Genomic DNA, 205,854 nt, shown 5'->3' with positions numbered 1-205,854 from the left:
CAATGCGCGATCGCGACCTTGAGATCCGCATGACCAGTGCGTTCGATACGCAGGTCGCACTCAAGCATTTCCTTGGTGTGCTCGCCGATGTGCAGCTTGCCCAGGTCCTGGACGTTCGGCAGGCCTTCAAGGAACAGAATTCGCTTGATCAGCTTGTCGGCGTGCTTCATCTCGTCGATGGATTCTTTGTACTCATGCTTGCCGAGCTTGTTCAGACCCCAATCTTCGTACATGCGTGCATGCAAAAAGTATTGATTGATCGCGACCAGCTCATTGGCAAGGATCTTGTTGAGATGCTGGATGACTGTAATGTCGCCTTTCATAATGGGGTCCTGCCCTTTATTAACTGTCTATAAAGGCGGAGTTTGAGCCGCGTAATTAAGAGTGTCAAACCTAAGTTATTGAAACTTATATGAAAATTAATCGGAATAAGAATGTTTGTGTTCCGCGTCTAGTACCTAACCGGTTGATTTTCAGGCATAAAAAAACCGGACATCAGTCCGGTTCTTTGAAATACGGTAATTATGCGGCAGTAAATTCAACAGGAAATGGGATCGCGGCCTGGGCCGTTTGCAGCTGGGTCAGGGTTTCACGCACCACTTCCTTGGCGAGGCAGGCGCATTTACCGCATTGACTGGCTACGCCGGTGGCCTGACGGACTTCTTTATAGCTGCAGCAACCTTCATAGATTGCATCGCGGATTTGACCGTCGGTGACGCCAGTGCAGAGGCAGACATACATAAAGTGAGAACCGTCGCTGGTTGTGACTCAATTGCGATGGATCTTAATGTTAACGAGAATGATTGTCAAAGTGGTTTCTGAAAGCGTTGCATTATATGCGTGCGTGACTGACGAACGGTGTGCCGGCTGGGCAATCCGCCAGTAAGCGTGGCGAGGGCGAATCAACCCGCCAGTCAAAAACCGTTAAGGACAGCTCAAATACGCCGTGTATGATGTTCGGTCCTTGCGAAGCAGGTTCGTGTCACAGGGATGTCGCTTGAGGGTGGCAAGCTGACGCGGACCCAGTGCTTCACGTTATTTTGACCAGGAGATATCCAATGAGCGTACTCGTAGGCAAACAAGCCCCTGACTTCACCGTACCGGCCGTACTCGGCAATGGCGAAATCGTAGACAGCTTCACCCTGTCGTCGGCCATCAAAGGCAAATACGGCCTGGTGTTCTTCTACCCACTGGACTTCACCTTCGTTTGCCCATCCGAGCTGATCGCGCTGGACAACCGCATGGCTGACTTCGCAGAGCTCAACGTGGAAGTGGTCGCGGTGTCGATCGACTCGCACTTCACTCACAACGCATGGCGCAACACCCCGGTGAACAATGGCGGTATCGGCCAGGTTCGCTACACCATGGCTGCCGACATCAAGCAGGAAATCATGAAGGCCTACGACGTTCAGTCCGCTGACGGCGTGGCATTCCGTGGTGCGTTCCTGATCGACGACAAAGGCGTTGTCCGTTCGCAGATCATCAACGACCTGCCGCTGGGCCGTAACATCGAAGAGTTGATCCGTGTGGTCGAGGCTCTGCAATTCCACGAAGCGCACGGCGAAGTTTGCCCTGCCAACTGGAAAAAAGGCGACAAAGGCATGACCGCTTCCACCGAAGGTGTTGCGGCTTACCTGACCGAGCACGCTGCGGCGCTGTAAGCCCAGGCGTCAGGCATAAAAAAACCGGCCGCCAAGGCCGGTTTTTTTGTGGGCGGGATAAACCCCTTCGACCGTATCAGTCGTTGAAGTCTTCCCAGCCGCCCATTTGTTTCCAGCGATTGACGATGCCGCAGAACAGCTCGGCCGTCTTCTCGGTGTCGTAGCGAGCCGAGTGGGCCTCGCGACCGTCAAAGTCGATATCGGCAGCCTGACAGGCCTTGGCCAGTACAGTCTGGCCATACGCCAGGCCGGCGAGGGTTGCGGTGTCGAAGCTGGAGAATGGATGAAACGGGTTACGTTTCATGTCCAGGCGCGCGACAGCGGCGTTGAGGAAGCCCAGATCGAAGCTGCTGTTGTGCCCGACCAGAATCGCCCGTTTGCAAGCGTTGGCTTTCAGGGCCTTGCGGATGCCCCGGAAGATATCGGTCAGCGCGGTTTCTTCGCTCACCGCCATGCGCAGCGGGTGATCGAGCTTGATCCCGGTGAATTCCAGGGCGGCCGCTTCGATGTTCGCGCCTTCAAACGGCTCTACACGAAAGAAGTAGGTGTGATCGGGATACACAAAGCCCTTTTCGTCCATGGCGATGGTGGTCGCCGCGATTTCCAGCAGGGCATCGGTGGCCGAGTTGAAACCACCGGTTTCTACGTCGACGACAACCGGCAGGTAACCACGGAATCGGGCCGCCATTGGATGACGAGGACCGCCTCCGCCGCCTTGACCGTCCTGTTCGTCGTCGAAATGGTCTTCACTCACGCGTGTTCCTCCAGCAGGCGCCAGCGCAGTTTTTCACCGGCGCGCAGCGGGATTACGGTCAGCTCGCCAAATGGCAGGCTGGTTGGGGCGGTCCACTCATCGCGGACCAGGGTGATGCGATCTGTATTCACCGGCAGGCCATAGAACCGCGGGCCGTTGAGGCTGGCGAAGGCTTCGAGCTTGTCCAGCGCATTGCGCTGTTCGAAGGCTTCGGCATACATCTCGATTGCAGCATAAGCGGTGTAGCAACCGGCACAGCCGCAAGCGGCTTCTTTGGCATGCTGGGCATGTGGTGCCGAGTCGGTGCCGAGGAAGAACTTCTCGCTGCCGCTGGTAGCGGCGTCGAGCAGGGCTTCCTGGTGAGTGTTGCGCTTGAGAATCGGCAGGCAGTAGAAATGCGGCCGAATCCCGCCCACCAACATGTGGTTGCGGTTGTACAACAGGTGATGAGCGGTGATGGTCGCGCCAACGTTGGCCGAGGCTGCGTTGACGAACTGCACTGCGTCAGCGGTGGTGATGTGTTCGAACACCACTTTGAGCGTCGGGAAACGCTCGACCACACGACGCATGTGCTCATCGATAAAGATCTTTTCGCGATCGAACACGTCGACATCGCCACGGGTGACTTCACCGTGAATCAACAATGGCATCCCGACTTCGGCCATGGCCTCGATCGCCGGGAAAATCTTGTCGATGCTGGTGACACCAGAATCCGAGTTGGTGGTGGCGCCGGCCGGGTACAGCTTGGCGGCGTGAACGAAACCGCTGGCCTTGGCCTCACGAATTTCTTCGGGCTGGGTACGGTCGGTCAGGTAGAGCACCATCAGCGGTTCGAAACGACTGCCGGCCGGCCGTGCAGCGAGAATCCGCTGGCGATAGCTGTCGGCTTCAGCGGCGTTGCGCACCGGAGGTACCAGGTTGGGCATGATGATGGCGCGACCAAAGGTGCGCGCGACATCCGCAACGGTATTGGACAAAACAGCACCATCGCGAAGATGAATATGCCAGTCGTCAGGACGCAGCAGGGTCAGGCGGTCGGACATGAGGGGATTCCAGGCGGGTCAAACTGAGGGGAATGCTACCGGAAAAGACTCATGCAGGCACTCGCTATCAAGTTTTGCAGCAAGCTTCCGATATTCAATAGGTATGCCGTAAACGTATGTGTCGGTCTTTTTGTTGTAGAAGCCAGTGGAGCCTCCCGTGCGCCAGCGTTATTTAGCCTTGCTCAGTGTGTTTGCCAGCCTTCCCGCGATGGCGCTCACTTTCCAGACCCGTCTGGAGAACATTGAGTGGACGGTCGAAGGTGACAAGTTCGAATGCCGCCTGAGCCAGCCGATCACCGACTTCGGTTCCGGTGAGTTCGTGCGTCGTGCCGGCGAGCAGGCGGTCTTTCGTCTCAAAGCCTACAACTCGATGATTGGTGGCGGTTCCGCGACGTTGCTGGCGGCCGCCGCGCCGTGGCAACCGGGGCGTGGGGACATCAACCTGGGCTCGGTGAACATCGGCAGCGGCAACGTGCTGTTCAACAGTTCGCAGGTTCAGGCCGGGCGCCTGATCAGCGGTTTGATGGACGGTCGCAGCCCGGTCATTCGCCATTCCTCGGGTGATGGCCGAGTGTCTGAAGTGCGTCTGCTGCCGGTCAGGTTCAGCAAGGCCTTCAATGATTACCAGGGGTGTGTGGCCAAGCTGTTGCCGCAGAATTTCGAACAGGTGAAGCAGTCCGAAGTCGGTTTCCCCGGTGAAGGCGTCGATCTGGATCCCCAGGCCAAGGCCAAGTTGCAGGTCATGCTGGAATTCATGAAAGCCGACCCAACGGTTAATCACATCGAGCTTGACGGTCATTCCGACAACAGCGGTAATCGTCTGACCAACCGTGAGCTATCACGCCGCCGGGCACTGGCGGTGATGGACTTCTTCAAGGCCAATGGCATTCAGGAGTCGCAGATCACCCTGCGTTTCCACGGAGAGCGCTATCCTTTGGCGCCGAACACCAATGCGGCCAATCGGGCCAGGAATCGTCGGGTGGCCGTGCGCCTGGAGCGCGTTGCGCCCATCGAGAAACCGGCACCTGCGGCCACCGCTTCCGCAGGCGCTGCGGCAATCTCCTGAACCTGCTGTAATCGTCGCTCGCTCGACATAATCTGTCGCTTCGTCGTCATAAGCTGTCGCGCCACTGTAAATTATTCCGTATGAGCGGTAGACTTCTCGGCTTTCCGTAGAACCCCGTGGAGTGATGGCATGGCGGACGTAAACAAGGTCGTTCTGGCGTATTCCGGCGGCCTGGACACTTCGGTGATCCTCAAGTGGCTGCAGGATACTTATAACTGTGAAGTAGTGACCTTCACCGCTGACCTGGGTCAGGGCGAAGAGGTCGAACCGGCCCGCGCCAAGGCTCAGGCCATGGGCGTAAAAGAAATCTACATCGACGATCTGCGCGAAGAATTCGTGCGTGATTTTGTGTTCCCGATGTTCCGTGCCAACACCGTTTACGAGGGCGAGTACCTGCTGGGTACCTCCATCGCTCGTCCGTTGATCGCCAAACGCCTGATCGAAATCGCCAACGAAACCGGTGCAGATGCCATTTCCCATGGCGCGACCGGCAAGGGCAACGACCAGGTTCGTTTTGAACTCGGTGCCTACGCCCTCAAGCCAGGTGTGAAAGTGATCGCTCCTTGGCGCGAGTGGGACCTGCTCTCCCGTGAAAAGCTGATGGATTATGCTGAAAAGCACAACATCCCGATCGAGCGCCACGGCAAGAAAAAATCCCCGTACTCGATGGATGCCAACCTGCTGCACATCTCCTATGAAGGCGGCGTGCTGGAAGACACCTGGACCGAGCACGAAGAAGACATGTGGAAATGGACCGTCTCCCCGGAGAACGCTCCAGATAAAGCGCAGTACCTGGAACTGACCTACCGCAACGGCGACATCGTCGCACTGGACGGCGTCGAAATGACCCCGGCCACCGTGCTGGCGACCCTGAACCGTATCGGTGGCGAACACGGCATCGGCCGTCTGGACATCGTCGAAAACCGCTACGTGGGCATGAAGTCCCGTGGCTGCTACGAAACCCCGGGCGGTACCATCATGCTGCGCGCTCACCGGGCGATCGAATCGATCACCCTGGACCGCGAAGTGGCTCACCTCAAAGACGAGCTGATGCCTAAATACGCCAGTCTGATCTACACCGGTTACTGGTGGAGCCCTGAGCGTCTGATGCTGCAACAGATGATCGATGCATCCCAGGCCCACGTGAACGGCGTCGTGCGCCTGAAGCTGTACAAGGGCAACGTGATCGTCACTGGCCGCAATTCCGACGAATCCTTGTTCGACGCCAACATCGCGACCTTCGAAGAAGACGGCGGTGCCTACAATCAGGCCGACGCGGCGGGCTTCATCAAGCTCAACGCCTTGCGCATGCGAATTGCCGCCAACAAGGGTCGCAAGCTGTTCTGAGACCTGTGTAGCGGTTATTGAGGTTGTGGCCCTGTCGTCGACAGGGCCACGGCTCAAAAAAGGGTTGTTCTTCCAGCATTATCTTGTCAGCGCTTGTCTCGTTTCTATCCCGTCCCTTATCTTCCTGATCATTAAATCCAGAGTGCATTCTGCCGCTCTTCAAGTTTCATCCCGCGTTGTCACGTCCTGTGAATTCAAGTTGTAAACAATCTAAAAGACTTTCCCGGGGATTTTATTCTTGTGCCTTGAAAACTTGAGCGCACCTTCCTTTCGTCGTTTCTCTGTCTGACCAGGGAAGGGCTGTGAAACGGCTGTCGATGTTTCAGAAAATGCTGAGAATATAGCGAGAATTGTCATGGGGTTCGAAATTATTTTTTTGATTTGTTCATGTTTTTTCTCATGGGTGACATCTTTTTTCTTGTGGGCAAAGGTGGCTGAAGGTGGGTTGTCTGAGTGTTTGCTAATGCTTTTTTTGAAGTGTTACTTCTGGAGTTGTATAGGGTTACTGCAGTGTTCGTGGTTGTAGAGTATCGGTTCTTCTTGTGTCAAAAATTTTTATTGTCCCTGTTTTGTTTTAATGTTGGAAATATCACGTGGGTTTAAGCGCGGGGCATTGAGTACTGGGTGCTTGGTTAGTTGTGAGTCCGGGGTTTTCGCGAAGCGTTGGTTGTAACCGGATACAAAAAAAGGCGGCAGAAAGCTGTGCGCTCTTCAAGCTGGAGGTTTTAAAACGCCTTATGTCCACGGCTTTTTTGTAGGACTTATCCGTATTGCTTGTAGGGAATGTCTCTCTGTAGGGAAGCTCGGGAGAGGCGGCATCCCACGGGTGAAACGACTAGGATATTGTGCGGGCTCTGAAAATTCGAACAGCGAAAATTGGACTTGCCCATGAATAAAGTGCTGATCGTGGATGATCACCCCGTCATTCGTCTTGCGGTGCGTTTGCTATTGGAACGCCATGGCTACGAAGTCATCGCAGAAACAGACAATGGTGTGGATGCATTGCAACTTGCTCGCGAACTTATGCCGGACATTGTCATTCTGGATATTGGCATACCGAAACTGGATGGGCTGGAAGTCATCGCGCGTCTGACCTCCGTGACGTCGCCGTTGAAAGTATTGGTGCTGACTTCCCAGGCGCCGGGGCATTTTTCAATGCGCTGCATGCAATCGGGGGCTGCCGGTTATGTTTGCAAACAACAGGATCTCACTGAATTGCTCAGTGCTATCAAAGCTGTATTGTCGGGTTACAGCTACTTCCCTAATCAAGCCTTGCATACGGTTCGGTCCAGCCTGGGCAATGCCAGTGAGGCCGATATGGTGGATCGTTTGTCGGGGCGGGAAATGATGGTGTTGCAGCAACTGGCTCGGGGGAAAACAAACAAGGAGATCGCCGATGGAATGTTCCTCAGCAACAAAACGGTCAGTACTTACAAGACCCGGTTATTGCTAAAGCTCAATGCCCGTTCGCTGGTGGATCTGATCGAACTGGCCCAGCGCAATGGCCTGGTATGACGGTACATAGTAAAAAGCCTCCGTTTCGGGAGGCTTTCAGGTGTCATAGATCAAAATCGTAATCGGCCAATTGCTTTTGCAGTCGGCGCTCCTCCAGCAGATTGTCGATGGTGCGGCGCTTGCTCAGGTTGGTCTTCGCCACTTCAACCACCGGTTCAGCGTCATCGGCCTCAACGGGGGTGAAGTCGTCTTCTACGTCCAATTGCTCTTTGCCAGTGCTCATTTTGTTACTCCAGGCTAAGACTGCCTTTGGCGCTCCTTATATCGACATTCTCCCGGCGGGTAAAAAAGATTTTTTCAATCGATAAATCAATAAATCTAATAGCGCCTCAATCGTCCGAGGTCTTTTGCTTGTATTCGCACAAATCCTCGATCCGGCAGCTGCCGCAACGGGGCTTGCGGGCCAGGCAAACGTAGCGTCCATGGAGGATCAGCCAGTGGTGGGAATCGAGCAGAAATTCCTTGGGTACGAACTTCATCAGCTTCTTCTCCACCTCGACCACATTCTTGCCTGGCGCAATCCCGGTACGGTTGCTGACCCGGAAAATATGAGTGTCCACGGCCATGGTCAACTGACGAAATGCCGTGTTCAGCACCACGTTGGCAGTCTTGCGGCCAACGCCTGGCAACGCTTCCAGCTCCTCACGGGTTTGCGGGACTTCGCCGCCATGGCGCTCTACCAGCAAGCGGCACGTTTCAATCACGTTCTTGGCCTTGCTGTTGAACAGGCCTATGGTCTTGATGTATTGCGACAGCCCTTCGACCCCCAAGGCATGGATGGCTGCCGGGGTATTGGCCACTGGATACAGTTTTGCCGTGGCCTTGTTGACGCCGACATCGGTGGACTGCGCCGACAGAATCACCGCGATCAGCAGTTCGAACGCTGAGGAGTACGCCAGTTCGGTCTTCGGTTCCGGGTTGTCTTCGTGAAGCCTGCGGAAGATTTCATAACGTTTTGTGGCATTCATGGGTGATGCGTTTCCTCGAAAGCGGTCAATTTGAGGGCGTCGGACGATGCCAAGCCTGCTTTGCGGCGATCAATAACCCCAGCAGAATGAACCCGCCAGGGGCGAGGGTGGCCAGGCGCAAGCCTCCATCAGCGGTCAGAACCAGGCCGGGCCAGTCTGTTGCGCCGGCCAGCCAGGATAGATGAGCACCGAGGGTGCCGCTTGCGATGAACTCGCGCAACAGGCCCAGGCTCACCATCAAGGCACTGAACAGAGCGCACAGGTGCACACGATCACGCCACGGGTTCTGAAAGAAACCATTGTTTTCCAGTACCATGCATTGCAGCGCGATCAACCCGGCATATATCCCCAGATGCTGCTGCCATTGTAGCGACCAGGATTGTCCGGCGAGTTCAGCACAACTGGTCAGCGTCGCCGCGAGCAGGACGCCGGCGCCCAAGCGTGCCGACGGGACGAGTCGGGCGCGCAACGGCCCCATCCCCACGTCATAGGCAGCAATCACCACCACGAACGTCACGCACAGGCCTAAGGCGGACATCAAGGAACCGGTGGCACCGATCAGTGGCGCCAGCATCAGCGAGTTCTGCACCGATACCTTATTCATGGGCGTCGCCCCCCACCAATTGTTGCCGATGCTCATCAAAGTAGCGCAACGCATCATGGACCGTGTTGATCACCGCCCTTGAGGTCGTGGTCGCCCCGGCCATTTGATCGAATTGCCCCTGATCCTTTTTCAGCGCCCAGCCATTGTCGGCGGGGTCGGTGCGCGACTTGCCGGTAAAGATCTGCAGCCAGGCATTTGGCCAGTCGGCGAGTCGGCCGCCCAGGCCCGGTGTTTCGGCTTGCTTGAGGGTCTTGACCCCCAGTAGCTTGCCGTTGGCGTCGATGGCGATCAGCAACTCGATGGTGCTGGTGTACCCCGAAGTCTGGCTACGCAGCAACACGGCGCCGGGTTGGCCGGCGTGGGTCGCCAGGTAACCCCCAGCAGCGTGCTATTGGTCAACGGGACGTTTTCCAGGGCCAGTGGTTGGTCCAGCGGCTGATTGTCGTAGCTGCCCGGGGTAGCATGTCCAGCAGCGTGCGGCTGTCGATCAGGCGCTGTTCAGTGGCAATCCGCGCCGCACTGGTGTGCTGCACAAGATAAGTCGCCGCCATCCCCAGTCCGGCCAACAACACCAGCGTCACAATGCTGATCGCTCGGTTCATGATGCCGCTCGCTCTTGCCGGGCGGCGACAAATCGCTCCAGCGCCGGCACACAGAGGTTCATCAGCAGCACGGCAAATGCCACGCCGTCCGGGTAGCCGCCCCAGGTTCGGATCAAGTAGGTCAGCAGTCCCGCGCCCACGCCGAACAGCAGTCGGGCACCGGGGCTTTTGGCGCCTGACACCGGTTCCGTCACGATAAAGAATGCGCCCAGCATGCTCGCGCCGGTCAATAGATGAAACAGCGGCGAGCCATGGGAGTCGGAGCCCGAACCGTTCCAGCACAGCAGGCTGATAACGAACAGGCTGGCGAGCATGCCCACAGGCGCATGCCAACTGAACACTCGCCGTTGCAGCAGAAAGGCGCCGCCGGCCAGAAATGCCAGATTCACCCATTCCACGCCGTAGCCGCCGAAGTGACCGAATGCGGCGTTGCCGGCGAACAGCTCATCCATGGTCAGGCTTTTATTGATGCGCAAGCTGTCCAGCGCCGTGGCCTGGGCCCAGGCATCCGGCGTCTGGCTGAAGCTGAAACCGAAGGCCTGGGAAAGACCACCGAGCAGGTCCATGCCATGGGACGACGGCCAGTGCGTCATCGGTTGGGGAAAGGTCACCAGCACCAGCGCAAAACCGAGCATGGCCGGGTTGAATGGGTTCCTGCCGACGCCGCCATACAGGTGTTTACCGAACAGCAACGCGGCGGCGGCCGCACTGACGGTCAGCCACCACGGGCAATAAGGCGGCAAGGCCAGCGCCAGCAGCGTCGCCGTGACCAGGGCGCTGCCGTCGCTCAACGTTGGCGTGAGGGCGCGCTGGCGCAACTTCAGCACGCCAGCCTCTACTGCCAGCGCAGTCACCACCGTCAGAATCAGATTGATCAACACGCCCCAGCCGTACAGCCAAAACAACATCAGCAGCCCTGGCAGGGTGGCCAGCAGCACCAGCTTCATGGCCTGCTGAAGGCGTTCGTCCACCGATTCAAGGGGCGACATAAGCCTCCACCAGACGTTCGGCTTCCTGAAGTCGGGCACGAGCCTTGTCCATCTGCCCGGCGGGAGTGTCGGCGCGTCGTTCCAGTTTGCTGACGTCGGCACGGGCGTAGGCCAATTCGGTTTTCAGCTGTCGAAGCTGGCTGTCGATGGGGCGTTTTTCGACGCGCGTCAGGTCAGGCAAAGGTTGCTCACTTGTTGCTTCGGCCGTGTGCAGGTTGTGTTCGGCGTCCTTGAGGGCTTGCTCAAGTCGCTCGACTTGTTCAGCCGACGCATCGCTGGTTTGTGCTTTTTCAGTTCTGCGCGGCGCATGGCCAGCTGGATTTTTGCCCGTTTCAGCTCCGCGTCTTTCGCCGGCGCAACAGGTGCCGGGGCCACTGGCGCGGCGCTTTCCAGTTGCGTCAGAGCCTGTTCGGCGGCTTCGAATTGTTGTTGCAGGACGATCAGTTGCGACTGCTGCTCGAAGGTCGGCGGATGCCCGAAAGCCTTGAGCGATTTGTTCAACTGCGCCCGACTCATCGCCACGTCGATCCTGGCCTTTTTCAACGCCGCGTCAGCCGTCGCCGCGTTCTGCGCGCGAACTCGTTCAAGGGCCGACTGCACTGGATTGAGGGTCACTTCGCCGGGTTGCGTGGTGCGTTGGGCCCGGGCCTGACGCTCGGCGATTTTCTGTTGCTCTTCGCGTTGCAATCGGGCGTTGCGCTGTTCGAAGCGACGCCGCGCACGATTGCGCTTGGTGGCTCGAGCCTGTTGCTCTTCAAGACTGAACGCCAGGCCACCGACAATCGGCAGCACTGTGGCCAGCGGCAGTGGGCGCATTTCGATGCAGTCCACCGGGCACGGCGCCACGCACAGGTCACAACCGGTGCATTCATCGACGATGACGGTATGCATCAACTTCGCCGCGCCGACAATCGCATCCACCGGGCAGGCTTGTATGCACTTGGTGCAGCCGATGCATTCGGCCTCGCGGATGTAGGCAATCTGCGCCGGTGCCGAGCCGCGACTGATGTCCAGTTCCAACACCGGCACTTTCAGCAGTTCGGCCAGCGCGGCGATGGTTTCGCTGCCGCCCGGCGGGCACTTGTTGATCGACTCGCCGCTGGCAATGCCTTCGGCGTAGGGCTTGCATCCGGGATGGCCGCACTTGCCGCACTGGGTCTGGGGCAGGAGGGCGTCGATGCGTTGAATCAGACTCATGTTTTGATCAGTCCACTGAATCCGAGAAAGGCCACTGCGATCAGTCCGGCACCGATCAACTGGATCGGCAAGCCACGAAAGGGCAGGGGCACATCGTTATCACGTGTGCGCTGGCACAAGTCGCTGAACAGGCTCAGCACCAGCCAGAAACCCAGTCCGGCGCCGAGACTCAGGACGCTGGCGTGAAGCAATCCCTTGTCGTCTTGGGCGTTGAGCAAGGTCAGCCCGAGCACGCCAGCGTTGCCCAGCAGCAGGGGCCAGAGGCCATCGAACGTAAGCTTTGGGAATATTCTGGAGAGCAACTTCAGTAACGGCGCGATCAGCAAAACGCTCAGCGGCAGGAACACGAAAAGGCGCAGAGGCGTCAGTTGCAGCGGCACCAGCAGCCAATGGTAAGCCGAGTAACTCAATACGCCGACGATCAGCATCAGGCAGGTCGTCGAAATACCCAGCGCGTGGACCTTGTCGCGCTCGCCACTCAGCAGCGGATCGACGCCCAGCGACCAGTGCAACACGAGGTTGTTGATCAGGGCAGCGCTGATAAGCGTAAGGAGCAGTTCGGTCATGATCGTCCGTATTCACACGTTGTTGCAGGCTGCTGATTAACCGGGTAGGAGCTGCCGCAGGCTGCGATCTTTTGATCCTGCCTTTTCAAGATCAAAGGCAAGATCAAAAGATCGCAGCCTGCGGCAGCTCCTACAAATTGAGGCAAGACATGAGAGTAATTATGGGCCAGACATGAAAATCCCACAGTCATGCCAGGCACGACTGTGGGATCGGCTTGGCGCATGTAACCTTACTTGATGCGCTGACCCGGCTTGGCGCCGCTGTCCGGGCTCAACAGGTAGATTTCTTCACCGCCAGGGCCGGCTGCCATCACCATGCCTTCGGAGATCCCGAACTTCATTTTGCGCGGCTTGAGGTTGGCGATCATCATGGTCAGGCGACCTTCAAGCTTGGCTGGGTCCGGGTAAGCGCTCTTGATCCCGGAGAGTACGTTGCGTTGCTCATCACCGATGTCCAGGGTCAGGCGCAACAGTTTGTCGGCGCCTTCCACGGCTTCGGCCTTGAGGATCAGTGCAACGCGCAGGTCCACCGCGGCAAACGCATCGAACTCGATTTCCGGCGACAGAGGTTCCTTGACCAGTTCGCCGTTGCCGGCCGGTGCAGTTTCGCCGGTATCGGTTGCGCTGGCGGTCAGGTCTTCTTTCGAGGCGTCGGTCATGGCTTGCACTTTTACCGGGTCGATGCGAGTCATCAACGGTTTGAACTCGTTCAGCTGATGATTGCTGAGCAGGGTGGCGTGATCGTTCCAGGTCAACGGCGCGACGTTCAGGAACGCCTCGGCGTCGGCAGCCAGCAGTGGCAGCACCGGTTTGAGGAAGATCACCAGTTGGCGGAACAAGTTGATGCCCAGGGCGCAGATGGCCTGGACTTCGTCGTGCTTGCCTTCCTGTTTGTTCAGCGACCACGGCGCCTTGTCGGCGATCCAGGCGTTGGCGCGGTCGGCCAGGCCCATGATCTCGCGCATGGCGCGGGCGAAGTCACGGGCCTCGTAGGCGTCGGCGATGCTTGGCGCAGCAGCCAGGAACGCGTCGGTCAGTTCCGGCGCGGCGTTACCCGCCACCAGCACACCGGCGTTGCCTTTCTGGATGAACCCGGCGCAACGGCTGGCGATGTTGACGACTTTGCCCACCAGGTCGGAGTTGACCTTCTGCACGAAGTCTTCGAGGTTCAGGTCCAGGTCGTCGACGCCACGGCCCAGCTTGGCCGCGTAGTAGTAGCGCAGGTACTCCGGCGACAGATGGTCCAGGTAAGTCCTGGCCTTGACGAAGGTGCCGCGGGACTTGGACATTTTCTGCCCGTTGACGGTCAGGTAGCCGTGCACATTGATGCCGGTCGGCTTGCGGTAGCCGGCGCCTGCGAGCATGGCTGGCCAGAACAGTGCGTGGAAGTTGACGATGTCCTTGCCGATGAAGTGGTACAGCTCTGCGGTGGAATCCTTGGCCCAGAACGCATCGAAGTCCAGGTCCGGACGGCGGGCGCAAAGGTTCTTGAAGCTGGCCATGTAGCCGATTGGCGCGTCCAGCCAGACGTAGAAGTACTTGCCCGGCTCGCCGGGAATCTCGAAACCGAAGTACGGCGCGTCGCGGGAGATGTCCCACTGTTGCAGGCCGGCATCCAGCCATTCGGCGATCTTGTTCGCCACGGCGTCTTGCAGGGTGCCGCTGCGGGTCCAGGCCTGGAGCATTTCCTGGAAGTCCGGCAGTTTGAAGAAGAAGTGCTGGGAATCCTTGAGCACCGGGGTGGCGCCGGAGATCGCCGACTTCGGATCCTTCAGGTCGGTCGGTGCGTAGGTCGCACCGCATTTTTCGCAGTTGTCGCCGTACTGGTCTTCAGTGCCGCATTTCGGGCAGGTGCCCTTGATAAAGCGGTCGGCCAGGAACATTTTCTTTTCCGGGTCGAAATACTGAGTGATCGAGCGCTGGGCAATGTACCCGGCATCGCGCAGCTTCAGGTAGATCTGGCTCGACAGCTCACGGTTTTCTTCGGCGTGAGTGGAGTGGAAGTTGTCGAAGTCCACCAAGAACTCGGCAAAGTCGGCGCTGTGTTCAGCCTGGACATTGGCGATCAGTTGTTCCGGGGTGATGCCTTCCTTTTCCGCGCGCAGCATGATGGCGGAGCCGTGAGCGTCGTCGGCGCAGACATAAATGCATTGATTGCCGCGGTGCTTCTGGAAGCGCACCCACATGTCGGTCTGGATATATTCCAGCATGTGGCCAAGATGGATCGAACCATTGGCATAGGGCAGGGCGCTGGTGACGAGGATCTTGCGTGGCTCGGACATGGGGCTCGGCTACTTGATGAAACGGAGGTCGGCCACTATAAAGCGCTGGCGCATATTTTTCACCTTGTGAGGCTGTTTCCTCCGATGATTGAATGGGTGGTGCCGTTAAAAGATCGCAGCCTTCGGCAGCTCCTACGCGCCTGTGGGCGCTGCCGAAGGCTGCGATCTTTTCAGCACCCCGCCAAACGATCAGAACAGGTACGATACCCGCCTGATTTTCCAGTCTTGCTATCGGAGTTGCCCATGAGCGCCGTCAATCGCGCAGCGGTGGAAGCCGTCCTTCGCCAATACACCGACCCCTACCTGAACCAGGACCCGGTCAGCGCCGGGTGTGTGCGCAATATCGACATTCAGGGCGATCGCGTCAGCGTCCAGCTCGAACTCGGTTACGCCGCCGGTCTGTTCAAAAGTGGCTGGGCGCAATTGCTGCAAATGGCCATTGAAGGGCTGGACGGCGTGACGACCGCTCGCGTCGAGATCACCAGCGTGATCGCCGCGCACAAGGCCCAGGCACAGATCCCTGGCCTGGCCAGCGTCAAGAACGTGGTCGCCGTGGCGTCCGGCAAGGGTGGCGTGGGCAAGTCCACCACCGCCGCCAACCTGGCTTTGGCGCTGGCCCGTGAAGGCGCCAAAGTCGGGATTCTCGACGCCGACATCTACGGCCCGAGCCAGGGCATCATGTTCGGTATCCCCGAAGGCACCCGACCAAAGGTCAAGGACCAGAAGTGGTTCATTCCGATCGAGTCCCATGGCGTTGAAGTGATGTCCATGGCGTTCCTGACCGACGACAACACGCCGATGGTCTGGCGTGGTCCGATGGTTTCTGGCGCCTTGCTGCAACTGGTGACACAAACCGCGTGGGGCGATCTGGATTACCTGGTCATCGACATGCCGCCAGGCACCGGCGACATCCAACTGACCCTGGCGCAAAAAGTCCCGGTGGCCGGTGCTGTCATTGTCACTACGCCGCAGGACCTGGCGCTGCTGGACGCGCGCAAGGGCGTGGAAATGTTCCGCAAGGTCAACATTCCGGTGCTGGGCGTCGTGGAAAACATGGCCGTGCACATCTGCTCCAATTGCGGGCATGCCGAGCATCTGTTCGGTGAGGGCGGTGGTGTGAAACTGGCCACCCAGTACGGCGTCGAACTACTGGCCTCGTTGCCGCTGGCGATGGCCATCCGCGAACAGGCCGATGGCGGCAAGCCAACGGTGATCGCCGAGCCCGACAGTCCGATTGCGATGGTGTACCAGGAACTGGCCCGCCATGTCGGCGCGCGGATTGTGTTGCAGGAAGCGGCAACACCGGCGATGCCGACGATCACCATCAGCGACGATTGATCAGCGTCGTTTGTTAAAGATCGCAGCCTCGTTTCACTCGACAGCTCCTACAGGGGGTTCGTATTCCCTGTAGGAGCTGTCGAGTGAAACGAGGCTGCGATCTCTTGATCTTGCTTTAGATGCGCAACCCGCCATCCATTTCCAGAATCCGACCGGTGTAGTAGTCGTTCTCGAAAATGTACGCCGCCGAATGGGCGATCTCTTCCGGCTTGCCCATGCGCTTGAGCGGAATCCCGGCGGTCATTTTCTCCAGCGCCTCAGGCTTCATGCCCAGGGTCATCTCGGTTTCAATGAAGCCCGGCGCAATGCCCGCCACACGAATGCCGTAGCGCGCCAGTTCCTTGGCCCAGGTCACGGTGGCCGCGGCCACGCCAGCCTTGGCGGCGGAGTAGTTGGTCTGGCCCACGTTGCCGGCACGGGAAATCGACGAGATATTGATGATCGCGCCGCTGTTTTTCAGCTCGACCATTTTTGCCGCGACTTCACGAGTGCACAGGAACACGCCGGTCAGGTTGACGTCGATCACGGCCTGCCACTGGGCCAGGCTCATCCTGGTCATTTCGCCGTCCTTGACCTTGAGCAACAGGCCATCGCGCAAGATCCCTGCGTTGTTGATCAGGCCATGGATCGCGCCGAAATCTTCGGCCACCTGGGCGACCATGTGCGTCACTTGCTCTTCATTGGCGACGTTGCACAGATAGGCGCGAGCTTCGACGCCTTTGGCCTTGCAGGCTGCGACGCTGTCGTCGAGCTTTTCCTGGTTCAGATCGACCAGCGCCAGCTTCGCGCCCTTGCCGGCTAAATACTCGGCCATCGAACGGCCTAAACCCTGGCAACCGCCAGTGATAATGATTACTTTGTCAGTGAGTTGCATTCGCATGCCCCAAGAGCAGGTCAGAGAGTGGTTTCCTTCTAGAGGGCCTCTCGATCTGCACCTGATGTGGCCTGGTTGCACATGAGAACTGCCCCGATGGCGTCCTGGAACTTATCCCCAGGCACCTGTCCGTTTTTTCGACGGATTCTATATAAGGAGTCATAAATTGAGCGTTGAAGCGGCGAAGAATGCCCGAGAATTGCTTCTCAAGGAATACCGCGGAGTGCTTTCCACACACTCCAAGGCCATGCCCGGTTTTCCGTTTGGCTCGGTGGTCCCGTACTGCCTGGACGAGCAGGGCCGGCCGCTGATCCTGATCAGCCGCATCGCCCAGCACACCCACAACCTGCAAAAAGATCCGAAATGCTCACTCTTTGTCGGCGAGCGAGGGGCTGAAGATGCGCAAGCAGTTGGTCGCCTGACGTACCTCGCCGAAGCTGAAAAGCTTGAGGATGAAACTGCCATCGAAGCCGCAGCCGAGCGTTACTACCGCTATTTCCCGGAGTCGCAGAGTTACCACAAGGCCCACGATTTTGATTTCTGGGTGCTCAAGCCGGTCCGTCACCGCTACATCGGCGGTTTCGGCGCGATTCATTGGGTCGATCAATTGACCCTGGCCAACCCGTTCGCCGGCAAGGCCGAAGTGAGCATGGTCGAGCACATGAATGCCGACCACACCAAAGCTATCGCCCACTATGTCGAACTCGCCGGTTTGCCGACGACAGCCCCGGCGCAACTGGCTGGCATCGACACCGAAGGTATGCACTTGCGCATCGGTCAGGGGCTGTACTGGCTACCGTTTCAAGCGCCTTGTAATACGCCGACACAAGTGCGCGAAGCCTTGGTTTTCCTGGCTCACGCCGAGCATTGGCCAAAAAATGAAGTGGCCGACGCTTGAATTCACGAATCGGCGACGTCATCTAGGGAACACTGGCAAGGCATTCTTGCGTTGAGGAACCATTTGATGCGCCCTTTTTTATTGCTCTTTGTACTGTTTCCGGTGTTGGAGCTGTTCGTATTCGTCAAGGTCAGCGGGGCGATCGGGTTTTTCCCGGCCCTGCTGCTGATCATTCTCGGCTCGATGCTCGGCGTGTTCGTGCTGCGTATCGCCGGTCTGGCTACTGCACTGCGGGCTCGTGAAAGCCTGAACCGCGGCGAACTGCCGGCCCAGACCATGCTTGAAGGCTTGATGCTGGCCCTGGCTGGCGGCTTGTTGATCCTGCCGGGCTTCGTCACTGACGTGCTGGGCTTGATCATGTTGCTGCCGTTGTCTCGCCGTCTGGTGGCGAACAAGATGCGTCAGCGCGCCGAAGAACAGGCGATCCGTCAGCGTGCATTCGCCGACGACCTTCAACCACGGGGCGGTCCTGCTCCGCGTCAACCGCTGGGCCGCGAGCCCAACGTGATCGAAGGCGAGTTCGAACACCGCGATCCCAAGTAAAGCGTTTCAGCCACACGGCACCTTCGGGTGCCGTGTTCGTTTGCGGGCAACAACATGAAAAAATTTGCTGGCTCGCCCTTGTAATAAGCTTATGCGCCCTTATGTAACGGTCACCGCAAGGTTTCTGGCGATCAAGCCAGACAGACTTCCGCGGTTCGCTCGACGAACCGCACCCGGCACTGCCGGATTTGTTAAACCCGCCGGGAATACACCGGCCGATGAAAACCACAATTAGGAGAGATCGACAATGAAGCTTCGTCCTCTGCATGACCGCGTCGTCATCCGTCGCAGCGAAGAAGAAAAGAAAACCGCTGGCGGTATCGTCCTGCCAGGTTCGGCTGCTGAAAAAGCCAACAGCGGCGAGATCCTCGCTGTCGGTACCGGCCGCGTGCTGGAAAACGGTGAAGTGCGTGCACTGGCCGTAAAAGTGGGTGACAAGGTTGTGTTCGGCCCGTACTCCGGCAGCAACACGGTGAAAGTTGACGGTGAAGACCTGCTGGTAATGGCTGAGAACGAGATTCTCGCTGTTATCGAAGGCTGATTCCCCGCTCATTTTCCCGCTACTACAAAGTATTTAAGGAATATCGATCATGGCTGCTAAAGAAGTTAAATTCGGCGATTCCGCCCGCAAGAAAATGCTCGCCGGTGTAAACGTCCTGGCTGACGCAGTAAAAGCGACCCTGGGGCCTAAAGGCCGTAACGTGATCATCGAGAAGAGCTTCGGCGCTCCGACCATCACCAAGGACGGCGTTTCCGTAGCCAAAGAAATCGAACTGAAAGACCGTTTCGAAAACATGGGCGCGCAGCTGGTTAAAGACGTTGCTTCCCGTGCCAACGATGACGCAGGCGATGGCACCACCACCGCTACCGTTCTGGCTCAGTCGATCGTCAACGAAGGCTTGAAAGCCGTCGCTGCCGGCATGAACCCGATGGACCTGAAACGCGGCATCGACAAAGCGACCATCGCTATTGTCAAAGAGCTCAAAGCCCTGTCCAAGCCTTGTGCTGACACCAAGGCAATCGCTCAGGTCGGCACCATCTCGGCCAACTCCGACAACTCCATCGGCGACATAATTGCCGAAGCCATGGAAAAAGTCGGTAAAGAAGGCGTGATCACCGTTGAAGAAGGCTCGGGCCTGGAAAACGAACTGTCGGTTGTTGAAGGCATGCAGTTCGACCGTGGCTACCTGTCCCCGTACTTCGTCAACAAGCCAGAGACCATGACTGCCGAGCTCGACGGTCCGCTGATCCTGCTGGTCGACAAAAAGATCTCCAACATCCGCGAAATGTTGCCAGTACTGGAAGCCGTTGCCAAAGCCGGCCGTCCACTGCTGATCGTGGCCGAAGACGTTGAAGGCGAAGCCCTGGCGACTCTGGTTGTGAACAACATGCGTGGCATCGTTAAAGTTGCAGCCGTCAAGGCTCCAGGCTTCGGCGACCGTCGCAAGGCCATGCTGCAGGACATCGCTGTCCTGACTGGCGGTACCGTTATCTCCGAAGAGATCGGTCTGAGCCTGGAAAGCACTACCCTGGAACACCTGGGTAATGCCAAGCGAGTGATCCTGTCCAAAGAAAACACCACCGTGATCGACGGCGCCGGCGTTGAAGCTGATATCCAGGCTCGCGTTCTGCAAATCCGTCAGCAAGTGGCTGATACTTCTTCCGACTACGACCGTGAAAAACTGCAAGAGCGTCTGGCCAAGCTGTCCGGCGGCGTTGCAGTGATCAAGGTTGGCGCTGGTTCCGAAGTTGAAATGAAAGAGAAAAAAGCCCGCGTTGAAGACGCCCTGCACGCTACCCGTGCAGCCGTTGAAGAAGGCGTGGTACCTGGCGGCGGCGTGGCACTGGTTCGCGCTCTGCAGGCTATCTCCGAACTGAAAGGCGACAACGCCGATCAAGACGTGGGTATCCAGTTGCTGCGTCGCGCTGTTGAAGCGCCACTGCGTCAGATCGTTGCCAACTCCGGCGACGAGCCAAGCGTGGTAGTCGACAAGGTCAAGCAGGGTTCGGGTAACTACGGTTACAACGCTGCTACCGGCGAATACGGCGACATGATCGAAATGGGCATCCTTGACCCGGCTAAAGTGACTCGTTCGGCTCTTCAGGCAGCAGCTTCCATCGCCAGCCTGATGATCACCACCGAAGCCATGATCGCTGAGATCAAAGACGAAGGCTCGGCTGGCGGCGGTATGCCAGACATGGGCGGTATGGGTGGCATGGGCGGCATGATGTAAGCCAGCCTTACCCCTGTAAAAAACCCCGCCTGCGAAAGCAGGCGGGGTTTTTATTGCCCGGCATTTGCCCCGGTAGAAGCAAGGCTTACCCGCGATTCAGGCGCCGCGGTGGATCAGTGGCACCGCGTTATCGTTCATCGCGGGCAAGCCTTGCTCCTACAGGGTGGGCGCCTACCAATGTAGGAGCTGGCGAAGCCTGCGATCTTTTGATCTTCAGGCGCTGGCAGATTCTCACCCGTACAAAAAAAGCCTGCGAAAGCAGGCGGGGTTTTTTATTGCCCGGCATTTGCCCCAGTAGAAGCAAGGCTTACCCGCGATTCAGGCGCCGCGGTGGATCAGTTGCACCGCGTTATCGTTCATCGCGGGCAAGCCTTGCTCCTACAGGGTGGGCGTCTACCAATGTAGGAGCTGGCGAAGCCTGCGATCTTTTGATCTTCAGGCGCTGGCAGATTCTTACCCCGTACAATAAAAGCCTGCGAAAGCAGGCGGGGTTTTTTATTGCCCGGCATTTGCCCCAGTAGAAGCAAGGCTTACCCGCGATTCAGGCGCCGCGGTGGATCAGTGGCACCGCGTTATCGTTCATCGCGGGCAAGCCTTGCTCCTACAGGGTGGGCGTCTACCAATGTAGGAGCTGGCGAAGCCTGCGATCTTTTGATCTTAGGCGCTGGCAGGTTTTGCTTTGGTCGCCCGATCTATCTTGCCCGCCGGTCGATACAACACGTAGTAATACGACCCCAGGCAAATCAGCCAGCAGAACACCGCCGTCCACACGTTGTGGGAGAAGAAGTGCGCGCCCTGCATCATCCGGCCGATGGAAAACACCGTGCCGAGGGTAAAGGCGAAGACAAACGCCATGCGGGCCAGGCGCGGACGCCGGTCGCGCAACACGAAGAACAGTGCAAACAGCGTGAAACCGGTGGCCGCGTGACCGCCAGGCCAACAGCGGCCGGGTTTATCCGTGTGCGGGCGCGGGCTGAGCAGCTCGCTGTAGGTTTCGTGACCGCCGAACTGTTCGAGGCTCCAGGGGCATTGCACCGACGTCACCACTTTGACCGGTGTGACAAAGGAAGTGGCCAGCCCAAGAGACAACACCAGGCAGCCCAATTCCCGTTTGTACGGTTTGAGCCTTTCGGCAAAAAACGAGCAGATAAACACGATCACGGCAAACACCGAGAACGCGATGACCACGTCCTTGGCCTTGTTGTGCAGGATGTTTTCCAGGAAGTAACTGTGCCGGCCAATGAAGTCACCGGCCACCGGGTCATAAAAGAGGTTGGCCAGGTTCATGTCCAGCGATGTCAGCTCGAGTAGCACCAGAATGATGGCGGCAATGGCGGGAACCCCGAGGCACACCCAGAAGTTGAGTGGCCGGGAGACGGGGCGAGTAGCAGTTGATGACATGGTGGATCCTGAACATGAGAAAAAGCCCTGGGGCATCAGCCCGGGGCCATTCGATTAACGTTCGCTGACTTGGTGGTCGCCCTCCTTGGGCGCTTTCCAGCCAAGTAGCTGTTGCTTGAAGCCATAACTGGCGGTTTGGTAATAGGTGATGGCGCGAGTGATCAGTGGGTCGCTGGCTTGGGCTTTCGATTCGCGGCTCTCGGTCAGTGCGTCGTCGTGACGGCGCAGCCCTTGGCGCGGACTCAGGATCGCCAGATCCTTGCCGTCGAACAACCCCAGGTGCTGATAGTTACCGACCACTACCCGTGGTGGCAGCGGGTTGTCCTGCAACAGATTGCGGCCGAAGAACGTCGATTGGTAGTCCATGTTCAGCAAGCCCAGCAGGGTCGGCGCCAAATCGATCTGGCTGGCCAGCTGCGCGGTTTCGCGGGCGTCGATCAGCTTCGGTGCGTAGATGAACAACGGAATCTGATAGTTGCTGATCGGCAAGTCTTCCTTGCCGGCGCTGCCTGCGGTGTGGTCGGCAACGAACACGAAAATCGTATTGTCGAACCACGGCTTTTGGCGTGCCTGCTCAAGGAACTGGCCGATGGCGTAGTCGGTGTACTTCACCGCACCGTCGCGACCGTTGCCTGACTTGATGTCGATCCGGTCTTGCGGGTAGGTGTAAGGACGATGGTTGGAGGTCGTCATCAGTTGCAGCAAAAACGGTTGCTGCCTGGCGTAGTCGGCGTCGGCCAGTTTCAGGGTCTGGTTGTACAGGTCTTCGTCAGCCATGCCCCAGGCGTTCTTGAAGTGAATCTCTGATTCATCGACGCTGCTCTGATCGACAACTCGATAACCGTTGCCGCTGAAGAACGCATTCATATTGTCGAAGTAGCCGCGCCCGCCATAGACGAACACGCTGTCGTAACCCACTGCGTTGAGCTGTTGGCCAAGGCTGGCGAAACCGCTTTCACGGCCCACGCGTTTGACGATCGAGCGGCCCGGCGTCGGCGGGATGGCCAGGGTGATGGCTTCCAGGCCGCGGTCGGTGCGGGTGCCGGTGGCGTAGAAGTTGTTGAAATACAGGCTCTTTTTACGCAAGGCATCCAGGTTTGGCGTCAGGTTGCGCTCGTCGCCATTGCTGCCCATGTACTTGGCGCTGAAGCTTTCGATGGTCACCAGCACGATATTGGGCTTGCGCGGGGTGCCCGGGTTGTCGATGTTGCGGCGGATGTCTTGCGGGTCCTGGCCGACGAAGTGAGCGTTAGGCTCGCTCAGTTCAGCGCGAATCTGCTTGGCGACGACGTCGGGCGGCAGGCTTTTATAGAACTGTGGGTAATCCAGTTCGTTGTTCCGGAACGCGGCGAAGAACTGATACGGGCCATTGCTCGCCAGCTCGTTCTGATAGGCATTGCCGCCCTGGGCACGCGGAGCGTCCTGGCTGAGCAGTTGCATGCCCAGGCCTGCCACGATCAACAGGGCCAAGGCATTGAACAGGCGCCGGCGCAGCGGCGGCAGCGGCGCGTCCAGTGCGGCATTGAAGGCCTTACGCAACACGAAACTCAGGATCACGGCCAGCACGGCGAGCATGCTCAGCAGTGTGCCGATCGGGTACGACTCCAGCAGGTTGTTCAAGACTTCGTCGGAATACACCAGGTAGTCGACGGCGATGAAGTTGAAGCGCACACCAAACTCGTCCCAGAACAGCCATTCGGCGACGGAGGTGAACAGCATGGCGAACAGGCTGACAGTCAGCAGCCCTTGCAGAAACCAGCGATGGCCCCGGCGACGCCACAAGGCCGGCGGGCAGAGCAACAGATAGAGGCCCATCGGCAAGGCCGCATAAGCAATAAAGCCAAGGTCGTAAAGAAACCCGATGCCGAAAACCGACAGGAAACCACTACCGGACTCATCCAGGTGAGTCACCAGCAAAACCATGCGGGTTAAAAAGAAAATGACCAGCCAGGCGCCGGTGACGAGCAACAGAAAGCGCATTGGCGCTGTCTTGAAAAAATCCATTGTTTTATTCCTTTAATATCAGCCGCGGGAGTCTAACCGACGTACTGTATAGAGGGTGTGAACCGATAGTGAAAAACTTGTAAAGCCCGCCTGTCAGTTGAGCCAATCGATTCCTGCAATACCCGGCCCTAGCCCTGAGCCACTCCAGGCCTTAAGCTGCGCGGGCCATGACGGCTGTTACTGTGTACGGAGGAATGCCCCATGCGAATTCTATTGGTTGAAGACAACCGCGATATCCTGGCCAATCTGGCCGATTACCTGGGGCTCAAGGGCTACACCGTGGATTGCGCGCAGGACGGCTTGTCGGGGCTGCACCTGGCGGCCACCGAGCATTACGACTTGATCGTGCTCGACATCATGCTGCCCGGCATCGACGGCTATACCCTGTGCAAGCGCCTGCGTGAAGACGCCCGCCGCGACACGCCCGTGATCATGCTCACCGCCCGGGATCAACTGGATGACCGCCTGCAAGGCTTCAAGTCCGGCGCCGATGATTACCTGATCAAACCGTTCGCCTTGTCCGAACTGGCCGCGCGCATCGAAGCGGTCATGCGTCGTACCCAGGGCGGCGGTCGCCGTTCGTTGCAGGTCGGCGACCTGAGCTACGACCTCGATACGCTGGAAGTCACCCGCGAAGGCCGCCTGCTGAAGCTCAACCCGGTCGGCCTCAAATTGCTCGCGGTGCTGATGCAGAAAAGCCCTCACGTATTGCGTCGCGAAATCCTCGAAGAAGCCCTGTGGGGCGATGATTGCCCGGACAGCGACAGCCTGCGCAGCCATGTTCACCAACTGCGCCAAGTGATCGACAAGCCTTTTGCCAAGCCACTGCTGCAAACCGTGCACGGTGTGGGGTATCGCTTGGCCGAGGGCCGAGATGGAGTTTAAGCAGAGCCTCGCTCAGCGGATCATCATTGCCTTTGCGCTGATGAGCGCATTGGTCGCCGGGGCCTTCGCAATGGGCATCGTGGCGACCGTGCACCTGGTGGAAGAGAAGCTGATTTCGGCAGGGCTGGGTGGCGATTTGCAGCGCCTGTTGCTGATGGACAGTGTCTCGGACTGGAGCCACCGCCCGGAGCCTGACCAACTGTTCTATTTCAGCGGTGGCAAAGGCGACTTCGAGTTACCCAAGGATCTGCGCCACCTGGACTCCGGTTTTCACGAAGTCTTTCGCGAACACCTGTCGTATCACGCGATGGTCGAGATCGTCGACGGTCGCCGTTACGTGCTGCTGCAAGACCAGAGTGATTTCGAAGAGCGTGAGCGAGTGCTATTTGCCGTGGTGCTGGTGGGCTTCGTGCTGAGCCTGGCGCTGGCGGTATTTCTCGGCTGGATCCTGGCGCGCAAAGTCATGGCGCCTGTGGTGCGGCTGGCCCGTCAGGTTCGCCACCGCGATCAGTTGCTGGGTTTGGCGCCACCGCTGGCGCCGGACTACGCGGCCGATGAAGTGGGTGAGCTGGCGGTAGCCTTCGACGCCACGCTGGGTCGCCTGCGCCAGGCCTTGACCCGTGAGCGCTTGTTTACCAGTGACGTGAGTCATGAATTGCGCACCCCGCTGATGGTTCTGGCCAGTTCCTGTGAACTGCTGCTGGAGAACCCCGGCATCGACCAGCGCGGGCGCGCCCAGGTCGAGCGAATCGGCCGGGCCTGTGAGGAAATGCGCGAACTGGTGCAGACCTTTCTGATGCTCGCCCGCGCCCAGCGCGAAGACGCCAGCATGTCGCCCCAGCAGACGGTCAGCCAGGTCGCCGAAGGACTGCTGGGTCTTTGGCGCGAGCCGATCGAGTCCAAGGGACTGATACTGAGCTTCGAGCCGGGCAATCCGCCAGGCAACGGCTACAACGCAACGCTGCTGCATGCCGTGATGGGCAACCTGTTGCGCAATGCGCTGCACTACACCGAACACGGCTTCATTCGTCTAACCGTCACGGCCAGCGGGTTCAGGGTCGAGGACAGCGGCGTCGGGATTCCCGAAGAGAAGCGCGAGGCAATGTTCGAGCCCTTCGTGCGGGGCAGCGAGAAGCGTGGCGAAGGCCTGGGCCTGGGCCTTTCGCTGGTGCAGCGGATCTGTGAGAACCAGGGTTGGACCGTTAGCCTGACCACCATGGAGCCTAATGGTTGTCGCTTTGAGGTCGAGTTGAGTCAGCCCCGAGCGTAGCAGGCCCAAAAAGATCGCAGCCTTCGGCAGCTCCTACATTGGGACGGCGTACATATTGTAGGAGCTGCCGAAGGCTGCGATCTTTTCAGGGTGGCCCTCCGCCATCTTCTTTACCCTGTAAAACCCTGAAATACTTCATGCTTTTACACAATGAAAATTTCACAAAGTCATGACCTGAAGCCGACACGGCGCTACCTAAGGTGGTTGTCATCAGCAGCTCAGGAGATTTTGATAATGGCCGGCCCGACCAAACTGGATTTTTCCGAGAAGTACGACGATCAGCACGCGCAAAAATACTTGCGCAAGCATAAGGAAGGTCTCGGTCGCCGATTGTCCCACTGGCGTGACGAGCAACTGGCCCGCAAGGCGTTGGCGCTGGCCGGTGAGCCTGGGCTGGTTCTCGATTTACCCTCCGGTGCCGGGCGTTTCTGGCCGTTGCTGGCAGAAAAACACAACCGCGTGATTATCGGAGCCGACAACTCCGAATCAATGTTGAAAATTGCGACCCAGTCGCAACCAGCCGAAGTGGTAAAGCGGGTACAACCCTTGCACACTTCAGCCTTCGACATTGCTTTGCCTGATAACGCCGTGGACAGTATTTTTTGCATGCGTTTGCTCCATCACATCGGGGAAGCCGAACACCGACTGGCCATTTTGCGCGAGTTCCAGCGTGTCACCCGTGACAGCGTGATCATTTCGCTGTGGGTGGACGGCAACTTCAAGGCCTGGAAACGCAAGCGCGCCGAGAAAGCGCGCGGGCAGGAAGGTTACCAAAACCGGTTTGTGCTACCGGCTGCCACGGTAGAAAAGGAATTCGAACAAGCGGGGTTCCGCATTCAGGAACAACTGGATTTTTTACCGCTCTATGCCATGTGGCGGGTTTACGTATTACGCAAGAGGTAACAGGATGGCAGTGCAATGTGCAGCAGAAACGGAAGTCGCTCCCCAGGACCGCTTCGACTATTTCTGGAATCAGCGCGGTGAGTGGGTAGAAGAACCCAACGTCCGACGCGGTGGGGAAAGTGGCGTGCAGCGCGTCATGGGCAGCGGCGGACAACTGCTGTATGTAAAGCGTCAGACCGGGCATATCTATCGCAGTGGGTTGCACCCCTTCGGCCGGCCGACGGTGTTACGCGAGCGTGATGCGTTGATCGGTCTGACGTCGTTGGGCGTGCGGGTACCGGAAATGGTGTTCTGCGGCGCTCAGCGTGACCCGGTGCACAAATGGCGTGCCTTGCTGGTCACCAAGTCCTTGGACGGCTTCGAGGAAATCGAACACTGGTACGCCGGTGGCGGTCGCGAGCGGCATGGCGAGACGGTGCACGAGCGCGTCCTCAAGGAGCTGGCCGAGAACCTGGCCCGCATGCACAAAGGGCGCTGGCAGCACAGCTGCATCTACATCAAGCACGTATTTGTGCGGGTGACAGGCGAAGGTGAAGCGGCGACCGTTGAAGTGGCCTTGATCGATCTGGAGAAGTGCCGGCAGCGTTTGACCGCTCAGCGCGCCGCCGCCCATGACCTGAAGCAACTGCGTCGCCACTCGTCGTTCAGCGATACAGACTGGAAGAATCTGGTCTACTTTTACGAGAAGGCGTTTGGCAGCTCTATCAAAGGTTTATAGCGATGAAACTCGAAATTGCACGAGGTTTGTTCCTGGTAGGAGCCTTGGCAGTTGCTTCGTTGGCGGTGGCGGCCTGGGAGCAGCCACGCACACAAGTCCTCAGCGCAGCGAACGGTGACGCTCACTGCGCATTGCCACGGGTTGCGAAAGCCGCCGTGGCGTCCCAGCCTGACCATGATTTGCTGTTGTTCATGTTCGGGATGTCTCAGGGATTGAGGCCGCAGAGTTGAATACACTAAAGCCCAAATAAAAGGCTTCGCAAATGCGAGGCCTTTTTTGAGATCAAAAGATCGCAGCCTTCGGCAGCTCCTACAGGACCGGGTTCACACGTAACAACGGATAAAGCGATTTCCGTAGGAGCTGCCGAAGGCTGCGATCTTTTGACGGTTTACGTCATCAGGTGAAGGTGGTTATCCCAGAGCCCCGCCGGCAGTTCCAGCGGTTTTGCAACCAGATCGCTCTGGCGACAATCGTAGTACCGGCAACGGCCCTGACCCGACGTCACGACAAACCCGTCGGCCACTGCACCCACCCCGGCGCAATCCGGCAGTGGCGCGTCCAGGCGCACTTCGCCGCTGTCCAGGTCCCAGATAAAAAACCGGTTACCCGAGGGTGCCGTCAGCGCGACCAGGCGCAGTTCGCTGTGCACCGAGACGCTGGCGGTGTAGTGTCCCATGGCCTGCAACTGATGCTCCGGCACCGGGAACGCCACGAACGGCTGGCCCGGACGCTTGATCGCCAACAGCTCCGATGACTCGTGGGACGGCCCCATGAATTGCTGGCCGGCGACGATGGTGCCGTCGCTGGCAATCCCCAGGTGGCGCACGCTGTTCATCGGTTGGGCGAGGGTTTCCTTGCTCAACAACGTACCGTCGCGCTGCATCAGCACCAGGCTTGGTTCCATGGCGTTGAGGTTCATCTCGACCCGGCTTTCAGCCTCGGTGCGAATCCCGCCGTTGGCCACCACCAGGGTTTCGCCGTCGGGCATCCACGACACTTGATGCGGACCGACGCCGTGGGTGGAGATCTCGCCGCTGTGGATAAGTCGCTCACCTTCGAACTTATACACACCCAGCACACCGCGACCCGGATCGAGGGTGTCGTTTTCGGTGGCGTACAACCACTCGCCGTCCTTGTGAATCACCGCGTGCCCGTAGAAATGCCGGTTCGGCTGCGAGGTCACGGTTTGCAGCAGCGTGCCGTCGCGCAGGTCGACCAGGTAACTCTCGGTACCTGGACGACGGGCGACAAACAGCGCCACCAGCAGCGTCGGGTGATTGATGATGTCGTGGCAACGCTGGCCGACCTGAGTGGCGAACACCCGGGTGCCGTCCAGCCGATAGCCGACGGCGTAATGCTTGCCATCGGTATCGTCCCGCGCCGACAGCAGCAGCGGGCTCTTGTCCTTTTGCTTGAACAGCGTCCAGCCGCCCAGTGTCACTGCTCCCAGCAGCAAACTACCTAAAGTCAGAGCCTGACGTCGCAGCATGGCACTCGCCCTCATCAGTCACCGTCGTTGGCGTTGAAGCCCAGTTGAATGCCCAGCGCCTTGGCCAGTTCGCCTTCGTGCAGGCGATGGACGACGTTGAGGCTGTCGTAGAGATCGTTGAGTTGCTGGCGACCGGCATCGTCGCCGAGCATTTCGGTCAGCGAGCGCTGGTTGCTGGCGAACAGTTTGAGCGAGGCGGCGTAGGCGGCGTCGATCTTGTCGGCCAACGGTTTCTGCTCGCTCGGCAACAGGCCGCGCAGGCCTTTGTTATCGACCCCGACCCAGACGGTTCGCGCCGCAGCGAGGCTGGCTTCCAGCCCTTGCAACGACGACTGGCTACGCCAGGCATCAGCCTGGAATGGCTGCGGGATACCTTTGGTTTGGCGACCCATCGGCGTGCCGAGTTTTTTCTTCAGGGTGTCGAGTGCCGTGACCTGCACGCGCAGCAGATCGGCGATCGCTTCGTGGGAGTCGGCGTAGCGCTGATTCGGGAACTTGCTCATTTGCGCGAGCATGCCGTCGGTGGTGTTCCAGCGCGACAGGATCTCTTCGGCCAGTTGCTTCTGACGCTCGCCGATGGCGCTCAGCAGCGGGCAGTATTTGGCTTTCTGGGTGGCGTCGGCCATGTCGATTTTGCTGTCGAACAGGATGTATTCGTAAGCCGACAGTCCCTGAACCACCACGCTCGATTTGGCCAACGCAGCGGCATCGATCTGCGGCTGGGCGGTGACCAATTGCTCGACCTGACGACCGACCAGGTTTTTCTTGTCCGGCCAGAACTGCACTTGCCACGAACGGTTGCCCTCGGCCAGCGGCCCGATCAACAACGGTTGCAGCTCGGCCCAGGCTTTCTGCGCATGGAGGAAATCGGCACGGGCGGTGTCGAGGTTTTCCTTGCCTTCGCAGAACGCCAAGGCGCTGACGGCCAGTTGGCGGTCGGCTTCAACCCAGCGGCTGTAGGTCGGCAGGATCACTTGCTTGGCGATGGCCGCCGAGGTAACGGCTTGCGGGTCCTGCGGCGAGCAGGCGCCCAGGGCGAGCGCTGCAAGGCTGGTGAACAACAATTTGGGACGGAACATGTCGGGCTCCCGATTCTTTTATAAGGTGTTTAAAGAGAATTCAAAAACGCCAGCAACGCAGCGCGCTGCTCGGCATTGAAAGACAAAACCTGTTGCTGCGCGGCGCTCGCTTCGCCGCCATGCCAGAGCACGGCCTCGAGCAGGTTGCGGGCGCGGCCGTCGTGCAAAAACTGGGTGTGGCCACTGACCGCTTGCGTCAGGCCAATGCCCCACAACGGCGGGGTGCGCCAGTCGCGGCCACTGGCCTTGAATTCAGTGCGGTGGTCCGCCAGGCCGTCGCCCATGTCATGCAGCAGCAGGTCGCTGTAGGGACGAATCACTTGATTGGCCAGTTCAGGTTCTGCGGCATTGGCGGCAGTGGTGTATCTGGGCGTGTGACAGGACTGGCATCCGGCCTGGAAAAACAGATTCTTGCCGGCCAGTACTTGCGGCGAACTGACATCGCGGCGGGCCGGGACGGCGAGGTTTCGGCTGTAGAACAGCACCAGTCGCAGAATATTGTCGCTGACTTCCGGCTCGCCATCCGGGCCACCGCCGTTGGGTGCCTGCTTGCAGGCGGTTTGTGCGCCGGTGCAGTCATCGAACGGGCGCAGGCTGGTGGTCAGGCCCATATCACCCGAGAACGCGTGAACATTTTGCTGATTGAGGTTCGGTTGCCCGGCTTTCCAGCCAAATCGGCCGAGGACGGTTTTGTGTTGGGCGTCGTCCCACACCTGGTTCGGGCGGCCGGCGACGCCGTTGTTGTCTTTTGCCTGAGCCGTGGCATTGGCCAGAATGGCTTCTTCGGGAATCGCTTCGAGCAGGCCGAGGCCGATCATCGGTGGGGCGACACGTGCAGAGAATCGGGTGTCGGGGTGCATCGGGCCATAGCCCAGTTGCGTGATGTTCAGGCTCGGTTTGCGCAGCTCGATTTCAGTGCCGTCCTTGAAGTGCACGGATACGGGCGTGTAATCGACACGCACCTTGCCTTCCGGTGCGACGCCGGGCACTGACATGTCCTGGAGCTGGCCGCCGTAGACGGGCTCCGGGACCACGCCCAATTGCTCGATGACCTTGGCGTAGGCCGGTGCATCGGGAATCGACAGGCGCACCAGCATCGACACTGCATTCGGCGAATCAGGCGTCGGCGGATGGCCGCGACCGTCCTTGATGTGGCAGCCCTGACAGGCGTTGGTGTTGAACAACGGCCCGAGGCCGTCCCGGGCGGTGGTGGTCGACGGAGCGATCACCCAGGGGCTGCGGAAAAAACTGTTGCCGACGCTGAAATCCACGCGCCGTGACGGCGGCAGATTGGCGGAGGGCAGGGAAAATGAATTCTGATCGGTCTTGCGCACTGTTGCACTGCCTCCGGACCGGGCTTCACCGGGCTCGGCCTTGGTAAAACGCGGGGCGTCATCGCAGGCACTCAGGCCCAGGGCCATGAACAAGGTGCACCAGCGAAGAGACAACGACGGCATCAGACTTCCTGAAAGACGAGCAAAACGAGGGCGCAAAGTCTAACAGGGCGGGGGGGATTGAATAAGAGGAATTATCGTTTGGTTGATGTGGGGCAGGTTTTCACGCAAGAACGCAGTCACCTGCAGAAGCGAAGCTTGCTCGCGAAAGCGCTAGTCGTTTCAACACAAATGTCGCTGACCTTTCCCATGCCGGCCTATTCTCAATAAAGGGGGAGTGTGCTGACGGGAGATCAATCGTGAATGGTTTTCTGGTGATTTTCTTTACCCAACAGAATCGTCGTCATCACGGCAAGATGCTGGGCGAGTGGGTGGTCGATCTGGCCAAGGAGCTGGGGTTGCGCGGTGCGACGCTGACCACCGGCATCGAAGGCTTTGGGCATACCGGTCGGTTGCACTCCTCGCATCTGTTCGAATTGGCTGATCAGCCCATGGAAATTCGCCTGGCGATTACCGAGGAGGAGTCGGTTCGCCTGTTCCAGCGCCTGGAAGCTGAAGACATTTCCCTGTTCTACATAAAGGCGCCGATCGAGTTTGGCACAGTGGGCCAGAAAGCCAGTCAGCCCTGAAATGAAAAAGGCGACCCGAAGGTCGCCTCTTTAGTCACTCAGCCAGCGTTGATCAGAACTCGTGATCAGCATTGTCCGGGTTCAGGTCGCTGATGCCCAGTTTGCCTGCGGCTTGTTCGATCGAACCGGTCTGCTTGACCAGCGACGCTATGGCGTCACGCACGATCTGGTTGCCGGCGGTGTTGCCCGCAGCAATCAACTGGTCGTAGTGCTCACCCTTGTTGGCGTGATCGACCATGACCTGGATCTTGGCTTCGGTGGCAGCCAGGTCGGCTTTCAGTGCGTTGTCGGCAGCCGGGTCGGCCTTGGCCACCAGGGATGACAGGCTGGCGCCGGTCATTTTGGTGCCGTCGACACGTGTGTATTCGCCCAGGTACACGTTACGAATGCCTTTGGCATCGTAGAAGTGCGAGTTGTGGGTGTTGTCGCTGAAGCAATCCTGTTCGTCTTCCGGGGAGTTGGCTTCCAGGGAAACCTTCATGCGCTCACCCGCCAGTTCGCCCAGGGACAGGCTGCCCATGCCGAACAGCATTTTGCGCAGGCCGGTTTCGGCAGGCTCGGCTTCCAGGGTGGCGCGGTAGTTGTCGGCCACGTCGGGCTTCCAGTTACCGACCATTTCTTCCAGGTCGCTGACCAGCAGTTGGGTCACGGCTTTCAGGTAAGCGCGGCGACGATCGTTGTGACCGCCGGTTGCGCCGGCGCCTTCCAGGTAATCGGAAGCAGGACGGTTGCCCGCGCCAGGGCCGGTGCCGTTCAGGTCCTGGCCCCACAGCAGGAATTCGATGGCGTGGTAGCCGCTGGCAACGTTGGCTTCGGAACCGCCCAGCTCGTTCAGGCTGGCGAGTTTTTCCGGGGTGATGTCTTTGACGTCGACCTTGTCTTCGCCGACCTGAATTTCGGTGTTGGCGATGATGTTGGCGGTGGCGCCCGGGTTACCCAGTGCGTGTTCATAGGACTTGTCGACGTAGTCGATCAGGCCTTCGTCCAGTGGCCAGGAGTTCACCTGACCTTCCCAGTCGTCGATGATGGTGTTGCCGAAGCGGAACACTTCGCTCTGCAGGTAAGGCACGCGAGCGGCGATCCAGGCAGTTCGAGCAGCTTTCAGGGTGTCGGCGTTCGGTTTGGCGAGGAAAGCGTCAACGGCGGTCTGCAGGGTTTTCGCGGTAGATTCGGCATCGCTGTAAACAGCGAAAACCATGTCGGCATAATGCGCGACCACGGCTTTGGCGGCGGCTTCGTCGACTTTACCGGCAGCGGCTGGCGCAGCGGCGGCGCTGGCGGCCGGGGTCGGCGCTTGCGGCGCGACGGTCTTGTCTTTGCCTTCGCCGCAACCGGCGAGGGAAATAGCGATGGCCAACAGACTGGCGGTAGCCAGAGGCATACGAATCATGGCGAACATCCTGCTTCGATAGAGGGTGGAATGGCGCTGTGGGCGCGCAAAACTGCGACATAATGCAAATCTTTCGCATTATGTGTAAAGGGTTGCGCTTGGAAATATTTCTTATTCAGGGGGTTGTGGTGTTGTAGATCAAAAGATCGCAGCCTTCGGCAGCTCCTACGCAGCTCCGGTGGGAAACGCGGTCCGTGTAGGAGCTGCCGAAGGCTGCGATCTTTTGATTTTTACAAAATGGCCGCGTTACTGCGCTGGGCCTGTTTCAAGTAAGCGCTCAACTCCCTTGCCGGCAGCGGTTTGCTGTAGTGGTAACCCTGACCTTCGTGGCAGCCTTCGGAAATGATGTAGGCCTCTTGCTCGGCGGTTTCCACGCCTTCGGCGATCACCTGCATGCCCAGGCTCTTGCCCAGTTGGATGATCGCCCGAACGATGGTTGCATCGTCATCGTCATCAAGCAGGTCCTGGACGAAGCTCTTGTCGATCTTGATCTTGTCCAGGGGCAGGCTTTTCAGATAGCTCAGTGATGAATAGCCGGTGCCGAAGTCGTCGATGGCGATCAAGGCGCCGGAGCGACGCAGGCTCAGCAAATGCTGGGCGGCGGTGCTGATGTCTTCCATCAGGCCGGTTTCGGTGACTTCCAGTTCCAGGCTGCGTGGTGGCAGGCGGTACATCTGCAGCAGGTTATTGACCACCCGTGGCAACTCGGCGTGGTGCAGTTGCACGGTGGACAGGTTCACCGCCATGCGCAGGTCGACAAACCCCTGGTCGTGCCAGTCGCGTAATTGCTTGCAGGCCTGATCCAGCACCCATTCGCCGATGGCGATAATGGTGCCGTTCTGTTCGGCCAGCGGGATGAACAGGTCCGGCGGTACCAGCCCGTGCTCAGGGTGCTGCCAGCGTATCAACGCTTCGACGCCGACTACGCGGTGGTCGCGATAGCTGATCTGCGGCTGGTAGACGAGGTAGAACTGATCACGGGCGAGGGCGTCGCGCAGGTCTTTTTCCAGTTCGCGGCGGCGGCGCATTTCGCTGTCGACGCTGGCGATATAGAACTGATAGCGGTTGCGCGAGCGAGTCTTGGCCAGGGTCATGGTCTGCTCGGCTTTTTGCAGCAGCTTCTCGGTGCTGTCACCGTCCTCGGGGAACAGGGTGATGCCGATGGTGGCGCGCAGGCGGATTTCCTGATGATCGAGGGCAAACGCCGCTTCCAGATCATCGAGGATGCTTTGCGCCAGTTCGGCCGCTTCGTACGGTTGTTCGATGTCGGCCTGGACCAGCGCAAACTGGTCACCGCCCAGACGGGCTAGGGAGCCGAGGCGACCGCTGTGGGCGCGCAGGCGATCGGCCAGGGCCAGCAGCAGTTGGTCGCCGGTCTGGTAGCTGAATTGTTCGTTGATGCCTTTGAAGTCGTCCAGGCCTACCACCAGCACCGCAACCCGACGCTGCAATTTGCCGGCGTCCACGAGGATTTTGTCCAGTTGCTGCTGCAATTGCTGGCGGTTGGGCAGGCCGGTGAGGAAGTCGTACTGGGCCATGCGCAGCAGGCTGTTTTCCGCTTCGTGGCGCAGATGGGTGTTGCGTTCGATGGACTCGAGCAATTGGTTGGCGGTGTTGATCCAGATGCCCAGCTCGTTTTTCTCGTGACCCTTGAGCTGCGGGATCTTGTGCGCGCTGGGGCGGTCGGGGTTGATCTCGGTGAGGTGCTCGATGATTCGCGACAGCGGCTTGGTCAGCAGCCAGTGGTAAACCAGGTACAGCACCAGACCCATGGCGAGCGCGCGCAGTACCCCGGAAATGAAGATGATCACCGAGCTGACGATGAACCCCTGGCCGTAGGTGGCGGTGTCAAGGGTGATGCTCAGGTCGCCGTAATATTCGCTGTAGGGGCCACGACCCACCAGTTGGGTGGTGAAGGTGCGTTCCTGGCCGAGGATCAGGTCGGTCAGCCAGCGGCTGTTGGAATGCTGCAGTTCGCGGGATTTTTGCGCGAGCATGGCTTCGTTGGGATGGCCGATGGAGGCCTGGCGCACGGCGTCATCCTGGAACAGGCCTTCGATCACCTGCATGCCCATCTCCCGGTCCAGGCTGTAGACGGCCTGGGTCGATGGGTCGCGGAACATGTCGAGGATGCGCTGGGCGTCGCCGGCCACGGCCTGGCGTGTTTTATAGGCATCGAAAACAATCTGCGCGCAGCTCAAGACCACGCCGACGATCAATGCCGACAGGAGCACGACCCGGAGCAACTTCACCGACAAGCTGTTCTTGAGTTCCAGCTTCAAAGGGCTATTCCTTGTTCCGTGCGGGTAGCATCAAGTTGCCATGAGTATTGGCAATCCCGGGGTGGCAGTCAAAGGGACAATTCAGCTCAGGGGATTTTGCCTGTCGCTTGGCCACTATGTTGTTGTTTTGGGTAGTTGTCCTATTTGTACTGTGTCGGTAGTTTTGGCCTGCAACTTGAGGGGAATCGGGCGTATTTTTCCTTTGGGTTGATATTAGTCCGCTGTGGCTTGGGGCCAAGGGGCTCTTGGCTTGTTTCATCGTATGAAATTGCGATTGGGCTGGTGGGTTTCCTTGGCGGCCTTCGGGCCGACCAGGCTCTTGGTGATGGTGTACATATCCGTTTCTACGGTAACGGCGGCTTATGGTTTCGCTCTTACAGCGAGTCCCTTTTGGCAAACGCCGGAGTGCCGGCCCAGCCCAAAGGAACCAAAAGGTCTCGCCCCGGCGTCCGGCCCCTCGCCCAAGCGCGGCGTTCCTTAGTCTGGGGCATCGCCTCCGGCCGGCTTCGCTGCGACCTCCTCTTGACGCGTGCGGCTTCGTCGCACCTGCCCCCGGCTGTACGCCATTCCCCTGTAGGAGCTGCCGAAGGCTGCGATCTTTAGGGACCGCGCCAAAGAAAGATCAAAAGATCGCAGCCTTCGGCAGCTCCTACGCCGCCGTTTGATTGTTGATGGAAGTTTAAGAACTTTCCTACGAGGTTTTCAGGTTGCCCGTCGGACGTGGGGTCAATATCCTTTGGCTGTCGCTGCAAATTCAGCGACCGGGAGTGAGATACCCGGCTATTAGTATGCATCTAGCGCCAATACCACCATAATGGCGCCAGCTTATCTGCTGCCTGAATATGCGTTATGGCGGCTGTGTGCGGGCGGACTTCGGTCCGGCCGGGTGCCTATTACCGGTGATCTCACTCTGCACATAGCTGCCACCTTTTCGTCGCTTGAGATCCGGCGAGAGGCATGGCTCCCATTACTAATAGGAGTTTTCATGGATAAGTTAATCCCAGACCCACCCCTCAACACCACCAAACCCTATAACCCCAGCCACATGTTCATGATCACCCCGGACATGAACACCGAAACCCTCCTGGCCCACGCCTGTGAGTCATTAGCCTCGGCGAGTGTCCTGGCCAGTGATTTCGCCACCTACCTGACAGGCCCCCAGCGCAGCACGGCGCTGGCCATCGCGCAGATCGTCATGCTGGCGGAACTGGCCGTGAACCGGGCGTTGGATATCGTCGACCCGCAGGAATAGGCATTCAGTCTGTTCTACTGCGTCATCGTTCTTCGCGAGCAGGCTTGAAATACATTCCCTTGTGGGAGCGAGCCTGCTCGCGATGGCGACGGCACATTCAACATCTCTGCGACTGACAAGCCGCTATCGCGAGCAGGCGCGCTTCCACCGGTACAGCGGTGTCCTTACTCGCGAAGGTGGTCTGACAGACAATTCTTTTCCATCGCCCATAAAAAAACCCGACCTAAGCCGGGTTTTTTCTTGGGCATCGATCTTAAGCGGTGAAGGTTTTGCCTTCGAACTGCTCAGCCACGAATTTCCAGTTGACCAGGTTCCAGAACGCTTCGACATACTTCGGACGAACGTTGCGGTAGTCGATGTAGTAGGCGTGTTCCCAGACGTCGCAGGTCAGCAGCGGGGTGTCGCCGCTGGTCAGCGGGTTGCCGGCGCCGATGGTGCTGGCCAGGGCCAGGGAACCGTCAGCCTTTTTCACCAGCCAGCCCCAGCCGGAACCGAAGGTGCCGATGGAGGTTTTGCTGAATTCTTCTTTGAACTTGTCGAACGAACCGAAGGCTGCGTTGATGGCATCAGCCAGCGCGCCGGTAGGTTGACCGCCGGCGTTTGGCGCCAGGCAGTTCCAGTAGAAGGTGTGGTTCCAGACCTGAGCGGCGTTGTTGAAGATACCGCCCGAAGAAGATTTAACGATTTCTTCCAGGGTCTTGCCTTCGAACTCGGTGCCTGGCACCAGGTTGTTCAGGTTCACGACGTAGGTGTTGTGGTGCTTGTCGTGGTGGTATTCCAGAGTTTCCTTGGAAATGTGCGGCTGCAGGGCATCGTGTGCGTAAGGCAGCGGCGGCAATTCGAAAGCCATGATGATTCTCCTAATCAGGTCAGTTGCGGTGAGCGCAAGGCCGATCACGGGCGGCCAGACAAGCGCCGGGGAGTTTGTACTCTTTGCGGCGCATCGAACCGGATCATAGCACCGGGGGTGCGGCATAACCACGCAACAACTGTGTGGGATAGAGGTTCCAAAGCCTTTTGAAACATTCAGGCTGAAGTGATTAGTTGAATCGCGACGGTAAACATCATGACGGCCACCAACAGGTCGAGAATCCGCCAGGTGCCCGGCCGCGCCAACCACGGTGCCAACCATGCCGCGCCCAGCGCCAAGGTGAAAAACCACAGCAACGAGGCACTCGCCGCGCCGACGACGTAGGCGCCCGGCTCGGTCTGTTGGGCGCCGAGGGAGCCGATCAGCAACACGGTATCCAGATAAACATGCGGGTTGAGCAAGGTCACCGCCAACGCGCTGAGCATCACCGCCCGCAGCGAGCGCACGGTCTGGTTTTCGCCCTGTTGCAGGCTTTGTTTCGAACAGGCCCGGCGCAACGCCTGGCTGCCATACCAAATCAAAAATACCGCGCCGCCCCAACGGGCCACCGCCAGCAGTGTCGGGTTATGCGCCAGTACGGTTGCCAGGCCAAACACGCCAGCGGCCACCAACAGCGCATCGCAAACGACGCACAGAGCCGCTACCGGCAGGTGATGCTCGCGCCGAAGACTTTGAGCCAGCACAAACGCATTCTGGGTACCAATCGCCATGATCAGCCCCGCCGCGACCAACAGGCCGTTTACATAGCTTTGCCACATAACGTTCTACTCCGCGTTGGCTGCCAGATCCCGCAGCACCTGCATGGCACGATCGGCGTCAGCCTGGCCGACGAACAAATGGTCGTGGTAGTAGCCGGCAATTACGTTGCAGCTGATCCCGGCCTGGCCCAGCGCCGTGGCGAATGCGGCGGTCAGGCCGACGGCTTCCAGGGCCGAGTGCACATTCAAGGTGATCCACGCAGCGACGTAGTCGAAGCTCAAGCCGGCCTTTTCGGCGTGGGAGCGTTCCAGAATCACTGTCAGGCCTTCCTGCTCGCGAAAGCTGCCGACGATTTCCAGGCCTGCCGGCAGCGTGCCGTCGCGCAGGGTGCAAAACACGTAGTCGCCGCCGTTAAGTTGCGGGCTCATGCTGCGCAGCAGGGTTGCCAATGATGTTTCGCCAGCCATGTCGGTATTCCTTGTTCAAAAGTTCTTGCTGGCCATTCTCCGGCGCTACGCTGTATAAGAAAAACAAATAGTGCTGATCGCTCATTAGGAAAACTGATGTTCGACTATAAATTGCTTTCCGCCTTGGCCGCTGTGGTCGAGCAGGCCGGATTTGAACGGGCCGCGCAGGTGCTGGGTTTGTCGCAATCGGCGATCTCCCAGCGCATCAAGTTGCTGGAGGCGCGGGTCGGCCAACCGGTACTGGTACGGGTCACACCGCCAGCGCCCACCGAAATCGGTCGGCGCTTGCTCAACCATGTGCAGCAGGTGCGCTTGCTTGAGCGGGATTTGCAGACCCTGGTGCCGGCGCTGGACGAAGAAGGTTTGCCGGAACGCCTGCGCATTGCCCTCAATGCTGACAGCCTCGCCACCTGGTGGGCCGAAGCGGTGGGGGATTTTTGCGCCGAACAGCATTTGTTGCTGGACTTGGTAGTGGAAGACCAGACCGTAGGCCTCAAGCGTATGCGCGCCGGCGAAGTGGCGGCGTGTGTCTGTGCCAGCGAGCGCCCGGTGGCCGGGGCGCGGAGCGTGCTGTTGGGCGCCATGCGTTATCGGGCGTTGGCCAGCCCGGCGTTTGTGGCCCGGCATTTTCCCGACGGTGTGCGTGCCGAATTGTTGCCGCGCACGCCGGCGCTGGTGTTTGGCCCGGACGATTTCCTACAGCATCGTTACCTCGCGTCCCTGGGTGTGGACGGCGGTTTCGAGCACCATTTATGCCCATCGTCCGAAGGCTTTATCCGCCTCACGGAAGCCGGGCTCGGCTGGGGCCTGGTACCGGAATTACAGGTGTGCGAGCAACTGGAACGCGGTGTTTTGGTCGAGCTTTTGCCAGATATGCCGATTGATGTGCCGCTGTACTGGCATCATTGGCGCAATGGCGGTCAGTTGCTGGGTTTGCTCACTGACCAATTGGTACGTTCGTCGAAGCAATGGCTGGTGCCGTTGGACTGACGGGCAGCGTCAAGACTCACGCATTACGCAAAACGAAAGACATCGGAGCTCTACATGAAAATTCTGGTCACCGGCGCAAGCGGCTTCATTGGCGGACGCTTTGCGCGTTTCGCCCTGGAGCAGGGCCTGGACGTACGGGTCAACGGTCGCCGGGCCGAGGGCGTCGAGCACCTGGTGCGCCGTGGCGCCGAATTCATCCAGGGAGACTTGAGCGACCCGGAGCTGGTACGCGACCTGTGCTCGGACGTTGAAGCCGTGGTTCATTGCGCTGGCGCCGTCGGTTTGTGGGGCCGTTATCAGGACTTTCACCAGGGCAATGTCCAGGTCACTGAAAACGTGGTCGAGGCTTGCCTGAAGCAACGGGTCCGGCGGCTGGTGCATTTGTCGTCGCCGTCGATCTACTTCGATGGCCGCGATCATCTGGGCCTGACCGAAGAGCAGGTGCCTAAACGCTTCAAGCATCACTATGCCGCGACCAAGTTCCTCGCCGAGCAAAAGGTCTTCGGCGCCCAGGAGTTCGGTCTCGAAACCATCGCCCTGCGCCCGCGTTTCGTCACGGGGGCGGGTGACATGAGCATCTTCCCGCGCCTGTTGAAAATGCAGCGCAAGGGGCGTTTGGCAATTGTCGGCAACGGCTTGAACAAGGTCGATTTCACCAGCATGCAAAACCTCAATGAAGCGTTGCTCAGCAGTTTGCTGGCCAGTGGTTCAGCGTTGGGCAAGGCCTACAACATCAGCAACGGTACGCCGGTGCCGTTGTGGGATGTGGTGAATTACGTGATGCGAAAAATGGACGTCCCACAGGTGACTCGCTACCGCTCCTACGGCTTGGCCTACAGCGTAGCGGCGCTCAATGAGGGGGTGTGCAAGCTCTGGCCTGGGCGCCCCGAGCCGACGCTGTCGCGTCTGGGCATGCAGGTCATGAACAAAAATTTCACCTTGGACATCAGCCGCGCCCGGCATTATCTGGACTACGATCCGAAGGTCAGTCTCTGGGCGGCCCTCGATGAATTCTGCGGCTGGTGGAAGGCCCAGGATATTCGCTAAGGCGGGTAGTACCTGTCCCGATACTGAACCGAGTTCGGGGTTGAGGGTCAATCGCTGCGGCAGTGGGGGTTATACTTCGCCGCATCAAGCCATCACCGCGTTTCATAAAGGTTGACTCAATGTCCATGCGTAACGATGCCAACGATGACTTCGACGACGTACCAAGCCTGCGCGCCGACGTTCATGACCACGATGAATTCCCGACCATCCCGGTCGTTCGTGAACGCACTGCCGCGCCTGCACGCAGCGCTGCGGCGGTTAAAGTCAAAGGCCCAGGCACAGGCCCGTTGTGGGCATTGGTCGGCGCCTTGTTCTTTGCCTTCGCGGGCCTGGCCTGGTGGAGTTTTCAGCAGATTTCGCTGATGGAGCAGCAACTGGTGGCGACCCAGGAAAGTTTCGCGCGGATCAGTGAGGAAGCGGCGGGGCGCTTGCAGGACATTTCCGGCAAGGTCGTGGCCAGTCAGACCAACGTCAACAGCGACAGCGAAGCGCTGAAGCTGCAGATCAAACAGTTGGAAAGCAAACTCCAGGATCAGAGTCAGCAACAGCAAGGTGTGGTCGGTCAGACCAGCGAACTGGACAAGCGCCTGGCGCAGATGACTGCGCAAACCGCCGAGCAACAGGCGGCCAACACGCAGTTGCAGGCTCAGGTCAAAGCCTTGGGCGGTGAATTGGTCGCCCTGAAGAGCGCGCCTGCCGACACCAGCAAAGTCGACGCCGGGCTCAAAAGCCTTAACGCCGACATCGCTGCGCTGAAGAAACAGGGCAACCCGAGCACCGCGATCGATCGACTGGAACAGGAAATCGTCATCCTCAAAGCCCAGCAGGACAACCGCCCGGCCGCCCCACAAGGCGCGGCTAATACCGCCGAGTTCGACGCGTTCCGCGGCCAGACCACCCGCAACCTCAATACCCTTCAATCGCAGATCCAGAATCTGCAACAGCAGATCAACGCCCGGTAGCAGCTGGCGAAGCCTGCGTTCGGCGGCGAAGCCGTCGTAAATCCATACAACGTGGTGTGCATGACACACCGAGTTGTCTGATCTCACGACGGCTTCGCCGCCGAACGCAGGCTTCGCCAGCTGCTACACAGCGGTTGCTGAATATTCATACCTATCCCCAACCCGTCTACGCTCTTGAAACATCAATAAGAACGAGGGGTGCGTTATGGGGTTTGTGCACAAGTTGGCCTTGCTGGGCGGGGTGCTTTTGCTGAGCCTGGGCCAGGTTCAGGCGGCCACGGCGCCAAAGGATGACGGCCCGGCTGCCAGGGCTTTGCTCGAAAAAGCCTTGGCGTATTACCACGACAATGGCGACAAGGCCTTCGCTGCATTCAGCCGTCAGGGCGAGTTTGTCGACAAGGACCGTTACGTGTTCGTGGTCGACACCCATGGCGTAATGCTTGCCAGCGGTGGGCCGTCTTCGGCATTGATCGGCCGGGATGTGTCGCAGACGCTGCCACCGGATTTGCAGAAAGCCTTCAAAGACGCCTTGAACGTGCCGGAAGGCAACGGCATTCAACAGGCCGAATACCACTGGCAGAACTGGGCCGACGGCAAGGTCGAACGCAAGCACGTGTTCTATCAGCGCGTGGGTCAGCGGATCCTGGCGGTCGGCTACTACCTGCCACGGGCGTCGGCGCAACAAGCCCAGGCGTTGCTGGATAAAGCGGCGGCTGACCTGGTCAAGGACGAGAAGGGCACGCTGACGGCGATCAACTCGCTCAAGGGCGGGTACTTGCAGGACGATCTATATGTCTTCGTGGTTGACCTGAATAACCAGCGCTACGTGGCTCATGGCACTAATCTGCGGCTGATTAACACCGACTTCGGCAAGGTCAACGACCCGGAAGGCAAACCGGTGGGCGAGCCGATGCTGGCGATGATGGGCAAGCAGGATCAGGGCGAGTATGAGTATCGCTGGAAGAACCCGGTGACCGGCAAGGTCGAGGACAAGCATGCGTACCTGAAGAAGGTCGGGCATTTTCTGGTGGCTGTCGGGTATTACAGTCCTTGATGTTGTGAAGGGTTGAAGATCAAAAGATCGCAGCCTTCGGCAGCTCCTACAGGGTGTACGCATTCCCCTGTAGGAGCTGCCGAAGGCTGCGATCTTTTGCTTTTAACGGACCTTATCCTCGCGCCCACGCAATACGTTGTTCGGCATCGCAATCGCCGCCGCCAACCCCAGCAACGACACCGCCGCACTGACCATCAGCAAATGCCGGAACGTCAGCAGCAACTCCGCACGCAAGGCGTTCTGCGCATCCCCCGGCGCGGCGTTCAAGCCGTCGAGCAAAACATTCCCCGAACTGCCCTCGCCAATCGCCGAGCCGGCCAGGTGGGCGAAACTCGAATCCTGCAACAACGCCAGCAACAGCGCCGACATCAACGCCACACCGACCGCACCGCCCAACGAACGAAACAGGTTGGTGGTGCTGGTGGCCACGCCAATGTCCCGTTGCGCGACCGAATTCTGTGTGCCGACCAACGAGGTCGGGAATTGCATGCCGCTGGCAATCCCGCTGAACAACATGAACAGGCTGCTCATCAGCAAGTCTTGAGGCGCACTGAACGCCATGCCGAGAATCGAGATCGGCATCAGCAGCGCACCGCTCAGGATCATCGGCTTGTAGCGCCCGGTGACCGAGGTGCGGCGCCCGGCGAAATAGGCGCCAATCGGCAAGCCAATCGCCAATGGCAAAAGGTGCAGCGCAGCGCTGTCGGCCCCGGCGCCGGTGACACTCTGGAAGCGTAGCGGCATCAGCACGATCAAGGAAATGGCCTGGAAACTGGTGAAGAAAATCGTGCACCAGCAAAAGATCGCGTTGCGGTTGGCGAACAGATGCATCGGCAGCAACGGCTCCCGTGCGCGATGTTCATGCCAGACGAACAGCGCCAGCACCACCACCGCGCAACCCAGCAGGCCCAGCACTTCGGCGCTGCGCCACGAATGACCCTGGCCAACCTGGGTGATGCCGAGCAACAGCGCGGTCAAGCCGATAATCATCAGCAACGTGCCAAGGTAATCAATGATCGGCTTGCGCTGCGGCACTGGCAGCCCGACCAGCGTGCGATTGGCCACCAGCCACGCGCCGAGCCCGAGCGGCAGGTTGATCAGGAACACCCAGCGCCACGAGAGGTATTCGGTCATGTAACCGCCGAGTACCGGCCCGGCGACGCTGGCCACCGCGTACATGCTGCTGAAGTAACCCTGATAGCGACCGCGCTCCCGGGGCGGGACGATGTCGCCGATGATCGCCTGGCTGACCGAAATCATCCCGCCGGCGCCGATGCCCTGAAGGATTCGCGCCAGCACCAATTGCTCCATGCTTTGGGCCATGCCGCAAAAAAACGATGCAACGGTGAACAACCCCATCCCGAACAACATCAACTTGCGTCGACCATACAGATCGCCGAGCTTGCCGTAGATCGGCACCGCCACGGTCATCGCCACCATGTAACCGGCAATCACCCAGGCCAGCAGGCTGACATCCTTGAACTGCGCGGAAATGGCCGGCATCGACACGGCCACGATGGTCTGGTCCAGCGCGCCGAGGAAGATCGCCAGCATCAGGGCGATCAGCACACTGCGAATGGCCGGTTTGGGCGTTTCAGGCTGGTTCAGATTGGTCACGATAAAACCTGCGGGCAATAATTTTCCCGCAAGAGGCAAGGCGAGCGGGTCAGTGCTCGCCAGTGTAAGTCGGTAGCAGGCTATTCGATAGCCTCGTATGGAAGCCCGACGTAATTTTCTGCAATGGTTTTTCGCCCGGCTTCGGAGTTGACGAAGTAGTCCAGTTCCGAGGCGCTGATGCGCTGGCTGAACGCATCGTGCTCGTCGAAGCGGTGCAGCATCGAGGTCATCCACCAGGAGAATCGTTCGGCTTTCCAGACCCGGCGCAGGCAGATTTCGGAGTACTTCTCCAGCAAGTCCACGCGCCCCTCGCGGTAAACTTTCAGCAGGATATTGAACAACGTGCTGACGTCGCTGGCTGCCAGGTTCAAACCCTTGGCGCCGGTAGGCGGGACAATGTGTGCCGCGTCGCCGACCAGGAACATCCGCCCGTACTGCATCGGTTCCACCACAAAACTGCGCAGCGGCGCGATGCTCTTTTCGATGGATGGCCCGGTGACCAGTTTTTCCGCCAACGCCTGCGGCAGACGGGATTTGAGCTCATCCCAGAAGCGCTGATCAGACCAGTCCTCGACCTGCTCCTCGGCCGGCACCTGAAGGTAATAGCGGGTACGGGTCGCCGAACGCATGCTGCACAGGGCGAAGCCGCGTTCGTGGCGGGCGTAGACCAGCTCTTCGTGGACCGGCGGGGTGTCGGCCAGAATCCCCAGCCAGCCGAACGGGTAGACCCGCTCGAAGACCTTCAGGCTCTCGGCGGGAATCGATTGCCGGGCCACGCCATGGAAGCCATCGCACCCGGCGATGTAGTCGCAGTCGAGGCGATAGGTCTCACCGTCCTTTTCGAAGGTGACAAAGGTTTCCTCGGTTTTCATACCGTGGGGGACGACGTTGCTTGCCGAATAAATCGTCTGTGCCCCGGCGTCCCGACGAGCGGCCATCAGGTCGCGGGTGACTTCGGTCTGGCCGTAGATCATCACGGTTTTTCCGCCGGTCAGGGCGTGCAGGTCGATGTGCACCTGGCGGCCGTCGAGGGCCAGGTCAAAGCCGCCATGGACCAGCCCTTCGGCGTCCATGCGCTGACCGACACCGGCTTGGCGCAACAGCTCTACCATGCCTTGTTCAAGGACGCCGGCGCGGATTCGGCCGAGCACATAATCCGGCGTTTGACGTTCGAGAATCAGGGTGTCGATGCCGGCGTTGTGCAATAACTGTCCAAGCAATAAACCGGACGGACCGGCGCCGATGATGGCGATTTGGGTTTTTAGCGTTTTCATTGTTTTTATGACTCGCAAGCTTCACGCGACCACGGCCGGTGAATAATTTTTATGGATCGAGTACTTGCATTTTTCCCTTGCGAGTCGGTCAATTGAAGGTGAAAACTGAGCCGATACCTGTACATTCTGCCAATCGGTGCGATTATCGCCCCGTCTACTCCGAGGCCTGGATTGAAGTGATGAACAAGCCTGACCTGCCTTCGATTCCGGTGTTCAAGCTCTACGGTGAAAGCCTGGACTGGCCGACCCCCGACTTGCTGCACTGTGAAACCATTTCCAAACGCAGCCGCGAACATCAATGGGAAATCAAACCCCACCGCCACGCTGATTTGTGCCAGTTACTCTTCGTCTTCAAAGGTCAGGCAGAGCTTGAAATCGAAGGTAAACGCACTGATTTGACCGAGCCGGCAATGCTGATCCTGCCGCCGTTATCGGTGCACGGTTATCGTTTTTCCGAGGATGTCGAAGGCTTTGTCGTGACCCTGGCCGCGCCGTTGGTTGCCCATCTGCAGGTGCAACTGGGCAATTCGGTGAACGCCCTGGCGCAAGCCGAAAGTTACCCGGCGGGCAAGGACAGCGAGTACCTCAACAGTCTGTTTGCGGCGCTGCAAAGCGAGTACACCGGTCATCAACCAGCCCGGGAAATGCTCATGCATTCGCTGGTCAGCGTGATCATGGTCTGGGTCAGCCGCCAGGTGATCCAGCGCCGCAGCGCCAGTCAACGTCCGCAGCGTGCCGGGAATACCTCAACGGGTTTATTCAACTGGTGGAAGAGACCTATCGCCAACACGTCAAGGTCGAGGACCTGGCCCATCGGTTGGGGATTTCCGTGTCCCACCTCAACGGAACCTGCCGAGAGCTGGCGGGGCAACCGGCGCTGCAGATCATGCACGAGCGGCAGTTGCTGGAAGCGAAGCGCTTGCTGACTTACACCAGCATGACCATTTATGAAATGTCCGACGTGTTGGGGTTCTCCGATCCAACCAACTTCACGCGGCTGTTCCGGCGTCGGGTGGGGATCTCGCCCAAGGCCTTCCGCGACCGCTTGAAGGCCGATCAGGACAACGAGGCCTGACGCGTTTCGCTAGCGAAGGGCGTTGAGGGTCGCGTTGTGGGGAATGCAGCGCTCGAAGTTGCAGCTCGCGAATTCACGAGGCAGGTTACGCAACTGCTCGACCCGCCAGGCAGCCGTGCCATACAGCGCCAGCGTTGCCGCGCAGGTGATGAAAATGGCGAGGTATCTTCTTGTCTTGATGTTCATGGCGTTGGACCTCTGAACGAATACCCTTCGGTATTACCTTCAGCATAGGACAGCGCCGGTGAGTTGCCACTCACTTGACGATCGCATGTAACCCGTCATTCAGAACACTGATGTCCCTGTGTGGGAGTGAGCCTGCTCGCGATAGCGTCGGCACATCCGACATAGAGGTGACTGATCCTTGAAGATCAAGATCAAAAGATCGCAGCCTTCGGCAGCTCCTACATTGGATCGGCGGACACCCTGTGGGGGTGGGCCTGCTCGCGATAGCGTCGGTACATCCAACATAGAGGTGGCTGATCCTTGAAGATCAAGATCAAAAGATCGCAGCCTTCGGCAGCTCCTACATTGGATCGGCGGACATCCTGTGGGGGTGGGCCTGCTCGCGATAGCGTCGGTACATCCAACATAGAGGTGACTGATCCTTGAAGATCAAGATCAAAAGATCGCAGCCTTCGGCAGCTCCTACATTGGATCGGCGGACATCCTGTGGGGGTGGGCTTGCTCGCGAAAGCGTCGGCACATCCAACATAGAGGTGACTGATCCTTGAAGATCAAGATCAAAAGATCGCAGCCTTCGGCAGCTCCTACATTGGATCGGCGTACACCCTGTGGGGGTGGGCCTGCTCGCGATAGCGTCGGCACATCCAACATAGAGGTGACTGATCCTTGAAGATCAAGATCAAAAGATCGCAGCCTTCGGCAGCTCCTACATTGGATCGGCGTACACCCTGTGGGGTGGGCCTGCTCGCGATAGCGTCGGCACATCCAACATAGAGGTGGCTGATCCTTGAAGATCAAGATCAAAAGATCGCAGCCTTCGGCAGCTCCTACATTGGATCGGCGTACACCCTGTAGGAGCTGGCGAAGCCTGCGATCTTTTGATCTTAAAGCCCCACATCCCACGCCGGTTCTTCGGGGAATCTGAGCACCAGGAAGTCCAGCATGCTGCGCATCGTCGCCGGCATGTGCTTGCGTGAGGCGTAGACCGCGTACATGTTCATCTGCCGTGGCTCGGCGTCGGGCAGCAGGCGAATCAACTCGCCGCTGTGGATGTGCACGCCAGCCTGGTAGCTGGGCAGCATCGCCACGCCGGCACCGGCCATGGTCGCGCGCAACAGGGTGCTGGCCTCGTTGGCACTGATGTTGCCCTGCACCGGTACCGAGACCTGCTCGCCATCCTGTTCGAAATGCCAGAGGCTTTTGCCGAAGTAGGAGTGGGTCAGGCAGTTGTGCTGGCTCAAGTCCTCGACCCGTTGCGGCGACGGGTGTTCTTGCAAGTAGGCCGGGGAGGCGCAGATCACCGAGCGGCACACCGTCAGCCGGCGGGCGATCAGGTTCGGGTCCAGGTCGTTGCTGGTGCGGATCGCCAGGTCAATGCGCTCATCCACCAGGTTTACCGTGCGGTCGATCATCTGCATATCGATGCTTACGCCGGGGTAACGCTTGACGTAAGCGGCCATGGCATCCGCCAGTTGCGCCTGGCCGAACGAGGTACTGACGCTGATCCGCAGCAGGCCACGGGGCGCCTCGTCCGGTTCGCTGATGGCGGCTTGCATGTCGCTGGACAGTTCGAGCATCTGCCGGCAGCGCGGCAGGATTTCGCTGCCTGCGGCGGTCAGGCTCAGTTTGCGCGTGGTGCGGTGCATCAATCGGGCACCGACCCAATCCTCCAGTTCCGCCAAATAACGCGAAACCACCGGCCGTGACAGGTCCAGGTGATCGGCCGCCGCTGACTGGCTGCCGAGGTCCACCACCGAGACGAACACCCGCATTGCTTGTAGACGATCCATGATTTGCTCACTTTCAGAAACAAACTATGTTCAAGCATCGCATTTTTTGTACTGAGTCATGCAACTAAGCTCTGTCCCCGTAGGAGCTGTGTAGGAGCTGTCGAGTGAAACGAGGCTGCGATCTTTTGATCTTTCGCTTGAGACTCAAGTGAACTCGGAAAGATCGCAGCCTCGTTTCACTCGACAGCTCCTACACAGCTCCTACACAGTTCCTGCCGAACTCCTACACAGCCATCGGCCAACCCGGGCCATCGACAACGGAGCAACAGATGATCGGTTTCACTGCAATCAAGCGCATTCTTCTGGCAACCGCCACCCTCGGCTTCGCCGCCCACGCCGCAGCGGCATCGACCCTGACCCTGGACGTCTACAACCCGGGTGACAAGGCGATCTTCCCGGTGACATCGGTACTGGTCAGCGGCGAGAAAGACGCGATCCTGGTGGACGCGCAATTCGGCAAGTCCCAGGCCGAGCAAGTGGTGCAGAAGATCCGCGCCAGCGGCAAGCAACTGACCACCATCTACATCAGTCACGGTGACCCGGATTACTACTTCGGCCTCGATACCCTGACCGCCGCTTTCCCGAACGCCAAAGTGCTGGCCTCGCAGCCGACCGTGGATCACATCAAGAAAACCGTCGACGGCAAACTGGCCTTCTGGGGCCCGAAAATGGGCGCTGACGTACCGGCTAAAACCATCGTGCCGGGCGTGCTCAAGGGCGACAGCCTGATGCTCGAAGGGCAGAAATTGCAGGTAGTGGGTCTGGACGGCAAGCAGCCGGATCGCAGCTTCGTGTGGATTCCGTCAATCGAGGCTGTGGTCGGTGGCGTGGTCGTCGCTGAAAACATCCACGTGTGGATGGCCGACACCCAGACCGCGCAATCCCACGCTGATTGGTTGACGACGCTGCATTCGATCGAAACCTTGAAGCCGAAGACCATCGTGCCGGGTCACTATCTGGGCGAGAGCGCCCGTTCCCTGGCTGCCGTGCAATTCACCGCTGACTACATCAAGGCTTTCGACGAAGAAACCGCCAAGGCAAAAGACGCTGCTGAACTGATCGCAGCCATGAAGAAACGCTACCCGGCCCTGGGCGAAGAAAGCTCGCTGGAACTGAGCGCCAAAGTCGCCAAGGGTGAGATGAAGTGGTAACCCGCCGCTTCACTGAACGTACTTGACCCCTACACAGAGCAGTCGCGAGTCAGTTGATCGATTCGTGAGCAAGTTGATTGAACGGGATACACCCACCCAACTGGAGAACGTCATGAGCAAAATCGCAATCATCGGTGCCACCGGTCGTGCCGGTAGCCAACTGTTGGAAGAAGCCCTGCGTCGCGGTCACAACGTTACCGCCATCGCCCGCGATACCTCGAAGATCGGCCAGCGCGCCGGAGTCGTCAGCAAGAACGTCGACGCCCTGGATGCCCAGGCACTGCAAGCCGCCGTTGCCGGTCATGACGTGGTGATCAGCGCTGCGCACTTCTCGACGTTGCCTTCCAGTGCTGTGGTCGGGCCGGTGAAAAAGGCCGGGGTCAAACGTCTGTTGGTGGTGGGTGGTGCCGGTTCGTTGTTGCTGCCAAATGGCGGCCGTGTCATCGACAGCGAAGGCTTTCCGCTGGCTTACAAGGCGGAGGCCGGTGCCGGTGCCTTGTTCCTGGAAAACCTGCGTCAGGAGAAGGAACTGGACTGGACCTTCCTGTCGCCATCGGCGGAGTTTGTTGAAGGTGAACGCACCGGCAAGTTCCGGATCGGCAAGGATGATTTGCTGGTGAGCGCAGAAGGTCGGAGCTGGATTACCTTCGCTGATTACGCGATTGCGCTGATCGATGAAGTGGAAACGCCGAAGCATTCGCGTCAGCGATTTGCAGTCGGCTACTAAGCCAAAAACACAACCCCGTAGGAGCTGCCGAAGGCTCGGGCCGCGTTCGGCAGCTCCTACGGTGTATGGCGGTGTGTGTCGACTCAGCGCGCCTGAGCCTGCTCGACCAACCACCCCAACAATTCCTGCAACTTCGGCGAAGGTGTCGGCTTCTGCGGCAGCACCAGGTAATACGCCAACCCGGTTTTCACCTTCAATTCAAAGGGCATGACCAGCCGCCCGGCACTCAGGTCATCGCCAATCAACGACCAGTCGCCAATCGCCACCCCCGTTCCCTGGGACGCCATCGACATCGCCAGGTCCAGGGTTTCGAAGTGCTGGCCCTTGCTGACATTACTCAAGTGAATATCCGCCGTGGCCAACCAGGCTTTCCAGTCGCGCTCGTCGCGAGTCGGGTGCAGCAGCATGTGTTGTTCCAGATCCTGCGGCGAGTGCAACGGCACGGGCCCTTCGAGCAATGGCCGCGAGCAGACCGGGGTCAATTGCTCATCGAACAGCCGAAGGGACGCCAGTGAAGTGTCCGGCGGCGCGCCATACATCACCGCTGCATCAAACTGTTCACGATGAAAATCCACCCCGTGCCGCACTGTGGTGGTCAGCTCCACGGGCACATCCGGGCGTTCCTTTTGCCATTGCATCAGGCGCGGCAACAACCAGCGCATCACGCAGGTCGGGGCCTTGAGTTGCAGGGTTTCGCGCTTCGCTCCGATCTGCTCCACCGCCTCGCCGATCAGGCCGAAAATCTGCTGCACCCTCGGCAGCCATTCCCGTCCTTCGGCGGTCAGGTCCAGGCCTCGGGCCTGGCGGATGAACAACTCATAACCCAGATGATCTTCCAGTCCGGCGATCTGTCGGCTCACCGCGCCCTGGGTGATGTGCAACTGCTCGGCAGCCCGGTGAAGTTGCAGCACTGTGCCGTGATCAGAAAAGTGTGCAGGGCGGGTAGGGGAGGCAGTCGTTTCATGAGGACCCAAGGTATGACGTGAGGACATGGCTAGTATGACTTTTTATCCATTGTTGCGGCTACGTCTCGCCCGTTCCAATGAGGCCATCCCTGGGCTTGCCTACGCATCATAAACACTGCGCAGGCCCGGCGTCTCAAACGAACAAGAAGGGCAAAGACATGGCGACGTGCGGCGAAGTATTGGTCAAGTTACTCGAAGACTACGGGGTCGAGCAGGTGTTCGGCATTCCCGGGGTGCATACCGTTGAGCTGTATCGCGGGCTGGCCCGTTCGAGCATCAACCACGTCACTCCGCGTCACGAACAAGGTGCCGGCTTCATGGCCGACGGCTACGCCCGCACCAGCGGCAAACCGGGTGTCTGCTTCATCATCACAGGCCCTGGCATGACCAACATCACCACAGCGATGGGTCAGGCGTATGCGGATTCGATCCCGATGCTGGTGATCTCCAGCGTGCAGACCCGCAACCAGTTGGGTGGTGGTCGCGGCAAGCTTCATGAGCTGCCGAACCAGAGCGCCTTGGTCGGCGGCGTCGCGGCGTTCTCCCATACTTTGATGTCGGCGTCGGAATTGCCGGGGGTATTGGCCCGTGCGTTCGCGTTGTTCCAGGCCGGTCGTCCGCGCCCGGTGCACATCGAAATTCCGTTGGATGTGTTGGTAGAAGAAGCCGATGACTTGCTCAGCAGCGTACCGGTCAACATCGATCGCGCAGGTGCCTCGCCGACCGCCGTTTCGTGCATGACAGCGTTGCTGGCCGGCGCCAAACGCCCGTTGATCCTGGCCGGTGGCGGTGCCATCGAGGCCGCTGCCGAGTTGACCGAACTGGCTGAATTGCTCGACGCCCCCGTCGCGCTGACCATCAACGCCAAAGGCATGCTCGAATCCAACCATCCATTGTTGATCGGTTCGACCCAAAGCCTGGTCGCCACCCGCGCCCTGGTCGCGGAGGCTGACGTGGTGCTGGCCATCGGTACCGAACTCGCCGAAACCGATTACGACGTGACCTTCGCGGGCGGCTTCGAGATCCCCGGCAAACTGCTGCGCGTCGATATCGACCCGGACCAGACCGTGCGTAACTACCCGCCGCACGTCGCGCTGGTGTCCGACTCGCGCAACGCCGCGCAAGCCTTGCTGAGTGCGCTGTCGCACAAGTCGCTGGCCGAACGCCGTAACGATTGGGGCCAGGTGCGTGCCGCGCGTTTGCGTGAAGAACTGGCCGCGACTTGGGATGCGCCGACCCTGGCCCAGACCCGCTTCCTCGAAACCGTATTGCACGAACTGCCGGACGCTGTGTTTGTCGGCGATTCGACCCAGCCGGTGTACACCGGCAACCTGACCTTCAACCCGGAGCGTCCGCGCCGCTGGTTCAATTCGTCCACCGGTTACGGCACCCTGGGTTACGCCTTGCCGGCGGCAATCGGTGCCTGGCTCGGCGGCAGCGTTGAAAGCGGCGCCCGTCCGCCCGTGGTGTGCCTGATCGGCGACGGCGGCCTGCAGTTCACCCTGCCGGAACTGGCCAGCGCCGTTGAAGCGCGTACGCCGGTCATCGTCCTGCTGTGGAATAACCAGGGCTACGAAGAAATCAAAAAGTACATGCTCAACCGCGCCATCGAACCGGTGGGCGTGGACATCTACACCCCGGACTTTATCGGTGTGGCCAAGGCTTTGGGCTGCGCCGCCGAAGCAGTGAATGGTGTCGAGCAACTGCGCAGCGCACTGCGCGCTGCCGCCGACCGTCAGGGCCCGACCCTGATTGAAATCGATCAGACTCAGTGGATGAAGGCGGTGTCGAAATGAGTTTCCCAACCACTCTGGAGGGTTTGTACATCGATGGCCAATGGTCCGCCGGCCAGGAACATTTGCGGGTGATCAACCCGGCGACCGAAGCCCTGTTGACTACCGTTAATGGCGGCGATGCTCAAGCCGTTGACCAAGCCGTCAACGCCGCGACCAAAGCCTTCGGCGACTGGTCGAAAACCACCGGCACCGAGCGCGGTGCGATCCTGCGCAAAATCGCCGCTGGCGTGCAGGCCGGTCGCGAACAGTTGATGCATTTGCAGTCGAGCAACAACGGCAAACCGCTGTTCGAAGCGGCTATCGATGTCGATGACGTGATCGCTACGTTCGAGTACTACGCCGGCCTGGCCGAGGGCTTGGACGCCAAGCAGGACAGCGCCGTCGAGTTGCCAAGCGACGACTTCAGCGCACGCCTGCGCCGCGAACCATGCGGCGTCGTTGGCCTGATCGTGCCGTGGAATTTCCCGATGGTCACCACGGCCTGGAAACTCGCCCCGGCCCTGGCCGCCGGGTGCTGCGTGGTGCTCAAGCCGTCGGAAGTCACGCCGCTGCCGGAGCTGGAGCTGGCCGCGATCATCGCCGAGGCCGGCTTGCCCAAGGGCGTGTTCAACTTGGTCTGCGGCACTGGCCTGGCGGTCGGCGCGCCGCTGTCGGCTGACCCGCGCATCGCCAAGATTTCCTTCACCGGCAGCAACGCGGTCGGTGTTCAGGTCATGCAACGTGCCGCCGAAACCGTGAAGGGCGTGAGCCTGGAATTGGGCGGCAAGTCCTCACTGCTGGTGCTCAAGGACGCCGACATTGAACTGGCTGTGGAGCTGGCCTGTGGCGGTGGTTTCTTCAACGCCGGGCAAATGTGTTCGGCCACCAGCCGCGTGCTGGTCGCCGATGAGCTGGCGGACGAATTCCTGATCCGTTTGCAGGCCCGTGCCGAAGCGATTCGCGTGGCCGACCCGTTCGACCCGAATGTGGAGATGGGCGCACTGGTCAATCAGGCGCAATATCAGCGCGTGCTCGGCCACATTGATCGCGGCTTGAGTGCTGGCGCCAGGTTGATTTGCGGCGGCAATCGCCCGGCCGGCTTGCCTTGCGGCTATTTTTTGCAACCGACGATTTTCACCGAAGTGCCCCTCGACAGTGCGCTGTGGTGTGAAGAGATTTTTGGGCCGGTGATCTGCGTGCGCAGTTTCACCTGCGAAGCCGAGGCGATTGCCCTGGCCAACGACAGCCAGTTTGGCCTGGTGGCCAGCGTGGTCAGCCGTGACAACGCGGCCGCTGATCGGGTCGCCAACGCCTTGCAGGCGGGGCTTGTGTGGATCAATGCGCCGCAAGTGATCTTCCCGCAGACCGCCTGGGGCGGCTACAAACAGAGCAGCATCGGCCGCGAGTTGGGGCCGTGGGGTTTGCAGGCTTTCCAGGAAATAAAACACGTGATTCGGGCCGTCTGAACGCTCGAAAAAGGTGAGTGCATGCCTCCAAACGAGGCATGCGTCAGCGTCATGGCTTCGATGAGTTTTTATCGATAGTCAGGTGTTTTGCACGACCTCAGGATGAACTCGTCGGCTCAGCGCAAGTCCTTTGAAACCGGGGGCTTGAAGCAGATCTGAACGCGCGGATGCAACGGTTGCGACCAACCTCATATTAAAAAAAACAAAGGGAGTCCTTCATGGGCCAGCATGATCTGAACAGACGGCAATTCATCAAGACCGTGGGCGTAGCTTCGGTTGCAGCGGCGGCCATGAGCATGCCCTTCATCCGTGCCAACGCCAGCGATACCCGCTTCCAGGGCAAGACCCTGCGCCTGTTGACCTGGTCCGATGACACCGGCCTGGCGGCGCTGCGCAACATCGCGGCAACCTTCGAAGACAAGTACGGCTGCAAGGTCATTGCTGACCGCACCGGCAGTACCTCGGAAATGGTCGCCAAACTCAAGGCCGGCGGTGATCGTCCGCAGTACGACATCATCACCCTGGCGGGCGTTGGCGCCGAAGGTCTGGCCGCCGCCGGGCTGCTGGAAAAGCCCGACCTGAACCGCATCCCGAACCTGGTGGACGTGCCGGAGAAATACCGCACGGGTGCCAACGGTCACGGCATCGGTTACCTGCTGTGGTGCAACAGTCTGGTCTACAGCACCCGTACCCAGAAAGAAGCGCCGGACAGTTACGCCGCGCTGTGGGACGCAGACCTGGCCCCGAACATCTTCCTGCCGCCGCCGAACTGGACCGAGGCCATGGACCTGATCATCATCGCTGCCAAACTGGCCGGTGGTGACGAACACAACATCGAGCCGGGCTTCAAGAAACTCGCTGAGCTGAAGGATCGCGTGGTGACCCTGGGCGAGAACCCGAACCAGATTGCCGAGCTGTTCCGCACCGGCTCCCTGGACATGGGCGGCTTGTACGCCCCCGCGTTCTTCCCGAAACAGATCCGCGATCCGGCCTACGGTCTGAGTGCAACCTTTGGCATGAAGGAAGGTTTCTACACCGACCTGATGCAATCGGTGATGCCGAAGAATCGCCCCGGCGATACCGACATGGCCTACGCTTTTATCAACCACTCCCTGGACCCACTGGTGCAGGGCAAAATGGCTGAAGACATCTACAACGGCCCGGTCAACGCCAAGGCGATCATCTCCGCCGAAGCGCGCAAGAGCCCGTACATCCTCACGCCAGAGCAGATTGCCGACAAGGCGATCATGCACGACAACGCCTTCCTGGCCACCGTGCATGACCAATGGATTCGTCGCTACACGGAAATCTTTTCTTCCTGATCGTAGGAGCTGCCGAAGGCTGCGATCTTTTGATCCTGCTCTTCGGCGGCTCTGAAAAGATCAAAAGATCGCAGCCTTCGGCAGCTCCTACAGGACCGGGTGCGCGGATATTTCTGATCTTCCATTGACGAGACCTTTGCTATGGAACACCAACCTCTTACTCATCCGGTCGCCGCCGTGCCAGTGCGTTCGCGCCGCGGTGTGTCGCCCACCACCCGCGCCTGGTTTTTCCTGTCGCCGTCGATGCTGTTTCTCGGCGTATTGATTGCCGCGAGCCTGCTGGTGCTACGCATGAGCGTGGGCACCAAGGGCGCGGAATGGTCCGGGTTCAGCCTGGCCAGTTACGCCCAGTTGCTGGAACCCTATTACCTTAAATCCCTGATGCTGACCCTACGCCTGGCGTTGTTCAGCGCAGTGATCGCCGTGCTGCTGGCGATCCCGGTGGCTTACACCATGTCGCGCCTGACCTCGCCGTTTATTCGACGGATCTTCCTCGCCGCCGTACTGCTGCCATTGCTGGTCAACCTGCTGTTGCAAAGCTACGGCTGGCTGGTGATTCTCGGCCCGGCGGGCATGCTCAATCAGGCGCTGATGGGCCTGGGCCTGATCAAGCGACCGATCATGCTGCTCTACAACCAAAATGGCGTGTTGATGGGCCTGGTGCAAACTGCGTTTCCGCTGGCTGTGCTGCCGATTGCCAGCGCCATGCGCGGCGTCGCGCGGACCTACGAAGAAGCCGCCGCGACCCTGGGCGCCAGCCGCTTCCAGGTGTTCCGCCAGGTGGTGTTGCCGATGAGTTTTCCGGGGATCATCACTGGCGCGACACTGGTGTTCGCCTATAACGCCAGCAGCTTCGTGGTGCCTTTGCTGCTCGGTGGTCGCCGAGTGCCGATGCTGGCGGTGATGGTGCATGACCAGATCGCTCCGCTGATGAACTGGCCCGCCGCGTCCGCTGCCGGTGTGGTGTTGATCATTACTACCCTGGCGATCATGACGTTGTCTGAATACATCACTGGCCGTCGTCGGCGCATGCTGGAGGCTTCGCAATGAGCACGTTGACCAAGAAGCGTTATTCGCTGCTGCCCGGGGAAACCGGCAAGTTCGCGGGCGTGTTGTCCGGTTTTATCCTGTTGTTGGCGGTACTGCCGATCCTGACGATGATCGTCATGTCGTTCAGCGGCGCGTCGAACCTCGACTTCCCACCCAGCAGTTACAGCCTGCAATGGTATCGAGCGGCCTGGCACACCTTCGTTTCGCCGGACGCCAGCGATGTACTGAGCCTGGGCAAAGCCATGACCACCAGCTTGATGGTGGCGTGCCTGACCATGGTGTTCGCCACGATCATCGCCGTGCCGGCGGCCTACGCGCTGACCCGTTGCGAGTTCCGCGGTAAAGCCGTGGCGCTGCAATTGATGTCGCTGCCATTGGTGTTCCCGATGGTGGTGTTGGGCCTGGCATTGCTGTTGGTGTTCGACAGCCTGCCGTTCCAGATGACCACCTCGCGGCTGGTGATCGCCCACGTGATCCTGGCGTTGCCGTTCGTGGTGAAAAACTGCACGGCAGCGATGCTATCGATTGGCAGCGAAGTCGAAGAGGCCGCACAAATGCTCGGCGCGTCGCCGACCCGGGCGATTGTCGATGTGGTGGTGCCCTTGATGAAGTCGGGGATTCTGGCGGGGATGCTGCTGGCGTTCATCGTCTCGTTCAACGAATTCACCGTGACCTATTTCCTCTACACCATCGACGTCATGACCGTGCCGATCTGGATGTACAGCCGCACCGTGTCATCGCTCGACCCAACCGTTTTCTCGTTTGCCGTGCTGATCGTGCTGATCGACTTCGTCCTGATCTGGGCGTTGGAGAAGCTGGTGGGTGAAGGTGGCGTTTCGTTCTGATTCTTGAGGTGCAACATGACTGGTCTGATTCTGGAAAACGTCGAGAAACACTACGGCTCGGCCTGCGCGGTAAAGGATGTAAACCTGCATTTGCCTGAGGGCAAACTGGTGTGTTTCCTCGGTCCGTCGGGCTGCGGCAAAACCACGTTGCTGCGGATGATCGCCGGCCTCGAAACCCTGACGGGCGGCGAGATTCGCCTGGACGGTGAGGACATCGGCCACACCCCGGCGCACCTGCGCAACTTCGGCATGGTGTTCCAGTCGCTGGCGCTGTTTCCGCACATGACGGTGGGGGAGAACATCGCTTATCCGCTGAAACTGCGCGGCGTGAGCAAGGCCGATCAGCAGGCGCGGGTGGTGGAGTTACTGGAACTGATCCAACTGCAGGAAATGATTGATCGCCCGGTGGCGAAACTCTCCGGCGGTCAACGCCAGCGCGTGGCGATTGCCCGGGCGATTGCCGCGCGGCCGAAAATCCTGCTGCTGGATGAGCCGCTGTCGGCGCTGGATGCCAAGTTGCGTGAGTCGATGCAGGTGGAAATCCGTCAGTTGCAGCAACGGCTGAACATCACCACGATCATGGTGACGCACGATCAGCGTGAGGCAATGACCATGGCCGATATCGTCGTGGTGCTGGGTGAACATCGGGTGCAGCAAGTGGGCACGCCGATCGAGATCTATCGTCATCCGGCCAATGAGTTTGTCGCGGACTTTATCGGTTCGGGCAACATTTTCCCGGCCACCGCGTTGGGTAATGGCAAGGTTGGTTTGCCCGGTGGTGATGCGCTGCAAGTGCCGATCTGCAGCAGCATTGTGGTCGGGGAGAAGGTCAAGATGCTGATTCGCCCGGAAGACCTGCAACTGTCGCAGCCGCAGGCTACAGCGGGTAATCGCTTGCTGGGCAAGGTGACGTTTGTGCGCGACATCGGCGCGACGATTGAAACCACGGTGGAGTGTTCCGGAGTGTCGTTTACCGCGCTGAGCACGCCGTGTCAGGGGTTTGGGTTGAGTATCGGTAATCCGGTTTCAGTGACGTTGCCGGCTGAGGCTTGCCGGGTACTCAGCGCCTGAAAACACCACCGTGCCTGTAGGAGCAAGGCTTGCCCGCGATTGGCTTGATGCGGTGTGTCAGGCACACCGAGTCATCGTTCATCGCGGGCAAGCCTTGCTCCTACAGGTTGCGGTTGAGCTCGGTTATACCGTCAATCGCATCCGCGCCAAATCTCTAAGCGGCGGCGCCCCGAACAACCGGCTGTACTCGCGGCTAAACTGCGACGGGCTTTCATACCCCACCCGATACCCCGCCGCCGACGCTTCCAGCCCTTCGGCGAGCATCAAGCGCCGAGCTTCCTGCAATCGCAACTGCTTTTGATACTGCAACGGACTCATGGCCGTCATCGCCTTGAAACGGTGATGCAGCGTCGACACGCTCAGGTTCACTTCCTTCGCCAGATCATCAATGCGCAACGGTTGCTCATAGTGGCCGTTGAGCCATTTGATCGCCTGGCTGATGCGATGGCTCTGGCTATTGGCGATGGCGATTTCATACAGTCGATGGCCCTGCTGGCTGCGCAACAGGCGATACAGAATCTCCCGGCGAATCAGCGGCGCGAGCATGGCGATGTCTTTCGGCGTGTCGAGCAGACGGGTCAGGCGCAGCACGGCGTCGAGCATCGCCGCATCCAGCCGTTCGACGTACAGCCCGCGCCCGGTGGGTCGGGTGGGTACGCCCATGGGGCCGGCGTCGGCGATCAGCGCGGTGATTTCCGCCGGGTCGATGTCCAACCGCACAGCGAGGATCGGTTCTTCAGAGGTAACAGTCACCACGCGGCCGGTTACGGGCATCGAGACCGAGACCACCAGGTAATTGAGCGGGTCGTAATTGAAGACTTCATCGGCCAGCCGAACTTCCTTGCGCCCCTGGGCCATGATGCACAGTGCCGGTTGCGCCAGCACCGGGGCGAACTGATGGGTTTGACTGTGACGCGACATGAACAGCGAGCTGACGGCAGTGGCGTAATTGCCATCCTCCGACGTATTGCGGCGGATGATCGCGGCCAGTTCCTCGCGCTGCTTCTCCATGTCGGCGTCCAGCGGGGCTTGAAAGTGATCGAACGACGACATGCAGGGCCTCCTCGGTGAGGCGTTGTTGATGGGCAGAGCATAAGTTTGTGCAAGCCACAGTGGTAGACACATCCTGCCTGATGCTTGCCTGATTCTGCATTGGGTTGTTTCGCGGCATTGTTTTAGCAGTGTCGCGGCGCTGAAACTTGCTTGAAACCGTTGTGTCATCGGTGAGACATGTCTGGCCCGGCGTTTCAGGTCAATTCGCGGATCCTCGCAGGATTGTGCAACAAGCCGGCAGGAATCGACTAACGGCAATCACGCTGCGCCGCCTAACCTTGGATCCTGTTGCAGCCCGTCCCTGGCTGCTACACAACTCCCCGGGAGGGTTGAACATGTCTACGCAGATCCCCGTCAGTCATATGGCCTTCGTTCGTGCCCGCGCCGGGCGTTCGGTGGAACTCGGTATTCGCCTGAGCGCGTTGATCGAGCCATCGCGGGCGGCCAGCGGTTGCCTGAGCTTTGCCCTGCAACACTCGCAATGCGATCCGGACCTGTGGCTGGTGTCCGGTTTCTGGACCCATCAACAGGCCATGACCGCCTACTTCAGCACCCCGGCCATGGAGGTTTTCGCCGAGCTGGTACAAGACCTGGTGGTCAACAGCCTGGATTTCCATACCTTCAAGGATGTTTCGGCCGCCCAGGCGTTGGGTCAGTCCACGGCGCAGGTACACAAACTGGCCGGTTGAGGGTTTAATGGCTCCATTCTCAGTTAGCCAGGATCCGCAACATGGCACGTAAAGCCTTTGATCATTTCGAAGCTGTTTCCGCTGTAGTACCGGGCGAAGGTGGTTATCACGCCGCGATCGCCGTCAAAGCCATCGGTGGCACGGGGGCGCCACGCTTTCATAAAGTGCTTGAAGGGCAAATCTTCAAGACGGCCAACGAGGCCGATCTGGCCGCTGCCAAAGAGCTGACCCGCCTCAAAGACGTCACAGAAGACGCCGACCTGCTCTGGTAAGTTATTTTTTCGCCCTGGGCGATACATTTTGAACAATGCCTCAGGCCCCAGCTGAAAGTAATCCGCCGGCCCGCCGCCGCGCAGAATCGGTTCTGCCGCGGCGGTGTCGTACACCCCATCCTTCAACAGCCACTTGGCGATATGCACGGCGACCACTTCGCCGAGAATCAGCCAGCTTGGCACCATGTTCCCGTCCGCGCGCTGCAACTGAATGATCTGCGTGACCTTGCACTCGAAGGACACCGGGCTTTCGGCGACCCGTGGCACCTGAATGATTTTCGAGGCGGCTGGCGTAAGCCCGGCCAGTTCGAATTCATTGGTGTCGGGCGCGACCATGGCGCTGCTCTGGTTCATCCGCTCGGCCAGCGGCCGGGTTGCGAGGTTCCAGGCAAATTCGCCGGTCTGTTCGATGTTGTTCAGGCTGTCTTTGCGCCCGACGCTGGAAAAACCAATGATCGGCGGAATGTAGTTGAACGCGTTGAAGAAGCTGTAGGGCGCCAGGTTCAGGTGGCCGTTGGCATCTTGCGAAGAAATCCAGCCGATGGGGCGCGGGCCGACGATGGCGTTGAACGGGTCATGGGGCAGGCCGTGGCCGTTGGCGGGTTCGTAGTAGTGGATGTCGTCGGGCATGGAAGGGATTCCTGGGGCGGCGTTCGGGATGAACACCATAGTGCAAGTGCCAGCACTGTAGGAGCAAGGCTTGCCCGCGATGGCGGCGGCACATTCAGTCATGAGGTGACAGATCCACCGCCATCGCGGGCAAGCCTTGCTCCTACAAGGGCGATGTGGAAATTTTGCCTGGCCCAGAAATGACTAAGCCCGGCCGAAGCCGGGCTGTTCAATCTCCTCAATGTGTTAACCGATGGCACCCGTCGTACCGGTTTTATCAAAGCCATCAGCGGCGATGGCGCCAGCGGTGCCGGTGTGATCGAAACCATCCGAGGCAACAGCCGTCGAGTGGGTGTGTTCGACGGCAGCAGTGGCTCCAGAAATGAAGTCTGCTGTGCCGGTTTTGTCGGAACCATCCGCGGCGTAGGTGTTGGCCGCCAGTACGGTCAGGGCCAGGGCGAGGAACAGTTGGGTTTTCATGTCTGTGACTCCAGGTTCATTAAAGTTGATTTAAAACTGCAATTTAATACTAGAAAGTATCGATTAATTAGATATTAAAGCCGTCAGGCTTTCTCGCTTTCGGGGCTTACTTGGGCGCATTGCAATTAATCGATCAGGCAGGGTCAGGATGAGTTTCGGGCATTAACCGGTGATTAATCCGGGATGACAGTTTTTTCATGCAGATCTACCCGACCCTCAGGCCTTCGTCGCTTTGGGGCCTGCAACTGATATACGTGCGTCATGCGGGTATGGATGCGTCCGGCTGGAAAAGGTCGCGGGGATCAGTGATGTTGCCGGGTTATGCGTAAAACAATGGGCTTGCATGACGGATTTTTCATACAGCACCTACCTAATTTTCACCGCTTCGTCGTCAGTCTGCGTGTCGGCCATAACCCTGAGAAAACGGCCGTCATGACCATTGGAGTTCTACCCGTAATGAATAAGCTGCCTCAAATCACCCTGGCGTTCTGGGTGATGAAAATCTGCGCGACGACTCTGGGGGAAACTGCCGGTGACTTGCTGTCGATGACCCTCAACGTTGGCTACGCCATCAGTTCGCTGATTTTGATCAGTGTGTTCGTGCTGACCCTGGTCACGCAGTTGATGTCCAAAACCTACAAACCGGTGCTGTACTGGATCGTGATTCTGTCCACCAGCACGGCCGGCACGACGATGTCCGACTTCATGGATCGCACCCTCGGGTTGGGTTACGCCACCGGGTCGATGATCCTGATTGCGATTCTGGCGGGGATCTTCGCAGCCTGGCGCCTGAGCGGCGATTCGCTGAACGTCAGCAAGGTCCAGACCTTTCGTGGCGAGATGTTCTACTGGATGGCGATTCTGTTTTCCAACACCCTGGGCACTGCGCTCGGCGATTACCTGGCCGATGACTCGGGCCTGGGCTTTGCCGGCGGCGCACTGTTGATCGGCTCGACCATCGCGGTGGTGGTGTTGCTCAAGTACTTCACCAGGATTTCGTCAGTGCTGCTGTTCTGGGTGGCGTTCGTGCTGACTCGGCCGTTCGGCGCAACCCTGGGCGACTTCCTGACCAAACCCCATGAAAAGGGTGGCCTGGATTTCGGCACCATTGGCTCGTCGCTGGTGTTGGCGGGGGTTTTGGTGGTGATGATTGCGGGCGCGGCTTACGCGCAAAACAGGTTGGGCAAGCGAGCGGTTGCCGAGTTGACTTAAAACCGGGTCGTACCCTTCGCGGGCAAGCCTCGCTCCTACAGGCATGAGTCGTTCACAACATTTGTGAACGATGTAAAACCGTAGGAGCGGGGGCTTGCCCGCGAAGAGGCCATGACAGCCGCTACAAATGCAGCAGTCAGTCCGTCTCGATCCGCGAATGCTTGCGGGTGTCTTTCATGGTTATGTACACCAGCAACGACACCGCGATGCACGCTGTGACATACCAGTAGTAGCCGGTTTCCATGCCGATGCTCTTGAACCACAGCGCGATGTATTCGGCGGTGCCGCCAAAGATCGATACGGTCAGCGCGTACGGCAAGCCGACACCCAGTGCACGGATCTCGGTCGGGAACAGTTCGGCTTTGACGACTGCGTTGATCGAGGTGTAGCCGCTGACGATGATCAGCGCCGCCATGATCAGGAAGAACGCACCCCACCAGGACTGGATGGTGTGCAGGGTGGTCAGGATCGGTACGGTGAACAGCGTGCCGAGTACGCCGAAGGCAATCAGGATCGGCCGACGACCCACCTTGTCCGACAGCGCGCCGATCAGTGGTTGCAGGCACATGAACAGGAACAGCGTGGCTGCCGAGATGCTGGTGGAGTCGGTGATGCTCATGCCGACGGTGTTCACCAGGTATTTCTGCATGTAGGTGGTGTAGGTGTAGAACGCCAGGGTGCCGCCCATGGTCAGGCCGACCACGGTCATCAGTTCCTTGGGATGACGCATCAGCGTGCGCATGGCGCTTTCTTTCTGCTCTTTCTTGACCTTGTTGAACGACTCGGTCTCTTCCATGCCACGACGCAGGTAGAGCGCCACGACCGCGCACAGCGCGCCGATGGCGAACGGGATGCGCCAGCCCCAGGCGTACAGTTGTTCGGTGGTCAGCACCTGTTGCAGCACGATCAGCACGGCCAGGGCGATGAGCTGCCCGGAGATCAGCGTCACGTACTGGAAGCTGGAATAGAAGCCGCGACGTTCCTTGGTCGCCATCTCGCTGAGGTAGGTCGCCGAGGTGCCGTACTCGCCACCCACCGACAGGCCCTGCAGCAAACGAGCGAACACCAGCAGGATCGGTGCGCCGATGCCGATGGTTTCATAATTGGGGCTCAGGGCGATCAGCAGCGAGCCGAAGCACATCAGATACACCGAGGCCATCAACGCACGTTTACGACCGGCGCGGTCCGCATAGAGGCCCATCAACCAGCCGCCGATCGGGCGCATCAGGAAGCCTACGGCAAAGATCGCCGCTGTATTCATAAGCTGCGCAGTGGTGGAACCCGCCGGGAAGAAGGACTTGGCGAAGTACAGCGAGAACGCGGCGTAGACGTACCAGTCGTACCACTCGACCATGTTGCCGACCGAGCCGCTGAAGATCGATTTGATCCGGCTCGAAGTGGTTCTTTCTTTGGCCGGCGCGACGGCCGACCCGAGGGGCAGGGCGTTGGAGTTATCCATTGAAGGATCCTTCGTTTAATTGTTTTTGTGGAGCGCGTGTAAACGCAGCCTGCTGGGGCTATAGCAGGAGCTGTGCCAAGGAGATGAGGGCCGGTTTAGAGGGGGTGGCAGGATATGTTGAGCGGAAAACCGCTTATTGGTAGAGGGTTTTGAGCGGAAAACCGCCGAAAAAATCACAGCCTTCGGCGGCGCCCACAGGCGCGTAGGAGCTGCCGAAGGCTCGGGCCGCGTTCGGACGATCTTTTGATCTTGACGGTCATTCGCAGATAAACATCTCGCGGGTCAACCCATGCCGCTGCAGCTTTTCATTAAACGTGCGGCGCGGCAGTTGCAGCTCTTCAAGCACCGCTTTCACATCGCCCTTGTGCCGGGTCAACGCCGCGCGCAAGCATTGCGCTTCAAATGCTTCCTGCTGCGCCGCCAGCGACTGGCCAGGGTCGATGCCTACCGGTTCCGGCTCACCCAACCCCAACACCTGCCGCTCGGCCGCGTTCGCCAGTTCCCGCACATTGCCCGGCCAATCGTGGCTCAGCAGATGGCTCAATTGCGGACCGCTCAAGGGCGGGAAGGTCCGCCCCAGGCGTTCGGCGGCATTCCGGGCAAAGGTTTCGAACAACAACGGAATGTCTTCGCGGCGCTCGCGCAACGGCGGCAGGCGCAATTCGGCGACGTTCAAGCGGTAGGCCAGGTCCTCGCGAAAACGCCCGGCGCGGGCTTCGTCCAGCAGGTCGGGTTTGGTCGCGGCGATAATCCGCAAGTCCACACGAATGCTCTGGTTCGACCCCAGCCGCTCAAGCTTCTGCTCCTGCAACACCCGCAACAACTTGACCTGCTGAGCCAGCGGCATGCTTTCGATTTCATCGAGAAACAACGTGCCGCCGTCGGCGTATTCAAGCTTGCCGATGCGCTTGCCCGAGGCACCGGTGAAGGCGCCGCTCTCGTGACCGAACAGCTCGGCCTCGAACAATTGCTCTGGAATCGCCGCACAGTTCAGCGCCACGAACGGCTTGGCGGCGCGCGGGCCGAAGTCGTGCAGGCAGCGGGCGACCAACTCTTTGCCGCTGCCGGTTTCGCCCCGGATCAACACGTTGACCGGCAACGTCGCGAGGTCCAGCACCTGCCGACGCAAGGTCTGCAGGCCGCGGGAGACGCCGAGCAGCGTGGCGTCGAGTTTGGCCCGGTTGTCGGCTTGTACGTGCAAGGCACGGTTTTCCAGCACCAGCCGGCGCTTCTCCAGGGCCCGGCGCAGACTGCCAAGCAGGGTTTGCGGGCTGAAGGGTTTTTCCAGAAAGTCGTACGCGCCATCGCGCATCGCTTCGACCGCCATCGGCACATCGCCGTGGCCGGTCAACAAAATCACCGGCAAGTCGGCATCACGCCGCTGCACTTCGGCCAGCAGTTCCAGGCCGGTCATGCCGGGCATGCGCACGTCGCTGAGGATGACGCCGGGGAAGTGGGTCGGCAACTGTGCCAGGCATTCATCGGCACGGCTGAACAACTGCACCTCGAACCCCGACAGGCTCAGCCACTGTTCAACGGCGCTGCGGATGCTGCTTTCGTCGTCGACCACGATCACCGAATTCAGCATGAGAGGGGCACCTCCAGATCGATCGGCAAGGTCAGGGTAAACACCGCGCCATTGTCGTGGTTCCCGGCACTCAAGCGTCCACCCGATTCGTGGGCGATGGCGAACGACACCGCGAGCCCCAGGCCCAACCCGTCGCCCACCGGTTTGGTGGTGAAGAACGGGTCGAAGACGTTGACCAGGTGTTCCTCGGCAATGCCACCACCGTTATCGGCAACGGTCAGGCGCCACAACTGTTCATCGGCTTCGAGGCGGATTTCCAGGCGCTTGCACGGTTTGTCGTGCACGGCGTCGAGGGCATTGCGCAGCAGGTTGATCAGCACTTGTTCCAGGCGAATCGCATCGCCACGGACCCAGGCCGGGCGGGTCAGGTGCAACACGGTGCTGACGTTTTCTTCGCGCAGGCGCGCATCGAGCAACTGCAAGGATTGATCGACCACCGCCGCCAGGTCCAGCCGTTCGCGCAGGCCGCTGGGGCTTTTGCGGGCGAAGGTTTTCAGGTGGCCGGTCAACGCCGCCATGCGCGTCAGCATGTCGTCCACCGGTTTGAGCGCCTTGTAGGCGTCATCGACCCGGCCGTGATCCAGCAGCAGCCTCAGCGTAGCAAGCTGCATGCGTTGGGCGGTCAGCGGCTGGTTGATTTCATGGGCCAGCGCTGCCGACATCTGTCCGAGCGCCGCCAGTTTGGCCGATTGCACCAGACCGTCCTGGGCGGTGCGCAGGTCGCGGGTGCGTTCTTCCACCAGTTGTTCGAGTTCTTCACGGCTGCGCTGGCGCATTTTCGCCAGGCGCCAGCGCTGGTAGAGGAAAAGCAACAGAAACACCACCGCCAGCCATGACCCTGCGGCAGCGAGACCAGCATTGCGGCTGTCTTCGAAAGCGATTTGCGGGCGGCGCAACAGGTGCAACGTCCAGCCTTCGGCGGGCAGGGGCAGGGATTCCCACAGGTAATCCGCCGTGCCGTCGGGACCTTCGACTTGGGCCAGGTCGCTGTTGTCGTCGAAGCGTCGTTTCGATTGATAGACCAGCGGCGTCAGCGGTTGCTTGTCGTATTGGCGCGTGGTCTTGAGTTCGGCGTGATCGCTGTCGATCAGCGGTTTGAGCAGGCGATATCGCCAGCCCGGTTGGTTGGCAATGAAGATGATCCCGCGGGCATCGCTGACCAGCAGGGTGTCCGTGCCCTGGCGCCATTCGCGCTCAAGTTCGGGGAATTCGAGTTTCACCACCATCGCACCGAGGAACTCGCCGTTGTCGCGGGTTACCGCGCTGGACAGGAAGTAACCCGGAATGCCGCTGGTCACGCCCACGGCATAAAAGCGCCCGGTGCCCTGGGTGCGGGTCTGGCTGAAATAGGGGCGAAAACCATAGTTGTGGCCGACGTAACTGCTGGGCAAACGCCAGTTGCTGGCGGCTACGGCGAGGCCGGTGTGGTCGAGCAGTTCCAGTGTCGAGGATTGCGCGGCGCCGTTGATCTTTTCCAGTTTGCGGTTCAGCAGGTCCTGCTGCTCGGGGCTCACCGGGCCATCGAGAGCTGAACGCAGCTCCGGGTCCAGCGCCAACACGGCGGGCAGGGCGCGGTAGCGGTCGATCAAGGTGTGCAGGGAATTGGCGTACAGCGCCAGTTGCTGGTTGGCACGGGCGGCGTCCTCTTCCAGGGCCTGGCGTTCGGCGTGACGCATGGCCATGCCGGCCGTGAGGGCAGCACCGGCAATGATCAGCAGGGTATACAACGACAGACGCAAGGTACGGGAAGTCGGCAGCATGCTGGGGCGAACGGATGGCAGGAGGGGGTGGCACGATACCACGCAGATGCCTGGCTCTGCGCCCTGTCTATACCCTGCGGCCTCTTTGGCTGATTGTCATCTTCGCGAGGCTTTTTCATCAGGGTGTTTCGGCAATCGCAAAAAAAACGGCCGGGTCACCTTGGGAGACGACCCGGCCGTGTCTGGAGAGCGAAGCGCTTACTGCACTTCTACCGCCAGGCTTTCACTGATCTTTTTCTGCCAGATGGCAGGACCGGTGATGTGTACCGACTCACCCTTGCTGTCGACAGCAACGGTGACCGGCATGTCTTTTACGTCGAACTCGTAGATGGCTTCCATCCCCAGTTCGGCGAACGCCACGACGCGGGATTTCTTGATCGCTTGCGCCACCAGGTAAGCCGCGCCGCCGACTGCCATCAGGTAAACGGCTTTGTGGTCTTTGATCGCTTCGATGGCGGTAGGGCCGCGCTCGGATTTGCCGATCATGCCCAACAGGCCTGTTTGCTCGAGGATCTGACGGGTGAACTTGTCCATCCGCGTCGCCGTCGTCGGGCCAGCCGGGCCAACCACTTCTTCGCGCACCGGATCAACCGGGCCGACGTAGTAGATGAAGCGACCCTTGAGGTCCACCGGCAGGGTTTCACCCTTGTTCAGCATCTCGACCATGCGCTTGTGCGCGGCGTCGCGACCGGTGAGCATCTTGCCGTTGAGCAGGACGGTTTCGCCCGGCTTCCAGCTCTGCACGTCTTCCGGGGTCAGGGTGTCGAGGTTGACGCGACGAGCCGACGGGCCGGCTTCCCAGACGATTTCCGGGTAGGCGTCCAACGGTGGCGCTTCCAGCGAGGCCGGGCCGGAACCGTCGAGCACGAAGTGCGCGTGACGGGTGGCGGCGCAGTTCGGGATCATGCACACCGGCAACGAAGCGGCGTGGGTCGGGTAATCCATGATCTTCACGTCGAGCACGGTGGTCAGGCCACCCAGGCCCTGGGCGCCGATGCCCAGTTGGTTGACCTTCTCGAACAGCTCCAGGCGCATCTCTTCGATACGGTTGGAGGGGCCGCGCCTTTTCAGCTCGTGGATGTCGATGGATTCCATCAACACTTGCTTGGCCATCACCGCCGCTTTCTCGGCGGTGCCGCCGATGCCGATGCCGAGCATGCCCGGAGGGCACCAGCCGGCGCCCATGGTTGGCACAGTCTTCAGCACCCAGTCGACGATCGAGTCGGACGGGTTGAGCATGGCCATCTTCGATTTGTTCTCGGAGCCGCCGCCCTTGGCCGCCACGTCCACTTCCACGGTGTTACCCGGAACGATGGAGTAGTGGATAACGGCCGGGGTGTTGTCCTTGGTGTTTTTACGAGCGCCCGCCGGGTCGGCGAGGATCGAGGCACGCAGGACGTTTTCCGGCAGGTTGTAAGCCTGGCGCACGCCTTGGTTGATCATGTCGTCCAGGCCCATGGTGGCGCCATCCCAACGCACGTCCATGCCCACACGGACAAACACGGTCACGATGCCGGTGTCCTGGCAGATCGGGCGGTGGCCGGTGGCGCACATGCGCGAGTTGATCAGGATTTGCGCCATCGAATCACGGGCTGCTGGCGATTCTTCGCGCAGGTAGGCTTCGTGCATCGCCTGAATGAAGTCAACGGGGTGGTAATAAGAAATGAACTGCAGGGCGTCGGCAACGCTCTGAATCAGGTCGTCTTGCTTGATCACGGTCATGAGTCGCGCTCCTCTAAAAGACGGGAACATTCAATAAGGTGCTTGCAGCTTGGGTGCATCGGTCGGTTGCAAGCATCTTTACAAGGCACGCCGGGGCTGCTGGCGCGACGCTAAAAAGGCGCGGCAGTATAACGCGCCTCGCTGGCGGGTACACGCGTCAGCAGTCAGTCGTTGGTCGCATACGCAGGTCGACGGCATGAACCTGATCCCTGTAGGAGCTTGGAGGAGCTGTGTAGGAGCTGTGTAGGAGCTGTGTAGGGGGGTAGGAGCTGTCGAGTGAAACGAGGCTGCGATCTTTTGATCTTTTGATCTTTTGATCTTTTGATCTTTCGCTTGAGCCTCAAGTGAACGTGGAAAGATCGCAGCCTCGTTTCACTCGACAGCTCCTACGAAGGGGAACAAAGGGGGATCGAGGTGAACAAAGGGGGATCGAGGGGAACAAAGGGGAATAGAGGTGAACAGGTGGGCGTCAGGCAGGGAAACAGGGGGGATTTCAGTCAGTGTTCTGACGCCAGCTTTTCGCCCCGAAAATAGAATGGTCATTTGCCGGTCACGCCACTAAAGTGGCCATCGGCCTGTAGAGTAGGACACTCTTTCAGCCACTTTTCCTTTGGTGAGTCAACGATTGACCCATAACGCCATCCAGCGCCTGTTGCTCAAACGTTTTGCCCTCGCGGCCGGCACCTATGCCCTGGCATTACTGCTGCTGTGGCTGGCGTTTTTCACCGGGCACTACGACGAACCACTGGCCGGCGTCGCCGTGGGCAGCGCGTTGGTGGTCATCAGTCAGGCGGCGCTGTTCGCGGTGTTCTACAGCGGTTGCAACCTGCGCTTTAGCGACCCGAGCCTGACCGAAGTCCAGGTATTGCTGGGCCTGGGCTGGCAAACCTGGTTGATCTCTCACCTGGACGGGGCCCGCGGCGCGTTTCTGGTGTTCTACATTCTGATTCTGCTGTTCGGCCTGTTCCACCTGTCGCGCCGTGCCTTTGTCAGGTGTGCGCTGCTGGTGTTTTTCAGTTTCAGCGCCATCACCTTGTGGGACGGCTATCACTTCCAGTTGCCCGACCCGGCCTTGGCGCTGTTGCAGGTGTGCGTGCTGTTTATCGTACTGGTGTGGCTGGTGCTTTACGCCCGTTACGTACAAGCCTCGCGCCAACTCATGCGCCAACGACGCTTTGCCTTGCAGGCGCACCAAGACACCTTGCGCGGGATGATGCGCCAGCTCGAAGACCTGGTAGCCACCGACGAACTCACCGGGCTGTTCAACCGCCGTCACTTCCTGCGCCTGGCCTCCCGCGAGCTCAATGCGATGGACGCCGGCGTGATCCACGGTCTGGCGCTGATCGACCTCGACCACTTCAAACGTATCAACGATGTGCACGGCCACGCCGCTGGCGATCAGGTGTTGCAAGCCTTCGCCGGGGTGGCCACGGCCTGCCTGCGTGACGGTGATGTGCTGGCCCGTTACGGCGGCGAAGAATTCGTGGTGTTGCTGCCCGATTGTGATGCCGAGCGCCTGACCTCCTGTTGCGAACGGCTTCGCATTGCCTTTACCGATGTCGAGTTGTTCGGCCTGAACGTGCGCAACCTCAGCTTGTCCGCCGGCATGACCCTGCTGGAACTCGGTGATGACCTCGACGACGCCCTGCAACGTGCAGATCAGGCGCTATATCGCGCCAAGCGCGATGGCCGAAATCGTTGCGCGGCGGCGTGGGAGAATGTCGATGCCTGAGTTACGGGTCGGCGAACGGCAGTGGTCGGTCGAGGCGGGCAGTAACCTGCTCGATGCCTTGAATCGCAACGGCGTGTCAGTGCCTTACAGCTGCCGCGCCGGCAGTTGTCATGCGTGCCTGGTGCAATGCGTGCAAGGGTTGCCCAGCGACAGCCGCCCGGATGCGTTGAGCGCCGAGCAACGTCAGCAAGGTTGGCGCCTGGCGTGTCAGTGTTCGGTGGTCGAGGACTTGCAGGTGCACGCCTTTGACCCGCAACAGGACGGTCGCCCGGCCGAAGTCGCCGCCGTCGATTGGCTAAGCGCCAACGTGTTGCGCTTGCGCGTTATCCCTATGCGTGCGCTGCGCTACAGTGCCGGCCAGCACTTGGTGTTGTGGGCCGGTCAGGTGGCGCGGCCGTATTCGTTGGCCAGCCTGCCGGAAGAAGACCGCTTCCTGGAGTTTCACCTCGATTGCCGCCAGCCCGGCGAATTCAGCGACGCCGCGCGCCGGTTGCAGATTGGCGACACGATCCGCCTTGGTGAACTGCGTGGCGGCGCCCTGCATTACGACCCGGACTGGCACACTCGACCGTTGTGGCTATTGGCGGCCGGCACGGGTCTGGGGCCGTTGTTCGGCGTGCTGCGAGAAGCGTTGCGTCAGGATCACCAGGGCGCCATCCGCGTTATTCACCTGGCCCATGATGTCAATGAGCATTACCTGACCAAACCCCTGCAAGCCATGGCCGTTGGCCGTGAAAACCTCACGGTCGAACTCTGGACCCCGGCCGAGTTGCCACAGGCGTTGGCGCAACTGCGGCTTGTTTCAAGGCAAACCCTGGCCTTACTCTGCGGTGCCCCCGACAGCGTCGACGCCTTTGCCCGGCGCCTGTACCTGGCGGGATTGCCGCGCAATCAACTGCTGGCTGATGTCTTCCTGCCCCGTGGTTGAGCGCTGATCGTTTAACGACGCGAGACTCGCCATGACCGATGCCATCCAACTTGAACGCGAGCGCGGTCTGCTGACTTTGCGCCTCAACCGCCCCGACAAGAAAAACGCCCTGACCCGCGCCATGTACAGCTGCTTGGCCGAAGCGCTGAAACAGGCCGACAGCGACCCCGAAATCAACGCCGTGCTGATCACCGGAAGCAGTGAATGCTTCACCGCTGGCAACGACATCGCCGATTTCATCCAGCAACCGCCGAGCAACCTCGACAGCCCGGTGTTTGATTTCATGCTCAATCTGCTCGAGTGCCGCAAACCGGTGATCGCTGCCGTGGCCGGTGCAGCGGTGGGCATCGGTACGACCCTGCTGTTGCATTGCGATCTGGTCTACATCAGTCGCGATGCACGATTGCGTATGCCGTTCGTCAATCTCGGGCTCTGCCCGGAATTCGCTTCCAGCCTGATCCTGCCGCGTTTGCTCGGGCACGCCAAGGCGGCGGAGTTGCTGTTGCTCGGCGAAGGTTTCAGCGGCGAACAAGCGGCGGCGTGGGGGATTGCCACCGAAGCGCTGGGCAATGGCGAAGCCGCGTTGGCGAAGGCGCGGGAGATGGCGTTGCGCTTTGAATCACTGCCAACCGAGGCGGTGTGCATCAGCAAGCAATTGATGAAAGCCCCGGATCGGGAGTTGATCCGCAAAGTGATCGAAGAGGAGGGGCTGTTGTTCACCCAGCGACTGCGTTCGCCGGAAGCGATGGCGGCGTTGTCGGGGTTTATCAATCGGCATTGAACCTTGGATATGCCGAAGGCTGCGATCTTTTGATCTTCAACGCAAAAGCCCCGCCATTCACATGGCGGGGCTTTTGTTTTTCAGCTGTCCGTCACTCAGACCATCGGATCGCCAACGTGCAGGATTTTCATCCCGTTGGTACCGCCGATGGTGTGGTAGCTGTCGCCCTTGGTCAGGATGACCCAGTCGCCTTTCGCCACGACGCCGAGCTTGAGCAACTCGTCGATCGCGGCCTGGCTGACTTGCTCAGGCGGCAGCGATGCCGGGTCGAACGGTACGGTGTAGACGCCACGGAACATGGCCGCGCGGGCCTGGGTTTCGCGGTGCGGGGAGAACGCGTAGATCGGCACCGAAGAGCGGATGCGCGACATGATCAACGGCGTGTAGCCACTTTCGGTCAGGGCGATGATCGCCTTCACGCCCGGGAAGTGGTTGGCGGTGTACATGGCGGCCAGGGCGATGCTCTGGTCGCAGCTTTCAAAGACCTTGCCGATGCGGTGGCTGGAGGTCTTGCTGGTCGGGTGCTTTTCAGCACCGACGCAGATGCGCGCCATTGCTTGCACGGCTTCCAGCGGGTACAGACCGGCAGCACTTTCGGCCGAGAGCATCACGGCGTCGGTGTAGTCGAGCACGGCGTTGGCCACGTCGGACACTTCGGCGCGAGTCGGCATCGGGTTCTGGATCATCGACTCCATCATCTGGGTCGCGACGATCACCGCCTTGTTGTGGCGGCGTGCGTGCAGAATGATTTTCTTCTGAATGCCCACCAGCTCGGCGTCGCCGATTTCCACGCCGAGGTCACCACGGGCAACCATCACCGCGTCGGAAGCTTTGATCAGCGCATCGAGGGTGTCGTCATCGGCCACGGCTTCGGCGCGTTCGATCTTCGCCACCAGCCAGGCAGTACCGCCGGCCTCGTCGCGCAGTTGACGGGCGTATTCCATGTCGGCGGCGTCACGCGGGAAGGACACGGCGAGGTAGTCGACTTCCATTTCAGCGGCGAGCTTGATGTCGGCCTTGTCTTTTTCAGTCAGGGCTGGAGCGGTCAGGCCACCGCCGCGACGGTTGATGCCTTTGTGGTCCGACAGCGGGCCGCCGATCAGCACGGTGCAATGCAGTTCGGTGGCGGTGGCGGTATCAACACGCATCACCACGCGGCCGTCGTCGAGCAGCAGCTCGTCGCCCACACCGCAGTCCTTGACCAGATCCGGGTAGTCGATGCCGACCACTTGCTGGTTGCCTTCGGTCAACGGATGGCTGGTGGAAAAGGTGAACAGATCACCGATCTTCAGCTCAATCTTTTTGTTGGCGAATTTGGCGATACGGATTTTCGGGCCTTGCAGGTCACCCAGCAGGGCGACGAAGCGGCCGTGCTTGGCAGCGAGGTCACGCACCAGCTTCGCGCGAGCCTTGTGCTCGTCGGGGGTGCCGTGGGAGAAGTTCAGGCGGGCGACGTCCAGGCCAGCCAGAATCAGCTGTTCGAGAACTTCCGGCGAGTTACTGGCCGGGCCAAGGGTAGCGACGATTTTGGTGCGACGGACGGACATGCATAGACTCCTGAGTTCAAGCGCTGAGTGAGGCTACTATGCTCTCTGGCTGTAGTCATTGTTCGAATGCACTACTTATTCGTTTTTATCTTGAAACGAATACTTTTGGTTACAGGCCGCCTGAAGATTTTGCGCAACGGGTCGATACAGAGCTCAAGACAGGAGAACCCCCATGCGATTCGTGCTCATTGCCGCCCTTGCCATCAGCGCCCTCAGCGTCACGGGCTGCACCCGTTGGTCGATGAACCATCATTTGAATAACGCCTACAGCGCCTATGACCGGGGCAATTGCGAGCAGGTGATGCTCGAGCTGTCCAAGGTTGACCGCGACAGCCGCGCCCGGCGCTACGTGCAGCCGGAAGTGTCGATGATGCGCGGCCAATGCCTGGAACGGCAAAAGCTGTTTATCGATGCCGCGCAAACCTACGAGTTCATCATTGCCTCGTACCCGCAAAGCGAATACGCCTACCGTGCCCGCGCGCGCCTGGAAACCCTGCAGTCGCTGGGTCATTACCCGACGCGCAGCGCGGCGGCGGTGCAGCCGACCGGCTTCTGATGATAGATCTCATACAACGGCTGGCCGACTGTATAGGGTGGGCTATAGTCGAATAACCGGATTAGAGCCTTGCCTCTAAACTGACGTAACACTTGCGACTGGCAGCGGTAGACGTGGCAGCGGTTTATGGATTGCCACACCGGAAGCAGGGAGAGCGGGCCTCTATTGCTTATATAAATGAAGCAAAGCGCCCGTTCCGAAGCATTGGTGCGGCCCTGCTTAAGGGCCTTGCGTAGCGAATTCAGCATGTTCACTGAGCGCCGTATCGAGCGGCATCAACTGCCGTATTTTCTGAAAGTGTTCAACAGCGTCACCGACAAACCCATCGGCTTTCTGGGCAATGTGTCTGAAGACGGGTTGATGCTCATCAGTCAGTTGCCGATGATGGTTGGCGCGGACTTCGACTTGCGTCTGAAAATCCCGGGCAGCGATGGCTGCCAGCAGGTTATCGACGTGCGCGCGTATTGCCTGTGGTGCCACGAAGACGCCACACCCCACCACTATGACACCGGGTTCCGCCTGCAACGGGCACCGCCGGAATATGGGCAGTTGGTGAATGCTTTGCGCCGGTATTTCAGCTTTCAGCCGTTGCCTGCTTCTGCCTGAGCAACCAAAAATCGCAGCCTGCGGCAGCTCCTACAGGATCAGTGTTTACCCACCATGTCCTGGTGACACGGTCCCCGTAGGAGCTGCCGCAGGCTGCGATCTTTTGATCTTGCTTTAAGGCGACAACGCGGCGGGAAAACTAATTGAGAACGCCGCCTAAAGCACGCCGGCTTTTTTCCAGCTCAAATAACGCGTCACCAATCCGGCTCCCAATTCGTGGGGCCGGGCTTCAAGCACCGGCACACCATGAGCACTCAGCCGCTCATGGAGCTCGGCCCGTGCATTCAAATAGTCGACCGTACCGCAATAGGCCAGTGCCTCGGGTAAGGTTTGCACCGGTGCCTGCCTCAGCTCATCGAGTACCTCTTCGCGCAAGCTGACCACCAGCACTCGGTGTTGGCGGCCCAGGCGCATGACGGCACTCAGCAGCTCCTCGTCGTCTTCATCGCGCAAGTTGGTGACGATGACCACCAGCGCGCGGCGCTTCTGACGAACGAGGAGTTGGCTGACGGCTGCCTGGTAGTCAGCGGGGCGTTGCGTGTTGTCGAGGTCGTAAACGGCGTTGAGCAGCACTTTGAGCTGGCCCGGACCTTTGACGGGTGCGAGGTAACGCGGTTGATCGCAGGCAAAGGTACTCAAGCCCACAGCATCGCCCTGGCGCAGTGCAACGTAGCTCAACAGCAGGCAGGCATTCAGCGCGTGGTCGAAGTGGCTGAGTTCGTCATCCTGACTGCGCATTCGTCGGCCGCAGTCGAGCATGAAAATAATCTGTTGGTCGCGCTCGTCCTGATACTCCCGGGCAATCGGCGTGCGTTGGCGGGCGGTGGCTTTCCAGTCGATCTGGCGCAAGCTGTCGCCTTCGCGGTATTCGCGCAACTGATGAAACTCCAGCCCCAATCCACGCCGCTGGAGCTGGCGCACGCCGAGCTGGCTGAGCCAGTTATCCACCGCCAGCAGTTGGCCGCCGTAGAGCCGGGCGAAATCCGGGTAGACACGGGTGGTGTCGGCCACGCTCAGCAGGCGTTTACCGGACCATAGTCCTAATGGGCTCGGCAGGTCGATTTCGCAGTGTTCGAAAGCGAAGTGTCCGCGCTTGAGAGGGCGCAGGCGATAGCGGATCAGGCTGCGCTGGCCGGGTTGCAGTTCGACTGCTTGCGGCAAGTGTTCGACGCTCAAACCGTCAGGGGCATGATCGTAGACCTGTACGTTCAGCGGTTGTGCAAAATCATGTTCAACCTCCAACTGCACATCGCCCCAACGACCGAGCGCCAGGCTGCCGGGCATCTGTCGTTTGAGGCGCGGCGAGGGCAGACGTTTGAGGCCAATGGCGTCGAGAACGCTCAAGGCCAGAAGCGCCAGCAACAGTGCCCAACTGATTGATGGCAGGTTTTTGGGTATGTCGATTTCGAGCGCCCGCAGCGCACCCAATACGATGCCCAGGCCTAGCAGCGCCGAGAGCCAGATCAGCAACAGACGCGAGGGTTTCATCGGGTGGCACCGCGTTGTGCATTCAAAAGATCGCAGCCTGCGGCAGCTCCTACACCGATCGAGTGCAGCCACAGCCCCCCTAGGAGCTGCCGAAGGCTGCGATCTTTTATCCAGGCGGTGCAGATTTTGATCAAGGTGTTCAAACCCTCGGCGCCGTGACTTGATCCAGCAACTGGCCGAGCACCTGATCAACGTCCAGCCCTTCAATGTCCAGCTCCGGAGCAATCCGCACCCGATGGCGCAACACCGCCAGGGCACAACCCTTGATGTCGTCCGGTATCACAAACTCGCCACCGCGCAACAATGCTCGTGCCCGGGCACAACGCACCAGGGCAATCGATGCCCGTGGGCCCGCGCCGAGAGTCAGGCCGGGCCAGGAGCGAGTGGCGCGGGCCACACGAATGGCGTAGTCGAGCACCTGTTCGTCAAGGGGCAAGTCGCTGGCAATGCGTTGCAGCGCCATCACGTCCTTGGCCTGCAACACCGTGCGCAAGGGCTGCACGTCGAGCATGTCGGCGCGGGTCGAGCGGCTGACCTGGCGGACCATGTCCAGCTCTTGCTCGGCGTCGGGGTAGTCCATGCGCACCTTGAGCATGAAACGATCCAGCTCGGCTTCCGGCAGTGGGTACGTGCCTTCCTGTTCAATCGGGTTTTGCGTGGCGAGCACCATGAACGGTTGCGCGATGGGCAGTGCCCGGCCTTCAAGCGTGACCTGGCGTTCCTGCATGGCTTCAAGCAGCGCCGCCTGGGTTTTGGCCGGGGCACGGTTGATCTCGTCGGCCAGCAGCAGGTTGGTAAACAACGGTCCCTTGCGCAGTTTGAACTGCTCGGTTTGCAGGTCGTACACCGCATGCCCGGTGACGTCGCTGGGCATCAGGTCCGGGGTGAACTGGATGCGCGCGAACTCGCCGCCGAAGCAGCGGGCGAGGGCACGGACCAGCAGGGTTTTACCCAGGCCGGGTACGCCTTCGAGCAACACATGGCCGCCGGCGATCAGTGCGCCAAGCACGTCATCGATCACGGCATCCTGGCCGATCACGGCTTTCTGCAATTCGTTGCGCACGGCCTGGGCCAATTGGCTGGCGCGCTGGCGCTGCTGGGCGGCGTGCTGTTGTGTGCCGGGCTCGATCTCACTCATAGGGCATTCCTCAAGGTTTGCAGGTGGGCGACCTGACGGCTGAACTCAGCGCTGGACAGCCGCTGTTTCGGGCGAGGGCTCAGGGCCTGGCTGATGGCGCGGGTGGGTTGCCGGGTCAGGCGCGCGAGCACCAGCCATTGTTCGGTAACCGCCAATTGTTCGAAACCGGGATGACGGCGTCGGGCGCGGCGCAAAATGTCTTGCTGCAAGGCTTGCAGCAGGTTGTTCTGCCCATTGCGACGCCACATGAAATCGGCGCTGGTGCGCAAGTGCTCCTGAAGTTGTCGGCGTGCCCTTGGTGCGGACTCAAGGATCGGACCCTGACGTACACCGACGTGCCAGCAACCGAGGATAATCAAGGCGGCGAGGGCGACCAGTGCCTGGGGGAAGTAGCGCAGCAGCAAGGTCAACAGCGAGTCGTGATCAGTGTTGTACAGCAACGTCACGCCGGTGTCGGCGCTCAGGTACCAGAGCAGCCAGGCATTGTCGTATTGGTCGATGGCCGGGTTTTTCCACAGGTCGGCATCGGTGACCACGGTGATCGAGCCGAGCCCGTGGTCCAGCTGCATCATGTGCGTGGCTTTGCCACTGTTGGCCCAGGCCTGGGCGATATTTTTCGGGTCTTCGAGGTGGAACTCGGTATCGAAGCTGACGTACGCCGGGGCGTCTTCGTCTTCCAGGTAGAGCTTGGTCAGTTCTGGATAAGGATCGTCGATGGGGTCGGGCGGCAGGTCCCTGAGGTCTTTGCTCAAGGTCTGGTGCAACTGCACCCGGTCGAGCAGCGGGTCTTTACTCTGGCCGGTCTTTTCATCCCACAAGGACTCGGCAACGAACAGCAGACGGCCGCCGGCCCGGGTCCAGTTCAACACCTGATCGATCTGGCGCGCGGTCATGGTCGAGCGATCCCCGAGCAGCAGCAGGCTGTGTTGGCGAGGGTCGATGCCGGGCAGTACGTCGAGGCTGTTGGCGTGAGTAACGGCGAGGCTCTGCTTGCGCAGGAACTGCTCCGCCGCCAGGTAGGGATTGGCCCGTGCTTCGGGGAGGCGCCGTGATCGACGACTTCCTGATAGGGTGTGGCCTTGAGGTACAAATAAAAGCACAACGCGCCAAGCAACACCGCGAACAGCGCGCCAAGCGCCTGCCATCCACGCCGGCTCAATGGGCGGCTCCCGGGTTGAACAGCGCGCGCCAGCCGTCACAGAGTTCCTGTTGCAATTGCGCCGGCGGCAAGCGGTGCCCGTAGGCCATGTTCTGCCAGTGTCGGGTCAGGGTTTGACTGAAGGCCAGCAGCGCCGGTTGTTGCAATTGCCCTACGCGCACCAGCACCTGGCCTTCGGTGTCGGCGTCTTTCAAGGGCAGGTTGAAGTCATGCAACAAGCGGCTGAGCAGGGCGCGATACAGCAGCCCGAGGGCCTCCCGAGGGTTGGTCTGCCAGAGGATTTCGGCACTCGCGGCAACGTCGGCCGGCAGGGTTTGGTGATAGACGTCCAGCCCGAATAACTGCTTGGGCACCGGGCGATCGAGCTTTCGACGAAGGGCCGGTCGACGGTTGACAAACGCCTGCAACCACTCGCGGTAACGCCAGATCAACAGCCCTGCGGCCGCAATCACCGCGCCCCACAACACCACTTCGATCAATGTGGCCAGTGCGCTGAAACGTTGATTGTCCAGCAGCCTGAGCAGCGTCTTCAGCCATTCGGGGGCGTTGCCATCGGACGGGGTTTTGGGGTGGGCTTGTCTTCGCCAAAACGATATCGGGTAACGGTTTCCTTGTTCTTGAACGGCGGCTGATCAAGGATCGCCTTGATGCTGTCCCGGGACGCCTGACTGGTCAGGGGCTGGTCCAGCAGGCGCGGCGAGTCCGGTGAAATGACCGGCTCGGCGGCCCAGACGGTTTGCGCCGTCGGTATGCATGCGATCACCGCCAGCAGCAGGACGACTGCCGCGCCGCTCAGGCGCTGACGCATCCGGCGGAACACCAGTTCGATATCCCAGGCCTCCAGCACCGTGCGCCGGTTCAAATAAAGGCTGAAGCCGCAGGCTACATAAACGGGTTCCCAGGCCACCAGCACCAGTGCGTAAAAGGCGTTGGTCAGGTGCTCCAGCCACAGCCAGTCGTGATTGACCGCGGCGATGAGGGTCTGCCAGTTCCAGTCCAGTTCAATCTGCTGGGGCAAGAGCAGGTAAAACAGCACCATCAAGCCGATCCACAAGGCGCTTTCCAGGTGCACGCCGATGATCGTCAGCCACTGCGCGGCACCGGCATTGCGTTGCAGCAGGACGTGCAAGCGCTGTTGTCGCGCCATGCCGCTCAGGCCTTCAAGTTGCACCACCGGCATCACGAAGCTGCGGTTCGGGCTCAGGCGCCGCCAGGTCAGGCTCGCCAGCAGTTGTGGCTTGAGCAGTTGCGGCCATTGGCGCAGGGCTTGTTTGAGCGTCGGGGTTTCACCGAACAGGGTTTTGGACAGGATGTACAACGGCAGTCGTTCGAACGCCGGTTTGAGCCACCAGAAAATAAACACGGCCAGCGACGGTGAATCCCATAACAGCAGGCTGAGCAGGGCGAACGTCGGCAAGGTCACGATGGCCCAACTGGTCATCAACAGGTGACGGTGCCGTTGACTCATCAGCACGCCCAGGTCCATGGCTTCCCAGGTGGTGCGCGGGCGAATCACCACGCTAGCGTCACTCAGGCGCATGGCGGGTCCGTCCGGCAAACAGCAGGTACACCGCCACCAAGCACCAGAGCGCAACGCCGACCAGGTATTTGGTCATCGGCGTGGGCGCGGTCATGGACGACCAGTAGGCTTCGATAAACGCGGCAATCAGCAGAAACAGCATGACCCCGCAAATCAGCAGTACGCTTTTACGCGCAGCCAAACGCAAGGATTCGGCCCGAGGCAGGCGCCCCGGTGCAATCAGCGCCCAGCCCAGTTGCAGGCCGGCAGCGCCGGACAGGGCGATGGCGCTCAACTCGAAGGCCCCGTGGCCAATCACGAATGACCAGAACGTTTGCCCGTAACCGATGTGGGTCAGGTGCCCGGCTACCGCACCGATCGTCAAGCCGTTGAAGAACAGGAAAAACGCGCTGCCCAGGCCAAACAGCAAACCACTGGCGAAGGTCTGAAAGGCGATGCCGATGTTGTGCATGATGTAGTAGCCGAACATCACCCAGTCTTCGCTGGCCGCCCGTTCGGCCGACCGACCGAGGTGCCCGGCAACGGGGTCATACATGCTTTGCATCTCGGTCACCTGCTCGGTCGGGATCAGGTTGTAGATCAGGTCCGGGAACAGGTACACCAGCCAGCCCATGCCGATCAGGCTGCCAAAAAACATCAGGCCGGCGGCCAATACAAAAGGCCACTGTTGGCGTACCAGTTGCGGGAAGCCGGCCAGGATGAACGCCAGCGCGTTGGCCCCCAGTCGGCTGCGATGCCGGTAAAACTGTTGATGGCCGCGCAGCACCTGGTGCTGTAACGAGTCCACCAGGAAACTGCTGTAGCCACGCTCGCGTGCCAGGGCCAGGTGTTGGCAGAGCCGACGATAGTCTTTCGGGAAACTGGCGATTCTTGAGGCTTCCTTGCCCCGTTCCAGCCGGTCAAGCATGAGGGCGAACTGCTCCCATTCGGCCTTGTGGCGACTTTCGAAAAGGCTTTGCTTCATGCGGGGCCCAACAAGCTGCGGGCGATGCCGTTGAGTTCAGCCACCGCCCGTGGCGCTGGAACCTGCAATGGCTGGGCGAGGATGGTTGCCAGTTCCTGGACCCGGGCATCGGAGAGCTCACCCTGGCGTTCGGCAAAACCGAGGATGGCGCGTTGCTCGGTCAGCGTCAGGGCAAACGCCGGGCGCCTGGGTTGGGCTTCAGGCAGTTCGGGGCGGGTGAGCGGTTTTTCGCTGTAGATCACCAGCGTGCCGGCGGCCAGGTCGCCGAGGCGCTTGAAGGTCGGGTGTTGCAGGCAACTGATGGCCCCCAGGAAATAGCCGAACGGCAACAGGTCGACAAAACGCAGCAGGTTGCGCAGCAACGAGGCCGACCAGCCGACGGGCGTGCCATCGTCCTGTACCACCCGCAACCCCATCCATTGCTTGCCGGGCGAGCGACCCTGATTGAGCACTTCGAACAGCACCATGTACCACCAACTGACCCCGAACAGCAGGATCGAGCCCAGCCCGGCACCGAGTTTGCCGAGAAACGCCAGGACGCTGAACAGCAAACCGAGCATCAACCCGCGCAGCCCGAGGTCGATGGAGAACGCCAGCGCACGGACCATCAGCCCGGCCGGGCGCAGTGGCAAGTCGATGCCTTCGGGCGTTTCGACTTGATACCGCGTATCCAGTGGCGGGGACAGCGTCGCTTTCCTTGGCAGTGCTGTGGTCTCGAGCATGGGCAACCTGAATGATGGGGCCGGGTCGGGATTCAATCTCTGTCCGATGCTAGCAGTCTCTCGGGGGCAAACGACATAACTATGTAGTGCACAGTGAGAAGCCGCAGGTAATTGAATGACAGATTGATTGGCCGCAGCGACTTGTCTGCGCCTAAACTTCGCCAGTCTTCAGTTCAGGAACAGCCCGTGACCTCCATCTTCTGGTACGACTATGAAACCACTGGCATCAACCCCCGCTGCGACCGCCCGCTGCAAGTGGCGGGGATTCGCACCGACTTCGAACTCAATGAAATAGACGAGCCGGTCAACCTTTACTGCCAGCCCAGCGACGACATCCTGCCGCATCCGGCAGCCTGCGCGATCACCGGTATCACGCCAAGCCTCCTGGCCGGGCAAGGGTTGAGCGAAGCCGACTTCATGACGCGGGTGCATGCCCAACTCGCGGCCCCCGGTACCTGTGGGGCGGGTTACAACACGTTGCGTTTCGACGACGAGATGACCCGCTACAGCCTGTATCGAAACTTTTTCGACCCGTATGCCCGTGAATGGCAGGGCGGCAACAGCCGCTGGGACCTGATCGATGTGGTGCGCGCGGCCTATGCCTTGCGTCCCGACGGCCTGTCATGGCCCGTGGACGACGAGGGGCGGGTGACGCTTAAACTGGATCGGCTGACGGTGGCCAATGGTATCGATCATGGCAATGCCCACGAGGCCTTGTCGGATGTGCGCGCCACCATTGCCCTGGCCCGACTGATTCGGGAAAAACAACCGAAGCTGTATGACTGGCTGTTCCAGTTGCGCAGTAAACAGAAGGTGATGGATCAGGTTCGGCTGCTGCAACCCATGGTGCACATTTGCGGACGTTTTTCGGCGGCTCGTCACTATGTCGGTGTAGTGCTGCCCCTGGCCTGGCACCCGCGCAACAAGAACGCGCTGATTGTCTGCGACTTGCACCTGGACCCTCAGGGCTTGCTTGACCTGGATGCCGAGACGCTGCGTCAGCGCCTGTATACCCGCCGCGATGATCTGGCTGACGGCGAGTTGCCGGTGCCGCTCAAACTCATTCATATCAACAAATGCCCGGTGGTGGCACCGCTGTCGGTACTTCGTCCTCAAGATCAGCAACGCCTGGGGCTGGATATGGCGCTATATCAGGAACGGGCGCTGCGGCTAAATGACGCACAGCAAGTTTGGCGAGATAAAGTCGCGGCGATTTATTCCAGCGACGATTTCTCGTCAAGCCAGGACCCGGAGCAACAGTTATACGATGGCTTTATCGGAGATCGGGATCGGCGTTTGTGTGAGCAAGTCAGAGCTGCTGACCCTGCACAATTAGCGCAACAACAATGGCCGTTCGATGATGAACGTTTACCTGAATTATTATTTCGATATCGCGCACGTAACTTTCCCGAGACATTGAGTTTCGAAGAGCAAGAACGCTGGCGAATATTCTGTCAGCAACGATTGTCCGCGCCTGAATGGGGAGCGCCAAATACCCTGGAATCATTTGCAGAGGCAGCCAGCCAATTGGCGATTAGTGCTACATCGATTCAGCAAGCGGTGCTCAATGAATGGCAGGATTATGTCCAGGCATTGCGCAGACGTTTGAGTCTTTGAGTTCGAACATGAAGGTTGCCTGAACCTCAGGCATAAAAAAACGCCAGCATCAGCTGGCGTTCTTTTGAGTCGCAAAATCAGTCTGCGACAGGTGTTGCGGCTTAGCCCAGCAGGGTAGCCCAGCCTTCAACCACGTCACCGCCCCACTTGGCTTTCCACTCTTTCAGAGTTTTGTGGTTGCCACCTTTGGTTTCGATGACTTCGCCGTTGTGCGGGTTTTTGTATTGTTTAACTTTGCGAGCACGCTTGGTGCCAGTAGCTTTTACTGCGCCGCCGCGTGGTGCTTTGGTTTTGGACTCTGGATCCAACAGCGCGATGATGTCACGCAGGGATTTGGAGTATTCACCCATCAGGGTGCGCAGTTTACCTTCGAATTCCAGCTCGGTTTGCAGTTTGTCGTCTTGGGACAGGTTCTTCAAACGGGCTTGCAGCTCTTTGATAGCTTCTTCGGTGGCGCGGTATTCGTTGATCAAGGACATGAGGACTACCTTATGTAGGACGCAGGATGGCAGGAGACAGTGCGGCAATAATAGTCAGGGTGTTTCACCAAGTAAACATTTAACCGAAGTTTTATTTAAATGAGTTGCGCTGATTAGGGCATAAATTCGACATGCAGTTAAATAGTGTGATGCCGTCAGCACACCTATTCACAATTGGGCGCTTGAACATGGCCTGCTACAGCACCATTGCGCTGGCGCGTGATGCGGCTGCCGCCTGTGCCGTTGGCCGATACGCAGGGCAAAGCGTTATCAATACTGCAGTTTTGCTGCGCAATCGCTAGAATGGCGGCCTTTGCGAAGTTCTGGAGTTTGACCCTCATGCGCACTTTTCGGCTGGTGATTGCTTGCCCGGACCGCGTCGGCATCGTTGCTAAAGTCAGTAACTTTCTGGCGTCACATAACGGCTGGATCACTGAAGCGAGCCATCACTCGGACAATCTCAGTGGCTGGTTCTTCATGCGTCACGAAATTCGTGCCGATTCGCTGCCTTTTGGTATTGAAGCTTTGCGCGCAGCGTTCGCGCCGATAGCCGAAGAGTTCTCCATGAACTGGCGTATTACCGACACTGAGCAGAAAAAGCGCGTGGTGTTGATGGCCAGTCGTGAATCTCATTGCCTGGCTGACTTGCTGCACCGCTGGCACAGTGATGAACTGGATTGCGAAATTTCCTGCGTGATCTCCAACCATGACGACTTGCGCAGCATGGTCGAGTGGCACGGCATTCCGTACTACCACGTACCGGTGAATCCGCAAGACAAAGAGCCGGCTTTCGCCGAGGTTTCGCGCCTGGTCAAACAGCACGATGCCGAAGTGGTCGTGCTTGCCCGTTATATGCAGATTCTGCCGCCAGCGTTGTGCCGCGAATATGCCCACAAAGTCATCAACATTCACCACAGCTTCCTGCCGTCGTTCGTCGGTGCCAAGCCGTATCACCAGGCTTCCCTGCGTGGCGTGAAGTTGATCGGCGCCACTTGCCACTATGTCACCGAAGAACTGGACGCCGGTCCGATCATCGAGCAGGACGTGGTGCGTGTCAGCCACAGTGACAGTATCGAAGATATGGTGCGCTTTGGCCGCGACGTCGAGAAGATGGTGCTGGCCCGTGGTCTGCGCTATCACCTGGAAGACCGGGTGCTGGTGCACGGCAATAAAACTGTCGTGTTCTGACACTGACAGTTGAAATCCGAAGGGCCTGGGCGTTCAATCGCTTCAGGCCCTTCGCTGTTTCTGCACTGAGGGCATGACCATGGCCGATCCACTGGATAAAGCCACTTCCAAGGCGCCTGCAACATTGGGCGAGGGTTGCTTGAGTCGTTATGACCCGGATGACATGAGCGCGGAGGATGGGACGGAGTTTCCCGGTGCCGCCGAGTTGTGGGAGCAGTTGAAACCAGCGCCCGACAACGAAACCGGGGACGCCTGAAAAGATCGCAGCCTTCGGCAGCTCCTACAGTTGGAATGCGTGTCCCTGTAGGAGCTGCCGAAGGCTGCGATCTTTTGCTTTATGCCTGCTTGAACTTCATCAACTTCTTGAGCAGCGGGCGGCCCAGCATCATTAAAAACACCGGCCCACCGACGACTAGATAGAAGTAATACGTCACCGCCCGCCAGATCAGAATCGCCGCCGCCGCGGTCGATTTTCCCACCATGGGCGCCAGCAACGCCGCCGACGTCAACTCCGCCGCCCCGGCACCGCCCGGCAACAAGCTGAACTGCCCGGCACTCAGCGAGAGCATCTGGATCAGAAAGGTCCAGGCCCACTGCAAATCCGCCCCCAACCCGCGTAACGCCAGATACAGCACGCTATAACGCACGGCCCAATGCAGGCAGGTCAAGGCAAACACCTTGATCAGCGTCTGATAGGGCAATTTCAGCGTGTCAGTGAACGCCGCCAGAAAATGCAGGAGCTTTCGCGCCCAACGCAGGCGCGTGGTCGCTTTGACATTCAGGCGTGCCAGCAGCCGACCGCTCAGGCGAATCAGCAGGCGATGGTAGCGAGCCACCACCACGCAACTGACCAGACCGCCAAACATCGAGACGGCGCTGACCGTCAGCAGCCACTCCATGCGTTGGCTGAGGTGCTGGAACAGTGCATAAATCAGAATCCCGCTCAGGGCACAGAGAAAGAACAGCAAGTCGCTCAACTGGTCCATGGCGAACACGGCGCTGCCCCTGGCCGGGCGCACGCCATTGCGCGCCAGCAAGGCCATGATGGTCAGCGGTCCGCCACTGCCGCCGGGTGTGGCGCAGTAGGCGAACTCGGCGGCCATCACCACCCCGAGGCTTTTGATGCGGGTGACCTTGTCGCGCTGGTCGCCGAGCAACAGGCGCAAACGCATCGTGTTGACCACCCAGCAGAGCAGGATCATGGCGAACATGATCAGCAACTCGCTCAATGGAAAGTTCTGCAGTCGCGACCAGGTTTCATTACCGCCCAGCACCAGCGGGATCAGCACCGCCGCCAGCAAGGCGAGGAACAGCAGAATGCCGCGACTCATGCGGCGCGGCCGAGACGGTCATTTTGCAGTGTCAGCCAGTTGGCCTTGGTCATCGGCACACGGCCCTCGTCGAGCAAGCGTTTAAGGGTTTGCAGCCAGTAATTGCGCGAGAATTCATGGCGCATGTCCACCGGGTGCAAGCCCAGGCGAATCACCGGTGCTTGCTGCCAGCGTTGTTCACGTTGATCGCTGACGAGTTTCGACAGACCCCGGCGCCAGGCGCTTCGGGCACTCCACACCAGCCCTGGGGCATCGATCGCAGTGAAGTCTGGCAGACGATACAGATGTTGTGGGTCGCTGGTGTAACTCAATGGCAACTGACGCAAGGCCTGACGCGTACCTTCGCTCATCAGCCAGGCGGGTGCGACAAAACCCTGCAATGGCCAACGGTAACGATCAAATACTTCAATGCCGGCGCGCAGGCGGGCAAGGGCCGCTTTCCGGGACAGGCTGTAGAACTCGCCTTCGTGAGTGTAGATCCGCCGCATAAACCAGTCCCGTGGCGTCGTTGCCGGCGGGCTGTCATCGCAGTGAAAGTAGCCGTGCAGGGCCAATTCGTCACCCAGGGCGAGGCGGCTGCTCAGCAGTCGCCGAAACCCCGGATGGGCTTGGAGGGCATTGTGTTTGTGGAAGTCGGGCACTACCAGCCAGGTCATCGGCACGCCGCCCAAGGCATCGACGGCTTCGACGAAAGGCTGGTAATCGGCCCAGGTCTGCGGTGCCACGTCATGCAGCACCAATAGCAGGGCGGGCGCGCTCATGGATTCAAGCATTGACGCTCAGCGGCCATTGGCTGCCGAGCACCGCGTGATAGTGGCCCAACAGGCTGTTGACCACCGCGTCCCAGGCGTAGTGCCGTTCCACATGTTGCCGGGCCAACTGACCCAACGCGACGCTGCCCTGACTGAACAACTCGCGCACCGCGTTGGCCATGGCCTGGGGGTTGTTGGGCGCGCACAGCAGACCACATTGAACGGTGACAATTTCCTGAAAAGCCCCGGCCGCCACAGCGATGACCGGAATGCCGCTGGCCATGGCTTCGAGGATCACCAGGCCGAAGGTCTCCTGATCGCCGGCATGTAGCAACGCATCGGCACTGGCCATCAATCGCGCGACCTGCGCCGCCGGGCAGAACTCATCGACCACCGTGACGTTGTCCGGCACCTGGGCCGGCATCGATGAACCCACCAACAGCAAGTGATAGCGAGGCCCCAGGCGTTGCATGCAACCGAGCAACACCGGCAGGTTTTTCTCCTTGGAGCCACGGCCGGCGAAGATCAGCAGCCGGGTGTCTTCATCAACCCCCAGTTCGGCCCGCAGGTCCGGATCGCGGTGACTCGGGTTAAAGGTTTGCAGGTCAACACCCAGCGGTTGCACGAACACATTGCGCACCCCCAGACCGATCAGTTTGTCCGCCATGACCTGGCTCGGCGCCAACACGCGGTCGAAGTTGCCATAGAGCTTACGGACATAGGCTTCAACATTGGTGGTTACCCAATGGCCCATGCGATTGCTGACCAACAGTGGCAAGTCCGAATGATAAAAGCCGATCACCGGCACATCGAGTTGGCGCCGGGCATCCAGCGCCGCCCAGGCGGTGAGGTAAGGGTCGCCGACTTCGATCAGGTCGGGCTGCAAATCCTGCAAGACATTGCGCCACGGCGCGAGGCGAAGGGGGAAGCGATAACCCTTGCCGAAGGGCAGGGCGGGGGCGGGAACCTTGTACACACCGTCCTGCTCGCTCAGGTGTTTGCCCGGGATCAGCAAACTGTGACGAATACCCGGTTTTACACTCAGGCGACGGTGCTTGGCATCCAGATAAGTGCGCACGCCACCGCTGGCAGGGGCGTAGAACATGGTTATGTCAGCGATATGCACGGTGAACATCCCTCCGGTCGGTGGCACTCCTTTGGTTGACCTTTATGAAGGATAGATGTTCAGGTGCGGGTTGTGGGGCGGGCGGGGTGTCAGCGGGATTTTGTGGTGTTTGCCAGACCGCTATCGCGAGCAGGCTCGCTCCCACAATGGATTTCGGTCAGACACAAATGTATTCGCACCGACGATCTACTGTGGGAGCGAGCCTGCTCGCGAAGAGGCCCGCAAGAGCGGCTTAAATACGGAAACTGCCGACCAACTGCTTCAACCGCGCAGCCTGCTGCTCAAGGTCCGAGCACGCCCGTAACGTCGACTGCAGGTTCTCCACGCCTTCCTGGTTCAGCGTGTTGATCTCGGTAATGTCGACGTTGATCGACTCCACCACCGCCGTCTGTTCCTCGGTAGCGGTGGCCACCGACTGGTTCATCCCGTCGATCTCGCCGATACGCAAGGTCACGCTGTTCAAGCGTTCGCCGGCCAGGTTGGCGATTTCCACGCTGTCCTGGCTGTGGCGTTGGCTTTCGCTCATGGTGCTCACGGATTCACGGGCACCGACTTGCAACTCCTCGATCATGGTTTGCACCTGTTGCGCCGACTCCTGAGTGCGGTGCGCCAGGTTACGAACTTCGTCGGCCACTACCGCAAACCCGCGCCCGGCTTCACCGGCACGTGCCGCTTCAATGGCCGCGTTGAGGGCCAGCAGGTTGGTTTGCTGGGAGATGCTGGTGATCACTTCGAGAATCTGCCCGATGTTCACGGTTTTGCTGTTCAGCGACTCGATGTTGGTACTCGACGCGCTGAGCATGCTCGACAGCTGATTCATCGCCTTGATGCTGCGATCCACCACTTGCTGACCGTCTTCGGCCAGGCTGCGGGCGTCGCTGGCCTGATTCGATGCTTGTGCGGCGTTGCGAGCAATTTCCTGGGCAGCGGCGCCGAGCTGGTTGATCGCTGCGGCTACGCTGTTGGTGCGCGAGGCTTGCTGGTCGGAGTTGAACATCGACGAGTTCGAGGCAGCAACCACACGCAACGCCACTTCGTTGACCTGCCCGGTAGCCGAGGACACTTCGCGAATCGACGTATGAATCCGCTCCACGAAGCGGTTGAACGCGGTGCCGAGGAGGCCGAACTCGTCCTGGTTCTGGATAGTCAGGCGTTTGGTCAGGTCGCCTTCACCGTCGGCGATGTCTTCCATGGCGCGGGTCATGACGTGCAACGGCTGGATCAGGATGCGGATCAGCATGCCGAGCAGGGCGATGATAATCGCCACGGCAATGATGGTCGCGATGATTGCCGAGGTGCGGAACTCACTGAGCATGGCGAAAGCTTTGCCCTTGTCCACGGAGAGGCCGATGTACCAGTTGACCGAGGACAGCCCTTTGATTGGGGTAAACGCCACGATGCGGGTTTTGCCATCAACCTGGATTTCGCTCGCTTGATTGCCGATGACCGGCGTGTCCTGCGGGTAGACGTCCTTGAGGGTTTTCATCACCAGCGCTTTGTCCGGGTGAACCAGGATCTTGCCGTCGGCACTGACCAGGAAGGCATAACCCATGCCGTCGAAGTCCAGCGCGTTGAGGCTGTCGGCGATCACTTGCAGGCTCAAATCGCCGCCGACCACGCCGATATTCTGTCCATCCTTGAGCACGCTGTTAACAATGGATATCACCAATTGGCCGGACGCCAGATCGATGTACGGTTCAGTCAAGGCAGAACCGCTGCTGCTCTGGGCACTCTTGTACCAAGGGCGGGCACGCGGGTCATAGCCGTCGGGCATCTTGCTGTCCGGGCGGATGATAAAGGAGCCATCCTTGTTGCCCAGGTAGGCGCCCATGAACGTTGAAGTCACCGCCTTCTGCTCAAGCAGGTTAGAGACGTTGCCAGCCTCTGGGTTCAGCGCAACGGTTTGCGACAGGTTTTCAATCAGCAGGCTGCGACCGGCCAGCCAGGTTTGAATGTTTTTGGCAGTAACGCTGCCCATTTCTTGCAGATAGTTGTCCAGATCGCGGCGAATCGCATTGCGTTGCAAATAGTCGTTGTACAACGTGAACGAGGCAAAGGCAGCAATAACGATCAGGGCGGCGGCAAGCAGGATTTTATGGCTGAAGCGCAGATTTTTGTTCATGGCTTGGGGGGTCCGCTAAGGTCTAAATGTCCAGGGCGTGCTTTTATAAAGACGCGCCAAACGGGCAGTGGTGAAAGTAAGCTGATATTCCGTCTCTCCTTAGGGAATTACCGACGCTCTTTTCAGTCTGGTCTCTCGCCTCTTTTTATCGGCCGTGAAGGATCAAAGATTAACCATGGGTGACAAAATGCCTGACTCATCGCAACTCGTTATCGGCGCCAACCTCGCGGGGCAGCCGATCGCCCAGGCCATGCGCCTGGCGAACCGTCACGGTTTGGTCGCGGGCGCCACCGGCACCGGCAAAACCGTGACCCTGCAGCGCCTGGCCGAAGCGTTTAGCGATGCCGGAGTGGCGGTATTTGCCGCCGACATCAAAGGTGATCTGTGCGGTCTCGGTGCCGCCGGCAACCCGCAAGGCAAGGTTGCCGAGCGGATCGCCGGGATGCCGTGGCTCAATTACACGCCGCAGGCGTATCCGGTGACGTTGTGGGACATTCACGGTGAGACCGGTCATCCGTTGCGCACCACCCTGAGTGAAATGGGGCCGTTGCTGATCGGCGCCCTGCTGGAGCTGACCGACAGCCAACAGTCGGCGCTGTACGCCGCGTTCAAGGTCGCGGACCGCGAAGGCCTGTTGCTGCTGGACCTCAAGGATTTGAAAGCGCTGCTCAATCACCTGCGAGACAACCCGCAATTGCTGGGCGACGACGCGGCATTAATGACCACCGGTTCCAGTCAGGCCCTGTTGCGGCGGTTGGCGACCCTGGAACAACAGGGCGCCGAAGCGCTGTTCGGCGAACCGGCGCTGCAACTTGAAGACATTCTGCAACCGGCCGCCGATGGTCGCGGGCGTATTCACCTGCTCGATGCCAGCCGTCTGGTGCACGAAGCGCCGAAGGTCTACGCGACGTTCCTGCTGTGGTTATTGGCTGAACTGTTCGAGCAACTGCCGGAGCGCGGCGATGCGGACAAACCACTGCTGGCGTTGTTTTTCGACGAGGCGCACTTGTTGTTCGCCGGCACGCCCAAGGCGTTGCAGGATCGGCTGGAGCAAGTGGTGCGGCTGATTCGCTCCAAAGGCGTCGGCGTGTATTTCGTCACCCAGTCACCGGGGGACTTGCCGGACGACGTGCTGGCGCAGCTCGGCCTGCGTGTTCAACATGGCTTGCGGGCGTTTACCGCCAGGGAGCAGAAGTCATTGCGTGCTGTGGCTGAAGGCTTCCGGCCGAACCCGGCGTTTGATGCCTTGGCGGTATTGACCGAGCTGGGGATCGGCGAGGCGCTGGTCGGCACCTTGCAGGACAAGGGCACGCCGGAGATGGTCCAGCGAGTGCTGGTTGCACCGCCGCAATCGCGGATCGGGCCGTTGACCGAAACCGAACGCACGCTGCTGATCGCCGGGTCGCCGTTCAAGGGGCGCTACGACAAACCGATCGACCGTGAATCGGCGTATGAAGTGCTGATGGCACGCAAAAACCTGGCGCCGGAGGCCGAGGCGGTGCCCGGAAAGCCTGCGCCAGAAGAGCCGAGCTTCACCGACAAGGCCGGGGAATTTCTGGGGACGGCGGCAGGGCAGGCACTTAAATCGGCGATGCGACAGGCGGCAAATCAGTTGGGCCGACAGTTGGTTCGCGGGCTGATGGGGTCATTGCTCGGCGGCAGCAAACGCCGCTAAAAGCAAAAGATCGTCCGAACGCGGCCCGAACCTTCGGCAGCTCCTACAGAGAACGCATTCCCCTGTAGGAGCTGCCGGAGGCTGCGATCTTTTGATCTTGCTTTTAATCCTTGGGTCTGGCGTGTGCCGCCAGGCGCTCCAGCGCCGCCCGCAGGTTCGGATCGGTGATGCCATCGGCCGTCGCCTGAATCGTCGCGCCGGCATCAAGGGACAAACTGATGGTATGCCCCGCCGCGCCCTGCTGAACGGTCGGCGGCTGAACCTTGAACAGAATCCGGGTCAGGCTGGCAAACTCATCAAACAGCTGCAATTGCCGTTGCAGACGCTTTTGCTGATAACGCAGGCGCGTTGCCCAGTGACCGTCGGTGACGATCAGCAGCAAACTGCCTTCGCGCCACGACGCCACATGGCAGTGCTCGCGGGCGGCGGGCTGCAACTGGCTTTCCAGCAGACGTTGTAAATGACCCAGGCGTTGAGCGTGGCCGAAGATGGCCTTCAGCGGTTTGGCTTCGCGAAGCAGAACGGCGGGTGCTCTGGCCGTAAGAGGGCGAAATGCCATGATCAGACACCTGAAGTAACAGAGCGGCCATCTTAGCAGAAAGGCCTGCCCGCACCCCACCCATCGTCCTGGCGACGCTTTATCCATTAAATCAATGGTTAACTTCGTACTTGTCCGGGTTGAAACTGGCAGAAAAGGCCTTATTGTAAGTGAGCCCCGTCACAGCGCTGTGCCAGCATCGTGGAATAACGCCACTTTCCTCTCCATCGTTTCCGGGTAGAATGCTCGTTCGCATGCGGCCATGAGGGCTGCTCGGGCGACTCACGGGGCCGCCCTCCATCCCTTTAGTGTGGAAGATCCTGCCGATATGTTTGCGCCTTTGTTAAAGAAACTTTTTGGAAGCAAGAACGAGCGTGAAGTCAAACGCATGCTCAAGACGGTGCAATTCGTCAATGCCTTCGAAGAGCAAATGGTGGCCCTTTCGGACGATCAATTGCGTGCCAAGACCGACGAGTTCAAGGCCCGCATCGCCAAAGGGGAAACCCTCGACAAGCTGCTGCCAGAAGCCTTTGCGGTCGCCCGCGAAGCCGGCAAGCGCGTCATGGGTATGCGCCACTTCGATGTCCAGCTGATCGGCGGCATGACCTTGCATGAAGGCATGATCGCGGAAATGCGTACCGGTGAAGGCAAGACCCTGGTGGCAACACTGGGTGTTTACCTGAACGCGCTGTCCGGCAAGGGCGTGCACGTTGTGACGGTGAACGACTACCTGGCCCGTCGTGACGCCAACTGGATGCGTCCGCTCTACGAATTCCTTGGCATGACGGTCGGCGTGGTCACGCCGTTCCAGCCGCCGGAAGAGAAACGCCTGGCTTACGCCGCCGACATTACTTACGGCACCAACAACGAATTCGGTTTCGACTACCTGCGCGACAACATGGCGTTCAGCATGGAAGAAAAATTCCAGCGCGAACTCAATTTTGCCGTGATCGACGAAGTCGACTCCATCCTCATCGACGAAGCCCGTACTCCGCTGATCATTTCCGGTCAGGCCGAAGACAGCTCCAAAATGTATGTCGAGATCAATAAACTGATCCCGCAGCTGGAACTGCACGTCGAAGAAGTCGAAGGCGAAGTCACCAAGGCTGGCCACTACACCGTCGATGAGAAGACCCGTCAGGTCGAGCTCAACGAAGCCGGTCACCAATTCATCGAAGATATGCTGACCCGCGTTGGCCTGCTGGCTGAAGGCGAGAGCCTGTACTCGTCGCATAACCTGGGCCTGCTGACCCACGTTTATGCCGGTCTGCGTGCGCACAAGCTGTTCCATCGCAACATCGAATACATCGTGCAGGACGGTCAGGTCGTGCTGGTTGACGAACACACCGGTCGTACCATGCCGGGTCGTCGCTTGTCCGAAGGCCTGCACCAGGCGATTGAAGCCAAGGAAGAGCTGAACATTCAGGCCGAAAGCCAGACCCTGGCCTCGACCACGTTCCAGAACTACTTCCGTCTGTACAACAAGCTGTCCGGCATGACCGGTACAGCGGACACCGAAGCGTTCGAATTCCACCAGATCTACGGTCTGTCGGTGATGGTTATCCCGCCGAACAAGCCGCTGGCGCGTAAAGACTACAACGACCTGGTGTTCCTCACCGCGGACGAGAAGTACGCCGCCATCGTCGCCGACATCAAGGAATGCATGACCCAGGGCCGTCCGGTGCTGGTGGGTACTGCGACCATTGAAACGTCTGAGCACATGTCCAGCCTGCTCGTGAAAGAAGGTATCGAACACAAGGTTCTGAACGCCAAGTTCCACGAAAAGGAAGCCGAGATCATTGCCCAGGCCGGTCGTCCAGGCGCACTGACCATCGCCACCAACATGGCCGGTCGTGGTACCGACATCCTGTTGGGCGGTAACTGGGAAGTGGAAGTGGCTTCGCTGGAAGACCCGACCCCTGAGCAAATTGCCCAGATCAAGGCTGACTGGCAGAAACGTCACCAGCAAGTGCTGGAGTCCGGTGGCCTGCAGGTGATCGCGTCCGAACGTCACGAATCGCGCCGTATCGACAACCAGTTGCGTGGTCGTGCCGGTCGCCAGGGTGACGCCGGTTCGAGCCGCTTCTACCTGTCGCTGGAAGACAGCCTGATGCGCATCTTCGCCTCTGACCGGGTGAAGAACTTCATGAAAGCCCTGGGCATGCAGTCCGGTGAAGCGATCGAGCACCGCATGGTGACCAACGCCATCGAGAAGGCCCAGCGCAAGGTCGAAGGCCGTAACTTCGACATTCGCAAGCAACTGCTCGAGTTCGACGACGTCAACAACGAACAGCGTAAAGTGATCTATCACATGCGTAACACGTTGCTGGCCGCCGACAACATCGGTGAAACCATCGCCGACTTCCGTCAGGACGTACTCAACGCTACCGTCAGTGCGCACATTCCACCGCAATCGCTGCCAGAGCAGTGGGACGTGGCCGGTCTGGAAGCCACCTTGCAGAGCGACTTCGGCGTGGCACTGCCGATTCAGCAATGGCTCGACGAAGACGATCACCTGTACGAAGAAACCCTGCGCGAGAAGCTGATGCACGAGCTGATCGCGGCGTATAACGAGAAAGAAGACCAGGCGGGCGTCGAAGCGCTGCGCAGCTTCGAGAAGCAAATCGTGTTGCGCGTTCTGGACGATCTGTGGAAAGACCACCTGTCGACCATGGACCACTTGCGTCACGGCATCCACTTGCGTGGTTACGCTCAGAAGAACCCGAAGCAGGAATACAAGCGCGAGTCCTACACGCTGTTCTCCGATCTGCTGGATTCGATCAAGCGCGACTCGATCCGTGTGCTGTCGCACGTTCAGGTTCGCCGCGAAGATCCGGTCGAAGAAGAGCAGCGCCTGCGTCAGGAAGCCGAAGCACTGGCCGCGCGCATGCAGTTCCTGCATGACGAAGCGCCAGGTCTTGAGCAACCGGAACTGCTCGGTGAAGAGGTCGATGTAGCCTTGGCTGTCGCGCCGGTACGCAACGAACAGAAGCTGGGCCGTAACGAACTGTGCTACTGCGGTTCGGGCAAGAAATTCAAGCATTGCCACGGGCAGATCCAGTAAAACCCGTTTAGTACGCTGAAATACCCGCGCCGCGACCGGCATCAGCCGTCGCGGCGTTTTGCCATTTAAACCCACCGTTCTTCCTGATGACGGTGCTGACATCATTTTTAAAGGAGCGCATTCATGGCTGTTGGTCTTGGTCCTTTGCCAACGTTGCACCCGGTTGCCGGTTTTGAACTCGGTATCGCTTCGGCCGGCATCAAGCGCCCGGGGCGCAAGGATGTCGTGGTCATGCGCTGTGCTGAAGGTTCCACGGTCGCGGGCGTGTTCACCCTGAACGCGTTTTGCGCAGCTCCCGTGATCCTGGCCAAGCAGCGTGTGCAAGGCCCGGTGCGTTACCTGCTGACCAACACCGGCAATGCCAACGCCGGCACCGGCGAACCCGGCCTGGCGGCTGCCGAGCGCACCTGCGCCAAACTGGCTGAACTGACCGGCGTCGATGCAAGCCTGGTGCTGCCGTACTCCACCGGTGTGATCGGCGAGCCACTGCCGGTCGAGAAAATCGAAGGCGCGTTGCAAGCTGCCCTCGACGACCTGTCGGTGAATAACTGGGAAGCTGCCGCCACCGGCATCATGACCACCGACACCCTGCCCAAAGGTGCCAGCCGCCAGTTCCAGCATGACGGCGTGACCATCACCGTCACCGGCATCAGCAAAGGCGCGGGCATGATTCGTCCGAACATGGCGACCATGCTCGGTTACATCGCGACCGACGCCAAAGTCTCTCGCGAGGTGCTGCAAAACCTGCTGCTGGACGGCGCCAACAAGTCGTTCAACCGCATCACCATCGACGGCGACACCTCGACCAACGACTGCTGCATGCTGATCGCCACCGGTCAGGCCGCGTTGTCGGAAATTACCAGCGCCACCGGCGAACTGTTCGCCAAGCTCAAGCAAGCCGTGTTCGAAGTCTGCATGGATGTGGCCCAGGCCATCGTGCGTGACGGCGAAGGCGCCACCAAGTTCGTGACCGTTGAAGTCAACGGCGGCGGCAATCACCAGGAGTGCCTGGACGTCGGTTACACCGTGGCCCACTCGCCGCTGATCAAGACCGCGCTGTTTGCCTCCGACCCGAACTGGGGCCGCATCCTGGCCGCTGTCGGCCGTGCCGGCGTGCCGAACCTGGACGTGAGCAAGATCGACGTGTTCCTGGGGGATGTGTGCATCGCCAGCCATGGCGCTCGCGCATCGACCTACACCGAAGCCCAGGGCTCGGCGGTGATGCAGCAGGAAGAAATCACCATCCGTATCGAGTTGGGTCGCGGCGATTGCAGCGAAACCATCTGGACCACCGACCTGTCCCACGAATACGTGAAGATCAACGCGGAGTACCGTACGTAAGACCGAGTCGCCTCATTCGCGAGCAAGCCCGCTCCCACAGTTGATCTGTGGCGTTCACAAATCTCCTGTGGGAGCGGGCTTGCTCGCGAAGGCGGACCACCAGACGCTAGAGATTCTGGCTGCTACCTTCATCAAAAGGCGCCAAAACATGAGCCTGCACCTGATCATCGGCGACAAACTGCTTTCCTCCTGGTCCCTGCGCGGTGCACTGGCCCTCGATCTGGCCGGTGCTCCTTACACCGAAGAACTGATCAAACTCGGCCAGCCGGATACCCGTGAACGCCTGCTCAAGCATTCGCCGACCGGCAAAGTCCCGCTGCTGAAAACCGAACACGGCGTCATCGCCGATTCGCTGGCGATTGCCGAGTATCTGGCCGAGCAGTTTCCCGACGCCGGTCTCTGGCCCCAAGACACCGCCGCCCGCGCCCAGGCGCGTTCGGCTTGCGCGCAGATGCACAGCGGTTTCTTTGGTTTGCGCAGCAACATGTCGTTTGACCTGAGCCGCAATGAAGCGCTGGCCTCGACCCCGGCGGATGCTCAGGCAGACATCGAGCGGATGCTGGCGTTGTGGGCTGAATGCCGCGCGGTTGCCACCGAAACCGGTCCGTTCCTGTTCGGCGGTGCGACGCTGGCCGATGCATTCTTCGCACCGATTGCCGTGCGTCTGCGCACTTATCGGGTGAAGCTGCCCGCCGTGGATGAAGCCTACGTCGAAACGATTTACCAATGGCCAGCCTTCAAGGCTTGGCACAAGGACGCTCTGGAGGAGGTAACGCAGTGAAACGAGTACACGTCGCCGCCGCTGTTATCCGTGACAGCGCCGGCAAGATCCTCATCGCCCGCCGTGCCGATACCCAGCATCAGGGCGGTTTGTGGGAGTTTCCCGGTGGCAAGGTCGAGGCCGACGAGTCCGTCGAAACGGCCCTGGCCCGTGAGCTCCAGGAAGAGTTGGGGATTATCGTCGGTGCTGCGCGACCGCTGATCAAGGTTCAACACGATTACCCGGACAAGCAGGTGTTGCTGGATGTCTGGGAAGTCTCGGTGTTTACCGGCGAGCCTCACGGCGCCGAAGGCCAGCCGTTGGAGTGGGTTGCGCCCCGTGATCTGCTGAACTACGAGTTCCCGGCGGCCAACCAGCCGATCGTTGCGGCCGCGCGGCTGCCGGCGGAGTACCTGATTACCCCGGACGACCTCGAAACCCCGGCGCTGCTACGCGGTATCCAGAAAGCCATTGCCGGTGGCATCAAGTTGATTGTGTTGCGGGCGCCCAACGGCTACGACCCTAAATACCGCGATCTGGCAGTGGATGCGGCGGGGCTGTGTGCAGGCAAGGCGCAGTTGATGATCAAAGGGCCGTTCGAGTGGCTGGGAGACTTCCCGTCCGCCGGTTGGCACATCACCGCCGCACAGTTGCGTAAGTACGCGGCGGCCGGCCGGCCGCTGCCGGCGTCGCGCTGGTTGGCGGCGTCCTGCCATAACGCTGAAGAACTGGCATTGGCCGAGCAGATGGGCGTCGACTTTGTGACCTTGTCGCCGGTGCAGCCGACCCAGACGCACCCGGATGCTCAGCCGTTGGGCTGGGAACAGGCGAAAACCCTGATTGAAGGCTTCAGCAAACCGGTGTTCCTGTTGGGTGGTGTTGGCCCGACGGAGCGTCAGAAGGCCTGGGATGCGGGAGCGCAGGGTGTGGCGGGGATTCGGGCGTTTTGGCCGGAGGCTTGATTTTGCGGTGATGCGACCGGCGCTATCGCGGGCAAGCCTTGCTCCTACAGGTTCGATGTTGTTCGCGGATTTTGTGAACGAGACAAAACCGTAGGCGCAAGGCTTGCCCGCGATGGCGTCGTCAAAGGCGCCGACTAAACCTGAGGTTTGGCCGCCGGCTGCCACAATATCTCGGCAATCCCCTGGCGCTTGGCAATCAACCTTGCCGCCACGAACAGCAAATCCGACAATCGATTGATATACGCCAGGCCAACCCCGGCCAGCGGTTCCACGGCATTCAAATGCTGACAGCGCCGTTCCGCACTGCGAGCCAGGCTGCGGCAGACGTGGGCCTGGGCAATCAGCACCGAACCGCCCGGCAGAATGAAATTCTCCAGCGGACCCAACTCTTCATTCCAGACATCAATGGCCGCTTCCAGCCGCTCGATTTCCGCTGCGTTCAGTGCCTGATACACCGGCATCGCCAGTTCACCGCCAAGGTCGAACAGCCGATGCTGACAGGGCGCCAGCACCTCGATCACTTCGTTCAAACCCGGATACGTGACGCTTTCAGTGGCCAACCCGGCCAGCAACACGCCAACCTGACTGTTCAGCGTATCGACTTCGCCAATCGCTTCGATCCGCGGGTGATCCTTGGCCACGCGTCGGCCATCGCCCAGGCCGGTTTCGCCTTTGTCGCCGGTGCGGGTGTAAATCTTCGACAAGCGAAAGCCCATGGTTACCTCGGTAGCTGATTGAGTTCTTGAGAGACGAGCGGGGTGCCCGCCAACGGCAGGCGCAAGGTAAAGCAGGTGCCTTGGCCCAGGGTCGACTGCACTTCCATCTGACCCTTGTGGTTGTTGGTGATGATGAAATACGACACCGACAGCCCAAGGCCGGTGCCCTGGCCGATTTCCTTGGTGGTGAAGAACGGTTCGAAGGTGCGTTTGCGCACGTTCTCGCTCATGCCGACGCCGTTGTCCTCGACCTGGATTTCCGCCCAGGGCGGATTGAGCTTGGTGCGCAGGATTATCCGCCCCGGTTCGCGGTCGTCTTCGCGTTGATGAATGGCCTGGGCAGCGTTTTTCAGCAAGTTGAGCAGCACCTGTTCCAGTTCGTTGGCGGTGCCGGGCACCGGGCCCAGCGCCGGGTCGAACTGGCGAATGATCGCCTGGCCCTTGAAGTCGAAGCCGATGGCCAGGTCAAAGTCATTGCCGGCGATGTCCACCGCTTGATCGATCAATGCCGGCAGGTCGCACGGCGCCATTTGCCGGGTGCTGCGACGGCTGAAGCTGAGCATGTGCGTGACAATCTTTGCCGCCCGTGCGCCGGCCTGCTGGATGCCATCGAGCAACTGCGGCACTTCCCGGCCTTGCAGGTAGCGATTGACCACGTCCAGTTCGATCCCCAGTTGTTCGGCGGTTTCGAGGTTTTTCGGCAGTTCGGGAGACAGGCGTCGACGGATGTTCTGCACGTTGTGCAGGATCGCGCCCAGCGGGTTGTTGATTTCGTGGGCCATACCGGCCGCGAGGCCACCGACCGAGAGCATTTTTTCCGACTGCACCATCATTTCTTCCAGGGACAAACGCTGGGTGATGTCATCGATCCGGATCACCACGCCGCGCCCGGCACCCCCCATCAGCGGGTAGAAGGTCAGGGCGTAGTGCTTGGGTTCGTCGTCCTTGAACCAGGTCACCCGCTCGATCTTGGCCACGGTGTGCTGCTCGACGGTTTGCTTGAGTTGCGGCAGAAACGGCTTGAGCGGTTCGAACGCCAGGAAGATCGGCTGGTTCAGTGCTTCATCCAGGCGCGTGCCGGACAAGGCGCTGGCTTCCTGATTCCACTGGGTTACGTAGAGCTGCTCGTCGAGGGCGATCAACGCCGATGGCATGGAGTCGATGATGCTGTTGAGGTAGTTCTGGAAACCGGTGAGCTTCTTCTCTATCTTGCTCCGGACCTGGACTTCCAGTTCCAGCTTGCGGTTGGTATGGCGGGTTTCTTCCGCCAGGCCCTGGGCCTGATCGTAAGCGGCCTGGGAATCGTCCCGGGCGCGTTTGAGCTGCTGCTCCCGGGCTTCAATGCGCGAGAGCATGGTATTGAACGCCTCGGCGAGGCTGCCGATTTCATCGTGGTTGCCCCGGGAGGCGCGCAGGGCGTAGTTTTCTTCGCGGGTGACCTGCCGGGACAGCTCTTCGAGTTCATGAATCGGTCGGGTAATCAGGCGTTTGATCTGCCGGGCGATCACCAGCCACAGCAGCACGCTGAAGATCAGGATTCCCAGGCTCGCAGTCAGGGTCCCGGTGTAGAACGCCATCGGTAGTTCGCTGCTGGCCACCAGGAGCAGGTGGCCTGGATCGGTGCCGGGGCGGGGCAGGGTGATGATTTGATTGCTGCGAAACTCTGTGGCTTGCCAGGCTTCGATGTGCTTGTAGCGCTCGGGCAGCCTGAGCTTGTCGCCGTGCTGCAATTGCGCCAGGCGTTCGCCGTTGCCGTCATAGAGCGCCGCAGCACGCAACGGTGAATAGCTGTTGAGTTCGTTGAGCAGGCGATCGGCGCTTTGTGGCGACTTCAATGCCTCGGACACCAGGCTCGGGTTGGACACCAGTCGACCGATGGTCTGCAAGGCCTGGGGCGCCATGCTTTCCTGGGAAATGTAATACGCGGCGCTGATAAAGGTCAGGTTGGCGACCAGCAGGACGGTGATCAACAGCACCAGCAGGGCGGCCAGCAGTTTCTGGCCGACGGGAAGGTTTTCGAGGCGCTGGCGCAGTGGCATCAGGTTCATCGCTGCAAAGGAACAAGTGGCCAGCGTAGCCGCTGCTCAGTCGCTGGGCAATCCAAGGCTGTGCAGATGGGTGACCAACCTTGATTCAAGCTGATGGAGATGCGGCAGGTTCAGTTGGTGTCGGGCCGCGACTTTGCAGACATGACCCAATAGGTAGCTGATTTCGGTCCGGCGCTGATGGGCCACATCCTGATACATCGAGGAGTAATTGGCGGCGGTGGCCTGGATCACCCGCTCGACTTCCTGTTGCAGGTGTTCGGCGGCAGCCGGTTGGCCGCAACGCTCCAGCAAGTCGGTCAGCTCGGCGCAGAGGGTGGCGACTTCGCACTGGTGCTGCTGTAAACCGCCGTTGCGACAGTCGTGCAGCACGGTCAGTGGGTTGATCGCACAGTTGAGCGCAAGTTTTCGCCACAGGCGGGTCAGGATCTCGGTGCTCCACTCGTGGGGAATCCCGGCGGCGCTCAAATCATCCAGCCAGATCGGCGCAACCGGATGACCGGCGTCCCCCAGCCAGGTGTAACCATGACCGGCGAACACCACGCGCCAGTCGCCATCACGAAACGCACCTTCGGTGCTCGACGCGCTGATGCAGCGAGCCTGAGGCACGCGTGCGGCAACGGCATCCTGGCTGCCGAGGCCGTTCTGTAACAGAATCAGCTCGGCGCCAGGGGCCAGGCGCGGCGCCAGTCGGGCCACGGCTTTTTCGGCGTCGTAGGCTTTGCAGGCCACCAGCAGTCGACTGATCGGCTCATCGCCGTCGGGCGTTTCGCCGGGTATGTCATAGGTTTTTGCTACACCGTGTTCCACCAGCGTCAGACCGCCGGCCGCTTGATAGGCCTGCAAGCGTTGCTCATCTCGCACGATCAGCCGGACTGCAACCCCGGCCCGTGCCAGGCGTGTGGCCCACAACGTGCCGAGGCTGCCGGCGCCCAGAATATGCCAGGTGGTGGACATCAGCTTTTTGCTCGGTTTGAGGCAGGCATGTGAGGCTCGCAGTATCGGTGGGGAAAGACCCGTTATAATGAGCCCGATTTTAACCGCAAGCCAAGCACGCTCCATCGCTATCGAGCGTGCCTTTTTATTGGAGAAACTACATGCCGTCGTTCGACGTGGTATCCGAACTGGACAAACACGAAGTCACCAACGCGGTCGAGAACGCCGTCAAGGAACTCGATCGTCGTTATGACCTGAAAGGCAAGGGCACCTTCGAGTTCAAGGAAAAGGACCTGGCTGTCAACCTGACCGCTGAAGCCGATTTCCAGCTCGAAGCGATGATCGAGATCCTCAAGCTGGCTCTGGTCAAGCGCAAAATCGATGTGCAGTGCCTTGAAGTCAAGGACGCCTACGCATCGGGCAAGCTGATGAAACAGGAAGCCGTTCTCAAGGAAGGCATCGACAAAGAGCTGGCGAAGAAAATCGTCGCTCACGTCAAGGACGCCAAGCTCAAGGTCCAGGCCGCCATTCAGGGCGAGCAGGTGCGTATCACCGGCAAGAAGCGTGACGATTTGCAGGAAGCCATCGCGGCCCTGCGCGCGAAGACGTTCGACATGCCGCTGCAGTTCAACAACTTCCGCGACTAAGCTCTCACCGCGGGAACCTGTGGGAGCGGGCTTGCTCGCGAAGGGGCCGTATCAGCCAACATCACTGTTGAATGACACACCGCGTTCGTCGGAACGCCGCCCGGAGCAAGCCCGCTCCCACCTTGATTGTGCTTAACCCGGCGGGCCTTTTCTGCCGCTTATTTTTCGCGTGCCGGATGGCCGGAAATCAGGAGAAAGTAGATGGACTTGAATACTGAAGTGGACAATCTGGTCAAGGCGTCTCAAGCCTGGATTCCGATGATCATGGAATACGGCAGCCGCGTGTTGCTGGCAGTGATTACCCTGGCCATCGGCTGGTGGTTGATCAATAAGGTCGCGCAAAAGCTCGGCGGGTTGCTCGCACTGCGTAACGCTGACCTGGCGTTGCAGGGCTTTATCAGCAGCCTGGCCAACATCATTCTCAAGGTGCTGCTGATTGTCAGCGTCGCCTCGATGATCGGAGTTGAAACCACTTCGTTCGTGGCAGCTATCGGTGCGGCCGGCCTGGCCATCGGTCTGGCTTTGCAGGGCAGCCTGGCGAACTTCGCTGGCGGGGTATTGATTCTGTTGTTCCGTCCATTCCGCATTGGTGACTGGATCGAGGCTCAAGGCACGGCAGGTACTGTCGACAGCATTCAGATCTTTCATACGATCCTGCGTACGGGCGACAACAAGACAGTCATCGTGCCTAACGGTGTACTGTCCAACGGCATTATCACCAATACCAACCGTCAGCCGACTCGTAAAGTCGTGTTCGATGTCGGCGTGGACTACGAAGCGGACCTGCAGAAAGCCCGTGAAGTGTTGCTGGAACTGGCTAAAGACGAGCGAATCATGACCGAGCCTGCACCGCAGGCTGTTATTTCGACCCTCGGCGACAGTTCGATTACTGTTTCGCTGCGTGTTTGGGTCAAGACCGCGGACTACTGGGATGTGATGTTCCTGTTCAACGAACAATCCCGCGATCGTTTGAAGACCGCCGGTATTAATATTCCATTACCACAGCGGGTTATTCGCGTGGTTCAGGAAGCATCGGTGAATTGAGGTTGAGTTCAATTAATGCCTGACTGACGAGTCAGGCGATATTGAGTAGCAAGCTAACCATTAAAGTGCTGTGCAACAGTTAAAAAAAAGGCCCATCCGAAGATGGGCCTTTTTTATGCTTACTAACTAACCAACTGCGATTACAAGATCGACAGTGGGTAGTCAACGATCAGGCGGAACTCGTTGATGTCGCCTTCTTTCTCGTCGGCGTTGGCACGGTGCCATGCTTGACGAATACGGAACGACAGGTCTTTAGCTGGGCCAGTCTGTACTACGTACTTGGCTTCCAGGTTGGTTTCGTGGTGTTTGCCATCTTCGCCGTACAGGCCAGCGTAAGCAGAACCTGCTGGAGTTTTGGTACCGTCGATGTCCCAACCTTTAACGTAACGGGTCATGAAGCTCAGACCAGGAACGCCGTACTCGGCCATTTTCAGGTCGTAACGGATTTGAGCCGATTTCTCGCCTGCGCCGTTAAAGTCGGAATACTGGATGGAGTTGGCGAGGAAAATCGAGTCGCCACCACGGTTGTTCGTACCTACACCGATATAGTCGAACGGCGTGTCACCGTTAACCTTCTGGAAAGCGACGGTCAGGGTGTGTGCTTTCAAGAACGAGTAAGCCGCGGCCAGGGAGAAGGCGGTGTTGCTGATTTCGCCTGCTTTTGCGCTACCGGTGTCGGTGGTGCGGTAGATGTTACCGTCCAGGTTAACCGACTGATCGCCACCCAGCGGGATGGTGTAGTTCATGTTGGCGTAGTACTGGTTCCAGATGTCTTCCAGTTTTGCGCCATACAACGATGCGGTCAGGTTGTCGGTGATGCCGTACTTGCCGCCGACGTAGTCGATGGAGCTGGCTTCTACACCGGCGTAGGTCGCATACAGGCCGCCGTCACGGGCGTTGCGGTCCTGGCTGGTGGACGAGGTGAAGTGGCCGCCTTCGAGGTCAAGGTCTTTGACTTCACTGCTTTGCAGTTGGAAACCGCTGGCAGTTTGAGGAAGGATACGGGAACCACCAACAGCGAACACTGGAGCAGTGCTTGGCTGCATGTCACCGATTTTCAGCTCGGTTTTGGAAATGCGGAATTTAACAGCAGCGCCGGCTTTGCCTTGGCTGTTGTTAACGTGGCCATCGGCGTCGCGGCTCATGTTGCCGGTGCCGCCAGTGCCGTCGCCACCGTCCAGTTTGATTGCCAGGTAACCGAACGCATCAATGCCGACGCCAACAGTCCCTTGGGTGTAGCCAGAGCTGAAGTTGCCCAAAATGCCCTGGGTCCAGTCTTTCTGGTCGTTCGCGCCGTTTTTGTTGTCACGGTTAAAGTAGTAGTTACGAACCAGCAGGTCTAACTTGCTGCCATCTACAAAACCTTTGGCTTCAGCCTGGTCACTTACGAAAGGTGCGGCCGTAGCCAATTGAGTACTGGCGGCTGCTGCAACTGCCAGTGCGATCATGCTCCACTTCATCACGCGCATCGTGATTTGCTCCTTTGGTTTTAGAAGAGTACTGCCGTCCCACCTGTTTTATTATCTGGGCGGCTCTTTCTTTTTGTGTCGGCGCAAACTTATATCACGCCGACAATGTTGGCGATACTTGCGTATCTAACCTTTCAGCTTCTTTACGACCCTGTCGCAAACGGCTCGGTAGATGTCGCAAATTCACTGCCCCGACGCAACCGGATTGACAACTTTAGCGTTGTTTTTCTGGGTTTGAGCATCGGTAAAAAGAGTCCCTGGTGAAACGTTTGAATCTCCATCGGGCAACCCTGCCACTGTTTTTATTTGCCTTAAGGTTCCCACTTCCAGCGGGGCGCTTATAGGCGATATGGGTGTGAATGCAACAAGCGTGCTCAAACCGGAAATCCGCAGCTGTTTTTTTCTGTGGGCCTGCTTGCTGCTGTAAAAACCTCATAAAATCGGGGGTTTCAAGTGCGTTTTGTTTGCACTTGACGCCATGGTTTGCATGGTGTTGCCACATCGCGCTCCTCGGGCGACCACAAAAAACGTTACCGGTTCACACCAAAAGTGAGTAATTGGCGCAACCCGACGCACTCAGCGTAGACGCGCTGTGCGGTTTTGGTGCAAAAAATTTTAATCGCTGTACCGAATTCACACAGTGCGCACGTTCAGGGCATGAAAACGTACGGATATCAGTGGGTCATTCCAGCGTTTTTTTTGTGGTTATCGGTTCTGTAATGGTGCGCTCCAGTAAAAAATGTCTCATGTCGGGGCGCTTGTCCCGCGTTGCTGAATAGGCCGCTCTGGCCATGAGTACGGTTCGTCGTGAAGCCCGGGGCATTCGCAGGTATGCTGCCGTCCTGTCGCTTGGCGCGCAGCCTCGGATGAGGGGCGCTAAGCTGAAAATGATGAAACCGGCGGGAGTGCGCACAGTGTTCGCTTTAGATCCACGACTTCAACAAGACACGTTACCGATCGGGGACTTCCCCCTCTGCCGGTTGCTCTTGTCCAACGATTCGAACTACCCCTGGTTCATCCTGGTGCCACGACGGGAGGATATCAGCGAGTTATTTCAGTTAGATGTCGCAGATCAACAGCAGTTGTGGCAGGAAACCACCGCCCTGGCGGAGATGCTCAAGGACTCGTTCGACGCCGACAAGCTGAACGTTGCCGCCCTGGGTAACGTTGTCAGTCAACTGCATATGCATGTGATTGTGCGCAAGCGTGAGGATGCCGCCTGGCCAGCCCCGGTCTGGGGCAAGCACCCGGCCAAGCCCTACAGTGACGAACAGGTCGCGGTGATTCGCGAACGGCTGCGCCTGGTCTTGACCGACAAATTCACGTTTCTGGAGGGCTGAGACATGGGCCTGGAAGAGCGCGTCAACGATCTGGAAAGCCAACTGGCGTTCCAGGACGACACCATTCAGTCATTGAACGATATCCTGGTCACGCAACAGCGAGTGGTCGAGCGCCTGCAACTGCAAATGGCTGCGCTGCTGAGGCGCCAGGAAGAAATGGTCGGCCAGTTCGAATCTTCCGAGGAAGAGGCGCCACCGCCGCACTACTGACTCAAAGGCATTGAGTCTCCGGCTAAAAGCCGACGCAATAAAAAACCGCGAACAGCCAGGCTGCTCGCGGTTTTTTTATCGCCTGGAATCAGCGACGGGGCAATGCGGCAATCACATCTTCGGCCTGCAGGCCTTTGTCGCGATTCATCACGGAGAACTCCACGCGCTGGCCTTCGACCAGGACGCGGTGACCTTCGCCACGAATGGCCCGGAAGTGCACGAAAATATCATCGCCGGAGTCGCGGGAAATAAAGCCGAAGCCTTTGGAGGTGTTGAACCACTTGACGGTGCCGGTATCGCGGTTGCTCATGTCATAGCTTGGCGAGGCGGCGGACGGTGACGATTTGTAGAAGCTGATGGCCAGGTGCAGGAGCACGGCGACCAGGGTAATGACCAGACTGAACAGCACCGCAGGTTGACCGGCGATAACCGGCATCGGTGCGATCAACGTCAGGGTTTGCAATACGACAGCCAGGACCAGCAGGGAGCTGACCAGGTTTTGCAGTTGATGACGAGGACCTTTGTTCCAGTAAGGAATAACCGGAGCGAGGGTCAGGTTGAGCAGGCCGAAAAAGGCCAGGTACAGCGCATCGGGTTGTTGCAGGTAAGGTACGGCTTCGGATCGCAGGCTAGGGATGAAGGACAGCAGCAAGGCCGCTGCGCCCATTAGCAGGTGGACGATTTTCAACATTTTGATTGACTCACGTTAAGACGGATCACAAGGAGGAGCTGATTGAGCGCGGTTCGCTTCAGAACAATAAGAGGCGGTGGACACGCACCCGGTACCAGCCTATGCGCGACACCCCGAAAAATAGGGACATGGCGACACACTGCCTATTTAACAGCAAAGGCTGCGGCTACTCAAATCAGGGAGTCCGGCGGTGCCCCCCCCATAGTCGATTTGTCGCAGGCCTGTCGGCCCTGCAAAGCAGCGGTGTGTCCATAGCCTTGCTACAGTGGTCCTGCACTTGTTGGATGAATTTCATCACCTTTAGGGGGTAAACATGGCAATTGATATCGGTATCAGCGAGGCGGATCGCAAGTCCATCGTCGACGGGCTGTCGCGCCTGCTGTCGGACACCTATGTGCTGTATTTGAAAACCCACAACTTCCACTGGAACGTCACAGGGCCCATGTTTCGGACCCTGCACTTGATGTTCGAAGAGCAATACACCGAACTGGCCCTGGCGGTCGATTCAATTGCCGAGCGAATCCGTGCGTTGGGTTTTCCCGCACCCGGTGCCTATTCGGTTTATGCGCGTCTGTCTTCCATCAAAGAAGAGGAGGGCGTGCCCACTGCCGAAAACATGATCAAGCAACTGGTCGACGGCCAGGAAGCGGTAACCCGCACCGCGCGGGGATCTTCCCGTTGCTGGACAAAGTCAGTGACGAGCCAACGGCGGACTTGCTGACCCAGCGTATGCAGGTCCATGAGAAAACCGCGTGGATGCTGCGCTCCTTGCTGGATCAGTAACAACGCCGGTGCGCGGATGGCGCCGGGGGAGGCGTTGTGCGCGCACCTTTTTTCGGTCGGTGCGTTTGAAACGGTTTTGCGGCCTGTCTGCGGCTGGAGCAGGTCTATCGGGATATCGTGAGTGAAATGGCCACGCTCAATGGCTGCTCGATCAGTGCCCCGTTGTCCCACGTGGACCGCGAGGTTCATCTGCGTCACGGCGAGTGAAGAATTTCACCGAGCTGGTACCTGTGGTCTGCGTTGTACACAGCCTGAAGTAGTGCGCGCCCCTTGCCTGGCTCACCTGTGTGGTGGCCAGAGTGGGCGGTGTGTCGGTCTGTGCAGTCTACGGCTGCACAGGCTGCATTTAATGGATATAATCCCGCTCTTTGCCGCAAAACCCTGCGTATGCGGTAGCAATCTGATCGCCGAGACAACCCCATGCCGATGTACGACTATCAATGTGCTTCCTGTGGTCATCAGTTGGAAGCCATTCAAAAGATCAGCGCAGCACCGCTGGTCGACTGCCCTGCGTGCCAGGCACCAGAGCTCAAGAAGATGCTGTCCATGCCGGGTTTCCGCCTCAGTGGCACCGGCTGGTACGAAACCGACTTCAAGACCGGTTCCAAGAAGAATCTGGCCGGCGGCGACAAAGCTGACTAAGGTCTGGAACCTGAGTTGAACGACACGAGTGAGCTCTTGCATCATCAGCACCTTTAATAGGGGCCGGATGTTCGCCAGGTCTCCAAACGAATTTCGATTACGAGAAGTGAAACCACTACCATGATGCGCAGCCATTATTGCGGCCAGCTGAACGAAGCCCTGGAAGGCCAGGAAATTACTCTTTGCGGTTGGGTACACCGTCGCCGTGACCACGGTGGGGTGATTTTCCTCGATATCCGTGATCGTGATGGTCTGGCCCAGGTGGTGTTCGATCCGGACCGCGCCGAAACCTTCGCCGCCGCCGACCGCGTGCGCAGCGAATATGTGGTCAAGGTCACCGGCAAGGTGCGCCTGCGTCCGGCCGGTGCCACCAACGCCAACATGGCGTCGGGCATGATCGAAGTGCTGGGCTACGAACTGGAAGTGTTGAACGAATCGGAAACCCCGCCGTTCCCGCTCAACGAGTTCTCCGACGTTGGCGAAGAAACCCGCCTGCGCTATCGCTTCCTCGACCTGCGTCGCCCGGAAATGCTTGAAAAGTTGCGTCTGCGTTCGCGCATGACCACCAGCATCCGTCGCTTCCTGGATGAAAACGGCTTCCTCGACGTAGAGACGCCGATCCTGACCCGTGCCACCCCGGAAGGCGCGCGCGACTACCTGGTGCCGAGCCGCACCCACGCCGGTTCGTTCTTCGCCTTGCCGCAATCGCCACAGTTGTTCAAGCAGCTGCTGATGGTCGCCGGCTTCGACCGCTACTACCAGATCGCCAAGTGCTTCCGTGACGAAGACCTGCGGGCTGACCGCCAGCCGGAATTCACCCAGATCGACATCGAGACCAGCTTCCTCGATGAAAAAGAGATCATGGGCATCACCGAGCAAATGATCCGCAACCTGTTCAAGGAAGTACTGGATCTGGAATTCGGCGACTTCCCGCACATGACCTTCGAAGAAGCCATGCGTCGTTACGGTTCCGACAAGCCGGACCTGCGTAACCCGCTGGAACTGGTGGACGTTGCCGACCAACTGAAAGAAGTCGACTTCAAGGTGTTCAGCGGCCCGGCCAACGACCCGAAATGCCGCATTGCCGCCTTGCGCGTTCCAGGCGGGGCGAGCATGCCGCGCAAGCAGATCGACGACTACACCAAGTTCGTCGGCATCTACGGTGCCAAGGGCCTGGCGTACATCAAGGTCAACGAGCGCGCCAAGGGTGTTGAAGGCCTGCAGTCGCCAATCGTCAAGAACATCCCTGAAGCCAACCTCAACGTGATCCTTGATCGTGTTGGCGCGGTCGATGGCGACATCGTGTTCTTCGGCGCCGACAAGTCGAAGATCGTTAGCGAAGCCCTGGGTGCACTGCGGATCAAGGTCGGCAACGATCTGGACCTGCTGACCTGCAAGTGGGCGCCGATGTGGGTCGTCGACTTCCCGATGTTCGAAGAAAACGACGACGGCAGCTTCAGTGCCTTGCACCATCCGTTCACCGCGCCGAAGTGCACTCCGGAAGAACTGGAAGCCAACCCGGCGACCGCTCTGTCCCGTGCCTACGACATGGTCCTGAACGGTACCGAGCTGGGTGGCGGTTCGATCCGTATCCACCGCAAGGAAATGCAGCAGACGGTGTTCCGTCTGTTGGGTATCGATGAAGCGGAACAGGAAGAGAAATTCGGCTTCCTGCTCGATGCCCTGAAATACGGCGCGCCGCCCCACGGTGGCCTGGCTTTCGGTCTGGACCGCCTGGTGATGCTGATGACCGGCGCCCAGTCGATCCGTGAAGTCATTGCCTTCCCGAAAACCCAGAGTGCTGCCGATGTAATGACTCAGGCTCCGGGTGTTGTAGATGCCAAGGCATTGCGCGAACTGCACATTCGTCTGCGCGAAACGCCAAAGGCTGAGTAAGGCTGACCCTGAAGGCGCATCCTTATGGGATGCGCCTTTTTTACAGGTCGAGATTTTTTTGTTGCTGGCGGCGCGAAGACGCGCGGCGGGCAATGTTCCAAAGAGAATTCGGAGCGAGATATGGCGGGTCATTCCAAGTGGGCGAACATCAAGCACCGCAAAGAACGTCAGGATGCCAAGAAGGGCAAGATTTTCACCAAGTGGATTCGTGAACTGACCGTTGCGGCCCGTCAGGGCGGCGGTGATCCAGGCTCGAACCCACGTCTGCGTCTGGCGCTGGATAAAGCCCTCGGCGCCAACATGAGTCGCGACATCATTGATCGTGCGGTCGCCCGCGGTACCGGTGCAGCCGACACCGATGACATGGTCGAACTCAGCTACGAAGGCTACGGCCCGGTGGCGTGGCGGTGATGGTCGAGTGCATGACCGACAACCGTAACCGCACGGCAGCCGCCGTTCGCCATGCCTTCAGCAAGTGTGGCGGCAACCTGGGGACTGACGGTTCGGTGGCCTATCTGTTCGAACGCAAGGGGCAGATTTCCTTCGCGCCGGGCGTCGATGAAGATGCACTGATGGAAGCGGCCATGGAAGCCGACGCCGATGACGTGGTCACCCACGACGATGGCTCGATCGACGTGTTCACCTCGTTTGCTGGCTTCTATTCTGTGCGTAACGCGCTGGAAGCGGCCGGTTTCAAAGGTGATGACGCGGAAATCGTCATGCTGCCAACCACCAGTGCCGAACTGGACCTGGAAGGCGCCGAGAAGGTCCTCAAGCTGATCGACATGCTCGAAGACCTGGACGACGTACAGAACGTCTACTCCAACGCCGACATTGCGGAGTCGGTTGCCGCGCAGCTCGGTTGATGCATTGATAAAGATCGCAGCCTTCACCCGCTCTACACTGTAGGAGCTGCCGAAGGCTGCGATCTTTTGATTTTAAAAGGCAAAAAATCGCAGCCTTCACCCGCTTTACACTGTAGGAGCTGCCGAAGGCTGCGATCTTTTGATTTTAAAAGGTAAAAGATCGCAGCCTACGGCAGCTCCTACACCGTTATCCTCAGCCAACCGCGATCTCTTTTTGCAGGCGTTATGACTTTAATCCTTGGTATCGACCCCGGTTCGCGCATCACCGGTTATGGCGTGGTACGCGATACCGGGCGTGGCTGCGTTTACGTGGCGTCGGGCTGCATTCGCACGGGCTCCGGCGAGTTGCACGAGCGCCTGCAAATCGTCTATCGCGGTGTGCGTGAAGTTATCCAGACCTACGGCCCGGTGACCATGGGCATTGAAAAGGTCTTTATGGCCCGCAACGCCGACTCAGCGCTGAAACTGGGCCAGGCCCGCGGTGCGGCCATCGTTGCCGGTGCCGAAGAGAGCCTGGAAATCGCTGAATACACCGCGACCCAGGTCAAGCAGGCCGTGACCGGTACCGGCGCGGCGAATAAAGAGCAGGTCCAGATGATGGTCATGCACATGCTCAAGTTGACCAGCAAGCCGCAAATCGACGCCTCGGATGCCCTGGCCATCGCGATTTGTCACGCACACACCCGATCCAGCCTGCTGCCGCATGGCCTGGGTACGGCACGCAGTCGTGGCGGGCGCCTGCGTCTCTGATAGCATCAGCAATCATTTTTTATGGAATGAGGTTTTTTGCGCCTGTGTTGTCGGCGTAAACCCTTGCTCTGTCAGTCGCTGGCCTCGGGCTGGCCAACGCTCAAGGATCTGAAACGTGATTGGACGCTTGCGCGGCACTCTGGCTGAGAAACAGCCGCCGCACCTGATTCTGGATGTAAATGGTCTGGGCTATGAGCTGGAAGTGCCCATGACCACGCTGTATCGCTTGCCGTCGGTCGGTGAACCGCTGACCTTGCACACCCATTTGGTCGTACGCGAGGACGCGCAGTTACTCTATGGCTTCTACGGCAAGCGTGAGCGAGACTTTTTTCGCGAGTTGATCCGTCTCAATGGTGTAGGGCCAAAACTGGCCCTGGCGTTGATGTCGAGCCTGGAAGTCGATGAACTGGTGCGTTGCGTGCAGTCCCAGGACACCTCGGCGCTGACCAAAGTGCCGGGCGTGGGCAAGAAGACCGCCGAACGTTTGCTGGTGGAACTCAAGGATCGCTTCAAGGCTTGGGAAACCGTACCGGCGATGTTCGCCCTGGTGCCAAACCAACCGGGTGGGCCGGATGCGCCGGCCCCGGTGGCCACCGCCGAAAATGACGCGGTCAGCGCGCTGATTTCCCTGGGCTACAAGCCGCAGGAAGCCAGCAAGGCGATTTCTGCGATCAAGGAGAAAGGTTTGAGCAGTGAAGACATGATTCGTCGTGCCCTGAAGGGAATGATTTAAGTGATTGAAGCTGATCGCCTGATCGCCGCCACACCTGGCCCTCGTGACCGCGAGGAAGTCCAGGATCGCGCGATTCGTCCCCTGAGCCTGGCCGAATACATTGGCCAGCCGACCGTTCGCGAGCAAATGGAGTTGTTCATCCAGGCCGCCCGTGGTCGCAACGAATCCCTGGATCACACGTTGATCTTCGGCCCGCCGGGCCTGGGCAAAACGACCCTGGCCAACATCATCGCCCAGGAAATGGGCGTGTCGATCAAAAGCACCTCGGGCCCGGTGCTTGAGCGCCCGGGTGACCTTGCCGCGCTGCTGACCAATCTTGAACCTCACGACGTGCTGTTCATCGATGAAATTCATCGGCTGTCGCCGATCGTCGAGGAAGTGCTGTACCCGGCGATGGAAGATTTCCAGCTCGACATCATGATCGGTGAAGGGCCGGCCGCGCGTTCGATCAAGCTTGATCTGCCGCCGTTCACCCTGGTCGGCGCAACTACCCGTGCCGGCATGCTGACCAACCCATTGCGTGACCGCTTCGGGATCGTTCAGCGTCTGGAGTTCTACAGCACCGCGGACCTGGCGACGATTGTCAGCCGTTCGGCGAACATCCTTGGCTTGCCACTGGACCCGGAGGGCGCCTTCGAAATCGCTCGCCGCGCCCGTGGTACCCCGCGAATCGCCAACCGTTTGCTGCGTCGGGTACGCGATTTCGCCGAAGTTCGGGCCAAGGGCCACATCACCAAGCCGATTGCCGACCTGGCACTGAACCTGCTGGATGTCGATGAACGTGGCTTCGATCACCAGGACCGGCGACTGCTGCTGACGATGATCGAGAAATTCGACGGTGGTCCGGTCGGGGTCGACAGCCTGGCGGCGGCCATCAGCGAAGAGCGCCACACCATTGAAGACGTGCTGGAGCCGTATCTGATCCAGCAGGGCTACATCATGCGTACACCCCGTGGGCGGGTAGTGACCCGGCACGCGTATCTGCATTTCGGTTTAAACATTCCGTCACGATTGGGCGAGATGCCCGTGGTAGATGAGTTTCTCGATGCAGTAGACGATTAATTAACGTTTGCGCGCTGATCGATTGAAGGTTTGTGTGGTCCTAGGAGCTCAGATGACGAATCTTTCACTCGAAAGGCCCGCAACAATGAAAAACAGTTGCCTCGCCGGATTGGCAACCTGAGGAGTAAGCACTAGAGTATGCGCGCGCAAAACGGGCTTGAGCCGTTCGCACATCGTTGTCGCGTTTATTACGAGGACACCGATGCGGGCGGCATCGTGTATTACGTTAATTACCTCAAGTTTATGGAACGGGCTCGAACCGAGCGGCTCCGGGATCTGGGCTTTGCCCAATCGGCGCTGGCAGGGGAGGACCTGTTGTTCGTCGTGCATTCCAGCGAAGCGCGTTACCACGCGCCGGCGCGACTGGACGACGAATTGCTGGTAAGCGCTGAAGTAATCGAATTGAACCGTGTCAGCCTGCGCTTTAAACAGCAGGTCAGGCGGGCTACGGATAATGTGCTGCTCTGCGAAGGGCAGTTTTTGGTGGCCTGTGTGCGCACTAACAGTTTGAAACCCCGGGCCATTCCCGAAGCTCTACGTGCGGCCTTTGCCGGCGAGAGCGGCGCGGGTACACACTCAAAGCAGGAGATAAAGCGTGGAAGCTAACGTCGTCGACCATTCCTCCATGTGGAGCCTGGTCAGCAATGCCAGCGTCGTGGTGCAGTTGGTAATGCTGATTCTGGTAGCCGCATCGGTGACCTCATGGATCATGATCTTTCAGCGCAGCAATCTGATACGCGCTGGTCGACGTGCCCTGGAGAGCTTTGAAGAGCGCTTCTGGTCGGGTATCGATTTGTCCAAGCTCTACCGTCAGGCCGGCAGCAACCCTGATCCGGATTCGGGCGTCGAGCAGATCTTCCGTGCCGGTTTCAAGGAATTCTCCCGTCTGCGCCAGCAGCCAGGTGTTGACCCGGAAGCGGTCATGGAAGGCGTGGCCCGTGCCATGCGCGTGGCCATTTCCCGCGAAGAAGAAAAGCTCGAGCAGAGCCTGCCGTTCCTTGCCACCGTCGGTTCGGTCAGCCCGTACATCGGTCTGTTCGGTACGGTCTGGGGCATCATGAACTCCTTCCGTGGCCTGGCAACTGCCCAGCAAGCGACCCTGGCCACCGTGGCCCCGGGTATCGCCGAAGCACTGGTGGCCACTGCCATCGGCCTGTTCGCAGCTATCCCGGCGGTAATTGCTTACAACCGTTTTGCTGCTCGCAGCGAAACCCTGCTGAGCCGCTACTACACCTTCGCCGATGAATTCCAGGCGATCCTGCACCGCAAAGTGCACACCAGCGAAGAATAAGCAGGTAATTTCCAATGGCTTTAATCGCTCGAGCTCGCAAAAAGCGCAAGCCGGTTGCCGAGATGAACGTAGTGCCTTACATCGACGTGATGCTGGTACTGCTGGTCATCTTCATGGTGACCGCGCCGATGCTCAATCAGGGCGTGAAAGTTGATCTGCCCAAGGTTTCCAGCGAAGCCTTGCCGCAGGACAACAACACCCAGGTCCTGACCATTTCGATCAAGGCTGACAAGACCTACTACTGGAACCTTGGCAGCGAAGTCGATACCGAAAAGCAGCAGGACAAGGCCATGACCTTGCCGCAAATGACCAGCGCCGTGAGCAAAATCATCAGCGCCGGCAACGGCAACGGCAAGCGCACCCAAGTCTTCATTCGTGGCGACAAGACCGTCGACTACGGTTCGGTCATGGGCGCCATGGGCGGGTTGCAGAAGGCCGGAGTCGGTAATGTTGGCTTGATTACCGAGGCGCCCTGATGCAGCAACAACGAGAGCCAACAGCCTCGGAAAGCTACTTCTGGCCTAGTGTCTGGGCGATTGGCTTGCACGTGCTGGTTTTCGGCATGCTGTTCGTCAGTTTCGCCATGACGCCTGAGTTGCCGCCGGCCAAGCCGATTGTCCAGGCGACCCTGTACCAGCTGAAATCGAAAAGTCGGGCGACCACCCAGACCAATCAGAAGATTGCGGGTGAAGCGCAGAAATCTGCTGCGCGTCAGACCGAAGTCGAACAGATGGAACAGAAGAAGGTCGAGCAGGAAGCGGTAAAGGCTGCGGAACAAAAGAAAGAAGAAGCGGCTCAAAAAGCCGAGGAAGCCAAGAAAGCCGACGAGTCGAAAAAGTCTGAGGAAGCGAAAAAGGCTGATGAAGCCAAAAAAGCCGACGAAGCGAAGAAGACCGCCGAAGCCAAGAAGGTCGAAGAGAAACAATTGGCTGATATAGCCAAGAAGAAATCTGAAGAAGAAGCCAAGAAGGCTGCTGAAGAAGAGGCCAAGAAAGCGGCCGCTGAAGAAGCGAAGAAAAAGATCGTCGAAGACGCGAAGAAGAAAGCCGCGGACGACGCCAAGAAGAAATCTGAAGCTGAAGAGGCGAAGAAGAAAGTCGCCGACGAAGCGAAGAAGAAAGCTGCTGCCGATGCTGCGAAGAAGAAATCGCAGGATGCAGCACGTAAATCTACCGAAGATAAAAAGGCCCAGGCCTTGGCGGATTTGCTTTCCGACACGCCGCAGCGTCAGCAGGCGTTGGCCGATGAGCAGGGTGACGAAGTCGCCGGCAGTTTCGATGATTTGATTCGTGCTCGTGCAGCGGAAGGCTGGGCTCGTCCACCTTCGGCACGCAAAGGCATGACGGTCGTGTTGCAAATCGGCATGTTGCCGGACGGTACGGTGACTTCGGTCAGCGTTTCCAAGTCCAGTGGCGATGGTCCGTACGACTCGTCGGCTGTGGCGGCGGTGAAGAATATTGGACGTTTGACAGAAATGCAGGGAATGAAGCCGAGCGATTTTGCTCCGTATCGTTCATTCAAGATGACATTCACACCTGAGGATCTAGCCTTGTGAGAAACCTTCTTCGAGGAATGCTTGTCGTTATCTGCTGCCTGGCAGGGATGGCGGTAGCAGACGAAAAAAACATTCTGGTTACCAGCGGCAGTGATCGGGCTACCCCGATTGCGGTAGTGCCGTTCGGCTTCCAGGGCGGCACTGTCCTGCCGGACGACATGGCTGAAATCATTGGTAATGACCTGCGCAACTCGGGCTATTACTCGCCGATTCCAAAGCAGCAGATGATCAGCCAGCCGAGCCAGGCCAGCGAAATCATTTTCCGTGACTGGAAGGCGATCAGCGCCCAGTACATCATGGTCGGCAGCATTGTTCCGGCGGGCGGTCGCCTGCAGGTTCAGTACGCATTGTTCAACGTCGCCACCGAGCAGCAAGTGCTGACCGGCAGCGTGTCGGGCAGCGTCGATCAACTGCGCGACATGGCGCACTACATCGCTGACCAGTCGTTCGAAAAACTCACCGGTATCAAAGGTGCGTTCTCGACACGCCTGCTGTACGTGACAGCCGAGCGTTTCTCCGAGAAGAACACGCGCTACACACTGCAACGTTCGGACTATGACGGTGCCCGCGCCGTGACCCTGCTGCAATCGCGCGAGCCAATCCTGTCGCCGCGTTTCGCACCGGATGGCAAGCGCATCGCTTATGTCTCGTTCGAGCAGAAGCGTCCGCGTATCTTCATGCAGAACATCGACACCGGTCGCCGTGAGCAGATCACCAACTTCGAAGGCCTCAATGGCGCGCCAGCCTGGTCACCAGATGGCAATCGCCTGGCATTCGTATTGTCGAAAGACGGTAACCCGGACATCTACGTGATGAACCTGGGTTCGCGTCAGATCTCGCGTGTAACCAACGGTCCCGGCATCAACACCGAACCGTTCTGGGGTAAGGATGGTTCGACCATCTACTTCACCTCCGACCGTGGCGGCAAGCCGCAAATCTACAAAACCAGCGTCGGTGGTGGCGGTGCGGAACGTGTGACCTTCATTGGTAACTACAACGCCAACCCCAAGCTTTCGGCTGATGAAAAGACCCTGGTGATGATTCACCGCCAGGATGGCTTCACTAATTTCAAGGTGGCGGCCCAGGATTTGCAGCGCGGAAGCGTAAAAATCCTCACTGATAGCACTCTGGACGAGTCGCCTACTGTTGCGCCCAACGGCACCATGGTAATCTACGCCACCCGCCAGCAGGGCCGGGGAGTCTTGATGCTCGTGTCCATTAATGGACGCGTAAGGCTCCCGCTTCCTACCGCACAAGGCGAAGTCAGAGAACCTTCCTGGTCCCCTTACCTGAACTGACGCGGCGCTACACGCTTTACTTAACACACTGGGGTTCATTAGGAGTTTCACGATGGAAATGCTGAAGTTTGGTAAATTTGCTGCGCTGGCTCTGGCCATGGCTGTAGCTGTAGGTTGCTCGTCCAAAGGCGGCGACAATGCCGGTGAAGGCGCTGTTGATCCAAACGCTGGTTACGGCGCTAACACTGGTGCAGTTGACGGCTCCCTGAGCGAAGAAGCTGCTCTGCGCGCAATCACCACTTTCTACTTCGAATACGATAGCTCGGACCTGAAGCCAGAAGCCATGCGCGCTCTGGATGTTCACGCTAAAGACCTGAAAGCAAACGGCGCTCGCGTTGTTCTGGAAGGCAACACCGACGAACGTGGTACTCGTGAGTACAACATGGCACTGGGCGAGCGTCGTGCGAAAGCCGTTCAGCGCTACCTGGTACTGCAAGGTGTTTCCCCAGCTCAGCTGGAACTGGTTTCCTACGGCGAAGAGCGTCCAGTTGCTACCGGCAACGACGAGCAGTCCTGGGCTCAAAACCGTCGCGTCGAACTGCGTAAGTAATTCGTCATGCGAACGTGCCGTCGTGCTGTAACTGTTTTGGCTCTCAGCCTCGCACCGCTTGCGGTGTGGGCTGCGGTTCCTGTGGTCGATGACAACTCCGGTTATAACAATAGCGGGAGCAGTTATCCGCCTGCGGGTTACGGTACGAACGGCGCCTATGCCGGGGGAGGGGTTTCGGCCCCTGTCTCGGCACAGGGCGAGCTGTTCAACCAACTGCAATCCATGCAGGAGCAGATCTCACGCCAACAGGGTGTGATCGAAGTTCTGCAAAATGATGTAGCGCGCATGAAACAAGAGAACCTGGAGCGATACCAGGACCTTGATCGGCGCATAGGAACCGGCGTTGCACCAGCCGCGACTCCTGATAATTCTTCCACCGGTGGCAATTTGAATGCCCCCGGTGCAGCAGCCGCTGCAGGCGCTGGTGCGGGAGCGGTCGCCGCTCAAGCCCCTGCCGCCAGCAGTGAACCGGGTGATCCGGCGAAGGAAAAGCTGTATTACGATGCAGCCTTCGACTTGATCAAGGCGAAGGATTTCGACAAGGCCAGCCAGGCTTTCGCCGCTTTCCTGCGCAAGTACCCGAACAGCCAGTATGCGGGCAATGCCCAATACTGGTTGGGCGAAGTCAATTTGGCCAAAGGCGATCTGCAAGGTGCAGGTCAGGCGTTTGCCAAGGTTTCGCAGCTGTACCCCAAGCACGCCAAAGTGCCTGATTCGCTGTACAAGCTCGCTGATGTAGAGCGCCGCCTGGGTCACACCGACAAGGTAAAAGGCATTCTGCAGCAGGTGGTGTCCCAATATCCGGGCACTTCCGCCGCTCAGCTGGCGCAACGCGATCTGCAACGCATGTAAGGCTCCAAGCTTGTAGGTATAGAGCACCGTTTTGAAGAAACCCGCGCCAGTCGCGGGTTTTTTCGTTAGAATTCACGCCCTTTTTCTGAAACACGCTTTTTGGGATTCGCGCATTGGCGGGGTTCCTTGAAGAGCCTGACGGAGGCGGACAGCCTGTTTAGCTGTTACGCCCGTGGCGACTATGCAAGACACATTGAGAATCACCGAAGTTTTTTACTCGTTGCAGGGTGAAACGCGGACTGCCGGGCTGCCCACTGTTTTTGTGCGCCTGACCGGTTGCCCATTGCGTTGCCAATACTGCGACAGTGCCTACGCGTTCACGGGTGGCACCATTCGCCCCCTCGACGATATCCTCGAGCAAGTGGCCGGTTTTCGTCCGCGTTATGTGTGCGTCACCGGTGGCGAACCGTTGGCGCAACCCAATGCCATCCCATTGCTCAAGCAGTTGTGCGACGCCGGTTACGAAGTGTCACTGGAAACCAGTGGTGCTCTCGACATCTCGGCAGTAGATTCCCGAGTCAGTCGCGTTGTCGACCTGAAAACACCGGGTTCGAAAGAAGTGCACCGCAACCGCTACGAGAACATCGAACTGCTGACGCCCAACGACCAGGTGAAGTTTGTCATCTGCTCGCGGGAAGACTACGACTGGGCCGTGTCCAAGCTGATCCAGTACGGTCTGGATCGACGAGCCGGCGAAGTCCTGTTCTCGCCAAGCCACCATGATCTTAATGCACGAGACCTGGCTGACTGGGTGGTGGCGGACAATCTGCCCGTGCGTCTGCAGTTGCAGCTGCATAAATATCTTTGGAATGACGAGCCGGGGCGCTGATATGACTGAACAACTGAACACTACCGAAAAACGTGCCGTGATCCTCCTGTCCGGCGGCCTGGACTCGGCGACGGTCGTGGCCATGGCCCGCGCTGAAGGCTACGCCTGTTACACCATGAGCTTCGACTACGGTCAGCGCTCCCATGCCGAGTTGCATGCTGCTGCACGCGTTGCCCGTGATTTGGGTGTGGTCGAACACAAGGTGGTGGGTATTAACCTCAATGGCATTGGTGGTTCTGCGCTCACCGACAGCAGCATCGATATCCCGGAAACCCTGGGTGAAGGTATCCCGGTGACGTACGTGCCGGCACGCAATACCGTGTTTCTGTCCCTTGCGTTGGGCTGGGCTGAAGTGCTCGGCGCCCGCGACATCTTTATCGGTGTAAACGCCGTGGACTACTCCGGCTACCCGGATTGCCGTCCCGAATTCATCGAGTCCTTCGAGCGCATGGCCAATCTGGCGACCAAGGCCGGTGTCGAAGGCAACGGTTTCCGTTTCCAGGCCCCGCTGCAAAACATGAGCAAGGCGCAGATCGTCCAGGCGGGCGTGAAGCTGGGCGTCGATTACGGGCTGACCGTTTCCTGCTACCAGGCCGACGATAAAGGCTACGCGTGCGGCAAATGCGACAGCTGCCGCCTGCGTGCAGAAGGCTTCGCCGCAGCCGGAATCAGTGATCCAACACCTTATTTCTGATTTATTTCACATTAGGTGTTGAATAGTCCTTAAAAATCAGTATTATACGCACCACCACGAAGCGGGTCGTTAGCTCAGTTGGTAGAGCAGTTGGCTTTTAACCAATTGGTCGTAGGTTCGAATCCCACACGACCCACCATTTTTATAGCAGTTTAGAAAATCCGGAAGGCCCACGAAAGTGAGGATTTCCGGGTTTTTTTTTGTCTTCGATTTGAGCTTGCTCAAGTTCGGGGTTGCACTGCCTGACGCAGGTCAGAATCATCTTTTGCATCACCGGGATATTCTGTAGCCTTGCCCAGCTTCAACGCTGTGCCTGATGAATACTCACTCTCCCGGCGGTGCCCTTAAGGGTCCGGAGCCGGGTGTATACTCGACTTTCGCGCGAAAGCGCCCGCAGGTCTTGCGATCATGACGCAAATTTCTGAACGCCTACTGGTTCAAGCTCACCTCGACGCCAAGCAGCCCAAGCCGCTGACGGTCGAGGAAGAGGCTTATTACCGCGCTGCCATTGCTGCCGAGCTCAAGGCTCAGGACGCGGTGCTGGTTGCCCACTTCTATTGCGATCCGGTGATTCAGGCCCTGGCCGAAGAAACCGGTGGCTGCGTTTCTGACTCCCTTGAAATGGCGCGCTTCGGCAATGCCCACCCGGCCAAGACTGTAGTGGTCGCCGGTGTGAAGTTCATGGGCGAAACCGCGAAGATCCTCAATCCCGAAAAACGTGTGCTGATGCCGACCCTGGACGCGACTTGTTCGCTGGACCTGGGTTGCCCGGTGGACGAGTTCTCGGCGTTCTGCGATCAGCACCCGGAACGTACGGTGGTGGTGTATGCCAACACCTCGGCGGCGGTCAAAGCCGGGCTGACTGGGTGGTGACTTCAAGCTGCGCGCTGGAGATTGTCGAAAGCCTGATGGATAACGGCGAGACCATCATCTGGGGCCCGGACAAGCACCTGGGTACGTACATCCAGCGCAAGACCGGCGCAGACATGCTGCTGTGGGACGGTGCCTGCATTGTTCACGAGGAGTTCAAATCCAAGCAGCTTGAGGACATGAAGGCGCTGTACCCGGACGCGGCCATTCTGGTGCATCCGGAGTCGCCGACCTCGGTGATCGAACTGGCGGATGCCGTCGGTTCCACCAGTCAGTTGATCGCAGCGGCGCAAAGCCTGCCGAACAAGACCTTCATCGTTGCCACCGACCGCGGCATCTTCTACAAAATGCAGCAGCTGTGCCCGGACAAGGTCTTCATCGAGGCTCCAACGGCCGGTAACGGCGCAGCGTGCCGCAGTTGCGCACACTGCCCGTGGATGGCGATGAACACCCTTGAGCGGACGCTGAAGAGCTTGAAGGAAGGGACGAACGAGATCTTTGTGGATCCGGCATTGATTCCGCAGGCGATCCGGCCGTTGAAGCGGATGCTGGACTTTACTCAGGCGGCGCGGATGAAGTTGGCGGGTAACGCTTAAAGAGCAAGATCAAACGATAAGATTAGAAGGCAAGATCAAAAGATCGCAGCCTTCGGCAGCTCCTACGCGCCTGTGGGCGCTGCCGAAGGCTGCGATCTTTTTTTGGGGCGCTACTTTTGTTTCTTTGGAATACGTACGAGCTGGGTATTGGAATACATGTCATGCCAGCTGCGTTTCTGTTTGTCGAACAGCGGCCAGATGAACCCCAGGCCCGCGCATAGCCAGGACGCAATCGACACCACAAACCGCAGCAACGCCTGCCACAGGCTGATGGACGAGCCGTCGGCGTTTTGCACGCGGATGCACCACACCTGCATGCCCAGGGTCTGGCCGGACCAGGTCCAGAATTTGGCGAAGAAACCGAATAGCACGAAAAACAGCACGGTCGACAGCAATGGATCGCCGTCCAGTGCGCCGGCTTCTGTCAGTGTGCGCATTTTGTCTTCGCCGATGATCGCCATCTGGATCATCTTGTAGAGGCCACTGGTGACGATCAGCAGGGCCGTGCACAACAGAAAGTCATAGAACATCGCTGCCAGGCGACGGCCCAAGGTAGCGGCGGGAAAGTCGCCCTGGGGGTTGAGCAGGTGTTTCGACATGGCAGCCTCTGGGCGAAAAAAGAAAGCCATTTTACGGATTTACGCGCACAAAAAAGCCCCTGATGTCAGCATCAGGGGCTTTTTCGTTACAGAAGGTTAGGCTTCTGCTTGTACTTCGTCAGCCTGCATGCCTTTCTGGCCTTGCACAGCAACGAAAGTCACTTTCTGGCCTTCTTTCAGGCTCTTGAAGCCGTTGCCCTGAATAGCGCGGAAATGCACGAACAGATCCGGACCGCTTTCTGGAGTGATAAAACCAAAACCTTTCTCGTCGTTAAACCACTTGACGGTACCGCTCTGACGTTGGGACATTTCTTATTTCCTTTGACGCAAAAATTAATGACAGCCTCCTTCTCATGAAAGAGTACTGGGGCTGGTTGCAGGAAAGTAAGAAGACGTCGAACGGGATGTAGCTAACTTGTAGGCTACTGCCCAGGTCACGATTCCAAGCGACCCATGCAAACACAGTGAACAAACTCTACGCCAACTAGCCGATAAAAAACAAGCCCCTGTCAGGGGGCCGGTTTTGCTGGGTTGGTGGCTATTAGTCAGTCCACTAGTGCGGGCTTATTCGATGAAGGTGTTCAATGGGTTTCGAACGTTATAAGCAAAGTTCATAATCGAACGACTGCACTGTTTTATGGCGGTTGCGTTACAGATTAGTGCACTGTTAACGCAGCCGCGTTACTTATAGAAACAGTCAATCAGCCACGATAGTAGCGTTGTGGAACAAATGGCATTTTGCTTACAAGCAAAGGCACCTTTTTCCCACGGACAATGGCCCATACCGGCGTATCGATCGCGATGTAAGCACTGTCGACGTAACCCATGGCCAGAGGACCACCCAGGGTCGGCCCGAAGCCACCGCTGCACACGCTGCCGATGATCTCGCCAGCTTCGTTGACGATTTCTGCGCCTTCGCGCACTGGCGTGCGTTCCTGCGGCAGCAGGCCAATACGCTTGTGGCTGACACCACCTTGTTGTTGGGCGAATACGGTTTCAGCGCCCGGAAGCCGCCGGCCCGCGTGCCATCGGCACGACGCGGCTTGGAGATGGCCCACAGCAGGCTTGCCTCGATCGGGGTGGTCTCGGTATTCATGTCGTGGCCGTAGAGGCACAGGCCGGCTTCCAGGCGCAGTGAGTCTCGAGCGCCGAGACCGATGGCCGCCACTTCGGGTTCGGCCAACAGCGCGCGTGCCAGGGCTTCGGCATTGGCGGCCGGTACGGAGATTTCGAAACCGTCTTCGCCGGTGTAGCCCGAACGGCTGACAAAGCAGTCCACGCCCAGCAGTTTCACCGGGCGAACTGCATGAAGGTCATCTTGGACACTTGCGGCGCCAGGCGTGCAAGCACCGTCACAGCTGCCGGGCCTTGCAGGGCCAGCAACGCGCGTTCTTCGAACAGTGGCTCGATGCTGCACTGGTCGCCGATGTGCTTGCGCAGGTGCGCCAGGTCCTGGTCCTTGCAGGCAGCGTTGACCACCAGGAACAGTTCGTCGTTACCGAGGTTGGCGACCATCAGGTCGTCGAGGATGCCGCCGGTCTCGTTGGTGAACATTGCGTAGCGCTGCATGCCCACCGGCAGGTCGATGATGTCCACTGGCACCAGGGTTTCCAGGGCCTTGGCGGCATTGGCGCCGGTCAGGCGGATCTGGCCCATGTGCGAGACATCGAACAGCCCGGCCTGATCACGGGTGTGCTGGTGTTCTTTCATTACGCCCAGCGGGTATTGCACCGGCATGTCGTAGCCGGCGAACGGCACCATGCGCGCGCCGAGTTCAATGTGCAGTGCATGCAGCGGGGTTTTCAGCAATTGTTCGGTGGACATATTCAGCTCCTGAAAAAGTGTGCAGATGCCAATGCGCGCGCATCAGCACTCGATAATGTTGACCGCCAAACCGCCACGGGCGGTTTCCTTGTATTTACTTTTCATGTCGGCGCCAGTCTGGCGCATGGTGCGGATGACCTTATCGAGGGAGACGAAGTGCTGACCGTCACCGCGCAGGGCGATGCGCACCGCATTGATGGCTTTCACCGAGCCCATGGCGTTGCGTTCGATGCACGGCACTTGCACCAGGCCGCCAATCGGGTCGCAGGTCAGGCCGAGGTTGTGTTCCATGCCGATTTCGGCGGCGTTTTCCACCTGCGAAACGCTGCCGCCAAGGACTTCGCACAACGCACCGGCCGCCATCGAACAGGCGACGCCGACTTCACCCTGACAACCGACTTCAGCGCCGGAGATCGAGGCGTTTTCCTTGTACAGAATGCCGATCGCGGCGGCGGTCAGCAGAAAGCGCACAACGCCGTCTTCATTGGCACCGGGGATGAAGCGCATGTAGTAATGCAACACCGCCGGGACGATCCCGGCCGCACCGTTAGTGGGCGCGGTGACCACGCGCCCGCCGTTGGCGTTTTCTTCGTTGACCGCCAAAGCGTAGAGGTTGACCCAGTCCAGCACGGACAGCGGATCGCGCAGCGCCGATTCCGGGTTCTTGCACAGTTGCCGATGCAGCGCCGCCGCTCGGCGTTTGACCTTCAAGCCGCCGGGCAGGATGCCTTCATTGCGGCAACCGGCGGCGACGCAGTCCTGCATCACCTGCCAGATGTGCAGCAGACCAGCACGGGTTTCCGCTTCCGGGCGCCAGGCACTTTCGTTGGTCAGCATCACCTGGCTGATCGACAAGCCGTAGGTGGCGCAATGAGCGAGCAGGTCCTTGGCACTTTTGAACGGGAAGGTCAGCGGCGTGGCATCCTCGACGATGCGATCGGCGCCGGCCGCGTCTTCATCGACGACGAAACCGCCACCGACGGAGTAGTACTCACGGCTGCGCACTTGTATGCCCGCCGCATCGAACGCGCGAAAGATCATGCCATTGGGGTGATAGGCCAACGGTTTGCGGATCATCGCCAGGTGTTCTTTTTCGTTGAACACAATGCTGTGCTCACCGAGCAGGTTCAGACGACCGTTGCTGCGAATCTCTTGCAGACGGGCGGCGACGGTTTCGGTGTTCACGGTGTCCGGGTGTTCACCTTCCAGGCCCAGCAACACAGCCTTGTCGCTGCCGTGGCCCTTGCCGGTGGCGCCGAGTGAGCCGTAGAGCTCGACTTTGACGCAGGTTGTTGCGGCCAGCAGCCCTTCACGGCGCAGACCTTCGGCGAAACGCGCAGCAGCACGCATCGGGCCGACGGTGTGGGAGCTCGAGGGGCCGATGCCAATCTTGAACAGGTCGAACACGCTTAACGACATGAGTGGTTCTCCGGTTTCTTGTTATAGGCGCAAATATCACGGGAGATACTCCCGTAGGAGCTGCCGAAGGCTGCGATCTTTTGATCTTGTTCATGATACGAAAGATCAAAAGATCGCAGCCTTCGGCAGCTCCTACAGGAGTTATGCAGTGTTGTTGAGGGGGCAGGCGAACCCGCCCCACATTTTTAAGCGTAGCTTTCGATCGACGGGCAGGCGCAAACCAGGTTGCGGTCGCCAAACACGTTGTCGACGCGACCGACCGGTGGCCAGTACTTGCCTTCGATCAAGGAGGCAACCGGGTACACCGCTTGCTCACGGCTATACGGATGCGTCCACTCACCAACGATTTCCGCGGCGGTATGCGGGGCGTTTTTCAGCGGGTTGTCGTCCTTGTCCAGCGTGCCGTTTTCCACTGCGCGGATTTCTTCGCGGATGCGGATCATGGCGTCGCAGAAGCGGTCCAGTTCTTCCCTGGATTCGCTTTCGGTCGGCTCGATCATCAGCGTGCCGGCGACCGGGAACGACATGGTCGGGGCATGGAAACCGAAGTCGATCAGGCGCTTGGCGACGTCATCGACACTGATGCCGCTGCTGTCTTTCAGTGGACGCAAATCGAGGATGCACTCGTGCGCGACCAGGCCGTTGCTGCCGGTGTAGAGCACCGGGTAGTGCTCTTCGAGGCGACGGGAGATGTAGTTGGCGTTGAGGATCGCCAGTTGCGAAGCGCGCTTCAAGCCGGCGCCGCCCATCATCCGGATGTACATCCAGGTGATCGGCAAAATGCTTGCGCTGCCGAACGGTGCGGCGCAGACCGCGCCTTCCTTGCGTTCCATCTGGGCATGGCCCGGCAGGAACGGGGTCAGGTGCGATTTCACCCCGATCGGGCCAACGCCCGGGCCGCCACCGCCGTGCGGGATGCAGAAGGTTTTGTGCAGGTTCAAGTGCGAGACGTCGCCGCCGAACTTGCCCGGTGCGCAGAGGCCGACCATCGCGTTCATGTTGGCGCCGTCGATGTACACCTGGCCGCCATGGTCATGAACAATGCCGCAGATTTCACGGATGCCTTCTTCGAACACGCCGTGGGTCGAGGGGTAGGTGATCATCAGCGCGGCGAGGTGTTCGCGGTGCTCGATGGCCTTGGCGCGCAGGTCTTCGATGTCGACGTTGCCACGGGCATCGCAGGCGGTCACCACCACGCGCATGCCGGCCATGTTGGCGGTGGCCGGGTTGGTGCCGTGGGCCGACGAGGGGATCAGGCAGATGTCGCGACGGTCTTCGCCACGGCTCTGGTGATAGGCGCGGATCGCCAGCAGGCCGGCGTATTCACCCTGGGAGCCGGCGTTCGGTTGCAGCGAGATCGCGTCGTAACCGGTGGCGGCGCAGAGCATCGCTTCCAGTTCATCGGTCAGTTGCTGGTAACCGGCGCTTTGCGCGGCCGGGGCGAACGGGTGCAGGGCACCGAATTCGGCCCAGGTCACCGGGATCATTTCGCTGGCGGCGTTGAGTTTCATGGTGCACGAGCCCAGCGGGATCATGGTGCGATCCAGCGCCAGGTCCTTGTCGGCGAGCTTGCGCAGGTAGCGCATCAGCTCGGTTTCCGAGTGGTAGCGGTTGAACACCGGGTGGCTGAGGATCGGTGATTGGCGCACCAGGGTGGCTGGCAGAGTGCTTTGAACGCTTGCCGCCAGCGCGGCGAAGTCCGGCAGCGCTTTGCCGTCAGCCAGCAGGGCCCAGAGGGTTTCCACATCAGCTTGCGAGGTGGTTTCATCGAGGGACAGGCCCAGACGTTCGGCATCGACCACGCGCAAGTTGATCTGCCGGGCGCGAGCCTTGTCGTGCAACGCGGCAGTTTGCGCGCCGGTCTTGATCGTCAGCGTGTCGAAGAAGTTTTCCTGCTCGACCGTCAGGCCGATTGCGCTCAAGCCTTTGGCCAGAATCGCCGTCAGGTGATGAATGCGGCTGGCAATCTGTGTCAGGCCTTTCGGACCGTGGTACACGGCGTACATGCTGGCGATGTTGGCCAACAGCACCTGCGCGGTGCAGATGTTGCTGGTGGCCTTCTCGCGGCGGATATGTTGCTCGCGGGTCTGCATCGCCAGGCGCAGGGCCGGCTTGCCGAAACGGTCCACCGAGACACCGACCAGACGGCCCGGCATGTCACGCTTGAACGCATCTTTCGTCGAGAAGTACGCCGCGTGCGGACCACCAAAACCCAGCGGCACGCCGAAACGTTGCGCGCTGCCGATGGCTACGTCGGCGCCGAATTCTCCCGGCGGGGTCAGCACGGTCAGGGCCAGCAGGTCGGCGGCGACCGCGACCAAGGCGTTGGCGGCATGGAAGCGTTCGGTCAGTTCGCGGTAATCGAAGACGTCACCGTTGCTGGCCGGGTATTGCAGCAGGGCGCCGAAGTACGGCGTCACGTCGGTCAGTTCAAGTTCGTCGCCGACCACCACGTCGATGCCCAACGGCTCGGCACGGGTGCGCAGCACGTCGAGGGTTTGCGGGTGGCAATGCACGGAAGCGAAGAACGCATGGCTGCCCTTGTTCTTGCTCAGGCGTTTGCAGAAGGTCATGGCTTCGGCGGCGGCGGTGGCTTCGTCGAGCAAGGACGCGTTGGCAATCGGCAGGCCGGTGAGGTCGCTGATCAGCGTCTGGAAGTTCAACAGCGCTTCGAGACGGCCCTGGGAAATCTCCGGCTGGTACGGCGTATAAGCCGTGTACCAGGCCGGGTTTTCCAGCAGGTTGCGCAGGATCGGCGACGGCGTGTGGGTGCCGTAGTAACCCTGGCCGATGTAGGTCTTGAACAGCTGGTTTTTGCTGGCGATGGACTTGATCAACGCCAGGGCATCGGCTTCGCTCAGGCCGTCTTCGAGGCCAAGCACGCTGGTGCCTTTGATGCTGTCCGGAATGACGCTGGCGCTCAGGGCTTCCAGGGAGTCAAAACCGAGGCTGTTGAGCATGGCTTGCTCGTCGCCAGCACGCGGGCCGATGTGGCGAGCGATGAATTCGTTGGCGGTCGTGAGGTTTACTTGAGTCATGTCGGCGCTCCTCAGGCTTCGGCGTTGGCTTTGATCAGACGGTCGTAAGCGTCTTGATCCAGCAATTGGGCAACAGCCGATGCGTCGGTTGGCTGGAAGCGGAAGAACCAGCCTTCGCCCAGCGGATCTTCGTTGACCAGCTCAGGGCTGCTGTCGAGTGCCGGGTTCACTTCCAGGACTTCACCGTCCAGTGGCATGTAGACGCCGCTGGCGGCTTTTACCGACTCCACGGTGGCGGCTTCAGCGCCTTTTTCGTAGGACTGCAGCTCAGGCAGTTGTACGAAAACCACATCGCCCAGGGCGTTCTGTGCGAAAGCGGTGATACCGACTGTGACGCTGCCGTCAGCTTCGGTGCGCAGCCATTCGTGATCTTCAGTAAAACGCAACTCGCTCATGGAAACTCCTAAGGGGGCCAGACTCGTCTGGTGGACGCGATTGAATGCTTGGGCAAAAGCCCTTCTTTATGAGCGGTTACTAAGCAAAATCGCGGCCAATGTTAATAAGTACTTATAAATCAGTATCTTGGGAGTTTTGTGCAGACGATCGAACTGAATGACTGTAGCGAAATCGCTACAGCACAAAGCAAAGAAAAAAGCCTAGCGGGATCAAAGCCTTGCACAGCGGCGATCAGAGAAGGGTGTATCGATATCGTTCCGCTGTAGCGCTTTCAGTACAGATGAAGGTCGCTTTTAAACAGGTTAAAAGCCCTTGAACTGGAATCCGACCGGTAGGAGCTGCCGAAGGCTGCGATCTTGTCCCAGACACCACAAGGTCAAAGTCAAAAGATCGCAGCCTTTGGCAGCTCCTACAGGGGTGAGCGTATGCATGTGGAGCGCAGCGATCTTGTTCCAGGCACCACAAGGTCGAAGTCAAATGATCGCAGCCTTTGGCAGCTCCTACAGGGGTGAGCGTATGCATGTGGAACGCTGCGATCTTGTTCCAGGCACCACAAGGTCGAAGTCAAATGATCGCAGCCTTTGGCAGCTCCTACAGGGGTGAGCGTATGCATGTGGAGCGCAGCGATCTTGTTCCAGGCACCACAAGGTCAAAGTCAAAAGATCGCAGCCTTTGACAGCTCCTACAGGGGTGAGCGTATGCATGTGGAACGCTGCGATCTTGTTCCAGGCACCACAAGGTCGAAGTCAAATGATCGCAGCCTTCGGCAGCTCCTACAGGGGTGAGCGTATGCATGTGGAACGCTGCGATCTTGTCCCAGACACCACAAGGTCAAAGTCAAAAGATCGCAGCCTTCGGCAGCTCCTACAGGGGTGAGCGTATGCATGTGGAACGCTGAGATCCTGTTCCAGGCACCACAAGGTCGAAGTCAAATGATCGCAGCCTTCGGCAGCTCCTACAGGGGTGAGCGTATGCATGTGGAACGCTGCGATCTTGTCCCAGACACCACAAGGTCAAAGTCAAAAGATCGCAGCCTTCGGCAGCTCCTACAGTTGAACGAGCAGGGCTTACGGTTTGTTTGGAATGCCGTACTTGCGCAACCGATGGGCAATCGCGGTGTGGGAGGTTTGTAGCCGATTCGCCAATTGCCGGGTCGAGGGATAGCTGACGTAGAGCTTTTCCAGCAGCGTCTTCTCGAACTCTTCCATCGCTTGCTCAAGGCTGTCGACGTCGCTGTCACTCTGACGGGCCACCGAGGTGCCGGCGATGTCGAGGTCGCCGATGTCCACCAGGCTGCTTTCGCAAATCGCGGCGGCGCGGAAGATCACGTTCTGCAATTGCCGCACGTTGCCCGGCCAGCGGTTGCCCAGCAGTGCCGGGTAGGTGCCCGGCGCGAGGCGACAGACCGGGCGCTGGATCTGCGCGCAGGCTTGCTGCATGAAGTAGCGGGCCAGCAGCAGAATGTCCTGGCCACGTTCACGCAGTGGCGGGACTTCGACGTTGAGCACGTTGAGGCGATAGAACAGGTCTTCGCGGAAGGTGCCTTCGCTGACCATTTTTTCCAGGTCACGGTGGGTGGCGCTGAGGATCCGCACGTTGACCTTGACCTCACGATCACCGCCCACGCGACGGAAGCTGCCATCGTTCAAGAAGCGCAGCAGTTTTGCCTGCAAGTACGGCGACATCTCGCCGATCTCATCGAGAAACACCGTGCCCTGGTTGGCCAGTTCCATCAGCCCCGGTTTGCCCCCGCGTTGCGCGCCGGTAAAGGCGCCGGGGGCGTAGCCGAACAGTTCGCTTTCGGCGAGGTTCTCCGGCAATGCCGCGCAGTTCAATGCCAGGAACGGCGCGCTGTGCCGCGCACTGATGGCGTGACAAGCCCGCGCCACGAGCTCTTTACCGGTGCCGGTTTCGCCCTGGATCAGCAATGGCGCGTCGAGGGTCGCGACCCGTTGTGCGCGGGCCTTGAGCGTGCGAATCGCCGGGGATTCGCCGAGCAATGCATCGAAACCTTCGGCGTGATCGTGGTGCAGCGCCGACAGACGCTCGCCGATGCGGCTCGGTTGATACAGCGTCAGCAGGGCGCCAGCGTCGGTGATCGGCGTGGCGTCCAGCAGCAGGGTCTGGCCGTTGAGGGTGATCTCGCGCAGTGGCAGGCGAAAGCCGTTTTCCAGCAAGGCATCGAGCAACGCCGGATCGGCGAACAGTTCGGTGATGCTTTCACCGGCGGGTTCGCGACCATACAGGGCAATCAGCGCCGGGTTGGCCAGCAACACGTTGCCGGCGCTGTCCAGGGCCAGCACCGGGTCGGTCATGGCCGCGAGCAACGCGTCGAGCTGCAAGTGCCGGCGCTGGCCGGGCAGGATGTCGACCACCGTCACCGCTTGCACGCCGTGCACGCTGAACAGCGCATCGCGCAGCTCTTCGAGGACTTCCGGACTCAGGGTCGGGGCGTCGATATAGACGTTGGGCGGAACCATTTCCACCGCATCCAGATTGAGATTGCGCCCACCGAGCAGGGCCAGGACTTCCTGGGTAATGCCGACGCGGTCGATGAAGCTGACGTGGATACGCATGGGGCGGTTTTTTGGTTCTGGAGTGCGGAGGGTGGCAAGTATGCCTTGGAGGAGGGCAGGAGGTGAAATCGGTAATCGGGGATTGCCTGAAAAGATCACAGCCTTCGGCAGCTCCTACAGGGGAACGCGCTCGGCGTAGGAGCTGCCGAAGGCTGCGATCTTTTGATCTTACAAGCGTTACTCCAGGTGTTCAGGTTTCACCGGGTCGCCGGATTTGACGTCAAGCTGCGCCCGTACGTCCTCGAACATCTCGTCGTAGGTCCTGTGCATCGACGCGATGTTGGCTTCTTTGGGGATGCCATGTTTATGTGCGATTTGCATGGCATGCCGGGCGAAGTCAAACGCCTGGTCCTTGGGCAGAAAGAACTCTTCTTTCAAGTCTTTGCCTTCGATGCTGCCATGCATCTTGAACAGCATGCCTTTGCCTTCCTTGGGATCCTGGGTGACTTCATAGTCGATGCACAGGTTGTAGCTGTAATCGTCCTTGTTCAGCGCGTGGCGCTCGATGTGCAAGTGACCGGGTTCGAACGTAGCCATAAACATCTCTCCTTCGAAGGCATTGGAGAACGGCAGACCCCGGGTCTGCCGCTGAGTTTCTTTTAGCGGTAAGTAATGCCAGGTGTCGCCGTGCTGATGCGGGTGCCGGCCTTGCCCTGGACGATTGCTTCGATGTCCGAGAGTGAACCGATGACCGCGACTTTGCCAGTGTGCCGGGCAAACTCGCAGGCCGCCTGGACCTTCGGCCCCATGGAACCGGCGGCGAAGCCGAGTTTTTCCAAGTCGTCCGGGTGGGCCTGGGCGATGGCTTTCTGGGTCGGTTTGCCGAAGTCGATGAATGCGGCGCTGACGTCGGTGGCGATCACCAGCAGATCACTTTCAAGCTGTTCGGCCAGCAGCGCCGAGCACAGGTCTTTGTCGATCACGGCTTCCACACCCTGGAGTTTTCCATCGGTGCCGTACAGGGTCGGGATACCGCCACCGCCGGCACAGATCACGATGCTGCCTTTGTCCAGCAGCCACTTGATCGGGCGGATTTCGAAGATGCGTTTCGGTCTTGGGCTGGCCACCACGCGGCGATATTTGTCGCCATCCGGGGCAATCGCCCAGCCTTTTTCGGCGGCGAGTTTTTCCGCTTCAGCCTTTGAGTACACCGGGCCGATGGGTTTGGTCGGATGTTGGAAGGCCGGGTCCTTGGCATCGACTTCGACCTGGGTCAGCAGGGTGGCGAACGGCACTTCGAAGTCCAGCAGGTTGCCCAGCTCCTGTTCGATGATGTAGCCGATCATGCCCTCGGTTTCGGCACCCAGTACGTCCAGCGGGTAAGGCGAAACCGAGGTGTACGCCGCGGCTTGCAGCGACAGCAGGCCGACCTGCGGGCCATTGCCGTGGGCAATGACCAGTTGGTTGCCGGGATAGATCCTGGCGATCTGTTCGGTGGCAACGCGGATGTTGGCGCGTTGATTGTCCGCGGTCATGGGTTCACCACGGCGGAGCAGGGCGTTACCGCCCAGAGCAACGACGATACGCATAATGCAGTCCTTTCAGAAAAGGGAACGGTAACGCGATGATCGTTCACACGGGGCCATGGGAGCGATCACCGTCCCCGTAGGAGCTGCCGAAGGCTGCGATCTTTTGATCTTGCTGTTGATCTTCAGTGGCACAGAAAAGATCAAGGTCAAAAGATCGCAGCCTTCGGCAGCTCCTACAGGGGCAGGTCGTGAACCTGGGTTCGGCTGTTAGATATCCGCCAACGCCGATACCAGGATCGCCTTGATGGTGTGCATGCGGTTTTCCGCTTGCTCAAAGGCGATGTTGGCGGGCGATTCGAAGACCTCTTCCGTTACTTCGACACCACCGGCCAGGTGCGGATAGCGCGCGGCGATATCCTTGCCGACCTTGGTTTCGCTGTTATGGAATGCCGGCAGGCAGTGCATGAATTTCACACGCGGGTTGCCCGAGGCTTTCATCATCTTCGCGTTGACCTGGTACGGCAGCAGTTGCTCGATGCGCTCGTCCCACGCTTCCACCGGCTCACCCATCGACACCCAGATGTCGGTGTGGATGAAGTCCACGCCCTTGACCGCTTCTTTCGGGTCTTCGGTGATGGTGATGCGGGCGCCGCTTTCTTCGGCGAATTCCTTGCACTGGGCAATGAAGTCAGCGTGTGGCCACAGGGCTTTGGGTGCCGCGATGCGCACGTCCATGCCCAGTTTGGCGCCGATCATCAGCAGCGAGTTGCCCATGTTGTAGCGCGCATCGCCGAGGTAGGCGTAGCTGATTTCATGCATCGGCTTGTCGCTGTGCTCACGCATGGTCAGCACGTCGGCGATCATTTGCGTCGGGTGGAATTCAGCGGTCAGGCCGTTGAACACCGGCACACCGGCGAACTTGGCCAGCTCTTCGACGATTTCCTGTTCAAAGCCACGGTACTCGATGGCGTCGAACATCCGGCCGAGGACGCGCGCGGTGTCTTTCATGCTTTCTTTGTGGCCGATCTGCGACGACACCGGGTCGATGTAGGTGACGTGGGCACCCTGGTCATGGGCCGCAACTTCGAAGGCGCAACGGGTGCGGGTCGAGGTTTTTTCGAAGATCAGCGCGATGTTCTTGCCTTGCAGGTGTGGACGCTCGGTGCCGGTGTACTTGGCGCGTTTGAGGTCCCGGGACAGGTCGATCAGGTAGTTGAGCTCGCGAGTGGTATGGTGCATCAAGCTCAGCAAGCTGCGGTTGCGCATGTTAAAAGCCATGATTTGGATCTCCTTTGGTTTCGGTTATCCCCCTGGCCGCGTGGGGTAAACGTCGGCCAGGGTGTGAAAGTTAATAGTCGATTGGGTCGCGAATGATCGGGCAGGTCATGCAGTGGCCGCCACCACGGCCGCGTCCGAGTTCGCCGGCACTGATGGTGATGACTTCCACGCCAGCCTTGCGCAGCAAGGTGTTGGTGTAAGTGTTGCGGTCGTAGCCGATCACCACGCCCGGTTCCAGGGCCACCACGTTGTTGCCGTCGTCCCATTGCTCGCGTTCGGCGGCGAAGCTGTTGCCGCCGGTTTCAACCACGCGCAGGGCCTTGAGGTTGAGTGCGGCCGCCACGGTGGCGAGGAAGTTGGTTTCTTCGCGGCGGATGTCGATGCCGCCCGGTTTGCTTTCGTCGGGGCGCAGGGTGAAGGCGACGATCTGGTTGACCACTTCCGGGAAAATGGTGACCAGGTCGCGGTCGCAGAAACTGAACACGGTGTCCAGGTGCATCGCGGCGCGGGATTTCGGCAGACCGGCGACGATTACTCGCTCCACGGCTTTGTGCTTGAACAGGTTCAGCGCCAGTTGGCCGATGGCCTGACGAGACGAGCGCTCGCCCATGCCGATCAACACCACACCGTTGCCGATCGGCATCACGTCGCCGCCTTCGAGAGTCGAGTTGCCGTGCTCCTGATCCGGGTCGCCGTACCAGACCTGGAAGTCGGCGTTGGTGAACTCGGGGTGGAATTTGTAGATGGCGCTGGCCAGCAGGGTTTCCTGGCGGCGCGCCGGCCAGTGCATCGGGTTCAGGGTCACGCCACCGTAGATCCAGCAGGTGGTGTCGCGGGTGAACTGGGTGTTGGGCAGCGGCGGCAGAATAAAGCTCGAGTGGCCGAGGAAGTCACGGAACATCTCGAGGGTCTTGCCGCCGAAACTGGTTGGCAGGTCATCGGCCGACACGCCGCCGATCAGGAACTCGGCGATCTTGCGCGGCTCCAGGCTGCGCAACCAGGAACTGGTTTCGTTGACCAGGCCCAGACCTACCGTGTTAGCGGTGATCTTGCGCTCAAGAATCCAGTCCAGGGCTTGCGGGATCGCGACGATGTCGGTCAGCAGGTTGTGCATTTCCAGCACGTCGACGTTGCGTTCGCGCATCTTGGTGACGAAATCGAAATGGTCACGCTTGGCTTGGGCGACCCACAGCACGTCATCGAACAGCAGTTCGTCGCAGTTGTTCGGGGTCAGCCGCTGGTGGGCCAGGCCTGGGGAGCAAACCATGACTTTGCGCAGTTTTCCGGCTTCGGAATGTACGCCGTACTTCACTTTTTCCGTGGTCATTACAGTGATCCTCCAGATGTAAACAATCAGCTATTACAGCGTCAGGAAACCCGCATACAGCCCGTAAGCAGCCACCAGGGCGCCGACGACTACGGCCGCGAAAATCAGCTTCTCGACATTAGTGAAAACCGGTTTGCCCACTTCCATCTTGGCCTTGGCGAACAGGATCGCGCCGGGGGCATAGAGCAGGGCGGAAAGCAGCAGGTATTTGATGCCGCCGGCATACAGCAGCCAGACCGCGTAGATCACGGCAATGGCGCCGACGATCAGGTCTTTCTTACGTTCGGCCAGGGCGTGTTCATAAGTCTCGCCGCGCACTGCCAGCAGTAGCGCATAAGCCGCCGACCACAGGTACGGCACCAGAATCATCGAGGTGGCGAGGTAGATCAGCGACAGGTAAGTGCTGGCCGAGAACAGGGTGATGATCAGGAATACCTGAACCATGGCGTTGGTCAGCCACAGAGCATTGGCCGGCACATGGTTGGCGTTTTCCTTGCGCAGGAACGCCGGCATGGTGTGGTCCTTGGCGGCGGCGAACATGATCTCCGCACACAACAGCACCCAGGACAGCAGGGCGCCAAGCAAGGAAATGATCAGGCCGATGCTGATCAGCACCGCGCCCCAGTGACCGACCACGTGTTCCAGTACGGCGGCCATCGACGGGTTCTGCAACTTGGCCAGTTCCGGTTGGGTCATGACCCCCAGGGACAACACGTTCACCAGCACCAGGAACAGCAGCACGGTGATGAAACCGATGACGGTGGCTTTACCAACGTCGCTGCGTTTTTCCGCCGGGCCGAGAAGATGCTCGCACCTTCGATGCCGATGAACACCCAGACGGTGACCAGCATCATGTTGCGCACCTGGTTCATTACGCTGCCCAGGCTGGTGTTTTTGGTGCCCCAGATGTCGGCGGTGAAGATGTCCAGTTTGAAGGCGAACACGGCGATCAACACAAACAGCAGCAGCGGCACGACCTTGGCGACGGTGGTCACCAGGTTGATGAACGCAGCTTCCTTGATCCCGCGTAAAACAAGGAAGTGAACGGCCCAGAGCAGCACCGAAGCGCCGATCACCGCCGCAGGAGTATTCCCCTCTCCAAATAGCGGGAAGAAGTACCCGAGGGTGCTGAACAGCAAGACGAAGTAGCCGACGTTGCCCAGCCAGGCACTGATCCAGTAACCCCACGCGGATGAGAAACCCATGTAGTCGCCGAAACCGGCCTTGGCGTAGGCGTAGACACCGCCGTCCAGGTCAGGCTTGCGGTTGGCCAGGGTTTGAAAGACGAACGCGAGGGTCAACATGCCGACCGCCGTAATTGCCCAGCCAATCAGCACCGCACCGACATCAGCACTGGCGGCCATGTTCTGCGGCAAAGAGAAGATCCCGCCACCAATCATTGAGCCAACTACCAATGCAACCAGCGCGCCGAGTTTCAGCTTTTCGGGTGATTCAGACATTGCATGACTCCAATGCAGGAGAAGAGAGACAACAGATTAAATCTGTTAACTGTTCAATCAGCTGACATAGATCAGTGCATGGGCACATTCCATTGTTAATGAAAGACTTATGAACTTTTCGCGGGCATAACTGTATTGCTGGGAAAGCCCGGTTCAGAGGCCTGCGTCAGTGCAGGCAGGAATAACGCGTATCGCGTCGAGTTTTTTAAGTTAGTTCGTTTTTGCGAATTCGCAACTTTTTGCTGTCTGTTTTCAGTACAGAATTTATTTATCAGGATTGACGTACATAACGGCTATACGCCGATGGCCATGGATTGATCGGCTATCAATAAAAGGTATTAATAGGTGTTAATTGTTGAACGTTATTACGCTTTACCTGTTTAGTTAAATTAATCCATTTGTTAGTGGGGTGCTGTCGCTATGAGGTTGCTGCTGGCGTATCGGCCGCCTTATGACTGGGGCGCAATGTTGGTTTTTGTCGGCGCGGGCGATTGCCGGGATGGAGACGGTGCTCGATGACGTGTATTCGCGCAGCATCGGCTTGGACGGTGTGCACGGCACGTTTTCGATCAAACCGGCGGGGGATGCTGCGCTTGAGCTGACCCTGGATTTTCCTGACGCGGCCGCCGTGCCCGAGATCGTGGCGCGGTTGCGGCGGATGTTTGATCTGGATGCTGATCTGCCCGCGACACATCGACAATTGGCGATTGACCCGTTGATGGCGCGGTTGATTGCCGAGCGTCCAGGATTGCGCGTGCCGGGTGCGTGGGATGGTCTGGAACTGGCGATTCGCGCGGTGTTGGGGCAGCAGATTACAGTGAGCGCGGCGATCAAACTGGCAGGCAAATTGATCTCGCAGTATGGCGAGCCGTTGGATTCGACGTTGCCGGGGCTGACCCGTGTGTTTCCTGATGCGGCGGTGTTGGCGGTCGCGGACCTGGCGACGTTGGGAATGCCAAAAAGCCGTGGGCGGACGTTGTCGGGTGTAGCCCAGGCGTTGCTCGATGATCCGTTGGTGTTTGAACCGGGTCGGGAGGGCGGTGTGGCGCGATTGTTGGCGTTGCACGGGATTGGCGATTGGACGGCGCAGTACATTGCCTTGCGGCAGTTGCGGGAGATGGATGCGTTTCCGAGCGGGGATGTGGGATTGATCAATGCGTTGGCGGCGCTTGAAGGCAGGCCGGTGATCGCGCGAGAGTTGCTGCAGCGGGCTGAGGCTTGGCGACCCTTTCGAGGTTATGCGGCGCAGGTGCTTTGGGCGTCACTGAGTCGAGCTGATTGAGCTGATCCAGGAGTTGTAGCAAATTGGCGGGCCTCATCGCGAGCAGGCTCGCTCCCACAGGGGTATGCATTCCAACTGTGGGAGCGAGCCTGCTCGCGAAAGCTATCTGACAGTCACCACCACTGAGCGCGATGGGAACCCAATTCAGACGCGGGAATGGCCCATTGCACAGGCGTCCCGCTGATCTTCAGCGGAACGTGCAACCGATGTGCCTGTCCCCAAGGCGTCTGCTCAACCAACAACCCTTGATCGTCCTGATCTTCGGCCCGCAAAGGCTCATCAGTCCCGGCGCCATTCTCGATCAACAACTTCGCCGTCCGCGCCAACGACAACCGCGCCGACCCACCACTCCCGCGACTCAACCGCTCAGCCAACAACTTGACCGCACTCGCCGCCATCAAATACCCGGTCGCGTGATCCAGCGCCTGCACTGGCAACGGTGTCGGTTTGTCCGCTTTCTTCCACTGCATGCCAGCCTCGGCGATCCCGCTGCTCATTTGCACCAGGCTGTCGAAGCCCCGACGGTTCTGCCACCGGCCGCTCCAGCCGTAGGCGTTGAGGCAGACATCAATCAAACCGGGGGCCAGTTGCTGGCGCTCAGCGGCGCCGTAACCCAAATGTTCCAGTGCATCGGCGCGGTAGCCGTGGAGCAAAATGTCCGCGTCCTTGAGCAGGCTTTCGAACACTGCGCGATCAGCCGTGTCATGCAAATCCAGCCGCGCACAGCGTTTACCGAGAGTGACTTCCGGCACGACACCAGGCTCATTCCAGGTCGGCGGGTCGATGCGCAATACGTCGGCGCCGAGGCCAGCGAGGAAGCGACTGGCGATGGGGCCGGCGAGCACGCGGGTCAGATCAAGCATTTTGATTCCGGCCAGTGGTCGCGCCACCGATCCTTGCCACATTTTGGCGTTCTGGCTGCTGTGGGCGGCGAATTGAATCAATGGCTCGGCGTTTACGGCGATCCCTTGAGGGTGGGCCTGCCATTGCGCCCAGGTGCGCATTTCAGCGGCGCAGCCACCGGCCTCGACCACGGCGTGTTCCAGATCGGTCTTGGCCCACTTCGCCACCAGACTCGCCATACCGGCGCGGTCGGTACAGGCACCGAGCACCTTTTCGGTGGCGGCGCGGTGATGCGGGGCGTTGGTGTGCAGGCGAATCCAGCCGTCCTCGGTCGCATAGTCACCGGCGACCGGGTCCCACAGCGGCGGGAGGCTCCAGCCCTCGGGGCGGAGCGAGGTGGCGAACCAGAACGAAGCGCGGCGGCGGTCGACTTCCAGGGAGGCAAGCGGCCGGTTTGCTGCTGCAGCAATTCGCTGACCGCCTGGCCGGCAGCGGCAATGCTGGCGCAGGCCAGGTCAGTGACGGCGAACGCCGAGGGCAGGGCGCCGCTCGACGTAAACGGGATCGGGGTATGAGGCAAGCCGAGTGCGGCTTGAATGGACGTGAGTAAATCAGTCATCGAAGGCCCTCCGGAACGAGGGTTCGATGATAGATCAATTTAGATGACGGGCCAGATGAAACCTGTGGGAGCAAGGCTTGCCCGCGATTGAGACGCCTCGGTGTGTCAGGCTGTCCGCGTTATCGTTCTTCGCGGGCAAGCCTTGCTCCTACAAAGGCAAGGGCTTACACCCGGAACTGATCCATCAGTTTCATCTGATGCGTGGCCAGCGCATTGAGCTGGCTGCTGATTTGCGCCGATTCAGTGGCTTGCCCGGTCAGGGTTTCGGTGACGGTGCGGATCGCCGAGACGTTGCGGTTGACCTCTTCGGCCACGGCGCTTTGCTGTTCGGCGGCGCTGGCGATTTGCAGGTTCATGTCGCTGATCACGGTCACCGCGTCACTGATCTTGCCCAGGGCCTGGACCGCTTGTTGGATTTGCCCGGCGTTGCTGTGGGCCTGGGTCTGGCTCGAGTGCATGGTCGCAACCACACCGCGGGTACCGGTTTGGATGCGTTCGATCACGATGCGAATTTCTTCCACTGAATCCTGGGTCCGTTTGGCCAGGTTGCGCACTTCATCGGCGACCACCGCAAAGCCACGACCGCTTTCGCCGGCACGGGCCGCTTCAATCGCCGCGTTGAGGGCCAGCAGGTTGGTTTGTTCGGCGATGCTGCGGATCACTTCCAGCACCGAGCCAATCTGCTCGCTGTTGACCGCCAGGGCTTCGACTTCGATCACGGCTTTGCTGACTTCGTCGGCCAGCAGATTAATATCTCGGGTGCTGCGCTCGATGATCTGCATGCCATCGCGGGCTGATTGGTCGGCACCTTTGGCCGCGTTAGCCGCGTTCGACGCACTGTTAGCGACGTCGTGGGCGGTGGCGCTCATTTCATTGGACGCGGTGGCAACCTGGTCGATTTCGCGAAACTGCACCTGCATGCCTTCACTGGTCTGGCGGGCGATTTCCGAAGACTGGTCGGCGGTGCCCCGAGCGTCGGTGATGCTTTGCTTGATCTGGGCGATGGTCGGTTGCAGCTTGTCGAGGAAGCGGTTGAACCAGCTCACCAGTTCGCCGAGTTCGTCTTTCTTGCTGTAGGGCAAACGTTGGGTCAGGTCGCCGTCGCCGCTGGCAATCGCCTTGAGCATTTGCGCCACGCTGTTGATCGGCCGGGTCACGCCCGAAGCCGTGAGCCAGATCAGCAGCAGACCGACCAGACCGGCCGCGACCGCCACCAATAACGCCTTGAGGGTGCCGGTTTGTTGCGCATCATCGAGCACCGCTTGCAGCTTCACCGAGTCGGCCAGCAGTACCTGTTTAGGAAGGTCGATTACCACGCCCCAGGCCTTGGAATCGGAGATCGGACTGACCGGGTACACCGCGCGGATCAAGTCTCCCTGTTCGAGAATCTTCGACGAGCCGTTGCCGAGCAGTTGCAGGATGTCTTTTCCGGCAGCGCCCAATGTGTCGCCAATGCTTTTACCCACCTTGCCAGCGTCGACGCTATAACCGCCAAGCACACCGCTGCCGGAGACGATCAGCATATGGCCGGCGCCGTTGAACAGGTCGCGTTGGGAATCCACGGCTGCCGCTTGCAACGCATCGAGGGCGATGTCGACGCCGACCACGCCAATGGCTTTGCCGTCCACCAGCAACGGCACGGAAATGGTGGTCATCAGCACTTCCTTGCCGCCCACGGTGTCGGAATACGGGTCGAGCAAGCAGGTGCGCTTGTTGTCGCGAGGGCAGGTGTACCAGCTGTTGTACGGCGTACCGCTGAGGCTGAGCGTGGTTTTGGTCATGTCGTCTTCGACCATGATCGTGTTGAGCCCGACCCCGCCCGCGCGGCTCCAGTAACTGGCGAAACGTCCCACCTCGTTGGACTGCCGGACAGCGTCATTGACGAATTCGCTGTCCTTGCCGTCCAGGCCGTTGGGCTCGAACGCCAGCCAGATCCCCAGCACTTTGCCGTTGCGCTCGAAAGCGGTTTTCAGGCTCTGGTTCAACTCCTCGCGCAGGGCTCCGGCGTCCAGCGAACGCTTGGCGGCCATGGTGCGCATGTCCTTGATCTGATCGGCGAGGGCCGTCACCACCAACAGGCTTTCACCGAAGGTCTTCTGCACCCGCACGGCTTGCTCGGCGGCTTTGGCCTGGAGCAGCTCCTGGACGCTGGCGGTGAGCATTTTGCTGCTGGAGGCGCTGACCAGGTCGTTGTTGCGGTGGGTCTGGTACATGTTCATGCCGACGATCAGGGCGACGACACCGAGCAGGCACAGACCGGACAACAGGACGATTTTCAGGCGGATGGACAGGGAGTCGAACATAGGGCGAACTCGCAAATGGATGAGGTGTTGGCCAGGAGACGGGAGTGCTCCCGCTCGCCAAGTCCATTCAGCGCCATTTAATCCACATCGGCATGGGCAGGGCTTGCATGAATGACAAACCGACGAGTGGTAGCAGGTGAACGTTTGCGCAGGGGAATGCCCTGAAAAGGGCTGGAATTCAGGAGATTTCCGGCATCGATTCCGGCCGCGACCAAATCCACAGATTGCCCAGGCTCATACCGGCAATCGCCAGGTAAATTGGCCAGCCATGATCGAGCATTATCAGCATCAAGCCGGCGCACAGCAGCATGCTGACGGTGGCGCTGACCTTGGCCCGGCGGGCGATGATTTTGCCGTTGCGCCAGTTGCATAGGATCGGCCCGAACAGCCGGTGATTTTCCAGCCAGGCACTCAGGCGCGGCGAACTTTTGGTAGCGGCCCAGGCGGCCAGCAGGATGAACTCGGTCGTCGGCAGGCCCGGCACGACAATCGCGATCAGGCCGATGCCCAGGCTGACGTAGGCCAGCAGGCCGAACAGGATGCGGGCGAGTTTGGAGGCGGCTGGAGGTTTGCGGGTCATGGTGGTAGGAGCTGCCGAAGGCTGCGATCTTTTTGGGGCATAGGAGTATCTGGATCAGAAGATCGCAGGCTTCGCCAGCTCCTACAGGGGGATTCCCCGAGAGGTGCAAGCGTACCTGCGAAGGTGCTGTTAAGCGAGTTCCGGGGTGTAGGCCTGTTCCAGCAACAGGGTGAAACGGTTGAATGCATCAACAGCTGCTTGCTCGATTTCAGCTTCTTCCTGAGCGCTGAATTCCAGCGAGTCGAGGGTGCTGACGAAACGCTTCCAGCCTTGCGCGCGACCACCGGCCGGTTCGCCGAGGTGGCGGGCGCCGAAGGTGTCGCTCAAGCCCAGGCCCACGGCACGCTTGATCAAAAACGCCGCGCCGAGCTTCGAGCCTTCGGAGACAAATAACCAGCCCAGGGCCGTGGCTTTGGTTGGATTCTTCACCGCGCCGGCCACCGCCGTCGGAACCTCGGCGTCGAGATCAGCCAGGTCAGCCCTGGCCGCTTCGGCCCGGCAGCGCGCCGGCAGGTCCGGGACGATGGCGGTCAGTTCGGCATCGTTGTACAGCGATACCAGTTCCGACTGGAACAAATACTGCGCAACCACGAAACGGGCAAAATTGGCCTGGGTTTCGAACGGCGCGTGGGCTTTGACCAAGGCATCGAGTTTGGTGTGTGGCTCGTTGGTTATCTGGTTCAAACGTTGCGAACGCAGAGCCTGGCGTTGAGCTGTGTCCTGGGTGGTCATGGGAAATCCTTGAGAAAAAGAGGCACTTGGTAACGAGACGTACAAGCAGGCGCCAGACAGTAAAAAAACCTCACTGCAACGCATTAACAAATGTGTCGCAGTGAGGTGCTCAGGGTCAGATGTTCCAGACCAGATTGATCGCGAAGTTGCGGCCCGGTTGGGTCAGGCGATCCAGGTTGGCTGGTTGCGTCACCGAAGCTTCGCCGACGCTGTCGTAGCCGCGCACGTCATCCCACTGCCAGTATTTCTTGTTGGTCAGGTTGTAGAGGCCGGTATTGACGGTTACATCGTCGGTGACCTTGTAGAACCCGGCCAGGTCGAGCACGCCGTAGCCCGGGGTCTTGAACTGGGTGCTGGTGCCGTCCGGGGTCTTGAAGCTGGTGCTGTCGACTCGGTCCTTGCGCTTGACCAGTGTCCAGCTCAACAGCGCGCCGTAGTTGTCCTGGTCGTAACCGAGGCCGAACACGCCGGTCAGCGGGTTGACGCTGTTCAGTGGCTGGCCGCTGTCATCGTTACGACCATACAGGTACGCCATCGAGCCTTGGGTGTAGAGGCCGGTCGGCGCGCCGAAGGTATCCAGGTTCAGGCGACCCTTGAGCTCCACGCCCTTGATGGTGGCGTGCTTGATGTTGTTGCTCTGGAACGTGGTCTCGGTGTAGCCGGGAGTGATGGCGTTCTCATCGATGAAGTCGCGGTATTTGTTGTAGAACACCGCCACATCGAAGGTACCCGACTCGAACTGGCCGCGCAGGCCGGTTTCGTAGCTTTTGCTCTTTTCCGGTTCCAGGTCGGGATTGGGCGCGACCTGATAACCACCGGCCAGGTTTTCAAAGCGACCGTACAACGCCTTGGCAGTCGGCGTGCGAAAGCCTTCGGCGTACTGGCCATACCAGGTGTAGTTGTCGTTGAAGCTGTAAGTGGTGCCGAACTTCGGCGACAGACGATGCCAGGTCTTGATGTCGTCGTTCACCACGCCGTTGCCGCTCTGGTCGGCGGTGGCCAGGAACTCGTCGGTGATGTGCGGCTTGAGCTGGGTGTAGTCGTAGCGGGCGCCGGGCAGGAAGGTCCAGTTACCCCAGCTGATCTGGTCCTGGGCAAACAGGCTGTAGCTGTTGATGGTCGGGTCCGGGAAGTCGCTCGCCGGCTTCAAGGTGTCGGCGGCGCTTGGGGCTCCGATCACCCGGCAGGCGCCGGCCACGGTCAGGCATGTGCCGCTGCCGGTCCGCAGGCCGGTAACTTTGTCCTGCTTGATGGTGGTGCCGTAAGTGACTGTGTGGTTGGTGTCGGCGATGGCGAAGGACTTGTCAGCCTGGGCATCGAACACCCACTGGCGATCCTTGTAGTGGGTATTGCGCTCGCGCAACACGGTGCGCGATGGCGCGTAGATTTCTTCGGTGGTCTGGTCGGTCTTGGCGATCTGGTAGTTCAGCGACCACTTGATGTTGTCGGCCAGCGCCGTGTCCAGAGCGAAGCTGTGTTCCAGGCCGAAGCGTTCGCGGGTCACGGTATCGTTACCCGTGCGGGATTTGTAGAAACCGAAACCGCGACCGGCGTTGAACGGGCCACCAACTGCGCTCAATTGATGGGTGTCGCGGTCGTCCTTGTAGTGTTCGTAAGTCAGGCCCAGGCGCGCGTCGTCGGCGTAGTTCCAGCCCAGTTTGGCCAGCACGTTGGTGGTGCGCACGTCCTCGGGGTTAGCCTCGGTGCGGCTCAGGCCGGTGCCGCCGGTTTCGCCGTAGGATTCGGTTTCATGGCCATTGCGTTGGCTCAAGTGCAGCAAACCGTCGAAGTCGCCAGTGCGACCCGCGACGGTGCCGGAAGTCAGCCAGCTGTCATCGGCCGAGCTGTAGCCAGTCTTCAGCCGCGCGCCGAGGTCTTTGCCAGGCTTGATGATGTCGTCCGGATCGAGGGTGTAGTAGCTGACGGCGCCGCCAATGGCATTGCTGCCGTAGAGCACCGAGGCCGGGCCACGGAGGATTTCGACGCGTTTGACGATTTCCGGGTCGACGTAGTTGCGGTTGGTCTGGGCGTACGGGCCGTTGAAGAAGCTGTCGGGCACTTGCACGCCGTCGACTTGAGTCAGCACGCGGTCGCCGTCGATGCCACGGATGTTGTAGCCGGTCAGCCCGGCGCGCTGGCCGGCGCCGCCCACCGAAACTCCCGGTTCGTAGCGCACCAGATCCTTGATGTTATTGACGTTGTTGCGGTCCAGCTCTTCGCGGGTCTGGACGCTGACAGTGGCTGGCACGCTGTCGATGCTTTGTTCCTGACGGGTGGCGCTGATGGTCACCTGTTGCAGGTTGAGCGCGCCGCTGCTGCTGCTGCGTTTTTCCAGCACGATGTTGTTGGTGCCCAGTTTGCGATAGCTCAGGTTGGTCCCCACCAACAGGCGATCCAGGGCTTTTTCCGGTGGCCAGGACCCGCGCACACCCGGCGAGGCGACGCCTTCAGCCAGTTCTGCCGGCAAACCGACCTGCCAGCCCGTCACGGCGGTGAAAGCATTGAGTGCCGAGACCAGCGACTGCTGGGCAATGGCGAACGAGTAATCGCCCAGGTTGCGGCTCGGCTGGTCGGCGGCAGTGGCTGCCATCAGCGGCGCGGCACCGGCCATCAGGATGGCGGCGGTCAGCAACGACAACACGCGGGACGGTGAAGAGGACTGGCGGGTATGGCGAGAGGACATCGATAGCGCTCCGTGTCGCACGAATCTTTATAGGTGCAGATTGGCATCGATAGATGCGAATCAATTGCATTGGCTATAACGAGACGAACGAGATCAGGCTATCGAGTAAAAATAATTCTCATTTAGTTCAAGATCACCAGCGCCGGGAATTCTTGCAACTTGGCCGAGGTGATGTGGGCGAGGGAGCGGACCACGTCCAGCGGCTGGTCGAGGCGGTAATTACCGGTGACGGCGACGTCGGCCAATTGCTCGTTGTTGTTGATGATCCAGCCCGGATAGTAGCGACGCAGCTCTGCCAGCACCTGGCTCAGCGGGCAGTTCTCGAACACCAGTCGGCCCTGGACCCAGGCCAGGTCGGTGGCGGCATCAAGCTTGGCCGGGCGGTCGAAACCGTTGGGGCCGATGCGGATACTTTCACCGGCCGACAGCCGCACCCGTGCATCGTCACCGGTGGCGCGCAAATCCACATCGCCGCGCTGCACCCGCACCTGGGCCACGCCGTCGAGGTAACGCACGGCAAACGCGGTGTCGCGCACGCTGGCCTTGACCGGCCCGGCGTCGATCTCCAGCGCTTGACCACGGTTGGACGGCACCTCGAAAAACGCCTCGCCCTGATACAAGCGGGCCACGCGCTGCTGATCGTTGATGGTGCTGGAAAACGCCGAGTTGGTATTGAGCAGGACTTTGGAGCCGTCCTCCAGTTGCAGGCGCTGGCGTTCACCGACCACGGTCAGGTGGTCGGCCTGCAAGCGCATCGGCAGATTGCTGAAGCTGAACAAACCGAGGATCAACACGGCGGCGCTGGCCAGCGGTTTCCAGTGCGGACGCAGGCGCGAGAGCACGGTGACTTTCGCCGGTGTGGCGGCCAGGTTTTGCGCGCATTGCGTGACCAACGGGCCGTCCCAGATCGCCTGGGCCTTGGCGAACGCCTCGGCATGCAATGGATCGGCCGCCAGCCATTCGTGGAACTGTCGGGTTTGTTCCTCGCTCGGACTGCCCTGCACGATCAGCCAGTCCAAAGCCTGGTCCATCGCGTTTGCGGTGTCCCGTGCCGGGTCAGGTGTTTGGGAGCGGTGGGTGTCCGTCACGGGGGTTCCTCGGCAGTGGCAGGGGAGCAGTTTCAAGTTTCAAGCTGCAAGCTGCAAGCTCAAGCGCGGTTCGGAGTTTGGCTTGCCGCTTGCGGCTTAAAGCTTGTGGCTGCTGTCGTGCCGTTGCGCGACGCCAATGCAGATCGCCATGATCAGCTTCAGCTCTTTTTGCACCGTGCTTAATGAAACGCCGAGTTGTTCGGCGATCTCCAGATAGCTGTGACCGTGCAAGCGACTGAGGATGAAGATTTGCTGCTGACGGTGGCTGAGTTCACTGAGGCTCACGTTCAAACGCTCCAGCAATTGTTCGGCATGGGCGGCGTCCTCGGCACTGCTGACCGGGGCGGCGATGCTTTCCACCACGTCCAGCGGGACGTCGTCGAGCAAGGTGCGCGATTGAATGCGCCGCGCACGCAAATGGTCCAGTGCCAGGTTGCGAGCGGTCTGGAATACGAAGGGTTCAAGGTGATCGATGGCCCGCTCACCGAGCGCCCGGTCACGCGCAGGTAGGTCTCCTGCAGCAGGTCTTCGGCGGTGCTGTGATTGTTGACCATCCGCTCCAGGGTGCGCAGCAGCGAAATCCGCTGAGCGATGAAGACCTGATTGAAGTGCGATTGACTCACGGGAGGACCTGATCCATTTCGAGCAAATGATAATGCTTATCATCCACCCGAATGGTTAAGTGCTGATTTGTGAAGCGGATTGGCGAAGGACTAGGCGCGGCCCAGCAGATAGGTCGCGTAATCCGGGATCCGGTGCTCATGCGCCTGATCCATCAGCGGACTGCTCAGCAGGTAGTCGGCGCTGCATTCATTGCACGCGACCGGGATGTTCCAGACCGCCGCGACCCGCAGCAACGCCTTGATGTCCGGGTCGTGGGGCTGCGGCTCGAACGGGTCCCAGAAGAACACCAGCATGTCGACCCGCTGCTCGGCAATGCGCGCGCCCAGTTGCTGATCGCCGCCCAATGGGCCGCTGATCATGCTTTCCACGGGCAGGTCGAGGCGTTGTTGCAATAACAACCCGGTGGTGCCGGTCGCGACCAGTTCATGTTGCGCCAGCTTGTCTTTCTGTCGCTCGGCCCAGTCCAGCAAAAACACTTTGCAGTGGTCATGGGCGACCAGGGCGATACGCTTGCGCGCCGCCAGGATCTTTTGCGTGAAGCTGATACCGATCATCGAATGCTGCTCTCGGTGGGCCTTGTCAATATCGCGTAGGAGCTGCCGAAGGCTGCGATCTTTTGATCTTGATCTTCTCGGGATCGCTGAAAATCAACGTCAAAAGATCGCAGCCTTCGGCAGCTCCTACAGGTTCGCGTCGACCGCTAATGAAGCGTCGCAGCCCATTTGATCGCCGCCCAATGGGCCGCTGATCATGCTTTCCACGGGCAGGTCGAGGCGTTGTTGCAATAACAACCCGGTGGTGCCGGTCGCGACCAGTTCATGTTGCGCCAGCTTGTCTTTCTGTCGCTCGGCCCAGTCCAGCAAAAACACTTTGCAGTGGTCATGGGCGACCAGGGCGATACGCTTGCGCGCCGCCAGGGTCTTTTGCGTGAAGCTGATACCGATCATCGAATGCTGCTCTCGGTGGGCCTTGCCAATATCGCGTAGGAGCTGCCGAAGGCTGCGATCTTTTGATCTTGATCTTCTCGGGATCGCTGAAAATCAACGTCAAAAGATCGCAGCCTTCGGCAGCTCCTACAGGTTCGTGTCAACCGGTAATGAAGCGTCGCAGCCCATTTGATCGCCGCCCAATGGGCCGCTGATCATGCTTTCCACGGGCAGGTCGAGGCGTTGTTGCAATAACAACCCGGTGGTGCCGGTCGCGACCAGTTCATGTTGCGCCAGCTTGTCTTTCTGTCGCTCGGCCCAGTCCAGCAAAAACACTTTGCAGTGGTCATGGGCGACCAGGGCGATACGCTTGCGCGCCGCCAGGGTCTTTTGCGTGAAGCTGATACCGATCATCGAATGCTGCTCTCGGTGGGCCTTGCCAATATCGCGTAGGAGCTGCCGAAGGCTGCGATCTTTTGATCTTGATCTTCTCGGGATCGCTGAAAATCAACGTCAAAAGATCGCAGCCTTCGGCAGCTCCTACAGGTTCGCGTCAACCGCTAATGAAGCGTCGCAGCCCATTTGATCGCCGCCCAATGGGCCGCTGATCATGCTTTCCACGGGCAGGTCGAGGCGTTGTTGCAATAACAACCCGGTGGTGCCGGTCGCGACCAGTTCATGTTGCGCCAGCTTGTCTTTCTGTCGCTCGGCCCAGTCCAGCAAAAACACTTTGCAGTGGTCATGGGCGACCAGGGCGATACGCTTGCGCGCCGCCAGGGTCTTTTGTGTGAAGCTGATACCGATCATCGAATGCTGCTCTCGGTGGGCCTTGCCAATATCGCGTAGGAGCTGCCGAAGGCTGCGATCTTTTGATCTTGATCTTCTCGGGATCGCTGAAAATCAACGTCAAAAGATCGCAGCCTTCGGCAGCTCCTACAGGTTCGCGTCAACCGCTAATGAAGCGTCGCAGCCCATTAGAGGTTCGCGTCGACCGGTAATGAAGCGTCGCGGCCCATTAGAGGTTCGCGTCAACCGGTAATGAAGCGTCGCAGCCCATTAGAGGTTCGCGTCAACCGGTAATGAAGCGTCGCGGCCCATTACAGGTCCGCATCAACCCGTCACGAGGCGGCGTGCCCCATCACGTTGCTTATTCCGCGTTGCACAGCGCCAGGCAGTTATCGAGCATGCGGTTGGAGAAGCCCCATTCGTTGTCGTACCAGGCCAGGACCTTGAGCAGCTTGCCGCTGGACTTGGTGTGGTTGGCGTCGAAGATCGACGACAGCGGGTTGTGGTTGAAGTCGCTGGAGACCAGCGGCAGGGTGTTGTAGCCGAGAATCTTCGAGTGCCGGGCCGCTTCTTTGAGCAGCGCGTTCACTTGCTCTGCGCTCGCCTCACGTTTTAGCTGCACGGTCAGGTCCACCAGCGAGACGTTGATCACCGGGACACGCACCGCCATGCCGGTCAGTTTGCCCGCCAGCTCCGGCAGCACCAGGCCGACCGCTTCAGCGGCGCCGGTCTTGCTCGGAATCATGTTCTGGGTGGCCGAACGGGCGCGGTACGGGTCGGTGTGGTAGACGTCGGTCAGGTTCTGGTCGTTGGTGTAGGCGTGGATCGTGGTCATCAGACCGCTTTCGATGCCCAGCTCGCGGTGCAGCACCTGGGCCACTGGGGCCAGGCAGTTGGTGGTGCACGAGGCGTTGGAAATAATCTGGTGGGACTGGCGCAGAATGTCGTGGTTAACACCATAAACCACGGTAGCGTCGGCGCCTTTGGCCGGGGCCGAGATAATCACTTTGCGTGCGCCGGCCGTAATATGCGCGGCGGCTTTGGCACGGTCGGTGAACAGACCGGTGCATTCGAAGACCACGTCGATCTTCTCGGCCGCCCATGGCAGTTCAGCCGGGTTGCGGATGGCGCTGACCGAAATGCGGTCGCCATTGACCGTCAGGCTTTCGTTATCGTGCTGGACATCAGCGTCGAAAGTGCCGTGAACGGTGTCGTACTTGAGCAGATGAGCGTTGATCGAGCTGTCGCCCAAGTCATTGATGGCGACAATCTGCAGATCCTGGCGATAACCTTGGGTATACAGTGCGCGCAGGACGTTACGGCCAATTCGGCCAAAACCATTGATTGCGATTCGAAGAGTCATTTAACAGCGCCGCCGTCGTTTTGTTGTTGGAATTACAAGATTATTCGCATAAAAATAGAAAACAAGCCTTTTTAATGGCAATATTTTGTTCAATCTACAACGAGTGACCTGAATCAACTGGTCCGATCGATCAAGAAAGCCGCCCGTCAGCCCATCGACAACGGCCCTTGATCAGCATAGACAATCAGGTCGCCACATCCGTTAGCCTGGAGTTCTACACATGCATCCCCGCGTCCTTGAGGTCACCGAACGGCTTATCGCCCGCAGCCGTGCAACTCGCGAGGCTTACCTTGCGCTCATTCGTGGCGCTGCCAGCGACGGTCCGATGCGCGGCAAGCTCCAATGCGCCAACTTCGCCCATGGCGTGGCCGGGTGCGGCACTGACGACAAGAACAGCCTGCGGATGATGAATTCCGCGAACATCGCAATTGTTTCGTCATATAACGACATGCTCTCGGCGCATCAGCCGTACGAAGTGTTTCCTGAACAAATCAAAAAAGCCCTGCGCGAAATCGGCTCGGTCGGCCAGTTCGCCGGCGGCACCCCGGCCATGTGCGATGGCGTGACCCAGGGCGAGCCCGGCATGGAACTGAGCCTGCCGAGCCGTGAAGTGATCGCCTTGTCCACCGCCGTGGCGCTGTCCCACAACATGTTCGACGGTGCGCTGATGCTCGGCATCTGCGACAAGATCGTGCCGGGCCTGATGATGGGCGCGCTGCGTTTCGGTCATCTGCCGACGATCTTCGTGCCGGGCGGGCCGATGGTCTCGGGCATTTCCAACAAGCAGAAAGCCGATGTGCGTCAGCGCTACGCCGAAGGCAAGGCCAGTCGCGAAGAACTGCTGGAATCGGAAATGAATTCCTACCACAGCCCTGGCACTTGCACCTTCTACGGCACCGCCAACACCAACCAGTTGCTGATGGAAGTCATGGGCCTGCACTTGCCGGGCGCCTCTTTCGTCAACCCGAACACCCCGTTGCGCGATGCCCTGACCCGTGAAGCGGCGCACCAAGTCACCCGACTGACCAAGCAGAACGGCGACTTCATGCCGATCGGCGAAATCGTCGACGAGCGCTCGCTGGTCAACTCCATCGTGGCATTGCACGCCACCGGCGGCTCGACCAACCACACCTTGCACATGCCGGCCATCGCCATGGCGGCGGGCATTCAACTGACCTGGCAGGACATGGCCGACCTCTCCGAGGTGGTGCCGACCCTGAGCCACGTCTACCCGAACGGCAAAGCTGACATCAACCACTTCCAGGCCGCGGGCGGCATGTCGTTCCTGATCCGCGAACTGCTGGAAGCCGGGCTGCTCCACGAAAACGTCAACACCGTGCTCGGCCATGGCCTGAGCCGCTACACCGTGGAACCGTTCCTCGAAAACGGCGAACTGGTCTGGCGCGAAGGCCCGATTGAAAGCCTCGACGAAACCATCCTGCGTCCGGTCGCCCGTGCGTTCTCGCCCGAGGGTGGCCTGCGGGTGATGGAAGGCAATCTCGGTCGCGGGGTGATGAAAGTTTCCGCTGTGGCCCTGGAAAACCAGGTCGTCGAAGCACCGGCCATGGTGTTCCAGGATCAACAGGATCTGGCCGATGCGTTCAAGGCCGGTTTGCTGGAGAAGGATTTCGTCGCGGTGATGCGCTTCCAGGGCCCGCGTTCCAACGGCATGCCGGAACTGCACAAGATGACGCCGTTCCTCGGTGTGCTGCAGGATCGCGGCTTCAAAGTCGCGTTGGTCACCGACGGACGCATGTCCGGCGCCTCGGGGAAAATCCCGGCGGCCATCCACGTCAGTCCCGAAGCATTTGTGGGCGGCGCTTTGGCGCGAGTGCAAGAGGGCGATATCATCCGCGTCGATGGCGTCAAAGGCACCCTGGAGCTTAAGGTGGACGCCGAAGAATTCGCAGCGCGCACCCCAGCCAAAGGCCTGTTGGGCAACAACATCGGCAGCGGGCGCGAACTGTTTGGTTTCATGCGCATGGCCTTCAGCTCCGCAGAGCAGGGCGCCAGCGCCTTTACTTCTGCCCTGGAGACGCTTAATTGAAACTGGCTTTGGTCGGTGACATCGGTGGGACCAACGCACGTTTCGCGTTGTGGAAAAACCAGCAACTGGAGTCGATCCAGGTGCTGGCGACGGCGGATCACACCAGCCCGGAGGAGGCCATTGGTGTCTACCTGAGCGGGTTGGGCCTGGCGCCTGGCGCGATCGGCTCGGTGTGCCTGTCGGTGGCAGGTCCCGTGAGCGGCGATGAATTCAGGTTCACCAACAATCACTGGCGCCTGAGCCGCAAGGCGTTCTGCCAGACCTTGCAGGTGGATCAACTGCTGCTGGTCAACGATTTCTCGGCCATGGCCCTGGGCATGACCCGTTTGCAGCCGGACGAGTTTCGGGTGGTCTGCGAAGGCACGCCGCAACCGTTGCGGCCAGCGGTAGTGATTGGCCCGGGCACAGGCCTGGGTGTCGGCACCTTGCTGGATTTGGGTGAGGGCCGGTTTGCCGCATTGCCGGGGGAGGGTGGTCATGTGGATTTGCCACTGAGCAGCCCGCGGGAAACCCAACTGTGGCAACACATCTTCAATGAAATTGGCCATGTCAGCGCTGAAACGGCATTGAGCGGCAGCGGCTTGCCGCGAGTCTATCGGGCGATCTGCGCGGTCGATGGCCATGAACCGCAGTTCCACACTCCCGAAGCCATTACGGCGGCAGGACTGGCCGGTGATCCGGTCGCGCTGGAAGTGCTGGAGCAGTTCTGCTGCTGGCTCGGTCGCGTGGCCGGTAACAATGTGCTGACGGTCGGTGGTCGTGGTGGTGTGTATATCGTCGGGGGTGTGATTCCGCGGTTTGCCGATTTCTTCCTTGAAAGCGGTTTCGCCCGGTGCTTCGCTGACAAGGGTTGCATGAGCGATTACTTCAAAGGCATTCCGGTGTGGCTGGTGACGGCGCCGTATTCCGGGCTGATGGGCGCGGGTGTGGCACTCGATCAGGCTTGAGACCGAGTTGCCTTCATCGCGGGCAAGCCGTGCTCCTACAGGATTAGCGCTGCTCACAAATGTGTGGCCAACCTATCTCTGTAGGAGCAAAGCTTGCTCGCGATAGCGTGCTCACAGACACCAACGATTTACGAACGATCAGGCATAATCCGCCCAATTCAAACAATAAGGATGCCGCCCCTGTGAGCTCAGTCAACAAGTCGATTTTGTTGGTCGATGACGATCAAGAGATACGCGAGTTGCTGGACACCTACCTGACCCGTGCAGGTTTTCAGGTGCGCACCACGCCGGATGGCGCAGGCTTTCGCCAGGCGATGAACGAGGCACCGAGTGATCTGGTGATCCTCGATGTGATGCTGCCGGACGAAGACGGCTTCAGCCTTTGCCGCTGGATTCGCCAGCACCCGCGTCAGGCGCAAGTGCCGATCATCATGCTCACCGCCAGCTCCGACGAGGCCGACCGGGTCATCGGCCTGGAACTGGGCGCAGACGACTACCTCGGCAAACCCTTCAGCCCTCGGGAATTGCAGGCGAGGATCAAGGCGTTGTTGCGCCGGGCGCAATTCGGTCAGGAACGTTCCGGCAGTGAAGTGCTGGCCTTCGATGACTGGCGCCTGGACATGGTCAGCCATCGGCTGTTCCACATCGACGGCGAAGAAGTGATTCTCTCCGGCGCCGATTTCGCGCTGCTGAAACTGTTTCTTGATCATCCCCAGGAAATCCTCGACCGCGACACCATCGGCAACGCCACCCGTGGCCGCGACTTGATGCCGCTGGACCGGATTGTCGACATGGCCGTCAGCCGTTTGCGCCAGCGCCTGCGCGATACCGAAAAACCCCCGCGGCTGATCCGTACCGTGCGTGGCAGTGGCTACCAATTGGCAGCCAACGTGGTTGCCAGCAATGGCCACTGAGTGGTTGCACCGGTTCGCGGCCAAAGTGCCGGTGCCGCGCTCACTGCTTGGGAGGATGTTGCTGCTGACCTTGTTGGTGGTGCTTTTCGCCCAGGCGCTGTCCAGCGTGATCTGGGTTTCGCAACTGCGCGCCACCCAGCTCGAAGGCCTGGTCACCAGCGCCCGTAGCCTGGCGCATTCGATGACCGCCAGCGTCAGTTATTTCCGCTCGTTGCCGGTAGCGTTTCGGCCGCTGGTACTCGATCAATTACGCAGCATGGGCGGCACCCGGTTCGTGGTGACACTCAACGACAAACCCTTGGGCATGGAAGTGCTGCCAATCACCCCGCGCAAAGAAGCGGTGCTCAAAGCGGTGGACGAGGTGCTGCGCGAGTCCCTGGGGCACGACACGGATATCTCGGTGACGTTTGTCAGCCCTGAAGACCTGCGGATCTTCAACAGCGGGCTGAAACTCGATGAATTGCCGCGCTCCTGGGCCCACTACGCGTTGACCCTGGAACCGGTGAACCCGCCGGTGCTGGTCACACAAATCCAGATGGCCCTGGGCGAGTGGCTGTACATCGCCTCGCTGCTGCCCGAGCCCTACACCAGTCTTGAAGAGCAGGCCTGCCGGCGCAACAGGTCTGGTTTATCGTGCTCACCAGCGGCTTTTTGCTGTTGTTCATCGGCCTGCTTGTGCACTGGCAGAGCCGTCCGCTCAAACGCCTGGCCCGGGCGGCGCGGGACATGTCCCTCGGTGCCGAAGTCGAGCCGGTGCCTGAAGGTGGCGGCAGCGAAGTGGTCGAGGTGGGTCGCGCCTTCAATGCGATGCGCGAGCGCATCAGCCGCTACCTGACCGAGCGCAGCCAGTTGTTCAGTGCGATTTCTCATGACCTGCGCACGCCGATCACCCGGTTGCGACTGCGGGTCGAATTGCTTGAAGACGAAACGCTGCAAGCCAAGTTCGGCCGTGATCTGGATGAGCTGGAGCTGTTGGTCAAAGGCGCATTGCAATGTGTGAAAGACACCGACATCCACGAAAATATCGAACCGGTGGACCTCAATCATGTGCTCGATTGTCTGGTCGAACCGTACCTGGCGCCTAACGGTAATGGCCGCGTGACCCAACAGGGCCGGGCGCTGGCGGCGTACCCCGGCAAACCGCTGGCGCTCAAGCGCTGCATCGGCAACCTGATCGACAACGCCTTGAAGTACGGACAGAACGCGCATCTGCACATCGATGACGACCAGAGTGCGTTCATCCTGCATGTGGACGATGAAGGGCCGGGGGTGCCGCAGCAGCGGATGGAGCAGGTGTTCGAGCCGCACTTCCGCCTGGCCGGGCAGCAGCAGGGGTATGGGTTGGGGCTAGGGATTGCACGCAATATTGCCCATAGCCATGGTGGCGAGGTCAGCCTGCAGAATCTGCGCGAAGGCGGATTGCGGGTGACGTTGCAGCTTCCTCGCTCAATTGATTGAAAAGATCAAAAGATCAAAAGATCGCAGCCTTCGGCAGCTCCTACGCGGGAATTATTTACACCCTGTAGGAGCTGCCGAAGGCTGCGATCTTTTGATCCGGTTTTTTACATTGTCACGACTCAGTGACAAAACCCGCCCCCTTCGTTACCTGCCCGGTGTCACCCGTTGTTTAGACTGCCCCCAGTCATAACAACAAAAAAGGTACCCCATGGACACCTTCCAACCCGCTTTCAGCAGTTGGCTGAACGCGCCTGCCCATCAGCAATGGCTCGCCGCCGAAGGCCTGAGCCTGCTGGCGTTCGCCAAGGCTTCGAAGCTCCCTGAAGGCTTCGGCAATCTCGACGAAAAGGGCCATCTCCCGGCCAACGCCCACGCCGAAACCATGAACACTGCGCGCATGACCCACAGCTTCGCCATGGCTCATATCCAGGGTCTGCCGGGGTTTGCCGAGCTGGTGGATCATGGCGTCCTGGCTCTCAGCGGTCCGCTGCGGGATGCCGAGCACGGCGGCTGGTTCGCCACTGCCCATCATCGTGACGACAACACCGGCAAAGCCGCCTACCTGCACGCCTTTGTCGCCCTGGCCGCGAGTTCCGCAGTGGTTGCCCGACGACCCGGCGCGCAAGCCTTGCTCGATGATGCAATCCAGGTCATCGACGCGCATTTCTGGAGCGAGGAAGAGGGCGCCATGCGCGAATCCTTCAATCGCGACTTCAGCTGCGAGGAAAGTTACCGCGGTGCCAACAGCAACATGCACGCCACCGAAGCCTTCCTGGCGTTGGCGGATGTCACCGAAGACAACCGCTGGCTGGTCCGCGCCCAGCGGATTGTCGAGCGAGTGATCCACGCTCACGCCGCCGCCAACGATTACTTGGTGGTCGAGCATTTCGATCGCGATTGGCAGCCGCTGCGCGAGTACAACCACGACAACCCGGCCGACGGTTTTCGCCCCTACGGCACCACGCCGGGCCACGGTTTCGAATGGGCGCGGCTGTTGCTGCACCTCGAAGCCGCGCGAGTGCAGGCCGGGATGCTCACGCCGGGTTGGCTGGCAACCGATGCGCAAAAACTCTTCGACCACAACTGCCGTCACGGCTGGGATGTCGACGGGCTGCCGGGGATTGTCTACACCCTCGACTGGGACAACCGCGCGGTGGTCCGCCACCGCTTGCACTGGACCCATTGCGAAGCCAGCGCCGCCGCCAGTGCCCTGCTTAAACGCACCGGCGACGAGCAATACGAAGCCTGGTATCGACTGTTCTGGGAATTCTGTGACAGTCATTTCATCGACCGTTGCGATGGCAGTTGGCACCATGAACTCGACCCACAAAACCGCCCAAGTGCCGATATCTGGGCCGGCAAACCGGATCTGTATCACGCCTGGCAAGCGCTGCTGATTCCGCGCCTGCCGCTGGCGCCGAGCATGGCCACGGCCTTGGGGCAGTTGTCCCGGAGCGCTCCTATGTAACCATGTGGTGACATTCAAGCGTCCCTTCGTTACCTGCGAGGGGATAACTCCTGTTTAAAATCCCATGCAGCGCAAGCACCAGACTTGCATGCATAACAACAAGAAAGGTAATTCTAGATGAATGCGATTTCTCGCCTCGCTACTGTCATTTCTCTTGCCTCATTGCTTCCTGTTTCTGCATTCCCCGTCAGTGCGCTTGCCGCCGATTCCAAAGGTTCGGTAGAAGTCGTTCACTGGTGGACCTCCGGTGGCGAAAAAGCCGCCGTTGATGTTCTCAAGGCCCAAGTCGAAAAAGATGGTTTCACCTGGAAGGACGGCGCAGTCGCCGGTGGTGGCGGTGCTACGGCCATGACCGTACTCAAAAGCCGCGCCGTTGCCGGTAACCCGCCGGGTGTAGCGCAGATCAAAGGTCCGGACATCCAGGAATGGGCGTCCACCGGTCTGCTCGACACCGACGTCTTGAAAGAAGTCGCCAAGTCAGAGAAGTGGGACAGCCTGCTCGACAAGAAAGTCTCTGATACCGTGAAGTACGAGGGTAACTACGTGGCCGTGCCGGTGAACATTCACCGCGTCAACTGGCTGTGGATCAACCCGGAAGTCTTCAAGAAAGCCGGCATCGAAAAAGCCCCGACCACCCTTCAGGAATTCTACGCAGCCGGCGACAAGCTCAAGGCCGCGGGCTTCATCGCGCTTGCCCACGGCGGCCAGCCTTGGCAGGACAGCACCGTGTTCGAAGCGGTGGTCCTTTCGGTGATGGGCGTCGACGGCTACAAGAAAGCCCTGGTGGATCTGGACAACGGCGCGCTGACCGGTCCTGAAATGGTCAAGTCGTTGACCGAGCTGAAGAAAGTCGCGACCTACATGGACGTCGACGGCAAAGGCCAGGACTGGAACCTGGAAGCGGCCAAAGTCATTAACGGCAAGGCCGGCATGCAGATCATGGGCGACTGGGCCAAGAGCGAGTGGACAGCGGCCAAGAAAGTCGCCGGCAAGGACTACGAGTGCGTAGCCTTCCGGGCACCGACAAGGCGTTCACCTACAACATCGATTCCCTGGCCGTGTTCAAGCAGAAAGACGCCGGCACTGCTGCCGGTCAGCAGGACATTGCCAAGGTCGTACTGGGTGAGAACTTCCAGAAAGTCTTCAGCATCAACAAGGGCTCGATCCCGGTTCGAATCGACATGCTGAACGACATGGCCAAGTACGGTTTCGACTCCTGCGCCCAGACCGCCGCCAAGGACTTCCTGGTGGATGCCAAGTCCGGCGGCCTGCAGCCGAGCATGGCGCACAACATGGCGACCACGCTGGCGGTACAGGGTGCGTTCTTTGATGTCGTGACCAACTTCATCAACGACCCGAAAGCCGATCCTGCCGATGCCGCCAAGAAACTCGGCGCAGCGGTCAAGTCTGCCAAGTAATGCTTGGCCCCTGTAGGAGCGAGCCTGCTCGCGATAGCTGAGTGTCAGACTCCAGGTGTATCAACTGATACACCGCCATCGCGAGCAGGCTCACTCCTACAAGGGAAGCATTTCCAAAGTAATTTTTCTCTCGTACTGGATTTCCCCATGAGTTCTGTTGCTGTGTTCAGCAAGGCCTCGCCGTTCGATGCATTGCAGCGCTGGCTCCCCAAACTGGTGTTGGCGCCCAGCATGTTCATCGTCCTGGTCGGCTTTTATGGCTATATCCTGTGGACGTTCGTCCTGTCTTTCACCAGTTCGACCTTTCTGCCGACTTACAAATGGGCCGGTCTGGCGCAATACCAACGGCTGTTCGAGAATGACCGTTGGTGGGTAGCGAGCAAGAACCTGGCGGTTTTCGGCGGCATGTTTATCGGCATCACCCTGGTGATCGGTGTGTTGCTGGCGGTGTTTCTCGATCAGCGCATTCGTCGCGAAGGTTTCATTCGCACCATTTACCTGTACCCGATGGCGCTCTCGATGATCGTCACCGGTACTGCCTGGAAGTGGCTGCTCAATCCGGGCATGGGCCTGGACAAATTGTTGCGTGACTGGGGCTGGGAAGGCTTTCGCCTGGACTGGCTGATCGATCCGGATCGCGTGGTGTATTGCCTGGTGATCGCGGCGGTATGGCAAGCCTCGGGCTTTATCATGGCGATGTTCCTCGCCGGCCTGCGTGGCGTTGATCAATCGATCATCCGTGCCGCTCAGATCGATGGCGCGAGCATGCCGCGCATTTACCTGAAAGTGGTGTTACCGAGCCTGCGCCCAGTGTTCTTCAGCGCGGTGATGATCCTGGCCCACATCGCGATCAAGAGTTTTGACCTGGTGGCGGCCATGACCGCCGGTGGTCCGGGGTATTCCTCCGACCTGCCTGCGATGTTCATGTATTCCTTCACCTTCAGTCGCGGCCAGATGGGCATGGGCTCGGCCAGTGCGATTCTGATGCTCGGTGCGATTCTCGCAATCATCGTGCCTTACCTGTACTCCGAGCTGAGGACCAAGCGTCATGACTAGTTTCGCTGCCAAATCTTCCATCAGCCTGAGTCGCATCGCGATCTACGCGGTGCTGATCCTTGCCGTATTCCTTTACCTGATACCGCTGGTGGTCATGCTGTTGACCAGTTTCAAGACGCCGGAAGACATCAACACCGGCAACCTGCTGAGCTGGCCGACCGTGGTCAGCGGCATTGGCTGGGTCAAGGCCTGGGCCACGGTCGACGGGTATTTCTGGAACTCGATCAAGATCACCGTCCCGGCGGTGCTGATCTCCACCGCCATCGGTGCACTGAACGGTTATGTGCTGTCGATGTGGCGCTTTCGTGGGTCGCAGTTGTTCTTCGGCCTGCTGCTGTTCGGGTGCTTCCTGCCGTTCCAGACCGTCCTGCTGCCGGCCTCGTTCACCCTCGGCAAAATGGGCCTGGCCAGCACCACCACCGGCCTGGTGTTCGTGCACGTGGTCTACGGCCTGGCGTTCACCACGCTGTTTTTCCGTAACTACTATGTCAGCGTTCCGGATGCGTTGGTAAAAGCGGCGCGGCTGGATGGCGCGGGTTTCTTCACCATCTTTCGCTTGATCATCCTGCCGATGTCCACCCCGATCATCATGGTCTGCCTGATCTGGCAGTTCACCCAGATCTGGAACGACTTCCTGTTCGGCGTGGTGTTCTCCAGCGGTGACTCTCAACCCATCACAGTGGCGCTGAATAACTTGGTCAACACCAGTACCGGTGCCAAGGAATACAACGTTGATATGGCGGCGGCGATGATCGCCGGGCTGCCGACCCTGCTGGTCTATGTGGTCGCAGGCAAGTATTTCGTGCGCGGGCTGACGGCCGGCGCAGTCAAGGGGTAATCATGGCTACGCTCGAACTTCGCAATGTAAACAAGACCTATGGCCCCGGCCTGCCGGACACCCTCAAGAACATCGAACTGTCGATCAAGGACGGTGAGTTCCTGATCCTGGTCGGACCTTCGGGTTGCGGCAAGTCGACCCTCATGAACTGCATCGCCGGCCTGGAAACCATCACCGGCGGCGCGATCATGATCGATGACCAGGACGTCAGCGGCATGAGCCCGAAAGACCGCGACATCGCCATGGTGTTCCAGTCCTACGCGCTGTACCCAACCATGAGCGTGCGCGAGAACATCGCCTTCGGCTTGAAGATTCGCAAAATGCCCGCCGCCGACATCGAAGCGGAAGTGGCGCGGGTGTCCAAGCTGCTGCAGATCGAACACTTGCTCAACCGCAAGCCCGGCCAACTCTCCGGCGGTCAGCAACAGCGCGTGGCGATGGGCCGTGCCCTGGCGCGGCGGCCGAAGATCTACCTGTTCGACGAACCGCTGTCCAACCTCGACGCCAAGCTGCGGGTCGAGATGCGCACCGAAATGAAACTGATGCACCAGCGCCTGAAAACCACCACGGTCTACGTGACCCACGACCAGATCGAAGCGATGACCCTGGGCGACAAGGTTGCGGTGATGAAGGACGGGATCATTCAGCAGTTCGGCACGCCGAAAGACATCTACAACAACCCGGCCAACCTGTTCGTGGCGAGCTTCATCGGCTCGCCGCCGATGAACTTCATCCCGCTGCGTTTGCAGCGCAAGGACGGTCGCCTGGTGGCGCTGCTCGACAGCGGCCAGGCCCGTTGCGAATTGCCGTTGGGCATGCAGGACGCCGGTCTGGAAGATCGCGAAGTGATCCTCGGCCTGCGTCCGGAGCAGATCGTGCTGGCCGGCGGCGAAGCCAATGGTTTGCCGACCATTCGCGCCGAAGTCCAGGTGACTGAGCCGACCGGTCCGGATACCCTGGTGTTCGTCAATCTCAATGAAACCAAGGTCTGCTGCCGCTTGGCGCCAGATGTTGCGCCGGGTGTGGGCGAGACGCTGACGTTGCAATTCGATCCGTCGAAAGTGCTGTTGTTCGATGCCAGGACCGGGGAGCGCCTGGGGGTTGCCGGCGTGCCGCAAGCCGAAGCCCACAGCGCCAACGTGGCTCAATTCAAAGGCCGCTGAAGATCAAAAATGTGGGAGCGGGCTTGCTCCGGGCGGCGTTCCGACGAAAGCGGTCTGACATTCACCTGTGATGTCGACTGATACACCGCCTTCGCGAGCAAGCCCGCTCCCACAGGGGGATTCGCGGCGGATGGGGACATCCGTCGCAATCAATGTAAACCGCGTTAGATAAAAACAGTTGATAACAATAAAGACGAGGATGTAGGGATGAAGAAGAAGAACAACGCTCAGCTTATCTGCCAGTTGTCTGCTGTTGCGGCGGCATTAACCCTGGCCGGTAGCGTTCACGCGGCTGACGCGTTCAGCGCCGATTCCAAGTGGATGACCGGTGACTGGGGTGGTGAGCGGACCAAGCTGCTTGAGCAAGGTGTCGACATCAAGGCTGACTACGTCGGTGAAGTCGGTGGCAACCTCCACGGCGGCTACAACGACGACAAGACCGCGCGTTACGCCGACCAGTTTGGCTTGGGTGTGGCGCTGGACCTGCAAAAACTGATGGGCTGGGACAACACCCAGGCCAAGATCGAGCTTACCAGCCGTAACGGTCAGAACATCTCCAATGACCGTGTCGGCGACCCGCGTGTCGGCACCTTGAGTTCGTCCCAGGAAGTCTACGGTCGTGGCCACATGGTCCGTCTGACCCAGTTGTGGGTTCAGCACCAGTTCCTCGACGGCAAACTGGACGTCAAGGCCGGTTATTTCGGCGAAGGCGAAGACTTCAACACCTTCCCTTGCGAGTTCCAGAACCTGGCGTTCTGCGGTTCCCAGGCGGGTAACTGGGCGACCGGCATCTGGTACAACTGGCCAGTCAGCCAGGCCGCGCTGCGTGTGAAGTACAACATCACGCCTGAGTTGTATGCGCAGATCGGTGCGTACAACCAGAACCCGTCGCAACTGGAGCACGGCAACGGCTTCAAACTCAGCGGCAGTGGTACCGCAGGCACCGTGTTGCCGGTCGAACTGGTCTGGTCGCCGAAGCTCAACGGCCTGCCGGGCGAATACCGTGTGGGTTACTACAAGAGCACGGCCAACGCCAATGACGTTCTTAAGGACAGCAACGGCAATGACGCAGCGACCACCGGTGACGCCTACCGCGTTCACGACAGCAAGCACGGTTACTGGGGCGTGATCCAACAGCAACTCACGACCCACAACGGCGACGCTTCGCGCGGTCTGAACGTTGCGGCCAACGCCACCTTCCACGACAAAGACACCAACGTCGTCGACAACTATCAGTCGCTGATGTTTGTCTACAAAGGTCCGTTCGATGCGCGTCCAAAAGATGACGTCGGGATCGGTTTCGCCCGTATCCATGTCAACGATGACGTGAAGAAAAACGCCGAGCTGGTCAACGCCGCCGATGGTGCGACCAATTACGACGATCCGCAGTTCACGCCGCTGCGTTCCACCGAGTACAACTACGAGATCAACTACGGCTTCCACGTTACCAACTGGTTGACGGTGCGTCCTAACCTGCAATACATCACTCACCCGGGCGGTGTTGATGAAGTCGACAACGCGCTGGTGGCCGGTCTGAAAATTCAGTCGGTGTTCTAACGCTGTTGCGATAAGCTCCTCTCTATGTGCGCATATTTGCGGATGGCCAAGGCTATCCGCTTTTTTTGCAATGTGCCAAAGAGTGATTGTGGTAAAGGCTGTTGTGGCGCCCTTGCCACGGTTAGTTAGCTGACACAAAAGTGTATGAGTACACCCATGATTTTCAGGACCGCGGCACATGCATGAGCATCCGCTACAACGCTTCTTCAAATCCTTGCGCGAACGTCCGGTGTTTGCGTGGGAGCGCTATCAGATGCGCGACGTGCTGGTGATCGATCATCCGCTGTGTCAGGCGGTATTCAGTCGCCAGGGCGCGCAGTTGTTGCACTTTCAGCCCAAGGGGCAGAAACCCTGGTTGTGGTGCGCAGCGAAGTGGCCGCAGGTGGGCGCCATTCGGGGCGGCGTGCCGGTGTGCTGGCCGTGGTTTGGCCGTCATCCAAGCGAAAACGCCTGGCCGTCCCATGGTTGGGCGCGGCTGATTGACTGGAAGTTGCTCGACAGCAGCCATGACGACGATGGTGTGCGCTTGCATTGGCAATTGCAGTTATGCGACTGGACGGTTGACCTGCATGCGCACCTGGGCGAACGCATGGATTTGCGCCTGAGCACCGAGCATCAAGACACCCTGCCGTGCCAACTGAGCCAGGCGTTGCATGCTTACTGGCGTATTGGTGATGTCGGCGAGGTAGCGCTGTCTGGGCTCGACGGGGCGCAAGGTTACGATCAGTTGAACCGCCAGATTTGTCATCAGGAAGGGGAGTTGCGGGTCGATGGCGGGTGCCAGCGAGTGTTCCAGCATGACGGCGAATTACAGCTCAAGGATCACGCCTGGCAGCGCGAATTGTGCATCGACACCGGTGACCACGCAGACACGGTGGTCTGGCATCCGGGGGCGCGGCCATTGCTGGGAGTGAGCTGGAACGAGGTGTTGGAATTTGTCTGTGTGGAAGCGGCGAGTGGCGGGACCGACAGCTTGAGCCTGGCGCCGGGGGAGAGGGCGCATTTGAGTTTGCAGGCGCGGGTTGGGGTGTAAGAAGATCAAAGATCGTCCGAACGCGGCCCGAGCCTTCGGCAGCTCCTACAATGGATCGGCGTACACCTGTAGGAGCTGCCGAAGGCTCGGGCCGCGTTCGGACGATCTTTACGCGAAGCGTCCTAATTAAACTCGTCACCCACCGGATACCGGCTCGCATTCAAGCTCTCTTTGATCTTGCGCAAATGCGGCTGGAAATCCACCCCGCGACGCAAGGTCATGCCGGTCGCCAATACGTCCAGCACGGTCAACTGAATGATCCGCGAGGTCATCGGCATATAGATGTCGGTGTCTTCCGGCAGCGGAATGTTCAGGCTCAGGGTACTGGCCTTGGCCAATGGCGAACCTTCAGCGGTCAAACCCAGCACCGAAGCGCCGTTCTCCCGGCAATGCGCGCCACTTCCACCAGTTCGCGGGTGCGGCCGGTGTAGGAAATGATCACGAACAACTCGCCGGTGTGCGCCACCGAGGCAATCATGCGCTGCATCAGCACGTCGGCGTGGGCGGTAACGGCCAGGTTGAAGCGGAAGAACTTGTGCTGCGCATCCAGCGCCACCGGGGCCGAGGCGCCGAGGCCGAAGAAGTGGATCTGCCGGGCCTGGATCAGCAGATCGACGGCGCGGCTGATCAGGTTCGGGTCCAGGGCCTGGCAAGCGCTGTCCAGCGAGGCGATGGCGCTGCCGAAAATCTTCTGGGTGTAGGCTTCAGGATTGTCATCGGCCTCGACCGCACGGCTGACATACGCCGCGCCACTGGCCAGGCTCTGGGCCAGTTGCAGTTTGAGTTCGGGATAGCCGCTGACACCGAACGAACGGCAGAAACGGTTGACCGTCGGCTCGCTGACCTTGGAGGCCTGGGCGAGGGCGGCGATGCTGAACCGGGTGGCCTGCTGTGGGTTGAGCAGGATCACTTCGGCGACTTTGCGTTCGGCCTTGTTCAGGTCTTCAAGGCGATTCTGGATTTGTTCCAGTAAATTTCGCACGCGGTCCATAGATGTTCCTTGAGTCAGTCACGCCAAAAAGCGTTCTGCTATGCAAAAAGGGCCTTTGATGTGGCCCGTAACGGTGGCCTATCCTACTGATGGCTCCGACCGACCACCACTCGGAATCTGTATTTTGCGAAAATGTTGTGGTTATTACTACATTTTCCCTTGAGTGATGCCTTGAAAAAAGGTATTTGTAGCTTAACTTGATAAAAGAACAAACATCATGCCTTCGATTACGGTTGAACCGTGCACCTTTGCCTTGTTCGGCGCCCTTGGCGATCTGGCCTTGCGCAAGCTGTTTCCTGCCCTTTATCAACTCGACGGCGCCGGCCTGTTGCACGAGGACTCGCGAATCATCGCGCTGGCCCGTGAACCCGGCAGCGAGCAGCAACACCTGGCGTTCATCGCCTCGGAGCTGCGCCGCTATGTCGACGCCAAAGAGCTGGACGAGGCCGTGCTCGAACGCTTCCTCGCCCGGTTGAGCTACCTGCACGTCGACTTCCTCAAGGCTGACGACTACGTCGCCCTGGCCGAGCAGGCCGGCACCACTCAGCGGGTCATTGCCTACTTCGCCACCCCGGCAGCGGTCTACGGCGCCATCTGCGACAACCTGTCGAAGGTCGGTCTGGCTGAAAACACCCGGGTCGTGCTGGAAAAACCCATCGGTTCGGACCTGGAATCCTCGCGCAAGGTCAACGACGCCGTGGCGCAGTACTTTCCCGAAAACCGCACCTACCGCATCGACCATTACCTGGGCAAAGAGACCGTCCAGAACCTGATCGCCCTGCGGTTTGCCAACAGCCTGTTCGAAACCCAGTGGAACCAGAATTACATCTCCCACGTGGAAATTACCGTGGCCGAGAAGGTCGGGATCGAAGGCCGCTGGGGTTACTTCGACAAGGCCGGCCAGCTGCGGGACATGATCCAGAATCACCTGCTGCAACTGCTCTGCCTGATCGCCATGGACCCGCCGGCCGACCTGTCCGCCGACAGCATCCGTGACGAGAAAGTCAAAGTGCTCAAGGCGCTGGCGCCGATCAGCCCGGAAGGCCTGACCACTCAGGTCGTACGCGGCCAGTACATCGCTGGCTACAGCGAAGGCAAACCTGTACCGGGTTACCTGGAAGAGCCGAACTCCAATACCCAGAGCGACACCGAAACCTTCGTCGCCCTGCGTGCCGACATCCGTAACTGGCGCTGGGCCGGCGTGCCGTTTTACTTGCGTACCGGCAAGCGCATGCCGCAGAAGTTGTCGCAGATCGTCATCCACTTCAAGGAGCCGTCGCACTACATCTTCGCTCCCGAGCAGCGCCTGCAAATCAGCAACAAACTGATTATCCGCCTGCAACCGGACGAAGGCATCTCCTTGCGCGTGATGACCAAAGAACAAGGCCTGGACAAGGGCATGCAGCTGCGCAGCGGTCCGTTGCAGCTGAATTTTTCCGACACTTATCGCAGCGCGCGGATTCCCGATGCCTACGAGCGGTTGTTGCTGGAAGTGATGCGCGGCAATCAGAACCTGTTTGTCCGTAAAGATGAAATCGAAGCCGCGTGGAAGTGGTGTGACCAGTTGATCGCCGGGTGGAAAAAATCCGGTGATGCGCCCAAGCCGTACGCGGCCGGGTCCTGGGGGCCGATGAGCTCCATTGCACTGATCACGCGGGATGGGAGGTCGTGGTATGGCGATATCTAATTTGAAACTGCCTCAGGGCGTCAGCGCCCATGAGTTCAAGAGCCCGGTGTTGTTGGCCGAGGGTCTCGCGCTGAGCGTGGCCAGGCAACTGAGTGAGGCGCTCGACGCTCGCGGCACCGCGACCCTGGTGGTTTCCGGTGGTCGCAGCCCGGTAGCGTTCTTCCAGCACCTGGCCAAGCAGACGCTGGACTGGTCCAAGGTTGTCGTGACCCTGGCCGACGAGCGCTGGGTACCCGTCGAGCACGCCGACAGCAATGCCGGTTTGCTCAAGCGGTACTTGTTGCAAGGCCCTGCGTCGAAGGCGAAGTTTCTGAGCCTCTACAGCGCCACGGCCAACCTTGAACAAGCCGCCGAGCAGGCCGACCGTTTGCTCGCCGAGCTACCGGCGATCGACGTACTGATCCTGGGCATGGGCGACGACGGTCACACCGCCTCGCTGTTCCCCAACAGCCCGAACCTGGCCGACGCCTTGAAAGTCGACGGCAGCCGTCGCTGCTGGCCGATGCTGGCGCCGACCGTGCCGCATCAGCGCCTGACCATGAGCCTGGCGCTACTGGCTTCGGCGAAGAACACCGTTCTATCGATTTCCGGTCAGTCCAAGCTGACCACCCTGAGTGCCGCATTGGCCGGTGACGATGTCGCCGCCATGCCGATTCGCGCGTTTCTGCAACCTACGTTAGAGATTTACTGGTGCCCATGAGCCAAGGATCAGCCGCTATGACAAACACATCCCCGACCGTTTCCATGGCGGACAAAGTTGCCCTGATCGACAGTCTCTGCGCCAAGGCGCGGATTTTGCCGGTGATCACCATCGCTCGCGAACAGGACATTCTGCCACTGGCCGACGCCCTGGCCGCCGGTGGCCTGACAGCCCTGGAAGTGACCCTGCGTTCGCAGTTCGGCCTCAAAGCCATCCAGGTCCTGCGCGAGCAGCGTCCGGAACTGGTGACCGGTGCCGGCACAGTGCTTGACCGCACCATGCTGGCCGCCGCCGAAAGGGCCGGTTCGCAGTTCATCGTGACCCCGGGCATCACCCGTGACTTGCTCGAAGCCAGTGTCGACAGCCCGATCCCGCTGTTACCCGGCATCAGCAACGCCTCCGGCATCATGGAAGGCTATGGCCTGGGCTATCGCCGCTTCAAGCTGTTCCCGGCGGAAGTCAGCGGTGGCGTCGCGGCCATCAAGGCGTTGGGCGGTCCGTTCGGCGAAGTCAAATTCTGCCCGACTGGCGGCGTGAGCCCGGCCAATATCAAGAGCTACATGGCGTTGAAAAACGTGATGTGCGTGGGTGGTAGCTGGATGCTTGATCCGGAGTGGATCAAGAACGGCGACTGGGCCCGCATTCAGGAATGCACCGCCGAGGCCTTGGCGCTGCTGGACTGATCGGCTTTACCTGACACTTCGTTGTGTGTTCTACGGCTTTAACGGTGCGCTTGGTCGGTGCACCGTTTTTTTGCCCAAAAAATGGCCCTGCAGGAGCGAGGCTTGCCCGCGAAAGGGCCATCACACATCAGCGCAGGTTGGTCAGTGCCTGGACAAGCAGGTCCATGTTCGCCGCAGTGGTGGTCAGCCCCGGTGTAATGCGGATACACGGCCCGCATGCCGCGCCGCTGCGGGTCACGGTGAACAGGTTGTAGTCGTTGAGCAACCGTTCCACCATCACGTTTTGATCGGTATGACGGGTAAAACGCATCGAGGTGATGCCGCAATACAGTCGAGGATCATCCGGGGTCATGACTTCAATCCCCGGCAGTTCGCGTACGGCGTTGACCCAGCGGTTACGCAGGTAGTTGAGCCGTGCACCCTTGGCGGCGGAACCGCCCATGGCCAGATGTTCTTCGAACACCAGCGGCAGGGTCATCAGCGCCGGGATGTTCGGCGTGCTGTAGGGGGTGCGGGCACGAATGTCGTTGACCGGGAAATGCATCTCGCCCATGTCCGGGTCGATATCGGCCAGGCGTTGGGGCGCGATGTAGATGAACCCGAGGGTCAGCGGCGCGCCGATCCATTTGTGCAGGTTGTAGCCGGCGAAGGCGATGCCCAGCGTTTCCAGATCGAAGTCGATCTGACCCAGGGCATGAGCGCCGTCGAGGATCACATCGATGCCGTGCTCCCTGGCGAGGGCGGCAATCGCCTGCACCGGCATCACCAGGCCGGTGCGGTGGGTGACATGGGTCAGGGCCATCAGTTTGAGTCGCGGATAACGCACGAAGGCTTCGCGGTAGGTGGCCAGCAAACTGTCGAATGTGGCGGGGTGCCGGTGGTCGATTTCGATCACTTCGACGCCGCGATGCCGGGCCAGCCAACGCATGGCGCCCTTGACCGTGTCGTACTCCAGGTCGCACAGCAGCACCTGATCGCCGGGTTGTAAACGGTTGTAGTTGCGGATCAGCGACTGCAGGCCATCCGAGGCGTTGCGGGTGAGAGCGACGGATTGGGCGCGCACGCCAATCATCTCGGCGAGCTGCGCCCGAATGTCCAGGCTCTCGCCCTGTTCGAAACGCTGGCGTACATGGACCGAGTTGCTGCGATTGATCAGCTCGATATTGCGCTGGTACTCCTCGACCACCGTGCGTGACATGCGCCCGAAGTAACCGTTCTCCAGGTTGATGGGGCCAGGTTCGACGGCGTAACGATCGGCAAAGGTTTGCCAGAAGGCTTCATCACGGGCACGGCGGGTATTCTCGGGCATGGGCTACTCAATCAATTCAGTGGCGGGGCGCTGGTCTGCCATGTTTGGCGCGCAGCGGTTCGAGCAGTTCCGACAAACCGTTGTGATCGATTTCCTGCATCAGCGCCAGCAAGCCGCCCAGTTCGCCATGGGGGAAACCTTCGCGAGCAAACCAGTTCAGGTACTGGCCGGGCAGGTCGGCGATGATGCGGCCCTTGTATTTGCCGAAGGGCATTTCGCGGGTAATCAGCAGTTCGAGCTTTTCAGGATTCATTACTCAGTCGTCTTGATTCAAACAGTCTGGAAAATACAGGCATTCTGCATGCAGGCCAATTGACAGATCATGCAAATAAAGCGGATACAGATTTCTGATTAAAGATTAAGTTTTTGAAAAATAACAAATAAATTATCAATTCAAAGCTGGCATGCGGGCTGCAACAGCTATTGCATCTTTCATCAACCCGCAAGGAATTGAAAAATGACCGACCTCAATAAAGAAGCGATCTCTGTACTCAACGACCTGATTGAAACCAGCAAAGACGGTCAGGAAGGGTTCAAGACTTGCGCCGAAGACATCAAGCACCCAGAACTCAAAACCCTGTTCGTCCAGCGTTCCGCCGATTGCGCGACTGCTGCTGCCGAACTTCAGAGCGCTGTGCGTTCCATGGGTGGCGATCCGGAAACCTCCACCAGCGTTAGCGGTGACTTGCATCGTCGCTGGGTCGATGTGAAAGCAATGTTCACCGGCAAGGGCGAAGAGGCTGTGCTCAATGAAGCAGAGCGCGGTGAAGACCATGCGCTGAAGGCCTACAAGGAAGCGCTGGAAAAAATCACCAAACATAACCTGGTGGGTATTCGTGACCTGGTTGAGCGTCAGTATCACGGAGTGCAACGCAACCACGACCAGGTGAAAGCCCTGCGCAACCAGGCTCGTGCTCGTTCTTAAGCGTTTGTAGTGGCTATAAAAACGCCAGCTAGTCTGGCGTTTTTTTAAGATCAAAAGATCGCAGCCTTCGGCAGCTCCTACGGGTGTACACAAGGCCCTGCAGGCGCTGCCGAAGGCTGCGATCTTTTAGCGGTTTACGAATCAGCCAATGCTGATCGCCGGCAAAACAGGCAAGTTCACTGTCTGCTGTTTACGCGGCGCCAGAATCTCGGCCTCGCCATCCACTACCAGCTCATCGCGCTGGTTGAACACGCGAGTGGCAATGCGCACCCGAAACTTGGGCAGCTTCTCGAGAATTTCCAGACGCACGGTCAGGGTGTCGCCGATTTTCACCGGTTTCTGAAAGGTCATCTGCTGACCGATATAAATAGTACCCGGCCCAGGCAACTCGCAGGCGACGGCAGCGCTGATCAGGGCGCCGCTGAACATGCCGTGGGCGATACGTTCCTTGAACATGGTGCCGGCGGCGAATTCGGCGTCCAGATGCACCGGGTTGTGATCGCCGGACATCGCGGCGAACAACTGAATGTCGCGCTCTTCGACGGTCTTGCTGTAGCTGGCGGTCTGGCCGACTTCAAGGGCTTCGTAAGGGGTGTTGGTAACCTGGGTCATCTGTCTCAATTCCTGTAACGAATTTAAAAATCCACAAAAAAGCTATTCGAAAAACTATTCGGTTCTGGCCGGACGGCGGTGGCTGAGCGCCTGGGCGATCCAGTTCAGTACGTCAGCGGTCACTTCATCGCGGTTGCTCTCGTTGAACAGCTCATGCCGTGCCTGCGGGTAAATATTCAATTGCAGGTTCTGGCTGCCGGCCGCGCGTAGCGCATGGGCCAGATCTTTCAGACGCTTGCCTTCGCTTACCGGATCACATTCGCCGCCCATTAGCAGCAAGGGCAGGCCCGGATCGACCTGGGCGAGATTGGACGCTTTGCTGATTTGCTGCAAGCCGCCGAGCAAATCGATCCACAGCTGATTGGTACAGCGAAAGCCGCAGAGCGGGTCGTTGGCGTATTTATCGACTTCGAGCGGGTCGCGGCTCAGCCAGTCGAATCGCGTGCGCGCCGGTTTGAATTTCTTGTTGAACGAGCCAAAGGACAGGAACTCGATCAGTGCGCTACGACCCTTGGGCCCCTGACGCAGCCGTTCAAGACGGGCAATCTGCCGCGCCGCGCGATAAAGCGCCACGGGCTGGAAATTCGAACCACTGAGAATTGCCCCGTGCAGGCTGGCGCTGTGATGCAGTAAATACGCCTGGGCGATGTAGCTGCCCATGCTGTGGCCGAGCAGCACAATCGGCACGCCGGGGTGCTGCTGGCCGATATGCTGGTTGAGGCTGGCCAGGTCGCCGACCACCTTGCACCAGCCATCGTCATCGGCGAAATGGCCCAGCGTCCCGTTTTCGGCAGTTTTGCCATGTCCACGCAGGTCCGGCGCGCAGACACCGTAACCCTGCTCGCAGAGTTTTTCGGCCAGACGCCCGTAGCGACCGCTGTGCTCGGCCATGCCATGGGCCAGCAGGATCACGGCTCTTAAAGGCGTGGCGGGCAACCATTGGTTGACGAAGAGGCGGCTGTGGTCAGACGCGGTCAGCCAGAAAGTGTCGTGGATCATGGCGATTCCTTTGCACGATGTGGTTGCATTGTATAGCGCATCCATCGCCTGCCGCCTGATCAGGCCACACCACGCCAGGAAGATTCACACGATCAATGACGCCGTTGGCCGTATTTGCCTGATTCGCCATAGCTGCTAGTGTCCGTGAAGCTCCGCTTTTCGTTTTTACTTTTTTAGAAGTGACAGAAAGTGGCCAAGGTGATTCAGGTAAAGAGGACAAGAACAATGCAACCTGATTTCTGGAATGACAAACGCCCGGCCGGCGTGCCCCTGGACATTGATCTTGGGGCTTACAAGTCGGTGATCGAGGTGTTCGAGCGTTCCTGCAAGAAGTTCGCGGATCGTCCGGCGTTCAGCAACATGGGCGTGACCCTGACCTACGCTGAACTCGAACGCCACAGTGCGGCCTTCGCCGGTTACCTGCAAGCCCACACCGACCTGGTGCCGGGGGATCGCATCGCGGTGCAGATGCCCAACGTCCTGCATTACCCGATTGCGGTGTTTGGCGCCCTGCGCGCCGGGCTGATCGTAGTCAACACCAACCCGTTGTACACCCCGCGGGAGATGCGTCATCAGTTCAAGGATTCCAGTGCCCGGGCGCTGGTCTACCTGAACATGTTCGGGGCCAAGGTCCAGGAAGTGCTGGCCGACACCGATATCCAGTATTTGATCGAAGCGAAGATGGGCGACCTGATGCCCACCGCCAAAGGCTGGCTGGTCAACACGATGGTGAGCAAGGTCAAGAAAATGGTCCCGGACTATTCCTTGCCCCAGGCCATTTCCTTCAAGAGTGCGCTGCGTCTGGGCCGCGGCCTGGGCATCAAGCCACTGAGCGTTGGCCTCGGCGACATCGCAGTGCTGCAATACACCGGCGGCACCACCGGCCTGGCCAAGGGCGCAATGCTCACTCACGGCAACCTGGTGGCGAACATGCAGCAGGCGCGGGCGTGCCTGGGGCAGTTCGGCGGCGACGGTCAGCCGCTGCTGCGCGAGGGGCAGGAGGTGATGATCGCGCCGCTGCCGCTGTACCACATCTATGCATTCACGGCGAACTGCATGTGCATGATGGTGACCGGCAACCACAACGTGCTGATCACCAATCCACGGGACATCAAAGGCTTTATCAAGGAACTGAAGAACTGGCGGTTCTCGGCGTTGCTGGGGCTCAACACGCTGTTCGTGGCGTTGATGGATCACCCGGACTTCAAGACCCTGGACTTTTCCAGCCTCAAGCTCACCAACTCCGGCGGCACGGCACTGGTCAAGGCCACCGCCGAGCGTTGGGAACAGCTCACCGGTTGCCGGATTACCGAAGGCTACGGCTTGACCGAAACCTCACCGGTGGCTTGCACCAACCCGTATGGCGATAAGTCGCGAATCGGCACGGTCGGCCTGCCGGTGCCGGGCACCACGCTCAAAATCATCAACGATGACGGCGTCGAACAGCCATTGGGCGAGCGGGGCGAGTTGTGCATCAAGGGCCCGCAGATCATGAAGGGCTACTGGCACCAACCCGAAGCCACCGCCGAAGTGCTGGATGCCGAGGGTTGGTTCAAGTCTGGCGACATCGCGGTGATCGACCCGGACGGTTTCGTGCGCATCGTTGATCGCAAGAAGGACATGATCATCGTCTCGGGTTTCAACGTGTACCCGAACGAAATCGAAGACGTGGTGATGGCTCACCCGAAAGTCGCCAACTGCGCAGTCATTGGCGTGCCGGACGAGCGTTCGGGGGAAGCGGTGAAGTTGTTTGTGGTGGCCCGTGAGTCGGGTGTCAGCCTTGAAGAGTTGAAGGCGTACTGCAAGGAAAACTTCACCGCCTACAAAGTGCCCAAGCACATTGTGTTGCGTGAGTCGTTACCGATGACGCCGGTGGGCAAGATCTTGCGACGGGAGTTACGCGATATCGCCTGATCGGTTGTAGACCGAGGCGTTGTCAAAAGATCGCAGCCTTCGGCAGCTCCTACATGGGATTGCATTCCTCTGTAGGAGCTGCCGAAGGCTGCGATCTTTTGCTTTTAAAACCCGTATTTATGGGGCTTTCAAGATAGTATAGAATCTTTACTCTAAAATGACTGCTTGCTGTTATTTAGTCATTAAAGTGACTGTAGAGGCTGTTTTTGGCTCTAGGCGGCCCTTGGCAAAGCTGCTACTCTCGGCGCGCTTTGTGACCTCTCGGCCGATGTAAAAGCCAGACTCACCAACATATTAAATAAAAAACACACACCAATAATAATCGCATCAAATGCGGTGATGAATTCGCGTTGCTGAGGAGTGGGCTTCCATGATCGAAGACTTTTGGAAGGATAAGTACCCTGCCGGGATTGCTGCCGACATCAATCCAGACGAGTATCCGAATATTCAGGCAGTGTTGAAGCAGTCCTGCCAACGTTTCGCCAACAAACCGGCATTCAGCAACCTGGGCAAGACAATCACCTACGGTGAACTGTACGAATTGTCCGGTGCCTTTGCCGCTTACCTGCAACAGCATACCGACTTGCAGCCCGGTGATCGAATCGCCGTGCAGTTGCCTAACGTGCTGCAGTACCCGGTCGCCGTCTTCGGTGCGATCCGCGCCGGGCTGATCGTGGTCAACACCAACCCGCTGTACACCGCGCGGGAGATGGAACACCAATTCAACGACTCCGGTGCCAAAGCCCTGGTCTGCCTGGCCAACATGGCGCATCTGGCCCAGACCGTGGTGCCGAAAACCGGCGTCAGGCACGTCATCGTCACCGAAGTCGCCGACCTGTTGCCGCCACTCAAGCGCCTGTTGATCAACAGCGTCATCAAATACGTGAAGAAGATGGTCCCGGCGTATCACTTGCCCAAGGCCGTCAAGTTCAACGACGTACTGAGCAAGGGCCACGGCCAGCCCGTGACTGAAGCCAACCCGGACAGCGGCGATGTCGCGGTGCTGCAATACACCGGCGGCACCACCGGCGTAGCGAAGGGCGCGATGCTGACCCACCGCAACCTGGTGGCGAACATGCTGCAGTGCAAGGCGCTGATGGGGTCCAACCTTAATGAAGGTTGCGAGATCCTGATCACGCCGCTGCCGCTGTACCACATCTATGCCTTCACCTTTCATTGCATGGCGATGATGCTGATTGGCAACCACAACATCCTGATCAGCAACCCGCGCGACCTGACGGCGATGGTCAAGGAACTGTCGAAGTGGAAGTTCAGCGGTTTCGTTGGCCTGAACACCTTGTTCGTGGCGCTGTGCAATAACGAAGCGTTCCGCAAGCTGGATTTCTCGGCGCTGAAAGTCACCCTGTCCGGCGGCATGGCCCTGCAACTGGCCGCGGCCGAGCGCTGGAAAGCGGTCACCGGTTGCGCCATCTGCGAAGGTTACGGCATGACCGAAACCAGCCCGGTGGCCACGGTCAACCCGATCCAGAACATTCAGGTCGGCACCATCGGTATTCCGGTGCCATCGACCCTGTGCAAAGTCATCGACGATGCCGGTGTTGAACAGCCGCTAGGCGAAATCGGCGAACTGTGTGTGAAAGGTCCGCAAGTCATGAAGGGCTACTGGCAGCGCCAGGAAGCCACCGATGAAATGCTCGACAGCGAAGGCTGGTTGAAGACCGGTGACATCGCGCTGATCCAGCCTGACGGCTACATGCGCATTGTCGATCGCAAGAAAGACATGATTCTGGTCTCCGGTTTCAACGTATACCCGAATGAACTGGAAGACGTGTTGGCGACCCTGCCGGGCGTGCTGCAATGCGCGGCCATCGGCATACCGGACGAGAAGTCGGGCGAGGCGATCAAGATCTTCATCGTCGCCAAACCGGGCGTGACCCTGACCAAGGAAACGGTGATGGCGCACATGCGCGCCAACGTCACCGGGTACAAGGTTCCGCGTTCCGTGGAGTTCCGCGATGCGCTGCCGACCACCAACGTCGGCAAGATCCTGCGCCGCGAGCTGCGCGACGAAGAGTTGAAGAAGCTGGGCCTGAAGAAGGCCTGAATGGCAACTTGCGTCGCCTGCCGATTCGGGGACGTTGGCTGATCATTGAACCGTCGAAAAATCCGCGGCCCGAAACGGCCTGCGGATTTTTTGCGTGCGATACCGCAATGGGCCGCACTCCCGCACGCATGCATCAGCCCATTGTGCGTTTTCTGAAAGTCCTTGGTATTGGACCGTGATTTGATTGCGGGCTCTTGGCCAATGCCATCTTTCATGGAGTGATGCTTATGCAGCGGATACACCCATACCTTTCGCCCGCCACGACCCGTAGCGCTTTGCCCCCGAGCTTGTCCGGAAGTCACCGGTCTGCCGGGAGCTCACGTGCTGTTGCCCAGGAGCTGGCGTGCGCCAGCAACAAAGACTTCCCCCTGCCAAGCGTGTCTTGGCAGTGACCGATGTGCCGAAAACAGTAAGGGGTTATCAAGGCGCGCTTCATTCATCAGAGCTAAGCGCTTATGCAGGCAGCGTGCGCATTGGCGATTGCTCCCGGTTCGAGGATCCTGTTCGGGTAGACAAGGCCCGTGACCCGCACTTTGCGTTGAGTTGTGCCCAGGTCAAGTGGCCCTATTCGGCGTTCTACGGCGTCACCATCAAAGACTGCCGTTTTACCGGGGCAAACCTCCAGAACCTGCGACTGAAGAATGTCGATTTTTCCGGTTCGGATTTCTCGGGCGCCAACTTGTCCCGGGCGAAACTCAAATGTGTCGACTTATCGCACTGCGATTTTAGTGGGGCCGACCTAACCGACCTTGACTGTGACCGGGTGAACTTCAGTGGCGCCAAGCTCAGTAACGCGCAGATATCCTTGAGTCAAAAGTGTATTGAGGGAAGTTTGCGAGCGCCCATCACCAGAAACCACGACCTTTGGAGTAATGGCTGCATTCCCGAGAAGGGCATCGGGAATTTATTGGCGTCTATCCACAGCATCGATGCCGCTTACCAGGAACAGAAAAACGCCTTGATGCGATCGGTGATCGAGCATCTGCACCGCGTGGATGACGTTGCGTTGCAGCGCCATCTGGCGCCGCTGGTGGAGGTGCTGTTCAAGAATCCTGGCTATGTCGAGGAGCCTGGTGTCGCCACTTTTACAACGCGATTGCTGGTGTTATGGCTGGAAAGAAAACAACTGGAGTCACGTCACCCTGATGAAGTCGATCCGGACCTGGTGTTGAACCTGGTCAACCGCCATCCATACAAGGCGGCCAAATGGGCGATTGCCTACGGGAAAACCCTCGCCCTACGTGAGGGAGGGCTTTGTCTGGCGCGCAAACGGCCAGTCTTCAGACCCCGGCGATTACAGGCGGAACGGCGCGAAATTGACGTTGGTGCCCGCCGGGCGCATGTCCTGCAGGTACGAGTCCTTGTCGGCGCTCAGTTCCAGGCTCAGGGCTGCTTTGCGCTTGCCTTCATTGCGCACCACCAGGCCTTCGAGCTTCTCACGCAGGAACACCGTCGGCACTTTCAGGTGCAGCAGTTCGTCGGTGTCCGGTGTGTGCAGCAGCAGGTGAACCCATTCGTACTGACCCACGGCCAGGCGCGCCACCGGGATGTCGAACCACCAGATGTTGCGATTGCGGTTCAATTCGGTGAAATAGCAGTTGTTGACGCCAAGCACTGCACCGCCGAGTTCCAGGTTTCTGCGGGCAATGGCCTGCTTTTTATCGAGTTTCATAACATTCCTACGGGATTGGATCTTCAGCGCCATGGCCTGAATACGTTGCGCATTCTCGGGGGTTGGACCGCAAACATAAAGCCCAACCTGCGCGCAGCGATGAAATGTCGGGTTAAAAATAAATGAAACTCCGTGCAAACGCCTCCGGTCAATCTTTGTGTAACGACTATGTCCCTTGAATTGTTCACAGGAGAAACACCATGAGCAGCACTGGCGATAAGGTTAAAGGCGTGACAAACGAAGCGGTCGGCAACGTCAAGCAGGGCGTCGGCAAGGCCACTGACAACACCAAACTGCAAGTTGAAGGCAAGGTGCAGGAGAAGAAAGGCGAGGCACAGCAAGCGGTCGGCAAAGCCAAGGACGCGATCAAGAAAGCGGTCGATAAATCCTGACGTGCCGCCCCTTCAAGGCACACTGAAACGGCCATCCGCGGATGGCCGTTTTTGCGTCAGCCGCCCCGGTTGAAACAACGAAATTGTTTCAGAGTCGCCAAGTAGGCTACTTTGATGTAGAAAACGGCCCCTGAGTCGCCCCGACTTCAACTTTCTTGCGGCGAAAGGAGACGCTAATGATTTTCCCGGACATGAAAGGTCTGCCCCTGCACCACGTGATGGTGCGTACGGTCAAAGAGTTCATCGACGATGAAATGTCGACCTACGCCTCGGCGCTGGCCTATCAAATGCTGTTCTCGTTGTTCCCCTTCATTCTGTTCCTGATCGCCCTGATCGGTTTCCTGCACCTGCCGGACTTCTTCTCCTGGCTGCGCCTGCAATCGGAACTGGTATTGCCACCCCAGGCCCTGGAACAAGTGAACCCGGTCATTGATCAACTCCAGCAATCGAAGGGTGGGTTGCTCTCGGTCGGTATCGTCATCGCCCTGTACACCGCCTCTGCCGGTGTACGGCTGATGATGAGCGCGATGAACGCCGCCTACGATGTGGTCGAGGGTCGTCCGCTCTGGAAGCGTTTCCCTCTGTCGATCTTCTACACCGTCGGCATCGCCGGCATGCTGCTGGCCGCTGCCGCATTGATGGTGCTTGGGCCGCAGGTGATGGGCTGGATCGCGTCGCAGGTCGGGCTGGAAGATTTCATCGTCACGGTCTGGACCATCGCGCGCTGGCCGGTCATCGTGATCCTGATGATGGTCGCGGTGGCATTGATCTATTACGTCATGCCTGACGTCAAACAAGAGTTTCGCTTCATCACCCCAGGCTCGGTGCTGGCCGTGGTGGTGTGGATTATCGCGTCGTTGGGTTTCGCGTTTTACGTCAAGACCTTCGCCAACTACAACGCCATGTATGGCAGTATCGGCGCGATCATCGTGCTGTTGCTGTACTTCTACATTTCCTCGGCGGTGCTGTTGCTCGGCGCGGAGATGAATGCGGTGATCGAGCATATGTCGACCGAAGGCAAGGACCCTGGCGAAAAGGTCCCTGGCGAGAACGACGAACCCAAACAACACGTTTCGGGACTGGGACGGGACCACTCGCTCAAACCGACCTCTGACGAAGCCTGAACATGATCCGTGAAATCCTGAAAATGGGCGATGAGCGCCTGCTGCGAATCGCTCCGCCAGTCCCTGCTGAAATGTTCGACAGCCCCGAGTTGTGGCAACTGATCGACGACATGTTCCAGACCATGGAAAGCGTGGGTGGCGTTGGCCTGGCCGCGCCGCAGATCGGCGTCGACCTGCAACTGGTGATCTTCGGTTTCGAGCACAGCGAACGCTATCCCGACGCCGAAGCCGTGCCGCAGACGATTCTGATCAACCCATTGATCACGCCGTTGAGTCCGACCCTGGAAGAGGGCTTCGAAGGTTGTCTGTCGGTGCCCGGCCTGCGCGGCGCGGTGGATCGTTACCAGCAGATTCGTTATGAGGGCGTTGACCCGAGGGGCCAGCCGATCCTGCGTATTGCCTCGGGGTTTCATGCGCGGGTGGTGCAACATGAGTGCGATCATTTGATCGGGCGGTTGTACCCGTCGCGGATCACCGATTTCACCCAGTTCGGGTTTACCGAAGTGATGTTCCCGGATCTCGACCCCAACGCCGACGATTAAACTGCCAAAAGATCGCAGCCTTCGGCAGCGCCTACAGAGTTTTGTGTACACCCGTAGGAGCTGCCGAAGGCTGCGATCTTTTGATCTTCGCTTTTATTTCCCAGGTTTAACGAACCGCAACGTCATCCGGTCCGACTCGCCAATCGCCAGATATTTAGCCTTGTCCTTCTCCCCCAACGTCAACGCCGGCGGCAAGGTCCAGACGCCTTCAGGGTAATCCTTGGTGTCCTTCGGGTTGGCATTGATCTCGCTCTTCTCCTCAAGCTTGAACCCGGCATCGGTTGCCAGTTTCACCACATACGCCGTGGTCAGGTATCCGCTGTGCTTGATGTCCTCCAGCGATGCCCCGTCCTTGGCCCGATGATCGACCACACCCAACACGCCGCCCGGCTTCAAGACCTTGAAGAACGACTCGAACATCAACGGCGCGGTGTCCGCCAGCACCCAGTTGTGTACGTTGCGAAAGGTCAGCACGGTATCGGCTGAACCGGGTTTGCCGAGCTCCGGCGCCTTGGGATCGAACTCGACCACGTGGGCCTTGGCATATTGAGCAGGGGCTGCGGCGAATTTCGCCTTGAGGGTTTCTTCACTCTTGCGCGCGGAGTCGCTGACCGTCGGCGCCTGCACGGCAGCGATGTAAGTGCCGTGATCCTTGAGCAGCGGCGCGAGCAGTTCACTGTACCAACCGCCGCCTGGAGTGATTTCGATAACCGTCTGGTTTGCTCGTAAACCGAAGAATTGCAGGCTCTGCTGCGGATGACGGTAGACGTCGCGAACCACGTTCTGCGGCGCTCGCCAGGTGCCTTTGAGCACCTCGGCGTATTGCGCGGCGGAGACGGGCTTAGTGTCGGCGGCCTGCGCCAGAACAGGGGCAAGCAGGGCGGTGAGGGTCAAGGCGAGTAGGGCAGGTTTCATGGAGCGTCCTGGGCAAAGTCGAAGTCGACCCCGAGGCTAGCACGCCGCCATCAGCGGTCGATCACACATTATCGATGGTCGACCTCACCAACGGTTCTAAGCCCATGGCGATCATCGGTTTGCTGCGCGCGTAACGGCTCAGGCGCTCGACCATGGCATAAGGCATTTGCGGGTCGAAGTGAAAACCACGGCGTTCGTAAAAACCGCGCAAATCCGGATGGCAGTACAACCAGACCGGGCTGTCGAGGTCTTTCACCGCGGCAGCGATCAGTGCTGCAGCGATACCTTGCTCGCGACACGCCGGATCGACAAACAACCCGGTCAACCAATACCCGCCCGCCACCGGCCGCAAGCACAGCGCGGCGACGATCTCCCCGCGCCGGGCCACCCAGAGTCGAGCATCGCGCACCGCTTTCATCGGCGATTGGTGGGCGCGGTAAAACTTGTTCATCAACGGCCATAACGGCTGGTCGAGCACGGTGTACTGGGTGTCTGGCATGGGCTTTGGCTGTCGGTTGGCTGAGCGGGCGATTATAAAAGAACGCGAGCGGCGCGATAGGTGTATACCTGACTTCACATCCCGTATGAGTGGAGTACGTATCATGGCCAAAGGCATGGATTCAAAGAAAGCTGCGAAGAAAAAACCGGCAAAAACCGCCGATGAAAAGCGCGCGGACAAGAAGGCCAAGAAAGTGGATGTGTTCGGGCACTGATCAGTCAGTCGCCTTATTCCCCGTAGGAGCTGCCGAAGGCTGCGATCTTTTGATCTTCGTTTTTTTATAGAAGCAAAATCAAAAGATCGCAGCCTTCGGCAGCTCCTACGGGGTAGCGTTGAAGTCGTCAAATAATCTGCAAGATTTCCCCACGCTATTGCACAGAGAGGGACACGTCCCGTTCTGAGCAAAGCCATGTCCCATTACTTCGACGCCGCCCATCGAGAAGAAATCGAAACCCTGCGCCAACGCCTGACCGCTCGCACCGAGTGGCCCACCTGGTTGTTGCTGATGGGTGTGTACGCGGCCTGGTTCAGCATTGTCCTGGCCAGTGACCGGCTGGGCCTTTGGTGGAGCACGCTGTTGCTGATTGTGCTGGTGGTGCTCTGGTTGTCGGTGCAGCACGAATTGCTCCACGGGCACCCCACCCGCAGGCTGGCCCTGAACAAACTCCTCGGTTACGCACCGTTTGCGGTGTGGTTTCCGTACACCCTCTATCGCGACAGCCATTTGCTGCATCACCACGACGAAGACCTGACCGTCCCTGGTCGCGACCCGGAAAGCCGTTACCTCACCGCTGCGCACTGGCAACGCAGCTGCGTGTTCAAACAGGCCCTGCACCGGCTGAACAAAACCGTGCTTGGGCGCGTCATGGTTGGCGCGCCCATGGCACTGCAGGCCCTGGCCCGCAAAGAACTGCGACGCCTGCGCGCGGGCGAGCGCCAGGCCTGGCGGATGTGGCTGACCCACAGCACGCTCACGGTGTTGATGCTGGCGTTCATCGCACACTTCAGCGTGCTGCCGGTGTGGCATTACCTGTTGCTGATCAGCGTGCCGGCGCTATCGATTGCGATGATTCGCTCCTACTATGAACACCGCCCGAACGCCCAACCCGAGCAACGTACCGTGCTCAATGAAGCGGCGTGGCCGTGGAGCTGGCTGTTCCTGAACAACAACCTGCACCTGGTGCATCACGACTTGCCGGGCCTGCCCTGGTATGACTTGCCCAAGGCTTACCGGACACGTCGCGAGCAATGGCTGGCGCGCAGTGGCGGATTTTTGGTGCAGGGGTATGGGCAGTTGTGGCGTCAACATGGCGTAAAGGCGATCGACAGCCCGCAGCATCCATTTCATTGAATGAAGGTAATTCCTTGTGGGAGCGAGCTTTGCTCGCTCCCACATTGGATGTTCGTTGTATGGGAGAATTCGATGACACAACACCTCGCCGAACTACTGATGTACGTCGCCCCCGAGCCAATCCGCCAGGCCAATGAAGTCTGGCTGACACGAATTATCGAGCGCCTGGGCGTGTCTCGCCAAACCGCCGTAGGGCTGTCACTGCCAGACCTCTGGCGCTCCCCGAACCTGCTGCTGACCCAAACCTGCGGCTATCCGCTGATGACCTTGTTACGCGGTCAGGTCCGGGTCGTTGGTCGGCCGCGTTACGAGCTCCCGGACAGCAATGCCGGCAATCATTGCAGCCTCTTGCTCTGCCGTGCCGACGATCCGCGCCGTAGCTTGCCGGCCTTTCACAACAGTCGCGGGGTGATCAACGACGAAGGCTCCAACAGCGGCATGAACCTGCTGCGCCATCGCCTGGCGCCGTTGCACCGCGACGGACAGTTCTTCGCCCGTGTCGGCATCAGCGGTGGCCACCGCGAAAGCCTGCGCTGGCTGCGTGAAGACCTGGCCGACCTGGCGGCCATCGACAGCGTGACCTTCGCCTACCTGGCGCGGCACGCCGAAGGGGAAGTGGCCGGTTTGCGCGTTATCGCTCGAAGTGCCTTCAGTCCGACCTTGCCTTACATCACCGCTGCCAGCGCCAGCGATGAGCGAATCGAGCAGCTTCGACAGGTGATGAATGAGACGTTGCGGGAGTTGCCGGACGTTGTCGAGATCCTGGGTTTGCGCGAGGTGTTACCCGCGACGCAAAGCGACTATCAGATCGTGCTCGATTACCAGCAAGAGGCCGAGGCGTTGGGGTATGGGCGGTTGCGTTAGGTACGATCAAGATCAGGATCAAAAGATCGCAGCCTTCGGCAGCTCCTACAGGGGGCATCAATCCCGCGTCGAATACCGATCCCCCGTAGGAGCTGCCGAAGGCTGCGATCTTTTGACCTTACCTTTTTAAATTCAATAATCGAATATAAAAATGCTTTTTAAGTCTTATTAAAGAATAAGGCTCTTGGCTAGAATCGCGCCACCGGATCACCGGACATTCAGCGACCCCTAACCCCAGGAGCCCCTATGTCCGGCGCCGACCTTTCCCATCGTCACCACGTGGGCGGATTGTTCCGCGCGCATTACGCCTGGCTGTGCGCACGGTTGCGCCGGCAGTTGGGCGCCAGCTCCAGCGTTGAAGACATCGCCGCCGAAACCTTCACCCAGCTACTGGAGTCCCCAGGGCTGACGCCGATCCGTGAACCCCGCGCGTTGCTGAGCACCATCGCCCGACGCCTGGTCTATCAGCTCTGGCGCCGCCGGGATCTGGAGCGCCAGCACCTCGATCAATGGTGGCCACTCGACCCGCATCAGGCGAGATCGCCCGAAGACCTGCTGCAACTGACCCAAGCCTTGCATGGCCTCGACCGCACGCTCGAACGCTTGCCGGGCAAGGTCCGGGCGACGTTCCTGTTATCGCGAATCGATGGCCTGACCTATCCGCAAATCGCCGCCGAACTGGGCATTTCCCAGCGTTCGGTCAGCGTCTACATGACCCGCTCCCAGGCTTTGTGCGTCCAGCACAGCGCCAATGAATCCTTAAATCGAACACCTTTGACCCAGAGGTCCGCATGAGATCGATCAAAACCCTGCTCGGCAGTTCGCTGCTGGCCCTGAGCCTCGTAGCTACCCAGGCTCCCGCCGCCGAAAAGATCACGCCGATCCACTTTGGCGACATTGCCTGGGAAAGCGGCAGTTTCATCACCGAAGTCCTGCGACTGATCGTCGAGAAAGGTTACGGCTACCCGACCGACACCTTGCCCGGCAGCACCGTCAGCCTCGAAGCGGCGCTGTCCAGGAACGATATCCAGGTGATCGGCGAAGAATGGGCCGGACGCAGTCCGGCGTGGGTCAAGGCCTCGGCTGAAGGCAAGGTGTTCGGCCTCGGCGATACCGTCAAAGGCGCCACCGAAGGCTGGTGGGTACCGGAATACGTGATCAAGGGTGACCCGGAACGCGGCATCAAGCCGTTGGCTCCGCAGCTGAAATCCGTTGCTGATCTGGCCCGCTACAAAGACGTGTTCCGCGACCCGGAAGACCCGAGCCGTGGCCGCTTCCTCAACAGCCCCACCGGTTGGACTTCGGAGATCGTCAACAGCCAGAAACTCAAGGCCTATGACCTGACCGCCGACTACGTCAACTTCCGCACCGGCTCCGGCGCGGCGCTGGATGCCGAGGTGGCGTCGTCGATCCGTCGTGGCAAACCGGTGCTGTTCTACTACTGGTCGCCGACACCGTTGTTGGGCCGTTTCAAACTGGTGAAACTCGAAGAGCCGCCGTTCGATGCCGAAGCCTGGAAGACCCTGGCCGATGCCAACAACCCGCATCCGAGGGGCACCCGTTCAATGCCGGCCAGCCTGGCGATTGGTGTGTCCGCGCCGTTCAAGACGCAGTACCCGGACCTGGTGGCGTTCTTTGAAAAGGTCGACTTGCCGATTGGCCTGCTGAACCAGACCCTGGCGCAGATGAGCGAAAAACGTTTGCAACCGCGTCAGGTGGCGCAAGCGTTTTTGCGCGATCAGCCGCAGGTGTGGAAGGCTTGGGTGCCGGGGAGGTGGCGACCAGGGTGAGTGGGAGTTTGTAGGTTTTTTCTGATGTTTTTGTGGTGCCTGATCGATAGCTTTCGCGAGCAAGCCCGCTCCCACATTGGATTTTTGGTGTTCACGAATTCTGTGTTCACTGGAGGTCTCCTGTGGGAGCGAGCCTGCTCGCGAATGATCTAAAGCCTTACGCCAATTCCGCCGCCAACGCCGCCTTCACGGTAGGCCGCAAATCTATCCTGGCCTGAAACCGCACCAACGCCGGCCACTGATCCAACTCGATGCCAGACACCGAGGCCCAGCGCAACACCGTAAACAGATACGCATCGGCCATGCTGAACCCACCCGCCATCAAATCCTGCCGCTCCAGCGTCTGACTCAACAGCCGCGCGTTCACCCTGGTGCGAGAAAACATCGGCGTGACCCTGGTGCCGGAAATGACACTGCCGGCCAACCGCCAGGGCCTGCGGGTGGTTCGGTTAGCCCCGCCGATCGATCGCGAGTTTTCCCTGGTGGTGGCGGCACGCAAGGCCCCGTCGGCCGCAGTACAAACATTGCTGGGCATGCTCGCCGATCAATGATCGGCAATGGAGGCTGAACCGATTTTGTGCTGAATACTGGCCGACTAATGGCATTGCATCCGGCATTTCACTGGCTATGCTCAGTCGTAACTAACTGTTTCAGTCACAGAAATGAATGGTTCGTGACTGGGAAAGTGTGCACCGGGACATAAGCGGCAGAGTGCGCGACCCAAGGCACCGACGCTGAACAACAAGGAGCCATCCGGTAAATGGAGTTACTTGGCAAAACGTTAGGGTTGGCCTTTCCGGGCTATCAAGAGAAGGATGCCTTGATAAGAGCGTCGCGGCAGGGACTCTCTGATTAAACATCATTTATCACCTGACAAATCCTTCCTGTGGAGGGAGGCGTGTGCCTGTTCCGTGGAACGTAGTGGTAGATCTTGAAAGACCAGGAACTTTCATCAATCAAAAAAACGCGCTTAAGGTGATAGAGCCATGTTCAACCTACATCACAAGGCTGACTTGCTGGAGATCGAACGCTTCAACTGTGCATTGACCGAGACCAACGCCAAGTTGGCGGCGGTCAGTCGCTCGATGGCGATGATCGAATTCAGCCCCGAAGGCATCGTGCTCGACGCCAACGAAAACTTTTGCGCGAGCATGGGTTACAGCGTCGAAGAAGTTCGCGGTAAACACCACCGCATCTTCTGTGAGGAAGCGTTCTATCGCAGCGAGGAATACGCCAAGTTATGGCGCGATCTGGCCCGCGGCGAGCCCGTCAGTGGCACCTTTGTGCGGTTGAACAAGGCGGGCAAAGAGATCTGGCTTGAAGCCAGTTACATGCCGGTGTTTGGGGCTGATCGCCAGGTCCGAAGCGTGGTTAAAGTCGCCGCGGACATCTCTGAACGAATCTATAAAGAGCATGAAAACGAAAGCATGCTCGCGGCCATCGGGCGCTCCATGGCCACGATCGAATTCACCCCCGACGGCCGGGTCATCACCGCCAACGAAAACTTCCTGAAAACCATGCATTACTCGCTCAACGAAGTCGTCGGCCAGCATCACAGCCTGTTCTGTCACCGTGCTGAAGCCGAGTCCGCGCAGTACAAAGCGTTCTGGGCGTCACTCAATCGTGGCGAATATCACTCGCATCGTTTTGAACGCAAAGACAAGTACGGTCATACGGTATTCCTGGAAGCGTCCTACAACCCGCTGTTCGATACCAAGGGCCGGTTGTACAAAGTGGTCAAGTTCGCCAGCGACATCACCCACCAAGTCACCACCTTGCAAACGGCCGCGGAATCGGCCCACAGCACCTCGGTACAAAACGACGCCTGTGCGCAGAAAGGTTCCCAGGTGGTTCAGCAAACGGTGCAGATCATTCAGGACATTTCCCGCGACCTCAACGAGGCGGCCTTGAGCATTGATGCGGTGAGCAAACAGTCCGACATCATCGGCACCATCGTCCAGACCATTCGCGGCATCGCCGACCAGACCAACCTGCTGGCACTCAACGCTGCCATCGAAGCGGCCCGGGCCGGGGAACATGGGCGCGGGTTTGCGGTGGTGGCCGATGAAGTCCGCAGCCTCGCGGCCCGGACCAGCCAGGCAACGCTGGAGATTGTCGAGGTGGTGCGCAAAAACCATGATTTGTCGCTGAGTGCGGTGTCGAGCATGCAATCGAGCTTGAGCCGAACCGGGCTAGGCGTGGAGCTGGCGAACGAGGCGGGGAGGTGATTCTGGAGATTCAAAAAGGGTCGCGGCATGTGGTGGATGCGATCAGTCAGTTCAACTCAACCCTGCAACTGAACTGATCGCATTCCCGTAGGAGCAAGGCTTGCCCGCGATAGCGCCCTTCAGAACGCCATCGCGGGCAAGCCTTGCTCCTACAAGTTCGGTCTCAGCTGTTACAGCGAAGCCAGAAACTTGTCTGTCACCTGAGTCGTGTCTTTCGCGGTGCTGCTGTTTTCTGTATCGGTCTGCGCCACTTTCATCTTGTCTTCGAGGCGCTGGGCGATTTCTTTGCCAACGGCCAGTTGTTGCGCCGGCGGCATGGCACTCAATTGGTCTTCGGTGATGCCCAGATCGCTCAGGATACTGTCGCGCATCCGCTGTTCCGGGGATTTGCTCATGTAGTCCTTGAAGTCGGTCATGGCTGTGCTGTCGGTGGACTGGGTGGTGGAGTCGTCCGGGACAGCGGTTTGCAAACCGACGCGGGTTTTGGCGAACGCTTCATCAACGTTGTCGCTGATGGTGCTCGCCGCGCTGACTTGCTGGGTCGCCGATGTCAGACCGGAGGCCTGGACGTTGGTGCTGTCCTGCTTGATCTGCGCGACGGTGTTCTGCGCGTTCTGGATCAAACCACTGTACAGCGCACTGGCGGCGGCCGTGGTCGGGTCCATGTCCGTGCGCTGGGTCGGTTGAATGATGGAAGCTTTCTGGGCGTTGACCAACATGATGGGTAAGCCTGTAGGTAATTGCTGTCGGGTGTGCCGGAGCAATTAACGTGCCGCGGCTGAAGCGCCCTGTTTTTGGGGCATTTGAGCGACGGCAGCGGTCAAACTTTGCCGCTGGGCGGCAACCGCGCAGGCGTCAGCGGTGAGCAATGTTCTCCAGTGCCAGGTTCCGTGTGCGTGGCCCGAAGTAACCGATGGTCATCATCACGATCAACATGCTGCTGACAATAAACGCCAGCACCCCCGGCGTGCCGAAGTGTTCGAGAAAGATCCCGATCAGCAAACTGCTGAACACCGTCGACAACCGACTGAACGAATAGCAGAAGCCCACGGCCCGGGCGCGGATGTTGGTGGGGAACAGTTCGCTTTGGTAGGCGTGATAGGCGAAGCTCAGCCAGGCGTTGCAGAAGGTGATCATCACCCCGCAGACGATCAGCCCGACAGCGCTGGTCTGCAGCGCGAACAGCGTGCCGAAGGTCATGGCGCCCAAGGCCGAACCGACGATCTGCCATTTGTTCTCGAAGCGGTTGGCGAACTTCACGAACAGCAGCGGTCCGAGCGGGTAGGCCAGGGTGATGATGAAGGCGTACATCAGGCTGTGGGTCACGCTCACGCCTTGGCCCGAAAGCAGCGCCGGCAACCAGTTGCCGAAACCGAAGAAGCCGATGGCCTGGAACACGTGGAAGACAATCAGCATTAACGCCCGACGACGATAGGGCGGTTGCCAGATATCGGCAAAACGCCCCGAACCCTGAACGTCGACCGCCGCCAGTTCCGGCGCGTCCAGCGGCTTGCCCTGATCCTTTACGCAGCGCGCCTCAATGACATCAAGGATCCGGCTGGCCTCGTCGAACCGGCCATGCTGGGCCAGCCAGCGTGGCGACTCCGGCAACCGTGAGCGCAGCCACCAGATGAACAGCGCAAACACCGCGCTGGCCAACACCACCCAGCGCCAGCCCGACACCCCGAACGGCGCCTGCGGCACCAGCCACCACGACATCAACGCCACCGCCGGCACCGAGAGAAATTGCACGAAAAAGGCAAAGGCAAACGCCGAACTGCGCATCCGCTTGGGCACCAGCTCCGACAGGTAGGCGTCGATGGTCACCAGCTCGATGCCCAGGCCAATCCCCACCAGAAAACGCATGCAGATAATGCCCGGCGCCGAACTCTGCACGCCCATGGCAACCGTCGCGACGGTGTACCAGATCAGCGCAAAGGTGAAGATGGCGCGGCGGCCGAAGCGGTCAGCCAAAGGGCTGAGCAGGCTGGCGCCAAGGAACAACCCCAGAAACGTCGCCGAGGCAAACGCGGCCTGATCGGAGAAACCGAACACGCCTTGGCTGCCCGTGGCGAAGATGCCGTCGCGAATCAGGCCGGGGCTGATGTAGGCCGTCTGGAACAGGTCATACAGCTCGAAAAAACCACCAATCGACAGCAACGCCACCAGCCTCCATATCGTGGAGACGGCGGGGAGGCGGTCGATGCGGGCGGAGATCTGTGCGGCGCGAACAGGGTCGATGCCGTCTGATTGAGCAGCGGCGGGGGAGTGAGCAGGCATGGGCTGATCCGATTCTTGTTGAAGGGGAAGCTTAGCCTGCTATCGGAAATGAAAGGTTGTGATTTTTTGCTGCGTTGTGACGAGTTACGCTGAGTTATTGCAAAAACGCCTCAGGTTTTAAGGGTTTATGGCGCGATCGGCAGATCAAACTCGCGAAACGCATCATCCACCGGCAAATAACCCAGAACCCGCGTGGTTTCGCTGAGATCGAGACGCTTGAAGCGGTTGTTGGAAATGCCATGGGCGATCAGGTGCTGCACGCCTTCGACTTCCACCGAGCGCTGCAGTAGCTGCACCGCGTCCCGAGGGCTGAGCCAGGCGCTCAAGTCTCGCGCGTTGGTCAGCTCATGACGATCCGGGAATTCGAAGGCGCCGATGCGAATGGCAATGGTCGAGAGCCCGCGCTTGGCTGCGTAGAACGCGCACAACGCTTCGCCATAACACTTGCTGACGCCGTATAGATTGGCCGGCATGACCTGCATGCCCGGAGTGATCTGCCGGTCCACCGGATAACCTTCGATGGTTTGCGCGCTGCTGGCGAATATCAGCCGCTTGCAACCGGCCGCCACCGCCGCTTCGAACAGGTAGGTGGTGGCCAGAATATTGTTCGGCAACAGCTCATCGAAGGTCGCGCTGGCGTGGGGGATGCCGGCCAGGTGGACGATGACGTCGATGCCTTCCAGCGCTTCTTCCATTGCCTTGGGATCGGCCATGTCCAGGCGCACAAAACGGTGGGGCGCCTCGACCGGGAAGTCGGGTTCGACGCGGTCCGTCAGCACAAAGGTGTAACGATCCTTCGAGGCGTCGAAAAAGGTTTTGCCTATTCTGCCGCAAGCGCCGGTCAGCAGTACGTTGAGTCCGTTCATGTGTCTCTCTTTTTCGGGAAGGGGTTGGGCGTTTGTCTTGCGCTATGGCAAGCCATTGCAGCCGTGCTTCATAAAGCCCGGACGCTGCGCCAATCGTTGGAAATACTCGTCGACAGCGGGAAAGTCGGGCCGCTCCATCGGTGTCATCAGCCATCGATTGACGGACAAACCGATCACGATGTCGGCCAGGGTGAACCGTGGCCCGGCGACGTAGGTTTTGGTAGCCGCGAGCTGCTGCTCAAGGATGCCCATCTTGTGATTCCATTCATTAACGCCAACGGCAATCTGGTGCGGATCCTGGAACTCGGGGTCTTTGCGCACCAGCGCGGTGAAGGCGTAGCTCCAGGACCGATTGAGCTCGGTGGCCTGCCAATCCATCCATTGTTCCACCCGAGCGCGGGCTGCCGGTTCTCCGGGCAGCAATTCGTGGTTGTGATGCTTGCCGGCCAGGTAACGGCAAATGGTGTTGGACTCCCACAACACCCCGGCCTCATCGATGATCACCGGCACTTGGGCGTTGGGGTTCAGACGGGTGAACTCGGGGCTGTGGGTCGAGGCAAAACCGCTGCCCCAATCCTCACGTTCGTAGGAAACGCCCAGCTCCTCACAAGTCCACAGGACTTTTCTGACGTTGATGGACGACGCTTTACCGAGAATCTTCAGTGCATGTTCCATGGAGCTACTCCTTTAGCGAATCGACGCCTCAGGAATCTAACAGCGTGTCCGCCAATGGGCGACTTTAAGTGTTAAGCAGGATCCGGCAGCGCCGAGGCCGGCAAACCAAACGTGCGATCGAACAACCAGTTGAACGCGAAGGTGTAGCACGGGATGAAGATGATCAGCGCCAGGTCGAGCAGAAACGCCTCGACCAGGCTGATGTTCATCCACCAGGCAATCAACGGGATGAGGAACACAATCAAGGTTAGTTGAAAACCCACGGCATGGGCGATGCGCCGTTTAACGGTGCGGGTGCGCGAAGGCTGGCGGCTTTCCCAGCGTTCGAACAGCGAGGTGTAGATGAAATTCCAGGTCACGGCGATGGTGGTGATGATCACCGCCAGCGGGCCGGTGCTGCCGGGCGAAGTGCCGGACAGCAACGCCAGGCCCAGGGCCGAGAAGGTCATGCCGATGACTTCATACAGTGACACGTAGACCAGTTTGCGTTTAACGCCTTGCATGGGTTTTTGCCTCTTTCTTGCGAACAGATGCCAGCAGCACTGGCGTAGGCGACAAAATATAGCTTCAATAGGTCTGATAGAAAAAGTCAGTAGCTTTCAGTTTTATTGATAGGACGTCGGATGAACTTCAACAGCGACAGCATCGAATTGTTTCTCGCGGTGATCGAGCGCGGCTCGTTTTCCGCAGCAGCCCGGGCGTTGGGCAAAGTGCCGTCGGCGGTGAGCATGGGCATCGGCAACCTCGAAGCCGAGCTCGGTTATCCACTGTTCGACCGTCGTCATCGCGAACCGGTGCCGACGGCCATGGCCAGTGCCCTGGTGCCGCATGCGCGGCTGATTTTCGATCAGCTCAAGCAGTTGCAGGTGCATGCGATCGAGTTGTCGCTGGGGCTGGAAAGCAAGTTATCGATTGGCGTGGTGGCGGACCTCGACAAGCGCGGTTTGATGGCGGCGATCAAGGTGATCGCCGAGCGTCATCCGCTGCTGGAAATCGAAGTGCTCAGCGCGCCGCAGGATGATGTGCTGGCGCTGCTCCATAGCGGTCGCGTCAGCGTCTGCCTGGCGTTCGCCGGGTTGAGCGTGAACGTACTGGAGCGTTTTCAGTTCGTCGGCACCGAACGGATGATCGCCACGCTGGCGGCGGATCATCCGTTGCATCAAGGGCAGGAGTTGTTCCTGGAGGATTTGGTGCATGTGCGGCAGATCATCGTCGCCAGCCGTGACTTGCCAATCAGCGAAACCCGGCCGCTGGTGGCTGAGTCTTACTGGCGTACCGACACATTGGCGGTGGCACTGGAAATGGTTGAGGCGGGATTGGGCTGGGGCAACTTTCCGTTGTCGGTGGTGCAGCCGCTACTGGACGCGGGAAGACTCAAGCGCTTGAGCTTTCGCAACATCGAGAACGGTTTGGTGCTGCCAGTGCACGCGGTGTGGCTCAAGAGCCAGCCGTTGCAGAAGGGCGCGTTGGCGTTTGTCGAGTTGATGGGGTGTTAAGCATGCGCCAATCCGACTGGCCCACGCCTGCGAATCACTGGCTTCGGCCTGTGACCCATGACTTTGCCGCGTTTCTGGAAGGTACGCAGCGCAACACGGCGCTGGGCATTGTGCAGATCATCCAGCAGGCGGAGCTGGTGCTGAATCGGGTGCTGGATAACCTCGATCCACAAGACTAAACGCTGAACCTGCGGGTCGGACACCCTCCCGTAGGAGCTGCCGAAGGCTGCGATCTTTTGATCTTGTTTTTAAAGATCAAGATCAAAAGATCGCAGCCTTCGGCAGCTCCTACAGGGGGCGATCCAGGTTTGAGAGCGTCGGGTGCTCTCGCGCACCAATCTTCTCTATCAACCCCAACGTCGACAACGAAACCCTGCTGGCCCACGCCTGCGAATCACTGGCTTCGGCCTGTGACCCATGACTTTGCCGCGTTTCTGGAAGGTACGCAGCGCAACACGGCGCTGGGCATTGCGCAGATCATCCAGCAGGCGGAGCTGGTGGTGAATCGGGTGCTGGATAACCTCGATCCACAAGACTAAACGCTGAACCTGCGGGTCGGACACCCTCCCGTAGGAGCTGCCGAAGGCTGCGATCTTTTGATCTTGTTTTTAAAGATCAAGATCAAAAGATCGCAGCCTTCGGCAGCTCCTACAGGGGGCGATCCAGGTTTGAGAGCGTCGGGTGCTCTCGCGCACCAATCTTCTCTATCAACCCCAACGTCGACAACGAAACCCTGCTGGCCCACGCCTGCGAATCACTGGCTTCGGCCTGTGACCCATGACTTTGCCGCGTTTCTGGAAGGTACGCAGCGCAACACGGCGCTGGGCATTGCGCAGATCATCCAGCAGGCGGAGCTGGTGCTGAATCGGGTGCTGGATAACCTCGATCCACAAGACTAAACGCTGAACCTGCGGGTCGGACACCCTCCCGTAGGAGCTGCCGAAGGCTGCGATCTTTTGATCTTGTTTTTAAAGATCAAGATCAAAAGATCGCAGCCTTCGGCAGCTCCTACAGGGGGCGATCCAGGTTTGAGAGCGTCGGGTGCTCTCGCGCACCAATCTTCTCTATCAACCCCAACGTCGACAACGAAACCCTGCTGGCCCACGCCTGCGAATCACTGGCTTCGGCCTGTGACCCATGACTTTGCCGCGTTTCTGGAAGGTACGCAGCGCAACACGGCGCTGGGCATTGCGCAGATCATCCAGCAGGCGGAACTGGTGGTGAATCGGGTGCTGGATAACCTCGATCCACAAGACTAAACGCTGAACCTGCGGGTCGGACACCCTCCCGTAGGAGCTGCCGAAGGCTGCGATCTTTTGATCTTGTTTTTAAAGATCAAGATCAAAAGATCGCAGCCTTCGGCAGCTCCTACAGGGGGCGATCCAGGTTTGAGAGCGTCGGGTGCTCTTGCGCACCAATCTTTTCTATCAACCCCAACGTCGACAACGAAACCCTGCTGGCCCACGCCTGCGAATCACTGGCTTCGGCCTGTGACCCATGACTTTGCCGCGTTTCTGGAAGGTACGCAGCGCAACACGGCACTGGGGATTGCGCAGATCATCCAGCAGGCAGAGCTGGCGGTGAATCGGGTGCTGGATAACCTCGATCCATAAGGTCGGGATCTGTAGCAGCTGTCGAGCCCCGCGAGGCAGCGTCCGGCGGCGAAGCCGTCGTGAAATCAGGCTATGCGGTGTGTCAGGTTGACCGCGTGCTTTGGGTTTACGACGGCTGCGCCGCCGGACGCTGCCTCGCGGGGCTCGACAGCTGCTACAAAGCACCCGTTGCGTTGGCCTGTCGCCACATCAGGTGCTCTCGCGCACCTTCAACTCAAACCCCATGTCCTGCACCGGTTTGGCCACGGCATTGCCGGCCATCAGCGTCAGCATCTGTTCCGCCGCGCGCCGGCCGATGGCTTCGCGCGGGGTGCTGATGCTGCTCAGGCGCGGCACCATGTGCGCCGAGGCCGGCAGGTCGTTGAAACCGAGGATCGCCACTTGCTCGGGGATCTTGATCCCGCAGCGCATGGCTTCGAGCAGTGCGCCCTGGGCCAGGTCGTCGTTGCCAAAGAAGATCGCATCGACATCGGGATGGCTGGCCAGCAGTTGCAGGAACAGCTCGCCGCCCAAACCGACGGAGGAGGCGCGCGGGGTCAGGACTTCCAGGTCCGGGTCGTATAAACCAGCCTTTTGCAGGGCTTTGCGAAAGCCTTCACCACGCAGCAAAGTGCGTTGGTCCAGTTGCGCGCCGATGTAGGCCAGGCGTTTTCGACCGCGGGACAGCAAATGCTCGGCTGCCGTTTCACCCGCGGCCAGTTGCGAGAAGCCGACGCAATTAAGACCCGCGCCGCTGTCCAGTTCCATCATGTACACGCAGGGAATATTGCTCGCCTCGATCATCCGTCGCGAGCTTTCGGTGCGGTCGAAACCGGTCAGCAGCAAGCCGCGTGGCTGATAGGCCATGTAGTTACGCAGCAGGTTTTCCTCTTCATCACGCGAGTAATGGAAGTTGCCGATCAGTACTTCAAAGCCTTTGGGCCGCAAAACCTGATGAATGGCTTCCAGCGTATCGATGAACAACAGGTTGGACAGCGACGGCACCAACACCACCACCGAATGGCTCTGGGCCGAGGCGAGGGCGCGGGCGGCGGGGTTGACCACGTAGTTCAGCTCAAGCGCCGCTTTCTGGACTTTCTCCACCAGTTCAGTGGCCACGGTGCTGACGCCGCGCAAGGCCCGGGAAGCGGTAATCGGACTGACGCCGGCCAGGCGCGCGACTTCATTGAGGGTAGGGCGGCCAGTGGTGCGTGTATTTTTATCGTTTTTAGGGGCGGTCATCGGGCGGCTTGCCAAACAAAATTCAAGGCACTAAGGTAGCGCTGTCCCGAAGCAGCTGCAAATGCGTAAGCGAGTTTTGCCTGAACCTCGCTTTTTGGCCTCGTGAGCGAACATGCTGCAACCCACAAAAATGACAAGAAGGCGTCGGCAACTTCTACTTTTGGTTTAGTGTCATAACTGGCAAAGGTAGCGCTGTCTGCTCGCTGAGGTGTTTCATGAATCATCCCATCACCGCCCTGGTCATCATGGGCGTTGCCGGTTGCGGCAAGACTTGCGTCAGCGAGGCCTTGTGCCAACTCAGCGGCGCGACTGCCATTGAAGGCGATACGTTCCACCCTGCCGCCAATATCGAAAAGATGAGCGCGGGTATTCCCCTGAATGACGAAGACCGTGCTGGCTGGCTCGACAGCCTGTGCGATGAACTGCGCCGCGTCGATGCCAAGGGCGAACGCCCGGTGCTGACCTGCTCGGCCCTCAAACACAGTTACCGCGAAGTATTGCGCAGTGCCTTGCCGGGCCTGGGCTTCGTGTTCCTTGAACTGACCCCTGAAGTCGCCGCCGAACGTGTGTCCCATCGACCGGGTCACTTCATGCCGTCGACCCTGATCGACAGCCAGTTCGCCACCCTTGAGTCGCCAGTCGGTGAGCCCTTGACCCTGGCCCTCGACGCCTCGAATCACAGCGTCGACCAATTGGCTCAACAAGCTCAAGCCTGGTGGCTCAAACACGGTTTGAAACTCGCCGGTTAAGTCTTGCTCCAAGAGATAGCGCTGTCCTGATGGCTTTTGAATAATTGCTTTCATAACAACAACAAACAGGAGACACCCCCCATGTTTGGCATGTCCCATGAAACCTTCCTACTGCTGGATGCAGTGGTCACCGTGATCGGGCTTATCTTCCTGATCACCAAATTCAAACTGCACCCGTTCATTGCCCTGATCATCGCCGCCGGCTTCCTCGGGCTGACCTCCGGCATGCCGGTGGGCACCATTCTCAAGGCGTTCCAGGACGGCTTCGGTGGGGTGCTCGGTTTTGTCGGGATCATCCTCGCGCTGGGCACCATGCTCGGCAAAATGATGGCCGAGTCGGGCGGGGCGGATCAGATTGCCCAAACGCTGATTCGCGCGTTCGGCAAAGAGCGCGTGCAGTGGGCCATGATGTTCGCGGCGTTCCTGGTGGGTATTCCGCTGTTCTTCGAAATCGGCTTCGTGCTCCTGATTCCATTGGTGTTCATCGTTGCCCGGCGTACCGGCGTGTCGATCATCAAGATCGGTATCCCGCTGCTGGCCGGTCTGTCGGCGGTGCACGGCCTGGTGCCTCCGCACCCCGGCCCGCTATTGGCCATCGGTGTGTTCGGTGCCGACATCGGTAAAACCATTCTGTACGGCCTGATCGTTGCGTTGCCGACGGCCATCATTGCCGGCCCGATCTACGGCACGTTCATCGCCAAGTACATTCCCGGTCATGCCAACCAGGAGCTGGTGGATCAACTGGCGCGTGAGCCACAAGCCGCCACGTTGCCGAGCTTCGCCATTACCCTGATCACCGTGCTGTTGCCGGTGTTCCTGATGCTGCTCAAGACGTTTGCCGACGTGGCGCTGCCGGACGGGCATTTCTTCCGCAACTGGATGGACCTGATCGGTCACCCGATTTCGGCACTGTTGCTGGCGTTGCTGCTATCGCTGTACACCTTCGGCCATCGTCAGGGCATCGGTTCCAAACAGATTCTCAAACTGCTGGATTCGAGCCTTGCGCCGACCGCCGCGATCATTCTGATCATTGGTGCCGGTGGTGGCTTCAAACAGATGCTGGTGACCAGCGGTGTGGGTGATGTGATCGGCCACATGGCGGTAAACGCGCAGATCTCGCCGATCCTGCTGGCCTGGCTGGTAGCGGCGGTGATTCGCGTAGCCACGGGTTCGGCAACGGTGGCGACCATTACTGGCGCGGGCATTGTGGTGCCGGTGGTGGGGATGATTCCGGGTGTGAACCTCGAGCTGCTGGTGCTGGCTACCGGCGCGGGTTCGCTGGTCCTGTCACACGTCAACGACGCGGGTTTCTGGCTGGTGAAGCAGTACTTCAACATGACCGTGGCGGAAACCTTCAAGACCTGGACGGCGATGGAAACCATCCTGTCTGTGGTCGCGCTTGGCTTCATTATGTTGTTGTCGCTGGTGGTCTGACCCGATCGGCGAACACAAAAAAACCGCAGCGATGCGGTTTTTTTGTGGGTGACTCGAAAACCCTGAAACTCCTGAAACTCCTAAAACTCCTGAAACTCCTAAAACTCCCTGTAGGAGCTGCCGAGTGAAACGAGGCTGCGATCTTTTGATCTTGATCCGAAAAAACAAGATCAAAAGATCGCAGCCTCGTTTCACTCGGCAGCTCCTACAATGGCGGTAGTTCGTAGTTCGTAGTTCGTAGTTCGTAGTTCGTAGTTCGCAGTCGGCAATCAGCAGTCAGCAGTCAGCAGTCAGCAATCAGCAATCAGCAATCAGCAGTCAGGTGAAATGCATCAGGCGCCGGTTTTGGTGACCAGCCCATCCGCCCGGAACATCCCGCGAATCCCGCGCACGGCCTGACGAATCCGGTCCTGGTTTTCGATCAGTGCGAAGCGCACATGATCATCCCCGTATTCCCCGAATCCTACGCCCGGCGAGACGCAGACCTTCGCCTCGGCGAGCATTTTCTTGGCGAACTCCAGCGAGCCCAAATGTGCGTAGGCCTCGGGAATCTTGGCCCAGACGTACATCGCCGCTTTCGGATTTTCAACCATCCAGCCCAGTTCATGCAGGCCTTTGACCAACACGTTGCGACGCTGGCGGTACTGCTCGGCGATGTCTTTGACGCACTGCTGATCGCCTTCGAGCGCGGCAATCGCTGCTACTTGAAGCGGAGTGAAGGTGCCGTAGTCGTGGTAGCTCTTGATCCGCGCCAGGGCGTTGACCAGTTCGGCGTTACCGACCATGAAACCAATCCGCCAGCCCGCCATGTTGTAGCTCTTGGACAGGGTGAAAAACTCCACCGCAATGTCCTTGGCGCCCGGCACTTGCATGATCGACGGGGCTTTCCAGCCGTCGTAGACGATGTCGGCGTAGGCCAGGTCGTGTACCACCAGAACGTCGTACTGTTTGGCGAGGGCGATCACGCGTTCGAAGAAGTCCAGCTCCACGCATTGAGCCGTGGGGTTCGAAGGGAAACCGAGAATCATCATCTTCGGTTTCGGGATCGAGCCGCGAATTGCGCTTTCCAGTTCGGCGAAGAAGTCCACGCCCGGGATCAACGGCACCGAACGCACCTGGGCGCCGGCAATCACCGCGCCGTAGATGTGAATCGGGTAGCTGGGGTTCGGCACCAGCACGGTGTCGCCCTGGTCGAGGGTGGCCAGCATCAAGTGCGCCAGGCCTTCCTTGGAGCCGATGGTGACAATGGCTTCGGTTTCCGGGTCGATGTCGACCTCGTAGCGATCCTTGTACCAATTGGAAATCGCCCGGCGCAGACGCGGAATGCCCTTGGACGTTGAATAACCATGGGTGTCTTCGCGCTGGGCGACGGTCACCAGTTTTTCGACGATGTGCGGCGGGGTCGGGCCATCTGGGTTGCCCATGCTGAAGTCGATGATGTCTTCGCCACGACGACGGGCGGCCATCTTCAGCTCGGCAGTGATGTTGAATACGTAAGGGGGAGTCGATCTATGCGCGCAAAGCGGCGCGGCGAACCAGGGTTGGCCATTGTTGCCTCGGATAACGTGAGCGCCCGGAACCGTCCGAGCGACGCTGGCCACTGCGGTGGCCTGTGGCGGAATGTAAGGGCTGTTGTGGCACACTGTCCAGCGACGATGTGAACAATTTTTTCGAAGGAAACGGGTTGATGGAATTTAGCAGTGGCTTCTTGCTGAGCCTTTCGTTGTGCCTGGATATCGGCGTGGCCAACATTGCAATGATCACTTTGGCGATGCAACGCGGCTATTTCCAAGGCTTTGCGCTGGGGCTGGGGAGCTGTGTCGGCGACCTGATCTACGCGGTGCTGGCACTGGCCGGAATGACCGTTTTGCTGCAATACGAAACCGTGCGCTGGGTGCTGTGGATCGGTGGTTCGGCGCTGCTGGTGTACTTCGCGGCGAAGATGATTTATTCGGCGATTCACCACGAAGCGGCGTTGGCCCAGACCGCCGAAGTCGGTCAGAACTCGCACCGCAAAGAATTTTTTCGTGGCATTTTCCTGGCGATGTCGTCGCCTAGCGCGATTCTCTGGTTCGCTGCAGTGGGCGGCACGCTGATCGCGCGTTCCGGCGGTGGTGGTGCACTCAGCTCGGCGTTGTTCCTCGGCGGGTTTCTCTGTGCCGGTCTGCTCTGGAGTGCCGGTTTGTGCTTCGCCGCCAGCCACGGTGGCAAGTTGCTAGGGGACAAGTTGTTGCGTTATTCCTACATGGCATCAGCGGCGATCTTCTGCTATTTCGCGGTGTACGTGATCCTATCGGGTTATAACGAGTTTATCGTCAAGGCTGCCGTCGAGCAGTTGCCGGGGCTCTGATTGGGCGAATCGGGTTTGGCTTCTATACTCCCAGCCGAACCCACTTTTTTGTATCAGGAGTCGAATCATGGATGAGCAAACACGCGTCAAACCGGCCGAGCCACGCTTCGAGAGCGGGCATTTTCTGCTCATTGCCGGGTTTGGCGGGCGATTTACCCAGGAAACCTCGAGAAAAATCCCCGAGCTCTGGGAGAAATTCATTCCCGAGATCGGCAAGATTCCTGGTCAAAAAGGCGAAGTGACCTACGGCATCTGCTGCAATCCCGACGGCAAGGGTGGGTTCGAATACATCGCCGGCGTCGAAATCAGCAAGCTCGACGACCTGCCCGAGAAGTACCGCTGGGTCGAGGTTCAGCCACAACATTACGCGGTGTTCGAACACCCGGGCGCACTGGATACCTTGGCGCAGACCTTTCAGTACATCTGGAAAACCTGGCTGCCGCAGTCTGGTCGTGCGGCGGCGGATGCCCCGGAGTTTGAACGCTACAGCGAGGACTTCAACCCGAAGCTCAATACCGGCGTGCTGGAAATCTGGCTGCCGCTCAAGCCCGAATGAATGCCGCGAGAGGCGGACCGTGCGTCCGCCTCCCGACTTGTCATTTGCCTTGCTTCATCCGTCGCGCCCGCAACAGGTCGACAGACAAGGTGATGAAGCCAAAGGTGCTGATACCCAACAGCATAAGAAGGCCGATCTGAACGCTGCTCATGGTGTGTTTCCCTATTGATGATCAGAGACAGGAAACACAAATAGTCCGAATCATTGAGCAATGACAGCGCCTATACGCAGGCTTTACGGCGCTTGCGGTGATCGATATGAACACCTTATTAATTTATGATCTCCCACCTTCCCATCGCTGAAACCGAGCTGCCATGAACACCGTCATCCGCCACGTCACGCCCGCTGATCTGGACCGCTGCTACGCCATCGAAACCGTGGCCTATGAAGGCGACGAAGCCGCCACCCGGGAAAAGATCGACACCCGTATCGCTACCTGGCCAGAAGGCTTCATCGTGGCGCAAGTGGACGGTGTGGTCGCCGGCTTCATCAATTCCGGAGCGGCATTTGAAGTGGAAATGTCGGACGAAGCCTTCAAGGAACTGATCGGCCACGACCCGGCCGGCCCGCATGTGGTGATCATGTCGGTGGTGGTGCACCCGGATTATCAGGGGCAGGGCCTGGCGAAACGCTTGATGAGCGAATTCATCGAGCGGATGCGCGCGATGGGCAAGGCCAGCATCCATTTGATGTGCAAGGAGCGGCACATTCCGTTGTATGCCGGGTTTGGGTTTGTCTACATCAAGCCGTCGGCGTCGGATCATGGCGGGATGGCGTGGCATGAGATGATGCTTGAGCTGTAACGGATAAAAATGAACAGTTGTGAAAGGTCTTTTAATGGCCTAAATTCAGACCATTGCTGTAATGGGTCATCCTGGCCAGATGGCTACAGAGGAATGAATGATGCGAGTAGAAACAATCAGTTTTGTTAAGAAAAACGCAGCTGCACTGGATCTTTCCGAGCCGATGCTCGTTACCCAGAATGGCATTCCCGCTTATGTGATCGAGTCGTACGAAGAGCGTAAACGGCGAGATGAGGCCATCGCGCTGATCAAGCTGCTTTCGTTCTCCTCTCGCGACAAGGAGCAGGGAAAGCTGATTTCTGGTGATACGTTGCTGGCCCGACTTGCTCAACGTCGTCAGTTGCTGCAAGACGACAACGATGCCTGAGGCTTTCAGAGTAGAGTTTGCGACCGCCGCGGAGCATGGGGTTATTTCACTGGAGCACTATCTGACGCAACAATCCGGCCACAAAAAAGCGGCACAGATGGTCGATCAACTAGTGATGCAGATCGTTACGGCTCTGAGCAGTCAGGCCCTTGTTTATGGTGT

General features: G+C 59.5%; 169 protein-coding genes, 1 tRNA gene and 35 pseudogenes (1 of these 205 only partly in view). 110 read left to right on the top strand and 95 right to left on the bottom strand.

Translation table 11 applies throughout. The features are described 5' to 3' along the window. On the bottom strand, window positions 1–323 hold a 323-nt coding region (gene bfr / locus JFV26_RS17370; RefSeq protein WP_201194237.1), incomplete at its 3' end, for a bacterioferritin. 199 nt (window positions 324–522) lie between these two features. Next, a complete protein-coding gene (locus JFV26_RS17365; RefSeq protein ID WP_201194236.1) occupies window positions 523–741 on the bottom strand; it encodes a bacterioferritin-associated ferredoxin in 219 nt (72 codons plus the stop codon). A gap of 317 nt (window positions 742–1,058) precedes the next feature. On the opposite strand from JFV26_RS17365, the gene JFV26_RS17360 reads away from it, so the two are divergent. Further along, on the top strand, window positions 1,059–1,661 hold the full coding sequence (locus JFV26_RS17360; protein WP_201194235.1) for a peroxiredoxin: 603 nt from the start codon (window positions 1,059–1,061) through the stop codon (window positions 1,659–1,661). A gap of 76 nt (window positions 1,662–1,737) precedes the next feature. On the opposite strand, the gene rnt is transcribed toward JFV26_RS17360, so the two are convergent. Together rnt and pyrC are read right to left on the bottom strand one after the other, a co-directional pair. Next, window positions 1,738–2,415, bottom strand: coding sequence for a ribonuclease T (gene rnt / locus JFV26_RS17355; RefSeq protein WP_201194234.1), 678 nt, complete (start codon window positions 2,413–2,415; stop codon window positions 1,738–1,740). After that, window positions 2,412–3,458 (bottom strand): dihydroorotase, encoded by a 1,047-nt coding sequence (gene pyrC, locus JFV26_RS17350; RefSeq protein WP_201194233.1) that lies wholly within the window; start codon window positions 3,456–3,458, stop codon window positions 2,412–2,414. Before pyrC ends, rnt begins: the two co-directional genes overlap by 4 nt. 157 nt (window positions 3,459–3,615) lie before the next feature. On the opposite strand from pyrC, the gene JFV26_RS17345 reads away from it, so the two are divergent. From JFV26_RS17345 to JFV26_RS17335, 3 genes are all read left to right on the top strand, one after another. Beyond that, entirely contained in the window at window positions 3,616–4,524 is a 909-nt protein-coding gene (locus JFV26_RS17345; protein ID WP_201194232.1) for an OmpA family protein, read from the top strand. 129 nt (window positions 4,525–4,653) lie between these two features. Beyond that, the gene (locus JFV26_RS17340) at window positions 4,654–5,871 is read left to right on the top strand and encodes an argininosuccinate synthase (RefSeq protein ID WP_201194231.1); all 1,218 of its coding nucleotides are present in this window, start codon (window positions 4,654–4,656) and stop codon (window positions 5,869–5,871) included. Between the two features lie 888 nt (window positions 5,872–6,759). Continuing rightward, window positions 6,760–7,386, top strand: coding sequence for a response regulator transcription factor (locus tag JFV26_RS17335; RefSeq protein ID WP_201194230.1), 627 nt, complete (start codon window positions 6,760–6,762; stop codon window positions 7,384–7,386). 43 nt (window positions 7,387–7,429) lie between these two features. Here JFV26_RS17335 and JFV26_RS17330 read toward each other — a convergent pair whose 3' ends face one another. From JFV26_RS17330 to metG, 8 genes and pseudogenes are all read right to left on the bottom strand, one after another. Next, complete coding sequence (locus JFV26_RS17330) at window positions 7,430–7,609, bottom strand: PA3496 family putative envelope integrity protein (protein WP_007898493.1); 180 nt, start codon at window positions 7,607–7,609, stop codon at window positions 7,430–7,432. A 106-nt stretch (window positions 7,610–7,715) separates the two neighbouring features. Then, on the bottom strand, window positions 7,716–8,354 hold the full coding sequence (gene nth / locus JFV26_RS17325) for an endonuclease III (RefSeq protein ID WP_201194229.1): 639 nt from the start codon (window positions 8,352–8,354) through the stop codon (window positions 7,716–7,718). A gap of 25 nt (window positions 8,355–8,379) precedes the next feature. Then, window positions 8,380–8,958, bottom strand: coding sequence for an Rnf-Nqr domain containing protein (locus tag JFV26_RS17320; protein ID WP_201194228.1), 579 nt, complete (start codon window positions 8,956–8,958; stop codon window positions 8,380–8,382). Beyond that, a pseudogene (locus JFV26_RS17315) lies at window positions 8,951–9,560 on the bottom strand (RnfABCDGE type electron transport complex subunit G). The gene JFV26_RS17320 and the pseudogene JFV26_RS17315 overlap by 8 nt, the downstream one beginning before the upstream one ends. Then, a complete protein-coding gene (locus JFV26_RS17310; RefSeq protein ID WP_201194226.1) occupies window positions 9,557–10,549 on the bottom strand; it encodes an RnfABCDGE type electron transport complex subunit D in 993 nt (330 codons plus the stop codon). Before JFV26_RS17310 ends, JFV26_RS17315 begins: the two are co-directional and overlap by 4 nt. Then, window positions 10,536–11,746, bottom strand: a pseudogene (gene rsxB, locus JFV26_RS17305) (electron transport complex subunit RsxB). Before rsxB ends, JFV26_RS17310 begins: the two are co-directional and overlap by 14 nt. Continuing rightward, complete coding sequence (locus JFV26_RS17300; protein ID WP_201194224.1) at window positions 11,743–12,312, bottom strand: electron transport complex protein RnfA; 570 nt, start codon at window positions 12,310–12,312, stop codon at window positions 11,743–11,745. The pseudogene rsxB and the gene JFV26_RS17300 overlap by 4 nt, the downstream one beginning before the upstream one ends. Window positions 12,313–12,542: 230 nt before the next feature. Next, window positions 12,543–14,594 (bottom strand): methionine--tRNA ligase, encoded by a 2,052-nt coding sequence (metG, locus tag JFV26_RS17295; RefSeq protein ID WP_201194222.1) that lies wholly within the window; start codon window positions 14,592–14,594, stop codon window positions 12,543–12,545. Window positions 14,595–14,837: 243 nt separating this feature from the next. On the opposite strand from metG, the gene apbC reads away from it, so the two are divergent. Continuing rightward, window positions 14,838–15,932, top strand: coding sequence for an iron-sulfur cluster carrier protein ApbC (gene apbC, locus JFV26_RS17290; protein WP_201194219.1), 1,095 nt, complete (start codon window positions 14,838–14,840; stop codon window positions 15,930–15,932). A gap of 115 nt (window positions 15,933–16,047) precedes the next feature. On the opposite strand, the gene JFV26_RS17285 is transcribed toward apbC, so the two are convergent. Next, on the bottom strand, window positions 16,048–16,806 hold the full coding sequence (locus tag JFV26_RS17285; RefSeq protein ID WP_201194217.1) for an SDR family oxidoreductase: 759 nt from the start codon (window positions 16,804–16,806) through the stop codon (window positions 16,048–16,050). A gap of 166 nt (window positions 16,807–16,972) precedes the next feature. Here JFV26_RS17285 and JFV26_RS17280 point away from each other — a divergent pair, with 166 nt between their 5' ends. From JFV26_RS17280 to groL, 4 genes are all read left to right on the top strand, one after another. Then, window positions 16,973–17,704: a HugZ family pyridoxamine 5'-phosphate oxidase gene (locus tag JFV26_RS17280; RefSeq protein WP_201194215.1), complete on the top strand. Its 732-nt coding sequence runs from the start codon at window positions 16,973–16,975 to the stop codon at window positions 17,702–17,704. A gap of 66 nt (window positions 17,705–17,770) precedes the next feature. Further along, window positions 17,771–18,247: an FxsA family protein gene (locus tag JFV26_RS17275; protein WP_201194213.1), complete on the top strand. Its 477-nt coding sequence runs from the start codon at window positions 17,771–17,773 to the stop codon at window positions 18,245–18,247. 247 nt (window positions 18,248–18,494) lie between these two features. Beyond that, complete coding sequence (locus JFV26_RS17270; RefSeq protein ID WP_054045166.1) at window positions 18,495–18,788, top strand: co-chaperone GroES; 294 nt, start codon at window positions 18,495–18,497, stop codon at window positions 18,786–18,788. Between the two features lie 49 nt (window positions 18,789–18,837). Beyond that, a complete protein-coding gene (gene groL, locus JFV26_RS17265; RefSeq protein WP_201194211.1) occupies window positions 18,838–20,481 on the top strand; it encodes a chaperonin GroEL in 1,644 nt (547 codons plus the stop codon). A gap of 657 nt (window positions 20,482–21,138) precedes the next feature. On the opposite strand, the gene JFV26_RS17260 is transcribed toward groL, so the two are convergent. Continuing rightward, complete coding sequence (locus JFV26_RS17260) at window positions 21,139–21,882, bottom strand: phosphatase PAP2 family protein (RefSeq protein WP_201194209.1); 744 nt, start codon at window positions 21,880–21,882, stop codon at window positions 21,139–21,141. A gap of 54 nt (window positions 21,883–21,936) precedes the next feature. Continuing rightward, on the bottom strand, window positions 21,937–23,886 hold the full coding sequence (locus tag JFV26_RS17255; protein WP_201194207.1) for an LTA synthase family protein: 1,950 nt from the start codon (window positions 23,884–23,886) through the stop codon (window positions 21,937–21,939). 201 nt (window positions 23,887–24,087) lie between these two features. Here JFV26_RS17255 and colR point away from each other — a divergent pair, with 201 nt between their 5' ends. From colR to JFV26_RS17230, 5 genes are all read left to right on the top strand, one after another. Then, window positions 24,088–24,771, top strand: coding sequence for a two-component system response regulator ColR (colR, locus tag JFV26_RS17250; protein ID WP_090180812.1), 684 nt, complete (start codon window positions 24,088–24,090; stop codon window positions 24,769–24,771). Beyond that, a complete protein-coding gene (locus tag JFV26_RS17245) occupies window positions 24,761–26,041 on the top strand; it encodes a sensor histidine kinase (protein ID WP_201194205.1) in 1,281 nt (426 codons plus the stop codon). Before colR ends, JFV26_RS17245 begins: the two co-directional genes overlap by 11 nt. A gap of 234 nt (window positions 26,042–26,275) precedes the next feature. Then, window positions 26,276–26,944, top strand: a complete 669-nt coding sequence (locus JFV26_RS17240) for a class I SAM-dependent methyltransferase (RefSeq protein ID WP_201194203.1) — start codon at window positions 26,276–26,278, stop codon at window positions 26,942–26,944. A gap of 4 nt (window positions 26,945–26,948) precedes the next feature. Continuing rightward, window positions 26,949–27,662 (top strand): lipopolysaccharide kinase InaA family protein, encoded by a 714-nt coding sequence (locus JFV26_RS17235; protein WP_201194201.1) that lies wholly within the window; start codon window positions 26,949–26,951, stop codon window positions 27,660–27,662. A 2-nt stretch (window positions 27,663–27,664) separates the two neighbouring features. Continuing rightward, a complete protein-coding gene (locus JFV26_RS17230; protein ID WP_201194199.1) occupies window positions 27,665–27,892 on the top strand; it encodes a hypothetical protein in 228 nt (75 codons plus the stop codon). A 158-nt stretch (window positions 27,893–28,050) separates the two neighbouring features. Here JFV26_RS17230 and JFV26_RS17225 read toward each other — a convergent pair whose 3' ends face one another. From JFV26_RS17225 to JFV26_RS17215, 3 genes are read right to left on the bottom strand one after another with little or no spacing between them, the layout of a single operon-like run. Continuing rightward, the gene (locus JFV26_RS17225; protein ID WP_201194197.1) at window positions 28,051–29,151 is read right to left on the bottom strand and encodes a DUF1513 domain-containing protein; all 1,101 of its coding nucleotides are present in this window, start codon (window positions 29,149–29,151) and stop codon (window positions 28,051–28,053) included. A 14-nt stretch (window positions 29,152–29,165) separates the two neighbouring features. Further along, complete coding sequence (locus JFV26_RS17220) at window positions 29,166–30,230, bottom strand: imelysin family protein (RefSeq protein WP_201194195.1); 1,065 nt, start codon at window positions 30,228–30,230, stop codon at window positions 29,166–29,168. A gap of 29 nt (window positions 30,231–30,259) precedes the next feature. Then, on the bottom strand, window positions 30,260–31,687 hold the full coding sequence (locus JFV26_RS17215) for a di-heme oxidoreductase family protein (RefSeq protein WP_201194193.1): 1,428 nt from the start codon (window positions 31,685–31,687) through the stop codon (window positions 30,260–30,262). A gap of 236 nt (window positions 31,688–31,923) precedes the next feature. Here JFV26_RS17215 and JFV26_RS17210 point away from each other — a divergent pair, with 236 nt between their 5' ends. Beyond that, window positions 31,924–32,253 carry a DUF190 domain-containing protein gene (locus JFV26_RS17210; RefSeq protein ID WP_201194192.1) on the top strand — a complete coding sequence of 110 codons (330 nt, stop codon included), beginning with the start codon at window positions 31,924–31,926 and terminating at the stop codon, window positions 32,251–32,253. A gap of 52 nt (window positions 32,254–32,305) precedes the next feature. On the opposite strand, the gene JFV26_RS17205 is transcribed toward JFV26_RS17210, so the two are convergent. After that, entirely contained in the window at window positions 32,306–33,643 is a 1,338-nt protein-coding gene (locus JFV26_RS17205) for an imelysin family protein (protein ID WP_201194190.1), read from the bottom strand. Between the two features lie 230 nt (window positions 33,644–33,873). After that, window positions 33,874–35,925, bottom strand: coding sequence for a putative bifunctional diguanylate cyclase/phosphodiesterase (locus JFV26_RS17200; protein ID WP_201194188.1), 2,052 nt, complete (start codon window positions 35,923–35,925; stop codon window positions 33,874–33,876). 985 nt (window positions 35,926–36,910) lie between these two features. Between JFV26_RS17200 and JFV26_RS17195 the strand changes: the two genes are divergently transcribed. Then, window positions 36,911–37,177 carry a DUF6124 family protein gene (locus JFV26_RS17195; RefSeq protein WP_201194186.1) on the top strand — a complete coding sequence of 89 codons (267 nt, stop codon included), beginning with the start codon at window positions 36,911–36,913 and terminating at the stop codon, window positions 37,175–37,177. Window positions 37,178–37,430: 253 nt separating this feature from the next. Here the strand turns inward: JFV26_RS17195 and JFV26_RS17190 are convergent, their stop codons facing one another. From JFV26_RS17190 to JFV26_RS17180, 3 genes are all read right to left on the bottom strand, one after another. Continuing rightward, complete coding sequence (locus tag JFV26_RS17190; RefSeq protein ID WP_201194184.1) at window positions 37,431–38,027, bottom strand: superoxide dismutase; 597 nt, start codon at window positions 38,025–38,027, stop codon at window positions 37,431–37,433. 176 nt (window positions 38,028–38,203) lie between these two features. Next, window positions 38,204–38,806 (bottom strand): LysE/ArgO family amino acid transporter, encoded by a 603-nt coding sequence (locus JFV26_RS17185; RefSeq protein WP_201194182.1) that lies wholly within the window; start codon window positions 38,804–38,806, stop codon window positions 38,204–38,206. Between the two features lie 6 nt (window positions 38,807–38,812). Then, the gene (locus tag JFV26_RS17180; protein WP_201194180.1) at window positions 38,813–39,214 is read right to left on the bottom strand and encodes an ACT domain-containing protein; all 402 of its coding nucleotides are present in this window, start codon (window positions 39,212–39,214) and stop codon (window positions 38,813–38,815) included. 96 nt (window positions 39,215–39,310) lie between these two features. Here JFV26_RS17180 and JFV26_RS17175 point away from each other — a divergent pair, with 96 nt between their 5' ends. The 4 genes from JFV26_RS17175 to JFV26_RS17160 all read left to right on the top strand — a co-directional run bounded on the left by JFV26_RS17175 (window position 39,311) and on the right by JFV26_RS17160 (window position 43,267). Continuing rightward, window positions 39,311–40,204, top strand: a complete 894-nt coding sequence (locus tag JFV26_RS17175; RefSeq protein ID WP_201194178.1) for a LysR family transcriptional regulator ArgP — start codon at window positions 39,311–39,313, stop codon at window positions 40,202–40,204. 54 nt (window positions 40,205–40,258) lie between these two features. Beyond that, the gene (locus JFV26_RS17170; protein WP_201194176.1) at window positions 40,259–41,251 is read left to right on the top strand and encodes an NAD-dependent epimerase/dehydratase family protein; all 993 of its coding nucleotides are present in this window, start codon (window positions 40,259–40,261) and stop codon (window positions 41,249–41,251) included. Between the two features lie 119 nt (window positions 41,252–41,370). Then, the gene (locus JFV26_RS17165) at window positions 41,371–42,213 is read left to right on the top strand and encodes an ATPase (protein WP_201194174.1); all 843 of its coding nucleotides are present in this window, start codon (window positions 41,371–41,373) and stop codon (window positions 42,211–42,213) included. Window positions 42,214–42,418: 205 nt separating this feature from the next. Next, complete coding sequence (locus JFV26_RS17160; RefSeq protein WP_201194172.1) at window positions 42,419–43,267, top strand: cache domain-containing protein; 849 nt, start codon at window positions 42,419–42,421, stop codon at window positions 43,265–43,267. Between the two features lie 102 nt (window positions 43,268–43,369). On the opposite strand, the gene JFV26_RS17155 is transcribed toward JFV26_RS17160, so the two are convergent. Together JFV26_RS17155 and pobA are read right to left on the bottom strand one after the other, a co-directional pair. Continuing rightward, window positions 43,370–44,884 (bottom strand): DHA2 family efflux MFS transporter permease subunit, encoded by a 1,515-nt coding sequence (locus tag JFV26_RS17155; protein WP_201194170.1) that lies wholly within the window; start codon window positions 44,882–44,884, stop codon window positions 43,370–43,372. An 80-nt stretch (window positions 44,885–44,964) separates the two neighbouring features. Continuing rightward, entirely contained in the window at window positions 44,965–46,158 is a 1,194-nt protein-coding gene (gene pobA, locus JFV26_RS17150; protein ID WP_201194168.1) for a 4-hydroxybenzoate 3-monooxygenase, read from the bottom strand. 179 nt (window positions 46,159–46,337) lie between these two features. Between pobA and JFV26_RS17145 the strand changes: the two are divergent. Then, window positions 46,338–47,233 (top strand): annotated as a pseudogene (locus JFV26_RS17145) (helix-turn-helix domain-containing protein). Window positions 47,234–47,242: 9 nt separating this feature from the next. On the opposite strand, the gene JFV26_RS17140 reads toward JFV26_RS17145, so the two are convergent. Further along, on the bottom strand, window positions 47,243–47,419 hold the full coding sequence (locus JFV26_RS17140) for a hypothetical protein (RefSeq protein ID WP_201194166.1): 177 nt from the start codon (window positions 47,417–47,419) through the stop codon (window positions 47,243–47,245). Window positions 47,420–48,303: 884 nt separating this feature from the next. After that, window positions 48,304–49,209, bottom strand: coding sequence for a LysR family transcriptional regulator (locus JFV26_RS17135; protein ID WP_201194164.1), 906 nt, complete (start codon window positions 49,207–49,209; stop codon window positions 48,304–48,306). Window positions 49,210–49,478: 269 nt separating this feature from the next. Here JFV26_RS17135 and JFV26_RS17130 point away from each other — a divergent pair, with 269 nt between their 5' ends. Both JFV26_RS17130 and JFV26_RS17125 read left to right on the top strand, forming a co-directional pair. After that, the gene (locus tag JFV26_RS17130) at window positions 49,479–50,360 is read left to right on the top strand and encodes an MBL fold metallo-hydrolase (protein ID WP_201194162.1); all 882 of its coding nucleotides are present in this window, start codon (window positions 49,479–49,481) and stop codon (window positions 50,358–50,360) included. A gap of 112 nt (window positions 50,361–50,472) precedes the next feature. Further along, window positions 50,473–51,087: an NAD(P)-dependent oxidoreductase gene (locus tag JFV26_RS17125; protein ID WP_201194252.1), complete on the top strand. Its 615-nt coding sequence runs from the start codon at window positions 50,473–50,475 to the stop codon at window positions 51,085–51,087. Window positions 51,088–51,170: 83 nt separating this feature from the next. Here the strand turns inward: JFV26_RS17125 and JFV26_RS17120 are convergent. Continuing rightward, window positions 51,171–52,051, bottom strand: a pseudogene (locus JFV26_RS17120) (LysR substrate-binding domain-containing protein). 159 nt (window positions 52,052–52,210) lie between these two features. Between JFV26_RS17120 and JFV26_RS17115 the strand changes: the two are divergent. The 6 genes from JFV26_RS17115 (at window position 52,211) to JFV26_RS17090 (ending at window position 59,581) form a co-directional block, all read left to right on the top strand. After that, window positions 52,211–53,848, top strand: a complete 1,638-nt coding sequence (locus JFV26_RS17115; protein ID WP_201194160.1) for a 5-guanidino-2-oxopentanoate decarboxylase — start codon at window positions 52,211–52,213, stop codon at window positions 53,846–53,848. Then, a complete protein-coding gene (locus JFV26_RS17110) occupies window positions 53,845–55,293 on the top strand; it encodes an aldehyde dehydrogenase family protein (protein WP_201194158.1) in 1,449 nt (482 codons plus the stop codon). The genes JFV26_RS17115 and JFV26_RS17110 overlap by 4 nt, the downstream gene beginning before the upstream one ends. A gap of 218 nt (window positions 55,294–55,511) precedes the next feature. Then, complete coding sequence (locus JFV26_RS17105) at window positions 55,512–56,615, top strand: extracellular solute-binding protein (protein ID WP_201194156.1); 1,104 nt, start codon at window positions 55,512–55,514, stop codon at window positions 56,613–56,615. 141 nt (window positions 56,616–56,756) lie between these two features. Then, complete coding sequence (locus tag JFV26_RS17100; protein WP_201194154.1) at window positions 56,757–57,665, top strand: ABC transporter permease; 909 nt, start codon at window positions 56,757–56,759, stop codon at window positions 57,663–57,665. Next, window positions 57,662–58,510: an ABC transporter permease gene (locus tag JFV26_RS17095; protein ID WP_201194152.1), complete on the top strand. Its 849-nt coding sequence runs from the start codon at window positions 57,662–57,664 to the stop codon at window positions 58,508–58,510. The genes JFV26_RS17100 and JFV26_RS17095 overlap by 4 nt, the downstream gene beginning before the upstream one ends. 15 nt (window positions 58,511–58,525) lie before the next feature. Next, a complete protein-coding gene (locus JFV26_RS17090) occupies window positions 58,526–59,581 on the top strand; it encodes an ABC transporter ATP-binding protein (protein WP_201194151.1) in 1,056 nt (351 codons plus the stop codon). 123 nt (window positions 59,582–59,704) lie between these two features. On the opposite strand, the gene JFV26_RS17085 is transcribed toward JFV26_RS17090, so the two are convergent. Further along, on the bottom strand, window positions 59,705–60,634 hold the full coding sequence (locus tag JFV26_RS17085) for an AraC family transcriptional regulator (RefSeq protein WP_201194149.1): 930 nt from the start codon (window positions 60,632–60,634) through the stop codon (window positions 59,705–59,707). Between the two features lie 335 nt (window positions 60,635–60,969). Between JFV26_RS17085 and JFV26_RS17080 the strand changes: the two genes are divergently transcribed. Both JFV26_RS17080 and JFV26_RS17075 read left to right on the top strand, forming a co-directional pair. Continuing rightward, window positions 60,970–61,323 carry a putative quinol monooxygenase gene (locus tag JFV26_RS17080; RefSeq protein ID WP_201194147.1) on the top strand — a complete coding sequence of 118 codons (354 nt, stop codon included), beginning with the start codon at window positions 60,970–60,972 and terminating at the stop codon, window positions 61,321–61,323. A 41-nt stretch (window positions 61,324–61,364) separates the two neighbouring features. Beyond that, window positions 61,365–61,595: a hypothetical protein gene (locus JFV26_RS17075; RefSeq protein ID WP_201194250.1), complete on the top strand. Its 231-nt coding sequence runs from the start codon at window positions 61,365–61,367 to the stop codon at window positions 61,593–61,595. Window positions 61,596–61,607: 12 nt separating this feature from the next. Here the strand turns inward: JFV26_RS17075 and JFV26_RS17070 are convergent. Next, window positions 61,608–62,225, bottom strand: a pseudogene (locus tag JFV26_RS17070) (flavin reductase family protein); the annotation flags it as partial. 225 nt (window positions 62,226–62,450) lie between these two features. Continuing rightward, the gene (locus JFV26_RS17065) at window positions 62,451–62,684 is read right to left on the bottom strand and encodes a hypothetical protein (protein ID WP_201194145.1); all 234 of its coding nucleotides are present in this window, start codon (window positions 62,682–62,684) and stop codon (window positions 62,451–62,453) included. A gap of 456 nt (window positions 62,685–63,140) precedes the next feature. Between JFV26_RS17065 and JFV26_RS17060 the strand changes: the two genes are divergently transcribed. Next, window positions 63,141–63,896: a COG4705 family protein gene (locus tag JFV26_RS17060; RefSeq protein WP_201194143.1), complete on the top strand. Its 756-nt coding sequence runs from the start codon at window positions 63,141–63,143 to the stop codon at window positions 63,894–63,896. Window positions 63,897–64,032: 136 nt separating this feature from the next. Here JFV26_RS17060 and JFV26_RS17055 read toward each other — a convergent pair whose 3' ends face one another. From JFV26_RS17055 to JFV26_RS17040, 4 genes are all read right to left on the bottom strand, one after another. After that, window positions 64,033–65,355 (bottom strand): MFS transporter, encoded by a 1,323-nt coding sequence (locus JFV26_RS17055; protein WP_201194141.1) that lies wholly within the window; start codon window positions 65,353–65,355, stop codon window positions 64,033–64,035. Window positions 65,356–65,611: 256 nt separating this feature from the next. Next, entirely contained in the window at window positions 65,612–66,943 is a 1,332-nt protein-coding gene (locus JFV26_RS17050) for a sigma-54-dependent transcriptional regulator (protein ID WP_201194140.1), read from the bottom strand. Next, the gene (locus JFV26_RS17045; protein ID WP_201194138.1) at window positions 66,937–68,703 is read right to left on the bottom strand and encodes a sensor histidine kinase; all 1,767 of its coding nucleotides are present in this window, start codon (window positions 68,701–68,703) and stop codon (window positions 66,937–66,939) included. Before JFV26_RS17045 ends, JFV26_RS17050 begins: the two co-directional genes overlap by 7 nt. A gap of 198 nt (window positions 68,704–68,901) precedes the next feature. After that, on the bottom strand, window positions 68,902–70,425 hold the full coding sequence (locus tag JFV26_RS17040; RefSeq protein WP_201194136.1) for a fumarate hydratase: 1,524 nt from the start codon (window positions 70,423–70,425) through the stop codon (window positions 68,902–68,904). 625 nt (window positions 70,426–71,050) lie between these two features. Here JFV26_RS17040 and JFV26_RS17035 point away from each other — a divergent pair. From JFV26_RS17035 to JFV26_RS17025, 3 genes are read left to right on the top strand one after another with little or no spacing between them, the layout of a single operon-like run. Continuing rightward, a complete protein-coding gene (locus JFV26_RS17035) occupies window positions 71,051–72,157 on the top strand; it encodes a GGDEF domain-containing protein (protein ID WP_201194135.1) in 1,107 nt (368 codons plus the stop codon). Next, window positions 72,150–73,085, top strand: coding sequence for an iron-sulfur-binding ferredoxin reductase (locus tag JFV26_RS17030; protein WP_201194133.1), 936 nt, complete (start codon window positions 72,150–72,152; stop codon window positions 73,083–73,085). Before JFV26_RS17035 ends, JFV26_RS17030 begins: the two co-directional genes overlap by 8 nt. Window positions 73,086–73,116: 31 nt before the next feature. After that, window positions 73,117–73,866: an enoyl-CoA hydratase-related protein gene (locus JFV26_RS17025; RefSeq protein WP_201194131.1), complete on the top strand. Its 750-nt coding sequence runs from the start codon at window positions 73,117–73,119 to the stop codon at window positions 73,864–73,866. A 95-nt stretch (window positions 73,867–73,961) separates the two neighbouring features. On the opposite strand, the gene pyk is transcribed toward JFV26_RS17025, so the two are convergent. Continuing rightward, window positions 73,962–75,413, bottom strand: coding sequence for a pyruvate kinase (pyk, locus tag JFV26_RS17020; protein WP_201194129.1), 1,452 nt, complete (start codon window positions 75,411–75,413; stop codon window positions 73,962–73,964). Window positions 75,414–75,585: 172 nt separating this feature from the next. On the opposite strand from pyk, the gene JFV26_RS17015 reads away from it, so the two are divergent. Continuing rightward, complete coding sequence (locus JFV26_RS17015) at window positions 75,586–75,969, top strand: tetratricopeptide repeat protein (protein ID WP_201194127.1); 384 nt, start codon at window positions 75,586–75,588, stop codon at window positions 75,967–75,969. A gap of 246 nt (window positions 75,970–76,215) precedes the next feature. Further along, window positions 76,216–76,575: a PilZ domain-containing protein gene (locus JFV26_RS17010; protein WP_201194125.1), complete on the top strand. Its 360-nt coding sequence runs from the start codon at window positions 76,216–76,218 to the stop codon at window positions 76,573–76,575. A gap of 156 nt (window positions 76,576–76,731) precedes the next feature. Here JFV26_RS17010 and JFV26_RS17005 read toward each other — a convergent pair whose 3' ends face one another. The 6 genes and pseudogenes from JFV26_RS17005 to JFV26_RS16980 form a co-directional block, all read right to left on the bottom strand. Continuing rightward, the gene (locus JFV26_RS17005; RefSeq protein WP_201194124.1) at window positions 76,732–78,063 is read right to left on the bottom strand and encodes a DUF58 domain-containing protein; all 1,332 of its coding nucleotides are present in this window, start codon (window positions 78,061–78,063) and stop codon (window positions 76,732–76,734) included. Window positions 78,064–78,202: 139 nt separating this feature from the next. Next, window positions 78,203–79,201, bottom strand: coding sequence for an AAA family ATPase (locus JFV26_RS17000; RefSeq protein ID WP_201194122.1), 999 nt, complete (start codon window positions 79,199–79,201; stop codon window positions 78,203–78,205). Next, window positions 79,198–80,360: pseudogene (locus JFV26_RS16995) on the bottom strand (DUF4350 domain-containing protein). Before JFV26_RS16995 ends, JFV26_RS17000 begins: the two are co-directional and overlap by 4 nt. Then, window positions 80,357–81,900 (bottom strand): annotated as a pseudogene (locus JFV26_RS16990) (DUF4129 domain-containing protein). The pseudogenes JFV26_RS16995 and JFV26_RS16990 overlap by 4 nt, the downstream one beginning before the upstream one ends. After that, window positions 81,887–82,864 carry a stage II sporulation protein M gene (locus tag JFV26_RS16985; RefSeq protein WP_201194121.1) on the bottom strand — a complete coding sequence of 326 codons (978 nt, stop codon included), beginning with the start codon at window positions 82,862–82,864 and terminating at the stop codon, window positions 81,887–81,889. Before JFV26_RS16985 ends, JFV26_RS16990 begins: the two are co-directional and overlap by 14 nt. Next, window positions 82,861–83,586, bottom strand: coding sequence for an RDD family protein (locus JFV26_RS16980; protein ID WP_201194119.1), 726 nt, complete (start codon window positions 83,584–83,586; stop codon window positions 82,861–82,863). Before JFV26_RS16980 ends, JFV26_RS16985 begins: the two co-directional genes overlap by 4 nt. 186 nt (window positions 83,587–83,772) lie before the next feature. Between JFV26_RS16980 and sbcB the strand changes: the two genes are divergently transcribed. Beyond that, window positions 83,773–85,203 carry an exodeoxyribonuclease I gene (gene sbcB, locus JFV26_RS16975; RefSeq protein ID WP_201194116.1) on the top strand — a complete coding sequence of 477 codons (1,431 nt, stop codon included), beginning with the start codon at window positions 83,773–83,775 and terminating at the stop codon, window positions 85,201–85,203. 101 nt (window positions 85,204–85,304) lie between these two features. Here sbcB and mvaT read toward each other — a convergent pair whose 3' ends face one another. Then, on the bottom strand, window positions 85,305–85,682 hold the full coding sequence (mvaT, locus tag JFV26_RS16970; protein WP_100845258.1) for a histone-like nucleoid-structuring protein MvaT: 378 nt from the start codon (window positions 85,680–85,682) through the stop codon (window positions 85,305–85,307). Between the two features lie 339 nt (window positions 85,683–86,021). Between mvaT and purU the strand changes: the two genes are divergently transcribed. Together purU and JFV26_RS16960 are read left to right on the top strand one after the other, a co-directional pair. Then, window positions 86,022–86,870 carry a formyltetrahydrofolate deformylase gene (purU, locus tag JFV26_RS16965; protein ID WP_201194114.1) on the top strand — a complete coding sequence of 283 codons (849 nt, stop codon included), beginning with the start codon at window positions 86,022–86,024 and terminating at the stop codon, window positions 86,868–86,870. 79 nt (window positions 86,871–86,949) lie between these two features. Continuing rightward, window positions 86,950–87,126: a hypothetical protein gene (locus JFV26_RS16960; RefSeq protein WP_201194113.1), complete on the top strand. Its 177-nt coding sequence runs from the start codon at window positions 86,950–86,952 to the stop codon at window positions 87,124–87,126. A gap of 79 nt (window positions 87,127–87,205) precedes the next feature. On the opposite strand, the gene JFV26_RS16955 is transcribed toward JFV26_RS16960, so the two are convergent. From JFV26_RS16955 to JFV26_RS34925, 5 genes and pseudogenes are all read right to left on the bottom strand, one after another. After that, a complete protein-coding gene (locus JFV26_RS16955) occupies window positions 87,206–88,201 on the bottom strand; it encodes a lysylphosphatidylglycerol synthase transmembrane domain-containing protein (RefSeq protein ID WP_201194111.1) in 996 nt (331 codons plus the stop codon). Beyond that, a complete protein-coding gene (locus JFV26_RS16950) occupies window positions 88,198–88,974 on the bottom strand; it encodes a DUF2334 domain-containing protein (protein ID WP_201194109.1) in 777 nt (258 codons plus the stop codon). The genes JFV26_RS16955 and JFV26_RS16950 overlap by 4 nt, the downstream gene beginning before the upstream one ends. Further along, window positions 88,967–90,088, bottom strand: a complete 1,122-nt coding sequence (locus JFV26_RS16945) for a glycosyltransferase family 4 protein (protein ID WP_201194107.1) — start codon at window positions 90,086–90,088, stop codon at window positions 88,967–88,969. The genes JFV26_RS16950 and JFV26_RS16945 overlap by 8 nt, the downstream gene beginning before the upstream one ends. Before the next feature lie 223 nt (window positions 90,089–90,311). Further along, window positions 90,312–91,076: a methyl-accepting chemotaxis protein gene (locus JFV26_RS34930; protein ID WP_375538741.1), complete on the bottom strand. Its 765-nt coding sequence runs from the start codon at window positions 91,074–91,076 to the stop codon at window positions 90,312–90,314. A 93-nt stretch (window positions 91,077–91,169) separates the two neighbouring features. After that, window positions 91,170–92,201 (bottom strand): annotated as a pseudogene (locus tag JFV26_RS34925) (HAMP domain-containing protein); the annotation flags it as partial. Between the two features lie 187 nt (window positions 92,202–92,388). On the opposite strand from JFV26_RS34925, the gene JFV26_RS16935 reads away from it, so the two are divergent. After that, complete coding sequence (locus tag JFV26_RS16935) at window positions 92,389–93,876, top strand: helicase HerA-like domain-containing protein (protein ID WP_201194248.1); 1,488 nt, start codon at window positions 92,389–92,391, stop codon at window positions 93,874–93,876. A 103-nt stretch (window positions 93,877–93,979) separates the two neighbouring features. On the opposite strand, the gene JFV26_RS16930 is transcribed toward JFV26_RS16935, so the two are convergent. Beyond that, entirely contained in the window at window positions 93,980–94,435 is a 456-nt protein-coding gene (locus tag JFV26_RS16930; protein WP_201194101.1) for a DUF721 domain-containing protein, read from the bottom strand. A gap of 307 nt (window positions 94,436–94,742) precedes the next feature. Between JFV26_RS16930 and secA the strand changes: the two genes are divergently transcribed. The 4 genes from secA (at window position 94,743) to JFV26_RS16910 (ending at window position 100,541) form a co-directional block, all read left to right on the top strand. Further along, on the top strand, window positions 94,743–97,478 hold the full coding sequence (gene secA / locus JFV26_RS16925; RefSeq protein ID WP_201194099.1) for a preprotein translocase subunit SecA: 2,736 nt from the start codon (window positions 94,743–94,745) through the stop codon (window positions 97,476–97,478). A gap of 123 nt (window positions 97,479–97,601) precedes the next feature. Then, complete coding sequence (gene argJ / locus JFV26_RS16920) at window positions 97,602–98,819, top strand: bifunctional glutamate N-acetyltransferase/amino-acid acetyltransferase ArgJ (protein ID WP_201194097.1); 1,218 nt, start codon at window positions 97,602–97,604, stop codon at window positions 98,817–98,819. 148 nt (window positions 98,820–98,967) lie between these two features. Beyond that, a complete protein-coding gene (locus JFV26_RS16915; RefSeq protein WP_201194095.1) occupies window positions 98,968–99,600 on the top strand; it encodes a glutathione S-transferase family protein in 633 nt (210 codons plus the stop codon). Then, complete coding sequence (locus tag JFV26_RS16910; RefSeq protein ID WP_201194093.1) at window positions 99,597–100,541, top strand: Nudix family hydrolase; 945 nt, start codon at window positions 99,597–99,599, stop codon at window positions 100,539–100,541. The genes JFV26_RS16915 and JFV26_RS16910 overlap by 4 nt, the downstream gene beginning before the upstream one ends. Window positions 100,542–100,675: 134 nt before the next feature. On the opposite strand, the gene JFV26_RS16905 is transcribed toward JFV26_RS16910, so the two are convergent. From JFV26_RS16905 to JFV26_RS16895, 3 genes are read right to left on the bottom strand one after another with little or no spacing between them, the layout of a single operon-like run. After that, a complete protein-coding gene (locus JFV26_RS16905) occupies window positions 100,676–101,257 on the bottom strand; it encodes a cob(I)yrinic acid a,c-diamide adenosyltransferase (RefSeq protein ID WP_201194091.1) in 582 nt (193 codons plus the stop codon). 2 nt (window positions 101,258–101,259) lie between these two features. Further along, entirely contained in the window at window positions 101,260–103,296 is a 2,037-nt protein-coding gene (locus JFV26_RS16900) for a sensor histidine kinase (RefSeq protein ID WP_201194089.1), read from the bottom strand. Window positions 103,297–103,341: 45 nt separating this feature from the next. Continuing rightward, the gene (locus JFV26_RS16895) at window positions 103,342–104,259 is read right to left on the bottom strand and encodes a putative 2-dehydropantoate 2-reductase (protein ID WP_201194087.1); all 918 of its coding nucleotides are present in this window, start codon (window positions 104,257–104,259) and stop codon (window positions 103,342–103,344) included. A 140-nt stretch (window positions 104,260–104,399) separates the two neighbouring features. Here JFV26_RS16895 and JFV26_RS16890 point away from each other — a divergent pair, with 140 nt between their 5' ends. Together JFV26_RS16890 and JFV26_RS16885 are read left to right on the top strand one after the other, a co-directional pair. Then, window positions 104,400–104,885 carry a YajQ family cyclic di-GMP-binding protein gene (locus JFV26_RS16890; protein WP_201194085.1) on the top strand — a complete coding sequence of 162 codons (486 nt, stop codon included), beginning with the start codon at window positions 104,400–104,402 and terminating at the stop codon, window positions 104,883–104,885. 201 nt (window positions 104,886–105,086) lie between these two features. Beyond that, a complete protein-coding gene (locus JFV26_RS16885) occupies window positions 105,087–105,929 on the top strand; it encodes a mechanosensitive ion channel family protein (protein WP_201194083.1) in 843 nt (280 codons plus the stop codon). Between the two features lie 140 nt (window positions 105,930–106,069). On the opposite strand, the gene JFV26_RS16880 is transcribed toward JFV26_RS16885, so the two are convergent. Continuing rightward, window positions 106,070–107,398, bottom strand: coding sequence for an OprD family porin (locus JFV26_RS16880; RefSeq protein ID WP_201194081.1), 1,329 nt, complete (start codon window positions 107,396–107,398; stop codon window positions 106,070–106,072). Between the two features lie 914 nt (window positions 107,399–108,312). On the opposite strand from JFV26_RS16880, the gene JFV26_RS16875 reads away from it, so the two are divergent. Continuing rightward, entirely contained in the window at window positions 108,313–108,738 is a 426-nt protein-coding gene (locus JFV26_RS16875; protein WP_201194079.1) for an HIT family protein, read from the top strand. Window positions 108,739–108,741: 3 nt separating this feature from the next. Then, window positions 108,742–108,948, top strand: coding sequence for a SlyX family protein (locus JFV26_RS16870; protein WP_201194077.1), 207 nt, complete (start codon window positions 108,742–108,744; stop codon window positions 108,946–108,948). 88 nt (window positions 108,949–109,036) lie between these two features. Here the strand turns inward: JFV26_RS16870 and JFV26_RS34185 are convergent, their stop codons facing one another. Continuing rightward, window positions 109,037–109,639 carry a cold-shock protein gene (locus tag JFV26_RS34185; protein ID WP_201194076.1) on the bottom strand — a complete coding sequence of 201 codons (603 nt, stop codon included), beginning with the start codon at window positions 109,637–109,639 and terminating at the stop codon, window positions 109,037–109,039. A gap of 313 nt (window positions 109,640–109,952) precedes the next feature. On the opposite strand from JFV26_RS34185, the pseudogene JFV26_RS16860 reads away from it, so the two are divergent. From JFV26_RS16860 to nadA, 19 genes and pseudogenes are all read left to right on the top strand, one after another. Continuing rightward, window positions 109,953–110,422, top strand: a pseudogene (locus tag JFV26_RS16860) (Dps family protein). An 8-nt stretch (window positions 110,423–110,430) separates the two neighbouring features. Then, a pseudogene (locus JFV26_RS16855) lies at window positions 110,431–110,682 on the top strand (ribbon-helix-helix domain-containing protein). Between the two features lie 160 nt (window positions 110,683–110,842). Continuing rightward, window positions 110,843–111,064, top strand: coding sequence for an FmdB family zinc ribbon protein (locus JFV26_RS16850; protein ID WP_010457489.1), 222 nt, complete (start codon window positions 110,843–110,845; stop codon window positions 111,062–111,064). Window positions 111,065–111,184: 120 nt separating this feature from the next. After that, a complete protein-coding gene (gene aspS, locus JFV26_RS16845) occupies window positions 111,185–112,960 on the top strand; it encodes an aspartate--tRNA ligase (RefSeq protein ID WP_201194074.1) in 1,776 nt (591 codons plus the stop codon). Between the two features lie 120 nt (window positions 112,961–113,080). After that, window positions 113,081–113,826: pseudogene (locus JFV26_RS16840) on the top strand (YebC/PmpR family DNA-binding transcriptional regulator). Between the two features lie 225 nt (window positions 113,827–114,051). Next, a complete protein-coding gene (ruvC, locus tag JFV26_RS16835; protein WP_008147379.1) occupies window positions 114,052–114,576 on the top strand; it encodes a crossover junction endodeoxyribonuclease RuvC in 525 nt (174 codons plus the stop codon). A gap of 115 nt (window positions 114,577–114,691) precedes the next feature. After that, entirely contained in the window at window positions 114,692–115,309 is a 618-nt protein-coding gene (gene ruvA, locus JFV26_RS16830; protein WP_090187430.1) for a Holliday junction branch migration protein RuvA, read from the top strand. Continuing rightward, window positions 115,310–116,371, top strand: a complete 1,062-nt coding sequence (ruvB, locus tag JFV26_RS16825; protein WP_201194072.1) for a Holliday junction branch migration DNA helicase RuvB — start codon at window positions 115,310–115,312, stop codon at window positions 116,369–116,371. It begins immediately after the preceding gene. 138 nt (window positions 116,372–116,509) lie between these two features. Next, window positions 116,510–116,977: a tol-pal system-associated acyl-CoA thioesterase gene (ybgC, locus tag JFV26_RS16820; RefSeq protein ID WP_201194070.1), complete on the top strand. Its 468-nt coding sequence runs from the start codon at window positions 116,510–116,512 to the stop codon at window positions 116,975–116,977. Then, window positions 116,967–117,662: a protein TolQ gene (gene tolQ, locus JFV26_RS16815; protein ID WP_201194068.1), complete on the top strand. Its 696-nt coding sequence runs from the start codon at window positions 116,967–116,969 to the stop codon at window positions 117,660–117,662. Before ybgC ends, tolQ begins: the two co-directional genes overlap by 11 nt. A 23-nt stretch (window positions 117,663–117,685) precedes the next feature. Beyond that, window positions 117,686–118,138 carry a protein TolR gene (gene tolR, locus JFV26_RS16810; RefSeq protein ID WP_201194246.1) on the top strand — a complete coding sequence of 151 codons (453 nt, stop codon included), beginning with the start codon at window positions 117,686–117,688 and terminating at the stop codon, window positions 118,136–118,138. After that, entirely contained in the window at window positions 118,138–119,217 is a 1,080-nt protein-coding gene (gene tolA, locus JFV26_RS16805) for a cell envelope integrity protein TolA (protein WP_201194066.1), read from the top strand. Before tolR ends, tolA begins: the two co-directional genes overlap by 1 nt. Window positions 119,218–119,264: 47 nt before the next feature. Then, the gene (tolB, locus tag JFV26_RS16800) at window positions 119,265–120,515 is read left to right on the top strand and encodes a Tol-Pal system beta propeller repeat protein TolB (RefSeq protein WP_054044985.1); all 1,251 of its coding nucleotides are present in this window, start codon (window positions 119,265–119,267) and stop codon (window positions 120,513–120,515) included. Between the two features lie 52 nt (window positions 120,516–120,567). After that, window positions 120,568–121,065 carry a peptidoglycan-associated lipoprotein Pal gene (gene pal / locus JFV26_RS16795; RefSeq protein ID WP_003178634.1) on the top strand — a complete coding sequence of 166 codons (498 nt, stop codon included), beginning with the start codon at window positions 120,568–120,570 and terminating at the stop codon, window positions 121,063–121,065. A gap of 6 nt (window positions 121,066–121,071) precedes the next feature. After that, window positions 121,072–121,917 (top strand): tol-pal system protein YbgF, encoded by an 846-nt coding sequence (gene ybgF, locus JFV26_RS16790; protein ID WP_201194064.1) that lies wholly within the window; start codon window positions 121,072–121,074, stop codon window positions 121,915–121,917. Window positions 121,918–122,098: 181 nt separating this feature from the next. Then, complete coding sequence (gene queE, locus JFV26_RS16785; protein WP_201194062.1) at window positions 122,099–122,746, top strand: 7-carboxy-7-deazaguanine synthase QueE; 648 nt, start codon at window positions 122,099–122,101, stop codon at window positions 122,744–122,746. A gap of 1 nt (window position 122,747) precedes the next feature. Then, window positions 122,748–123,440, top strand: a complete 693-nt coding sequence (gene queC / locus JFV26_RS16780) for a 7-cyano-7-deazaguanine synthase QueC (RefSeq protein WP_201194060.1) — start codon at window positions 122,748–122,750, stop codon at window positions 123,438–123,440. Between the two features lie 63 nt (window positions 123,441–123,503). Then, window positions 123,504–123,579: transfer RNA gene (locus JFV26_RS16775), tRNA-Lys, on the top strand. 269 nt (window positions 123,580–123,848) lie between these two features. Next, window positions 123,849–124,906, top strand: a pseudogene (gene nadA / locus JFV26_RS16770) (quinolinate synthase NadA). Between the two features lie 110 nt (window positions 124,907–125,016). Here nadA and JFV26_RS16765 read toward each other — a convergent pair. The 12 genes and pseudogenes from JFV26_RS16765 to arcD all read right to left on the bottom strand — a co-directional run bounded on the left by JFV26_RS16765 (window position 125,017) and on the right by arcD (window position 140,292). Beyond that, the gene (locus JFV26_RS16765) at window positions 125,017–125,505 is read right to left on the bottom strand and encodes an RDD family protein (RefSeq protein ID WP_201194058.1); all 489 of its coding nucleotides are present in this window, start codon (window positions 125,503–125,505) and stop codon (window positions 125,017–125,019) included. A gap of 96 nt (window positions 125,506–125,601) precedes the next feature. Next, on the bottom strand, window positions 125,602–125,814 hold the full coding sequence (locus JFV26_RS16760) for a cold-shock protein (protein ID WP_003175786.1): 213 nt from the start codon (window positions 125,812–125,814) through the stop codon (window positions 125,602–125,604). A 392-nt stretch (window positions 125,815–126,206) separates the two neighbouring features. Next, window positions 126,207–127,329: pseudogene (gene gcvT, locus JFV26_RS16755) on the bottom strand (glycine cleavage system aminomethyltransferase GcvT). 42 nt (window positions 127,330–127,371) lie between these two features. After that, window positions 127,372–128,748, bottom strand: a complete 1,377-nt coding sequence (locus tag JFV26_RS16750; protein WP_201194056.1) for an L-serine ammonia-lyase — start codon at window positions 128,746–128,748, stop codon at window positions 127,372–127,374. Between the two features lie 185 nt (window positions 128,749–128,933). After that, entirely contained in the window at window positions 128,934–131,786 is a 2,853-nt protein-coding gene (gcvP, locus tag JFV26_RS16745) for an aminomethyl-transferring glycine dehydrogenase (RefSeq protein ID WP_201194054.1), read from the bottom strand. An 11-nt stretch (window positions 131,787–131,797) separates the two neighbouring features. After that, window positions 131,798–132,181, bottom strand: coding sequence for a glycine cleavage system protein GcvH (gene gcvH, locus JFV26_RS16740; RefSeq protein WP_201194052.1), 384 nt, complete (start codon window positions 132,179–132,181; stop codon window positions 131,798–131,800). A 1,068-nt stretch (window positions 132,182–133,249) separates the two neighbouring features. Then, window positions 133,250–134,758, bottom strand: coding sequence for a sigma-54-dependent transcriptional regulator (locus JFV26_RS16735; protein ID WP_201194050.1), 1,509 nt, complete (start codon window positions 134,756–134,758; stop codon window positions 133,250–133,252). A gap of 177 nt (window positions 134,759–134,935) precedes the next feature. Beyond that, window positions 134,936–135,295: a DUF5064 family protein gene (locus JFV26_RS16730; RefSeq protein WP_201194048.1), complete on the bottom strand. Its 360-nt coding sequence runs from the start codon at window positions 135,293–135,295 to the stop codon at window positions 134,936–134,938. Window positions 135,296–135,357: 62 nt separating this feature from the next. Further along, window positions 135,358–136,287, bottom strand: coding sequence for a carbamate kinase (arcC, locus tag JFV26_RS16725; protein ID WP_201194047.1), 930 nt, complete (start codon window positions 136,285–136,287; stop codon window positions 135,358–135,360). Window positions 136,288–136,494: 207 nt separating this feature from the next. Next, window positions 136,495–137,505, bottom strand: coding sequence for an ornithine carbamoyltransferase (locus JFV26_RS16720; protein ID WP_201194045.1), 1,011 nt, complete (start codon window positions 137,503–137,505; stop codon window positions 136,495–136,497). A gap of 70 nt (window positions 137,506–137,575) precedes the next feature. After that, entirely contained in the window at window positions 137,576–138,832 is a 1,257-nt protein-coding gene (gene arcA / locus JFV26_RS16715; protein ID WP_201194043.1) for an arginine deiminase, read from the bottom strand. Window positions 138,833–138,865: 33 nt separating this feature from the next. Then, window positions 138,866–140,292, bottom strand: a pseudogene (gene arcD / locus JFV26_RS16710) (arginine-ornithine antiporter). 420 nt (window positions 140,293–140,712) lie between these two features. On the opposite strand from arcD, the pseudogene JFV26_RS16705 reads away from it, so the two are divergent. Continuing rightward, window positions 140,713–141,574: pseudogene (locus JFV26_RS16705) on the top strand (DNA-3-methyladenine glycosylase family protein). A gap of 113 nt (window positions 141,575–141,687) precedes the next feature. Here the strand turns inward: JFV26_RS16705 and JFV26_RS16700 are convergent. The 13 genes and pseudogenes from JFV26_RS16700 to gap all read right to left on the bottom strand — a co-directional run bounded on the left by JFV26_RS16700 (window position 141,688) and on the right by gap (window position 154,121). Continuing rightward, window positions 141,688–143,036, bottom strand: a pseudogene (locus JFV26_RS16700) (CoA transferase). Window positions 143,037–143,200: 164 nt separating this feature from the next. Beyond that, window positions 143,201–143,956, bottom strand: coding sequence for a methyl-accepting chemotaxis protein (locus JFV26_RS34920; RefSeq protein ID WP_446739935.1), 756 nt, complete (start codon window positions 143,954–143,956; stop codon window positions 143,201–143,203). 102 nt (window positions 143,957–144,058) lie between these two features. Continuing rightward, window positions 144,059–145,066 (bottom strand): annotated as a pseudogene (locus JFV26_RS34915) (PDC sensor domain-containing protein); the annotation flags it as partial. 451 nt (window positions 145,067–145,517) lie between these two features. Next, window positions 145,518–145,919, bottom strand: coding sequence for a YbaN family protein (locus tag JFV26_RS16690; RefSeq protein ID WP_201194039.1), 402 nt, complete (start codon window positions 145,917–145,919; stop codon window positions 145,518–145,520). Between the two features lie 129 nt (window positions 145,920–146,048). Continuing rightward, on the bottom strand, window positions 146,049–146,651 hold the full coding sequence (locus JFV26_RS16685; protein WP_201194037.1) for a biliverdin-producing heme oxygenase: 603 nt from the start codon (window positions 146,649–146,651) through the stop codon (window positions 146,049–146,051). Window positions 146,652–146,766: 115 nt separating this feature from the next. After that, a complete protein-coding gene (locus JFV26_RS16680; protein WP_201194035.1) occupies window positions 146,767–149,334 on the bottom strand; it encodes a TonB-dependent receptor in 2,568 nt (855 codons plus the stop codon). A gap of 122 nt (window positions 149,335–149,456) precedes the next feature. Continuing rightward, complete coding sequence (locus JFV26_RS16675) at window positions 149,457–150,422, bottom strand: FecR domain-containing protein (RefSeq protein ID WP_201194033.1); 966 nt, start codon at window positions 150,420–150,422, stop codon at window positions 149,457–149,459. A gap of 96 nt (window positions 150,423–150,518) precedes the next feature. After that, a pseudogene (locus JFV26_RS16670) lies at window positions 150,519–151,045 on the bottom strand (RNA polymerase sigma factor). A gap of 90 nt (window positions 151,046–151,135) precedes the next feature. Beyond that, entirely contained in the window at window positions 151,136–151,600 is a 465-nt protein-coding gene (locus tag JFV26_RS16665) for a methylglyoxal synthase (protein WP_201194031.1), read from the bottom strand. A gap of 168 nt (window positions 151,601–151,768) precedes the next feature. Next, window positions 151,769–151,993: pseudogene (locus JFV26_RS16660) on the bottom strand (methylglyoxal synthase); the annotation flags it as partial. Window positions 151,994–152,161: 168 nt separating this feature from the next. Further along, a pseudogene (locus JFV26_RS16655) lies at window positions 152,162–152,386 on the bottom strand (methylglyoxal synthase); the annotation flags it as partial. A gap of 168 nt (window positions 152,387–152,554) precedes the next feature. After that, window positions 152,555–152,779, bottom strand: a pseudogene (locus JFV26_RS16650) (methylglyoxal synthase); the annotation flags it as partial. A 340-nt stretch (window positions 152,780–153,119) separates the two neighbouring features. Beyond that, the gene (gene gap, locus JFV26_RS16645) at window positions 153,120–154,121 is read right to left on the bottom strand and encodes a type I glyceraldehyde-3-phosphate dehydrogenase (protein WP_201194029.1); all 1,002 of its coding nucleotides are present in this window, start codon (window positions 154,119–154,121) and stop codon (window positions 153,120–153,122) included. A 220-nt stretch (window positions 154,122–154,341) separates the two neighbouring features. Here gap and edd point away from each other — a divergent pair, with 220 nt between their 5' ends. The 11 genes and pseudogenes from edd to JFV26_RS16590 all read left to right on the top strand — a co-directional run bounded on the left by edd (window position 154,342) and on the right by JFV26_RS16590 (window position 168,020). Further along, window positions 154,342–156,168 (top strand): phosphogluconate dehydratase, encoded by a 1,827-nt coding sequence (gene edd / locus JFV26_RS16640; protein ID WP_201194027.1) that lies wholly within the window; start codon window positions 154,342–154,344, stop codon window positions 156,166–156,168. Further along, complete coding sequence (locus JFV26_RS16635) at window positions 156,165–157,115, top strand: glucokinase (RefSeq protein WP_201194025.1); 951 nt, start codon at window positions 156,165–156,167, stop codon at window positions 157,113–157,115. Before edd ends, JFV26_RS16635 begins: the two co-directional genes overlap by 4 nt. 182 nt (window positions 157,116–157,297) lie before the next feature. Next, window positions 157,298–158,029, top strand: coding sequence for a response regulator (locus JFV26_RS16630; RefSeq protein ID WP_008155851.1), 732 nt, complete (start codon window positions 157,298–157,300; stop codon window positions 158,027–158,029). Next, window positions 158,019–159,487, top strand: a pseudogene (locus JFV26_RS16625) (ATP-binding protein). The gene JFV26_RS16630 and the pseudogene JFV26_RS16625 overlap by 11 nt, the downstream one beginning before the upstream one ends. A gap of 208 nt (window positions 159,488–159,695) precedes the next feature. Beyond that, complete coding sequence (locus tag JFV26_RS16620; protein ID WP_201194023.1) at window positions 159,696–160,955, top strand: D-mannose isomerase; 1,260 nt, start codon at window positions 159,696–159,698, stop codon at window positions 160,953–160,955. Between the two features lie 117 nt (window positions 160,956–161,072). After that, window positions 161,073–162,373 (top strand): annotated as a pseudogene (locus JFV26_RS16615) (ABC transporter substrate-binding protein). Window positions 162,374–162,520: 147 nt separating this feature from the next. Then, window positions 162,521–163,429: a carbohydrate ABC transporter permease gene (locus JFV26_RS16610; protein WP_092278877.1), complete on the top strand. Its 909-nt coding sequence runs from the start codon at window positions 162,521–162,523 to the stop codon at window positions 163,427–163,429. After that, entirely contained in the window at window positions 163,422–164,267 is an 846-nt protein-coding gene (locus JFV26_RS16605; RefSeq protein WP_201194021.1) for a carbohydrate ABC transporter permease, read from the top strand. The genes JFV26_RS16610 and JFV26_RS16605 overlap by 8 nt, the downstream gene beginning before the upstream one ends. A gap of 2 nt (window positions 164,268–164,269) precedes the next feature. After that, window positions 164,270–165,430, top strand: a complete 1,161-nt coding sequence (locus JFV26_RS16600; RefSeq protein WP_201194019.1) for an ABC transporter ATP-binding protein — start codon at window positions 164,270–164,272, stop codon at window positions 165,428–165,430. A 207-nt stretch (window positions 165,431–165,637) separates the two neighbouring features. Further along, complete coding sequence (locus tag JFV26_RS16595) at window positions 165,638–166,987, top strand: carbohydrate porin (protein WP_201194017.1); 1,350 nt, start codon at window positions 165,638–165,640, stop codon at window positions 166,985–166,987. 178 nt (window positions 166,988–167,165) lie between these two features. After that, window positions 167,166–168,020, top strand: a complete 855-nt coding sequence (locus JFV26_RS16590; RefSeq protein ID WP_201194015.1) for a D-hexose-6-phosphate mutarotase — start codon at window positions 167,166–167,168, stop codon at window positions 168,018–168,020. A 122-nt stretch (window positions 168,021–168,142) separates the two neighbouring features. Here the strand turns inward: JFV26_RS16590 and JFV26_RS16585 are convergent. Next, window positions 168,143–169,002: pseudogene (locus JFV26_RS16585) on the bottom strand (MurR/RpiR family transcriptional regulator). Between the two features lie 226 nt (window positions 169,003–169,228). On the opposite strand from JFV26_RS16585, the gene zwf reads away from it, so the two are divergent. Genes zwf through JFV26_RS16570 form a run of 3 tightly spaced genes read left to right on the top strand, consistent with a single transcriptional unit; the run spans window position 169,229 to window position 172,081 of the window. After that, complete coding sequence (gene zwf, locus JFV26_RS16580; protein WP_201194013.1) at window positions 169,229–170,698, top strand: glucose-6-phosphate dehydrogenase; 1,470 nt, start codon at window positions 169,229–169,231, stop codon at window positions 170,696–170,698. Further along, window positions 170,685–171,398: a 6-phosphogluconolactonase gene (gene pgl, locus JFV26_RS16575; protein ID WP_201194011.1), complete on the top strand. Its 714-nt coding sequence runs from the start codon at window positions 170,685–170,687 to the stop codon at window positions 171,396–171,398. Before zwf ends, pgl begins: the two co-directional genes overlap by 14 nt. 17 nt (window positions 171,399–171,415) lie before the next feature. Then, on the top strand, window positions 171,416–172,081 hold the full coding sequence (locus JFV26_RS16570; RefSeq protein WP_201194009.1) for a bifunctional 4-hydroxy-2-oxoglutarate aldolase/2-dehydro-3-deoxy-phosphogluconate aldolase: 666 nt from the start codon (window positions 171,416–171,418) through the stop codon (window positions 172,079–172,081). Window positions 172,082–172,208: 127 nt separating this feature from the next. On the opposite strand, the gene JFV26_RS16565 is transcribed toward JFV26_RS16570, so the two are convergent. Continuing rightward, window positions 172,209–173,390 carry an aminotransferase class V-fold PLP-dependent enzyme gene (locus JFV26_RS16565; protein WP_201194007.1) on the bottom strand — a complete coding sequence of 394 codons (1,182 nt, stop codon included), beginning with the start codon at window positions 173,388–173,390 and terminating at the stop codon, window positions 172,209–172,211. Between the two features lie 16 nt (window positions 173,391–173,406). Continuing rightward, window positions 173,407–173,643 (bottom strand): DUF3820 family protein, encoded by a 237-nt coding sequence (locus JFV26_RS16560; RefSeq protein WP_201194005.1) that lies wholly within the window; start codon window positions 173,641–173,643, stop codon window positions 173,407–173,409. Window positions 173,644–173,847: 204 nt separating this feature from the next. Between JFV26_RS16560 and JFV26_RS16555 the strand changes: the two genes are divergently transcribed. Further along, the gene (locus JFV26_RS16555; RefSeq protein WP_201194003.1) at window positions 173,848–174,315 is read left to right on the top strand and encodes a ferritin-like domain-containing protein; all 468 of its coding nucleotides are present in this window, start codon (window positions 173,848–173,850) and stop codon (window positions 174,313–174,315) included. Between the two features lie 141 nt (window positions 174,316–174,456). Here JFV26_RS16555 and JFV26_RS16550 read toward each other — a convergent pair whose 3' ends face one another. Further along, window positions 174,457–174,927 carry a MaoC family dehydratase gene (locus JFV26_RS16550; protein ID WP_201194001.1) on the bottom strand — a complete coding sequence of 157 codons (471 nt, stop codon included), beginning with the start codon at window positions 174,925–174,927 and terminating at the stop codon, window positions 174,457–174,459. 54 nt (window positions 174,928–174,981) lie between these two features. Beyond that, window positions 174,982–175,926 (bottom strand): alpha/beta hydrolase, encoded by a 945-nt coding sequence (locus JFV26_RS16545; protein ID WP_201193999.1) that lies wholly within the window; start codon window positions 175,924–175,926, stop codon window positions 174,982–174,984. Window positions 175,927–176,151: 225 nt separating this feature from the next. Between JFV26_RS16545 and fadD2 the strand changes: the two genes are divergently transcribed. The 3 genes and pseudogenes from fadD2 to JFV26_RS34465 all read left to right on the top strand — a co-directional run. After that, the gene (fadD2, locus tag JFV26_RS16540) at window positions 176,152–177,840 is read left to right on the top strand and encodes a long-chain-fatty-acid--CoA ligase FadD2 (RefSeq protein ID WP_201193997.1); all 1,689 of its coding nucleotides are present in this window, start codon (window positions 176,152–176,154) and stop codon (window positions 177,838–177,840) included. Window positions 177,841–178,210: 370 nt separating this feature from the next. After that, complete coding sequence (gene fadD1 / locus JFV26_RS16535; protein ID WP_201193995.1) at window positions 178,211–179,905, top strand: long-chain-fatty-acid--CoA ligase FadD1; 1,695 nt, start codon at window positions 178,211–178,213, stop codon at window positions 179,903–179,905. A gap of 343 nt (window positions 179,906–180,248) precedes the next feature. Then, window positions 180,249–180,698, top strand: a pseudogene (locus JFV26_RS34465) (pentapeptide repeat-containing protein); the annotation flags it as partial. A gap of 501 nt (window positions 180,699–181,199) precedes the next feature. Here the strand turns inward: JFV26_RS34465 and JFV26_RS16530 are convergent. Beyond that, the gene (locus JFV26_RS16530) at window positions 181,200–181,577 is read right to left on the bottom strand and encodes a hypothetical protein (RefSeq protein ID WP_201194244.1); all 378 of its coding nucleotides are present in this window, start codon (window positions 181,575–181,577) and stop codon (window positions 181,200–181,202) included. A gap of 200 nt (window positions 181,578–181,777) precedes the next feature. On the opposite strand from JFV26_RS16530, the gene JFV26_RS16525 reads away from it, so the two are divergent. From JFV26_RS16525 to def, 3 genes are all read left to right on the top strand, one after another. Further along, window positions 181,778–181,969 (top strand): CsbD family protein, encoded by a 192-nt coding sequence (locus tag JFV26_RS16525; protein WP_201193993.1) that lies wholly within the window; start codon window positions 181,778–181,780, stop codon window positions 181,967–181,969. Between the two features lie 176 nt (window positions 181,970–182,145). Further along, a complete protein-coding gene (locus JFV26_RS16520) occupies window positions 182,146–183,093 on the top strand; it encodes a YihY/virulence factor BrkB family protein (protein WP_201193991.1) in 948 nt (315 codons plus the stop codon). 2 nt (window positions 183,094–183,095) lie between these two features. Beyond that, a complete protein-coding gene (def, locus tag JFV26_RS16515; protein ID WP_201193989.1) occupies window positions 183,096–183,635 on the top strand; it encodes a peptide deformylase in 540 nt (179 codons plus the stop codon). A gap of 93 nt (window positions 183,636–183,728) precedes the next feature. On the opposite strand, the gene JFV26_RS16510 is transcribed toward def, so the two are convergent. Both JFV26_RS16510 and JFV26_RS16505 read right to left on the bottom strand, forming a co-directional pair. Continuing rightward, complete coding sequence (locus JFV26_RS16510) at window positions 183,729–184,550, bottom strand: class I SAM-dependent methyltransferase (protein ID WP_201193987.1); 822 nt, start codon at window positions 184,548–184,550, stop codon at window positions 183,729–183,731. 61 nt (window positions 184,551–184,611) lie between these two features. Further along, entirely contained in the window at window positions 184,612–185,049 is a 438-nt protein-coding gene (locus tag JFV26_RS16505) for a GNAT family N-acetyltransferase (protein WP_201193985.1), read from the bottom strand. A gap of 409 nt (window positions 185,050–185,458) precedes the next feature. Between JFV26_RS16505 and JFV26_RS16500 the strand changes: the two genes are divergently transcribed. The 4 genes and pseudogenes from JFV26_RS16500 to JFV26_RS16485 all read left to right on the top strand — a co-directional run bounded on the left by JFV26_RS16500 (window position 185,459) and on the right by JFV26_RS16485 (window position 189,068). After that, window positions 185,459–186,400 carry a fatty acid desaturase gene (locus tag JFV26_RS16500; protein WP_201193983.1) on the top strand — a complete coding sequence of 314 codons (942 nt, stop codon included), beginning with the start codon at window positions 185,459–185,461 and terminating at the stop codon, window positions 186,398–186,400. A gap of 72 nt (window positions 186,401–186,472) precedes the next feature. Beyond that, window positions 186,473–187,264: a phosphate/phosphite/phosphonate ABC transporter substrate-binding protein gene (locus JFV26_RS16495; RefSeq protein ID WP_201193981.1), complete on the top strand. Its 792-nt coding sequence runs from the start codon at window positions 186,473–186,475 to the stop codon at window positions 187,262–187,264. 246 nt (window positions 187,265–187,510) lie between these two features. Continuing rightward, window positions 187,511–188,059, top strand: a complete 549-nt coding sequence (locus tag JFV26_RS16490; RefSeq protein ID WP_201193979.1) for a sigma-70 family RNA polymerase sigma factor — start codon at window positions 187,511–187,513, stop codon at window positions 188,057–188,059. Further along, window positions 188,056–189,068, top strand: a pseudogene (locus tag JFV26_RS16485) (ABC transporter substrate-binding protein). Before JFV26_RS16490 ends, JFV26_RS16485 begins: the two are co-directional and overlap by 4 nt. 143 nt (window positions 189,069–189,211) lie before the next feature. Here the strand turns inward: JFV26_RS16485 and JFV26_RS16480 are convergent. Beyond that, window positions 189,212–189,409: pseudogene (locus JFV26_RS16480) on the bottom strand (glutathione transferase GstA); the annotation flags it as partial. Between JFV26_RS16480 and JFV26_RS16475 the strand changes: the two are divergent. From JFV26_RS16475 to JFV26_RS34905, 3 genes and pseudogenes are all read left to right on the top strand, one after another. After that, window positions 189,408–189,605: pseudogene (locus JFV26_RS16475) on the top strand (LysR substrate-binding domain-containing protein); the annotation flags it as partial. The pseudogenes JFV26_RS16480 and JFV26_RS16475 overlap by 2 nt on opposite strands. Window positions 189,606–190,040: 435 nt before the next feature. Continuing rightward, window positions 190,041–190,769 (top strand): annotated as a pseudogene (locus tag JFV26_RS34910) (PAS domain-containing protein); the annotation flags it as partial. A gap of 18 nt (window positions 190,770–190,787) precedes the next feature. Further along, the gene (locus JFV26_RS34905; protein ID WP_446739934.1) at window positions 190,788–191,282 is read left to right on the top strand and encodes a methyl-accepting chemotaxis protein; all 495 of its coding nucleotides are present in this window, start codon (window positions 190,788–190,790) and stop codon (window positions 191,280–191,282) included. A 170-nt stretch (window positions 191,283–191,452) separates the two neighbouring features. Here JFV26_RS34905 and JFV26_RS16465 read toward each other — a convergent pair whose 3' ends face one another. From JFV26_RS16465 to JFV26_RS16445, 5 genes are all read right to left on the bottom strand, one after another. After that, complete coding sequence (locus JFV26_RS16465) at window positions 191,453–192,001, bottom strand: hypothetical protein (protein ID WP_201193977.1); 549 nt, start codon at window positions 191,999–192,001, stop codon at window positions 191,453–191,455. Between the two features lie 136 nt (window positions 192,002–192,137). Then, the gene (locus tag JFV26_RS16460; protein ID WP_201193976.1) at window positions 192,138–193,562 is read right to left on the bottom strand and encodes an MFS transporter; all 1,425 of its coding nucleotides are present in this window, start codon (window positions 193,560–193,562) and stop codon (window positions 192,138–192,140) included. Between the two features lie 125 nt (window positions 193,563–193,687). Next, the gene (locus JFV26_RS16455; RefSeq protein WP_201193974.1) at window positions 193,688–194,428 is read right to left on the bottom strand and encodes an NAD-dependent epimerase/dehydratase family protein; all 741 of its coding nucleotides are present in this window, start codon (window positions 194,426–194,428) and stop codon (window positions 193,688–193,690) included. Window positions 194,429–194,470: 42 nt separating this feature from the next. Continuing rightward, window positions 194,471–195,103: a glutathione S-transferase family protein gene (locus JFV26_RS16450; RefSeq protein ID WP_201193972.1), complete on the bottom strand. Its 633-nt coding sequence runs from the start codon at window positions 195,101–195,103 to the stop codon at window positions 194,471–194,473. A gap of 71 nt (window positions 195,104–195,174) precedes the next feature. Then, the gene (locus JFV26_RS16445) at window positions 195,175–195,606 is read right to left on the bottom strand and encodes a PACE efflux transporter (protein ID WP_201193970.1); all 432 of its coding nucleotides are present in this window, start codon (window positions 195,604–195,606) and stop codon (window positions 195,175–195,177) included. 120 nt (window positions 195,607–195,726) lie between these two features. Here JFV26_RS16445 and JFV26_RS16440 point away from each other — a divergent pair, with 120 nt between their 5' ends. The 6 genes and pseudogenes from JFV26_RS16440 to JFV26_RS33605 all read left to right on the top strand — a co-directional run bounded on the left by JFV26_RS16440 (window position 195,727) and on the right by JFV26_RS33605 (window position 198,212). Then, the gene (locus JFV26_RS16440; protein WP_201193968.1) at window positions 195,727–196,599 is read left to right on the top strand and encodes a LysR family transcriptional regulator; all 873 of its coding nucleotides are present in this window, start codon (window positions 195,727–195,729) and stop codon (window positions 196,597–196,599) included. A 16-nt stretch (window positions 196,600–196,615) separates the two neighbouring features. Further along, window positions 196,616–196,778: pseudogene (locus JFV26_RS16435) on the top strand (DUF6124 family protein); the annotation flags it as partial. A 158-nt stretch (window positions 196,779–196,936) separates the two neighbouring features. Further along, window positions 196,937–197,138, top strand: a pseudogene (locus JFV26_RS33620) (DUF6124 family protein); the annotation flags it as partial. A 158-nt stretch (window positions 197,139–197,296) separates the two neighbouring features. Beyond that, window positions 197,297–197,498, top strand: a pseudogene (locus tag JFV26_RS33615) (DUF6124 family protein); the annotation flags it as partial. A 158-nt stretch (window positions 197,499–197,656) separates the two neighbouring features. Then, a pseudogene (locus JFV26_RS33610) lies at window positions 197,657–197,858 on the top strand (DUF6124 family protein); the annotation flags it as partial. A 158-nt stretch (window positions 197,859–198,016) separates the two neighbouring features. Beyond that, window positions 198,017–198,212: pseudogene (locus JFV26_RS33605) on the top strand (DUF6124 family protein). A 189-nt stretch (window positions 198,213–198,401) separates the two neighbouring features. Here JFV26_RS33605 and JFV26_RS16410 read toward each other — a convergent pair. After that, entirely contained in the window at window positions 198,402–199,433 is a 1,032-nt protein-coding gene (locus JFV26_RS16410) for a LacI family DNA-binding transcriptional regulator (RefSeq protein WP_201193966.1), read from the bottom strand. A gap of 215 nt (window positions 199,434–199,648) precedes the next feature. On the opposite strand from JFV26_RS16410, the gene JFV26_RS16405 reads away from it, so the two are divergent. Together JFV26_RS16405 and JFV26_RS16400 are read left to right on the top strand one after the other, a co-directional pair. Continuing rightward, entirely contained in the window at window positions 199,649–200,182 is a 534-nt protein-coding gene (locus tag JFV26_RS16405) for a gluconokinase (protein ID WP_201193964.1), read from the top strand. An 81-nt stretch (window positions 200,183–200,263) separates the two neighbouring features. Further along, a complete protein-coding gene (locus JFV26_RS16400) occupies window positions 200,264–201,616 on the top strand; it encodes a GntP family permease (protein WP_201193962.1) in 1,353 nt (450 codons plus the stop codon). Between the two features lie 332 nt (window positions 201,617–201,948). On the opposite strand, the pseudogene alaC reads toward JFV26_RS16400, so the two are convergent. After that, window positions 201,949–203,165: pseudogene (alaC, locus tag JFV26_RS16395) on the bottom strand (alanine transaminase). Window positions 203,166–203,303: 138 nt separating this feature from the next. Between alaC and JFV26_RS16390 the strand changes: the two are divergent. The 5 genes from JFV26_RS16390 to JFV26_RS16370 all read left to right on the top strand — a co-directional run. Further along, entirely contained in the window at window positions 203,304–203,966 is a 663-nt protein-coding gene (locus tag JFV26_RS16390; RefSeq protein WP_201193960.1) for a LysE family translocator, read from the top strand. A 67-nt stretch (window positions 203,967–204,033) separates the two neighbouring features. After that, on the top strand, window positions 204,034–204,522 hold the full coding sequence (locus JFV26_RS16385) for a GyrI-like domain-containing protein (protein ID WP_201193958.1): 489 nt from the start codon (window positions 204,034–204,036) through the stop codon (window positions 204,520–204,522). 314 nt (window positions 204,523–204,836) lie between these two features. Next, window positions 204,837–205,325, top strand: coding sequence for a GNAT family N-acetyltransferase (locus tag JFV26_RS16380; RefSeq protein WP_201193956.1), 489 nt, complete (start codon window positions 204,837–204,839; stop codon window positions 205,323–205,325). A gap of 100 nt (window positions 205,326–205,425) precedes the next feature. Further along, complete coding sequence (locus JFV26_RS16375) at window positions 205,426–205,692, top strand: type II toxin-antitoxin system Phd/YefM family antitoxin (protein ID WP_201194241.1); 267 nt, start codon at window positions 205,426–205,428, stop codon at window positions 205,690–205,692. Further along, window positions 205,685–205,854 carry the 5' portion of a type II toxin-antitoxin system RelE/ParE family toxin gene (locus JFV26_RS16370; RefSeq protein ID WP_201193954.1) on the top strand. 172 nt of this gene lie beyond the right edge of the window, so the window shows 170 of its 342 coding nt (coding positions 1–170); it begins with the start codon at window positions 205,685–205,687; the stop codon falls past the right edge of the window. Before JFV26_RS16375 ends, JFV26_RS16370 begins: the two co-directional genes overlap by 8 nt.

The sequence above is a fragment of the Pseudomonas sp. TH31 genome (genome assembly GCF_016650815.1).
Classification (GTDB): domain Bacteria; phylum Pseudomonadota; class Gammaproteobacteria; order Pseudomonadales; family Pseudomonadaceae; genus Aquipseudomonas.
This window is presented reverse-complemented; position numbering and strand designations above follow the sequence as displayed.

Excerpts from the sequence above, each read along its gene's own strand:
- JFV26_RS17365 (WP_201194236.1), bottom strand. The coding sequence starts at position 741 with ATGTATGTCTGCCTCTGCACTGGCGTCACCGACGGTCAAATCCGCGAT.
- JFV26_RS17360 (WP_201194235.1), top strand. The coding sequence starts at position 1,059 with ATGAGCGTACTCGTAGGCAAACAAGCCCCTGACTTCACCGTACCGGCC.
- pyrC (WP_201194233.1), bottom strand. The coding sequence starts at position 3,458 with ATGTCCGACCGCCTGACCCTGCTGCGTCCTGACGACTGGCATATTCAT.
- JFV26_RS17340 (WP_201194231.1), top strand. The coding sequence starts at position 4,654 with ATGGCGGACGTAAACAAGGTCGTTCTGGCGTATTCCGGCGGCCTGGAC.
- JFV26_RS17335 (WP_201194230.1), top strand. The coding sequence starts at position 6,760 with ATGAATAAAGTGCTGATCGTGGATGATCACCCCGTCATTCGTCTTGCG.
- JFV26_RS17330 (WP_007898493.1), bottom strand. The coding sequence starts at position 7,609 with ATGAGCACTGGCAAAGAGCAATTGGACGTAGAAGACGACTTCACCCCC.
- nth (WP_201194229.1), bottom strand. The coding sequence starts at position 8,354 with ATGAATGCCACAAAACGTTATGAAATCTTCCGCAGGCTTCACGAAGAC.
- JFV26_RS17320 (WP_201194228.1), bottom strand. The coding sequence starts at position 8,958 with ATGAATAAGGTATCGGTGCAGAACTCGCTGATGCTGGCGCCACTGATC.
- JFV26_RS17310 (WP_201194226.1), bottom strand. The coding sequence starts at position 10,549 with ATGTCGCCCCTTGAATCGGTGGACGAACGCCTTCAGCAGGCCATGAAG.
- JFV26_RS17300 (WP_201194224.1), bottom strand. The coding sequence starts at position 12,312 with ATGACCGAACTGCTCCTTACGCTTATCAGCGCTGCCCTGATCAACAAC.
- metG (WP_201194222.1), bottom strand. The coding sequence starts at position 14,594 with ATGTCCGAGCCACGCAAGATCCTCGTCACCAGCGCCCTGCCCTATGCC.
- apbC (WP_201194219.1), top strand. The coding sequence starts at position 14,838 with ATGAGCGCCGTCAATCGCGCAGCGGTGGAAGCCGTCCTTCGCCAATAC.
- JFV26_RS17285 (WP_201194217.1), bottom strand. The coding sequence starts at position 16,806 with ATGCAACTCACTGACAAAGTAATCATTATCACTGGCGGTTGCCAGGGT.
- JFV26_RS17275 (WP_201194213.1), top strand. The coding sequence starts at position 17,771 with ATGCGCCCTTTTTTATTGCTCTTTGTACTGTTTCCGGTGTTGGAGCTG.
- JFV26_RS17270 (WP_054045166.1), top strand. The coding sequence starts at position 18,495 with ATGAAGCTTCGTCCTCTGCATGACCGCGTCGTCATCCGTCGCAGCGAA.
- groL (WP_201194211.1), top strand. The coding sequence starts at position 18,838 with ATGGCTGCTAAAGAAGTTAAATTCGGCGATTCCGCCCGCAAGAAAATG.
- JFV26_RS17260 (WP_201194209.1), bottom strand. The coding sequence starts at position 21,882 with ATGTCATCAACTGCTACTCGCCCCGTCTCCCGGCCACTCAACTTCTGG.
- JFV26_RS17255 (WP_201194207.1), bottom strand. The coding sequence starts at position 23,886 with ATGGATTTTTTCAAGACAGCGCCAATGCGCTTTCTGTTGCTCGTCACC.
- colR (WP_090180812.1), top strand. The coding sequence starts at position 24,088 with ATGCGAATTCTATTGGTTGAAGACAACCGCGATATCCTGGCCAATCTG.
- JFV26_RS17245 (WP_201194205.1), top strand. The coding sequence starts at position 24,761 with ATGGAGTTTAAGCAGAGCCTCGCTCAGCGGATCATCATTGCCTTTGCG.
- JFV26_RS17240 (WP_201194203.1), top strand. The coding sequence starts at position 26,276 with ATGGCCGGCCCGACCAAACTGGATTTTTCCGAGAAGTACGACGATCAG.
- JFV26_RS17235 (WP_201194201.1), top strand. The coding sequence starts at position 26,949 with ATGGCAGTGCAATGTGCAGCAGAAACGGAAGTCGCTCCCCAGGACCGC.
- JFV26_RS17230 (WP_201194199.1), top strand. The coding sequence starts at position 27,665 with ATGAAACTCGAAATTGCACGAGGTTTGTTCCTGGTAGGAGCCTTGGCA.
- JFV26_RS17225 (WP_201194197.1), bottom strand. The coding sequence starts at position 29,151 with ATGCTGCGACGTCAGGCTCTGACTTTAGGTAGTTTGCTGCTGGGAGCA.
- JFV26_RS17220 (WP_201194195.1), bottom strand. The coding sequence starts at position 30,230 with ATGTTCCGTCCCAAATTGTTGTTCACCAGCCTTGCAGCGCTCGCCCTG.
- JFV26_RS17215 (WP_201194193.1), bottom strand. The coding sequence starts at position 31,687 with ATGCCGTCGTTGTCTCTTCGCTGGTGCACCTTGTTCATGGCCCTGGGC.
- JFV26_RS17205 (WP_201194190.1), bottom strand. The coding sequence starts at position 33,643 with ATGATTCGTATGCCTCTGGCTACCGCCAGTCTGTTGGCCATCGCTATT.
- JFV26_RS17195 (WP_201194186.1), top strand. The coding sequence starts at position 36,911 with ATGGATAAGTTAATCCCAGACCCACCCCTCAACACCACCAAACCCTAT.
- JFV26_RS17190 (WP_201194184.1), bottom strand. The coding sequence starts at position 38,027 with ATGGCTTTCGAATTGCCGCCGCTGCCTTACGCACACGATGCCCTGCAG.
- JFV26_RS17185 (WP_201194182.1), bottom strand. The coding sequence starts at position 38,806 with ATGTGGCAAAGCTATGTAAACGGCCTGTTGGTCGCGGCGGGGCTGATC.
- JFV26_RS17180 (WP_201194180.1), bottom strand. The coding sequence starts at position 39,214 with ATGGCTGGCGAAACATCATTGGCAACCCTGCTGCGCAGCATGAGCCCG.
- JFV26_RS17175 (WP_201194178.1), top strand. The coding sequence starts at position 39,311 with ATGTTCGACTATAAATTGCTTTCCGCCTTGGCCGCTGTGGTCGAGCAG.
- JFV26_RS17170 (WP_201194176.1), top strand. The coding sequence starts at position 40,259 with ATGAAAATTCTGGTCACCGGCGCAAGCGGCTTCATTGGCGGACGCTTT.
- JFV26_RS17165 (WP_201194174.1), top strand. The coding sequence starts at position 41,371 with ATGTCCATGCGTAACGATGCCAACGATGACTTCGACGACGTACCAAGC.
- JFV26_RS17160 (WP_201194172.1), top strand. The coding sequence starts at position 42,419 with ATGGGGTTTGTGCACAAGTTGGCCTTGCTGGGCGGGGTGCTTTTGCTG.
- pobA (WP_201194168.1), bottom strand. The coding sequence starts at position 46,158 with ATGAAAACGCTAAAAACCCAAATCGCCATCATCGGCGCCGGTCCGTCC.
- JFV26_RS17140 (WP_201194166.1), bottom strand. The coding sequence starts at position 47,419 with ATGAACATCAAGACAAGAAGATACCTCGCCATTTTCATCACCTGCGCG.
- JFV26_RS17135 (WP_201194164.1), bottom strand. The coding sequence starts at position 49,209 with ATGGATCGTCTACAAGCAATGCGGGTGTTCGTCTCGGTGGTGGACCTC.
- JFV26_RS17130 (WP_201194162.1), top strand. The coding sequence starts at position 49,479 with ATGATCGGTTTCACTGCAATCAAGCGCATTCTTCTGGCAACCGCCACC.
- JFV26_RS17125 (WP_201194252.1), top strand. The coding sequence starts at position 50,473 with ATGAGCAAAATCGCAATCATCGGTGCCACCGGTCGTGCCGGTAGCCAA.
- JFV26_RS17115 (WP_201194160.1), top strand. The coding sequence starts at position 52,211 with ATGGCGACGTGCGGCGAAGTATTGGTCAAGTTACTCGAAGACTACGGG.
- JFV26_RS17110 (WP_201194158.1), top strand. The coding sequence starts at position 53,845 with ATGAGTTTCCCAACCACTCTGGAGGGTTTGTACATCGATGGCCAATGG.
- JFV26_RS17105 (WP_201194156.1), top strand. The coding sequence starts at position 55,512 with ATGGGCCAGCATGATCTGAACAGACGGCAATTCATCAAGACCGTGGGC.
- JFV26_RS17100 (WP_201194154.1), top strand. The coding sequence starts at position 56,757 with ATGGAACACCAACCTCTTACTCATCCGGTCGCCGCCGTGCCAGTGCGT.
- JFV26_RS17095 (WP_201194152.1), top strand. The coding sequence starts at position 57,662 with ATGAGCACGTTGACCAAGAAGCGTTATTCGCTGCTGCCCGGGGAAACC.
- JFV26_RS17090 (WP_201194151.1), top strand. The coding sequence starts at position 58,526 with ATGACTGGTCTGATTCTGGAAAACGTCGAGAAACACTACGGCTCGGCC.
- JFV26_RS17085 (WP_201194149.1), bottom strand. The coding sequence starts at position 60,634 with ATGTCGTCGTTCGATCACTTTCAAGCCCCGCTGGACGCCGACATGGAG.
- JFV26_RS17080 (WP_201194147.1), top strand. The coding sequence starts at position 60,970 with ATGTCTACGCAGATCCCCGTCAGTCATATGGCCTTCGTTCGTGCCCGC.
- JFV26_RS17075 (WP_201194250.1), top strand. The coding sequence starts at position 61,365 with ATGGCACGTAAAGCCTTTGATCATTTCGAAGCTGTTTCCGCTGTAGTA.
- JFV26_RS17065 (WP_201194145.1), bottom strand. The coding sequence starts at position 62,684 with ATGAAAACCCAACTGTTCCTCGCCCTGGCCCTGACCGTACTGGCGGCC.
- JFV26_RS17060 (WP_201194143.1), top strand. The coding sequence starts at position 63,141 with ATGAATAAGCTGCCTCAAATCACCCTGGCGTTCTGGGTGATGAAAATC.
- JFV26_RS17055 (WP_201194141.1), bottom strand. The coding sequence starts at position 65,355 with ATGGATAACTCCAACGCCCTGCCCCTCGGGTCGGCCGTCGCGCCGGCC.
- JFV26_RS17050 (WP_201194140.1), bottom strand. The coding sequence starts at position 66,943 with ATGCTGAATTCGGTGATCGTGGTCGACGACGAAAGCAGCATCCGCAGC.
- JFV26_RS17045 (WP_201194138.1), bottom strand. The coding sequence starts at position 68,703 with ATGCTGCCGACTTCCCGTACCTTGCGTCTGTCGTTGTATACCCTGCTG.
- JFV26_RS17040 (WP_201194136.1), bottom strand. The coding sequence starts at position 70,425 with ATGACCGTGATCAAGCAAGACGACCTGATTCAGAGCGTTGCCGACGCC.
- JFV26_RS17030 (WP_201194133.1), top strand. The coding sequence starts at position 72,150 with ATGCCTGAGTTACGGGTCGGCGAACGGCAGTGGTCGGTCGAGGCGGGC.
- JFV26_RS17025 (WP_201194131.1), top strand. The coding sequence starts at position 73,117 with ATGACCGATGCCATCCAACTTGAACGCGAGCGCGGTCTGCTGACTTTG.
- pyk (WP_201194129.1), bottom strand. The coding sequence starts at position 75,413 with ATGTCCGTCCGTCGCACCAAAATCGTCGCTACCCTTGGCCCGGCCAGT.
- JFV26_RS17015 (WP_201194127.1), top strand. The coding sequence starts at position 75,586 with ATGCGATTCGTGCTCATTGCCGCCCTTGCCATCAGCGCCCTCAGCGTC.
- JFV26_RS17010 (WP_201194125.1), top strand. The coding sequence starts at position 76,216 with ATGTTCACTGAGCGCCGTATCGAGCGGCATCAACTGCCGTATTTTCTG.
- JFV26_RS17005 (WP_201194124.1), bottom strand. The coding sequence starts at position 78,063 with ATGAAACCCTCGCGTCTGTTGCTGATCTGGCTCTCGGCGCTGCTAGGC.
- JFV26_RS17000 (WP_201194122.1), bottom strand. The coding sequence starts at position 79,201 with ATGAGTGAGATCGAGCCCGGCACACAACAGCACGCCGCCCAGCAGCGC.
- JFV26_RS16985 (WP_201194121.1), bottom strand. The coding sequence starts at position 82,864 with ATGAAGCAAAGCCTTTTCGAAAGTCGCCACAAGGCCGAATGGGAGCAG.
- JFV26_RS16980 (WP_201194119.1), bottom strand. The coding sequence starts at position 83,586 with ATGCTCGAGACCACAGCACTGCCAAGGAAAGCGACGCTGTCCCCGCCA.
- mvaT (WP_100845258.1), bottom strand. The coding sequence starts at position 85,682 with ATGTCCTTGATCAACGAATACCGCGCCACCGAAGAAGCTATCAAAGAG.
- purU (WP_201194114.1), top strand. The coding sequence starts at position 86,022 with ATGCGCACTTTTCGGCTGGTGATTGCTTGCCCGGACCGCGTCGGCATC.
- JFV26_RS16960 (WP_201194113.1), top strand. The coding sequence starts at position 86,950 with ATGGCCGATCCACTGGATAAAGCCACTTCCAAGGCGCCTGCAACATTG.
- JFV26_RS16955 (WP_201194111.1), bottom strand. The coding sequence starts at position 88,201 with ATGAGTCGCGGCATTCTGCTGTTCCTCGCCTTGCTGGCGGCGGTGCTG.
- JFV26_RS16950 (WP_201194109.1), bottom strand. The coding sequence starts at position 88,974 with ATGCTTGAATCCATGAGCGCGCCCGCCCTGCTATTGGTGCTGCATGAC.
- JFV26_RS16945 (WP_201194107.1), bottom strand. The coding sequence starts at position 90,088 with ATGTTCACCGTGCATATCGCTGACATAACCATGTTCTACGCCCCTGCC.
- JFV26_RS34930 (WP_375538741.1), bottom strand. The coding sequence starts at position 91,076 with ATGTTCAACTCCGACCAGCAAGCCTCGCGCACCAACAGCGTAGCCGCA.
- JFV26_RS16935 (WP_201194248.1), top strand. The coding sequence starts at position 92,389 with ATGCCTGACTCATCGCAACTCGTTATCGGCGCCAACCTCGCGGGGCAG.
- JFV26_RS16930 (WP_201194101.1), bottom strand. The coding sequence starts at position 94,435 with ATGGCATTTCGCCCTCTTACGGCCAGAGCACCCGCCGTTCTGCTTCGC.
- secA (WP_201194099.1), top strand. The coding sequence starts at position 94,743 with ATGTTTGCGCCTTTGTTAAAGAAACTTTTTGGAAGCAAGAACGAGCGT.
- argJ (WP_201194097.1), top strand. The coding sequence starts at position 97,602 with ATGGCTGTTGGTCTTGGTCCTTTGCCAACGTTGCACCCGGTTGCCGGT.
- JFV26_RS16915 (WP_201194095.1), top strand. The coding sequence starts at position 98,968 with ATGAGCCTGCACCTGATCATCGGCGACAAACTGCTTTCCTCCTGGTCC.
- JFV26_RS16905 (WP_201194091.1), bottom strand. The coding sequence starts at position 101,257 with ATGGGCTTTCGCTTGTCGAAGATTTACACCCGCACCGGCGACAAAGGC.
- JFV26_RS16900 (WP_201194089.1), bottom strand. The coding sequence starts at position 103,296 with ATGCCACTGCGCCAGCGCCTCGAAAACCTTCCCGTCGGCCAGAAACTG.
- JFV26_RS16895 (WP_201194087.1), bottom strand. The coding sequence starts at position 104,259 with ATGTCCACCACCTGGCATATTCTGGGCGCCGGCAGCCTCGGCACGTTG.
- JFV26_RS16890 (WP_201194085.1), top strand. The coding sequence starts at position 104,400 with ATGCCGTCGTTCGACGTGGTATCCGAACTGGACAAACACGAAGTCACC.
- JFV26_RS16885 (WP_201194083.1), top strand. The coding sequence starts at position 105,087 with ATGGACTTGAATACTGAAGTGGACAATCTGGTCAAGGCGTCTCAAGCC.
- JFV26_RS16880 (WP_201194081.1), bottom strand. The coding sequence starts at position 107,398 with ATGCGCGTGATGAAGTGGAGCATGATCGCACTGGCAGTTGCAGCAGCC.
- JFV26_RS16870 (WP_201194077.1), top strand. The coding sequence starts at position 108,742 with ATGGGCCTGGAAGAGCGCGTCAACGATCTGGAAAGCCAACTGGCGTTC.
- JFV26_RS34185 (WP_201194076.1), bottom strand. The coding sequence starts at position 109,639 with ATGTTGAAAATCGTCCACCTGCTAATGGGCGCAGCGGCCTTGCTGCTG.
- JFV26_RS16850 (WP_010457489.1), top strand. The coding sequence starts at position 110,843 with ATGCCGATGTACGACTATCAATGTGCTTCCTGTGGTCATCAGTTGGAA.
- aspS (WP_201194074.1), top strand. The coding sequence starts at position 111,185 with ATGATGCGCAGCCATTATTGCGGCCAGCTGAACGAAGCCCTGGAAGGC.
- ruvC (WP_008147379.1), top strand. The coding sequence starts at position 114,052 with ATGACTTTAATCCTTGGTATCGACCCCGGTTCGCGCATCACCGGTTAT.
- ybgC (WP_201194070.1), top strand. The coding sequence starts at position 116,510 with ATGCGCGCGCAAAACGGGCTTGAGCCGTTCGCACATCGTTGTCGCGTT.
- tolA (WP_201194066.1), top strand. The coding sequence starts at position 118,138 with ATGCAGCAACAACGAGAGCCAACAGCCTCGGAAAGCTACTTCTGGCCT.
- tolB (WP_054044985.1), top strand. The coding sequence starts at position 119,265 with ATGGCGGTAGCAGACGAAAAAAACATTCTGGTTACCAGCGGCAGTGAT.
- pal (WP_003178634.1), top strand. The coding sequence starts at position 120,568 with ATGGAAATGCTGAAGTTTGGTAAATTTGCTGCGCTGGCTCTGGCCATG.
- ybgF (WP_201194064.1), top strand. The coding sequence starts at position 121,072 with ATGCGAACGTGCCGTCGTGCTGTAACTGTTTTGGCTCTCAGCCTCGCA.
- queE (WP_201194062.1), top strand. The coding sequence starts at position 122,099 with ATGCAAGACACATTGAGAATCACCGAAGTTTTTTACTCGTTGCAGGGT.
- queC (WP_201194060.1), top strand. The coding sequence starts at position 122,748 with ATGACTGAACAACTGAACACTACCGAAAAACGTGCCGTGATCCTCCTG.
- JFV26_RS16765 (WP_201194058.1), bottom strand. The coding sequence starts at position 125,505 with ATGTCGAAACACCTGCTCAACCCCCAGGGCGACTTTCCCGCCGCTACC.
- JFV26_RS16760 (WP_003175786.1), bottom strand. The coding sequence starts at position 125,814 with ATGTCCCAACGTCAGAGCGGTACCGTCAAGTGGTTTAACGACGAGAAA.
- JFV26_RS16750 (WP_201194056.1), bottom strand. The coding sequence starts at position 128,748 with ATGTCGTTAAGCGTGTTCGACCTGTTCAAGATTGGCATCGGCCCCTCG.
- gcvP (WP_201194054.1), bottom strand. The coding sequence starts at position 131,786 with ATGACTCAAGTAAACCTCACGACCGCCAACGAATTCATCGCTCGCCAC.
- gcvH (WP_201194052.1), bottom strand. The coding sequence starts at position 132,181 with ATGAGCGAGTTGCGTTTTACTGAAGATCACGAATGGCTGCGCACCGAA.
- JFV26_RS16735 (WP_201194050.1), bottom strand. The coding sequence starts at position 134,758 with ATGCGTATCCACGTCAGCTTCATCGACCGCGTCGGCATTACCCAGGAA.
- JFV26_RS16730 (WP_201194048.1), bottom strand. The coding sequence starts at position 135,295 with ATGGCTACGTTCGAACCCGGTCACTTGCACATCGAGCGCCACGCGCTG.
- arcC (WP_201194047.1), bottom strand. The coding sequence starts at position 136,287 with ATGCGTATCGTCGTTGCTCTGGGCGGTAACGCCCTGCTCCGCCGTGGT.
- JFV26_RS16720 (WP_201194045.1), bottom strand. The coding sequence starts at position 137,505 with ATGGCTTTTAACATGCGCAACCGCAGCTTGCTGAGCTTGATGCACCAT.
- arcA (WP_201194043.1), bottom strand. The coding sequence starts at position 138,832 with ATGACCACGGAAAAAGTGAAGTACGGCGTACATTCCGAAGCCGGAAAA.
- JFV26_RS34920 (WP_446739935.1), bottom strand. The coding sequence starts at position 143,956 with ATGCAGGTGCAGTTTCGCGAAATCGACCAGGTTGCCACCGCGTCCAAT.
- JFV26_RS16690 (WP_201194039.1), bottom strand. The coding sequence starts at position 145,919 with ATGACCCGCAAACCTCCAGCCGCCTCCAAACTCGCCCGCATCCTGTTC.
- JFV26_RS16685 (WP_201194037.1), bottom strand. The coding sequence starts at position 146,651 with ATGACCACCCAGGACACAGCTCAACGCCAGGCTCTGCGTTCGCAACGT.
- JFV26_RS16680 (WP_201194035.1), bottom strand. The coding sequence starts at position 149,334 with ATGTCCTCTCGCCATACCCGCCAGTCCTCTTCACCGTCCCGCGTGTTG.
- JFV26_RS16665 (WP_201194031.1), bottom strand. The coding sequence starts at position 151,600 with ATGATCGGTATCAGCTTCACGCAAAAGATCCTGGCGGCGCGCAAGCGT.
- gap (WP_201194029.1), bottom strand. The coding sequence starts at position 154,121 with ATGACTCTTCGAATCGCAATCAATGGTTTTGGCCGAATTGGCCGTAAC.
- edd (WP_201194027.1), top strand. The coding sequence starts at position 154,342 with ATGCATCCCCGCGTCCTTGAGGTCACCGAACGGCTTATCGCCCGCAGC.
- JFV26_RS16620 (WP_201194023.1), top strand. The coding sequence starts at position 159,696 with ATGGACACCTTCCAACCCGCTTTCAGCAGTTGGCTGAACGCGCCTGCC.
- JFV26_RS16610 (WP_092278877.1), top strand. The coding sequence starts at position 162,521 with ATGAGTTCTGTTGCTGTGTTCAGCAAGGCCTCGCCGTTCGATGCATTG.
- JFV26_RS16605 (WP_201194021.1), top strand. The coding sequence starts at position 163,422 with ATGACTAGTTTCGCTGCCAAATCTTCCATCAGCCTGAGTCGCATCGCG.
- JFV26_RS16600 (WP_201194019.1), top strand. The coding sequence starts at position 164,270 with ATGGCTACGCTCGAACTTCGCAATGTAAACAAGACCTATGGCCCCGGC.
- JFV26_RS16595 (WP_201194017.1), top strand. The coding sequence starts at position 165,638 with ATGAAGAAGAAGAACAACGCTCAGCTTATCTGCCAGTTGTCTGCTGTT.
- JFV26_RS16590 (WP_201194015.1), top strand. The coding sequence starts at position 167,166 with ATGCATGAGCATCCGCTACAACGCTTCTTCAAATCCTTGCGCGAACGT.
- zwf (WP_201194013.1), top strand. The coding sequence starts at position 169,229 with ATGCCTTCGATTACGGTTGAACCGTGCACCTTTGCCTTGTTCGGCGCC.
- pgl (WP_201194011.1), top strand. The coding sequence starts at position 170,685 with ATGGCGATATCTAATTTGAAACTGCCTCAGGGCGTCAGCGCCCATGAG.
- JFV26_RS16570 (WP_201194009.1), top strand. The coding sequence starts at position 171,416 with ATGACAAACACATCCCCGACCGTTTCCATGGCGGACAAAGTTGCCCTG.
- JFV26_RS16565 (WP_201194007.1), bottom strand. The coding sequence starts at position 173,390 with ATGCCCGAGAATACCCGCCGTGCCCGTGATGAAGCCTTCTGGCAAACC.
- JFV26_RS16560 (WP_201194005.1), bottom strand. The coding sequence starts at position 173,643 with ATGAATCCTGAAAAGCTCGAACTGCTGATTACCCGCGAAATGCCCTTC.
- JFV26_RS16555 (WP_201194003.1), top strand. The coding sequence starts at position 173,848 with ATGACCGACCTCAATAAAGAAGCGATCTCTGTACTCAACGACCTGATT.
- JFV26_RS16550 (WP_201194001.1), bottom strand. The coding sequence starts at position 174,927 with ATGACCCAGGTTACCAACACCCCTTACGAAGCCCTTGAAGTCGGCCAG.
- JFV26_RS16545 (WP_201193999.1), bottom strand. The coding sequence starts at position 175,926 with ATGATCCACGACACTTTCTGGCTGACCGCGTCTGACCACAGCCGCCTC.
- fadD2 (WP_201193997.1), top strand. The coding sequence starts at position 176,152 with ATGCAACCTGATTTCTGGAATGACAAACGCCCGGCCGGCGTGCCCCTG.
- fadD1 (WP_201193995.1), top strand. The coding sequence starts at position 178,211 with ATGATCGAAGACTTTTGGAAGGATAAGTACCCTGCCGGGATTGCTGCC.
- JFV26_RS16530 (WP_201194244.1), bottom strand. The coding sequence starts at position 181,577 with ATGAAACTCGATAAAAAGCAGGCCATTGCCCGCAGAAACCTGGAACTC.
- JFV26_RS16525 (WP_201193993.1), top strand. The coding sequence starts at position 181,778 with ATGAGCAGCACTGGCGATAAGGTTAAAGGCGTGACAAACGAAGCGGTC.
- JFV26_RS16520 (WP_201193991.1), top strand. The coding sequence starts at position 182,146 with ATGATTTTCCCGGACATGAAAGGTCTGCCCCTGCACCACGTGATGGTG.
- def (WP_201193989.1), top strand. The coding sequence starts at position 183,096 with ATGATCCGTGAAATCCTGAAAATGGGCGATGAGCGCCTGCTGCGAATC.
- JFV26_RS16510 (WP_201193987.1), bottom strand. The coding sequence starts at position 184,550 with ATGAAACCTGCCCTACTCGCCTTGACCCTCACCGCCCTGCTTGCCCCT.
- JFV26_RS16505 (WP_201193985.1), bottom strand. The coding sequence starts at position 185,049 with ATGCCAGACACCCAGTACACCGTGCTCGACCAGCCGTTATGGCCGTTG.
- JFV26_RS16500 (WP_201193983.1), top strand. The coding sequence starts at position 185,459 with ATGTCCCATTACTTCGACGCCGCCCATCGAGAAGAAATCGAAACCCTG.
- JFV26_RS16495 (WP_201193981.1), top strand. The coding sequence starts at position 186,473 with ATGACACAACACCTCGCCGAACTACTGATGTACGTCGCCCCCGAGCCA.
- JFV26_RS16490 (WP_201193979.1), top strand. The coding sequence starts at position 187,511 with ATGTCCGGCGCCGACCTTTCCCATCGTCACCACGTGGGCGGATTGTTC.
- JFV26_RS16465 (WP_201193977.1), bottom strand. The coding sequence starts at position 192,001 with ATGTTGGTCAACGCCCAGAAAGCTTCCATCATTCAACCGACCCAGCGC.
- JFV26_RS16460 (WP_201193976.1), bottom strand. The coding sequence starts at position 193,562 with ATGCCTGCTCACTCCCCCGCCGCTGCTCAATCAGACGGCATCGACCCT.
- JFV26_RS16455 (WP_201193974.1), bottom strand. The coding sequence starts at position 194,428 with ATGAACGGACTCAACGTACTGCTGACCGGCGCTTGCGGCAGAATAGGC.
- JFV26_RS16450 (WP_201193972.1), bottom strand. The coding sequence starts at position 195,103 with ATGGAACATGCACTGAAGATTCTCGGTAAAGCGTCGTCCATCAACGTC.
- JFV26_RS16445 (WP_201193970.1), bottom strand. The coding sequence starts at position 195,606 with ATGCAAGGCGTTAAACGCAAACTGGTCTACGTGTCACTGTATGAAGTC.
- JFV26_RS16440 (WP_201193968.1), top strand. The coding sequence starts at position 195,727 with ATGAACTTCAACAGCGACAGCATCGAATTGTTTCTCGCGGTGATCGAG.
- JFV26_RS16410 (WP_201193966.1), bottom strand. The coding sequence starts at position 199,433 with ATGACCGCCCCTAAAAACGATAAAAATACACGCACCACTGGCCGCCCT.
- JFV26_RS16405 (WP_201193964.1), top strand. The coding sequence starts at position 199,649 with ATGAATCATCCCATCACCGCCCTGGTCATCATGGGCGTTGCCGGTTGC.
- JFV26_RS16400 (WP_201193962.1), top strand. The coding sequence starts at position 200,264 with ATGTTTGGCATGTCCCATGAAACCTTCCTACTGCTGGATGCAGTGGTC.
- JFV26_RS16390 (WP_201193960.1), top strand. The coding sequence starts at position 203,304 with ATGGAATTTAGCAGTGGCTTCTTGCTGAGCCTTTCGTTGTGCCTGGAT.
- JFV26_RS16385 (WP_201193958.1), top strand. The coding sequence starts at position 204,034 with ATGGATGAGCAAACACGCGTCAAACCGGCCGAGCCACGCTTCGAGAGC.
- JFV26_RS16380 (WP_201193956.1), top strand. The coding sequence starts at position 204,837 with ATGAACACCGTCATCCGCCACGTCACGCCCGCTGATCTGGACCGCTGC.
- JFV26_RS16375 (WP_201194241.1), top strand. The coding sequence starts at position 205,426 with ATGCGAGTAGAAACAATCAGTTTTGTTAAGAAAAACGCAGCTGCACTG.